The sequence below is a fragment of the Lactobacillus gasseri ATCC 33323 = JCM 1131 genome (assembly GCF_000014425.1).
Taxonomy (GTDB): Bacteria; Bacillota; Bacilli; order Lactobacillales; family Lactobacillaceae; genus Lactobacillus; species Lactobacillus gasseri.
Genome location: NC_008530.1, coordinates 230,686 through 461,371 on the forward strand (window position 1 = coordinate 230,686; position 230,686 = coordinate 461,371).

General features: G+C 35.7%; 234 protein-coding genes, 3 tRNA genes, 1 other RNA gene, 2 pseudogenes, 3 riboswitches and 1 other annotated feature (2 of these 244 running past the window's edge). Of the genes and pseudogenes, 202 read left to right on the forward strand and 38 right to left on the reverse strand.

All coding sequences use genetic code 11. The annotated features are described in order from the left end of the window. A protein-coding gene (locus LGAS_RS00965) for an ROK family protein (RefSeq protein WP_025012196.1) crosses the window boundary here: on the reverse strand, positions 1 to 396 show its start. 465 nt of this gene lie to the left of the window's left edge; the window shows 396 of its 861 coding nt (coding positions 1-396); its start codon is at positions 394 to 396; its stop codon lies beyond the left edge, outside the window. A gap of 145 nt (positions 397 to 541) precedes the next feature. Between LGAS_RS00965 and LGAS_RS00970 the strand changes: the two genes are divergently transcribed. Next, positions 542 to 1,204 carry a CPBP family intramembrane glutamic endopeptidase gene (locus LGAS_RS00970; protein ID WP_003647905.1) on the forward strand — a complete coding sequence of 221 codons (663 nt, stop codon included), beginning with the start codon at positions 542 to 544 and terminating at the stop codon, positions 1,202 to 1,204. 40 nt (positions 1,205 to 1,244) lie between these two features. Here the strand turns inward: LGAS_RS00970 and LGAS_RS00975 are convergent. Together LGAS_RS00975 and LGAS_RS00980 are read right to left on the reverse strand one after the other, a co-directional pair. Further along, positions 1,245 to 1,315, reverse strand: a tRNA-Gly gene (locus tag LGAS_RS00975). A gap of 27 nt (positions 1,316 to 1,342) precedes the next feature. Further along, positions 1,343 to 1,954 (reverse strand): SOS response-associated peptidase family protein, encoded by a 612-nt coding sequence (locus tag LGAS_RS00980; RefSeq protein ID WP_003647904.1) that lies wholly within the window; start codon positions 1,952 to 1,954, stop codon positions 1,343 to 1,345. 133 nt (positions 1,955 to 2,087) lie between these two features. Between LGAS_RS00980 and trpS the strand changes: the two genes are divergently transcribed. The 22 genes from trpS (at position 2,088) to LGAS_RS01090 (ending at position 27,639) form a co-directional block, all read left to right on the forward strand. Next, the gene (trpS, locus tag LGAS_RS00985; protein ID WP_003650736.1) at positions 2,088 to 3,116 is read left to right on the forward strand and encodes a tryptophan--tRNA ligase; all 1,029 of its coding nucleotides are present in this window, start codon (positions 2,088 to 2,090) and stop codon (positions 3,114 to 3,116) included. 19 nt (positions 3,117 to 3,135) lie between these two features. Next, positions 3,136 to 3,624 carry a deoxycytidylate deaminase gene (locus LGAS_RS00990; protein WP_003649538.1) on the forward strand — a complete coding sequence of 163 codons (489 nt, stop codon included), beginning with the start codon at positions 3,136 to 3,138 and terminating at the stop codon, positions 3,622 to 3,624. Next, complete coding sequence (locus LGAS_RS00995; RefSeq protein ID WP_003647903.1) at positions 3,614 to 4,201, forward strand: TPM domain-containing protein; 588 nt, start codon at positions 3,614 to 3,616, stop codon at positions 4,199 to 4,201. Before LGAS_RS00990 ends, LGAS_RS00995 begins: the two co-directional genes overlap by 11 nt. A gap of 57 nt (positions 4,202 to 4,258) precedes the next feature. After that, positions 4,259 to 4,430: riboswitch (M-box (ykoK) riboswitch) on the forward strand. Positions 4,431 to 4,500: 70 nt separating this feature from the next. Then, on the forward strand, positions 4,501 to 5,499 hold the full coding sequence (locus LGAS_RS01000) for a P-type ATPase actuator domain-containing protein (protein ID WP_003647902.1): 999 nt from the start codon (positions 4,501 to 4,503) through the stop codon (positions 5,497 to 5,499). A gap of 120 nt (positions 5,500 to 5,619) precedes the next feature. Then, positions 5,620 to 7,596: a methionine--tRNA ligase gene (metG, locus tag LGAS_RS01005; RefSeq protein WP_003647901.1), complete on the forward strand. Its 1,977-nt coding sequence runs from the start codon at positions 5,620 to 5,622 to the stop codon at positions 7,594 to 7,596. Beyond that, positions 7,596 to 8,366 carry a TatD family hydrolase gene (locus tag LGAS_RS01010; protein WP_003655692.1) on the forward strand — a complete coding sequence of 257 codons (771 nt, stop codon included), beginning with the start codon at positions 7,596 to 7,598 and terminating at the stop codon, positions 8,364 to 8,366. The genes metG and LGAS_RS01010 overlap by 1 nt, the downstream gene beginning before the upstream one ends. Further along, positions 8,353 to 8,916, forward strand: a complete 564-nt coding sequence (gene rnmV / locus LGAS_RS01015) for a ribonuclease M5 (RefSeq protein ID WP_003647900.1) — start codon at positions 8,353 to 8,355, stop codon at positions 8,914 to 8,916. Before LGAS_RS01010 ends, rnmV begins: the two co-directional genes overlap by 14 nt. After that, positions 8,906 to 9,796: a 16S rRNA (adenine(1518)-N(6)/adenine(1519)-N(6))-dimethyltransferase RsmA gene (gene rsmA / locus LGAS_RS01020; protein WP_003647899.1), complete on the forward strand. Its 891-nt coding sequence runs from the start codon at positions 8,906 to 8,908 to the stop codon at positions 9,794 to 9,796. The genes rnmV and rsmA overlap by 11 nt, the downstream gene beginning before the upstream one ends. A 76-nt stretch (positions 9,797 to 9,872) precedes the next feature. Then, on the forward strand, positions 9,873 to 10,112 hold the full coding sequence (locus LGAS_RS01025) for a Veg family protein (protein ID WP_003647898.1): 240 nt from the start codon (positions 9,873 to 9,875) through the stop codon (positions 10,110 to 10,112). A 120-nt stretch (positions 10,113 to 10,232) separates the two neighbouring features. Continuing rightward, positions 10,233 to 11,069 (forward strand): pur operon repressor, encoded by an 837-nt coding sequence (gene purR, locus LGAS_RS01030; RefSeq protein WP_003647897.1) that lies wholly within the window; start codon positions 10,233 to 10,235, stop codon positions 11,067 to 11,069. Positions 11,070 to 11,116: 47 nt separating this feature from the next. After that, a complete protein-coding gene (gene glmU, locus LGAS_RS01035; protein ID WP_003647896.1) occupies positions 11,117 to 12,502 on the forward strand; it encodes a bifunctional UDP-N-acetylglucosamine diphosphorylase/glucosamine-1-phosphate N-acetyltransferase GlmU in 1,386 nt (461 codons plus the stop codon). Positions 12,503 to 12,611: 109 nt separating this feature from the next. Next, positions 12,612 to 13,583, forward strand: coding sequence for a ribose-phosphate diphosphokinase (locus LGAS_RS01040; RefSeq protein WP_025012197.1), 972 nt, complete (start codon positions 12,612 to 12,614; stop codon positions 13,581 to 13,583). 152 nt (positions 13,584 to 13,735) lie between these two features. Next, the gene (locus LGAS_RS01045; protein ID WP_003655702.1) at positions 13,736 to 14,680 is read left to right on the forward strand and encodes a LacI family DNA-binding transcriptional regulator; all 945 of its coding nucleotides are present in this window, start codon (positions 13,736 to 13,738) and stop codon (positions 14,678 to 14,680) included. Positions 14,681 to 14,783: 103 nt separating this feature from the next. Beyond that, complete coding sequence (locus tag LGAS_RS01050) at positions 14,784 to 16,442, forward strand: glycoside hydrolase family 13 protein (RefSeq protein WP_003647894.1); 1,659 nt, start codon at positions 14,784 to 14,786, stop codon at positions 16,440 to 16,442. Positions 16,443 to 16,452: 10 nt separating this feature from the next. Next, the gene (locus LGAS_RS01055; RefSeq protein WP_011678753.1) at positions 16,453 to 18,177 is read left to right on the forward strand and encodes a glycoside hydrolase family 13 protein; all 1,725 of its coding nucleotides are present in this window, start codon (positions 16,453 to 16,455) and stop codon (positions 18,175 to 18,177) included. Between the two features lie 153 nt (positions 18,178 to 18,330). Continuing rightward, on the forward strand, positions 18,331 to 20,601 hold the full coding sequence (locus LGAS_RS01060) for a glycoside hydrolase family 65 protein (protein WP_003647892.1): 2,271 nt from the start codon (positions 18,331 to 18,333) through the stop codon (positions 20,599 to 20,601). Then, complete coding sequence (pgmB, locus tag LGAS_RS01065; protein ID WP_003647891.1) at positions 20,586 to 21,248, forward strand: beta-phosphoglucomutase; 663 nt, start codon at positions 20,586 to 20,588, stop codon at positions 21,246 to 21,248. Before LGAS_RS01060 ends, pgmB begins: the two co-directional genes overlap by 16 nt. 20 nt (positions 21,249 to 21,268) lie before the next feature. Beyond that, positions 21,269 to 22,372: an ABC transporter ATP-binding protein gene (locus LGAS_RS01070; protein WP_003647890.1), complete on the forward strand. Its 1,104-nt coding sequence runs from the start codon at positions 21,269 to 21,271 to the stop codon at positions 22,370 to 22,372. A gap of 110 nt (positions 22,373 to 22,482) precedes the next feature. Beyond that, complete coding sequence (locus LGAS_RS01075) at positions 22,483 to 23,700, forward strand: extracellular solute-binding protein (protein WP_003650750.1); 1,218 nt, start codon at positions 22,483 to 22,485, stop codon at positions 23,698 to 23,700. Between the two features lie 36 nt (positions 23,701 to 23,736). After that, complete coding sequence (locus tag LGAS_RS01080; protein ID WP_003656658.1) at positions 23,737 to 25,092, forward strand: carbohydrate ABC transporter permease; 1,356 nt, start codon at positions 23,737 to 23,739, stop codon at positions 25,090 to 25,092. A gap of 2 nt (positions 25,093 to 25,094) precedes the next feature. Further along, the gene (locus LGAS_RS01085; protein WP_003647887.1) at positions 25,095 to 25,952 is read left to right on the forward strand and encodes a sugar ABC transporter permease; all 858 of its coding nucleotides are present in this window, start codon (positions 25,095 to 25,097) and stop codon (positions 25,950 to 25,952) included. Between the two features lie 70 nt (positions 25,953 to 26,022). Continuing rightward, the gene (locus LGAS_RS01090) at positions 26,023 to 27,639 is read left to right on the forward strand and encodes a glycoside hydrolase family 13 protein (protein WP_003647886.1); all 1,617 of its coding nucleotides are present in this window, start codon (positions 26,023 to 26,025) and stop codon (positions 27,637 to 27,639) included. Positions 27,640 to 27,685: 46 nt separating this feature from the next. On the opposite strand, the gene LGAS_RS01095 is transcribed toward LGAS_RS01090, so the two are convergent. Next, a complete protein-coding gene (locus tag LGAS_RS01095; protein ID WP_003650755.1) occupies positions 27,686 to 29,050 on the reverse strand; it encodes an HD domain-containing protein in 1,365 nt (454 codons plus the stop codon). A gap of 112 nt (positions 29,051 to 29,162) precedes the next feature. Here LGAS_RS01095 and LGAS_RS01100 point away from each other — a divergent pair, with 112 nt between their 5' ends. The 4 genes from LGAS_RS01100 to LGAS_RS01115 all read left to right on the forward strand — a co-directional run bounded on the left by LGAS_RS01100 (position 29,163) and on the right by LGAS_RS01115 (position 33,319). Then, positions 29,163 to 29,585, forward strand: coding sequence for a YwiB family protein (locus LGAS_RS01100; protein ID WP_003650756.1), 423 nt, complete (start codon positions 29,163 to 29,165; stop codon positions 29,583 to 29,585). 40 nt (positions 29,586 to 29,625) lie between these two features. After that, positions 29,626 to 30,168 (forward strand): DNA-directed RNA polymerase subunit delta, encoded by a 543-nt coding sequence (gene rpoE, locus LGAS_RS01105; protein WP_003655719.1) that lies wholly within the window; start codon positions 29,626 to 29,628, stop codon positions 30,166 to 30,168. A gap of 129 nt (positions 30,169 to 30,297) precedes the next feature. Then, positions 30,298 to 31,920, forward strand: a complete 1,623-nt coding sequence (locus LGAS_RS01110; protein ID WP_003647882.1) for a CTP synthase — start codon at positions 30,298 to 30,300, stop codon at positions 31,918 to 31,920. Between the two features lie 133 nt (positions 31,921 to 32,053). After that, a complete protein-coding gene (locus tag LGAS_RS01115) occupies positions 32,054 to 33,319 on the forward strand; it encodes a UDP-N-acetylglucosamine 1-carboxyvinyltransferase (RefSeq protein WP_003647881.1) in 1,266 nt (421 codons plus the stop codon). Positions 33,320 to 33,394: 75 nt separating this feature from the next. On the opposite strand, the gene LGAS_RS01120 is transcribed toward LGAS_RS01115, so the two are convergent. The 3 genes from LGAS_RS01120 to LGAS_RS01130 all read right to left on the reverse strand — a co-directional run bounded on the left by LGAS_RS01120 (position 33,395) and on the right by LGAS_RS01130 (position 36,293). Next, positions 33,395 to 34,723 (reverse strand): nucleobase:cation symporter-2 family protein, encoded by a 1,329-nt coding sequence (locus tag LGAS_RS01120; RefSeq protein WP_003647880.1) that lies wholly within the window; start codon positions 34,721 to 34,723, stop codon positions 33,395 to 33,397. Continuing rightward, entirely contained in the window at positions 34,724 to 35,302 is a 579-nt protein-coding gene (locus LGAS_RS01125; RefSeq protein WP_003647879.1) for a xanthine phosphoribosyltransferase, read from the reverse strand. A gap of 71 nt (positions 35,303 to 35,373) precedes the next feature. After that, positions 35,374 to 35,472: riboswitch (purine riboswitch) on the reverse strand. 44 nt (positions 35,473 to 35,516) lie between these two features. Continuing rightward, complete coding sequence (locus LGAS_RS01130; protein WP_003655722.1) at positions 35,517 to 36,293, reverse strand: hypothetical protein; 777 nt, start codon at positions 36,291 to 36,293, stop codon at positions 35,517 to 35,519. A gap of 184 nt (positions 36,294 to 36,477) precedes the next feature. Between LGAS_RS01130 and guaA the strand changes: the two genes are divergently transcribed. Further along, complete coding sequence (gene guaA / locus LGAS_RS01135) at positions 36,478 to 38,031, forward strand: glutamine-hydrolyzing GMP synthase (RefSeq protein WP_003650766.1); 1,554 nt, start codon at positions 36,478 to 36,480, stop codon at positions 38,029 to 38,031. A 186-nt stretch (positions 38,032 to 38,217) separates the two neighbouring features. On the opposite strand, the gene LGAS_RS09360 is transcribed toward guaA, so the two are convergent. Further along, the gene (locus tag LGAS_RS09360; protein WP_077410118.1) at positions 38,218 to 38,307 is read right to left on the reverse strand and encodes a putative holin-like toxin; all 90 of its coding nucleotides are present in this window, start codon (positions 38,305 to 38,307) and stop codon (positions 38,218 to 38,220) included. Between the two features lie 240 nt (positions 38,308 to 38,547). Between LGAS_RS09360 and LGAS_RS01140 the strand changes: the two genes are divergently transcribed. Beyond that, the gene (locus LGAS_RS01140; RefSeq protein ID WP_003647875.1) at positions 38,548 to 39,096 is read left to right on the forward strand and encodes a hypothetical protein; all 549 of its coding nucleotides are present in this window, start codon (positions 38,548 to 38,550) and stop codon (positions 39,094 to 39,096) included. Between the two features lie 57 nt (positions 39,097 to 39,153). Here the strand turns inward: LGAS_RS01140 and LGAS_RS01145 are convergent, their stop codons facing one another. Further along, a complete protein-coding gene (locus LGAS_RS01145) occupies positions 39,154 to 40,158 on the reverse strand; it encodes a helix-turn-helix domain-containing protein (protein ID WP_003647874.1) in 1,005 nt (334 codons plus the stop codon). Positions 40,159 to 40,342: 184 nt separating this feature from the next. Here LGAS_RS01145 and LGAS_RS01150 point away from each other — a divergent pair, with 184 nt between their 5' ends. Together LGAS_RS01150 and LGAS_RS01155 are read left to right on the forward strand one after the other, a co-directional pair. Next, complete coding sequence (locus LGAS_RS01150) at positions 40,343 to 40,594, forward strand: AbrB/MazE/SpoVT family DNA-binding domain-containing protein (RefSeq protein ID WP_003650771.1); 252 nt, start codon at positions 40,343 to 40,345, stop codon at positions 40,592 to 40,594. A 1-nt stretch (position 40,595) separates the two neighbouring features. After that, the gene (locus tag LGAS_RS01155; protein WP_003647872.1) at positions 40,596 to 41,003 is read left to right on the forward strand and encodes a type II toxin-antitoxin system death-on-curing family toxin; all 408 of its coding nucleotides are present in this window, start codon (positions 40,596 to 40,598) and stop codon (positions 41,001 to 41,003) included. 261 nt (positions 41,004 to 41,264) lie between these two features. Here LGAS_RS01155 and LGAS_RS09365 read toward each other — a convergent pair whose 3' ends face one another. Beyond that, on the reverse strand, positions 41,265 to 41,354 hold the full coding sequence (locus LGAS_RS09365; RefSeq protein ID WP_077410116.1) for a putative holin-like toxin: 90 nt from the start codon (positions 41,352 to 41,354) through the stop codon (positions 41,265 to 41,267). A gap of 235 nt (positions 41,355 to 41,589) precedes the next feature. Here LGAS_RS09365 and LGAS_RS01160 point away from each other — a divergent pair, with 235 nt between their 5' ends. The 3 genes from LGAS_RS01160 (at position 41,590) to LGAS_RS01170 (ending at position 43,272) form a co-directional block, all read left to right on the forward strand. Beyond that, positions 41,590 to 42,117, forward strand: a complete 528-nt coding sequence (locus LGAS_RS01160) for a TetR/AcrR family transcriptional regulator (protein ID WP_003650773.1) — start codon at positions 41,590 to 41,592, stop codon at positions 42,115 to 42,117. A 15-nt stretch (positions 42,118 to 42,132) separates the two neighbouring features. Continuing rightward, positions 42,133 to 42,714 (forward strand): NAD(P)H-dependent oxidoreductase, encoded by a 582-nt coding sequence (locus LGAS_RS01165; protein ID WP_003650774.1) that lies wholly within the window; start codon positions 42,133 to 42,135, stop codon positions 42,712 to 42,714. 144 nt (positions 42,715 to 42,858) lie between these two features. Continuing rightward, positions 42,859 to 43,272: a YjdF family protein gene (locus LGAS_RS01170; RefSeq protein WP_003647870.1), complete on the forward strand. Its 414-nt coding sequence runs from the start codon at positions 42,859 to 42,861 to the stop codon at positions 43,270 to 43,272. A gap of 185 nt (positions 43,273 to 43,457) precedes the next feature. Here LGAS_RS01170 and LGAS_RS09780 read toward each other — a convergent pair whose 3' ends face one another. Continuing rightward, positions 43,458 to 43,844, reverse strand: coding sequence for a putative holin-like toxin (locus LGAS_RS09780; protein ID WP_323131755.1), 387 nt, complete (start codon positions 43,842 to 43,844; stop codon positions 43,458 to 43,460). Here LGAS_RS09780 and LGAS_RS01175 point away from each other — a divergent pair. The 4 genes from LGAS_RS01175 (at position 43,770) to LGAS_RS01190 (ending at position 45,415) form a co-directional block, all read left to right on the forward strand. Next, positions 43,770 to 44,234, forward strand: coding sequence for a hypothetical protein (locus LGAS_RS01175; RefSeq protein ID WP_003650776.1), 465 nt, complete (start codon positions 43,770 to 43,772; stop codon positions 44,232 to 44,234). The two genes, LGAS_RS09780 and LGAS_RS01175, sit on opposite strands and share 75 nt — an antisense overlap. A gap of 57 nt (positions 44,235 to 44,291) precedes the next feature. Beyond that, positions 44,292 to 44,594, forward strand: a complete 303-nt coding sequence (locus LGAS_RS01180) for a hypothetical protein (protein WP_003647867.1) — start codon at positions 44,292 to 44,294, stop codon at positions 44,592 to 44,594. Beyond that, positions 44,587 to 44,868, forward strand: coding sequence for a DUF4160 domain-containing protein (locus LGAS_RS01185; RefSeq protein WP_003655739.1), 282 nt, complete (start codon positions 44,587 to 44,589; stop codon positions 44,866 to 44,868). Before LGAS_RS01180 ends, LGAS_RS01185 begins: the two co-directional genes overlap by 8 nt. 133 nt (positions 44,869 to 45,001) lie before the next feature. Continuing rightward, the gene (locus tag LGAS_RS01190; RefSeq protein ID WP_003650519.1) at positions 45,002 to 45,415 is read left to right on the forward strand and encodes a YjdF family protein; all 414 of its coding nucleotides are present in this window, start codon (positions 45,002 to 45,004) and stop codon (positions 45,413 to 45,415) included. Between the two features lie 672 nt (positions 45,416 to 46,087). Here LGAS_RS01190 and LGAS_RS01195 read toward each other — a convergent pair. From LGAS_RS01195 to oxc, 4 genes are all read right to left on the reverse strand, one after another. Further along, a complete protein-coding gene (locus LGAS_RS01195; protein WP_003647864.1) occupies positions 46,088 to 46,606 on the reverse strand; it encodes a methylated-DNA--[protein]-cysteine S-methyltransferase in 519 nt (172 codons plus the stop codon). An 88-nt stretch (positions 46,607 to 46,694) separates the two neighbouring features. Continuing rightward, on the reverse strand, positions 46,695 to 47,207 hold the full coding sequence (locus LGAS_RS01200) for a hypothetical protein (RefSeq protein WP_003649502.1): 513 nt from the start codon (positions 47,205 to 47,207) through the stop codon (positions 46,695 to 46,697). A 206-nt stretch (positions 47,208 to 47,413) separates the two neighbouring features. Beyond that, positions 47,414 to 48,772, reverse strand: a complete 1,359-nt coding sequence (frc, locus tag LGAS_RS01205; RefSeq protein WP_003647862.1) for a formyl-CoA transferase — start codon at positions 48,770 to 48,772, stop codon at positions 47,414 to 47,416. A gap of 5 nt (positions 48,773 to 48,777) precedes the next feature. After that, on the reverse strand, positions 48,778 to 50,514 hold the full coding sequence (oxc, locus tag LGAS_RS01210) for an oxalyl-CoA decarboxylase (protein ID WP_003650515.1): 1,737 nt from the start codon (positions 50,512 to 50,514) through the stop codon (positions 48,778 to 48,780). A 356-nt stretch (positions 50,515 to 50,870) separates the two neighbouring features. Here oxc and LGAS_RS01215 point away from each other — a divergent pair, with 356 nt between their 5' ends. The 3 genes and pseudogenes from LGAS_RS01215 to eno all read left to right on the forward strand — a co-directional run bounded on the left by LGAS_RS01215 (position 50,871) and on the right by eno (position 53,843). Beyond that, positions 50,871 to 52,052 (forward strand): AEC family transporter, encoded by a 1,182-nt coding sequence (locus LGAS_RS01215; RefSeq protein ID WP_003647861.1) that lies wholly within the window; start codon positions 50,871 to 50,873, stop codon positions 52,050 to 52,052. A 62-nt stretch (positions 52,053 to 52,114) separates the two neighbouring features. Next, entirely contained in the window at positions 52,115 to 52,378 is a 264-nt protein-coding gene (locus tag LGAS_RS01220; protein WP_003647860.1) for a hypothetical protein, read from the forward strand. Between the two features lie 45 nt (positions 52,379 to 52,423). Further along, positions 52,424 to 52,484: riboswitch (Fluoride riboswitch) on the forward strand. A 71-nt stretch (positions 52,485 to 52,555) separates the two neighbouring features. Then, a pseudogene (gene eno / locus LGAS_RS01230) lies at positions 52,556 to 53,843 on the forward strand (phosphopyruvate hydratase). 84 nt (positions 53,844 to 53,927) lie between these two features. Here the strand turns inward: eno and LGAS_RS01235 are convergent. Then, the gene (locus LGAS_RS01235; RefSeq protein ID WP_003647858.1) at positions 53,928 to 54,644 is read right to left on the reverse strand and encodes a DUF4097 family beta strand repeat-containing protein; all 717 of its coding nucleotides are present in this window, start codon (positions 54,642 to 54,644) and stop codon (positions 53,928 to 53,930) included. Positions 54,645 to 54,726: 82 nt separating this feature from the next. Here LGAS_RS01235 and LGAS_RS01240 point away from each other — a divergent pair, with 82 nt between their 5' ends. Further along, a complete protein-coding gene (locus LGAS_RS01240) occupies positions 54,727 to 55,179 on the forward strand; it encodes a hypothetical protein (protein ID WP_003650504.1) in 453 nt (150 codons plus the stop codon). A 23-nt stretch (positions 55,180 to 55,202) separates the two neighbouring features. Here LGAS_RS01240 and LGAS_RS01245 read toward each other — a convergent pair whose 3' ends face one another. Together LGAS_RS01245 and LGAS_RS01250 are read right to left on the reverse strand one after the other, a co-directional pair. After that, a complete protein-coding gene (locus LGAS_RS01245; protein ID WP_003650501.1) occupies positions 55,203 to 55,646 on the reverse strand; it encodes a hypothetical protein in 444 nt (147 codons plus the stop codon). Between the two features lie 158 nt (positions 55,647 to 55,804). Beyond that, entirely contained in the window at positions 55,805 to 57,220 is a 1,416-nt protein-coding gene (locus LGAS_RS01250; protein WP_003647856.1) for a C69 family dipeptidase, read from the reverse strand. Positions 57,221 to 57,369: 149 nt separating this feature from the next. Here LGAS_RS01250 and glyA point away from each other — a divergent pair, with 149 nt between their 5' ends. The 11 genes from glyA (at position 57,370) to alr (ending at position 70,500) form a co-directional block, all read left to right on the forward strand. Continuing rightward, a complete protein-coding gene (glyA, locus tag LGAS_RS01255) occupies positions 57,370 to 58,605 on the forward strand; it encodes a serine hydroxymethyltransferase (protein WP_003650493.1) in 1,236 nt (411 codons plus the stop codon). Positions 58,606 to 58,728: 123 nt separating this feature from the next. Then, positions 58,729 to 60,960, forward strand: coding sequence for an alpha-galactosidase (locus tag LGAS_RS01260; RefSeq protein WP_003647855.1), 2,232 nt, complete (start codon positions 58,729 to 58,731; stop codon positions 60,958 to 60,960). Positions 60,961 to 61,219: 259 nt separating this feature from the next. Then, complete coding sequence (trpX, locus tag LGAS_RS01265) at positions 61,220 to 62,212, forward strand: tryptophan ABC transporter substrate-binding protein (protein ID WP_003647854.1); 993 nt, start codon at positions 61,220 to 61,222, stop codon at positions 62,210 to 62,212. Further along, positions 62,209 to 63,108, forward strand: a complete 900-nt coding sequence (locus tag LGAS_RS01270) for an ABC transporter permease (RefSeq protein ID WP_003647853.1) — start codon at positions 62,209 to 62,211, stop codon at positions 63,106 to 63,108. The genes trpX and LGAS_RS01270 overlap by 4 nt, the downstream gene beginning before the upstream one ends. Then, positions 63,101 to 63,865 carry an ABC transporter ATP-binding protein gene (locus tag LGAS_RS01275; protein ID WP_003647852.1) on the forward strand — a complete coding sequence of 255 codons (765 nt, stop codon included), beginning with the start codon at positions 63,101 to 63,103 and terminating at the stop codon, positions 63,863 to 63,865. The genes LGAS_RS01270 and LGAS_RS01275 overlap by 8 nt, the downstream gene beginning before the upstream one ends. A gap of 84 nt (positions 63,866 to 63,949) precedes the next feature. Further along, complete coding sequence (locus tag LGAS_RS01280) at positions 63,950 to 65,563, forward strand: APC family permease (protein ID WP_003651879.1); 1,614 nt, start codon at positions 63,950 to 63,952, stop codon at positions 65,561 to 65,563. A gap of 117 nt (positions 65,564 to 65,680) precedes the next feature. After that, the gene (locus LGAS_RS01285) at positions 65,681 to 65,932 is read left to right on the forward strand and encodes a type B 50S ribosomal protein L31 (RefSeq protein WP_003647850.1); all 252 of its coding nucleotides are present in this window, start codon (positions 65,681 to 65,683) and stop codon (positions 65,930 to 65,932) included. Positions 65,933 to 66,097: 165 nt separating this feature from the next. Continuing rightward, positions 66,098 to 67,465 (forward strand): UDP-N-acetylmuramoyl-tripeptide--D-alanyl-D-alanine ligase, encoded by a 1,368-nt coding sequence (locus LGAS_RS01290; protein ID WP_003651882.1) that lies wholly within the window; start codon positions 66,098 to 66,100, stop codon positions 67,463 to 67,465. A gap of 15 nt (positions 67,466 to 67,480) precedes the next feature. Further along, positions 67,481 to 68,938 (forward strand): degradosome RNA helicase CshA, encoded by a 1,458-nt coding sequence (gene cshA / locus LGAS_RS01295; protein WP_003647849.1) that lies wholly within the window; start codon positions 67,481 to 67,483, stop codon positions 68,936 to 68,938. Between the two features lie 72 nt (positions 68,939 to 69,010). Then, complete coding sequence (acpS, locus tag LGAS_RS01300) at positions 69,011 to 69,370, forward strand: holo-ACP synthase (protein ID WP_003647848.1); 360 nt, start codon at positions 69,011 to 69,013, stop codon at positions 69,368 to 69,370. Then, positions 69,370 to 70,500, forward strand: a complete 1,131-nt coding sequence (gene alr, locus LGAS_RS01305; RefSeq protein ID WP_003647847.1) for an alanine racemase — start codon at positions 69,370 to 69,372, stop codon at positions 70,498 to 70,500. The genes acpS and alr overlap by 1 nt, the downstream gene beginning before the upstream one ends. 57 nt (positions 70,501 to 70,557) lie before the next feature. Here the strand turns inward: alr and cbpA are convergent, their stop codons facing one another. Together cbpA and LGAS_RS01315 are read right to left on the reverse strand one after the other, a co-directional pair. After that, the gene (gene cbpA / locus LGAS_RS01310) at positions 70,558 to 71,238 is read right to left on the reverse strand and encodes a cyclic di-AMP binding protein CbpA (RefSeq protein ID WP_003647846.1); all 681 of its coding nucleotides are present in this window, start codon (positions 71,236 to 71,238) and stop codon (positions 70,558 to 70,560) included. A gap of 142 nt (positions 71,239 to 71,380) precedes the next feature. Then, positions 71,381 to 72,352: an L-lactate dehydrogenase gene (locus tag LGAS_RS01315; RefSeq protein WP_003649482.1), complete on the reverse strand. Its 972-nt coding sequence runs from the start codon at positions 72,350 to 72,352 to the stop codon at positions 71,381 to 71,383. Between the two features lie 180 nt (positions 72,353 to 72,532). Between LGAS_RS01315 and pth the strand changes: the two genes are divergently transcribed. The 16 genes from pth to rpoC all read left to right on the forward strand — a co-directional run bounded on the left by pth (position 72,533) and on the right by rpoC (position 98,141). Beyond that, on the forward strand, positions 72,533 to 73,090 hold the full coding sequence (gene pth / locus LGAS_RS01320; RefSeq protein ID WP_003647845.1) for an aminoacyl-tRNA hydrolase: 558 nt from the start codon (positions 72,533 to 72,535) through the stop codon (positions 73,088 to 73,090). A 1-nt stretch (position 73,091) separates the two neighbouring features. Beyond that, complete coding sequence (gene mfd, locus LGAS_RS01325; RefSeq protein ID WP_011678761.1) at positions 73,092 to 76,589, forward strand: transcription-repair coupling factor; 3,498 nt, start codon at positions 73,092 to 73,094, stop codon at positions 76,587 to 76,589. A 13-nt stretch (positions 76,590 to 76,602) separates the two neighbouring features. Beyond that, on the forward strand, positions 76,603 to 76,845 hold the full coding sequence (locus LGAS_RS01330; RefSeq protein WP_003647844.1) for an RNA-binding S4 domain-containing protein: 243 nt from the start codon (positions 76,603 to 76,605) through the stop codon (positions 76,843 to 76,845). 88 nt (positions 76,846 to 76,933) lie between these two features. Then, positions 76,934 to 77,311: an FtsB family cell division protein gene (locus tag LGAS_RS01335; RefSeq protein WP_003647843.1), complete on the forward strand. Its 378-nt coding sequence runs from the start codon at positions 76,934 to 76,936 to the stop codon at positions 77,309 to 77,311. Then, a complete protein-coding gene (locus LGAS_RS01340) occupies positions 77,311 to 77,667 on the forward strand; it encodes a S1 RNA-binding domain-containing protein (RefSeq protein WP_003647842.1) in 357 nt (118 codons plus the stop codon). Before LGAS_RS01335 ends, LGAS_RS01340 begins: the two co-directional genes overlap by 1 nt. 21 nt (positions 77,668 to 77,688) lie before the next feature. Then, positions 77,689 to 78,984: a tRNA lysidine(34) synthetase TilS gene (gene tilS / locus LGAS_RS01345; RefSeq protein WP_003647841.1), complete on the forward strand. Its 1,296-nt coding sequence runs from the start codon at positions 77,689 to 77,691 to the stop codon at positions 78,982 to 78,984. A gap of 83 nt (positions 78,985 to 79,067) precedes the next feature. Then, positions 79,068 to 81,194, forward strand: coding sequence for an ATP-dependent zinc metalloprotease FtsH (ftsH, locus tag LGAS_RS01350; RefSeq protein ID WP_003651888.1), 2,127 nt, complete (start codon positions 79,068 to 79,070; stop codon positions 81,192 to 81,194). A gap of 82 nt (positions 81,195 to 81,276) precedes the next feature. After that, entirely contained in the window at positions 81,277 to 83,976 is a 2,700-nt protein-coding gene (locus LGAS_RS01355; protein ID WP_003656630.1) for a YfhO family protein, read from the forward strand. A gap of 219 nt (positions 83,977 to 84,195) precedes the next feature. Next, complete coding sequence (gene hslO, locus LGAS_RS01360) at positions 84,196 to 85,071, forward strand: Hsp33 family molecular chaperone HslO (protein WP_003651891.1); 876 nt, start codon at positions 84,196 to 84,198, stop codon at positions 85,069 to 85,071. A 59-nt stretch (positions 85,072 to 85,130) separates the two neighbouring features. Continuing rightward, positions 85,131 to 86,138 carry a tRNA dihydrouridine synthase DusB gene (gene dusB / locus LGAS_RS01365; protein ID WP_003647840.1) on the forward strand — a complete coding sequence of 336 codons (1,008 nt, stop codon included), beginning with the start codon at positions 85,131 to 85,133 and terminating at the stop codon, positions 86,136 to 86,138. Positions 86,139 to 86,152: 14 nt separating this feature from the next. Beyond that, a complete protein-coding gene (gene lysS / locus LGAS_RS01370; protein WP_003647839.1) occupies positions 86,153 to 87,667 on the forward strand; it encodes a lysine--tRNA ligase in 1,515 nt (504 codons plus the stop codon). A 127-nt stretch (positions 87,668 to 87,794) separates the two neighbouring features. Beyond that, positions 87,795 to 87,869 (forward strand) — tRNA-Gly (locus tag LGAS_RS01375). 40 nt (positions 87,870 to 87,909) lie between these two features. After that, positions 87,910 to 87,983 (forward strand) — tRNA-Pro (locus tag LGAS_RS01380). 163 nt (positions 87,984 to 88,146) lie between these two features. Next, positions 88,147 to 90,615: an ATP-dependent Clp protease ATP-binding subunit gene (locus LGAS_RS01385; RefSeq protein ID WP_003651773.1), complete on the forward strand. Its 2,469-nt coding sequence runs from the start codon at positions 88,147 to 88,149 to the stop codon at positions 90,613 to 90,615. A 200-nt stretch (positions 90,616 to 90,815) separates the two neighbouring features. Beyond that, a complete protein-coding gene (gene rpoB, locus LGAS_RS01390) occupies positions 90,816 to 94,454 on the forward strand; it encodes a DNA-directed RNA polymerase subunit beta (RefSeq protein ID WP_011678765.1) in 3,639 nt (1,212 codons plus the stop codon). A gap of 15 nt (positions 94,455 to 94,469) precedes the next feature. After that, positions 94,470 to 98,141 (forward strand): DNA-directed RNA polymerase subunit beta', encoded by a 3,672-nt coding sequence (gene rpoC, locus LGAS_RS01395; protein WP_003656624.1) that lies wholly within the window; start codon positions 94,470 to 94,472, stop codon positions 98,139 to 98,141. A 67-nt stretch (positions 98,142 to 98,208) separates the two neighbouring features. On the opposite strand, the gene LGAS_RS01400 is transcribed toward rpoC, so the two are convergent. Further along, positions 98,209 to 98,886 (reverse strand): prepilin peptidase, encoded by a 678-nt coding sequence (locus LGAS_RS01400; RefSeq protein WP_003656623.1) that lies wholly within the window; start codon positions 98,884 to 98,886, stop codon positions 98,209 to 98,211. A gap of 167 nt (positions 98,887 to 99,053) precedes the next feature. Here LGAS_RS01400 and rpsL point away from each other — a divergent pair, with 167 nt between their 5' ends. The 40 genes from rpsL to LGAS_RS01595 all read left to right on the forward strand — a co-directional run bounded on the left by rpsL (position 99,054) and on the right by LGAS_RS01595 (position 121,870). Continuing rightward, positions 99,054 to 99,461 (forward strand): 30S ribosomal protein S12, encoded by a 408-nt coding sequence (rpsL, locus tag LGAS_RS01405; protein ID WP_003647838.1) that lies wholly within the window; start codon positions 99,054 to 99,056, stop codon positions 99,459 to 99,461. 25 nt (positions 99,462 to 99,486) lie between these two features. Beyond that, the gene (gene rpsG / locus LGAS_RS01410) at positions 99,487 to 99,957 is read left to right on the forward strand and encodes a 30S ribosomal protein S7 (protein ID WP_003647837.1); all 471 of its coding nucleotides are present in this window, start codon (positions 99,487 to 99,489) and stop codon (positions 99,955 to 99,957) included. 29 nt (positions 99,958 to 99,986) lie between these two features. Beyond that, positions 99,987 to 102,083, forward strand: a complete 2,097-nt coding sequence (fusA, locus tag LGAS_RS01415; RefSeq protein ID WP_003647836.1) for an elongation factor G — start codon at positions 99,987 to 99,989, stop codon at positions 102,081 to 102,083. A gap of 271 nt (positions 102,084 to 102,354) precedes the next feature. Continuing rightward, positions 102,355 to 102,663 carry a 30S ribosomal protein S10 gene (gene rpsJ / locus LGAS_RS01420; protein ID WP_003647835.1) on the forward strand — a complete coding sequence of 103 codons (309 nt, stop codon included), beginning with the start codon at positions 102,355 to 102,357 and terminating at the stop codon, positions 102,661 to 102,663. Positions 102,664 to 102,689: 26 nt separating this feature from the next. Next, positions 102,690 to 103,319 (forward strand): 50S ribosomal protein L3, encoded by a 630-nt coding sequence (gene rplC, locus LGAS_RS01425; protein WP_003651764.1) that lies wholly within the window; start codon positions 102,690 to 102,692, stop codon positions 103,317 to 103,319. A 14-nt stretch (positions 103,320 to 103,333) separates the two neighbouring features. Further along, the gene (gene rplD / locus LGAS_RS01430) at positions 103,334 to 103,951 is read left to right on the forward strand and encodes a 50S ribosomal protein L4 (protein WP_003647834.1); all 618 of its coding nucleotides are present in this window, start codon (positions 103,334 to 103,336) and stop codon (positions 103,949 to 103,951) included. After that, positions 103,951 to 104,247 (forward strand): 50S ribosomal protein L23, encoded by a 297-nt coding sequence (rplW, locus tag LGAS_RS01435; RefSeq protein ID WP_003647833.1) that lies wholly within the window; start codon positions 103,951 to 103,953, stop codon positions 104,245 to 104,247. The genes rplD and rplW overlap by 1 nt, the downstream gene beginning before the upstream one ends. 19 nt (positions 104,248 to 104,266) lie before the next feature. Then, positions 104,267 to 105,103 carry a 50S ribosomal protein L2 gene (gene rplB, locus LGAS_RS01440; RefSeq protein ID WP_003647832.1) on the forward strand — a complete coding sequence of 279 codons (837 nt, stop codon included), beginning with the start codon at positions 104,267 to 104,269 and terminating at the stop codon, positions 105,101 to 105,103. Between the two features lie 21 nt (positions 105,104 to 105,124). Next, complete coding sequence (gene rpsS / locus LGAS_RS01445; protein ID WP_003647831.1) at positions 105,125 to 105,412, forward strand: 30S ribosomal protein S19; 288 nt, start codon at positions 105,125 to 105,127, stop codon at positions 105,410 to 105,412. Between the two features lie 20 nt (positions 105,413 to 105,432). After that, complete coding sequence (gene rplV, locus LGAS_RS01450) at positions 105,433 to 105,786, forward strand: 50S ribosomal protein L22 (protein WP_003649465.1); 354 nt, start codon at positions 105,433 to 105,435, stop codon at positions 105,784 to 105,786. Between the two features lie 14 nt (positions 105,787 to 105,800). Further along, the gene (gene rpsC / locus LGAS_RS01455; protein WP_003647830.1) at positions 105,801 to 106,469 is read left to right on the forward strand and encodes a 30S ribosomal protein S3; all 669 of its coding nucleotides are present in this window, start codon (positions 105,801 to 105,803) and stop codon (positions 106,467 to 106,469) included. A 2-nt stretch (positions 106,470 to 106,471) separates the two neighbouring features. Beyond that, positions 106,472 to 106,909 (forward strand): 50S ribosomal protein L16, encoded by a 438-nt coding sequence (rplP, locus tag LGAS_RS01460; RefSeq protein ID WP_003647829.1) that lies wholly within the window; start codon positions 106,472 to 106,474, stop codon positions 106,907 to 106,909. Then, complete coding sequence (gene rpmC, locus LGAS_RS01465) at positions 106,899 to 107,096, forward strand: 50S ribosomal protein L29 (protein ID WP_003647828.1); 198 nt, start codon at positions 106,899 to 106,901, stop codon at positions 107,094 to 107,096. The genes rplP and rpmC overlap by 11 nt, the downstream gene beginning before the upstream one ends. Positions 107,097 to 107,118: 22 nt before the next feature. After that, complete coding sequence (gene rpsQ, locus LGAS_RS01470) at positions 107,119 to 107,385, forward strand: 30S ribosomal protein S17 (protein ID WP_003647827.1); 267 nt, start codon at positions 107,119 to 107,121, stop codon at positions 107,383 to 107,385. Positions 107,386 to 107,418: 33 nt separating this feature from the next. After that, entirely contained in the window at positions 107,419 to 107,787 is a 369-nt protein-coding gene (rplN, locus tag LGAS_RS01475) for a 50S ribosomal protein L14 (RefSeq protein ID WP_003647826.1), read from the forward strand. Positions 107,788 to 107,807: 20 nt separating this feature from the next. Beyond that, the gene (rplX, locus tag LGAS_RS01480; protein WP_003647825.1) at positions 107,808 to 108,047 is read left to right on the forward strand and encodes a 50S ribosomal protein L24; all 240 of its coding nucleotides are present in this window, start codon (positions 107,808 to 107,810) and stop codon (positions 108,045 to 108,047) included. A 14-nt stretch (positions 108,048 to 108,061) separates the two neighbouring features. After that, positions 108,062 to 108,604 (forward strand): 50S ribosomal protein L5, encoded by a 543-nt coding sequence (gene rplE, locus LGAS_RS01485; RefSeq protein WP_003655823.1) that lies wholly within the window; start codon positions 108,062 to 108,064, stop codon positions 108,602 to 108,604. Positions 108,605 to 108,618: 14 nt separating this feature from the next. Then, the gene (locus tag LGAS_RS01490) at positions 108,619 to 108,804 is read left to right on the forward strand and encodes a type Z 30S ribosomal protein S14 (RefSeq protein ID WP_003647824.1); all 186 of its coding nucleotides are present in this window, start codon (positions 108,619 to 108,621) and stop codon (positions 108,802 to 108,804) included. A 24-nt stretch (positions 108,805 to 108,828) separates the two neighbouring features. Continuing rightward, entirely contained in the window at positions 108,829 to 109,227 is a 399-nt protein-coding gene (gene rpsH / locus LGAS_RS01495; protein WP_003647823.1) for a 30S ribosomal protein S8, read from the forward strand. A gap of 24 nt (positions 109,228 to 109,251) precedes the next feature. Beyond that, on the forward strand, positions 109,252 to 109,782 hold the full coding sequence (gene rplF / locus LGAS_RS01500) for a 50S ribosomal protein L6 (RefSeq protein WP_003647822.1): 531 nt from the start codon (positions 109,252 to 109,254) through the stop codon (positions 109,780 to 109,782). Between the two features lie 28 nt (positions 109,783 to 109,810). Next, complete coding sequence (rplR, locus tag LGAS_RS01505) at positions 109,811 to 110,170, forward strand: 50S ribosomal protein L18 (RefSeq protein WP_003647821.1); 360 nt, start codon at positions 109,811 to 109,813, stop codon at positions 110,168 to 110,170. Between the two features lie 17 nt (positions 110,171 to 110,187). Beyond that, the gene (gene rpsE / locus LGAS_RS01510) at positions 110,188 to 110,712 is read left to right on the forward strand and encodes a 30S ribosomal protein S5 (RefSeq protein WP_003647820.1); all 525 of its coding nucleotides are present in this window, start codon (positions 110,188 to 110,190) and stop codon (positions 110,710 to 110,712) included. A gap of 9 nt (positions 110,713 to 110,721) precedes the next feature. Beyond that, positions 110,722 to 110,907, forward strand: a complete 186-nt coding sequence (gene rpmD, locus LGAS_RS01515; protein WP_024273012.1) for a 50S ribosomal protein L30 — start codon at positions 110,722 to 110,724, stop codon at positions 110,905 to 110,907. Positions 110,908 to 110,932: 25 nt separating this feature from the next. Continuing rightward, the gene (rplO, locus tag LGAS_RS01520; RefSeq protein ID WP_003647818.1) at positions 110,933 to 111,373 is read left to right on the forward strand and encodes a 50S ribosomal protein L15; all 441 of its coding nucleotides are present in this window, start codon (positions 110,933 to 110,935) and stop codon (positions 111,371 to 111,373) included. Further along, positions 111,373 to 112,668, forward strand: a complete 1,296-nt coding sequence (gene secY, locus LGAS_RS01525) for a preprotein translocase subunit SecY (RefSeq protein ID WP_003649458.1) — start codon at positions 111,373 to 111,375, stop codon at positions 112,666 to 112,668. Before rplO ends, secY begins: the two co-directional genes overlap by 1 nt. An 11-nt stretch (positions 112,669 to 112,679) precedes the next feature. Continuing rightward, positions 112,680 to 113,333, forward strand: coding sequence for an adenylate kinase (locus LGAS_RS01530; protein WP_003647817.1), 654 nt, complete (start codon positions 112,680 to 112,682; stop codon positions 113,331 to 113,333). A gap of 73 nt (positions 113,334 to 113,406) precedes the next feature. Then, positions 113,407 to 113,628: a translation initiation factor IF-1 gene (gene infA / locus LGAS_RS01535; protein ID WP_003647816.1), complete on the forward strand. Its 222-nt coding sequence runs from the start codon at positions 113,407 to 113,409 to the stop codon at positions 113,626 to 113,628. Positions 113,629 to 113,642: 14 nt separating this feature from the next. Further along, the gene (gene rpmJ / locus LGAS_RS09380) at positions 113,643 to 113,759 is read left to right on the forward strand and encodes a 50S ribosomal protein L36 (protein WP_003647815.1); all 117 of its coding nucleotides are present in this window, start codon (positions 113,643 to 113,645) and stop codon (positions 113,757 to 113,759) included. A gap of 33 nt (positions 113,760 to 113,792) precedes the next feature. Beyond that, positions 113,793 to 114,140: a 30S ribosomal protein S13 gene (gene rpsM, locus LGAS_RS01540; RefSeq protein ID WP_003647814.1), complete on the forward strand. Its 348-nt coding sequence runs from the start codon at positions 113,793 to 113,795 to the stop codon at positions 114,138 to 114,140. Between the two features lie 24 nt (positions 114,141 to 114,164). Next, positions 114,165 to 114,554 carry a 30S ribosomal protein S11 gene (gene rpsK / locus LGAS_RS01545; protein ID WP_003647813.1) on the forward strand — a complete coding sequence of 130 codons (390 nt, stop codon included), beginning with the start codon at positions 114,165 to 114,167 and terminating at the stop codon, positions 114,552 to 114,554. A 45-nt stretch (positions 114,555 to 114,599) separates the two neighbouring features. After that, the gene (locus LGAS_RS01550; protein WP_003647812.1) at positions 114,600 to 115,538 is read left to right on the forward strand and encodes a DNA-directed RNA polymerase subunit alpha; all 939 of its coding nucleotides are present in this window, start codon (positions 114,600 to 114,602) and stop codon (positions 115,536 to 115,538) included. A 26-nt stretch (positions 115,539 to 115,564) separates the two neighbouring features. Beyond that, positions 115,565 to 115,948, forward strand: coding sequence for a 50S ribosomal protein L17 (gene rplQ, locus LGAS_RS01555; protein WP_003647811.1), 384 nt, complete (start codon positions 115,565 to 115,567; stop codon positions 115,946 to 115,948). A 182-nt stretch (positions 115,949 to 116,130) separates the two neighbouring features. Then, entirely contained in the window at positions 116,131 to 116,979 is an 849-nt protein-coding gene (locus LGAS_RS01560) for an energy-coupling factor transporter ATPase (protein WP_003647810.1), read from the forward strand. After that, positions 116,955 to 117,821, forward strand: a complete 867-nt coding sequence (locus tag LGAS_RS01565) for an energy-coupling factor transporter ATPase (protein WP_003647809.1) — start codon at positions 116,955 to 116,957, stop codon at positions 117,819 to 117,821. The genes LGAS_RS01560 and LGAS_RS01565 overlap by 25 nt, the downstream gene beginning before the upstream one ends. Further along, positions 117,818 to 118,621 carry an energy-coupling factor transporter transmembrane component T family protein gene (locus LGAS_RS01570; RefSeq protein ID WP_011678767.1) on the forward strand — a complete coding sequence of 268 codons (804 nt, stop codon included), beginning with the start codon at positions 117,818 to 117,820 and terminating at the stop codon, positions 118,619 to 118,621. The genes LGAS_RS01565 and LGAS_RS01570 overlap by 4 nt, the downstream gene beginning before the upstream one ends. A 3-nt stretch (positions 118,622 to 118,624) precedes the next feature. Beyond that, positions 118,625 to 119,416: a tRNA pseudouridine(38-40) synthase TruA gene (gene truA, locus LGAS_RS01575; RefSeq protein WP_003647807.1), complete on the forward strand. Its 792-nt coding sequence runs from the start codon at positions 118,625 to 118,627 to the stop codon at positions 119,414 to 119,416. Between the two features lie 102 nt (positions 119,417 to 119,518). Beyond that, positions 119,519 to 119,962 (forward strand): 50S ribosomal protein L13, encoded by a 444-nt coding sequence (gene rplM / locus LGAS_RS01580; RefSeq protein WP_003647806.1) that lies wholly within the window; start codon positions 119,519 to 119,521, stop codon positions 119,960 to 119,962. A gap of 13 nt (positions 119,963 to 119,975) precedes the next feature. After that, entirely contained in the window at positions 119,976 to 120,371 is a 396-nt protein-coding gene (gene rpsI, locus LGAS_RS01585) for a 30S ribosomal protein S9 (protein ID WP_003647805.1), read from the forward strand. Between the two features lie 122 nt (positions 120,372 to 120,493). Further along, the gene (locus LGAS_RS01590) at positions 120,494 to 120,934 is read left to right on the forward strand and encodes a hypothetical protein (RefSeq protein ID WP_003647804.1); all 441 of its coding nucleotides are present in this window, start codon (positions 120,494 to 120,496) and stop codon (positions 120,932 to 120,934) included. Positions 120,935 to 121,003: 69 nt separating this feature from the next. Next, positions 121,004 to 121,870, forward strand: a complete 867-nt coding sequence (locus LGAS_RS01595; protein WP_003651308.1) for an NmrA family NAD(P)-binding protein — start codon at positions 121,004 to 121,006, stop codon at positions 121,868 to 121,870. 246 nt (positions 121,871 to 122,116) lie between these two features. On the opposite strand, the gene LGAS_RS01600 is transcribed toward LGAS_RS01595, so the two are convergent. Further along, positions 122,117 to 122,701, reverse strand: a complete 585-nt coding sequence (locus LGAS_RS01600) for a DJ-1 family glyoxalase III (RefSeq protein ID WP_003647803.1) — start codon at positions 122,699 to 122,701, stop codon at positions 122,117 to 122,119. Between the two features lie 277 nt (positions 122,702 to 122,978). Here LGAS_RS01600 and LGAS_RS01605 point away from each other — a divergent pair, with 277 nt between their 5' ends. Next, complete coding sequence (locus LGAS_RS01605; protein WP_003647802.1) at positions 122,979 to 123,668, forward strand: histidine phosphatase family protein; 690 nt, start codon at positions 122,979 to 122,981, stop codon at positions 123,666 to 123,668. A 26-nt stretch (positions 123,669 to 123,694) separates the two neighbouring features. On the opposite strand, the gene LGAS_RS01610 is transcribed toward LGAS_RS01605, so the two are convergent. Next, a complete protein-coding gene (locus tag LGAS_RS01610) occupies positions 123,695 to 124,018 on the reverse strand; it encodes an ArsR/SmtB family transcription factor (protein ID WP_003647801.1) in 324 nt (107 codons plus the stop codon). 97 nt (positions 124,019 to 124,115) lie between these two features. Here LGAS_RS01610 and LGAS_RS01615 point away from each other — a divergent pair, with 97 nt between their 5' ends. The 5 genes from LGAS_RS01615 to LGAS_RS01635 all read left to right on the forward strand — a co-directional run bounded on the left by LGAS_RS01615 (position 124,116) and on the right by LGAS_RS01635 (position 127,251). Then, complete coding sequence (locus tag LGAS_RS01615) at positions 124,116 to 125,000, forward strand: cation diffusion facilitator family transporter (protein ID WP_003647800.1); 885 nt, start codon at positions 124,116 to 124,118, stop codon at positions 124,998 to 125,000. 65 nt (positions 125,001 to 125,065) lie between these two features. Continuing rightward, the gene (locus LGAS_RS01620; RefSeq protein WP_003655837.1) at positions 125,066 to 125,323 is read left to right on the forward strand and encodes a hypothetical protein; all 258 of its coding nucleotides are present in this window, start codon (positions 125,066 to 125,068) and stop codon (positions 125,321 to 125,323) included. Position 125,324: 1 nt separating this feature from the next. Continuing rightward, on the forward strand, positions 125,325 to 125,510 hold the full coding sequence (locus tag LGAS_RS01625; RefSeq protein WP_003647798.1) for a hypothetical protein: 186 nt from the start codon (positions 125,325 to 125,327) through the stop codon (positions 125,508 to 125,510). 18 nt (positions 125,511 to 125,528) lie between these two features. Then, a complete protein-coding gene (locus LGAS_RS01630; RefSeq protein WP_025012200.1) occupies positions 125,529 to 126,206 on the forward strand; it encodes a 2,3-bisphosphoglycerate-dependent phosphoglycerate mutase in 678 nt (225 codons plus the stop codon). Between the two features lie 109 nt (positions 126,207 to 126,315). Beyond that, a complete protein-coding gene (locus LGAS_RS01635) occupies positions 126,316 to 127,251 on the forward strand; it encodes an AAA family ATPase (RefSeq protein ID WP_003647795.1) in 936 nt (311 codons plus the stop codon). Positions 127,252 to 127,315: 64 nt separating this feature from the next. On the opposite strand, the gene pepC is transcribed toward LGAS_RS01635, so the two are convergent. Further along, a complete protein-coding gene (gene pepC / locus LGAS_RS01640; protein WP_003655851.1) occupies positions 127,316 to 128,665 on the reverse strand; it encodes an aminopeptidase C in 1,350 nt (449 codons plus the stop codon). A gap of 193 nt (positions 128,666 to 128,858) precedes the next feature. Between pepC and LGAS_RS01645 the strand changes: the two genes are divergently transcribed. The 13 genes from LGAS_RS01645 to LGAS_RS01705 all read left to right on the forward strand — a co-directional run bounded on the left by LGAS_RS01645 (position 128,859) and on the right by LGAS_RS01705 (position 142,247). Beyond that, positions 128,859 to 129,410 (forward strand): dCTP deaminase/dUTPase family protein, encoded by a 552-nt coding sequence (locus LGAS_RS01645; RefSeq protein ID WP_003647794.1) that lies wholly within the window; start codon positions 128,859 to 128,861, stop codon positions 129,408 to 129,410. Next, positions 129,410 to 130,789: a DNA repair protein RadA gene (radA, locus tag LGAS_RS01650; RefSeq protein ID WP_003656608.1), complete on the forward strand. Its 1,380-nt coding sequence runs from the start codon at positions 129,410 to 129,412 to the stop codon at positions 130,787 to 130,789. Before LGAS_RS01645 ends, radA begins: the two co-directional genes overlap by 1 nt. 81 nt (positions 130,790 to 130,870) lie before the next feature. Next, positions 130,871 to 132,370 carry a glutamate--tRNA ligase gene (gene gltX / locus LGAS_RS01655; RefSeq protein ID WP_003647793.1) on the forward strand — a complete coding sequence of 500 codons (1,500 nt, stop codon included), beginning with the start codon at positions 130,871 to 130,873 and terminating at the stop codon, positions 132,368 to 132,370. Between the two features lie 93 nt (positions 132,371 to 132,463). Then, the gene (cysS, locus tag LGAS_RS01660) at positions 132,464 to 133,876 is read left to right on the forward strand and encodes a cysteine--tRNA ligase (protein WP_025012201.1); all 1,413 of its coding nucleotides are present in this window, start codon (positions 132,464 to 132,466) and stop codon (positions 133,874 to 133,876) included. After that, a complete protein-coding gene (locus tag LGAS_RS01665; RefSeq protein ID WP_003647791.1) occupies positions 133,869 to 134,312 on the forward strand; it encodes a Mini-ribonuclease 3 in 444 nt (147 codons plus the stop codon). The genes cysS and LGAS_RS01665 overlap by 8 nt, the downstream gene beginning before the upstream one ends. Further along, a complete protein-coding gene (rlmB, locus tag LGAS_RS01670; RefSeq protein ID WP_003647790.1) occupies positions 134,299 to 135,054 on the forward strand; it encodes a 23S rRNA (guanosine(2251)-2'-O)-methyltransferase RlmB in 756 nt (251 codons plus the stop codon). Before LGAS_RS01665 ends, rlmB begins: the two co-directional genes overlap by 14 nt. A 171-nt stretch (positions 135,055 to 135,225) precedes the next feature. Beyond that, positions 135,226 to 136,098, forward strand: a complete 873-nt coding sequence (locus LGAS_RS01675) for a PRD domain-containing protein (protein ID WP_003647789.1) — start codon at positions 135,226 to 135,228, stop codon at positions 136,096 to 136,098. Positions 136,099 to 136,107: 9 nt separating this feature from the next. Further along, the gene (locus LGAS_RS01680; protein ID WP_003647788.1) at positions 136,108 to 136,467 is read left to right on the forward strand and encodes a PTS sugar transporter subunit IIA; all 360 of its coding nucleotides are present in this window, start codon (positions 136,108 to 136,110) and stop codon (positions 136,465 to 136,467) included. Positions 136,468 to 136,485: 18 nt separating this feature from the next. After that, positions 136,486 to 138,189 carry a PTS lactose transporter subunit IIBC gene (locus LGAS_RS01685; RefSeq protein ID WP_003655892.1) on the forward strand — a complete coding sequence of 568 codons (1,704 nt, stop codon included), beginning with the start codon at positions 136,486 to 136,488 and terminating at the stop codon, positions 138,187 to 138,189. A gap of 10 nt (positions 138,190 to 138,199) precedes the next feature. Next, positions 138,200 to 139,627, forward strand: coding sequence for a 6-phospho-beta-galactosidase (lacG, locus tag LGAS_RS01690; RefSeq protein ID WP_003647787.1), 1,428 nt, complete (start codon positions 138,200 to 138,202; stop codon positions 139,625 to 139,627). A 144-nt stretch (positions 139,628 to 139,771) separates the two neighbouring features. After that, positions 139,772 to 140,329, forward strand: a complete 558-nt coding sequence (locus LGAS_RS01695) for a sigma-70 family RNA polymerase sigma factor (protein WP_003656601.1) — start codon at positions 139,772 to 139,774, stop codon at positions 140,327 to 140,329. A gap of 67 nt (positions 140,330 to 140,396) precedes the next feature. Then, positions 140,397 to 140,615, forward strand: a complete 219-nt coding sequence (locus LGAS_RS01700) for a P8 family protein (protein WP_003647785.1) — start codon at positions 140,397 to 140,399, stop codon at positions 140,613 to 140,615. Between the two features lie 123 nt (positions 140,616 to 140,738). Further along, positions 140,739 to 142,247, forward strand: coding sequence for a gluconokinase (locus tag LGAS_RS01705; RefSeq protein ID WP_003647784.1), 1,509 nt, complete (start codon positions 140,739 to 140,741; stop codon positions 142,245 to 142,247). Between the two features lie 47 nt (positions 142,248 to 142,294). Here LGAS_RS01705 and LGAS_RS01710 read toward each other — a convergent pair whose 3' ends face one another. The 4 genes and pseudogenes from LGAS_RS01710 to LGAS_RS01725 all read right to left on the reverse strand — a co-directional run bounded on the left by LGAS_RS01710 (position 142,295) and on the right by LGAS_RS01725 (position 147,747). After that, positions 142,295 to 143,431 (reverse strand): glycerate kinase family protein, encoded by a 1,137-nt coding sequence (locus tag LGAS_RS01710; RefSeq protein WP_003656600.1) that lies wholly within the window; start codon positions 143,429 to 143,431, stop codon positions 142,295 to 142,297. 98 nt (positions 143,432 to 143,529) lie between these two features. Next, positions 143,530 to 145,288 (reverse strand): annotated as a pseudogene (locus LGAS_RS01715) (1-deoxy-D-xylulose-5-phosphate synthase). A gap of 98 nt (positions 145,289 to 145,386) precedes the next feature. Further along, complete coding sequence (locus LGAS_RS01720; protein ID WP_003647781.1) at positions 145,387 to 146,634, reverse strand: MFS transporter; 1,248 nt, start codon at positions 146,632 to 146,634, stop codon at positions 145,387 to 145,389. A gap of 96 nt (positions 146,635 to 146,730) precedes the next feature. Further along, a complete protein-coding gene (locus LGAS_RS01725; RefSeq protein ID WP_011678770.1) occupies positions 146,731 to 147,747 on the reverse strand; it encodes a polyprenyl synthetase family protein in 1,017 nt (338 codons plus the stop codon). A 423-nt stretch (positions 147,748 to 148,170) separates the two neighbouring features. Here LGAS_RS01725 and rpmG point away from each other — a divergent pair, with 423 nt between their 5' ends. The 11 genes from rpmG (at position 148,171) to LGAS_RS01780 (ending at position 154,701) form a co-directional block, all read left to right on the forward strand. Continuing rightward, complete coding sequence (rpmG, locus tag LGAS_RS01730) at positions 148,171 to 148,320, forward strand: 50S ribosomal protein L33 (RefSeq protein WP_003647778.1); 150 nt, start codon at positions 148,171 to 148,173, stop codon at positions 148,318 to 148,320. Positions 148,321 to 148,327: 7 nt separating this feature from the next. After that, positions 148,328 to 148,498: a preprotein translocase subunit SecE gene (secE, locus tag LGAS_RS01735; RefSeq protein WP_003647777.1), complete on the forward strand. Its 171-nt coding sequence runs from the start codon at positions 148,328 to 148,330 to the stop codon at positions 148,496 to 148,498. Between the two features lie 94 nt (positions 148,499 to 148,592). Next, complete coding sequence (gene nusG / locus LGAS_RS01740) at positions 148,593 to 149,144, forward strand: transcription termination/antitermination protein NusG (protein ID WP_003647776.1); 552 nt, start codon at positions 148,593 to 148,595, stop codon at positions 149,142 to 149,144. 130 nt (positions 149,145 to 149,274) lie between these two features. After that, the gene (gene rplK / locus LGAS_RS01745; RefSeq protein ID WP_003651949.1) at positions 149,275 to 149,700 is read left to right on the forward strand and encodes a 50S ribosomal protein L11; all 426 of its coding nucleotides are present in this window, start codon (positions 149,275 to 149,277) and stop codon (positions 149,698 to 149,700) included. A gap of 97 nt (positions 149,701 to 149,797) precedes the next feature. Further along, on the forward strand, positions 149,798 to 150,490 hold the full coding sequence (gene rplA, locus LGAS_RS01750) for a 50S ribosomal protein L1 (RefSeq protein WP_003647774.1): 693 nt from the start codon (positions 149,798 to 149,800) through the stop codon (positions 150,488 to 150,490). Positions 150,491 to 150,620: 130 nt separating this feature from the next. Beyond that, on the forward strand, positions 150,621 to 151,265 hold the full coding sequence (locus tag LGAS_RS01755; protein WP_020807807.1) for an amino acid ABC transporter permease: 645 nt from the start codon (positions 150,621 to 150,623) through the stop codon (positions 151,263 to 151,265). Then, positions 151,252 to 151,899: an amino acid ABC transporter ATP-binding protein gene (locus tag LGAS_RS01760; protein ID WP_003647772.1), complete on the forward strand. Its 648-nt coding sequence runs from the start codon at positions 151,252 to 151,254 to the stop codon at positions 151,897 to 151,899. Before LGAS_RS01755 ends, LGAS_RS01760 begins: the two co-directional genes overlap by 14 nt. After that, positions 151,899 to 152,687: an amino acid ABC transporter substrate-binding protein gene (locus LGAS_RS01765; protein WP_035422887.1), complete on the forward strand. Its 789-nt coding sequence runs from the start codon at positions 151,899 to 151,901 to the stop codon at positions 152,685 to 152,687. Before LGAS_RS01760 ends, LGAS_RS01765 begins: the two co-directional genes overlap by 1 nt. A 38-nt stretch (positions 152,688 to 152,725) precedes the next feature. Continuing rightward, positions 152,726 to 152,849, forward strand: a sequence feature (ribosomal protein L10 leader region). 37 nt (positions 152,850 to 152,886) lie between these two features. Then, positions 152,887 to 153,387, forward strand: coding sequence for a 50S ribosomal protein L10 (gene rplJ, locus LGAS_RS01770; protein ID WP_003647770.1), 501 nt, complete (start codon positions 152,887 to 152,889; stop codon positions 153,385 to 153,387). A 43-nt stretch (positions 153,388 to 153,430) separates the two neighbouring features. Then, positions 153,431 to 153,793, forward strand: a complete 363-nt coding sequence (gene rplL, locus LGAS_RS01775) for a 50S ribosomal protein L7/L12 (RefSeq protein WP_003647769.1) — start codon at positions 153,431 to 153,433, stop codon at positions 153,791 to 153,793. A gap of 77 nt (positions 153,794 to 153,870) precedes the next feature. After that, a complete protein-coding gene (locus LGAS_RS01780) occupies positions 153,871 to 154,701 on the forward strand; it encodes a potassium channel family protein (protein WP_003647768.1) in 831 nt (276 codons plus the stop codon). A 40-nt stretch (positions 154,702 to 154,741) separates the two neighbouring features. Here LGAS_RS01780 and LGAS_RS01785 read toward each other — a convergent pair whose 3' ends face one another. Next, complete coding sequence (locus tag LGAS_RS01785; RefSeq protein ID WP_003647767.1) at positions 154,742 to 154,966, reverse strand: hypothetical protein; 225 nt, start codon at positions 154,964 to 154,966, stop codon at positions 154,742 to 154,744. Positions 154,967 to 155,071: 105 nt separating this feature from the next. Between LGAS_RS01785 and LGAS_RS01790 the strand changes: the two genes are divergently transcribed. The 22 genes from LGAS_RS01790 (at position 155,072) to LGAS_RS01890 (ending at position 171,633) form a co-directional block, all read left to right on the forward strand. Then, positions 155,072 to 155,683 (forward strand): class I SAM-dependent methyltransferase, encoded by a 612-nt coding sequence (locus LGAS_RS01790; RefSeq protein ID WP_003647766.1) that lies wholly within the window; start codon positions 155,072 to 155,074, stop codon positions 155,681 to 155,683. A 76-nt stretch (positions 155,684 to 155,759) separates the two neighbouring features. Beyond that, a complete protein-coding gene (locus tag LGAS_RS01795; protein WP_003647765.1) occupies positions 155,760 to 155,942 on the forward strand; it encodes a hypothetical protein in 183 nt (60 codons plus the stop codon). Positions 155,943 to 156,104: 162 nt separating this feature from the next. Next, the gene (gene tadA / locus LGAS_RS01800; protein ID WP_003647763.1) at positions 156,105 to 156,587 is read left to right on the forward strand and encodes a tRNA adenosine(34) deaminase TadA; all 483 of its coding nucleotides are present in this window, start codon (positions 156,105 to 156,107) and stop codon (positions 156,585 to 156,587) included. A 33-nt stretch (positions 156,588 to 156,620) separates the two neighbouring features. Further along, positions 156,621 to 156,701, forward strand: an RNA gene (gene ffs / locus LGAS_RS09385) — signal recognition particle sRNA small type. 62 nt (positions 156,702 to 156,763) lie between these two features. Then, positions 156,764 to 158,572, forward strand: coding sequence for a DNA polymerase III subunit gamma/tau (gene dnaX, locus LGAS_RS01805; RefSeq protein WP_011678772.1), 1,809 nt, complete (start codon positions 156,764 to 156,766; stop codon positions 158,570 to 158,572). A 12-nt stretch (positions 158,573 to 158,584) separates the two neighbouring features. Continuing rightward, on the forward strand, positions 158,585 to 158,914 hold the full coding sequence (locus tag LGAS_RS01810) for a YbaB/EbfC family nucleoid-associated protein (RefSeq protein WP_003647760.1): 330 nt from the start codon (positions 158,585 to 158,587) through the stop codon (positions 158,912 to 158,914). 2 nt (positions 158,915 to 158,916) lie between these two features. Continuing rightward, on the forward strand, positions 158,917 to 159,516 hold the full coding sequence (recR, locus tag LGAS_RS01815; RefSeq protein WP_003647759.1) for a recombination mediator RecR: 600 nt from the start codon (positions 158,917 to 158,919) through the stop codon (positions 159,514 to 159,516). Next, positions 159,513 to 159,749 (forward strand): YaaL family protein, encoded by a 237-nt coding sequence (locus LGAS_RS01820; RefSeq protein WP_003647758.1) that lies wholly within the window; start codon positions 159,513 to 159,515, stop codon positions 159,747 to 159,749. Before recR ends, LGAS_RS01820 begins: the two co-directional genes overlap by 4 nt. Positions 159,750 to 159,856: 107 nt before the next feature. Beyond that, entirely contained in the window at positions 159,857 to 160,498 is a 642-nt protein-coding gene (gene tmk / locus LGAS_RS01825) for a dTMP kinase (RefSeq protein WP_003655933.1), read from the forward strand. Positions 160,499 to 160,511: 13 nt separating this feature from the next. Beyond that, on the forward strand, positions 160,512 to 160,838 hold the full coding sequence (locus tag LGAS_RS01830) for a cyclic-di-AMP receptor (protein ID WP_003647756.1): 327 nt from the start codon (positions 160,512 to 160,514) through the stop codon (positions 160,836 to 160,838). After that, the gene (locus LGAS_RS01835) at positions 160,838 to 161,695 is read left to right on the forward strand and encodes a DNA polymerase III subunit (RefSeq protein ID WP_003647755.1); all 858 of its coding nucleotides are present in this window, start codon (positions 160,838 to 160,840) and stop codon (positions 161,693 to 161,695) included. The genes LGAS_RS01830 and LGAS_RS01835 overlap by 1 nt, the downstream gene beginning before the upstream one ends. A gap of 10 nt (positions 161,696 to 161,705) precedes the next feature. After that, positions 161,706 to 162,050: a DNA replication initiation control protein YabA gene (gene yabA / locus LGAS_RS01840; protein WP_003647754.1), complete on the forward strand. Its 345-nt coding sequence runs from the start codon at positions 161,706 to 161,708 to the stop codon at positions 162,048 to 162,050. Positions 162,051 to 162,053: 3 nt separating this feature from the next. Beyond that, the gene (rsmI, locus tag LGAS_RS01845; RefSeq protein ID WP_003655941.1) at positions 162,054 to 162,911 is read left to right on the forward strand and encodes a 16S rRNA (cytidine(1402)-2'-O)-methyltransferase; all 858 of its coding nucleotides are present in this window, start codon (positions 162,054 to 162,056) and stop codon (positions 162,909 to 162,911) included. A 17-nt stretch (positions 162,912 to 162,928) separates the two neighbouring features. Then, positions 162,929 to 163,663, forward strand: coding sequence for an acyl-[acyl-carrier-protein] thioesterase (locus LGAS_RS01850; RefSeq protein WP_011678773.1), 735 nt, complete (start codon positions 162,929 to 162,931; stop codon positions 163,661 to 163,663). A 50-nt stretch (positions 163,664 to 163,713) separates the two neighbouring features. Further along, positions 163,714 to 164,229 (forward strand): folate family ECF transporter S component, encoded by a 516-nt coding sequence (locus LGAS_RS01855; RefSeq protein WP_025012205.1) that lies wholly within the window; start codon positions 163,714 to 163,716, stop codon positions 164,227 to 164,229. A gap of 30 nt (positions 164,230 to 164,259) precedes the next feature. Next, the gene (gene tsaB / locus LGAS_RS01860) at positions 164,260 to 164,985 is read left to right on the forward strand and encodes a tRNA (adenosine(37)-N6)-threonylcarbamoyltransferase complex dimerization subunit type 1 TsaB (protein WP_003647752.1); all 726 of its coding nucleotides are present in this window, start codon (positions 164,260 to 164,262) and stop codon (positions 164,983 to 164,985) included. Beyond that, positions 164,969 to 165,526: a ribosomal protein S18-alanine N-acetyltransferase gene (rimI, locus tag LGAS_RS01865; protein WP_025012206.1), complete on the forward strand. Its 558-nt coding sequence runs from the start codon at positions 164,969 to 164,971 to the stop codon at positions 165,524 to 165,526. The genes tsaB and rimI overlap by 17 nt, the downstream gene beginning before the upstream one ends. Next, positions 165,523 to 166,569: a tRNA (adenosine(37)-N6)-threonylcarbamoyltransferase complex transferase subunit TsaD gene (gene tsaD / locus LGAS_RS01870; RefSeq protein WP_003656583.1), complete on the forward strand. Its 1,047-nt coding sequence runs from the start codon at positions 165,523 to 165,525 to the stop codon at positions 166,567 to 166,569. The genes rimI and tsaD overlap by 4 nt, the downstream gene beginning before the upstream one ends. A 366-nt stretch (positions 166,570 to 166,935) precedes the next feature. Further along, positions 166,936 to 168,480 (forward strand): SEC10/PgrA surface exclusion domain-containing protein, encoded by a 1,545-nt coding sequence (locus LGAS_RS01875; RefSeq protein ID WP_134771596.1) that lies wholly within the window; start codon positions 166,936 to 166,938, stop codon positions 168,478 to 168,480. Next, positions 168,468 to 169,898, forward strand: a complete 1,431-nt coding sequence (locus LGAS_RS01880; protein WP_003647748.1) for an LPXTG cell wall anchor domain-containing protein — start codon at positions 168,468 to 168,470, stop codon at positions 169,896 to 169,898. The genes LGAS_RS01875 and LGAS_RS01880 overlap by 13 nt, the downstream gene beginning before the upstream one ends. A gap of 3 nt (positions 169,899 to 169,901) precedes the next feature. After that, positions 169,902 to 170,789 (forward strand): hypothetical protein, encoded by an 888-nt coding sequence (locus LGAS_RS01885; protein ID WP_003647747.1) that lies wholly within the window; start codon positions 169,902 to 169,904, stop codon positions 170,787 to 170,789. Positions 170,790 to 171,009: 220 nt separating this feature from the next. Beyond that, positions 171,010 to 171,633 (forward strand): hypothetical protein, encoded by a 624-nt coding sequence (locus tag LGAS_RS01890; protein WP_003647746.1) that lies wholly within the window; start codon positions 171,010 to 171,012, stop codon positions 171,631 to 171,633. Between the two features lie 83 nt (positions 171,634 to 171,716). On the opposite strand, the gene LGAS_RS01895 is transcribed toward LGAS_RS01890, so the two are convergent. The 4 genes from LGAS_RS01895 to LGAS_RS01910 all read right to left on the reverse strand — a co-directional run bounded on the left by LGAS_RS01895 (position 171,717) and on the right by LGAS_RS01910 (position 175,150). Beyond that, positions 171,717 to 173,090: a ClC family H(+)/Cl(-) exchange transporter gene (locus LGAS_RS01895; RefSeq protein ID WP_003647745.1), complete on the reverse strand. Its 1,374-nt coding sequence runs from the start codon at positions 173,088 to 173,090 to the stop codon at positions 171,717 to 171,719. A 109-nt stretch (positions 173,091 to 173,199) separates the two neighbouring features. Continuing rightward, a complete protein-coding gene (locus LGAS_RS01900; RefSeq protein WP_003655963.1) occupies positions 173,200 to 173,487 on the reverse strand; it encodes a hypothetical protein in 288 nt (95 codons plus the stop codon). After that, the gene (locus tag LGAS_RS01905) at positions 173,474 to 174,004 is read right to left on the reverse strand and encodes a DUF3990 domain-containing protein (protein ID WP_003656576.1); all 531 of its coding nucleotides are present in this window, start codon (positions 174,002 to 174,004) and stop codon (positions 173,474 to 173,476) included. The genes LGAS_RS01900 and LGAS_RS01905 overlap by 14 nt, the downstream gene beginning before the upstream one ends. A 153-nt stretch (positions 174,005 to 174,157) precedes the next feature. Next, entirely contained in the window at positions 174,158 to 175,150 is a 993-nt protein-coding gene (locus tag LGAS_RS01910; protein WP_003655967.1) for a GMP reductase, read from the reverse strand. 190 nt (positions 175,151 to 175,340) lie between these two features. On the opposite strand from LGAS_RS01910, the gene LGAS_RS01915 reads away from it, so the two are divergent. The 6 genes from LGAS_RS01915 (at position 175,341) to LGAS_RS01940 (ending at position 180,468) form a co-directional block, all read left to right on the forward strand. Further along, the gene (locus LGAS_RS01915; protein WP_003647743.1) at positions 175,341 to 176,630 is read left to right on the forward strand and encodes an adenylosuccinate synthase; all 1,290 of its coding nucleotides are present in this window, start codon (positions 175,341 to 175,343) and stop codon (positions 176,628 to 176,630) included. A gap of 3 nt (positions 176,631 to 176,633) precedes the next feature. After that, positions 176,634 to 177,929, forward strand: a complete 1,296-nt coding sequence (purB, locus tag LGAS_RS01920; protein ID WP_003647742.1) for an adenylosuccinate lyase — start codon at positions 176,634 to 176,636, stop codon at positions 177,927 to 177,929. A gap of 77 nt (positions 177,930 to 178,006) precedes the next feature. Further along, on the forward strand, positions 178,007 to 178,456 hold the full coding sequence (locus tag LGAS_RS01925) for a bis(5'-nucleosyl)-tetraphosphatase (protein WP_003647741.1): 450 nt from the start codon (positions 178,007 to 178,009) through the stop codon (positions 178,454 to 178,456). 117 nt (positions 178,457 to 178,573) lie between these two features. Then, positions 178,574 to 178,873, forward strand: a complete 300-nt coding sequence (locus LGAS_RS01930) for a type II toxin-antitoxin system RelB/DinJ family antitoxin (protein ID WP_003652023.1) — start codon at positions 178,574 to 178,576, stop codon at positions 178,871 to 178,873. Continuing rightward, positions 178,873 to 179,181 (forward strand): type II toxin-antitoxin system YafQ family toxin, encoded by a 309-nt coding sequence (locus LGAS_RS01935; RefSeq protein ID WP_003656571.1) that lies wholly within the window; start codon positions 178,873 to 178,875, stop codon positions 179,179 to 179,181. Before LGAS_RS01930 ends, LGAS_RS01935 begins: the two co-directional genes overlap by 1 nt. Before the next feature lie 99 nt (positions 179,182 to 179,280). After that, positions 179,281 to 180,468, forward strand: coding sequence for a CoA transferase (locus tag LGAS_RS01940; RefSeq protein ID WP_003647738.1), 1,188 nt, complete (start codon positions 179,281 to 179,283; stop codon positions 180,466 to 180,468). A gap of 69 nt (positions 180,469 to 180,537) precedes the next feature. On the opposite strand, the gene LGAS_RS01945 is transcribed toward LGAS_RS01940, so the two are convergent. Further along, entirely contained in the window at positions 180,538 to 181,365 is an 828-nt protein-coding gene (locus LGAS_RS01945) for an AraC family transcriptional regulator (protein ID WP_003655972.1), read from the reverse strand. 151 nt (positions 181,366 to 181,516) lie between these two features. On the opposite strand from LGAS_RS01945, the gene bglX reads away from it, so the two are divergent. From bglX to LGAS_RS01970, 5 genes are all read left to right on the forward strand, one after another. Next, the gene (gene bglX / locus LGAS_RS01950) at positions 181,517 to 183,745 is read left to right on the forward strand and encodes a beta-glucosidase BglX (RefSeq protein WP_021314891.1); all 2,229 of its coding nucleotides are present in this window, start codon (positions 181,517 to 181,519) and stop codon (positions 183,743 to 183,745) included. Between the two features lie 96 nt (positions 183,746 to 183,841). Continuing rightward, complete coding sequence (locus LGAS_RS01955) at positions 183,842 to 185,806, forward strand: sucrose-specific PTS transporter subunit IIBC (protein WP_003656567.1); 1,965 nt, start codon at positions 183,842 to 183,844, stop codon at positions 185,804 to 185,806. A 95-nt stretch (positions 185,807 to 185,901) separates the two neighbouring features. Beyond that, positions 185,902 to 187,431: a glycoside hydrolase family 32 protein gene (locus tag LGAS_RS01960; protein ID WP_003647736.1), complete on the forward strand. Its 1,530-nt coding sequence runs from the start codon at positions 185,902 to 185,904 to the stop codon at positions 187,429 to 187,431. Between the two features lie 194 nt (positions 187,432 to 187,625). Next, on the forward strand, positions 187,626 to 188,444 hold the full coding sequence (locus LGAS_RS01965; protein ID WP_003647735.1) for a helix-turn-helix domain-containing protein: 819 nt from the start codon (positions 187,626 to 187,628) through the stop codon (positions 188,442 to 188,444). A gap of 101 nt (positions 188,445 to 188,545) precedes the next feature. Then, a complete protein-coding gene (locus tag LGAS_RS01970; protein ID WP_003647734.1) occupies positions 188,546 to 189,010 on the forward strand; it encodes a hypothetical protein in 465 nt (154 codons plus the stop codon). 135 nt (positions 189,011 to 189,145) lie between these two features. Here the strand turns inward: LGAS_RS01970 and LGAS_RS01975 are convergent, their stop codons facing one another. Next, positions 189,146 to 191,077, reverse strand: a complete 1,932-nt coding sequence (locus LGAS_RS01975) for an ABC-F family ATP-binding cassette domain-containing protein (RefSeq protein ID WP_003647733.1) — start codon at positions 191,075 to 191,077, stop codon at positions 189,146 to 189,148. 167 nt (positions 191,078 to 191,244) lie between these two features. On the opposite strand from LGAS_RS01975, the gene LGAS_RS01980 reads away from it, so the two are divergent. The 25 genes from LGAS_RS01980 (at position 191,245) to trxA (ending at position 225,375) form a co-directional block, all read left to right on the forward strand. After that, positions 191,245 to 191,889 carry a redox-sensing transcriptional repressor Rex gene (locus LGAS_RS01980; protein WP_003647732.1) on the forward strand — a complete coding sequence of 215 codons (645 nt, stop codon included), beginning with the start codon at positions 191,245 to 191,247 and terminating at the stop codon, positions 191,887 to 191,889. Between the two features lie 138 nt (positions 191,890 to 192,027). Next, complete coding sequence (locus LGAS_RS01985) at positions 192,028 to 192,594, forward strand: LOG family protein (RefSeq protein ID WP_003647731.1); 567 nt, start codon at positions 192,028 to 192,030, stop codon at positions 192,592 to 192,594. A gap of 179 nt (positions 192,595 to 192,773) precedes the next feature. Further along, entirely contained in the window at positions 192,774 to 193,232 is a 459-nt protein-coding gene (locus LGAS_RS01990) for a LytTR family DNA-binding domain-containing protein (RefSeq protein WP_003647730.1), read from the forward strand. Next, positions 193,229 to 193,987, forward strand: a complete 759-nt coding sequence (locus tag LGAS_RS01995) for a LiaF transmembrane domain-containing protein (RefSeq protein WP_003647729.1) — start codon at positions 193,229 to 193,231, stop codon at positions 193,985 to 193,987. The genes LGAS_RS01990 and LGAS_RS01995 overlap by 4 nt, the downstream gene beginning before the upstream one ends. Positions 193,988 to 194,522: 535 nt before the next feature. Further along, on the forward strand, positions 194,523 to 194,807 hold the full coding sequence (groES, locus tag LGAS_RS02000; protein WP_003647727.1) for a co-chaperone GroES: 285 nt from the start codon (positions 194,523 to 194,525) through the stop codon (positions 194,805 to 194,807). A gap of 31 nt (positions 194,808 to 194,838) precedes the next feature. Beyond that, a complete protein-coding gene (gene groL, locus LGAS_RS02005) occupies positions 194,839 to 196,470 on the forward strand; it encodes a chaperonin GroEL (protein WP_003647726.1) in 1,632 nt (543 codons plus the stop codon). Positions 196,471 to 196,774: 304 nt separating this feature from the next. Beyond that, on the forward strand, positions 196,775 to 196,894 hold the full coding sequence (locus LGAS_RS09810; protein ID WP_229036579.1) for a YSIRK-type signal peptide-containing protein: 120 nt from the start codon (positions 196,775 to 196,777) through the stop codon (positions 196,892 to 196,894). Continuing rightward, positions 196,845 to 204,215 carry a mucin-binding protein gene (locus LGAS_RS02010; protein WP_238374677.1) on the forward strand — a complete coding sequence of 2,457 codons (7,371 nt, stop codon included), beginning with the start codon at positions 196,845 to 196,847 and terminating at the stop codon, positions 204,213 to 204,215. The genes LGAS_RS09810 and LGAS_RS02010 overlap by 50 nt, the downstream gene beginning before the upstream one ends. 251 nt (positions 204,216 to 204,466) lie before the next feature. Continuing rightward, complete coding sequence (locus LGAS_RS02015) at positions 204,467 to 206,230, forward strand: ABC transporter ATP-binding protein (protein WP_003656553.1); 1,764 nt, start codon at positions 204,467 to 204,469, stop codon at positions 206,228 to 206,230. 141 nt (positions 206,231 to 206,371) lie between these two features. After that, positions 206,372 to 208,945 carry a DNA mismatch repair protein MutS gene (mutS, locus tag LGAS_RS02020; protein WP_003652283.1) on the forward strand — a complete coding sequence of 858 codons (2,574 nt, stop codon included), beginning with the start codon at positions 206,372 to 206,374 and terminating at the stop codon, positions 208,943 to 208,945. A gap of 5 nt (positions 208,946 to 208,950) precedes the next feature. Then, a complete protein-coding gene (gene mutL / locus LGAS_RS02025) occupies positions 208,951 to 210,843 on the forward strand; it encodes a DNA mismatch repair endonuclease MutL (RefSeq protein ID WP_003656551.1) in 1,893 nt (630 codons plus the stop codon). A gap of 5 nt (positions 210,844 to 210,848) precedes the next feature. Next, entirely contained in the window at positions 210,849 to 211,427 is a 579-nt protein-coding gene (ruvA, locus tag LGAS_RS02030; RefSeq protein WP_003647723.1) for a Holliday junction branch migration protein RuvA, read from the forward strand. A gap of 27 nt (positions 211,428 to 211,454) precedes the next feature. Then, a complete protein-coding gene (gene ruvB / locus LGAS_RS02035; protein ID WP_003652287.1) occupies positions 211,455 to 212,474 on the forward strand; it encodes a Holliday junction branch migration DNA helicase RuvB in 1,020 nt (339 codons plus the stop codon). Between the two features lie 60 nt (positions 212,475 to 212,534). Then, positions 212,535 to 212,987, forward strand: a complete 453-nt coding sequence (yajC, locus tag LGAS_RS02040) for a preprotein translocase subunit YajC (protein WP_003656547.1) — start codon at positions 212,535 to 212,537, stop codon at positions 212,985 to 212,987. A gap of 107 nt (positions 212,988 to 213,094) precedes the next feature. Beyond that, entirely contained in the window at positions 213,095 to 214,543 is a 1,449-nt protein-coding gene (gene zwf / locus LGAS_RS02045; RefSeq protein ID WP_011678780.1) for a glucose-6-phosphate dehydrogenase, read from the forward strand. Beyond that, entirely contained in the window at positions 214,543 to 215,664 is a 1,122-nt protein-coding gene (dinB, locus tag LGAS_RS02050; protein WP_003652290.1) for a DNA polymerase IV, read from the forward strand. The genes zwf and dinB overlap by 1 nt, the downstream gene beginning before the upstream one ends. 40 nt (positions 215,665 to 215,704) lie before the next feature. Then, positions 215,705 to 216,670 (forward strand): DHH family phosphoesterase, encoded by a 966-nt coding sequence (locus tag LGAS_RS02055; protein WP_003652291.1) that lies wholly within the window; start codon positions 215,705 to 215,707, stop codon positions 216,668 to 216,670. Further along, positions 216,654 to 218,039 carry a DEAD/DEAH box helicase gene (locus LGAS_RS02060; protein WP_003647719.1) on the forward strand — a complete coding sequence of 462 codons (1,386 nt, stop codon included), beginning with the start codon at positions 216,654 to 216,656 and terminating at the stop codon, positions 218,037 to 218,039. Before LGAS_RS02055 ends, LGAS_RS02060 begins: the two co-directional genes overlap by 17 nt. 229 nt (positions 218,040 to 218,268) lie before the next feature. Further along, positions 218,269 to 220,917 carry an alanine--tRNA ligase gene (gene alaS / locus LGAS_RS02065; RefSeq protein WP_003647718.1) on the forward strand — a complete coding sequence of 883 codons (2,649 nt, stop codon included), beginning with the start codon at positions 218,269 to 218,271 and terminating at the stop codon, positions 220,915 to 220,917. Between the two features lie 53 nt (positions 220,918 to 220,970). Then, complete coding sequence (locus LGAS_RS02070; protein WP_003647717.1) at positions 220,971 to 221,228, forward strand: IreB family regulatory phosphoprotein; 258 nt, start codon at positions 220,971 to 220,973, stop codon at positions 221,226 to 221,228. After that, on the forward strand, positions 221,228 to 221,659 hold the full coding sequence (gene ruvX, locus LGAS_RS02075; RefSeq protein WP_003647716.1) for a Holliday junction resolvase RuvX: 432 nt from the start codon (positions 221,228 to 221,230) through the stop codon (positions 221,657 to 221,659). Before LGAS_RS02070 ends, ruvX begins: the two co-directional genes overlap by 1 nt. Position 221,660: 1 nt before the next feature. Then, complete coding sequence (locus LGAS_RS02080; protein WP_003647715.1) at positions 221,661 to 221,975, forward strand: DUF1292 domain-containing protein; 315 nt, start codon at positions 221,661 to 221,663, stop codon at positions 221,973 to 221,975. Between the two features lie 57 nt (positions 221,976 to 222,032). After that, entirely contained in the window at positions 222,033 to 222,575 is a 543-nt protein-coding gene (locus tag LGAS_RS02085; RefSeq protein WP_003647714.1) for a CvpA family protein, read from the forward strand. A 42-nt stretch (positions 222,576 to 222,617) separates the two neighbouring features. Next, positions 222,618 to 224,984 carry an endonuclease MutS2 gene (locus LGAS_RS02090; RefSeq protein WP_003652296.1) on the forward strand — a complete coding sequence of 789 codons (2,367 nt, stop codon included), beginning with the start codon at positions 222,618 to 222,620 and terminating at the stop codon, positions 224,982 to 224,984. Positions 224,985 to 225,063: 79 nt separating this feature from the next. Continuing rightward, positions 225,064 to 225,375: a thioredoxin gene (trxA, locus tag LGAS_RS02095; RefSeq protein ID WP_003647713.1), complete on the forward strand. Its 312-nt coding sequence runs from the start codon at positions 225,064 to 225,066 to the stop codon at positions 225,373 to 225,375. A gap of 76 nt (positions 225,376 to 225,451) precedes the next feature. On the opposite strand, the gene LGAS_RS02100 is transcribed toward trxA, so the two are convergent. Next, positions 225,452 to 225,847 (reverse strand): YslB family protein, encoded by a 396-nt coding sequence (locus LGAS_RS02100; RefSeq protein WP_003647712.1) that lies wholly within the window; start codon positions 225,845 to 225,847, stop codon positions 225,452 to 225,454. Between the two features lie 96 nt (positions 225,848 to 225,943). Here LGAS_RS02100 and murI point away from each other — a divergent pair, with 96 nt between their 5' ends. The 3 genes from murI to LGAS_RS02115 all read left to right on the forward strand — a co-directional run bounded on the left by murI (position 225,944) and on the right by LGAS_RS02115 (position 228,687). After that, positions 225,944 to 226,744, forward strand: a complete 801-nt coding sequence (gene murI / locus LGAS_RS02105) for a glutamate racemase (RefSeq protein ID WP_003647711.1) — start codon at positions 225,944 to 225,946, stop codon at positions 226,742 to 226,744. 2 nt (positions 226,745 to 226,746) lie between these two features. After that, positions 226,747 to 227,370 carry an XTP/dITP diphosphatase gene (locus LGAS_RS02110; RefSeq protein WP_003647710.1) on the forward strand — a complete coding sequence of 208 codons (624 nt, stop codon included), beginning with the start codon at positions 226,747 to 226,749 and terminating at the stop codon, positions 227,368 to 227,370. Between the two features lie 138 nt (positions 227,371 to 227,508). After that, positions 227,509 to 228,687: an acetate/propionate family kinase gene (locus tag LGAS_RS02115; protein ID WP_003647709.1), complete on the forward strand. Its 1,179-nt coding sequence runs from the start codon at positions 227,509 to 227,511 to the stop codon at positions 228,685 to 228,687. Positions 228,688 to 228,729: 42 nt separating this feature from the next. On the opposite strand, the gene LGAS_RS02120 is transcribed toward LGAS_RS02115, so the two are convergent. Next, positions 228,730 to 229,626, reverse strand: a complete 897-nt coding sequence (locus LGAS_RS02120; protein WP_011678781.1) for a mechanosensitive ion channel family protein — start codon at positions 229,624 to 229,626, stop codon at positions 228,730 to 228,732. 126 nt (positions 229,627 to 229,752) lie between these two features. On the opposite strand from LGAS_RS02120, the gene LGAS_RS02125 reads away from it, so the two are divergent. Both LGAS_RS02125 and LGAS_RS02130 read left to right on the forward strand, forming a co-directional pair. After that, complete coding sequence (locus tag LGAS_RS02125; RefSeq protein ID WP_003647707.1) at positions 229,753 to 230,184, forward strand: DUF948 domain-containing protein; 432 nt, start codon at positions 229,753 to 229,755, stop codon at positions 230,182 to 230,184. Between the two features lie 22 nt (positions 230,185 to 230,206). Then, positions 230,207 to 230,548 (forward strand): hypothetical protein, encoded by a 342-nt coding sequence (locus LGAS_RS02130; RefSeq protein ID WP_003647706.1) that lies wholly within the window; start codon positions 230,207 to 230,209, stop codon positions 230,546 to 230,548. Positions 230,549 to 230,642: 94 nt separating this feature from the next. On the opposite strand, the gene LGAS_RS02135 is transcribed toward LGAS_RS02130, so the two are convergent. Beyond that, positions 230,643 to 230,686, reverse strand: the final stretch of a protein-coding gene (locus LGAS_RS02135) for a M24 family metallopeptidase (protein ID WP_003647705.1). It continues 1,063 nt past the right edge of the window; only the last 44 of its 1,107 coding nucleotides appear in the window; its start codon lies off the right edge, out of view; it ends in the stop codon at positions 230,643 to 230,645.

Below are 230,686 nucleotides of genomic sequence, written 5' to 3' on the forward strand. Positions count from 1 at the left end.
TCCAGTTCCAATTACTAAAAATGCCATACTGCGGCAATCTTTAGCTGACCCAGCAACTAATTCAGCTAGAGCTGCGCAATTTGCATCATTTTCAATACTTACTGGCAAACCAAAGCGTTTTTCTAATTCAGGCACAATTTTGAAATTGTGAATATAAGGTAGAGCACTAGCGCCTTCAATTACTCCAGTCTTTTTATTAACAGCGCCGGGTGAAGAAATAGCTACACCGTCAATTTTATTATTAGTTTTGATTTCATTAACTGCATCGCTTAGTTTATGATAAAAAGTTTCTAAATTATCAGGCGTATCGACAGTGAAGACCATCTTTAATTTTTTATTTATCCAAGTAGCGATTTTAATTGTTGTCCCGCCAATATCAATTGCGATTAAATTCATAATAAATATTTCCTCTCTTATTCGAGTTACTTTCATGCTAATTATATATGAAGGCGATTTCAATAAGTATATATTTTTCATGTACTATAAATAACGTTAACTGCTTTGTTATAATAAAGGGAGTTGATATGAAAGGGAAGAAGCCATGAATACGCCATCATCAAGGCAAGGAAATTTAACTAGATATGCTGTTTATTTGGTTCTTTATTTGATAGTAATTGGAATAAAGAAATTAACATTATTAGATGATCAAGTAAATAAGATTGGATATTTTTTCTTTTTAATCTTTACGCTCTTTGCCTTATACTTTTACATTAGGCAATTCAATCGCGAACAACGATTCTTTGAAAAAAAGCCAAGTATGCCACTTTTAGCAGATTACAGTTTTCTTGTTGGTGTATCTATCTTGGTGATCTTAGGACGAATTTTTATTTCCTATCTTCAAGCCAAAGGAGCAGTTCCCTTGATGAATTTTCAGATAATTTATCAAAAGGGCGAAAGTAATCTTTTATTCTGGTTCTTTATTTTTTCAATCGGAATCTTAATCCCAGCGCTGCAAGTGTATTTAACAAGTGGTTTTTTCTTTAATTATGGCTTTAGGGCGCAAAATATGACTAGTGGAGTAGTGGGAATAATTTGCTCTGGTTTTTTCTTTGGTATTCTTAATTTTCAAGCGTCATTAGCTTTATTTGTGATCAACAGCCTTTACGGAATGCTGTTTGCCTGGTCATATTTATATTCGCAGCGCATTTTGATGCCAATTTATTTAGCAATTTTAAATGGAATTTTTATGGTGATCTTAGCATAATAAAAAACGAGGGACAGAATGTTCCTCGTTTTTTTATATAAGCGGATAGCGTGAATCGAACCCGCATCTTCAGCTTGGGAAGCTGACATTTTACCATTAAACTATACCCGCGTAAGCAAAATGATTATATCATTTTTGTTAACGATGTGGCAACTGATGCCGAGCTAAATTATATTCTGAACGATCAAGCAGAGAAGTGAAGTTTTGAAAAAGCCAGCGACGTAATTCTGATGGTTTTAAGACTAACGGCATGCGTTCATGAACGGGAAGAACAGTATTGTTAGCAACAGTTGTTACCATTGAAAAATCGTTGCCTTGATAAATGCCAGCGATTAAAGTCATTGGTTCTTCTATAGCAGTAAAAGATGAGTGCTCATGGTAAGTTTGATTATTTGAGGCAAGGTAAGTTTGTTTGCTGCTTTCCCAAAATTCACTGGCTAAGATAATGCAGCGCTGCCGAGCAAATGAGTTGTCCCACATTGACGGTTTTTCTTCGTAAAAACGTTCTACACGGGCATTGTAGAGAACGCGATTCTTTTGAAAGGGACTCGGATAGCCCCATTTCTTTTCAACCAGTTTTAATTCATTGTTGCTGTAAAGCATTACTAGGGATGAAGATTTAGGATAAATTTGTGTAGCAGCAGAAAATTTATCTTCGATATTTTTAGGTACAATCAGTGGTAATTTCAAGTCAGTTGTTAGGTAAGTCTTGATTTCTTTAAGAGATGGCATTGCAAAATGACTACACATGATTTTTCACTCTTTCTATCTTTAGTTAATTATTTTAATTTCATTCTAACAACTTTTGAGTAAGTTTAAACGAATAAGGTTTTTTGCTAGAATTGGAGGTAAAGCTAAAGATTAACAAATATTGGAGAAAATTATGACGAAAGAAATTTTATTAACTGGAGATAGACCAACTGGTAAGCTTCACATTGGTCACTATATTGGGTCCTTAAAAAACCGTGTTAAGCTGCAAAATGAAGGTAAATATGAACCTTACATTATGATTGCGGATACGCAAGCCTTAACTGATAATGCAAGAGATCCTGAAAAAATCAAAAATAGTTTGATTCAAGTAGCTTTAGACTACTTAGCTGTTGGTTTAGATCCTGAAAAATCTACTATTTATGTTCAATCGCAAATTCCCGCTCTTTTTGAGTTAACTGCATATTACATGGATTTAGTAACAGTTGCACGTCTAGAGAGAAATCCAACCGTTAAAACTGAAATTAAGCAAAAGAACTTCAAGGATTCAATCCCTGTAGGATTTTTAAACTATCCAGTTTCTCAAGCAGCAGATATTACTGCTTTTAAAGCGACAGTAGTCCCAGTTGGGGATGACCAAGAACCAATGCTTGAACAAACTCGTGAAATTGTACGTACTTTTAACCGAGTTTATAACACTGATATCTTAGTTGAGCCCAAGGGCTACTTCCCGCCAAAGGGTCAAGGAAGACTTCCGGGATTAGATGGAAATGCCAAAATGTCTAAATCATTAGGAAATGCGATCTATTTATCCGATGATGCAAAGACTGTGCAAAAGAAAGTAATGTCCATGTATACTGATCCAAATCACATCCATGTGGAAGATCCAGGTCAAGTTGAAGGTAACACTGTCTTTACTTATCTTGATGTATTTGCACCAGACAAGGATAAGGTTGCTGAACTTAAAGAACAATACCAAAAAGGTGGCCTAGGTGACGTTAAAATTAAACGTTACTTAAATAAGGTTCTTGAAGAAGAGCTTGGACCAATCAGAGAACGTCGTGAAAAGTTTGCTCAAAATCCAGATGCTGTTTATGAAATGCTACTAGAAGGATCAAAGAAGGCAAATGAAGTTGCTAATCAGACTCTACAAGAAGTTAGAGAGGCAATTGGTTTAAATTATTTTGATAGATTAAATAAATAATTTAAAGAGGGTAAGAACAATGACAAGAGACAGGATTCCGTGGAAGCAATATTTTATGATGCAGGCTTTAGTTATTGCACAACGTTCTACCTGTGATCGTGCCTTAGTCGGAAGTGTATTAGTTAAAGATGACCGGATGATTGCGACCGGATATAACGGTAGTGTTTCAGGACAGCCTCATTGTGATGATGTTGGTCATCTGATGGTTGATGGACATTGCGTAAGAACAATTCACTCTGAAATGAATGCCTTAATTCAATGCGCTAAAAATGGTATTTCAACTGAAGGTACTGAAATTTACGTTACTTATTTTCCTTGCTTTAATTGCAGTAAGTGCTTAGTGCAAGCTGGTATTAAGAAAATCAACTATTATTATGATTATCATGATAATCCTTTAGCCTTGAAATTATTGCGTGAAAAGGGCGTTGCAATTGAACAAGTAACGCTTGATCATAAATATGTTCAAAGCTTAGCAGACAGGCTGGAGAAGGCTGACAATGAAAAATAAAGTCATTGGTTTAGTGGCACTATTAATTTGCATATTAACATTGACTGCTAGCACAAAATCTTTTGTTAGTGATCCGCAAGGACTATTTGATAATCAGACGAAAGAACTTGTTAATCAAAAAAATGAGAGCTATCAAAAGACTAAAACTAAACCTGAAATTCGCCTTTTAAGCTTAAAAGACAGCAAGGATTTAAATCGAATTCAGCCATTAAAGAATCAGATAATTATTGCCGTTGCCCTTCAAAATAAAAAGAAAAATGTTCAAATTATTGTTGGTAAGAATTATCAAGATCTTTTAACTCAAAATAAATGTGGCAACATTATTCGGTATGCAGGGAATAAATTAAGGAGCAAAAAAGCAGCTACTTTTAATTCTGGGATTCGACTAGTTTTTAATGCTTGCGCTACTTTGGTTGCTCAAAAAGATAAGCTGTCTTATGATAAAAATTCGTTAACACAAGATGAACTGCAAAAAATAGATCATCCACAAAGTGTAAACTTGGTTTGGGGATTAGTAATTGCAGCTTTAATAAGTTTTGGATTAGTTCTATTTAAAAGCTTTCGAAAAAAGAAGTAGGGACTTGACTAATTCTTAGTTAGCCGTTAAAGTATCAATAGAAATTAAATATTAGAGCAAATAAACTGTTAGGTGAGACTCCTACGTGAACATATGCTGTCGCCCAGCAACATCCAGAGATGCCAACGGGTCAAACAGGGATCGTCGATATAAGGCCCTCCCCAGCCAGCTAGTTATTTTTAATAACCTTACGTCACGTAGTGTTAAAACTGAACGACGAGTATAAAAATCGCTTGGATTTGAGCCGATGCAGTTTTTGCATCGGCCTTTTTGTTTGTTTGCTAGGTTCTTAAGAAAGGATGTTGAAGATGTTCAAAATCAACACTTCCGGCACAAGAAATACTACAGACACCAAGCTGGTGCGCCGGATTGCATGCGAAGATAAGTTTGCGACGCTGCAACGATTAAAAACCTCAATTAGCGGCCTTCAAAGTAAAGATGCGAGGCAACGCTTAGCAAAGTACGGATCTAATGAAATAATAATTAAACATGATAAGACTAAACTTCACTATTTGTTAAAGGCTTTTGTAACTCCTTTTTCCCTCGTTCTGCTTTTTTTAGCAATTGTAGCAATTTTTTTAAATTCTTCTCAACGTACTCTTAACCTAAGTCCAGCAATTTTTGTTTTAGCAATTTTATTTATTTCAGTAATTTTAACTGCTATGCAAAATATTCGTATCAATACTAATATTCAAAACTTGATAAATCGAATTTCTAGAACAACTCAAGTAATGCGTGATTGTGAACCACAGAAACTTTTAACTCGTGATCTAACAATTGGTGATGTGGTACTACTTAAAGCTGGAGATATTGTTCCAGCGGACGTTAAATTACTCAAAAGTAATGATTTAGAATGTTCATTACTTGGTGAAGAAGATACTGTGAAAAAGAGAGCTACTAATTACACTGGCAAAAACAATAACTTAGATTACGCTAATATTTTATATGCAGGCACAATTATTCTTTCAGGTTCAGGAATTGGCGTTGTTTTTGCGACTGGTAAAGAAACTGTTTTTGGAAAAATAGCTCAAAATCTTTCTAAGATTAATCTAGAAAACAATCTTTTTAATTTTAGTATGAAAAAATTAACTAAAATCTTTTTGACATTAATCCTGATTATTGTTCCAGTTGTTTTGCTGATTAATGAAATAATACGTGGCAATTGGGAAAATGCTTTAATTTTCGCTATGGCAATTACTGTTGGTATAACGGCTGGAGTAATGCCGACAGCTATTGTAAATAATTTGGTAAAGGCCAATATCGATATGCCTAGGATTCGAGCGACATATGACAATTAATTATCTAAATGATTTGTAGGGATTCCGTATTTTACAGAATTCCTTTTTTTAATGTACAAATTAAGTCCTACATGCTATGTTATACTAGCAATTAAAAGACTTATGAGAGGAAGAATAAAGATGGCTGAAAAGAAAACTTTTTATATTACTACACCTATTTTCTATCCATCTGGAAAATTAACTATCGGTAATGCTTATACTGCGATTGCTGCTGATGCAATGACGCGTTATAAAAAATCTCGTGGTTTTGATACCTTCTTTTTAACAGGTACTGATGAACATGGCTTGAAGATTGAACAAAAAGCTGAAGCACAAGGTATTAAACCTCAAGAGTTTGTGGACAAAATGGCAGCTTCTTATAAAGAGTTATGGAAGATGCTAGATGTTTCTTATGATCGTTTCATTAGAACAACTGACGAAGACCACGTTAAGGCTGTGCAAAAGATTTTTGAAAAGCTGTTAAAGCAAGGCGATATTTACTTAGGTGAATATACTGGTTGGTATTCAGTTGAAGATGAAGAATACTTTACTGAATCACAACTTGCTGAAGTTTATAGAGATGATGATGGTAACGTTATTGGCGGAAAAGCTCCATCTGGTCATGAAGTTCGTTTGGTTAAAGAGCCTTCATACTTCTTTAGAATGAGTAAATATGCTGATCGACTTTTACAGTATTATAAGGATCATCCTGACTTTATCTTGCCACACTCTCGTGAAAAGGAAATGGTTAATAACTTTATCAAGCCAGGTCTAGAAGACTTGTCAGTAACTCGTACAACAGTTGACTGGGGAATTCCTGTGCCTAGTGATCCTAAACACGTTGTTTACGTTTGGATAGATGCTTTGTCAAACTATATTACTGCGCTTGGTTATGGCTCAGATGATGATTCATTATTTAAGAAATACTGGCCAGCTGATGTTCATTTAGTAGGTAAGGAAATTGTTCGTTTCCACACAATTTATTGGCCAATTATGTTAATGGCATTAGACTTGCCACTTCCTAAGCAGATTTTTGGCCATGGCTGGGTCTTAATGAGGGACGGCAAGATGTCTAAGTCTAAAGGTAATGCTGTTTATCCAGAAATGATTGCTAAGCGTTACGGATTAGACGCACTTCGTTACTACTTGATGCGTGCAATTCCATTTGGTTCAGATGGTATCTTTACTCCTGAGGATTTCGTTGAGAGAGTTAACTTTGATTTGGCTAATGACTTAGGTAACTTGTTGAACAGAACTGTTTCAATGATTAACCAATATCAAGATGGTTACGTTGCACCAGTTGCAGCAGATCAAGATGAATTTGCTCAAGACTTGATTAAGACAGCTAAGGAAACAATCGCTGAATATCAAAAGCAAATGGACGCTCTTCACTTCTCTCAAGCTTTAGACAGTGTTTGGAAGCTTATTTCTCGTGCAAATAAATATATTGATGAGACTACTCCTTGGACTTTGAATAAAGAAGGTAAGAGTGAAGAATTATCAAAAGTAATGTCTAACCTAGCTGAAAGTCTGCGTTTAGTTGCTATTTTAATTGCACCAGTAATGACTCAAAGCCCAGTTAAAATGTTTAACCAACTTGGTCTTGATTGGAATAAAGAAGCTCAAAAGAAACTTGAATTTGGCGCTTTTGACTGGGACATTAAAGTAACTGAAAAACCAACTCCAATCTTCCCAAGACTTAAGAATGATGTTGAAGTTAAATACATTAAGGAAGAAATGAAGAAGGCAAAGCCAAAGAAGAAGACTAGAAGCCAGCAAAAAGAAGAGAAACATATTACGATTGATGACTTTGACAAAGTAAAGATTCAAGTTGGCCAAATTTTATCAGTTGAACCGGTAAAGGGTTCAAGTAAGCTTTTAATGTTTAAGCTAGATTTTGGCGATGGAAATGAACGTCAAATTTTGAGTGGTATTCGTAAGTTTTATCCAGATGCAAGTGAATTGTTAGATAAAAAAGTACTAGCAGTAACTAACTTGAAGCCACGTAAGATGTTAGGTCATGAAAGTCAAGGTATGCTTTTATCTAGTGAAAAAGATGGCCAAGTCAAATTAGCTCTTGTAGGCGATGAACATGAAGTTGGGGCTGAATTAGGCTAATGGAGATTTTTGATTCACATACGCACTTAAATGACGTGCCTTTTCGGGGAAAAGAAGAGATCTACCTTGATCGAGCTAAAGAATTAGGTGTAGTAAAAAGTGCAGTTGCAGGACAAGACCCAGAATTTAATGAGCGTGCGATTGATCTAAGTCAAAGATTTGATAATTTATACGCTATTGTTGGTTACTGTCCTGATGTAGCTAAAGGCTATGATCAAAATGCAGAAGATGTATTAGTAGAACAGCTTAAGAAGCCCAAAACTGTTGCTTTAGGAGAAATTGGACTAGATTATTACTGGGATGAATCGCCAAGAGATGTTCAGCGAAAAGTTTTTGCAAGGCAACTTGATTTAGCTCATAGCTTAAAGATGCCAGTAAATATTCATACTCGCGATGCTTTTGAAGATACATATCAAGTTTTGAAAAATAGTCATGTGGGTGAATATGGCGGGATTATTCATAATTTTAATGGTGATCCAGAATGGCTTAAAAAGTTTCTTGATTTAGGGATGATGGTTTCATTTTCTGGGGTAGTTTCATTTACAAAAGCAATTGACGTACATGCTTCTGCCAAAGTTGTGCCTTGGGATAAATTTTTAATTGAAACTGATGCCCCATACTTAACGCCAAAACCATACCGCGGAAAGCAAAATGAAACAGGATATGTACGCTATGTTGCAGAGGCAATTGCTAAGTTGCGTGATGTATCGGTTGAAGAAGTGGCAAAGCACACATTTGAAAATACGATGAGGGCATATGGAATCAAATAATCAAAAACAGTTCAATGCAGTAGTAGTTGTTGAAGGACGAGACGATACCAAGAGATTAAAACAGTTCTTCCCAGGAATTGAAACTATTGAAACTAATGGCTCAGAAGTATCTGATCAAACTTTAGCAGAGATTAAGAAACTAGCAAAAACAAGAGAAATAATCATCTTTACTGATCCAGACTACAATGGTGAAAGAATTAGAAGACTAGTGACTAATGCTGCGCCAAATGCTAAACAAGCTTTTATCACTCGTAAAGAAGGAGAACCAACTAAGCGTGGAAACAGCTTAGGAGTTGAACATGCTTCAAAAGAAGCCCTTGTTCGTGCTTTAGGTGATTTGCACGAAATTCAAGCAGTAGAGAGTGATATTACTAAAGAAAAATACGATGATTTGGGTCTCGCAGTTAGTCCGGAAGCTCGTCTTTTACGTGAAAAAGTTGGAATTAAGTTAGGAATTGGATATGGAAATAGCAAGCAATTCTTAAAACGTTTGAAGATGTTTGGAATTACTTATGATGAATTAAAGAGGGCAGTTGAAGATGTCAAATAGTATGCCAATTGCTAGTCCAGTCCGGACTCAAGCGATTGTTAATCGCTACTTTATGCATGCAAAAAAGAATTTGGGGCAAAATTTCTTAGTAGATTTGGCCGCAATTAAAGGAATTGTTGAAGCAGCTGATATTCAATCAGGTGATCAAGTTATTGAAATTGGACCAGGTATTGGTTCTTTGACTGAGCAGCTTCTTTTAGCTGGAGCAAAGGTTTTAGCTTATGAAGTTGATCAAGATTTGCCTGAAATTTTGAAAAACGAATTACCACAAAAAATTGATGGTGAAGAGTTAAATAGTCGCTTTAAATTAGTCATGAAAGACGTATTAAAGGCAAACTTTACTAAAGATAGCGATGGTTTTCTTGACTTAAATAAGCCGGTTAAAATTGTGGCTAATCTACCTTATTACATCACAACGCCGATCATTTTTAATTTAATTAAAAGTGATTTAGATTTCAGTAGCTTAACGTTGATGATGCAAAAAGAAGTGGCTGAACGTTTAGTTGCTATACCTAAGACTAAAGAATATGGTCCTTTAACCATTGCTGTTCAAAGCAGAATGAATGTAGAGTTAGCAGAAGAAGTTAAAAGTACTTCATTTATGCCACGTCCAAAGGTTGACTCTGCAGTTGTTGTCTTGACACCACTTACTGAAAAACCAAATATTGACGATTATTCTTTCTTTGATCATGTTGTAAAAATGTGTTTTGCGCAGCGTCGTAAAACACTAGCTAACAACTTAAAATCCTTAGTCAGAGATAAAGATATGCGTGAAAAAATGATTAATGATTTAGGACTAGATCTTCGAGTTCGTCCGGAAGAATTAACGCTAAATCAATTTGTAGAGTTGGCACATCTTTTAAAAGATCAGCAAGCATAGAACGCTTACAATTTACAGACTTGAAAAAATATTAATTTTTTGATAAAATAGTAACCAAGCAAAGGAGTGACGTCCAGTGCCAACAACACTAATGGCAATTAAACATAATTTGGATTCTCATTTGGGCGAAAGCTTGGTAGTAGTAGCTCAAGCAGGAAGAAAGAAAGTAACACGCCGCAAAGGTAGATTAACTAAGACTTATCGTGCAGTGTTTGTAGTTGACCTTGATCAAGATCAAAACAACTTTGAACGAGTATCTTACAGTTACACGGATTTATTAACCAAGAACATTGAGCTTGAGTTTGATGAAATGTAAGCGACAATAGAATATATTACGAACAATCACTAGTATTTTTCTTAAAATGCTAGTGATTTTTCTTTAGATAGAGTATATTTAAGTTTAGAAATTTAATTTAATGTTTAGGAAGGTAAAAGCATGAAACGTTCAGAAAGATTAGTTGATATGGTTAAGTATCTTTTAGCTCGCCCTCATACTTTGATTGCATTGCCATTTTTTGCAGATCGTTATGGCGCAGCTAAATCTTCAATTTCAGAAGACTTGGCAATCTTGCGTCAAACTTTAGCTAACGATCAAAATGGCATTTTAGAAACTGTAGCAGGAGCTGCTGGTGGAGTGAGATACATTCCTTTTGTTGGAAAAAAAGAAGCTACTAACTATCTTCATGATTTGGCTGACCGTATCGAAGATCCTGATCGTATTTTACCCGGTAATTTTGTTTACTTATCTGATATTTTAGGATCACCACAAGATTTGCAACAAATCGGACAATTAATTGCAACTAAATATGCTTATAGCAATGTTGATTATGTAATGACAATTGAAACTAAAGGGATTGCTATCGCGCAGGCAGTTAGTCGCTTTTTAAATGTACCATTTGTGATGGTTAGAAGAAGACCTAAGATTACTGAAGGATCAACAATCTCAGTTAACTATGTTGCTTCGTCAAGTGAACGAGTTGAAAAAATGGAATTAGCTAAAAGATTACTTCCAGAAGGAAGCAATGTATTAATTGTCGATGACTTCATGAAGGGTGGCGGCACCTTAACTGGGATGGAAGAATTAGTTAAGGAATTTAAGGGAACAGTTGCTGGAATGTGCGTCCTTTGTGAAACAAAATACGCTTCGCAAAAGGTCGTAGATGATTATCAATCATTGATTAAGATTACTGAAGTTGACAGAACTAAAAAGTTAATTAAAGTGCGGCCAGGTAATTTCTTAGAGCAGACAGACTTCAATCGTTTTCCAAAATGATATACTGATAGTTGTTTAAATATAAAAATTGAAGGGATATAAAACTAATGAATAAGTATGTTGTTATCTTAGCTGCTGGAAAAGGTACCCGCATGAAGTCCCAACTTTACAAGGTATTACACAAGGTTTGCGGTAAAACTATGGTAGAGCATGTGGTGAATGCTGCTAAGGGCACTAATCCAGATAAGATTATTACTGTAGTTGGAAATGGTGCAGATAGCGTTAAAGATGTTTTAGCAGGTCAATCAGACTTTGCGTTTCAAGAACAACAATTAGGTACTGGCGATGCTGTACTGGCAGCTAGTGATTTGTTAGAAAACTTAGATGGCTCAACTTTAGTTGCTACTGGGGATACGCCATTATTTACTGCCGAAACTTTTAACAACTTATTTAAAAAGCATGAAGAAAGTGGAAATAGCGCAACTGTTTTAACTGCAAAAGCTCCAAACCCATTTGGTTACGGCCGCATTATTCGTGACGAAGATGGAAATGTTTTAAGAATCGTTGAACAAAAAGATGGTACGCCAGAAGAATTAGCTGTAGATGAAATTAATACTGGTGTCTTCTGTTTTGATAATAAAGAGTTATTTAAGGCTTTAAAACAAGTTGGCAACGACAACGCTCAGGGTGAATATTACTTAACTGATGTTTTAGAAATTATGCGTAAAGCTGGTCATAAAGTTGGTGCATATGAAATGCCTGATTTTAGTGAAAGCCTAGGAGTTAATGATCGAATTGCCCTTGCTCAGGCCACTAAGATTATGCAAAGAAGAATTAATGAAGAACACATGAAAAATGGCGTTTCCTTTATTGATCCAGATACAGCATATATTGATAGTGACGTTAAAATTGGTAACGACACTGTTATTGAAGGAAACGTTGTTATTAAAGGAAACACTGAAATTGGTAGTGACTGCTATATCACTAATAGTTCAAGAATAGTTGATTCTAAGATTGGTAATCATGTTACTATTACTTCTTCAACTCTTCAAGAAGCTCAAATGGATGATAATACTGATATTGGACCTAATTCTCACCTTCGTCCAAAGGCGGTTATTAGAAAAGGTGCTCATATCGGAAACTTTGTTGAGATCAAGAAGGCTGAAATTGGTGAAAATAGTAAAGTGGGACACTTAACCTATGTTGGGGATGCTACTTTAGGTAAAGACATTAATATTGGCTGTGGTACTATTTTCTCTAACTATGATGGTGTGAAGAAGTTCCATACTAACGTGGGCGATCATTCATTTATTGGTGCTGGTGCTACAATTATCGCTCCAGTTAATATTGCTGATCATTCATTTGTTGCTGCTGATTCAACTATTACTAAAGACGTTGCACGCTATGATATGGCAATTGCTAGAGGAAGACAAACTAATAAACCTGATTACTGGCATAAGTTACCACTCTCAAAAGATAAAGAATGGGAATAAATTAAAAGAAGTTGTTAAACACAACTTCTTTTTTTGCTATTTACAAGCGTAAAGGGTATTTTTTTGCTATTATTAAGTATGGAATTGTAATTTTTCGGTGGAGGAAATTATGTCTCAATTAGACAAAGAAATCAAAATTTTTGCGCTCAACTCTAATAAGCCTTTAGCAGAAAAAATTGCTGATAAGGTTGGAGTTAAGCTTGGTAAGTCTGATGTTAAACGTTTCAGTGATGGTGAAATTCAAATTAACATCGATGAGTCAGTTCGTGGTAAAGATGTTTACTTGGTACAGTCAACTTCAGCTCCAGTAAATGATAATTTAATGGAATTATTGATCATGATTGATGCTGTTAAACGTGCATCAGCTAGAAGTGTAAATTTAGTTATGCCTTACTACGGATATGCACGTCAAGATCGAAAGACTCGCGCACGTGAACCAATTACAGCTAAGTTAGTAGCTGATATGTTGCAAAAGGCTGGTGCTGATCGAGTTCTTTCGCTTGATTTGCATGCCCCACAGATCCAAGGATTCTTTGATATTCCAGTTGATAACTTGATGGGTGCACCTCTTCTTGCTGACTACTTCTTGAGTCATGAATTAGAAAAAGATGCTGTCGTAGTTTCACCTGACCATGGTGGTGTAACTAGAGCAAGAAAATTAGCAGAATTTCTTAAGACTCCAATTGCCATTGTGGACAAGCGTCGTCCAAAGGCAAATGTTGCTGAAGTTATGAATATTATTGGTGATGTAAAAGGCAAACGTGCAATCATTATTGATGATATGATTGATACAGCAGGTACCATTACCTTAGCTTCTCAAGCTTTAATGGATGCTGGTGCAACTGAAGTTTATGCATCTGCAACTCATGCTGTTTTATCTGGTCCAGCAATTGAACGTTTGAATAATTCTCCTATTAAGAAATTAATCTTAACTGACTCAATCAATCAACCTGAAGAAAAAGACTTGTCGAAGGCTGAAATTGTTTCTGTTGGGCCATTGATGGGTGAAGCAATTAAATTGATTCAAGAACATAAACCAGTTAGTCCACTGTTTAATACTCGTTTTCAATCACATAACTAAATGAATTATAAGGCGGTACCTATAGGTAGGTATCGCTTTTTTAGTACTTTAAAATAATAGTTTTAATTTTTAGGATCGCTAAGCGCTTACATTATTAGAATAATTAAGGTAATATTAAGTTATAAAGTTTTAAAAAAGGACTTAAAAGTATTATGACTACTTTATCTGATGTAGCGAAAAAAGCTAGCGTGTCTAAGATGACGGTATCGCGCGTCATTAACCATCCTCAACAGGTTACGCCTGAATTAAGAAAAATTGTCGAACAGGCAATGGAACAATTAAATTATCATCCGAATTCAGTTGCAAGTGCCCTAGCCCACCACCGTACAAATGTAGTTAAGCTAGTAATTCTGGAGGATATTGATACAACTGAACCCTATTACATGAATCTGCTTTTTGGAATTGCCAGTGGATTAGGTAAGAAGCACTATGCATTGCAGCTAGCAACCGATAGCGAGGTTAGCGGCGGCGATGGCTATATTATCACGGGTGGCAGAGCAAATGATGCAAAATGGTTAGACCAATTAAATAAACCTTTTGTGTTATTTGGTGAAAATCGTTATGGTTATGATTTTATTGATACTGATAATAAATTAGGCGAACAAATTGCCACACAATATGCTCTAGATAAAAACTATCAGTCAATTGTTTTCATTGGAATTGATGAAAAAGAGCCTTTTGAATATTCAAGAGAAGCTGGATATATTAACACCTTGCAGAAGCATAATATGATTCCTAAAATTTTTAGAATCCAAAATCATAGTAGTTTAGCTGAAAAGTTAATTATTAGTAATTGGAAAAAGTTTGCTCCTAACACTTGCTTTATTTGTGCAAGTGACCGAATTGCAGTTGGTGTTGTACGTGCTATTCAAAGAAAAAATGGAAATATTCCACGGGATTTTGGAATTATTGGCTTTGATGGAGTTTTCTTAGATCAGGTATCTAATCCTAAGCTAACGACTATTAAGCAAAATTTATTTAAGTTAGGTGAACTTTTAGCAGAAATGATTTTGCAAAAGATTCAACAAGGCGGAGCTCAGCAGGGCGAGGTTCTTATTGAACCTGAATTAATAAAAAGTGAATCTACTAGAAATTAAGAAGCTACTGGTGAGCTTCTTTTTTTGATACCGGTAACATTTAAATAACATTGTAAGCGCTTAAAATTATTGCTTAAAATAAGATTTATGGAGGAAGTTTATTATGAGACATTGGTATGACCGAGCAATTATTTATCAAATTTATCCTAAGTCCTTCCAGGATTCTAACGGTGATGGTATTGGCGACTTAAATGGTATTAGAAAAAGAATACCGTATTTGAAGGAACTAGGAGTTAATGCTGTCTGGCTGAATCCAGTCTTTGTTTCACCACAAGTTGATAATGGCTATGATGTATCAAACTATTTTGCCATTGACCCCAAAATGGGAACCATGGAAGATATGGATGACTTAATCAAAGAAATGCATGAAGCTGGAATTCATGTAATTATGGATTTTGTTTTAAACCATACTTCTGATCAACATCCGTGGTTTCAAGATGCAATTAAAAACCCTGATAGTATTTATCGAGACTACTATATTTTTGCTGGTAAAAATAATCAGAGACCAAATAATTGGGGAAGTTTTTTTGGAGGTAGTGTTTGGGAGAAAGATCCTGCTGGAACAGGGCAATTTTATTTTCATCTTTTTGATAAAAGAATGCCCGATTTGAACTGGAAAAATCCTGAAGTCAGACATGCAATGAGTGAAATTGCAAAATATTGGCTAGAAAAGGGAATTGACGGCTTGAGATTAGATGCCTTTATCCATATTGCTAAAGCAGATTTAAGGCAAAATTTCCCAGTTAATAGTGAAAATGAAGAACCCGTGATAGCTGAGCCATTTTTTGCAAACTTACCACAAGTACAAAAATGGATGCGACCTTTCTGTGAGGAAATAAAGCAAGATTATCCTGATGCACTATTGTTAGGAGAAGCAGCAAGCGCGAATGTTAATTTAGCAGTTGATTATACAAATAAAGATAATCACTTGATGGATAGTGTAATTACATTTAGATACTTTACAGAGGATCAAAGTCAGATTGATCCTAGTTTTTCAGCTCAATACCAGCCGAAATCATTAGATTTAGTAAAATTTAAGCAAAATCAGGCTGTTTGGCAACAAACTTTAAGTGGTGTTTCTAAGCCAACCTTGTACTGGAATAATCATGATATGGCTAGAATAGCGACTAGAATTGCTAAAAATGATATTCAAGCTCGGAGCTTAGCCATGCTCATGTATTTACAAAATGGGTTGCCGATTATTTATTATGGCGAAGAACTCGGAATGAAAAATTTGGAGTTTGAAGACGCAACACAATTTGAAGATGAGACAGTTAAAGAATTTATTGAAAGCGCCAAAAAAGCTGGAAAAACTAGTCAAGAAGCATTACTAATGGCAAGTAAAACCCATAAATTGCCAGCTAGAGGGCCAATGCCATGGAATAATGAAAAAAATAATGGCTTTAGTGATGGAAATCCTTGGCTTAAAGGAAAGAAAGTTGATTATGCTAATGCGGCTGATGAAATAGCAGATAACCATAGCATGTTTAATTTCTACAAAAAATTGATCGCCCTAAAGAAAGAAGCATTGTTTGAAGATGGTGGCTACTATTTATTACCAACGTCAAATGACAGCTATGTTTATGAGCGTAATTTAGAAGATCAAAAAGCATTAGTCGCTGTTTCTTTAAGTAAAGATCCTATTGAGCTTGACGTAGATCCTGAATTTAAGCAGGAAAAATTAGTAGCAGGCAACTATCAATTGAAAGATGGAAAATTAAAATTAGCTCCGTATGCGGGAGTAGTATTAGAAAAAGACTAAGGAGTAAAATATGCAACTAGCAGCTTTAAAACATAGAACTGAAAGTGAAGACTGTACAGTAATTGATCACTCACACGTAAAAATTAGACTTCATACTGCTAAAGACGATGTAAAAAAAGTCTTTGTTCACTATATTGATAACTATTTGCCACCCGTAGATGCGGCAACGCTCGAAATGAAAAAGGCAGGTAGCGGTCAAGTAAACGATTATTGGACAGCCACTTTAACAGCACCGTATCACCGAATCAAGTATACTTTTGAAGTTATTGGTAATGATGGTAGCCATATTATTTTTGGTGATCGTAGTATTGAAAAATTTAGTGATGAGAAATTAAGAGAAGATGGCTTATATTTTAAAGTGCCATATTTTCATGATATTGATCGTATTAAAACTCCTGCTTGGCTCAAAGATGTTGTCTGGTATCAAATCTTTCCAGAGCGCTTTGCTAATGGAGATAAAAGTAATGATCCAGTTAACGTTAAGCCCTGGAATCCAGAAGATCATCCCGGCAGAGAAGATTTTTACGGCGGAGACTTGCAAGGAGTATTGGATCATTTAGATGATTTACAAAGGTTAGGGATTACCGGCTTGTATTTCTGCCCTATTTTTAAAGCAAGCTCTAATCACAAATATGACACCATTGATTATTTACAAGTTGATCCAGCTTTTGGCGATAAAGATTTATTTGCAAAAGTAGTGAATGAAGCTCACAAGCGCGGGATGAAAGTAATGTTAGATGCAGTTTTCAACCATCTTGGTGACCAATCAATGCAGTGGCAAGACGTGGTTAAAAATGGAGCCAAATCCCGCTTTAAAGATTGGTTTCATATTAATTCTTATCCTGTTGAACCTTATCGTGATCCAAGTAAGGGAGAAAAGAATCCGCCTTATGAAACCTTTGCTTTTGAAAAGCATATGCCCAAATTAAATACTGCTAATCCAGAAGTACAGGATTTCTTATTGGAAATTGCAACTTATTGGGTAAAATATTTTGATATTGATGCTTGGCGCTTAGATGTAGCAAATGAAGTTGACCACCACTTTTGGAAGAGATTCCACGACGAATTAATTAAAATTAAGCCAGATTTCTATATTGTTGGAGAAATATGGCATTCAGCTCGTCCGTGGCTTCAAGGAGATCAATTTACAGGTGTAATGAACTATCCGTATACTTTGCAAATTGAGGATCATTTTTTTAAGCATAAGTTAGATGGCAAGGAACTTAGCGAACACTTAACTGATCAATTAATGATGTATCCAGATATTGTTAACCAAGCGATGATGAATATGCTTGATTCGCATGATACAGCTCGAATTTTGACTTTAGCAAACGGTAATCAAGATTTAGCTTTACAAGCTATAGCTTATGAGTTCGTTCAACCTGGGATACCATGTATTTATTATGGAACAGAAATGGGGATGAGCGGCGATAACGATCCTGATTGTCGTAAGCCAATGGATTGGGGTAAGTTAAATGGCCCAGTCTGGAAGAGGGTTTATGAATTGGTTAAATTCCGTTTAGACCATCAGGATACTTTAAATCAAGGCGATGTGAAGTTAACGGTAACAGAAAATGATCTACTAAAAGTTGAACGAACAGGAAAAGAAACAATAAATGCCTACTATAATACCAGTGATCATGATATCAAAATTGATAAAAAACCATCGCTTAGTCAAAATTATGAAGATGGTATTTTGGCGCCAGATGGCTTTTTGGTAGAAGTAAAAGCTTAAATTTATGATAAGAAAAAGCAGCGATAAGAAGCTGCTTTTTTTCTTATAATTTTTTGATACCGGTAACATGAAAATAATCATTGTGAAGCGCTTTCAATCAATGGATAATAGACTTGTAAACAAAAAACCTCACAGAAGTGATGGAGAATGATGATGAAGAGAATTTTTGAAGTTGATCCTTGGAAAGTAACAACGCATGAATTTTCTAAGGAAGATAAAAGATTACAAGAAAGTATTACCGCAATTGGTAATGATTATATGGGAATGAGAGGAAACTTTGAAGAAGGCTATTCTGGCGATACTCTTCAAGGTACCTATTTAGCAGGTGTTTGGTTCCCAGATAAAACTGTTGTTGGTTGGTGGAAGAATGGTTATCCAAAATACTTTGGTAAGACTCCTAATGCACCAAGCTTCATCGGAATTGGAATTACTGTTAATGGTGAAAAGCTTGATTTAGCAAAAGTTAAATTTAGTGATTTTGAGTTATCACTTGATATGCATCAAGGCCTTCTCTCAAGAAGTTTTATCTATGAAGGAAAAGATGTCAAAGTTAAGTTTGAATTTGAACGTTTTCTTCATATTATTCAAAAAGAAGCAGCTCTAATTAAAGTTAAAGCAACTGTACTTGAAGGACATGCAAAAATTGATTTTGATTCAACTTTAGATGGAACAGTTGTTAACGAAGATAGTAATTATGATGAACGTTTCTGGATCCCACTTGGTGAAGATAAGGATAGAAGAACTATCCAAGTAAAAACTAAGCCAAATCCATATGAAGTTCCCCAATTTACGGTTTTACTTAAGCAAGCATTACGTCATAACGGGAAAGCACTTCAAGGTGAAGTAACAACTGACGAAGCTAAGTTAAGTGAAAAGCTTTCGGTTGAATTAGATCAAGGTCAAAGTTATGAGCTTGAAAAAGACGTTATTGTTGTGACAAGTCGTGACATTGAAGAGAAAGATCAAGCTGATGTTGCTGAAGACTTCATGAAAAAGCTGCAAACTAAGAGCTTTGAAGAGAACTTAGCTGAGCATACAGCTACTTGGAAAAAGCGCTGGGAAACAAGTGATGTTGAAATTGATGGGGATGCAGCTGCTCAACAAGGTATCCGTTTCAATATTCTTCAATTGTTTATGACTTACTATGGTGAAGATGAAAGATTAAATGTCGGTCCCAAAGGATTTACCGGTGAAAAATATGGCGGTGCTACTTATTGGGACACAGAAGCATTTATTGTTCCAATGTACTTAGCTATTACTAAGCCAAGTGTTACTAAAGCATTGCTTCAATATCGTCATAATCAATTACCAGGCGCTTATCACAATGCTAAAGAACAAGGCCTCCCAGGTGCGTTATTCCCAATGGTTACTTTTAATGGTATTGAATGCCACAACGAATGGGAAATTACTTTTGAAGAAATCCACCGAAATGCTGATATTCCACATGCAATTGCAATGTACACCGAATATACTGGCGACGATAGCTATGTTAAAAACGAAGGCATGGATGTCTTAGTTGGAACTGCAAGATTCTGGGCAGCTAGAGTTCATTGGTCTAAATGGCGTAATAAATATGTAATGCATGGTGTTACTGGACCAAATGAGTACGAAAATAATGTTAACAATAACTGGTTCACTAGTACTATGGCAAGATGGCTTTTGAAATATACTTTAGAGCGTTTGCCGCTTGCAACTAAAGAAGCTCAAGAAAGAGTCCATGTCACTGAGGAAGAAAAAGAAAAGTGGCAAGACATTGTTGATAAGATTTATCTTCCAGAAGATAAAGATTTGGGTATTTTCTTACAACAAGATGACTTCCTTGATAAAGAAATTCGCCCAGTAAGCGAAATTGAAGATCAAAGACCAATTAATCAGCACTGGTCATGGGATAAGATTTTAAGATCGCCATTTATCAAGCAAGCAGATGTATTACAAGGAATCTACTTCTTCCCAGAAAATTACACTAAAGAACAAAAGGAGAAGAACTTTGATTTTTATGAACCACTAACTGTTCATGAAAGTTCATTATCTCCTTCAATTCACTCAGTTTTGGCAGCTGAACTAGGGAAGAAAGATAAGGCTGTTGAGCTTTATGAAAGAACTGCAAGGCTTGACTTAGATAATTACAACAACGATACGGTTGACGGTTTGCACATTACTTCAATGAGTGGTTCATGGCTAGCAATCGTGCAAGGTTTCGCAGGCATGCGTTATGATCACGATCAATTAAAATTTAAGCTATTTATCCCAGATAATTGGAATCATTACAGCTTCAAGATTAATTATCGCGGTCGCTTGATTGAAGTTTATGTCGATCATCAAGAAACTAAGATTTCACTACTCAAAGGTGAAGATCTCGAGATTTTAGTTAATGATCAAAAAGTTATGCTAAAAGAAGGTGAAACTGAATGCTTAAAGGCTTAATTTTTGACTTAGATGGAGTTTTAACTAACTCAGCTGTTTACCACTTGACTGCTTGGAATAATTTGGCTAAAGAATTAGGAATTAACCTAACAGACGAACAGCTTGATAGTTTAAGAGGTATTTCAAGAATGGATTCATTAAATTTGATCTTGAAATACGGTGGTCAAGAAAATAAATATTCTGAAGCAGAAAAAGAAAAATTTGCTGAAGAAAAGAATACTAAGTTTGTTGAACAAGTTGAAAAGATGACGCCAGCAGATATTTTACCGGGCATTCCTGAATTACTTAGTGATGCAAAGAAGCAAAATTTAAAGATGGTTATTGCTTCTGCCTCAAAAAACGCACCTAAGATCTTAACTAAATTAGGAATTATGGATGAGTTTGATGGCATTGTTGATCCAGCTACTCTTCATCGAGGAAAACCAGATCCAGAAATTTATGAAAAAGCACAAAAATTACTGGGTTTAAATGCAAATGAAGTTATTAGCTTTGAAGATGCTCAAGCTGGTGTTCAATCAATTAAGAGTGCTGGACAATTTGCAGTAGGGATTGGAGATAAAGAAGTCTTAAAAGAGGCTGATTATATTGTCCCAACTACTAAAGAATTAAAACTTTCAGAAATTGAATCAGTTTTTAATAAAAAATAAGAGGGAAGTAGGGAAAGAGAATGGTTGAAGTAGATTTAAACCATATCTATAAAAAGTACGAAGGAAATGATAAATATTCAGTTAATGACTTTGATTTACACATCAAAGACAAGGAATTTATCGTTTTTGTTGGGCCATCTGGTTGTGGTAAGTCAACTACTTTAAGAATGGTTGCTGGTCTGGAAGATATTTCTAAGGGTACTTTAGAAATTGACCATAAAGTAATGAACGATGTTGCTCCTAAAGATAGAAACATCGCCATGGTATTCCAGAACTATGCTTTATACCCTCACATGTCAATTTACGACAACATGGCTTTTGGATTGAAACTTCGGCACTACAAGAAAGATGAAATCGATAAACGGGTTAAACATGCTGCTGAAATTTTAGGCTTGTCTGAATACCTTGATAAAAAGCCATCAGAACTATCTGGTGGTCAAAGACAGCGTGTTGCCTTAGGGCGTGCAATTGTTCGAGATGCACCAATCTTCTTGATGGACGAACCTTTATCAAACCTAGATGCAAAATTACGTGTCACAATGCGTGCTGAAATTGCTAAATTACACCAAAACTTAGGAACTACTACTATCTATGTTACTCACGATCAAACTGAAGCCATGACTTTAGCTGACCGAGTAGTTGTTATGTCAGTTGGTCAAGTTCAGCAGATCGGAACGCCACTTGAAGTTTATAACAAGCCTGTAAATATGTTTGTTGCTGGTTTTATTGGTTCTCCGCAAATGAACTTCTTCAATGTTCACTTTAAAGGTAATCGAATTAGTGATGGCAAAGGATTAAATATCGAAATTCCTGAGGGTAAGGCTAAGATGCTTAAAGATAAGGGATATGAAGATAAAGACTTAGTCTTTGGTATTCGTCCAGAAGACATTCACTCAGAAGAAGCCTTCCTTGAAACTTGGCCAAATCAAACTGTTAAATCTACAGTTGTCGTTTCTGAGTTGCTGGGATCAACGATTCAACTTTATCAAAAAGTAGACGGCACAGAATTTGTAGCTATCGTAAATGCCCGTGATTACCATACTCCAGGCGATAAGGTAGAAATGGGATTTGACGTTAACAAAGCTCACTTCTTTGATAAAGATACAACGAATGCAATTCGTTAACTTGCAGAAGAGGACGCTTCTGCAAATATTAATTAAGCTTACAACGAGTGTGAAACTTGGTTCACGGTTGTAATAATGTGTTTAGCCTTTTATGGCTAGGAGGAAATATCATGAAGTTATGGAAAAAATTGGCTTTAGGTAGTGTCGTAGCTTTATCAGCTATTTCATTAACTGCCTGTGGTAAGAGTTCTAATTCAAACGAATCAAAGAGCTCAGATAAACAACTAACCCTTTGGGTAGATACAGCTCGTGTTAGTTGGTACAAGGGTGTTGTAAAAGACTTTGAAAAAGAACACCCTAACATTAAAGTTAAGGTTACCCAAAACCCTAATGGTTCTGCTAATGCTAAGACTGACGTTGGTAAGGACCCTTCAAAGGCCGCAGATGTTTTTGGTGTTCCAAACGACCAATTAGGTCAAATGGCAGATTCAGGTTATATTAACCCACTTTCACCATCTGATACTAAGGAAATTAAGAAGAACTCAGTTCCAGAAGCATATAAGGGTGCTGAATGGAAAGGTAAGCTTTACGCATATCCATATGCAGAACAAGCTCAAACCGTTTACTACGACAAGTCTAAGCTTTCTCCAGAAGATGTTAAATCTTGGAAGACCATGACTTCTAAAGGTGTAGTTGCAACCGACTTTACTAATGCTTACGTAATGTGGCCAGTAATGTTCTCAGCAGGCACTAAGCTATTTGGTGATAGCGGAGAAGAAGTAAAAGGTTCCACATTTGACTCACAAAATGGTGTCAACGCAATGAAATGGTATGCAGAACAAAAGAACAACAAGGGTGTTATGCAAACCTCTAACGCACTTAACCAATTAAAGAAGGGTCACGCTCAAGCTATCTTAGATGGTCCATGGAATGCAGCAAACATTAAGAAGATCTTAGGTAAGAACTTAGGTGTTGCTCCATATCCAACTATTGAACTTGGTGGCAAGACTGCTCAAATGGAAGCTTTCTTAGGTATTGAATGTTTCGCAGTTAACTCTCATACTTCTAACGCTAAGAATGCTGCAATTTTGGCTAAATACTTATCAAACAAGGAAAACCAATTAATTGTTCACAAGAATGCTGGTGAAATTCCTGTAAACAAGGCAGCTCAAAATACTGCAGAAGTTAAGAATGACCCAGTAGCTAAGGCTGTAATTCAAATGGCACAACCAGGTTACTCAGTTCTTCAACCAAAATTGCCACAAATGTCAATCTTCTGGAACGACTCAGCTCCATTAATTAGTGGTGCATACGACGGCAAGATTAAGCCATCACAATACAAGACTAAGCTTGCTAAATTACAAAAGAGTATTTCTAAGAAAGAATAATCTTGAAAAATCACATAAGCAAAGGTTTGATTAATTATGTTTAAGAAAAAACATGCTACGCCTGCGGTTACCTTAAAGGAAACGTGGAAAGATGGAGATACCGTAACCAAATTAACATTCTTCATCATGGGTTTAAATGCTATTAAGCATCGGCAATGGCTAAAAGGATTTTCGCTTTTATTTTCCGAAATTATATTTTTAATTTGGTTCTTTTTAAGTGGAATTCATTCAATTGCTGGCTTGAGTAATTTAGGTGCAATAAAAACCAAACGAGTTGTGTTTGATAAAGCACAGGGAGTATATGTTACTCAACAACCAGATAATTCAGTTTTGATCTTATTATTTGGTATTTTAGCTTTATTCATCGTTGCTGGAATTATTTACTTATATATCATTAATCTGAAATCTAATAAGCATACTTTCTTATTAGAAAAGAGACATGAACATATTCCAACTAACCGTGAAGAGATTGCATCTTTGTTTGACCAAAGATTACATGCAACCTTGATGACAATTCCAATCGTTTTAATTATCTTGTTTACTGTTTTGCCAACTGTCTTCATGATTTCGATGGCCTTCACTAACTATGATCGTCAACACTCAATCGGATTTTCATGGACTGGTTTTCAAGCATTTGGAAACGTGTTAGGAGGAGACTTAGCTGGTACTTTCTTCCCAGTTCTAGGTTGGACTTTGATTTGGGCAGTGGCAGCTACTGCTACTACTTTCTTCTTTGGAGTCTTGCTTGCACTTTTGATTGAATCAAAGGGAATCAAGCACAAGAACTTATGGAGAACAATCTTTGTAATTGTTTATGCTGTACCACAATTCGTTTCTCTATTAATGATGGCACAATTCCTAGATTATCAAGGACCATTAAATACATTGCTTATGAACTGGGGCTGGATTAGCCACCCAATTCACTTCATTGATAATCAGGCTAGTCCACTTGTCGCAAGAATTACAGTTATTGTGGTTAACATGTGGATTGGTATCCCAGTTTCAATGTTAACTTCAACTGCTATTATTCAAAACTTACCTCAAGACCAAATTGAAGCTGCACGTATTGATGGTGCAAGCCCAGTACAAATTTTTAATCACATTACATTCCCACAAATTCTCTTTGTAATGTCTCCAGCTTTGATTCAGCAATTTATTGGTAACATCAACAACTTCAATGTTATCTACTTACTGACTGGTGGTGCGCCAATGAACAATAACTACAACGGCGCTGGTTCGACTGACTTGCTAGTAACTTGGCTATATAACTTAACATTTGGTCAAGAGCAACGCTACAATGCGTCAGCTGTCTTAGGTATCTTGATCTTTATCATTAGTGCCACATTTTCACTAATTGCATATCGTCATACTAATGCGTACAAGGAGGGCTAAAAATGAAGTCTTATCATAATCAAAGAAAGATTGCTTTAATCTTTAGATATGTTCTATTAGCCATCTTGGCCGTTTTATGGATATTCCCAATTATTTGGATTATTTTAGCTAGTTTTTCATACAACAACACAGGATTCATATCTACTATTTGGCCAGATAAGTTTACTTGGCAAAACTATATTGGTATTTTTACTAACTCACAGTATCCATTTGTTAACTGGGTATTAAATACATTGTTTGTCGCTGTTATCTCAGCAACATTATCAACTTTTGTTACAATTGCGGTTGCTTATGTATTATCAAGATTACGTTTCCGCTTCCGTAAACCCTTCTTACAAATTGCCTTAGTTTTAGGGATGTTCCCAGGTTTCATGTCAATGATTGCTTTGTACTACATCTTAAAGGCTTTGAACATGTTAAACCTTGGTGGCTTGATCTTAGTTTACGTTGGTGGTGCAGGATTAGGTTTCTACATTGCTAAAGGATTCTTTGACACAATGCCACGTGCAATTGATGAAGCTGCTGAAATTGATGGTGCGACTAAGTGGCAAGTATTTATTCATATTGGATTGCCGCTTTCAAAACCAATGATTGTTTATACTGCACTTACTTCATTCATGGCTCCATGGGTAGACTTCATTTTCTCAGGTATTATCCTCTCTACTTCTGGAAATCCGAAGACCTACACGGTTGCCTATGGTTTGTACAACATGGTCCACTCTTCAAAGGGTATGATGGCTCAATTCTTTACTCAATTCATTGCTGGTTGTGTGGTTATCGCTATTCCAATTACAATTTTGTTCATTGTAATGCAGAAGTTCTACGTTAACGGAATTACAGCAGGTGCTGATAAGGGTTAATCAAATTAAAGTTTATGTGAAAAAAGTGTTCTGCGTTTGCAGGACACTTTTTATTTAAAGGAGAAAATTTATGACACCATGGTGGAAAAAAGCAGTTATTTACCAAATTTATCCTAAGTCATTTCAAGATAGTAATGGAGACGGAATTGGGGATATTCCTGGGATTATCTCAAGACTTGAATATTTAGAAAAATTAGGAATTGATGCAATTTGGTTGTCGCCCGTTTATTTATCTCCTGGGATCGATAATGGGTATGATATTTCTGATTATCAAAAAATTGACCCACAATACGGGACAATGAAAGATATGGATAATCTAATTAAAGAGGCTAAAAAACATCATATACGGATCGTTATGGACCTTGTCGTAAACCATACTTCTGATCAACATCCTTGGTTTGTTGAAGCAAAAAAGAGCCAAGACAATCCATATCGTGATTTTTATATTTGGCGTGATCCAGTAGATGGACATGAACCAAATGATTTAAAGTCTGCTTTTTCAGGCTCAGCTTGGAAATTTGACGAAAAAACAGGACAATACTATTTGCACTTTTTTGCGGATCAACAGCCAGACTTGAATTGGAAGAATCCAGAACTAAGAAATAAAGTTTATGACATGATGAATTACTGGATTGATAAGGGGATTAGTGGCTTTAGAATGGATGTAATCGAGTTGATTGGTAAGGATCCCGATCAAAAAATCCGTGAAAATGGTCCCATGCTTCACCCTTATTTAAAAGAAATGAATGAACATACCTTTGCTAATAAAGATATGATGACTGTAGGTGAGACTTGGAATGCAACGCCTAAAATTGCAGAAGAATATTCTGATCCAGCGCGTCATGAATTGTCGATGGTCTTTCAATTTGAAAACCAAGCTTTAGATCAAGAACCAGGAAAAGAAAAGTGGGATGTAAGGCCGCTTGATTTAGGAGAATTGAAAAAGGTCTTAATTAAGTGGCAAACAGAGATTGATTTTAACCATGCCTGGAATAGCCTTTTCTGGGAAAACCATGATATCCCACGTGTTATTTCACGTTGGGGAAACGATCAAGAGTACCGCGTTCAATGCGCTAAAATGTTTGCGATAATTTTGCACTTAATGCGTGGAACTCCTTATATTTATAATGGTGAAGAAATTGGGATGACTAACTGTCCTGTTAAGTCTATTGATGAGGTCGAAGATATTGAAAGTATCAATATGTATCATGAAAGGCTAGAGCAGGGGTATAAGAGAGCTGATCTGATTAATTCAATTAACGTTAAAGGCCGCGATAATGCAAGACGACCAATGCAGTGGTCTAATGAAGAGAATGCTGGATTTACTAGTGGAAACCCCTGGTTGAAAGTAAATCCAAATTATCAAAAGATTAATGTTAAAGCTGCTTTAGCAGATCTAGATTCTATTTTCTATACTTATCAAAAACTGATTAAGCTTAGACATGAAAATCCTGTTGTAGTTGATGGAGATTTTGAATTAGTTGAAAATACTGGTGATAGTGTTTTAGCATTTTGGCGTAAACTAGGAAGTGAAAAGTGGCTTATTGTTGCTAATCTATCTGGTGATAGACAAAGGTTTAACTTAGATAATGATTTCAAAGAAGTTTTGATTAGTAATTATGAAAAGCAAGATAGTTTAAAGAATATTATTCTAAAGCCATATGAAGCTTTTGCAGTTAAGGCATAAAGAAAAAGTACATTGATTTCTGCAATCAATGTACTTTATTTCATAGTTATTTCTTTTTATTTGGACGTCTTAAGTAACGCAATGTGTTGTTTCTAATATATTTCTGAAATTCTTGATAAATTGGATCAAAAATTTGTGGCTCATCAGTTTCTTTAACCATTACTTTAGGAAAGAAGAAACGTTCATCTCCCTGAAGCGTACCATTTAAAGATTTAACGAGGGGACTTAACTCGGATAGTTCGACTAAGCTACCATCAGCTTGCATGATTTCAATCGGACTGTGGGCATTTTTACCAATAGGCTTATAAGCATCATATGGCTCATCAAATGCCGAATTAGTGGCAGTGTAGTAGTTAGGATCAAAACCTGCTTGTTTAATTAAATTCTTTAATTTTGGTAGTAAACTCTTAGTATCTTCATTAATCTTGACACTTTCAAGGGGATGACGATATAAGTAACGACTTGAAAGGTCTGATAGAATTTGATCGCCTGAATTAGTCCATAATAAGAAATTAGTTTCCATTACGCCGTCGTCTAAATTAAGATAATCTTCAAGTGTCCAATTTCCTTTTAGAAAGGCCTCTAGTTGTGGAGTAACTTGGAGCTTACCTGCTTCATATATAATCTGCGCTCTTTCAAGTAAGTGATGCAGGATGACTTCCATTGAACGATTTACGCGGTGAAAATAAACTTGTTGATACATCTGGTAGCGGCTAATAATATAGTCTTCAACAGCGTGGATGCCCTTATCAGTAAAGCAAATTCCATCACGGTACGGACGAATCACTTCTAAGATTCTGGTTAAATCAAAACTACCATAAGTTACCCCAGTAAAGTAAGCATCACGAAGTAAGTAATCCATTCTGTCAGCATCTGCTTGACTAGAAATTAATTTTACAACTTGTGGGTTAGAGTAAGTCTTAGCAATTACGCTAGCTACTAATTCTGGAAAATTGGGACTAACTTGTCTTAAAGCTTGGTTTACTTCAGTACTTTTATCGGTAATAATTTGTTGACCCATTTTTTCATGGTTAGTACCAAAGAGATGCTCAAAGGTATGAGAGTATGGACCATGACCAATATCATGAAGCAAGGCAGCACATTCTGCTAAAAGACGTTCGTTAGGATCCCATAATCCATCGCCGGGTTCTTTACTAGTATATTTTTCTTCAAAAATATCGCAGATTCGGCGTGTTAATTCATAAACACCCAAGTTATGTTCAAAGCGGGTATGTGTTGCTCCTTGAAAAACATAGGAAGCAGGTCCTAACTGTTTAATACGGCGCAAGCGTTGAAATTCTTTTGAATTAATAATATCTAGAATGACTTTATCTTTAACATGAATATAATTGTGGACTGGATCACGCAATACTTTTTCATGATCTAGCTTTTTACTTTGAAATTTTTCCATTTTTCTTATACTATTTTCTCGGATAATAAAATAATCGGTTAACTCTTAATTAACTTGATTATAACAATAATGCTACTGTAAGGCTATCTTAGCACGGATGAAGGTGAAAATAATGAACAAAGAAGTTGAGATAAAGATTACCAGTGAAATTCATCAAGAAGATGATTCAGCAGTTTTTGAAAGAGAAGGCTTGGGAAGCCTCGAAAAAATTGGTAATAATTGGCGATTAAAGTATAACGAAAAAAATAAGGCAGGCGACGTTGAGGTTAAACTATTAATTAAGCCCAATGAATTAGTAATGCAACGAGGAGATATTAAAGGCGATCATACATTAATGAAATTTGAACCAGGAGAGAAACAAGAATGCAAAGTTATGGCTGCTGGTAAGCAAATGGATTTAGTATCTTTGACCAATAAATTAGATTTTTCAAAAATTTCTCCCGGAAAGATGCAACTTAAAGTTGAATATGATCTCTTTTCTGGTCTATACTTAGTAGGTAACTATGCAATAAAGATTGAAGTAACAGATCTTTAGCAAATTTAGATAAATTGATTACGTGAAAGGACGTGCCACTGTGGGGTTAGATGATTTTAAAGGCCAAAATAAAGACGAATTGTCAATGATCGAAGTTGCTCGTGCAATTTTACAAGATAGCGGCAAGCGAATGGCCTTTGCTGATATCGTTAACGCCGTCCAGAACTTTCTGGGTAAGAGTGACGAAGAAATTCGTGAGCGTTTGCCACAATTTTACACTGATATGAACACTGATGGTGAATTCATTTCAATGGGTGATAATGTTTGGGCATTGCGTTCTTGGTTCCCATATGAATCTGTTGATGAAGAAGTAAACCATCCAGAAGATGAAGATGATGTGCCACGTAAGAAGCACCACAAGAAGGTTAACGCCTTTATTGGTGATTCTGACGATGACGACATTATTGACTACGATTCAGATGATCCAGAAGATGAAGATTTGGACGTTGATGACGACGACAATAATGAAGATGATTACTCAGATGATGATCTTGACGATGCTGACGACAATGAATTAGATGATGGTATCGAAGGACAATTATCAGAACTTCACCAAGATGATCTTGATGATGATGACGATTAAAGTACTTGACGGGAAGAGAATTTCCCTTTAGTATTTTGTATGGGCACTCTATGTGCATTTAAGCTCCCATGAACTTGGGAGCTTTTTTTGATTTTAACGAAGAATAAAAGAAAAGAGAGGAAGCACGGCATGACAAAGTATATTTTTGTAACTGGTGGGGTTGTTTCATCATTAGGTAAAGGTATTTCAGCCTCAAGTTTAGGACGTTTACTTAAGAATCGTGGCTTAAAGGTTACCATGCAAAAGTTCGATCCTTACATTAACATTGACCCAGGTACAATGAATCCATATCAACACGGTGAAGTTTATGTTACTGATGATGGTACGGAAGCTGACCTTGATTTAGGTCACTACGAAAGAATTGTTGATGTTAGAACAAGTAAATATTCTAACGTGACTACAGGTAAGATTTACCAAGAAGTACTTGATAAAGAACGTCGCGGTGACTATCATGGTGCAACTGTTCAAGTGATTCCACATATCACTGATATGATTAAGAAAAAGATCATGCGTGCTGCCTTGACGACTGATTCAGATGTAATTATTTCTGAAATTGGTGGTACAGTAGGTGATATTGAATCAACTCCATTTATGGAAGCAATTCGTCAAATGCGTCGTGAAGTTGGTGAAGAAAATGTAATGTACATCCACTGTACTTTAGTACCTTATCTTCATGCAGCTCATGAAATGAAGACTAAGCCAACGCAACATTCAGTTGCTGAACTTAGAAGCATTGGTATTCAACCTAATATGCTTGTTTTAAGAGCAGAAAAACCAGTACCTCAAGATTTAAAGAATAAGATTTCAACTTTTACTGATGTTCCAGTAGATCGAATTATTGAGTCTATTGATGCTCCTTCACTTTTTGATTTACCACTTGCCTTTCAAGCACAAGGGATGGACCAAAAGGTCTGTGATTTCTTACACTTAGAAAGTCCAAAGCCAGAAGCAGATATGGAAGCTTGGAAGAAGCTTGATGAGCGTGCAAAGAATTTGAAGCACGAAACTACTATTACTTTAGTAGGTAAGTATGTAGAGCTTGAAGATGCATACATTTCAGTTACTGATGCATTACAACACGCAGGCTACTTATACGATACCAAGATTAAAGTTAATAAAGTTCAAGCAGAAGATATCACTGAAGATAATATTGCTGAAATCATGAAAGGCTCGGACGGCTTAATTGTACCTGGTGGTTTTGGTACACGTGGTCTTGAAGGAATGATTACTTCAATTAAGTACGCTCGTGAACATGACATTCCTTTCTTAGGTATTTGTTTAGGTATGCAAATGGCAAGTGTCGAATTTGCTAGAGATGTACTTGGATTAAAAGATGCAAATAGTGCAGAAGCTGATCCAGAAACTAAGAATAATATCATTGATATCATGGCTGACAAGCGTGACGAAGAAAATATCGGTGGTACTCTTCGTTTAGGTTTATACCCAGCAACCTTAAAGAAGGGTACTAAGACTCGTGCAGCTTACGATGATCAAGATGTTATTCAAGAGAGACACCGTCACCGTTACGAATTTAACAATGATTATCGTGAAGCCTTTGAAAAGGCTGGCATGGTCTTCTCCGGCGTTTCTCCAGATAACCACTTAGTAGAAATTATTGAAATTCCAGATAAGAAGTTCTTCATTGCAGCTCAATATCATCCAGAATTTTTAAGTCGTCCGCAAAGACCAGAAGGTTTATTCAAGGCCTTTATTGGTGCAGCTAGTGGTCTTCCAGCACAACATTTTAATTAGGCTTTTCAAAAATTAAATTTCGGTAACAAGAGGGCCATAATATACGGGTTCTCTTGTTTTTTTTGCGTTTTTCATTTAATATATTTTGTGATACATTTGGGTATTACAAATAGAGAAAAGGATTGTTTCCCCAATGAAACAGATGATTATTCATGGTGGAAAGCCCCTGAAGGGCGACGTATGGATTGGCGGTGCTAAGAATTCTACTGTAGCACTGATTCCAGCGTCAATACTTTCGCGGACTCCTGTTACCCTAGAAGGGGTTCCGCGGATTGCTGATGTAGATAATTTGATGGATCTGCTTAGTGAAATGGATGTGAAGTGTGATTTTCATGAGACGACTTTACGGATAAATCCTGATGACATTAAGCGTAGTCCCCTTCCAGCAGGTAAAATTAAGAGTTTAAGAGCTTCTTACTACTTTATGGGTGCATTATTAGGGCGTTTTGGTAAAGCTGTGGTGGGCTTTCCAGGCGGTGATGATATTGGCCCTCGTCCTATTGATCAACACATTAAGGGTTTTGAGGCATTAGGCGCAACTGTTGAAAATGAGAACGATCAGATTATTATCACAGCGCCTAAGACTGGGCTTCGTGGTGCAAAAATTCATTTAAAGATGCCGTCTGTCGGCGCAACAATGAATATAATTATGGCTAGTGTGATGGCTAAAGGACAAACTATTATTGAAAATGCGGCTAAAGAACCAGAAATTATTGATTTAGCGACATTTTTAAATAATATGGGAGCCGTTATTCGTGGTGCTGGTACTGATGTAATTAGAATTGAAGGAGTAGAAGAGTTGAAGGCTCAAACTCCGCATACAATTATCCCTGATCGAATTGAAGCTGGAACTTATGTGGCTTTAGCTGCATGCATTGGTGACGGAATTAGAATTCATAATATTATTGAAGAACACCTTGATTCATACTTAGCGAAAGTAGAAGAAATGGGTGTAGTAATTGATGCTGATGAAGATTCACTTTATGTGTATCCAGCAGGTGACTTAAAGATGGTTCAAGTTAAAACTGACGTCTATCCAGGCTTTGCAACTGACTTGCAGCAACCAATTACCCCACTTCTTTTAACAGCTAAGACTGGTGAAGGTGTAGTAATTGATCGGATCTATCCTAAGCGAGTAGGGCATATTCCTGAACTTCAGAAAATGGGTGCGAATATCCAGGTAGAAGATAATATTATCTTAGTTCATCCAACTCATCATTTGCATGGTGCACATGTCAGCGCCGGTGAAATTAGAGCAGGGGCATGCTTGATGCTGGCTGGTTTAATGGCTGATGGTGAGACTATTATTTCAAACGCAGGTAATATTTTGCGTGGTTATGATAGAATTGAGCAAAAGTTGCGTCAATTAGGTGCAGAAGTATCTGTAATTGATGTTTAAGATTTTTGAATAAAGTAAAAAGGACTTGGAAAAAACTCCAAGTCCTTTTTATGTGGTTTTAAGAATAATTTTTAATTAGTGTTGTACCTCAATTTTTTCTGGTGCAGCAGGGATATGCTGCTCTTCTAACCCAGATTTTCCTTTAAAGAGGAGATTGAGGATAGTAGCACTTAAGCTAGCTACAACAATACCATTTCCAAGGAATAACTGAATAGTTTCAGGTAGAGATTGGAAAACTTGCGGATAAACAGTAACACCTAATCCTAAACCAATTGAAATGGCTACGATTAAGATGTTGCGAGTATCGTCGAAATCAACTCGCTTGAGCATCCGCATTCCTTGGACGGCGATCATAGTGAACATTACTAGCATTGCACCGCCCAAGACAGAATCAGGAATGATAGTTACTAACGCACCAAATTTTGGTAATAAGCCCATTAACATTAAAAATCCAGATGCCCAGTAAATTGGTCGTTTAGTGGTGATGCCTGACAATTCAAGTAAACCAACATTTTGTGAAAAAGTAGTGTATGGGAAAGTGTTGAAGACACCACCAAGAATTTGAGCTAATCCTTCAGCACGGTAGCCCTTCTTGAGATCATCACTTGAAATATCTTTATGTAGCAAGTCACCAATGGCAAAGAAAACACCAGTTGATTCAACCATTGAAACTAGTGCAATGATAATCATGGTTAAGCTAGATGACCACTCAAATTGCGGCATCCCAAAATAAAATGGTTGTGGCAGGTGGAACCAAGAAGCTTGTGCGACTGGGGTTAGTGATACCATTCCTAGCGTGCTTGCAATTAGTGTCCCAGCAATTAAGCCAACTAAAACGGCAATTGATTTAATAAAGCCCCTACCCCAAACCTGTAATGCTAGGATAATTGCGACAGTTATAAAACCAGTTAAGAGATTTTTAGGATCACCAAAGTTCTTAGCAGCAGAATTTCCACCACCAAGATTTTGAATAGAAACTGGAATTAAAGAAAGTCCGATAACTGTGATTAAACTTCCTGTTACAACTGGCGGAAAGAGTTTTTTGATTTTTGAAAAATACCCTGCTACGAGGAAGACGAAGATACCTGCGACAATAATAGCGCCATACATCGTTCCGATAGTGAATTTTTTACCAATCATTTGAAGTGGAGCGACTGCTTGAATTGCACATCCTAAAACAACTGGCAAACCAATTCCGAAGTAACGATTACGTAAGAGTTGAAGTGCAGTGGCTAAACCACACATAAAAATATCAATTGAAACTAGGTAAGTCATTTGTGTGGAGTTAAATTTTAAGGCTGTACCAATTAAGAGCGGAACAGCGATAGCTCCAGAGTACATTGCTAATAAATGTTGCAATCCTAATAAAGCTGCTTTTTTGTGGTTAACTTGCATATGCTTCATTTATTTTTCTCCTACAAAATGTACTTGATTATTTTCAAAATTAGAAATTCTAGCTAAGGCTTCAAGACGATAGCCATGTTCCTTAACCCAGTCGCTGCCACCTTGGAACTCTTTAGCTACCACTACGCCGACACCTGCTACAGCTGCATTTGCTTGTTTGGCGATATTAAGCATTCCCTTAACGGCTTCACCATGTGCTAAGAAATCATCAATAATTAATAAATGATCGTCACTGCTTAAAAATTTCTTTTCTACGCAAATTTTATTATTAACCTTTTTTGTATAGGAAAATACATCGGCCCAGTAAACAGCGTCGTTGAGAGTGGATGGCTTTTTCTTTCTTGCGAAAACCATTGGAACGCCTAGTTGATAAGCTGCCATAATACCAGGTGCAATTCCTGAAGCTTCACAGGTAAGAACTTTAGTGATCTTTTCATTTTCAAATAAACGTTTGAATTCTTCCCCTACTTGCATCATAAGTTCCGGATCGACTTGATGATTAAGAAAAGAATTAATCTTTAAGACGTCACCATCTAATACTTCTCCATCTTTGCGAATCCGTTCCTCAAGTAATTTCAATTTGTTCCTCCTGCATAAAAAAGACTCCTTCTACCCGTGAATTAGGGTAAAAGAAGTCTATTGTAGTGCTACTTATGACATCGATTACCTATAGTCCAGAATTAATTGGTTCCGGGTAGAAACTGTCGACCTTATTACGACGATATATAGATATTTTGATATCTAGAGTGTAGCAGAATCATTTTCCGAACACAAGGGCCTTTTTAGGGATGGATCATTCTGAAATTGCTTTTTTCTTTTTTAGCGACATGACCGTTTCAAAGATTCCGTACGCAATTCCAGCTAGCGGCCAAATAATCCAGCTCTGGCTCCAATTGTTACTCATAAAACTATAAGCAAGATAGATAAAAGAAATTACCATCCAGTAAATGGTTGCGTATTTTTCAATCAACTTTTTACCAGCTTTTTTCTCACTTGTGTAGTCATCAAGTTGTAGGATAATATTGAAACTATCATGAATGATATTAGTTTTAACTAAGAAAAAGACGCCAATGCCAACGAGTAAAAGCGTAACTGAAGAAAGGCCAGTCATTAAGTCATCAAGTCTACTGCTAGCAAGTGCATCTACAAATAAGGCGCCACTCATTAACGGAATAGCAGACAAAATGCAAAAAGTAATGCCAATAATTTTAAAAATCATATGTTGGTTTTCATAGACTTTATTTTCTTTGATAATTTTTTCTCTTAATTTGTTTGAAAGATTGCAGTCTTCATATTCGTAATTTTCATGAACTTTAAGCCATCGGTTTCCAGCTATGAATAACGCAACTGCTGCGGCGATAAAAGCTAGTAAAACAATTACTCCAATTCCAGTTGCAAAATTGATTGACCAGGTTAAGATGTCTAATCTAGTAAAACTAATTAGAAGTAATAAGACAATTGGTGAGAAAATACATAGCATCACGCCACTAGCAATTAATGTTGAACTACGTCTTCTGGCAGATAAGAAATCTTGGGTAGCAGAATAAGATATATAATTTTCGTTAGACATGATAATCACCTCTTTAATATATAAATAGAAGTTTGTATAGACTATCTATATTTTATCGATCAAGAAATGAATACGCTATTTTAATGCTTAGGGATAGAAAGATAAAAGAAATGATTGACCAATTGAATTTTTCTTAGTAAAGTTTCTAGTAAATAGGGATGAATTATTTTAGAAGGAGAAAATTGTGGCTAAGACTAATCTAAATGACTTTGACAAGATTATCGTGCTTGATTTTGGTAGTCAATATAACCAACTGATTACCCGTCGAATTCGTGATTTTGGTATTTATTCAGAACTTTTGCCTCATGACTTGAGCATTGAAAAAATTAAGAAAATGGCACCTAAAGGAATTATCTTTTCAGGTGGTCCTAACAGTGTTTATGATGAAGGCGCATTAAAGGTTGATCCTGAAATCTTTAAGCTAGGTATTCCAATTTTAGGTATTTGCTACGGGATGCAGCTGATGAGTTACGACTTAGGTGGCAAGGTAGAAAAGGCTGATAATTCAGAATATGGCCGTGCAGATATCGAAGTAACTGATCCAAATGCGGTCTTGTTTGAAGGCTTACCTAAAGAGCAATATGTATGGATGAGCCACGGAGATCTAGTAACTAAGGCACCAGAAGGCTTTAAAGTTACTGCTAAGAGTAAGAATTGCCCAATTTCTGCAATTGCTAATGATGAAAAGAAATTCTATGGAATTCAATTCCATGCGGAAGTTCGCAATTCAGAATATGGCTTAGATATTTTGAAGAACTTTGCATTCAATGTTTGTGATGCAAAGGCTAACTGGACAATGGACGATTTCATTGAAATGCAAGTTGATGAAATTCGTGAAAAAGTCGGTGATAAGAAAGTCATCTTAGGCCTTTCAGGTGGTGTTGATTCAAGCGTTACAGCAACACTTTTGCACAAGGCAATTGGCGATCAATTGACTGCAATTTTTGTTGATCATGGGATGCTTCGTAAGGACGAAGGCGACCAAGTAATGCAGGCCTTGAACAAGGATCTTGGTGTAAACATTATTCGTGTTAATGCACAAAAGCGCTTTTTAGATAAACTTAAGGGCGTAACCGACCCTGAGCAAAAACGTAAGATCATTGGTAAGGAGTTTATTGAAGTCTTTAATGAAGAAGCTAAGAAGCTTAAGGATGTTGATTTCTTAGCTCAAGGTACGTTATATACTGATGTGATTGAATCAGGTACTAATACTGCTCAAACAATTAAGTCTCACCACAATGTTGGTGGCTTACCTGAGGATATGCATTTTGAGTTAATTGAACCACTTCGTAAGCTTTTCAAGGATGAAGTACGTGAACTGGGTGAAAAATTGGGTATTCCACACGACTTAGTATGGCGTCAACCATTCCCAGGTCCAGGTCTTGCTATTCGTGTATTAGGTGAAGTTACCGAAGATAAACTTAAGATTGTGCGTGAAAGTGACGCAATTTTACGTGATGAAATTAAAAAGGCTGGCCTGCAAGAAGATATTTGGCAATATTTCACAGTACTTCCTGGTATTCGCTCAGTTGGTGTTATGGGTGATGGACGTACTTACGACTACACCATTGGTATTCGTGCTGTAACTTCAATTGATGGGATGACTGCAGACTTTGCTAAATTGCCATGGGATGTATTAAGCAAGATTTCTACAAGAATTGTAGATGAATGTGATCATATTAACCGTGTAGTTTATGATATTACTAGTAAGCCACCTTCCACTATTGAGTGGGAATAATAGAATATATAAGTAAAGCTCGCAATTAGATTTGCGGGCTTTATTTTGAAAAAATATGCTATAATCAAGCATGAAAAAAGGAGATCCGAAGATCTCCTTACAGCCCGCTTTAAGAGCGGAGGTAATTATAGTATTGTGAATACGTCACTCAATAACTGTCCAAAGTTATATAATTGAGCGGCGTTTTTATTTTTTGTGGTGGTCGATGTATGTCAGCAGAGCTAACAAGAACGTACCAAACAAAAGCATCAAAGAAATGCTCTCGTAAACCGACATGGTTGAACCTTTTCTGCAGTATATTGACCATAGGCTTCACCTCCGGGAGGAAAAACAACCGTCGCTCATAAAACTTTCTGCAAAAATTAGTATAGCGAAAATTTGTTCGTAAAGAAAGACGGACAAACCAAAAGCTCGCAATTAAATCTGCGGGCTTTTTAATGAATATCATCGCCTGGTGTTGATACTATTCTTATTTATGGTATAACTAGTTTATAAAATTTTGGAGGATTTGATTAAATGAATTTCAAAAAACAATTATTTTTTGGGGCAATTGCACTCCTTACTGTCGGTTTAACAGGTTGTGCAAATAATACTTCTTCTAATAGTTCTAACAATCAAGCTACGTCTAGTAAATCAAGTAAAACTAATCAAAGTTCAAGCCATGAGTTAACTATCACTGATATAGTTGGAACATATGTAAATAAAGATAAAACAGCCGCAGTTGTGTTACAAAATGGACATACGTTATGGTATTACCAAACTAAGAACCATAATGATGGTTCAAAAAATGATTCTGGTAATTGGCATTACGAAGGTCACAATAAATTCTCAATTACGCTAACGCATAGAGATGATAATAATCAAGAGGTTAATACTAATGCTAACTTGTTGTTAGAAGGAAAAAAACTGACGATGACTGAGAAGAATGGTCAGAATAAACAGGTCTTCACTAAGACAAGTAATGAGGCTAAAGAATATGATGAGATCTTTAATCCTGGTAAAAAAGTAGACTCGGATGATCCATCAACTAGCGCAAATAAAGATGATCAAAGTTCAAATAATTAATTTTCTGGTTAATAAATGAAAAAGCTCGCAATTTATTTTGCGGGCTTTTTAGGTGAATTATTCAGCTTTTTCTTTGATAAAAAAGTATGTAAATAGACAGTAAACTGTAATACTTAAATATACGAAAAGTGTAGGATTAAAAAAGGGTATATACAAACCATAAGGAAGTCTAGTAGTAATATAAAAAATACCCAGGACACAGAAAACATAAATCCAACTGCCATAGACAAACAATCTGTGAAGCTTAATTGGCAAATGCTTTTTATGCTTAATTAGAGTAGAAAGATAATTTCTTTGGAATAAATAAAAAGTAAATAAATATGAAGCACTACTAAAAATTATGAAAGTTATTCCCCAGGTAATAATAAATCCTATGCTAGAGCTTGAAAAGTTACTGAACCAATTAATCATTGGTCCGATAATACTTAAAACGGCTAAAATACTAGCAAAGACTACGTATTTATCATTATTTTGGTGAAATAATTTAATTGTGAATTCTAATTTCTTTCTCTCTTCAGTCAAATCAAAGTGTTGCTTTTTGATTTGTTTGAACTCACGCATATTTAATAGACTATAAATAAAAAGCCCCAATGCAATGGCAATAGTAATAATAGCTGCTACGTAGCCACTGAGAGAAATTGTGAAAGTTAGAGGAGTTTCATAGTGACTGTCGTGGTCGAAGAAGATAGATAAGATACATGCAAAACATAACCACACAGGACTAAAAATAATTAAGGCAATAGCTAAAGCACGTAATTTGGAACTTTTCTGACTAGCAGCTAAATATTTTTTAACTAATTCATCAGATAAAACAGGTAATTTATCTTTATCATTAATATCTTCATTTTTAAGCTCAAATGAGGGTTCGCCGCTCTTTAATAGATAGTCAGTTGTTACACCAAATAATTCTGATAAATTAACTATTTTTTCAATATCTGGAATTGATTGTTCACTTTCCCATTTTGAAACTGCTTGGCGACTAACGTTCATTTTTTCAGCTAAGCCTTCTTGAGAAAGATTATTCTTTTTCCGCAAGTCTGCGATTTTTTGACCTAATCTCATAATAGATCGTCCTTTCTGTTTTTATTGATCTTAATTTATAAAAAATCTTGGTTGCAGACAACCACTTTTTGATTGCTTAGCAGGCAACTATTAGTTGCAAATACCTTTTTATAGGCTAAATGATGCTACATGTATCTACAAAGTGATAAAATGTAATCACACAAAATAAGTGGGAGGTAATCTTATGGATTTTTTGAAGGATAATAAAACAGCCAAAGTTTTTAAAGCAGGAAATTCAGAAGCAATTAGGTTAACTAAGCAAGATACTGCTATCTTTAAAGTTAAGCCTGGAGATCAGGTAATCAAAGAGGTTTCTCCAGATGGGATGTCAATTACGTTTAAAAAAATGCCTGAAGTATCAGAGGATGTAAAGAAAGAAGTTAGTGATATCTTAAATGAAGATGCAGATTTAATTCAAGCGTTAAAGGATTTATAAAATGGAATATAGATATTTATCTTCTAGCGATTTGATATATGTTAACAAAAGAGTTCTAGAATTTACCGGCGAAAAGCAAGAAGTTATTCAATACCCCGAAGGATTAAGTGTAATTATTGAACAGCCACAAATGGTTCTTTTTGGACATGAATTATATCCAAGTTTATGGTTAAAAGCTGCCTTTGTTTTGCAAAAAAGTACTAAAAAACATATTTTTACGGATGGAAATAAGAGAACAGCATATGTGGTAACAAAATTATTTTTAAAATTAAATGGATATAGTTTAAAAGTATCAAAATCTCAAGGGATCGCATTAATGCTGAGTGTAACTACAAGTGCAGATTCAGAAGAAATAATGCAAAAAGTAGCAATATTTTTGCAGAAGAATAGTGTAAGGATCAATAAGTAAATATTTAACTGAGCAGTTGAAGAAGATAGCAAAAAGCAACTGTCAATGAAATATTTTTTGTAAAAGAAGACAAATAAGTCAAAAAGCTCGCAATTAACTTTGCGCGCTTTTATTTTGAAAAATATGGTATAATTTGTGTAAAGAAAAAGGAGATCCGAAGATCTCCTTGCAGCCCGCTTTAAGAGCGGTGGTCGATATTATAAAAATCGTTGAAAACGACGCTCTATAACTCGCCAAAGTTATGTAAGTAGAGCGGCGTTTTTATTTTTTGTGGTGGTCGATATAGGTTAGCAAAGCTAACACGAACGTACCAAACAAAAGCATTAAGGAAATACTTTCGTAAACCGACATGGTTGAACCCTTTCTGCAGTATATTGACCATAGGCCTCACCTCCGGGAGGAAAAACAACCGCCGCTCATAAAACTTGCTGTAAAAACATTATATCGAATACTTGTTTGCAATAGAAGGCGAACAAGTCAAAAAGCTCGCAATTAATTTTGCGGGTTTTTTAATTTTTCTTTACTTTATTAGGATAACGGTGTTATCATTTGAGTCAAAGATAACACTGTTATCTAGGAGGCGGGTATGAATACACAAGATAAGTTAGTTGGTAAGACTATTACTGTCATAGACAAATATGGGTATCAAAATTTAAGTTTAAGAAAGTTAACAGCTACACTTGGATTAACTACAGGTGCTTTTTATAAGCATTTTAAAAGTAAAGATGCCTTATATGAAAAAGTAGCAATTGAACTATCACGTAATTTTATTGATAAGATATCTTTACCTGATAATGCGACAGCTCAAGAGAAATTACTAATAATTGCTAAAAACTTTTGTCAGTATGTAGATCAACATAATAATTTAGCTGAATTTTTGTTTTTTAATTCAACTACTTTAAAAGTATTTTCTACTAAAAAATCAAAATATGATTTTTTAGATAAAATGAAAGTTTTAGTTAATGAACTAAATCCAAAAAAGAATGTATCAAATCAAGATCTATTTATTCAAATATGGTCATTTATTCAAGGATATGCTGCTTTAGTTAATAAGAAAATAGTCGAATACGACGAGGATTTAGTGAAAAGGACACTAGATGAGTTTTTACAGTAGAAAAGAGAATATTTTATGGATTGCTTGATTATTTATTGTCATCCCTACGATAAAAGTTTTAATCATGCTGTACTAGAAAATGTAGGAAATAATTTAAGACAAAATAATAAGGATTACAAATTAATAGATTTGTACAAAGATGGTTTTGTTCCAATCTATGATCTCGAAGAAATGCGCTTGTTTCATACCGGACAGACACATGATCCTTTAGTAAAAAAGTATCTTAGTTGGTTGAAAGAAACACCAGAAGTGATTTTTATTACTCCATTTTGGTGGAATGGAATTCCTGGAATGTTAAAAGGATTTATTGATAAAGTCATGAAAGAAGGACAAGGACTGTCACATACAGTTACGAAAACTGGTATCCATGGTGAACTAACTAATGTTAAACATACATATGTTTTTACTACTTCAACTTCTCCAACATTTTATTTGAAACTGTTTTTAGGAAATGGTATTAAAAAAATTTTTGTTAATAAGACTTTAAAACAGCTGGGGATGCAAGATCGTCATTGGTACAATTTTGGTGGTGTAAGTACTTCTTCAGTAGGTAGACGTAAAAAATATTTGGATAAAATTGCAAAAATGAATTTATAAATAATTTAAGATATAATTTTCCCTAAGGAAAGTAAAAACACGATTCGGTTGGTAGTCCGAATGTATAATTATTAACTTTATATCAGTAACCTTCCTCCTAGGATGTCCATCTTTCCTAATAAATTTTATTAGGAGGAACGCATTATGATTAAAGGTGAATTGACTATCATTTTTGATGATCCGTTTTACAAAGCAATTTTTGAACGGATTGATGGTACTAATTATGAAGTAGCGCAGGTTAATTTAGGAGCATCCCTGCCACATATGCCAGAGATACTTAAGTTGGTAAACTTTCATTATTCGAAATTGCATTTTTATCAAACTACGGTGGAGAAAGAAAAGATTTATCATGTTAATCCTAAGAGAGCACAAAGATTAGCTCATAAGGTTACTCAAAAGAAAATTATTGGTACCAAAGCACAGCAAGCTTTGAAAAAGCAGTTTGAACAGTCAAAGATAGCCAAGAAAAAGGCAAATAAGGATAGGAAACGTAAAGAACAAGAAAAACGTTTCTTCCAAAAACAAGCTAAACGTCGAGAAAAACATCGTGGTCATTAATGCAAAAAAGCTCGCAATTGATTTTGCGGGCTTTTAGTTTAAAAAATATGCTATAATCTAAGTAAAGAAAAAGGAGATCCGAGGATCTCCTTTGCAGCCCGCTTTAAGAGCGGTGGTTTTAAACGTTAATTTTTGCGATGAACGCTACTCAATAACTGGCCAAAGTTATACATTGAGCGGCGTTTTTATTTTTTGTGGTGGTCGATATAGGTTAGCAAAGCTAGCACAAACGTACCAAACAAAAGCATTAAAGAATGCTTTCGTAAACCGACATGGTTGAACCCTTTCTGCAGTGTATTGACCATAGGCCTTACCTCCGGGAGGGAAAACAACCGCCGCTCATAAAACTTTCTGCAAAGATTAGTATAGCGAAAATTTGTTCGTGACGAAAGACGAACAAGATAAAAATTTAAATAAAAAATTAAAGCTCCCAACAAAAATTGGGAGTTTTTTGCGTAATAAGGATTAGAAACAAAATTTTTAGTAGAAGAGGAAAAATGATGAAATATATTAAAAAAATGTTTACTGATCCAAATATGTACAATGAAGTTGAATTTAGTAAGAAGATTCATGAAGATAATGTCTTATTAAAAATAATGCAAGAAATTCTTCCTGAAGAACGTATTGTATCAGTCGGATTTCGTTTTCCCGAAGATAAGGACAATCGAAATATCTTTGCTAAAACTTCTGATGGAGAAACCATAATAATTGGACTGCTTGTAGCTGATAAAGAAACTTGGCCGAGTGGCTTAAATTATTTCCAAAATATGTTAAAAGATGAAGTTTATCGTTTTATGAGAAATGAATTGTTGCTTTGTAGAACTTATTTTATTTTGTTAACGCCTGTAGATCCATGGAAAAATGGAAGGGAGAAATATACTATTTCATTTCGAAATGAGCAATCAGAAGAATTGACTGAGATGCTTAAATCTCGGTTAGTTGTTGTTTGTCCAGAGAATTAATAACTAATAGCTTTGCGTAATTTAGATATAGATAGGTAAAATAGAAAGGAGAAGATAATGATTTTACTGATGAGAAAAGGTGAGAGAATGTTATATCCATATGCTGAATTTCCAGGAAGATTAATTGTTACTTATACACAACCTTTAAAAGACAAAAATGGTGCTGTTAAGGTTGAAGTTAATTTCGAGTTGCCTACTGATGATGGTTTTAGTGAGGCACGTTATACCTTACCAGATTATAGTTGTTTATATAATGACGGTTTTACACCTTCTGAAACCAAGAGAAATGAAAAAATATTGCATAATAATGCAAAATTGATTTTAGCAGCTGCACGAGAGAAAGAAGAGACAAATGCCTAATTATTTTACTTATGCAGGTTATAAACTATATTTTTGGTCAAATGAAGGTGATGAGCCGATTCATGTTCATGTGACTAAAGGCCACCCTAATCCAGCATCTACAAAATTTTGGATTTTAGAGGATGGTACTGTGCAAATGGCAAATAATAAAGCTGAATTGTCTAAAAAAGATTTAAAGAAAATAACAGCTTTCTTGGAAGCTAATATTGACGAAATCTGCGATACATGGAAGGATTATTTTAGATTAGATAAAATATCTTTTTATAAAGATTAAGGTATAATACTTTCTATGGAAAGTAAAAACACAATTCGGTTGGTAGTCCGAATATATAATCATATAGCTTTATATCAGTAACCTTCCTCCTAGGATGTCCATCTTTCCTAATATTTTTTAGGAGGAATGCATTATGATTAAAGGTGTATTAACTATCGTCTTTGATGAGCCGTTTTACAAGGCTATTTTTGAGCGAATTGATGGAAACAGTTATAGCGTAGCGCAAGTTAATTTAGGTACATCATTACCGCGTATGCCAGAAATTATTTATTTAGTGAATCGAAAGTATTCAAAATTGAATTTCTACAGAACCACAATTGAAAATCGAGCAGATCGTCACATTAATCCAAAAAGAGCTCAACGCTTGGCGCATACAGCTACGCAACAAAAGCAAATTGGGACTAAGGCACAAATAGCCTTAAAAAAACAATTTGAAGAATCGAAAATAATTAAGAAGATGAGTGTTAAAGAAAATAAACAGCTTGAAAAGGAAAGAAAATTTCTAAAAAAGCAGGCTAAAAAACGTGAAAAACATCGAGGTCATTAATGCCAAAAAGCTCGCACCTAAGTGCGAGCTTTTTATTATGCTGAGTTATATTCTTAATTATTACCATATTAATCCTATAAGCGAGACGATGATTTCACTGACTAGTACTAACAAAACATTCACTAAAATTCCTTTAAACGTACTTTCTTTATGAGGATTATTAACGAAGGTTCTAGTTGAACGATAAACTAGTGGAATGGTAAGTAAAGTGCCTAAAGCAAACGTAGGTAGATAGTGCAATACAATACTTAAAACTAAGCATGACGCTAATAGTTGTAGAAACAAGGGTTAATAGAATAATTACATTTCTAGCCCATTTTCGAGAAATGTTGAATTTTTCTAAAATGTTATTGTAACTAGTAACGTGATTTTTTATAACGAAGAGTATATTGATTGTGACCATTGACGGCTAAATGAAAAGAAATTACGGCTAGGAAAAGCCAAAGGCAATAAGAGTGCATAAGAAATTAATGTTCCAACGGAAAAACATATTTTAGTAAAGCCATCTGATAACTTCATTAAGTTAGTTCCAATTAATTCAAAAAATAATAGCTAAAGCTAATTCTAAGTAATACAAAATAAATTCTTGCTTGATTTAATTCATTTTGTATTATATCGGTGATTTTTTTGATTTGTAGACTTGTAATTATAAAAACTCTCGCGAGGTTTGAATTAATGATTAATGTGATTCTTAAATTGACTAATATCAACTCCCTCGAGTCTAAGCAATTTAATTTTCTTATCAATTCCAGCAGCATATCCGGTTAAATTATGGTTAACGCCAACAACTCTATGGCAAGGAACAATAATACAAATATGATTTCGACCAACAGCTCCGCCAGTAGCTCTGATAGGTAAGTGTTCTTTATCTTTAGCTACTTGGACAGCGATTTTTTTGTAAGTTATAGTTGTTCCATAAGGAATTTTTAGTAAGGCCTGCCAAACTCTTTTCTGAAAATCAGTACCAGTAAAGTGTAATTGAGGAGTAAAAGTAGGCTCTTTTCCTTGAAAATAAATATCTAACCATTTTTTAGCAGAAACTAGATATTCGTTTTCTCCTTCGGAATAGTTTTTTGCAAGAATATCTCCATAGTAACGATCAGTATCTAGCCATAGCCCAACTAGACCTTGCTCGTCACTAGCGAGCAATATTTTTCCAATAGGTGAATTGTAGTAAGAAATAGTTTTCATTGAAATATATCTTTTTTCAGTTTATCCGTAATTAATTTTTTGTCTGACAAAAAAGACCAGTGACTTGAAACGTTCACTGGTCTTTTCATTATTTAGCGATCTTATGTACCTTATGTGCAATGACCATTTCTTTATTACGGTCAGTATAAATCGCATCTTTTAGATAATTCAAAGGTTGTCTTAACAAACCTTTATTAGCTAAGAATAAAAAATCTGCATGATGATGATTCAAATGACGCAAATATCTTTTAGCGTTCTTAATCTTAGCGTGATGCTCTAAAGCAAGTTTGGGCTCAAAGTCAGTAATCTTGTGTTCAGCATTATATACTGGCGTAACTTTGTGATGCCACTTGTCGATATGGTGGGTATTATGTGCACCAATTTCTTTACTTGCCTTAACAATGTCTTTTTTAGTGGCTAAATTATCTTGATGCTTTAACTGTGAGTTTTTGTCATAGTAGTAATTTCCAAGGCCATCTTGACGATAAAGTTGCAAATTCTTTAATGACTTATCTTTATTATCAACAGTTACCTTCAGAACATCGCCATTTTTATGATTCATAAGATACATATCATGGTCAATTGTATAATTATCCTTCATGACTAAAATATCCACCTCTTTTATTTATATCTGAATGATATTATAGCCACATTTTAAGAGAAAGTATAGTGATTAAGTTATAGTTTTAATCAATTATTAAATTAGTTAAACTTTATTAATAATTAAAAATATTATTACGCTAAAAGGCAGTTAGAAATTAATTCTAGCCGCCTTTTAGTGTATATACTTAAATTTATTAATCTTAATTAGTGTTCTTTTCCATCAATAATAACGTGAACACGTGGATTCTTTGGACCCTTAGCTTTAGAAATAACGCCCTTGTTAACTAAATCTTCGATTTGATCTGCATCATAACCAAGTTCAGTTAAGATTTCCTTGTTGTTTTCGCCAAGGTCAGGTGCTCTATCATAAGCTGGCTTGTAGTTCGAAAGACTGAATGGTAAACCAATAGTCTTGAACTTACCACGATTACCACCTTGGTCGATAGTAACGATTGTACCATCGCTATTTAGATCAGGATCGTTTTCAAGTTCATGCCAGTCTAAAACTGGTCCAACTGGAACGCCAGCAGCACCAAGCTCTTTAGTTAAAGTGTATTTATCGTATTGCTTAGTGTAGGCTTCGATTAATGGATATAATTCTTCTTTGTGTAATTGACGGTGTTGCCAGTCAACAAATCTTGGATCCTTTTCCCATTCTGGGTGACCCATAGCTTCACACATTTTATCCCATTTCTTATTTTCATTTTGAATAACGATATATACATATGCATTAGGATCAGTTTCCCAACCTTTAGCCTTGTAAGTCCAGCCGATAACTTGTCCACCTTCGGTGTTCTCAGCACGAGGAATTGCCTTGCCCCACTTCCAATTTGGGTAAACTGCGTAGTGAGGTAGAGCACCCAAGTTGTCAAGCATAAGTTGGTCACGTAATTTAATACGGCAAAGGTTAAGAACAGCGTCTTGCATTGATTGGTAAACAAAAGTACCTTCACCGGTGTGTTCACGTTGCAATAAGGCAGCTAAAATACCGATAGCTAAGTGCATACCAGTGTTTGAATCACCTAGGGCAGCTGCAGATTGAGTAGGAACATTGTTTACGCCTTTGTTCCAACCAGTTGCAGATGCAGAACCACCAGCAGCTTGAGCAACGGGCTCAAATGCCTTAACATTTTCAAAACGTGAACCTTCATTAAATCCCTTTAATGAAGCATAGATCAATCTAGGATTAATAGAGTGAAGCTTTTCCCAGCCAAAGCCGTTACGATCAGCTGATCCTGGTGCAATGTTTTCAACAAAGACATCAGCTTTTTTAGCTAAGTCATACATAATCTTTTTACCTTCAGGAGTCTTAATATCCAAAGTTAGAGATCTCTTATTGGCGTTTAATTGTAAGTAGTAAAGACTCCAAGAATCTTTAATATCAAGCAATTCATTTCTAGTTGGGTCACCAGTATTAGTACGTTCAATTTTAATAACATCGGCACCAAGCCAAGCTAAAAGTTGAGTACATGATGGGCCTGATTGGACTTGAGTCCAGTCGACAATTTTAATACCTTTTAATGGAGCATATTCATTTTGTTCATTTTTTTCGTTTTCGCTCATTTTAATTACTCCTTATCAATTTTCTTTTGTTCAGCTTCTTCAAGAGGCTTTAAGTTTAATTCTGGGTTTAAATTACCGATGTGGCCTGATTCTTTACCCATTGAAGGATCAATTTGAACGTTGATAATACTTGGACGACCTGATTCAACGGCTGTAGCAAAAGTATCTTTCATTTCTTGATAGTTAGTTACGTAGTAATTGTCACCACCGAAGGCCTTAGCGATTAGGTCATAGCGACCAGTTGGATCAAGCGTAGTTGGACCTAATTGATCTGGAACAACATTGTCAACACCATTGTAAATACCACCATTGTTAATAACGACAACAGTAATAGGTAAATTGTAACGGCACATTGTTTCAACATCCATACCGTCAAAGCCAAATGCACTGTCCCCATCTAAGGCAACGACATGCTTACCAGTTTCAACAGCAGTAGCAATGGCATAACCCATGCCAACGCCCATGACGCCCCAAGTACCAGTATCAAGTCTGTGGCGAGGAAGTTTCATACCAATCATGTCACGACCAATATCAAGCGTATTAGCACCTTCACTTACAAGGTAGGTGTCTGGATGTTCTTGGAAGTAATCATTAATAGGTTCGATAGCGCCGTAATATCCAAATTCTGGGTTAGTTTCACCAGCCTTAATTCTTTTAGCGAACTTAGCGTCATTCTTAGCAGTATCTTGAGCAATTGCATCAAGCCAGTCAGAAGGTACCTTGTAGCCAGTTGCAGTAAGAGCTGGAACTAATTTGTTTAAAATAGAGGTTAAGTCACCTTGAAGTGGTGCAGAAATCTTTTGAGCAGAATCAAATTGAGTTGCGTCGATGTCTAATTGGATAAATTTAGCCTCTGGGTTAAATTGTGGTGCATCACCATATGAAAGCATCCAGTTTAATCTTGCACCAATTAAAATTACTACATCTGCATTCTTTAATGATAATGAGCGGGCAGCAGCGGCAGAGTGTTTGTCGTCATCTGGGACAAGACCTTTAGCCATTGACATTGGTAAGAATGGAATATCAGTCTTGTTAATCAATTCTTGAACTTGCTTTTCAGTTCTGTCATAAGCAGCACCTTTACCAAGAATGATCAAAGGTTTTTTAGCTTGCTTAATGATGTCAACTGCGCGGTTGATTGCATCGTCACTTGGTTCTTGAAGTGGAGCTGGGTCAACTAACTTGTAGACGCCCATGTTCTTTTCGCCAAGGTCATCATTGAGTTGGGCAATAGTGTCAGCTGGTAAATCAAGGTAAACACCACCTGGTCTACCAGATACAGCAGTACGAATAGCGCGTGCGACTGCTAAACCAACATCTTGTGCTCTATCAACACGGTAAGCTTTTTTACAGAAAGGCTTAGCAACGTTGTATTGATCTAAACCTTCGTAGTCACCTTGAGCTAAGTCGATAATATGACGTTCTGAAGAACCAGAAATCATAATTAATGGGAAACAGTTCTTAGTAGCTTGTGCTAAAGCAGTTAATCCATTCAAAAAACCTGGTGCGGATACAGTCATTGCTACACCAGGTTTTTTAGTTAAAAATCCGGCAGCTGCAGCAGCGTCTACGGCTGAGTCTTCACGACGAAAGCCATAATACTTCATTCCTCTTAATTCAGCTAATCTAGCCAAATCAGTAATCGGAATACCTACAACTCCGTATAGGTTGTTAATACCATTTTTTTGCAAAGCGTCAATTAATAAACTGGCACCAGTTCTATTTAAAGAGTCATCTACCATAACGTAACCTCCATGGTAATGATAATTACTATTTTATATAAAAGCGCTATTCCAAAATGGGATGCGTACAACTAATTTATAACTTTTTTGAATTTGTTAGCAAGAAAAAAACTATAAAAAAACTTCTATTTCAATATAAAAAGCGCTTTCTAAGGCCGCGGATACAATAGATATCTTCTATTAATAGTTTCTTATATATTGCTTCTACTACACAGTGAATTTTAAATAACGATTTTGTCAGAATTATGAAATTGTTTTACTTGCTAATATTTGGATAAAGTCTATATTTAACTTGTGATGAAGAAAGTTTTCATCGGGAGTAATTAAACTGATCAGAATATGAACGAGGTATAAAGATGATTAGTATCTTAGTAAATGACATAATCCCTATTTTAGTGATTATGTTACTCGGTTATCTCTGCGGAAAGTTTTACTTTTTCGATAATGATCAGAGACAAGGACTAAATAAATTAGTGCTTGATATCGCATTACCAGCAGCTTTATTTATTTCAATTGTTAAAGCTACCAGAAAAATGTTTGCGCAAGATATCGTATTAACGTTGATTTCTATTGTTGGTGTTGTTGGGCTATTTATGCTGAGTTATTACTTAGATAAATTGCTCTTCCATAGAACGACGCAGCAAGCAGCTGTTTGTGCTTTGATTGCAGGTTCTCCAACAATTGGGTTCCTTGGTTTTGCTGTGTTAGATCCTATTTATGGGAATAATGCAACAACTAACTTAGTTATTGGAATTGTATCGATTGTGGTTAATGCTATTACCATTCCATTGGGATTAGCTTTAATTAACAAAGGACAAACTTTAACTAAGAAGAAGGCTAACGCAAATCCAAATAATAAGGGAACTAAGGTTGAAGTAGAAGACATAAAGGGAAAGGGCTTAAATAAGACTAAGAAGAAGGTCGTAGTAACTATTCCCGATGGTGTTCCAGTTACTGATGCAGAAGCTAAGGCTTTGAAAGAAAAGGGTATTGAGCGTGAAATTGATTTAGCTCGTGCAGAAATTGCTGATCATGCTGATGAGCCTCATCAGCCGATGAATCCAACTTTAAAATCAGTTATTAATGCAATTAAACAACCGGTTGCAGCGGCTCCATTAATTGCAGTTATTCTAGTTTTAATTGGAATTAGAATTCCTACATCTTGGGCACCAACTTTTGATTTAATTGCCAAGGCTAACGCTGGTGTTGCTGTTTTAGCAGCTGGTCTTGCTTTGTCTACAGTTAAGTTTTCAATTGACAAAGAAGTTATTTGGAATACTTTCTTTAGACTATTCTTAACACCAGCAGTGATTGTTGCAGCAGCATATCTTTGTGGTATGGGATCAGATCCTACCAAGATTTCAATGCTTTGTTTGGCAACTGGATTGCCACCAGCATTTTCTGGAATTATTATTTCTAGTCGCTACAACATCTACGTTAAAGAAGGTGCAAGTTCAGTTGCAGTTTCGACTGTCTTCTTCGCAGTAAGCTGTATTTTCTGGATTTGGCTATTACCAATTTTGGCACATATGTTTTAAACAGAATTTATATATAATTAAAGGGCAGGCTTTTAACCTGTCTTTTTTATTAGGAATAGAAAATGATAGATAATAAAAACTTACTAAAGATTCTGCGGACTGAGCTTAGAAAAATGAGTGATAGGAAAAGGCTCAAATTTTTAACTTATAAGAAAGATCGAAGTATTACTGTGGAAAAGACTGGGGATAGCTTTGAGGTTATTGAAAATGGCTATCGCAAAATTGCTTGGCATAATCTAACTGAAGCAGAAGTTTTAAAGCAAATAAAGAAAGTGCAGAAGATAGAATTTCCTCGAAGCAATAAGTTGTATTTAGTAAGAAATTAAAAAAGTACTTGTAAAATACTTTCCTCTGATTTATACTAAGCCGTGAATTGAATAGGCGATGACGGTCGCCATTAAACGAGCAAAATCTAATGACGTCTACTATTTACCTACACAAGTTGTGTAATTGATAGTAGGCGTTTTTAATTTTGCTCTTTTTTGTTTTGGGAGGTAAAAATTATGACTGTTTATATTGAAAAAGTTCGCGCAATGGAAATTTTTGATTCTCGTGGCAATCCAACTGTTGAAGTTCATGTTGCACTTTCTGATGGTACTATTGCAAAATCTGAAGTTCCATCAGGTGCATCAACTGGTGAGAAAGAGGCTGTTGAGTTGCGTGATGGCGGTGAATGCTTGGATGGAAAAGGGCGTTATGAATGCCGTAAATAATGTTAATACTGAAATTAATGAAGCTTTAAAGGGAAGAAGTCCATATAACCAAGCTGCAATTGATAATTTAATGATTAAGTTAGATGGTACACCGAATAAGGCACGGCTTGGTGCTAATGCAATCTTAGGTGTTTCAATGGCAGTTGCGAGAGCTGCAGCAAAATCTAAGAATGAACCTTTATATCGCTATTTAGGTGGCTGTGACTTAGAGTTACCACAAACTTTCCACAATGTTATTAACGGTGGAAAACATGCGGATAATGGAATCGATATTCAAGAATTTATGATTACACCTGTGAATAAGACTTCATTTAGAGATGGCTTTGAAAAAATTGTTAACACTTATCATACTTTAAAGAAAGTTATTGAAGATGCTGGCTTTGAAACTGGTCTAGGAGATGAAGGTGGCTTTGCTTCTAATTTAAAGAGTTCTGAAGAAGCTTTGAGAATGCTCCAAGAAGCTATTAAAAAAGCTGGTTATGAACCAGGAAAGGATATAGCAATCGCTTTTGATGCAGCTGCTAGTTCTTTCTATAACAAGGAAGATGGCAAGTATCATTTTGAAGGCCACGTTTGGGATGGAGAAGAGATGCTTGCATATTATGACAAGCTTTTGACAGAATTTCCTGAGATTATTTCTGCAGAAGATCCATTTGATGAAAATGACTGGGATAACTTTGAAAAGTTTACTGCTAAATTTGGCGACAAGATCCAAGTAGTGGCAGACGATAACGTATGTACTAACCCTAAGCTAGTTAGAAAAGCTATTAAAGATAAGTTATGTAATGCAGTATTAATTAAGGTTAACCAAATCGGTACAATTACTGAAACTTTAGAAACAATTAGATTAGCTAGAAAGAATAATATGACTACGATGGTTTCTCACCGCTCAGGTGAAACTGGAGATACATTTATTGCTGACTTTACAGTTGCTACTAATGCGGCTGAATTAAAATCAGGTGCTCCAGCACGTAGTGAACGTGTTGAAAAATACAATCGTTTATTAGAAATTGAACAAGAAATAGGTGTAGAAAATGAACGCCTGGCACACTTTCCAAACGATGTGGATATGGACTAAAAATAGATAATAAAAAATAATAATTAGAAATAATACTTCAAACATAAAAAAGACGGATCATATTGATCTGTCTTTTTTTACTCACTATTTGATTTTAATATCGCCGTCTTGTGTAGAAGCAATTAATACATTGGAGCTATTTTTATTTTCTATAAAAGTGCTGCTTGAGGAGCTATCTTTGACCTTAATATCCCCATCGCTTGTATCAAGCCTATAACCGGTGAAGGAAGAATTACTTACCTTGATATCCCCATCATCTGTATTAACTTTAAAACCATTTTTGCTGATTAATTTATTGATGTTAATGTCGCCATCATTTGTATTTATTTTGCCATTTGGAGCTCTTAAGTTAGTGATGTCAATATCCCCATCATTTGTAGCAACAGATATTGAATTGGTAGTTGCGATATTTTCAACTTCAATATCGCCGTCATTAGTGGACAAAGTCACATTTTTCAAAAGCTGCTTAGGTACCGTAATGGCAATTGTAAGATCACTATTAACATGATGGACGCCAGAAGCCGATTGTTTAATAGTTAATACACCGTTTTTTCTATTAACAATTGGTTTTAAATTTTTAGGTCCAGCATATTCGACTTTATATTTATCGCCGTATTTAACAGAAATATCGGAAATAGCTACCGAAACTGCCAGCTTATTAAAACCTTGATTACTGATCGTGGTTCTGATTTCCGGTTTACTATCATTATGGTCTGAAACAATAATACTGCAGGCTGAAAGCAGGATTACTAGTGAAGATAATAAGGGGATTAAGATAAACTTTTTATTATTATTTTTCATAATAAACTCCTAAGATATAGTTAGAATTAATTATCTTATATTTATTAAACGAAGTAAATTAAATGAATAACGAGGAGATATTATGAAAAAATTACCACCGATTCAGAAAATTTTAGAAGCTTATACGGCGATTGTGGATAAACATGTGAATTTAACAAAAGATCAGGCAGAAGTAGCTTCATCTAATGGAGCAAAAACTTATACAGTAAATTGGGATGATAATGAGTACCATTCAAATGATAATGCAACTTATTGGCAAGGATATGCCGGTTATCCTGTAATTGCCGTTTTAATGCTACAGGGGAAATTGCCATTTAATCAAAAACTAGCTGATAATTTTAAATCCGTTAATTGGAATGAAATAAATTCAAAGTTTAAGCGTAACTATGCCAAGGCTGCTACTGAGGTTATTAAGAAAAAAGGGCTTGATGAAAATGAAGTAATGGCAGAACTTGGAGCTGTTTATGAAGACTTAAAAAAGTTACCAATTACAATTAAGCGCGGTTCTCTTAGGCCACCTAAGGCGAGAAAATAATTAAGAAGTATATTATTTTTATCTTACTCCTTATTTTCTAGCCACTTCTTATATATTTGAATTAGATCTGTATTAATAGGGTCTTTTTCAGCTTCAGGATTATCTTGATTTTTAACCATGATCATCCCTGCCAAGACGTTAGGATCATCAGGAAAATCTGGTCGATTATTAGCAATTACAATATTAGTAGGATAACCATAGCCAGCATTACGTTCTTCTTTTAGATAATGACGACAGTTTATCTCAAGTTTTGTTCCAGGATTTAATATTCCTAGACTTTTAAATCCTTTAGTTAAATTGAATAATAAATATTCTGGTAATTTTAAATCTGTATTACTCAGATCCTGGCAATCTTGCATGTATACTACAGGACGATAATAGAATGTTCCATTGCTATCAACACTTTGTTGAATACCGTAGCGATGAAATGTTCCGATAACTTTAACACTTTCGTAAGTTCCTTGCATATTATGTTTCCTCTTTATCTTTTTAGATTTATTTTTCACATTATTATATACGCAAAAAATACTAAAAATTTTTTATTTTTGAGAGGATAATATTCTAGATTATAAAAAAACGTTGAGTTTAACGCTCAACGTTTTTTACATCAATAAGTTTTTACAAATTAATCAAGTAAATCATACTTCAAAGTCATTAAACCATGACCTTCGTTAACCATGTTTCCTAATAATTCAACAGTATTATCGTAGACAGTATCAGCCATCTTTTGGTTTGCTTCATTTAGCTTATCTTGAAGTTCGTCGCCAGAGTATTTTTTGGCTTCTTTATCAGTTTCATGTTGGATCTTGTGGCACTGTGCAAGACTCTTTTGTTCAAAGTCAGCTTCTAATTCGCCATAAACGCGGAAGTTAATATCACCTAGCTGAGCAGTTAACTTGTTTAACCAGAAAATCTTATTTAGATCAAACTTAGGACCAGTTTGAAAGCTTGCTGGAGTAGTAGTGATATTAGTGTAGAAAGGAACCATGCTGTTAAAAGTATTTGGACCAAAAGCTAACCATTGAACACCAGCGATTTTCTCAGGAACATCATTTCTAATTTGTAAGATATGGGTTTCAAAGTTTCTGTTAATACCAATTGGACGGAATGTCTTCTTCTGTTCAGCACTTCCTTGATCACCATATGCGTCAAAAGGCGTGTCTTGGTAATGAGAACTTTCTGCCCATTTGATATCTTCAATGCTGATCTTACGATTAGCGTGGCAGATGAAGGGTTGATTTTGATCACTTGGTTCACCGCCAAAGTCGGGATCAAAATAATTGTGAATATACCAAGCGCGTGGATTGTTGTAGTGAGCATCTTTAATTGTAGAAGAGCCAAAGATATGACGTAAATTGTAGCCTTCAAGATCAGGATTTAAGTGGTATTCTTCAATTAAATTCTTAAGATCTTTTGAAGATGCAAAGTCATCGTCATCGAAGTGAAATTCATCGATATTTAGTCGGTTAGGAGCAATTACATAAGCATCGTCTGGAATACGGCGAGCTGCCCAGTGGTGGCCACCAATAGTTTCAAGATACCAAATTTCATCTTTATCAGAAAATGCCATACCATTCATTTCGTAGGTACCGTATTTTTCTAGTAAATATCCTACTCGTTCAACTCCTTCGTATGCAGAATGAATATAAGGTAGAGTCAGAGTTACAAAATCTTCTTCACCTAAGCCACCTTCTTCAAGCAATGGATCAATTCCTTGAATACGTGAGTTGGTAGTAATAGTTTCAGTTGCAGTCATAGCAATATTGTCTGAATTGATACCAGCAGCTGCCCAAATTCCGTTTTTTCCAGATGCATCAGGTGCACTAGTGTAGCGAAGAGGGTTAGAAAGAAGGTCTGCGTCATCAATCTTTTGGTGGCTAATAACACTTTCGTAATGTTTAGGTTGATCCTTTGGCATTACAACTTCGAATCTTTCAGGAATAATAGTACGACCGCCATCTTCACTACGAGCAATCATTGTTGAGCCATCAATAGTTGCATTTTTTCCAACTAAGATAGTAGTACATTCGGTTTGCTTCATTAAAAAATCTCCTTTTCTGTTAACGTATTTATTTATATTCTAAAAGATCTTTCTAATGTAAAGCAAACCTTGAAGCTAAATTTACAACAAATATAAGGTATAATTTGGGTAAAGCGAAAAGATTCTGAAAGCATGGGAGGAATTAATCGATGAATTATGGAGAAAAGGCGCCAGCACTTTGGGATGCAATTAAGAATGAAGAAAAAAGGCAAGAAGATACAATAGAGTTAATTGCATCAGAAAATATTGTTTCCGATGCTGTCAGAGAAGCACAAGGATCTGTGTTAACGAATAAATATGCAGAAGGATATCCGGGCAAAAGATATTACGGTGGGTGCCAATATATTGATCAAGTAGAACAATTGGCGATTGACTATGCTAAAAAATTATTCAATGCGGAATATGCAAATGTTCAACCACATTCTGGTTCACAAGCTAATATGACGGTTTATAATGCTCTATTAAAGCCGGGAGACACAATTTTAGGGATGGGAATGGATGCTGGTGGGCATCTTACTCATGGCTCAAAGGTTAATTTTTCAGGAAAAATTTTTAATTCTGTTAGTTATGATTTAAATCCGGAAACTGAAGAATTAGATTTTGAAAAAATTAGACAAATTGCCTTAGAAAATAAACCAAAATTAATTATCGCCGGAGCTTCGGCATATAGCAGAATTATTGACTGGCAAAAATTCCGTGAAATTGCGGATGAAGTTGGTGCTTATTTGATGGTTGATATGGCACATATTGCTGGGTTAGTTGCTACAGGAGCTCATCCAAGTCCAATTCCTGTCGCAGACGTAGTTACTACTACTACTCATAAGACTTTACGTGGACCACGGGGCGGAATGATTTTATCTAACAATAAAAAATTAGGTAAAAAGATTGATTCTGCTCTTTTCCCAGGTACTCAGGGTGGACCATTAGAGCATGTAATTGCTGCCAAGGCACAAGCTTTTTATGAAGATCTGCAGCCAGAATTTTCTACATATATTGAGCAAGTGGTTAAAAATGCCCAAGCAATGGCGGACGAATTTAAAAAGAGTGAAAATATTCGCGTAGTATCAGGCGGAACCGATAATCACTTAATGATTGTTGATATTACTAAAACTGGGGTAACAGGAAAAGATGCACAGAACTTGCTTGATTCTGTAAATATTACAACTAATAAAGAATCAATTCCCGGTGATACTAGAAGTCCATTTATTACTAGTGGATTGAGAATTGGAACGCCAGCAATAACTAGTAGAGGTTTTAAAGAAAATGATGCAAGAGAAGTTGCAAGAATCATTATTAAAGTTTTAGATAATCCAGAAGATAAAGATGTCTTAACAGAGGCTAAAAGTAGCGTTAAAAGCTTAGTAGATAAGCATCAAATTAAATAAGAGAGGGCAATTAGTCATAAGCTTGGCTAATTGCTTTTTTAAGGATAAGACAGGAAAAGAAGAGCTAGTTTTCAGAAAAGACGCAATATTTAGATAATTTAGCTCTTGATAAGGTAGAGACCAATGATTGATGTAATTGATAATAAATATTTTTATTTACATAATGGTGCAGTCGCATACTTATTTGGATTGTTGCCTAATCACCAATTAGAGCACTTATATTATGGTGAAGATTTAGGTGAATTATCTAAGAACGATTTAGAATATATGTCGCTTCATCCAAATAAAGCTTCTGGAACAGTGAAATATTCAAAAAAAATTAAAAATTTTACACTCGCTGATCGAATGCAGGAATTCCCAACGTACGGTACAAGCGATTTTCGTGAGGGTGCTGTAAGTATTGAAAATGAGGGCGCGTATCTATATCCTGATTTTAAATACGATCATTTTGAGATTACGACAGGTAAGAAAAGAAACTTAGATTTTCCTACTTCATATGGAAATGATAGTGAAAATTTAATTGTCTCCTTAATTGATACTGATCACCAGTTAGAATTGCAACTTTCATATAGTATTTTTGAAAACTGGTCGGCAATAGTGCGTAAGGCAACGATTATTAATCATGGTAAGCAAGAAGTTAAACTTACTAACTTGCAAAGTACAGTTCTCGATTTGCCGAATGATAGTTATGATTTTCTGCAATTATCTGGAGCTTGGACTAAAGAGCGGCATATTACAACCCGTCCGTTAACGCAAGGAATTACTAAAATTGAATCGTTAAGAGGCGCGTCAAGCCATCAAGAAAATCCTTTTATTGCACTTGTGGATAAGAATGTGACAAATGACAGTGGAAATATATATGCAAGTAATTTAATTTATTCTGGCAATTTTATTAGCCAAGTGGAAGTTGATGAATGGGGACAAAGTAGGTTGATGACCGGAATCAATCCAGCTACTTTTAAGTGGAAATTGGCACCAAATCAGGATTTTTCTACACCAGAAGCTGTCTTGTTTTACAGTAAGCAAGGCTTTAACGGCTTAATGAAGCAGACGCATAATTTTGTTAAAAAACATATTATTGATCAAAAATGGCAACAACGAGATAGACTAATTGTAATTAATAATTGGGAAGCTACTTATTTTGACTTCAATGAAGAAAAGCTGCTGAAATTGGCAGCTCAGGCTAACCAACTAGGAATTGAGTGTTTTGTTCTTGATGATGGATGGTTTGGTAAACGAGATAGTGATAACAGTTCATTAGGAAATTGGACAGTGGATAAAAGAAAGTTTCCACAAGGATTGGATCATTTCAGTGCACAGGTGCATAAAATGGGGATGAAATTTGGCTTATGGTTTGAACCAGAAATGGTTTCAGCAGATACTGAACTATATAATATGCATCCCGACTGGGTTGTTAGACATCCTTACAAGCGTTATTCAGTTGGACGCAGACAATATGTACTTGATTTTGCAAATCCAGCAGTGGTAGATAATATCTATCAGCAGATGGCTAAAATAATTGAAGATGCTCAAGTAGACTATATTAAATGGGATATGAATCGAAATATTACTGAGGCATATTCGCCGTATTTGTATTCTATTAATCATCCCCAAGGTGAAATTTTCCACAGATATATTCAAGGTGTTTATAAGTTATACGCAAAGTTATTAACAAGTTTTCCTGACCTGTTAATTGAAGGTTGCGCTAGTGGTGGCGGACGCTTTGATTTAGGAATTCTATATTATAGTCCACAAATTTGGCCAAGTGATGACAGTGATGCAGTAGAAAGATTAGATATTATGTCAGGAACCTTGTTGGCGTATCCTTTATCTACGTTTAGTAATCATGTTTCTGCTGTTCCTAACGATCAAGTAAAAAGAATAACAAGCTTAAAATTTAGACAAAATGTTGCTTGCTTTGGTCCTTTAGGATATGAGTTAGACCTAAATAAGTTATCAACAGAAGAAAAGAACCAAATTAAAAATTGGATTAGATGGTATAAAGAAAATCGTAAATTGTTGGTCAATGGAACTTTTGATCAACTATTAAAATTTGATCCCTCACAAAATACTTATGCTTGGAGTGTAAGCAATTCTAATAAACAGATTGTCGGATTTTATCGCAAACTTGCGCGACCTAATGAAACTTTAGATCAGTATCTCCCTCTTAAACATTTAAATGATCATCAAAAATATCAAATTAATTTTGATCAGATGGTATCGGGTAGAGTTTTACAAAAATTTGGATTACGTGAACCATATCAATTCAATGCTTCAAATCCTGACACTGCGCAAATTAGTGGTGACTTTCAATCGTATCTTTATCAAATAAAAACTATTGACAGAAAAATCTAAGCCAATTACAATATAGATAAATTTTTTTGAGGAGTACTTAATTATGAATACACAAGCTAATTTTATTAAGAATAATCGTTGGCAAGGCCAGTAAATCAGGTTGTTAGCTAGATGCAACCTGAAAGATTCAGATTGTATCTGTGCTGGCTGTGTATTTATTGTGGTCTGCATGGAAGAAACATGCAGACCTTTTCTTTTATAATCAAAAATGATAGGGATCTGCATGGAGTCAGATTCCTATTTTTTGTGGGGAAAAATTATGAAAAGAATGTATGGATTAATTGCAATTTTAATAACTTTTTTAGCAGTAGCTTTTTTCACTGAAAATCGTGAACAAGAAGCAGATAAAAAAGTACCGCAGGTTGGGGTTTTAACTTTAATGCATCACCCAGCTCTTGATGAAATATATCGTGGCTTTAAAGCAGAATTAAAAGAAGCAGGATATATAGATGGAAAAAATATCAAAATTGATTATCAAAACGCAAATAATGATCAAAGCAATTTGCGTACTATGGCTACTAAGTTAACTGATGAACAGTCAAAGGTACTTGTTGGAATTACGACGCCAGCTGCTCAAGCATTGGCAAATTCAACCAGTAAAACGCCAATTGTTTTAGGAGCAGTAACAAATCCAAAAGCGAGTGGTTTAGTGAAAAATGAACGCCATCCAGAATCAAATGTAACTGGAGTATCCGACGCTGCTCCGATTAAACAACAGTTAGATTTAATTAAAGAATTTATGCCTAATCTGAAAACACTAGGAGTAATTTATACTTCAAGCGATTCTTCTGCAGTTAGTGGTTTTCATGAAATTGAACAAGAATGTAAAAGAAGAAAAATAAATTTAAAGGTATTTTCAATAGCAAATAGCAATGATCTTAATCAGGTATCAGAGCAAATGTTTAGGCAGGTGGATGCGGCCATAGTACCTACTGATAATACAATTGCTGGAGCAATGGAAACTTTGGTTAAAAACGGAAATGCTGCTAAGAAACCTATTTTTCCAGCGGCTGCAACAATGGTAAAGCAAGGTGGCTTAGCAACATATAGTGTTAATCAGTACAAACTGGGGCAGATGACTGGAAAAATGACAATTGCCATTTTAAAAGGTAAAAGGGTCAGTTCATTACCAGTAGAAAGAGTTCAAAAAGGAGAACCTGTGGTTAACTTAAAAGAAGCAAAAGAATTGAATCTCCAAGCGCCACAAAGATTTCTAAAAGAGTGTCAAAGAAATGGGGTTGTGTACAGATGAATTTGATCGTATCTGCAATTGGTCAAGGATTATTATGGGCATTATTAGGCTTAGGATTATATTTAACTTTTAGAATTTTAAATTTTGCTGATATGACAGTCGAAGGAACTTTCCCATTAGGAGCAGCTGTGGCTGTTGCTAATCTTGCTCATGGAATGTCACCATATTTGGCTACTTTTTTAGCTTTGCTTGCGGGGATGCTTGCAGGGTTAGTGACCGGTTTATTATATACAAAGGGAAAAATTCCGATTTTGCTTGCTGGTATTTTGACGATGACTGCGATTTATTCAATTAACTTGAGAATTATGGGCGGTTCTAATATTTCATTAATTGGTAAGAAAACTCTGCTTAATAATGAATTTTTGAGATCTCTACCTCAGTATTTTAATAGCGTGGTCTTAGGAATAATAGTTGTAGTAATTATTACAGGAATTTTGGTTTTCTTTTTAAATACAGATTTTGGTCAAGCTTTTATTGCTACGGGAGATAATCCTAAAATGGCTAAGTCTTTAGGAATCTATACTGATTCAATGATAATTATCGGTTTAATGCTTTCAAACGGAATTGTTGCCTTGTGCGGAGCATTAATTGCGCAAAATAATGGCTATGCTGATATCAATATGGGCATTGGAACGATTGTTATTGCTTTAGCTTCAATTATTATTGGTGAAGTAGCTTTTGGAGAATTAACGTTAAATCAAAGATTAGTAGCAGTGACTTTAGGGAGTATTATTTATCGCTTAATTTTATTAGCAGTCTTACAACTAGGCTTTTCAGCTAATGATTTAAATTTAATTTCTTCAATTGTTTTGGCACTTTGCATGATGCTGCCACAATTAGAAAAAATTGTTCACTTGAAGAAGCCGATAGAGAAAGGAGTGAAGAAGCATGACTAAGCCAATTTTAGAATTAAAAGATGTAAAGACTACTGTAAAGACAGCTGATGGTGAAATAGTTCCTATTTTAAAGGGAATAGATTTAAAAATTAAAGCTGGGGATTTTATTACTATTATTGGAACGAACGGAGCAGGCAAATCTACGCTGTTGAACACTATTGCGGGTAGTTTAAGACCAGATAGTGGTTTTCTTCTCCATAATGGACTGGATATTACTAAAATGAGTGAAGAAAAGCGGACACAATTTATTGGACGTGTTTTTCAAGATCCTAAGTTGGGGACTGCTCCGAGAATGACAGTAGCGGAAAATCTTTTGTTAGCAACTAAGAGAGGTAAGAGAAGATTTTTAAGAATTAGAAAGTTAAAGCAAAACTTACCACGTTTTAAAAAATTAGCTGCAGTCATGAACAATGGCCTAGAAAATCGCTTAAATACTTTTGTAGAAGGTTTATCAGGTGGTCAAAGACAAGCTCTAAGTTTCTTAATGGCTACGATTGAAAGACCAGATATTTTGCTGCTAGACGAGCATACAGCAGCGCTAGACCCACATACAAGTGAAAATTTATTGGCAGTAACTGATCAGCAGATTAAGGAAAATAAATTAACTGCTTTAATGATTACACATCATATGGAAGACGCCTTAAAGTATGGGAACCGTCTCTTAGTTTTAAAAGATGGAAAAGTTAAAGCTGATATTAATGAAAGAGAAAAGCAAAACTTAAAAGTAGGTGATCTATATAAATATTTTGAAGATTAATATGAAAGCTAGAGCCAGTTGTCGGTTCTGCTTTTTTAGTTAAAATAATTTTTAATTGTTTTAAGCATATATTTAATAATAAAAATGGGGGAAGCTGTGAATAATAAAAGACATAAAATAAGTTTATTTTCAGCAATAATGCTAGCCCTTAATTCATTGATTGGATCGGGATGGCTCTTTGGATCGGGATCAGCAGCCAAAATTGCAGGCCCAGCAGCTATCTTGTCGTGGATAATTGGTGCAGTTATTATTATTGCAATTGCCTTGACTTATGTTGAACTTGGAGCGATGTTTCCTGAAAGTGGCGGAATGAGCAAATATGCTCAATACAGTCATGGACCCATGCTTGGCTTTATTGCTGCTTGGGCAAATTGGATTTCATTAGTAACTTTGGTACCAATGGAAGCAGTTGCTGCTGTTCAATATATGAGCTCATGGCCATGGAAATGGGCAAATTGGACTCATTATTTTATGCAAGGCGGTAATATAACGACACCTGGATTATTAGTTGTATTTGCGTTCATGATTATTTTTACTTTAATTAACTTTTGGTCGATTAAGATTATGACGCACTTTACTAATTTAATTTCTGTTTTTAAGGTTTTGCTGCCTACAATTACAATTATTATGTTATTTGCATCTAGTTTTCATCCTGCCAATTTTGGTCATGATGTAAAAACTTTTATGCCTTATGGAAGTCGAGCAATTTTTGAAGCAGCTTCTGGAGCTGGGATCATTATGTCTTATGATGCTTTTCAGACGATTATTAATATTGGTGGAGAATTAAAGAATCCACGTAAAAATATTATTCGCGGAGTTTTGATATCGATGCTGGTAACTGCAGCTATCTATATCTTGCTTCAAATAGCCTTTATTGGCGCAGTGGATCCAGCAATGATTGCTAAGAACTCGTGGCATGGAATTAACTTTGCCTCTCCATTTGCGGATATTGCAATTTTGTTAGGAATTAATTGGCTGGTTATCTTACTGTATATGGATGCTTTTGTTTCGCCATTTGGTACTGGAGTAGCTTTTGTAGCAACGGCTTCTAGAGCATTAGCTGCAATGACTCATACTAAACATTTACCAGCTTGGTTAGGTAGACTCAATCGGCGCTACTTAGTACCTCGCTTTGCAATGATTGCTGATTTAATCTTAGCGATGATCTTAGTTAGTGTTTTTAGAAATTGGAATTTACTAGCAACGGTAATCACTTGCGCAACTTTAATTGCTTATTTAACTGGGCCAGTAACTACGATCACTTTAAGAAAAATAGCTCCTGATTTAGACCGTCCATATAAGCCTGGATATATGCGATGGTTTGCTCCTTTAACATTTGTACTAACTAGTTTGGCTATTTATTGGACAATGTGGCCAACGACAATTCAAGTTATTTTGGTAATCGTGTTAGGCATCCCTATTTATTTCTATTATGAAGTTAAATATCAAAAAAGAAATTTTAAGTCGCAGTTTAAACATGCTGCTTGGCTTTTAGGTTATTTAGTATTTATCTCAATTATGTCTTATTGCGGTAGTGACGGTTTTGGCGGTCAAAACTGGATTTCATATCCTTGGGATTTCTTAGTTATTAGTATTGCATCATTACTATTCTATAAATTTGCAATCAACAGTGGCCTAGAAAAAATTGATTCTGCCGCAAGGAAAGTAAACGAAAAAATTAAGCTTGAAGAAGACTAGGAACTGAAATCGTAACTATAAAATAGCTTGAATTATAGTTAGAAAGGTGCTATTCTTAACTAGTCGTAAAATAATCTATGATCTGAAATATTGGTCATGGCAAAGGAGTATTAAACAATGAGAAAAGGGATTCATCCAGATTACCAAGAAGTTGTTTTCATGGACTCAGCAACTGGTGCTAAGTTCGTAGCTGGTTCTACTTTAAAGCCAGAAGAAACAATTGAATTTGAAGGTAAGACTTACCCATTAGTTCGTGTTGAAATTTCTTCAGATTCTCACCCATTCTATACTGGCAAGCAAAAGTTTGCACAAGCAGATGGTCGTATCGAAAAATTCAACAAGAAGTACGGTATTTCTTCAAAGAACTAATAATTCTTGGTATTTTTTACCAAAAGAGCAGCCCACTTTGGACTGCTCTTTTTTCATGATTAACGTGGTATAATTCTTATTGATATGCACGTGACCTTTTTCTGATAAGTGTAAATCAGTATAATATGGTTACATGCAATTTTAGGTAGGAGTAATTTATTTATTATGAAAATGCAACTTGCTGAGATCGCCAAAGCATTAAATAGTTCAGTTAATATGGGAGAAGATAAGGTCATCACTTCTGTTGTTTTTGATTCAAGAAAAGCAACTCCCAATTCTTTATTTATCCCATTAGCAGGTGTAAGGGATGGACATGATTTTGTATCTAATGCAATGGCAAATGGAGCAGAAGCAACTTTATGGAAAAAAGGCCATGAAGGTAAGCCAACTGATGTGCCAGTTATTGAAGTTGAGGATCCATTAACAGCACTTCAATCTTTAGCTAAATATTACTTAGGTAAAGTTAACCCAACTGTTGTTGGTATTACTGGTTCTAACGGTAAGACTACAACTAAGGATATGGTTGCAGCTGTTTTAGCTAAAAGATTTAATGTTCATAAGACACAAGCCAATTTTAATAATGAAATTGGTGTTCCTGTAACCATTTTAGAGATGAAACCATCCACTGAGATTCTAGTACTTGAAATGGGGATGGATCGCCCAGGACAATTACATCATTTAAGTGAATTAGTAAGACCCGATGTTTGTGTAATTACCATGATTGGTGAAGCTCACATCGAATTCTTTGGTACTAGGGATAAAATTGCTGATGCTAAGATGGAAATTACTGATTTCTTAAAAGAAGACGGTAAGTTTATTTATAACGGTGATGAACCATTGTTAGAAGAACGCGCAGCTAAGATTAAGCAAGACAAGAGTACTTTTGGATTTAGAGAAGAAGATACTGTTTTTGCAACTACTTTTAGATCTTACATGCACCACGCTACTTTTGAAATAAATGATTCAGAGCAGCAGTTCAAAATTCCAATGATTGGTAAGCATAATGTGTCTAATGCTCTTGCGGCAATTAGCGTAGGACGTCACTTTGGCGAAAATGATGAGCAAATTGCTCAAGCATTGGCTAACTTTACTCCAACTGCAAACAGAATGCAGTGGAAAAAGGGAGACGTAGGCGAAGCAATTATGGATGATGTTTACAATTCAAATCCAACTGCAGTTAAGGCTGTTACTACTTCATTTGGCCAGGTGATGGTTCAAGATGGTGGACGTAGAATTGCAGTCTTGGGTGACATGTTAGAACTTGGGGATGAATCTGCTGAACTTCATGCTTCACTTGCTAATGCCTTAGATCCAGCAATTATTAACGAATTATATTTATATGGTCCAGAAATGAAGAATTTGTATGATGCACTTGTTGATAAATATCCAGCAGCAAACTTGCATTATTATCCACAAGATGAAATGAATCATATGATTGATGACTTAAAGAATGATATTAAGCCAGCTGATATTGTCATGCTAAAAGGATCACATGGAATGCATTTAGAAAAGGTTTTAGACCGCCTAATGTAGGAAGGAATTAGATATTTGAAATTTTCTGAAATGAACTTGAAACCTGAAATTTTAAAAGCTATTAAGCGTTCAGGTTTTGAAGAAGCTACCCCAATTCAAGAAAAAACTATTCCCTTGGTTTTAGAGGGAAAAGATGTAATTGGTCAGGCACAAACTGGTACTGGTAAAACTGCTGCTTTCGGTTTGCCAATTTTACAGAATTTAGATAAGCAACATGACTCGATTCAAGCAATTGTTATTGAGCCAACACGTGAGCTCGCTATTCAAACCCAAGAAGAATTATTCCGTTTAGGTCGGGATGAAAAAGCTCGTGTTCAGGTTGTTTATGGCGGGGCAGATATTCGTCGTCAAATTCGTGCTTTAAAGCAAACCCCAGCAATTTTAGTAGGAACACCGGGACGATTACTAGATCACTTGAAACGTGGAACAATTGATATTTCTAAAGTGAAAACGATTGTTTTAGATGAAGCAGATGAAATGCTTGATATGGGATTTATTCAAGATATTGAAAGTATCTTGAATTATGCTTCAAGTAAACATCAAACGTTGCTTTTCTCAGCAACGATGCCTAAGCCAATTTTACGAATTGGTGAGAAATTTATGCATGATCCCGAAATTGTAAAAATTAAGGGAAAAGAACTAACTGCTAATTTAATTGATCAATATTTTGTAAGAGCAAAAGAAAACGAAAAGTTTGATATTCTATGTCGTTTGATTGATGTTCAAAATCCTGACTTAGCTGTTATTTTCGGCAGAACTAAAAGACGTGTTGATGAATTAACGCGTGGATTACAAGCTCGTGGCTATAATGCTGCGGGAATTCATGGTGATCTTTCTCAAGCTAAGCGAATGAGTGTTTTAAAGAGATTCCGTAAAGGTAAGCTTGATATTTTAGTAGCAACTGACGTGGCTGCGCGCGGATTAGATATTTCTGGGGTAAGTCACGTTTATAACTATGATATTCCACAAGATCCAGATTCTTATGTTCACCGTATTGGTAGAACTGGACGTGCTGGTCAAAACGGAATGTCAGTAACTTTTGTTACTCCAAATGAAATTGGCTACATGCGTACTATTGAACAATTAACGCATAAAAAGATGATGCCTCTCAAACCGCCAACAGATGAAGAAGCATTTAAGGGACAATTGAGTGCAGCAAATAAGAAGGTAACAGAATTATTAGATGGTGATCTTTCTAAATATACTACAGAAGCATCACAACTACTTGATGATTATTCTGCAGTGGATTTAGTAGCTGCCTTGTTAAAGAATTTATCTAAAGATGCTGAAAGCGTAAAGGTAAAGATTACACCTGAAAAACCATTGCCATTTAAATCAAAGCACGGTAACAGTAATCACCATTTTAAACGTAACTTCAAGCGTGGTGGCGATCGAAATGAAAGATATCATCGTAAGCCGAATGCCCGTCGTGGTGGTAGAAAACATGACTTTGTAATTAAGAAAAAAGACTAGTTTTTAATTGGGAGCTGTAGTTGCTACAGCTCTTTTTTGTAATATAATGTATCAATGTGTGAGGTAAAAATAATGATTAGAGGCTTTGGAATTGACTCCGTTGAAGTTGAGCGCATGAAAAAAATTGTTGAGAAAGGTGATAAATTTGCCAAAAGAGTGTTAACTCCAAAGGAATTTGCCCAATATCAGCAATTAAAAGGAAAGCGAAGAGTTGAGTATCTTGGTGGGCGTTTTTCATTAAAAGAGTCTTTTTCTAAGGCACTAGGGACAGGCCTAGGTAAGTATGTTGGCTTTCAAGATATTGAAACCTTATGGGATGATTTAGGATATCCAGTAACGACGTCGACTAAGTTTTCTGGAAATATTTTTGCTAGTATCACACATGATGATCATGAGATTATAACAGGTGTAGTTTTGGAGGAATTAAATTAATGGTTCCAGGTATTCATCGTCCAGCTGTGGTTAAAGTCAATTTGGGCGCAATTAAGAGAAATATTGAAAATGAAATGCAGCATCTTGAACCAGGCCAAAAGATGCTTGCTGTTGTAAAAGCTAACGGTTATGGCCATGGTGCAGTAGAAGTAGCAAAAGTAGCAGATCAAATTGGAGCCGCTGGATTCTGTGTTGCAATTTTAGATGAGGCGCTAGAATTAAGGCGTGCAGATATTACTAAGACGATCTTAGTCTTAGGTGTCGTTTCTCCTGAATATGCTCCTATTGCTGCAGCGAATGATATTTCACTGACTGTTCCAAATTTAGAATGGCTTAAAGAAGCAGAAAAATATTTAGAAAATTCAGACTTACAATTGAAAATTCATTTGGGCATTGATTCAGGAATGGGTCGAATTGGATTTAATGAGGATAAGGACTTTATTGCTGCTAATAAGTTTTTAGAAAATAATGATAATTTTTATATTGAAGGAATGTTTGCACATTTTGCTTCAGCTGATAGTAGCGATGAAACTTACTTTAAGCACCAATGTGAAAAATTTAACCATATGAAGAGTTTGCTTACAGTAAAGCCAAAGTGGATTCATGTTGATAATACTGCAGCAAGCATTTTTCATAATGGAATTAAGAGTGATTTAGTTAGATTCGGAATTGGAATTTATGGCTTAAATCCTTCGTCTAATCCTAATTCACCTGATTTGAAGTCAAAGATTGCCTTAGATCCAGCTTTATCATTTGAGAGTGAGTTAACGCACGTGAAGACAATTCATCAGGGTGATGGAGTTGGATATGGTTCGACATTTGTTGCCGATAAGGATACGATTATTGGAACAGTGCCAGTTGGTTACGCAGATGGTTTTATTAGAAAATTCCAAGGTTTCAAAGTTAAAGTAGGTAATACATATTGTCCAATTGTTGGTCGTATTTGCATGGACCAGTTTATGGTTGAAATGCCAAAGGAAATGCCGCTTGGAACTAAAGTAGTAATTATTTCTGATAATCCTGATGATTTAAATAATATTAAAGCAGCAGCTGATTATGTTGATACGATCCATTATGAAGTTGCTTGTTTATTGAATGATCGCTTACCGCGTGTTTATTACGAAGACTAAAAAAGACTCGTTTAGCCAAATTGAGATGGTTAAACGAGTCTTTTTATTGATGAGAATTTAATCTTTTAATTCTCCAGGTTGTTCTGCACTACGAATTGTTAGTCCAGATTGAAGATCCTCAATTTCGGGTACTACAAAACCTTTCTTTTCTAGACGGTTTACAATTGCCGTCATAGTTTCGCGAGAAACACCGATTGGTAAAGTAAATAAGTTACGACGAACTAATTCACCAGTTTTAACATCTAAGGTTAGGCAGCCTGCGATATTACTGTACTTAGAAATGATTTTTGCCATTTTAACTAAGTTACCACGATCATTGTCAGAAAGAATAGTTAAAACATAAGAACCATTCTTAATGTTCCAAGCATCAGAAAGCATGTCTAGTAAACGAGCGTGAGTTAAAATTCCATAGAAGTGGTTTTCTTCATCCAATACAGCGATGTATGGGAGGTCTTTAATATTAAAGAATACACGGAAGAAAGGTGAATTTACCTTAATAGTTTTAGTAGCATTCTTAAGTAAGTAGGTTACAGGCAGGTTCATATCGCCGCCTTGAGACTTATGACGGTAGATATGCATCTTATAAATATTTCCACGGAAAATAGTTCCTGTGTCATCTAAAATAGGAACACAACGGAAACCGGAGTCTTCTAAAATTTTTAATGCTTCGGCAAGAGTAGCTTTTTCGTTGACTGTAGTTAAGTAATCTTTTTTATAAACAAGAGATTTAATTAGCATGATTAGCCTCCATACATCTGAAATTTACAAGCCATTATACCATAGTTTTATATAAAAATTAAAGTCTGATTAAACAACTTTAATTTGAAGAAGAAAAAAGCATTCACTTGTCGTGAATGCTCTTCTGTAGAAAAAGTCTTAATTATTGACGAACTTTTACGCCAGTTTCTTTGAAGGCTTTGTCCATAACTTCTTTCAATTGCTTTGCAGAAGCTTCCATCTTAGCTTGTTCGTCAGCGCTTAATGGCATTTCAATAACTTGTTCCAAACCGTGACGACCAACAACTGCTGGAGTACCAATGTGAAGATCGTGTAAGCCGTATTCGCCATCCATAGGTACTGAAAGTGGAAGAACTCTGTGTTCATTGTTCAAGATAGCTTTAGTAATGAATGCTAATGCAGTACCGATACCGTAGAAAGTAGCACCTTTCTTGTTAATGATATCGTAAGCCATGTCAGCAACTTCTTTATGGATTGCTTCAAGCTTGTTTTCGCCAACTTCTGGGTGAGCTTTTACCCAGTCGCTAACTTTTACGCCACCAACATTGTTGTAGCTCCATACTGGAAATTCAGTATCACCGTGTTCACCAAGCATGTATGCATTAACTGAACGAGGATCAACATGTTCCATTTCACCGATAACTTTTTGAAGACGACCAGTATCAAGTGAAGTACCTGAACCGATAACACGATCCTTAGGGAAACCTGACATTCTCCAAGTTGCGTGAGTTAAAATGTCAACTGGGTTAGCAGCAACTAAGAAAATACCATTGAATCCAGATTCAACGATTGGTTCAACAATTGAAGATAAAATCTTTAAGTTTTTGTTAACAAGGTCAAGACGAGTTTCACCTGGCTTTTGTGGAGCACCAGCAGAAATAACTACTAAGTCAGCGTCTTTTGCGTCTGAATATTCTGCAGAGTAAATAGTCTTTGGTGCAATCCAAGGAGTTGCGTCTGCTAAGTCAATAGCATCACCTTGAGTTCTTTCTTTAACGATATCAACGATACCTAATTCTTGAGCGATACCTTGTTGAACTAATGAAAATGCGTAAGTAGAACCTACAGCACCGTCACCAACAAGAATAATCTTATGAATTTTTTCTTCTGACATTTGCTAATACTTCCTTCCATATTAGTGATTTATTTAACAATAAGATTATATCATATTGAAATTTAAAAATTAAAAATATAATTTTAAAGATGTAGTTTATTATTTGTAAGTAAGCCTGTGCTATAATCTCAAGAGCGAAAGAATATAGAATTAGATATTTGTCAAAGAGGATGAAAAATAATGAAGTTAATTGCAGGTTTAGGAAATCCAGGTAAAAAATATGATCAGACCAAGCATAATACTGGCTTTATGGCATTAGACCATTATTTAAGCAAAAATAACTTAGATCTAGATAAAGATAAGTTTGAGGGACTATGGACCAAGCAGAAGGTTAACGGTGAAGATGTGATCTTTCTTGAACCACAAACTTTTATGAATGATTCAGGAAAGTCAATTGCACAAGTAGCCAATTTCTTTAAGATTGCTCCAGAAGATATCTTAGTTATTCACGACGACATGGATATGCCAATCGGAAAGATTAGAATTCGTGCAAATGGAAAATCAGGAGGTCATAATGGAATTAAGAGTATTATGGCCTGTTTAGGAACAAATAATTTCAACCGATTAAAGATTGGAATTCGTCATCCGCAAAAAGAAAGTGTTGTTTCTTGGGTATTAAGTCCTTTTAATGATGAACAGCAAAAGTTAATGGATGCAGCTTTTGAGGTTAGTGAAAATATCATTAATGATTTCATTAAGGGAAAGAATGCCCAGTATTTAATGAATCAGTACAATTAGAATGAATATTACAGAATTACTTAATAAAGACAAAGATTTAAATAATTTTATTAATAAAGCTCTAAAAGAAAAACGTTCACTTTTAACTGGAGTAAATTCTGGAGCTTTTAGTGCTGTCTTGATGCAAATGTTAAGCACTTGGCAGCGTCCCTTAATTTTAGTTGAAGATAGTGAAGATAAGGCACAACTGCTCTTAGATGAGCTAGGAAATTTATTACCTGATGAGATGGTATTTAGTTTTCCGGTTGATGCCACAATTGCAACACAAACTGCTGTCGCTTCTCCAGATGAACTAAGTCAAAGACTGCAAACTTTGAAATTCTTGACTGAAAAAAGAGCCGGAATTGTAGTAATAACTCCGCAAGCATTGCAATATAAGCTAAGTGATCCGCGAGATTTTATTAAAGCAAAGCAAGTGTTTAAACCTGAAGCAGAATTTGACTTAGATGAATTGACTGCATGGTTCACACAAGCTGGATATCGTAGAGAAAACATTGTTGCACGTCCAGGCGAATTTGCTCGTCGTGGTGACATTCTTGATGTTTATCCTTTAGACCAAGAAAATCCCGTTAGAATTGAATTTTTTGGTGATGAAGTTGATACTGTAAAAGAATTTGATGCAGCAACACAACGCAGCTTGGAAGAAAAAGATATTGTTTCAATCGGGCCGGCTTTAGACAGAGTATTTTCTAGCCGTAATCTGCATGAGGCAATTGAAAAAATAAAGCAAGATATGAATGAATCAATTGCCAACGAAGAAAATGTTAAAAATCATTTTGTTAAAGCAATTGACTTGCTTGAAGCGGACGGCCTTCCCGAAAATTATGCTTTTTTAATTGATTACCTACTACCCAAGTCGTTTAATTTGGTGGATTATCTTGATAAAAATGGCTTACTTTTATTTGATGATTGGCAAGCAATCAAAAAGAATGTTGCTGATGTAGATGCTCAAAACGAAGCTTTTATTTCCGAAGAAATAAAAGCGGGCGCAATGTTAAATAGCCAAAAATTACGGCATAATTTTGAGCAAGTCGTGCAAAAAGTGAAACAGGCGCAAGTGCTATTTTCACTGTTTCAAAAAGGAATGGGTCGCCTAAAATTTGATCAAATACTTAATTTTACTACGCGAGAAGTGCAGCAATTCTTTAGTCAGATGCCACTAATTAAAAGTGAATTAACACGTTTTGCAAATGAAGGAAATACGGTTGTTTTACAGGCTGATTCGGCAACTCGTGCTAAGCAAATTGCTCAAAATTTAGTAGATTATGGTGTTGATCTTCCAGTTGTTAAACCTGATCAAATTTTGGCAAAAAAAGCTCAAATAACTGTTGGTGACTTTGCACATGGTTTTGCTCTTCCTAGTTTGAATTTGGTGTATTTAACTGAACGTGAACTGTTTAATCAAAGACCACACCATCGTAAACGTATTAAAACACTTGAAAATGCTCAGCGTTTACGGAACTATAACGAATTAAAGCCAGGTGACTATGTCGTTCATGTTAATCATGGTATTGGCCGTTTTGAAGGAATTAAGACATTAGATGTAGATGGAAAAAAACGTGATTACATAACAATTACCTATCAACATCATGATCAACTATTTGTTCCAGCTGATCAATTAGGATTAGTTCAAAAATACGTGGCATCAGAAGGTAAAGTTCCGCATATTAATAAATTAGGAAGTGCAGAATGGGCCAAGACTAAAAAGCGAGTTCAATCAAAGGTTGAAGATATTGCAGATGATTTAATCGAATTATATGCTAAACGTGAATCTGAAAAGGGGTTTGCTTTTAGTCCAGATGATGATTTACAAAAAGAGTTTGAAGATGCTTTTCCTTATCCAGAAACGCCTGATCAGCTTCGTTCAATTAGAGAAATCAAGGCGGATATGGAAAGTCCTAAGCCAATGGATCGCCTCTTAGTTGGTGATGTAGGTTTTGGTAAGACTGAAGTTGCCTTAAGAGCTGCATTTAAGGCTATTCGTGATGGAAAGCAAGTTGCATTTTTAGCACCAACTACTATTTTGGCACAGCAACATTTTGAAACAATGCAGGATCGTTTTAAAAATTTCCCAGTCAATTGTGCGCTTCTATCACGTTTTCAAACTCCTGCTGAGGTAAAGGCGATAATTGAAGGGGTAAAAAATGGCAAAATTGATATGGTTGTTGGTACGCACCGTTTACTATCAAAAGATGTAAAATTTAAAGACCTTGGTTTATTAATAGTTGATGAAGAGCAGCGATTTGGTGTTAAGCACAAAGAAAGACTAAAAGAATTAAAAGCTAATATTGATGTTTTGACTCTGACAGCTACGCCAATTCCACGTACTTTACATATGTCAATGGTTGGAGTAAGAGATCTTTCTGTAATGGAAACTCCGCCAACCAATCGATACCCAATTCAAACTTATGTCATGGAAGAAATGCCTAGTGTTGTACGTGAAGCAGTTCTGAGAGAAATGAAGCGAAATGGGCAGGTATTTTTCTTGCATAATCGGATTGATGATATTGATAAAGTAGTTAGCCGATTAGAAGAACTAATACCAGAAGCTAAAATTGAGTATATTCATGGCCGCATGAGCGAAAATCAAATGGAAGATATTATGTATCGTTTTTCAAGAAATGAATTTGATATCTTAGTAACAACAACAATTATCGAAACTGGAGTTGATATGCCCAATGTCAACACAATGATTGTTGAAAATGCGGATCACTATGGTTTAAGTCAGCTTTATCAATTACGTGGTCGAATTGGACGAAGTGCTCGTTTGGCTTATGCTTATTTTTTGTATCAGCCTAATAAGGTCTTAACCGAAATTGGTGAAAAGAGATTAAGTGCTATTCGTGACTTTACTGAATTGGGCTCAGGCTTTAAGATTGCCATGCGAGACTTGTCAATTAGAGGAGCCGGCAACATGCTAGGAAAACAGCAGCATGGTTTTATTGATAGCGTTGGCTATGATTTATATGCTCAAATGTTAGATGATGCAATTAAGAAACGTAAAGGCAAGAAAGTTGCTGTTAAATCTAATGCCGAAGTGCAATTTAATTTGGAAGCATATATTCCTGATGATTATATTGCTGATCAGGAACAGAAGATTGAATTTTATAAAAAAATTAAAGGGATTAATGACCAAAAGGAAGCAGAAAATATCGCTGATGAATTAATTGATCGTTTTGGAGATTATCCATTAGCGGTGGAAAATCTGTTAAATGTATCAAAAGTCAAAGCAGATGCTGATTTAGCCCAAGTAGTAGCAATTAATCAGAAGTCAAATGATAAATTACAGATTATTTTCAATAATCGCGCTAGTGAAGAATTAGAAGGGCCAAATATTTTTAAGGCATTAGAACATGTGTCATTAAGAGCCAGGATTAATATGGATCCACAAAAGAGAATGAATGTCATGCTTGAACTTGAAAAAAAGATGAGCACTAGACAATTATTTAATGAGCTGCACACATTCTTAACAGCAGCAAGTGATATTGTTCAAAGGTAGAGAGGAAAATAAAATGAGAATCGATAAATTTTTAAAAGTATCTAGATTAGTTAAAAGACGTACAGTTGCTAAAGAAATGGCAGATCAAGGAAGAGTAAAAGTTAATGAGCGAGTAGTTAAGTCCAGTTATGACGTAAAAGTCGGTGATGTTATTGAAATCGGATTCGGTACAAAACAATTGAAAGCTCGTGTGCTTGACTTGAGAGAAACGACTAAGAAGGCTGAAGCAAGCGACTTGTATGAGCTAATTGATTAATGACAAGGGAAGAGTAAGGTGTTATATTAATAACAAGTGGTGATATAATTAAGATTTAGAATATAAACGAAAAGGCAGGGACACGCGTATGCAGAGAGGGCCACGACTTTATAATGCCTTAAGCGATGAAGAACGCTTAGCGCGCTTACGGCGTAAAGCAGCTAGGAAAGAAAAAGAAGTTCATCGCGTTCGGCGAAATCGAATTGTTGCTTGTTTTGCAATTGCAATTTTAATTTTTGGACTGCAGTTAATTATGGTCCATGTACAAACAGGTAGGATTAATAGTCAAATTCAAACGAATAAGACAGAGTTAAACCAAGTTAATAAAACTAATAAAAAATTAAAGGCGCAAGTGGCAGATCTAAAAGATCCTGATTATGTGGCTAAAGTAATACGTTATAAGTTCTACTATTCTAAATCTGGCGAATCAATATATACTCTTCCTGATAAAGAGGAGGATTATTAGTGAAATTTCCAATTGGATTAAGACTTAATGCTAAAGTTAACAATATTACTAAGCTTGGGCTCTTTGTGACTTTACCGCACCATCATCATGGCTTGATTTTTTATAAGGATTTTGGTGATAAATGGGAAAGTGCTAGGAACAAGTACAGTATTGGAGATGAAGTCAGGGCAGTTATTATCAATAATCATCAGGGAAAGCTTTCGCTCTCACTGAGTCAAGTAAATAATCCTGATTTAATTGATCCGACTAATGAATTTAAAGACAGTAAAGACTTTACTCCTTTAGCAAAGCTAGTAGAAAATTCTACAAAGAAAATAGCAGATTTAAAAAATTCAATTGAATTAAGTGACCAGTAAGGGTCACTTTTTTATTTAACAATGACAGAATTTACAAATTTTTTTACTAAAAATAATATTGAAATTAAAAATAAAAAGTTTTTATTAGCTGCAAGTGGTGGGCCTGATTCAGTGGCACTATTTCACATGTTAGTTAATTTTTTACCTAATCCTTCAAAGCAGTTGATTGTGGCTCATTTAGATCATTGTCTGAGAAAAGATAGTTATTTAGAAAGTGAGCTACTACAAAAGTTAACTACCGCTTTTAAAATAAAACTGATAGAAAAAAGCTGGCCCGTTGCGCTTCATCCTCAAACTGGTATTGAAGCAAAGGCGCGTGAGTTTCGCTATGCATTTTTAGCTCATACCGGGAAGAAATATCAGGTTGATTACTTATTAACAGCGCATCACGGCGATGATTTAATTGAAAATATTTTACTGAAATTTATTCGCTCAGGGGATGTAGCTGAAATGAATAGTCTTCAGATCGTAGGAAATCTTGACTCCATGAGGCTATTACGACCGCTAATTAAGTATTCAAAGGATCAGTTGTTAGAATATGATAAGAGAAACGGCTTAGATTATATTGAAGATGAGACTAATTTTGAAGATGATACTTTAAGAAATCGCTTAAGGCATTATGTTGTTCCTTTATTGAAAAAAGAAACGAACCATTTGGTTGAAAATGCCTATCGTTTTAGCGAAAGTGCAGCGCTACTTTCAGACTGTCAAAATAGTTTTTTTGAAAGTTTGATTTTACCAATTGACTTTGGTAAAGCTTTACGAGGTAAAAAGTCAGATCTAATAAACTTAAATGAAAATCAACTAGCAGCTTTTTTTGATTATCTAGTTTATAAAAAGTGGCATCAACGAGTTCATTTTGATGAAATTAGGCGGAGGAAAAAAGCAACTTTTAATAAAGAAAATTTTCAATTAATTTTTTATCAAGATTATTATTACTTGATAAATAGAAACGGGTTAACGCCAATTGACTCTAAGAAAAAGAAAATTAAACTCGATGAAAAGTTTTCTTTAAATGGAAAAGAATATCTAATTTCGCATGATAAAAAAATAGGCAACTTAGTTGGATATTTCTATGGAGTGAGAACTGATTTTTTAGAGGTAGGAAGTTTACCTCAGGGGAGCAAGTTAAGACTAGCTGATGGCAGGCAAACAAAAGCTAAGAAAAAATTTGCGGAGAATGGGATTCCTTTGATATTAAGGCCATATTGTTTAACTATTTGGCAGAAAGAAAATCCAGTTTATGTTGAAAATGTTTATCAAAATCAAGAATATAATGCAAATTTTGTTCGATATAATGTGTATATTTATCTTTAAGTTTATGCAAAGTTCTATGGTAAAAGCGGAATTTGTGGTAAAATCGTTGGAGTAATTCCAAGAAGTGTCGCGGAGGTTTATAGATGAAAAATAGAAGAAATAGACTGCTTTCTAACGGTCTTTTCTATATCATAGTATTCGTGATCCTCTTGGCTGGAATCAATTGGGCCGTAGGGGGCTCAGGTAGTAATGGTTCCACAGAAAATATCCGTTATTCTCAATTAGTAAAGGATTTAAAAGCGGGTAAAGTCAAGAGTATCAATGTACAACCATCAAATGGTGTATATACGGTTACTGGATCTTATAAGAAAGCTCAAAAATCAAAGAATCAAAATAATACTGGATTTGGACTTATTCCAAGTTCACAAAGTAGTAGTGAAGTAACTCGTTTCAGTACTACGATGCTTCAAAATGACTCAATGGTTAAGACAGTTTCAGATCTTGCTCAAAAGAGCGGAGCATCAATTTCTGGTCAGGGTGAATCTCAATCTGGAACTTGGATTTCTACCATTGTTATGCTTGTCCCAACTTTGATTTTTATTGTCATGCTTTGGATGATGATGAACCAAGGCGGACAGGGTCGTGGTGGCGGCATGATGAACTTTGGAAAATCTCATGTTAAGCCACAAGACCCAAGTAAAAATAAGGTTAGATTCTCAGATGTAGCTGGTGAAGAAGAAGAAAAGCAAGAGTTAGTTGAAATTGTTGAATTCTTAAAGAATCCAGCAAAATATACTAAGCTAGGTGCTAGAATTCCAGCTGGTGTTCTTCTTGAGGGCCCTCCTGGTACTGGTAAAACTTTACTTGCTCGTGCGGTTGCTGGTGAAGCTGGCGTGCCATTCTACTCAATTTCTGGTTCAGACTTTGTAGAAATGTTCGTCGGTGTCGGTGCCTCTCGTGTACGTGACTTATTTGAAACGGCTAAGAAGAACGCCCCAAGTATCATCTTTATCGATGAAATTGATGCCGTTGGACGTAAACGTGGTAACGGCGTAAGTGGTGGTCATGATGAAAGAGAACAAACTTTAAACCAATTGTTGGTTGAAATGGATGGTTTCGAAGGTGATGAAGGTGTCATTGTTATGGCAGCTACTAACCGTTCAGATGTTCTTGACCCGGCACTTCTTCGTCCTGGCCGTTTTGACCGTAAGGTTTTAGTTGGTCGTCCAGATGTTAAGGGACGTGAAGCTATCTTAAAGGTTCATGCTAAGAATAAGCCTTTAGCTCCAGATGTCGACTTAAAAGAAGTAGCACGCCAAACTCCTGGTTTTGTTGGTGCTGATCTTGAAAATGTTTTAAATGAAGCTGCTTTAGTTGCCGCTCGTCGTAATAAGACTGAAATTACAGCATCTGATATTGATGAGGCAGAAGACCGCGTTATTGCTGGACCAGCTAAGAAAGACACTGTTATTTCTCCTGAAGAAAGAAAACGTGTTGCATACCATGAAGCAGGACACGCAATTGTTGGTTTAGTCCTGAGCGATTCTAGAACTGTTCGTAAAGTTACGATTGTACCTAGAGGCCGTGCTGGTGGATATAACATTATGCTTCCAAAAGAGGATGAAAACATCATCACTAAGAAGCAATTAATGGAACAAGTTGCTGGTTTAATGGGTGGTCGTGCTGGTGAAGAAGTAGTTGTTGGTGATAAATCTACTGGTGCTTCAAACGACTTTGAACAAGCTACTAACATTGCTCGTGGTATGGTTACTCAATATGGTATGACTGACGTTGGTATGACTGAACTTGAATCTCCAAGTATGCAAGTACCTTATGGAACTAAGCCATACAGTGAGGCTACAGCTGCTAAGATTGATGAAGCTGTTAAAGAAATTCTTGATGAAGGTCACAAACAAGCAGTTGATATCATTAAGAGCCACCGTGAAACTCATAAGATTATTGCAGAAGCATTGCTCAAGTATGAAACTTTAAACGAAAAGCAAATTCTTTCATTATTTAAGACTGGTAAGATGCCAGAAAATGATGAGAATGAATTTCCAAGTGAGTCCAAAGCTTCAACTTATGAAGAAGCAAAAGCTGCAATGGAAAAGAAGGATCAACAAAGAGAAGAAACTGAAAATAAGGATGACAAAGAAGACGTTCATCCACTTCCTGATGATCATAAGAATATTGACGATATTCCACTTAACCCACCATCTGAAAAGAAGAATTCTGACGAACACAATTCAGATGAAAACAAGGATAAGTAAGAGTTTATTGTAAGAGTGATGTTTATACTCCTTTCTAATACTGAAATTACAGATTTTAGAAAGGAGTTTTTTGGTATTAAGAATGAAATATTTAAGTAAAAAAGACAAAAAGATTTTAAAATTAAGCTTAATAAGTTGTTTGACAACTATGGTGCTCTTTTTCCTTTTATCTACTTTCACTGATTGTAATCCAATCTTTGGGGGAGTATTGTATGGAGGAGATTTACCTAATCAGTATTTATCTTTCTTTCAATATTATCGTCATTTAGTTTTAGGAAATTGGGCAAGTGCTGGGTATACTTTTTCCAATGGACTAGGTGGAGATATGGCTGGTAACATTGCTTACTATGTCTTAAGTCCATTAAATTTTATAGTTTTTCTTTTTCCTGCAAATAAAATCAATATTGCTGTTTATGTAATAATCTTGTTTAAGCTAGGTTTGATGAGTGGTACATTTACTTGGCTCATTTTAAAATGGTTTAACTTTAAATATCAGGCCTATGCCATTTTTTTAGGAATCGCATATAGTTTAAGTGGCTATTCAGTTGCTTATGCTGGAAATGTCATGTGGTTTGACGGATTAATTTTGTTGCCTTTAATCACTTATGCTTTGGTTAGAGGAATCAAGATTAATAAATGGCTTACTTACAGTATTTTACTGGCTTGTGCCATTATATTTAATTACTATATTGGTTACATGATTTGTATCTTTATGGTAATTATTTTCCTAGCATATACAATCAATAATTTTAAAGACATTAAACTATTTTTCCATCAGTTTTTGAATTTTGCGATCAGTTCTATTATTAGTGGTTTAATTAGTGCAATAGTCCTATTACCAACTCTATTTAATCTTTCAAGTAATAAATTAGCACAGTCGGATTTTAATTCGAATTTTAATATTAAGCTCCTTATTACTGGGGGAAAAACAGTATCCAGACTGTTTATTGGAGATACTTACAATGATTGGCCACCAATTTTTGTAGGTACATTAGCTGCCATAATTTTTATTATCTACTTTATTGATTCTCGTAATTCAGTTAAAGCCAGAATCACTAATTTGATAATTGGAATTATATTTGTCTTAAGTATTATCGTGCGTCCATTATACTTATTCTGGCATGGTGGACAACAAACTATTGCTTACCCTTATCGTTTTAGTTTTTTAATCGTATTTTGGATTTTACTTTTAGCAGCAAAAGAGCTGTCATATCAGAACTTTAAGAAAAAAGATAGAATTATAGCTACCACTATTTATTTATTATTGAGTTTGATGACGGTGTATATTCGTCGTCGAATCGGACCAAATAATTTTTATGAATGGATAGCTGTAGCTTTAGTACTGCTCTTTGGACTATTAATTTACTTCTCAAATAAAAACTTTGTTCGAATTATTCTAATATTGGTTGGATTAGTTGAATTATCGGGAAACGCATATACTGGTCTTAGCCATTTGGGAATGAAGAGTGATTATTATCCTAAATATGTTGCAGAAAACAGTGAAGTAATTTCTAAGATTCCGGCAGCTGATAAGACAGGTAGAATCGCTAAAAATTATGAATTAAATAATGATCGCGGTGAAGGATATACTTTTAACTATCGTGGGGTAGAAGAATTTTCATCTAATAATGATTCACGAATTAGTAGTTTGATGACTGATTTGGGATTTTCAACATTTAGATACTTCTATTACTATCAAACGGGTACTGTAGTTACTGATGCTATCTTTAATGTTAAGAGCTTTATTAACAGTTCTTTGACTAATCAAAGTATTTCACCAGAATATGTTAACTATGGTTTAAGAGATGATTTAAAAACTAGACCAGTTATTTTAAAACAGGGCGATAAAACTGTGTATCGAAATGAAACACTTCCATTTGCCTTTGCTGGTAATTTATCTAATAAATTAAAGTTTAAAGATGAAAATCCTGTTTATAATCAAAACTTAGTTTTAAATTCTTTGACTCAATCTAAGTCTAATGTTTTGGATTATAGTAATAAAAAGGCACGGATTACAACAAATAACTTGTCAGTGAAATATGGTAAAGTAAAATATCATGTCATAAAGAAACATAAGAAGATTACTAAGCGTACTGAACAAAAATATTTCACAATTAAGAGATATGATAAAGAGCGTCCTGGGACGATGAGGTTCACCTATGATAATCTAAAGCCTAACCAGGTGGGATATATTCGTTTTAGTAAAAATTTGATGCAATTAGTGCTTGCTTTAAATAATTATCAATGGAATAAAAATCCTGATTATCGTCCTCCATTTAGTGTGACTATAAACGGTAAACAAGTTCAACTTCAAGAATATACGGACCAATTAATTGGCGTTCAAGCTGATAAAAATGGAAAAGTTGATATTAAAATGACCGTAGATGGAAAGGGTGGCAAGTTCATTCTTAAATACCCTAAATTTGTGAATATCGACTTTTCAGCTTTACATGATAAAGTCAAAAAAGCGCACGAAAGGGAAATGAAATTCACAAGTTTTGAAGATGGATATGTAGCTGGTAAAGTTAAAATTAATAAAAATCAAAATTTAGTAACTACTATTCCTTATAGTAAGGGCTGGCAAGTTAAAGTAGACGGAAAACCAGTTAAAATTAATCGTACTTTGGGTGTATTTATTGGATTAAAGATGAAACCAGGAACTCATCAAATCACATTGAAATATAGAACACCAGGTGTATTAGTAGGTGCTCTCTTGAGCATTATCGGTATTATTTCCTTAATCGTATTTACTTTGTTTTTAAAGAAGAATAAAAAAGATTAATTATCAGATACACTTCTCGAAGCTAATTATTGAGAAGTGTATTTTTTTAAGTAGATAAAATTTAGTAATATCGAAAGTATTAAATTGCTTATTGGCGCTGTAACAAGTATCATAGGTATAATCCTATTAGTTGTATTTAATTTTATTTAGAAAAGAAAAAGTATTAATTAAAGAATGAAGTCTATGTTTTATAGGCTTTATTTTTTAGGAGAAAGAAAAATGAACGATTATTTAGTAAAAGCAATTGATAAAACTAAAAATTTAAGATTAATTACGGTTAATGCTAAAGAGTTAGTAAGTGAAGCTCAAAAAAGACATGATACTTGGAGCGCATCTTCAGCTGTGCTTGGTAGAACTTTAATTGGTGGATTACTTTTATCGGCGGCCTTATTGAAAGATAAAGATGAGTTAACAGTTAGACTGCTTGGAAATGGCCCAGTAGGAGCAACTGTTGTAACAGCAAAAGCTGACTTGACTATTAAGGGATATGTCCAAAATCCGCATATTGCTCTTCCACCTAAAAAAGATGGACACATTGATGTAGCCAAAGCTGTTGGTGAAGGTTGGCTTGAAGTGACAAAAGATCAGGGATTAAAAGAACCTTATACTGGTCAAGTTCCAATTGTTAGTGGAGAAATTGCGGAAGATTTCACATATTATTTAGCAAAATCTGAACAAATTCCTTCAGCAGTAGGTTTGTCTGTCTTTGTTGAACCAAACAATAGTATTGGAGCTGCGGGTGGTTTTGTATTACAGGCATTGCCAGGAGCAACTGACGAACAATTAGCTCAAGTGGAAAAGAGAATTAAAGCTCTTCCTAATCTTTCAACTTTATTCCTAGATGGGATGTCACCTGAAAATCTAGCCGAAAGGATCCTAGGAACTGATTGCAAGATTTTAGCTAAAGAAAATGTTGCGTTTTCTTGTGATTGTTCAAAAGAAAAATATAGTAAAATTTTAGCTACACTTAAACCAGGACAACTAAAAGAAATGATTGAAAAAGATCATGGCGCAGAATTAGTTTGCCGTTTCTGTAAAGAAAAATATCATTTTACTGAAGATGAATTAAAAGATGTCCTGAAGAAGGCAAATTAAAGTGGTGTGTAGTGGATAGTTTTGCTATGATATTAGGGTATTTGAAAGGATGAGCAAGTGTGAAAAACGATAGTTGGAAAATTAGGGATGTTGAAATTCCTAATCGTGTAGTAGTTGCACCGATGGCTGGAATTTCAAATGCTGCTTTCCGAGTAGTATGTAAAGAATTTGGCGCAGGCCTAGTGGTTTGTGAAATGATTTCGGATCATGGAATTATTTACCGCAATAAAAAGACTTTAGAGATGTTAACAGTTGATCCTAGGGAACATCCGATGAGTATTCAAATTTTCGGCGGAAGTGAAGAAACTTTAGTTGAAGCTGCTCATTATGTGGATACTCATACTGCCGCTGATATCATCAACATCAATATGGGATGTCCTGTGCCAAAAGTAACTAAGACTGATGCTGGAGCTCGCTGGTTGTTAGACCCAAATAAGATTTATCAGATGGTTCATGCTGTAGTCCGGAATGTAAGCAAGCCTGTAACGGTTAAAATGAGAACTGGCTGGGATCAAAAGCATATATTTGCAGTTGAAAATGCACTAGCTGCTCAAGAAGCTGGTGCAAGTGCTGTAGCTATGCACGGACGTACAAGAAAGCAAATGTACATGGGAGAAGCCGACTGGGAAACCCTGAAGGAAGTTGCAGATGCATTAACCATACCTTTTGTTGGTAATGGGGATGTTACAACACCTGAAAAAGCAAAAGCAATGCTTGAAGATGTTGGAGCTGACGCAGTAATGGTAGGTAGAGCAGCCTTAGGCAATCCATGGATTATTAAAGACATGGTTCACTATTTAGACACTGGTGAAAAACTACGCCCACAAACAGTTGAAGAAAAGGTAGCAACTGCTAAAGAACAGTTAAATGGTTTAATTGATCTTAAAGGTGAAAAAATTGCTGTACCGGAATTTAGACGTCAAGCTGCTTATTATTTAAAAGGAATTCCCCGTTCAGCTCGAACCCGTGCTAAAATAAATGATGTTTGGACGAAACAAGAAGTTTTTGACTTGTTGGATGACTTTGTGGAAAAATATGAAGCAAGACAAAAGCAATTTAATCGATAGAAGGAGTTTTTAGAGTGGCAAAGAATGAAATGAACGACCAACTAATTGTTCGTCGTGAAAAAATGGACGAAATGCGTGAAAATGGCATTGAACCTTTTGGTGTAAGAAAGTTCGATCGTCAAGATTTAGCTCGTACTTTAAATGAAAAGTATAGTAAAGAAGATAAAGATGAATTAAATGCAGATATGCCTACGACCAAAATTGCAGGTCGTATGCTTGCAAAACGTGGTAAGGGTAAAGTAGGTTTTGCTGATCTTTATGACCGTACTGGTAAGATTCAAATCTATGTACGTAAAGATATTGTTGGCGAAGACAACTACAAGATTTTTAAGAAATCAGATATTGGTGACTTCTTAGGTATTGATGGCGAAGTAATGAAAACTGATACTGGTGAGTTAACTATTCGTGCAACTCACGTTACTTTCTTATCTAAGGCTCTTCGTCCCTTACCTAATAAATGGGATGGTTTAAAAGATGTTGAACAAATCTATCGTCAACGCTATCTTGATTTGATTACTAATCACGAAAGTTACATGCGTTTTGTTCATCGTACTCAAATTATTCAAGCTATTCGTAACTACTTAAATAAGCAAGACTTCTTGGAAGTTGAAACTCCAGTTCTTCACAATATTCCAGGTGGTGCTGAAGCACGTCCATTTATTACTCACCACAACGCTTTAGATATTGATCTTTATATGAGAATCGCTTTGGAACTTCCATTGAAGCGTTTGATTGTCGGTGGTATGGAGAGAGTTTATGAAATTGGTCGAGTATTCAGAAACGAAGGTGTTGATACTCGCCACAATCCTGAATTTACTGAGCTTGAAACTTATGCTGCTTACTGGGATTTCCACGATGTCATGGATGAAGCAGAAGAAATTATCAGAGCAGCTGCTAAAGTTGTTTCTCCAGACGGTAAGATTAACTACCAAGGTACTGATATTGACTTAGGTAAGCCATTCCGCCGTGTTCATATGGTTGACCTAATTAAGGAAAAGACTGGTGTCGATTTCTGGAAAGAAATGACTGACGAAGAAGCTAAGAAGATCGCCGAAGAACATGGAATTCATACTGAACCATTTTGGAAAGTTGGTCATGTAATTAATGCTTTCTTTGATGAATTTTGTGAGAAGACTATTGTTGATCCAACCTTTGTGTATGGTCACCCTGTAGAAATTTCACCACTTGCTAAAAAGAATGCAGATGATCCAAGATTTACTGATCGTTTCGAAATCTTTATTTTAGGAATGGAATACGGAAATGCCTTTTCAGAGTTAAATGATCCAGTTGATCAACGTCACCGTTTTGAAGAACAAATGGAAGAACGCGAAGCTGGTAACGATGAAGCTGATATGATTGATGAAGATTATATCCGTGCTATGGAATTCGGTATGCCTCCTACAGGTGGTTTAGGTATCGGTATCGACCGTTTGGTAATGCTTTTAACTGACGCTCCAGCTATCCGTGATGTATTGCTCTTCCCAACAATGCGTCCTGAAAAGGTTGAAGATGTTGATGCAGAAGTATAAGAAGATTTGAAGAAAAAGAATAAATAGCTTTAAAAATAGACTGTCTTTGAAGATGGTCTATTTTTTTGATTTTTTCAGAAAAAGTACTTGCAATCGAATGATGTTTTGCTATACTAGTAAATGTACTGCGGAAGTAGTTCAGTGGTAGAACATCACCTTGCCATGGTGGGGGTCGCGGGTTCGAATCCCGTCTTCCGCTCCAGTATAAAAGACTCACCGAAGTGTGAGTCTTTTTTGATATTCGGGATGTGGCTCAGCTTGGTAGAGCGCTACGTTCGGGACGTAGAAGTCGCAGGTTCAAATCCTGTCATCCCGATTGAATATTATTTTTATTAAAAAGTTCGTCTTAAGCTAGAAAGACGAACTTTTTTGTATATAATGTTCATGAAATATCAAATAGTTTACATTTACTAATTGTAAGTGTAAGATATTTGTCTAAAGATTGTAGTATGATCTTAAAAGAAATAAGGCGGTGCAGAATGGAAAAATCATATAGTGATAGTGCAAAGAATGTTCTTGAAATTGCTAAAGAGCAAGCACAAAACTTTCACCATCGAATTATTGGAACGGAGCATGTTTTGCTTGCTTTAGTAATTGAAGCTAACGGAGATGCCGGTAAGCTTTTGCGTGAAAGAAACGTAACACCAACCTTAGTGCGAGAAGAAATTGAAAGATATACTGGCTATGGTTCAAGTCCCAAAGCTACATATATGGAAATGTCACCACGCTTAAGCTTAGTTTTGAATTTTGCTAAGCAAAAATCTGATGAATTAGGCACTCCTCAAATTGAAACAAAGCATATTTTGCTGGGGTTATTAGCTAGTGACCAAATTTTGGCAAGTTTAATTTTGAAAAATATTGGTGTAGAACCACGTGACTTAAGTCAAGATATTAATGATAGTTTCATGGATGATTCTGGAGAAGCAAACAATATTTTTGATGTTTCTTCTGCAACTAGAACTAAAAAAGGCAAGTCACTGACACCTAATTTAGATAAAGTAAGTGTAAATTTAAATAAACGTGCACGCGAGGGTGCAATTGATCCAGTAATTGGTAGAGATAAAGAAATAAAGCGAGTAATTCAAATTTTATCTCGAAGAACTAAGAATAATCCTGTTTTAGTTGGAGAACCCGGAGTTGGTAAGACAGCAGTTGCACAAGGAATAGCTTCTGCAATTGTAAATCGTGAGGTTCCGGATAACTTAGCTAAAAAACGTGTCATGGCACTAGATATGGGAAGTCTAATTGCTGGGACTAAATATCGCGGTGAATTTGAAGATAGAATGAAGAAAATTCTAAAAGAAATTCAACGAGATGGTTCTGTGATTCTATTTGTTGATGAAATGCACACCTTGATTGGTGCAGGTGGAGCAGAAGGTGCCATTGATGCTTCAAATATCTTGAAGCCATCTTTAGCACGCGGTGATATTCAAATGATTGGTGCCACTACTTTTGATGAATATCAAAAGTACATTGAAAAAGATCAAGCTTTGGCAAGACGTTTTCAACAGGTTAAAATTGGCGAACCATCAAAAGAAGAAACAGTGGATATCTTAAAGGGATTACGTCCTAAATATGAAAAATTCCACAATGTAAAAATTGAAGATGAAGCAATTAAAGATGCAGTCGAATTTTCAACAAGATATATTGCTAACCGCTTTTTACCTGACAAGGCAATTGACTTAATTGATGAGGCGAGTGCAGCAGTCAAGATTCAAGCAGTTGGTAAGGCTGATCCACGCTTGACTAAGTTAGATACCCAAATTAATGATGTTATTCACCAAAAAGAAGAGGCAGCTGAAAATCAAAACTTTGTACAAGCAGCTAAATTACGTGATGAAGAAAATAAGCTTACGCAAGATCGGGATAAATTAATTGCCAGAGTAGAGAACAAGAACTCTAAAAAATCTATTGTTGATTCAAATAAAATTGCCCAGATTGTATCAGAATGGACGGGCGTACCAGTTACTCGAATGAAGAAGAGTGAAACGAAACGTTTAGCTCACCTCGAAAGTATTTTGCATGAACGCGTAATTGGACAAGATAAGGCAATTAGTGCAGTAAGTCGTGCAATTAGACGAAGTAGAAGTGGGATTAAGGATGAGAATCGTCCAATCGGTTCTTTCTTGTTCTTAGGACCTACTGGGGTCGGTAAGACTGAATTAGCAAAAGCATTGGCAGCAGCAGTCTTTGGTTCAGAAAGAAATATTATTCGTGTTGATATGTCTGAATATATGGATCAAGTAGCTACAAGCAAGTTAATTGGTTCTGCTCCTGGTTATGTAGGCTATGAAGAAGGTGGACAACTTTCAGAACGTGTAAGACGTAATCCATATTCAGTAATTCTGTTAGACGAAGTGGAAAAAGCTCATCCAGATGTTTTCAATTTATTGCTGCAAGTTTTAGATGAGGGTTTCTTAACTGATTCAAAGGGAAGAAAAGTTGATTTTAGAAATACAATCATTATTATGACTTCTAACCTTGGTTCGCGCAGCTTACAAGAAGATAAGACAGTTGGCTTTGCGGCTGATAACGAAGATAAAAATAAACTTCAGCAAGAAAAGGTTACAGCAGCAGTTAAACAGTTCTTTAGACCAGAATTTTTGAATAGAATTGATGAAACAGTTGTCTTTGATAGTTTAACTAAGAAACAATTGCGTGAAATTGTTAGTTTAATGACTAGTCATTTGATTAGTCGCTTAGCTCGAAAAGAAGTTACTTTAAAGATTTCTCCAGCAGCTTTAGATGTGTTAGCCAAAGACGGTTTTGATCCAGAAATGGGAGCCCGTCCTTTGCGCCGTGCAATTCAACATGAACTTGAGGATGTAATTGCAGAAGATTTAATTAGTGAAAAGATTAAAGCTGGTCAAACAGTTAAAGTTGGTGCTCATCAAGGTAAATTAAAATTTACAATTGTTGATAAAGATAAGCCTTTAGTTAAAAACTAGTTCTTTTTGACAAATTAGTAATATAAGTGTAAAATACAAAACGTTTAAAAGGCTGAAATTCAGGATTTCGCTGATCTATTGTCCAGCGAGATGATAAAACAAAAACGACTATTATGTTGTTTTTGTTTTTTTGTACCCAAATTTTGACTTTTTGCAATTTGTAACACAAATGTAATATTTAGATTCTTATATAAGAAAGGATGTTTTCTTTGTTAGGACACGCTGTGAACTACGGTAGTCACCGGACAAGACGTAGCTTCTCTCGAATTAAAGAAGTATTGAAGTTACCTAACTTGACTGATGTGCAAACGCAATCTTACAAGTGGTTTCTTAATGAAGGTATTCGTGAAATGTTTGACGACATTATGCCGATTTCAGACTTTTCAGGAAAACTTTCTTTAGAGTTTGTTGACTACAAACTTCTGAAGCCAAAATACACTCTTGAAGAAGCACGTGATCACGATGCAAATTACTCTGCTCCTCTTCATGTAACTTTAAAGTTAACCAACCATGAAACTGGAGAAATTAAGACTCAAGATGTCTTCTTCGGAGAATTTCCATTAATGACTGATTCAGGTACTTTCGTTATTAATGGTGCTGAGAGAATTATTGTTTCTCAGCTTGTTAGATCTCCTGGTGTTTACTACCATTCAGATTTTGATAAAAATGGTCGCCAAATTTTCGGTGCTACAGTTATTCCTAACCGTGGTGCATGGCTTGAATATGAAACTGATGCTAAGGATTTAGCTTATGTTCGTATTGACCGTACTCGTAAGCTTCCATTAACAGTTCTAATTCGTGCTTTAGGATTTGGATCTGATAGTGAAGTTGCTGATATGTTTGGTGAAAGTGACTCACTTCGTTTCACTTTAGAAAAAGATATCCACAAAAATCCTGCTGACTCTCGTGTTGCCGAAGCCTTAAAGGATATCTACGAAAGATTACGTCCAGGTGAACCTAAGACAACTGATTCATCTCGTTCGCTTTTGTATGCTAGATTTTTTGATCCAAGAAGATACGATTTAGCTCCTGTTGGTCGCTACAAGATCAATAAGAAACTTTCTTTAAAGAATCGGTTATTAAGACAAACTTTGGCTGAAACTTTAGCTGACCCTGATACTGGTGAAATCATTGCTAAAAAGGGTGACGTTGTTACTCATGAAATTCTTGATAAATTGTCACCTTACTTAGATCGTGACGACTTTAAGATGGTAACTTATGAACCTTCAAAGGAAGGTGTCTTACCTGACCCAGTAACAGTTCAAGAAATTAAAGTATATTCTAAGGTTGATCCTGAACGTGTAATTAAGTTAATGTCTAACGGTCATATTGCTGATGACGTTAAGCACTTAACTCCAGCTGATGTTTTGGCATCAATTAACTACTTCTTTAACCTTCAAGATAACATCGGAACTACTGATGATATCGACCACTTAGGTAACCGTCGTATTCGTCGTGTAGGTGAATTACTTCAAAACCAATTTAGAATTGGTTTAGCAAGAATGGAACGTGTTGTGCGTGAAAGAATGTCAATTCAAGATATTTCTACAGTTACACCACAACAATTAATTAACATTCGTCCTGTTGTTGCTTCAGTTAAGGAATTCTTTGGTTCATCACAATTGTCACAGTTCATGGACCAAAACAACCCACTTGGTGAGTTAACTCACAAACGTCGTATGTCTGCCTTAGGACCTGGTGGTTTGTCTCGTGACCGTGCTGGGTACGAAGTTCGTGACGTGCACTATACTCACTATGGTCGTTTATGTCCTATTGAAACTCCTGAAGGACCTAACATTGGTTTGATTAACTCTTTAGCAACTTACGCTATTGTTAATAAGTATGGCTTTATTGAAACACCATACCGTCGTGTTTCTTGGGATACTCACAAGGTTACTGACAAGATTGATTACTTAACTGCTGATGTTGAAGATAATTACATTATTGCTGGTGCCAACGCTCCATTAAATGAAGACGGTTCTTTCAAGGATAAGATCGTTTTAGCTCGTCATAAGGAAGATAACCTTGAAGTTACTCCTGATAAGATTGACTATATGGACGTTATTCCTAAGCAAGTAGTTTCAGTAACTTCTGCATGTATTCCTTTCCTTGAAAACGATGACTCTAACCGTGCCTTGATGGGTGCTAACCACCAACGTCAGGCTGTTCCATTGATTAACCCACATGCTCCAATTGTTGGTACTGGTATGGAATACCGTGCTGCTCATGACTCTGGAGATGCATTAGTTGCTAAAGCACCTGGTGTAGTTGAATACGTTGATGCAAACGAAATTAGAATTAGAAGAGACGACGATACTTTAGATAAGTATGTTCTTGAAAAATTCCGTCGATCAAATGCAACTAAGAACTACAACCAAACACCAGCTGTTAAGCAAGGCGAAAGAGTAGTAGCTGACGAAGTTATTGCCGATGGTCCAGCAATGGAAAACGGTGAATTAGCTCTAGGTCAAAACCCAATTATTGCTTTCTTGACTTGGAACATGTACAACTATGAAGATGCCGTTATGATTTCTGAACGTATGGTTAAAGATGATGTCTACACATCTATCCATATTGAAGACTATGAATCAGAAGCTCGTGATACTAAGCTTGGACCTGAAGAAATTACACGTGAAATTCCAAACGTTGGTGAAGATGCGCTTAAAGACCTCGATGAAGAAGGTATTGTACGTATTGGTGCCGAAGTTCAAGACGGTGATATCTTAGTTGGTAAAGTTACTCCAAAGGGTGTGACTGAATTATCAGCTGAAGAACGTTTGCTTCACGCTATCTTTGGTGAAAAGGCTCGTGAAGTTCGTGACACTTCCTTACGTGTACCACATGGTGGTGGCGGTATTGTTCAAAACGTACAAGTCTTCACGCGTGAAGCAGGAGACGAATTGCCACCTGGTGTAAACAAGATGGTTCGTGTCTACATCGTTCAAAAGCGTAAAATTCAAGTTGGTGACAAGATGTCTGGTCGTCACGGAAACAAGGGTACTATTGCCTTAGTTTGTCCTGAAGAAGATATGCCATACTTGCCAGATGGTCGTCCAGTAGACATTTGTTTGAATCCAATGGGTGTGCCTTCACGTATGAACATTGGACAGGTTCTTGAATTACATTTAGGTATTGCAGCTAAGCAATTAGGTATTCATGTTGCCACTCCAGTATTTGATGGTGCTTCTGAAGATGATATGTGGAACATGGTTCGTGAAGCTGGTATTGGTAAAGACGGTAAGACTGTTCTTTACGATGGACGTACTGGTGAACCATTCCATAACCGTGTTTCAGTAGGTATTATGTACTACTTGAAGTTGACTCACATGGTTGATGATAAGATCCACGCACGTTCAATTGGGCCTTACTCACTTGTTACTCAACAACCACTTGGTGGTAAAGCACAATTTGGTGGTCAGCGTTTCGGTGAAATGGAAGTTTGGGCTCTTGAAGCTTACGGTGCTGCATACACATTGCAAGAAATCTTGACTTACAAGTCAGATGATGTTGTTGGTCGTGTTAAGGCATATGAAGCTATTGTCAAGGGTGAAAGAATTCCAAAACCAGGTGTTCCAGAATCATTTAGAGTTCTTGTTAAGGAACTTCAATCCTTAGGTTTGGATATTAAAGTCTTAGATATGGATCACAAGGAAATTGAATTACGTGATATGGACGATGATTCTAATGATCACTTCAACATTGACACTTTATCTAAGCTTGCTGAACAACAAGAAAAGAAGAAGTTGGCCGAAGAAGCTGCAAAGAAAGATGACAAGTCAGCTGAACCTGTAGATCAGAGTGATTCTTCAACTTCATCTGATGATAAGGTTTCTAAGTAATAGGAGGTTAAACTTTTGATCGACGTAAATAAGTTTGAAAGTATGCAAATTGGTTTGGCTTCTCCAAACAAGATCAGAAGTTGGTCTTATGGCGAAGTTAAAAAGCCAGAAACTATCAACTATCGTACTTTGAAACCAGAAAAAGATGGTTTGTTCGATGAAAGAATTTTCGGACCAACTAAGGACTGGTCTTGTGCTTGTGGTAAGTACAAGGGTATTCGCTATCGCGGTATTGTGTGTGACCGGTGTGGTGTAGAAGTTACTTCTGCTAAAGTTAGAAGAGAACGTATGGGCCACATCGAATTAGCTGCACCAGTTTCACATATCTGGTATTTCAAAGGTATTCCATCTCGTATGGGATTAGTGTTAGATATTTCACCTCGTGCACTTGAAGAAGTAATATATTTTGCTGCTTATATTGTAATTGACGCAGGTGATACTGATCTTGAAGATAAACAACTTCTTACAGAAGCTGAATATCGTGAAAAGAAAGCAAAATTCGGTAACCGTTTTGAAGCTAAGATGGGTGCTGAAGCTGTAAAGGAACTTCTTGAACAAGTAGATATTGACAAAGAAGTTCATGATTTAAAAGAAGAATTAAAGACTGCTACTGGTCAAAAGAGAACTCGTGCTATCAGAAGATTAGATATCTTAGATGCATTTAAGAATTCAGGTAATAAGCCTTCATGGATGGTTATGGATTGTATTCCAGTTATTCCGCCTGATTTAAGACCAATGGTTCAACTTGATGGTGGTCGTTTCGCAACTTCTGATTTGAATGATTTATATAGACGTGTAATTAATCGTAATAATCGTTTAAAGAGATTGTTAGACTTAAATGCACCTAGAATTATCGTTCAAAATGAAAAACGTATGCTTCAAGAAGCTGTAGATGCATTAATTGATAACGGTAGACGTGGTCGTCCAGTTGTAGGACCAGGTAACCGTCCACTTAAATCTCTTTCTCATATGTTAAAGGGTAAGCAAGGACGTTTCCGTCAAAACTTGCTTGGTAAGCGTGTCGACTACTCAGGTCGTTCAGTTATCGATGTTTCACCTAAGTTGAAGTTTTATCAATGTGGTGTTCCACGTCCAATGGCTTTAGAGTTGTTTAAGCCATTTGTGATGCATGAATTAGTAAAACGTGGTTTAGCATCTAACATTAAGAATGCTAAGCGCAAGATTGATCGTGAAGATGACGATATCTGGGACATCTTAGAAGATGTAATTAAAGAAAGACCAGTTCTTTTGAACCGTGCACCTACTCTTCACCGTTTAGGTATCCAAGCATTCGAGCCAGTTTTGGTACCTGGTAAATCAATTCGTCTTCACCCTCTTGCTTGTGAAGCCTATAACGCCGACTTCGATGGTGACCAGATGGCCATTCACGTTCCATTATCTGATGAAGCTGTAGCAGAATCACGTTTGCTTATGCTTGCTGCTCACCATATCTTGGCTCCTAAGGATGGTAAGCCAATTGTTACTCCTTCTCAGGATATTGTTTTAGGTAATTACTGGTTAACTCAAGCAGAACGTGGTCGCGAAGGCGAGGGTATGATTTTTGACTCACCAGCTGAAGCAGCTATTGCATATGCAAATGGTGATATTCACTACCATACTCGCATTGGTTTAGCAGCTGATTCAATGCCTGAAAAGCCATGGCCAAAGGGATATGAACACGGAATTTTTGTAACTACCTATGGTAAGTTAGTCTTCAACCAAATTTTCCCTAAGGATTTCTTCTATATTAATGATCCTACTCAAGAAAATCTTACCCATCCCGTAGATGAAAGATATTTCTTGCAACCAGGTGAAGATATCCATGAAAAGCTAGATAATATGAAACTTGGAAAGGCCTTTAAGAAAGGTTTCTTATCAGATTCTATTGCTCAAATTTACAAGGATTATAAGGTTCAAAGAACTTCTGATTTCTTGGATGACTTGAAGGAATTAGGCTACACTGTATGTACTACTTCTGGTTTGACTATTGGTGTTGAAGATATTCCTACAATTACTGATAAGGACGATATTGTGGCAGAAGCTCGTAAGAAGGTTGACGTGGTTTCTAAGCAATATCGTCGTGGTTTGATTACTGATGAAGAACGACATGATCGAGTGATTAGCATTTGGAATAATTGTAAAGATATTGTTCAAAATGAAATTGCTCAAATTCATGCTCCAAGAAACCCAATCACAATCATGGCAGATTCCGGTGCTCGTGGTAACATTTCTAACTTTACCCAGCTTGCTGGTATGCGTGGCTTGATGGCTGCTCCTAACGGAGGAATGATGGAAATTCCTGTTACATCAAACTTCCGTGAAGGATTATCCGTTTTGGAAATGTTCATGTCCACTCACGGTGCTCGTAAAGGTATGACCGATACCGCGTTGAAGACTGCTAACTCAGGTTACTTAACTCGTCGTTTGGTAGACGTAGCTCAAGACGTTATTATTCGTGAAGAAGATTGTGGTACTGATCGTGGCTTGACTGTTCATGCAATTACTGAAGGCGATGAAATGATTGAACCATTATTTGATCGTCTAGTAGGCCGCTATACTTCTAAGAGTGTCTATGATCCAGAAACTCATGAAGTTATCTGCCCAGCAGATGTCTTGATGGATGAAGATATGGCTCATAAGATTGTTGATGCTGGCGTCACTGAAGTAACTATTCGCTCCGTGTTTACTTGCAACACTCAACACGGTGTATGTAAGAAATGTTATGGTATGAACCTTGCTACTGGTGACGATGTTGAAGTTGGTGAAGCAGTAGGTACTGTTGCTGCTCAATCTATCGGTGAACCTGGTACTCAGTTAACTATGCGTAACTTCCACAACGGTGGTGTTGCTGGTGCTGCAGATATTACTCAAGGTTTACCTCGTGTTCAAGAATTGTTTGAAGCTCGTAACCCTAAGGGACGTGCAACAATTTCTGAAGTAACTGGTGAAATAACTTCAATTGAAGAAGATCCAGCAGAACACACTCGTCAAATTACTGTAAAAGGTCAAACAGATACTCGTACTTATGATGTACCATATACTGCATCTGTAGCAGTTGCTGAAGGTGACCATGTTGTACGTGGAGATAAATTGACTCTTGGTTCTATCGATCCTAAAGAATTGATTCGTGTACGTGATGCATTGACTACTGAAAAATACATTCTAAGTGAAATTCAAAAAGCTTATAGAATGCAGGGTGTAGAAATTGCTGATAAACACGTTGAAGTTATGGCACGTCAAATGCTTCAAAAGGTTCGTATTCTTGATCCAGGTGAAACTGATATCTTACCAGGTGAATTGATGGATATTGGTGAATTTAAGGCAAGAAACCGTGAAGTAATTATTTCTGGTGGTATTCCTGCAACAGCACAAAGTGTAATTCTTGGTATTACCAAGGCCGCTCTTGAAACTAACAGTTTCTTGTCTGCAGCTTCATTCCAGGAAACTACTCGTGTTCTTACTGATGCTTCTATTCGTGGAAAGAACGATCCATTACTTGGTCTTAAGGAAAATGTTATTATCGGTAAGATTATTCCTGCCGGTACTGGTATGCCTGTTTACCGTGAAATGGAACCTAAGGTTGACGTTCCTGAAGATGAAAAGAAAAAGTCAGTTTATTCTATAGCTGATATTGAGAAGAAATTAGCCGCAGCTGATGCAGAGAAAGATAAAGGCTCAGCTGACTAATCATCCTTTCAAAACTTAAACATTTGTGTTAAAAAAGTCTATTCGCTCTTATGCGAATAGACTTTTTTTATATAAAATTATAAAAAATAATGCTCAGGAATATAAAAGGTATAAAAGGATATTGTTTTTGGTTCTGAGTAATTAAGTGAGTGATTATCAGAAAAATGGATGATAATAAGAAAAGATACTCAGCAATGTAGAAATTATAATAAAAGATAAGAATAATAAAAATTATTGTATCGCCATAGCCAAATTTCTTTTTCAAATTCATTATTAAGAAGATCAATATAACAAAAGAAATTAAAATCCATTCGATTGTAGTGTAATTAGAAGTAGAGTAAGGAATTTTAAATACTACAATCGCAATAAGTGGAATAAGGATTTGAACTGGAAAAGATTGATCAATGTAATCGAAAATACTAATTAAAAAAATAAAAATGATGAAAAAGTATGAAGTTTGGTTAGCAAGCGGATTTAAAGGCATGAAAGCTAGGCCACCTAAAATTTCACAATAAAAAGTTTCAATAGGAATATAAGCGTGACAGAAGAAACATTTCCCTTGATATCTTAGAAAAGAAAAAATAGGTATTTGGTTGAGAAGCGTAAGCGGAATTTGGCAGTTATCACAATGAGATTTATCTGTTATAAAGTTCTCCGTCTCAAATCGCTGAACAATTACTAGTAGATGGGAACCAATGATACTACCAATTACAAAATTAAATATATAAATAAATGAGTTTGACATCTTTTAACCTCCAATATTTATATACGCAAAATTAAAAAATTTTTTTTAAAATGTTTACGGAATTAAAAAATCATGTTACACTAGCCATTGTGCTATTAAAAACATGATATCCGTGAGGTCAAAAAAGAAACTCCCGGATGTGTGAACAATTTTAGGAGGAAATTTTAATGCCAACAATTAACCAATTGGTTAGAAAAGGCCGTCACTCAAAGACGACTAAATCTGATTCACCAGCTTTAAACTATGCTTACAACAGCATGAAGAAAAAGATGAACTACAACCCAGCACCTCAAATGCGTGGTGTTGCAACTCGTGTAGGTACTATGACACCTAAGAAGCCTAACTCAGCTTTACGTAAGTACGCTCGTGTTCGTCTTTCAAACTTAATCGAAGTTACTGCTTACATTCCTGGTATTGGTCATAACTTGCAAGAACACTCCGTTGTTTTAATTCGTGGTGGTCGTGTAAAGGACCTTCCTGGTGTTCGTTACCACATCATTCGTGGTGCTTTGGATACTGCAGGTGTTGATGGTAGAAAACAAGGCCGTTCTAAGTACGGTGCTAAGAAAGGTTAAAACAGTTAAATAGGAGGGACTACTAATGCCTAGAAAAGGTAATGTTGCTAAGAGAGATGTTTTAGCAGATCCAGTTTATAACTCTAAATTGGTTACTAAATTAATTAACCACTTAATGATTGATGGTAAGAAGGCAAAGGCATCTTCAATTCTTTACGATGCTTTTGGTATTATTCAAGATAAGACTGGTAAAGAACCAGTTGAAGTTTTTGAAGAAGCAATGAACAATGTTATGCCAGTTTTGGAAGTTAAAGCTCGCCGTATCGGTGGTTCTAACTACCAAATCCCAGTTGAAGTTCGCCCAGAAAGAAGAACTACTCTTGGCTTAAGATGGCTTGTTTCTTACGCTCGTTTACGTAATGAACATACTATGGATGAACGTCTTGCAAACGAAATTATGGATGCTGCTAACAATACTGGTTCAGCAGTTAAGAAACGTGAAGACGTCCACAGAATGGCAGAAGCAAACCGTGCATTTGCTCACTACCGCTTCTAATCGTTAGTTTGTAAAAGGAGATTAATCTTATGGCTAACAAACGTGAATTCCCTTTGGATAAGACACGTAACATTGGTATCATGGCTCACATCGATGCCGGTAAAACTACTACTACTGAACGTATTTTGTACTACACTGGTAAGATCCACAAAATTGGTGAAACTCACGAAGGTGACTCACAAATGGACTGGATGGATGAAGAAAAGGAACGTGGTATCACTATTACTTCCGCAGCTACTACTGCTCAATGGAAGGATTACCGTATTAACATTATTGATACCCCAGGACACGTTGACTTTACTATCGAAGTAGAACGTTCTCTTCGTGTTCTTGATGGTGCGGTAACTGTTCTTGATGCTCAAGCTGGTGTTGAACCACAAACTGAAAATGTTTGGCGTCAAGCTGAAACTTACGGCGTTCCTCGTATTGTTTTCGTTAACAAGATGGACAAGATTGGTGCTGACTTTGACAAATCTGTTAAGTCATTGCATGAACGCTTAAACGCAAACGCACATGCCGTTCAAATGCCTATTGGTTCAGCAGATACCTTTGAAGGTGTTATTGACTTGATCAATATGGTAGCTGACGTTTACGATGAAGATAAACTTGGTTCAAAGTGGGATACTATTCCTGTTCCTGATGAATACAAGGAAGAAGCTTTAAAGCGTCGTAACGAATTAATTGAAGCTGTTGCTGATGTTGATGACGGTATTATGGACAAGTACCTTGGTGGTGAAGAAATTTCTAATGATGAATTAAAAGCAGCTATTCGTAAAGCTACTTTGAATTTGGAATTCTTCCCAGTTTATGCTGGTTCAGCATTTAAGAACAAGGGTGTTCAAATGATGCTTGATGGTGTTATTGATTACTTACCATCACCACTTGACGTAAAACCTTACGTTGCTCATGATCCTAAGACTGGTGACGAAGTTGAACTTATGGCTGACGATAAGAAACCATTTGCAGCTTTAGCATTTAAGATTGCAACAGATCCATTTGTTGGTCGTTTAACTTTTATCCGTGTTTACACTGGTTCACTTCAATCTGGTTCTTACGTATTGAACGCATCAAAGAATGCTCGTGAACGTGTTGGACGTTTACTTCAAATGCACGCTAACTCAAGAACTGAAATTCCTGAAGTATTCTCAGGTGATATTGCTGGTGCGATTGGTTTGAAGAACACTACTACTGGTGATTCTTTAACTGATCCAGATCACCCACTTATTTTGGAAAGTTTACAAGTTCCAGATCCAGTTATTCAAGTATCTGTTGAACCTAAGTCAAAAGCTGACCGTGATAAGATGGATGTCGCTTTACAAAAGCTTACTGAAGAAGACCCAACCTTCCGTGCTGAAACTAACCCAGAAACTGGTCAAACTTTGATTTCAGGTATGGGTGAATTACACTTAGACATCATGGTTGAACGTATGAAACGTGAATTTAACGTTGAAGCAACTATTGGTGAACCTCAAGTTGCTTACCGTGAAACCTTCACTAAGGAAGCTAAGGCACAAGGTAAGTTCGTTCGTCAATCTGGTGGTAAAGGTCAATATGGTGATGTTTGGATTGACTTTACTCCAAACGAAGAAGGAAAGGGTTACGAATTCGAAGACGCTATCGTCGGTGGTGTTGTTCCTCGTGAATTTATTCCTTCAGTTGACCAAGGTTTACAAGAAGCTATGAAGAATGGTGTTCTTGCAGGCTACCCATTAATTGATGTTAAGGCTAAGTTGTACGATGGTAGTTACCACGAAGTCGACTCATCAGAAGCTGCCTTCAAGGTTGCTGCTTCTCTTGCTTTGAGAAATGCTGCTGCTAAGGCTGGTGCCGTTATCCTTGAACCTATCATGAAGGTTCAAGTAACCACTCCAGAAGAATACTTAGGTGATGTAATGGGATCAATTACAGCACGTCGTGGTTCTATGGAAGGTATGGAAGATAGAGCAGGTGCTAAGGTAATCAACTCATTTGTTCCACTTTCAGAAATGTTTGGTTACGCAACTACTTTGCGTTCATCAACTCAAGGTCGTGGTACATTTACAATGGTATTTGACCACTACTCACCAACTCCTAAATCTATTCAAGCTGAAATCATCAAAAAACGTGGTGGAGAAGACGCTGAATAATTTATAAATGTAGAGTTTGAAAAAGAGATATCATATGATATCTCTTTTTTTGTACAAAAAAATAAAATAAAATGCTGAGAAAGCTTGATATTTAAGGAAAGACAAAGTACAATAGTAAACGTGCGAAAATATTGGAGGGGTATACCCCGCGCACAAAAAGCAATGCTTTGACGCAAAAGGTTGCGGCACACCAGGCTGCATTGCCACAGAGGTGAGTCGGTAATTTTTGCCGAGCTAGTCATCTTTTAAAGAAGACGAAGGAGGTTATTAGATGGCAAGTCAACAAATTCGTATTAGATTAAAGTCATACGAACATGGTATTCTCGATGAATCAGCTGCTAAAATTGTAGCTACCGCTGAAAGAACTGGAGCACAAATTTCTGGTCCTGTTCCACTACCTACGGAAAGAACTTTATTCACTGTTTTACGTTCACCACACAAGAACAAAGATTCACGTGAACAATTTGAAATCCGTACACATAAGCGTTTAATTGATATTTTGAATCCAACACCTAAGACTGTTGATTCATTAATGAAGCTTGATTTACCAAGCGGCGTTGATATCGAGATTAAATTATAATTTAAAACATATATGGAGGTGTAATCATGACCAAAGGAATCTTAGGAAGAAAGGTCGGTATGACTCAAATCTTCACTAAAAACGGTATCTTGGTTCCTGTAACTGTTATTGAAGCAACCCCTAACGTTGTTTTACAAGTTAAAACTAACGAATCAGACGGTTACGAAGCAGTTCAAGTAGGTTACCAAGACATGCGTGAAGTATTGAGTAACAAACCAGCCAAAGGTCATGCTGCAAAAGCAAAGACTTCACCTAAGCGCTTCATTCGGGAAATCCGCGATGTCGAGCTTAAGGATTACGAAGTCGGCTCAGAAATCACGGTGGACTCATTTAGTGAAGGTGACGTAGTTGACGTTACTGGCACTACAAGAGGTCATGGTACTCAAGGTAACATCAAGCGTTGGGGCCAATCAAGAGGTCCAGAAACTCACGGTTCTAGATACCACAGAATCCCAGGTTCAATGGGTTCTATCATTAACCGTGTACCTAAGGGTAAGAAGTTACCTGGTCACATGGGTGGCAAGAAAGTTACCGTACAAAACTTAGTAATTGAAAAAGTTGTACCTGAAAAGAACGTACTTTTAGTCAAAGGTAATGTTCCTGGTGCAAAGAACTCATTAATTTTTGTAAAATCTGCTGCTAAAGCTGCTAAATAGGAAGGAGGACTATAATGGCTAATTTAGAAATTATCGATCAAAAAGGTAAGTCTGCAGGTAATGTAGATTTAAATGAAGAAATCTTCGGTATTGAACCTAATGAAAGTGTTGTTTTCGATGCAATCATTAGACAAAGAGCTGGTAAGCGTCAAGGTACTTCTGCTGTAAAGAACAGATCAGCTGTTCGTGGCGGTGGTAAGAAACCTTGGAGACAAAAAGGTACTGGTCGTGCTCGTCAAGGTTCTATTAGAGCCCCACAATGGCGTGGTGGTGGTACTGTATTTGGTCCAACTCCTCGTTCATACAAGATGGACATGCCTCGTAAAGCACGTCGTTTAGCTATGAAATCAGTTCTTTCCCAAAAAGTTGCTGACAAAGATTTAATCATTCTTGATCAATTAACTTTAGAAGCACCTAAGACTAAAGAATTAAAGGCTATCTTAGATAATGCTAACGTTTCTGGTAAGGTTTTAGTTGTGTCTGATGATAAGAATGTTCAATTATCAGGTAAGAACCTTCCAAAAGTGAAAGTTGTACCTGTTAATGGCTTAAATGTTGTTGATGCGGTTGACTACCAAAAACTTGTATTAACTCAAGACGCTATTAAGAGAATTGAGGAGGTTTTGGCATAATGGATGCACGTGATATCATCTTACGGCCTGTAGTTACCGAAAAATCCATGAATTTAATGGATGATAAGAAGTATACTTTTGATGTGCTTGTATCAGCTACCAAGACTCAAGTTCGTAATGCCGTTGAAGAAATTTTTGATGTAAAAGTTAAGAATGTTAACATTATGAACGTTCGCGGTAAAGAAAAGAGAGTTGGTCGTTACACTGGTAAGACTGCTCGTCGTAGAAAAGCAATCGTTACTTTAACTGAAGATTCTAATGATATTAAGATCTTCAATGATAATAAAGAAAATTAGTAAATAGGAGGTCAGTCAATTGGCAATTATCAAATATAAGCCAACTACAAACGGCAGACGTAATATGACTTCTTCCGACTTTGCTGAAATTACCAAGAAAAAGCCTGAAAAGACTTTACTTGAATCTCAAAGTCATACTGCTGGTCGTAACTCATACGGTCATATTACTGTTAGACACCGTGGTGGTGGTCACAAACAAAAATACCGTATCATTGACTTCAAGCGTAATAAGGATGATGTAAAAGCAGTTGTTAAGGCTATTGAATATGATCCAAACAGAACTGCTAACATCGCTCTTCTTCACTACACTGACGGTATTAAAGCTTACATCTTAGCACCTAAAGATCTAAAAGTTGGTACTGTTGTTGAATCTGGTCCAAATGCTGATATTAAGCCTGGTAATGCATTGCCATTATCTGCTATTCCAGCTGGTACTGAAATTCACAATATTGAATTGAAGCCTGGTAAAGGTGGTCAATTAGTAAGAAGTGCAGGTACTGTTGCACAAGTTCTTGGTAATGATGGTAAGTACACTTTAGTTAGACTTCAAAGTGGTGAAGTTCGTAAGATTTTATCAACTTGCCGTGCTACTATCGGTTCTGTTGGTAATGAACAACACTCATTAATTCAATTAGGTAAAGCTGGTCGTAAGCGTTGGTTGGGCAAGCGTCCACAATCTCGTGGTTCCGTAATGAACCCTAACGATCACCCACATGGTGGTGGTGAAGGTAAGGCTCCAGTTGGTCGCCCACAACCTATGACTCCATGGGGTAAGAAGTCTCGTGGTATTAAGACTAGAAACTCTAAGGCTAGAAGTGAAAAACTTATTATTCGTCACCGTAAAGGTAACAAGTAATTAAACGAAGGAGGTTAATTAATGAGCCGTAGTATTAAAAAAGGTCCTTTTGCTGATGCAAGCCTTTTAAAGAAGATCGAAGCCCAAGAAGGTTCCGAAAAGAAGCAAGTAATTAAAACATGGTCTCGTCGTTCAACTATTTTCCCTTCCTTTGTTGGTTTCACAATAGCTGTTTACGATGGAAGAAAACATGTGCCAGTATACATTACTGAAGATATGGTTGGTCATAAGTTAGGTGAATTTGTACCTACTAGAACTTTCCGCGGTCACAAGGTCGCTGATAAGGCCACTACTACAGTAGGTAAATAATAGGAAGGAGAGACATCTAAATGGCAGAACAAATTAGTTCAGCTAAAGCTGAAGCAAGAACAGTTCGCATCGCTCCTAGAAAAGCCCGTTTGGTAGTAGACCTTATTCGTGGAAAGAGTGTTGCTGAAGCTCTCGCAATTTTACAATTTACGCCAAGAGCTGCTTCCCCAATCGTTGAAAAAGTGTTGAAGTCAGCTATTGCAAATGCTGAACACAACTACGATCTTGAAAGTGCAAATCTTTACGTATCAGAAGCATACGTAAACGAAGGTGCAACTTTAAAGAGATTTCGTCCACGTGCTAAGGGTATGGCTTCTCCAATTAACAAGAGAACAAGCCACGTAGTAGTTGTAGTATCTGAGAAGAACGATTAAGGGAGGTAAATTTAATGGGTCAAAAGATTAACCCAAATGGTTTCCGTCTCGGTGTTAACCGTGATTGGGAAGCAAAGTGGTATGCAGACAAAAACTACGCTGACACTTTAAATGAAGATTTACGTATTAGAAAGTTCATCTCTGAAAAGTTAGCTGATGCATCTGTTTCCACTGTGGAAATTGAACGTGCTGCAAACAGAATTAACATTTCTATCCACACTGCAAAACCTGGTATGGTTATCGGTAAAGGTGGTAAAGAAGTTGAAGCTTTAAGAAAACAACTTAGTGCTTTAACTAAGAAGAACGTTCACATTAATATTGTTGAAATTAAGAAGCCTGATTTAGATGCTAAATTAGTAGGCGAAGGTATTGCTCGTCAACTTGAAGCAAGAATTGCATTTAGACGTGCAACTCGTCAAGCAACTCAAAGATCTATGCGTTCTGGTGCTAAGGGTATCAAGGTTCAAACTGCTGGTCGTTTGAACGGTGCTGATATGGCAAGAAGAGAATGGCATACTGAAGGTAGTGTTCCACTTCATACTTTAAGAGCAGATATTGATTATGCTTGGGTAGAAGCTGCAACTACTTATGGTCAAATTGGTGTTAAGGTTTGGATCAATCGTGGTGAAATTTTACCACAACGTAAGAACAAACCTTCTAAGAAAACGAAGGGAGGAAACTAATAGTGTTAGTACCTAAGCGTGTAAAGCACCGTCGTGAATTCCGCGGTAAAATGCGTGGTGAAGCTAAAGGCGGAAAGACCATTGCATTTGGTGAATATGGTTTAGAAGCTGTTGAATCTCACTGGATTACTAATAGACAAATTGAAGCCGCTCGTATTGCTATGACTCGTTTCATGAAGCGTGGCGGACGTGTTTGGATTAGAATCTTCCCACAAAAATCCTACACTGCAAAAGGTGTTGGTGTTCGTATGGGTTCCGGTAAAGGTGCACCAGCTGGTTGGGTAGCTGTTGTTAAAAGAGGCAAGATTATGTTTGAAATCGGTGGCGTTTCAGAAGACGTTGCCCGTGAAGCTTTAAGACTTGCTTCAAACAAGCTTCCAATTAAGACTAAGTTTGTTAAGAAGAGTTCGGAAGTAGGTGGCGAATCTAATGAAGGCTAAAGATATCAGAGCATTAACCACTGATCAAATGTTAGAAAAGGAAAAGCAATATAAAGAAGAACTTTTTAATTTGCGTTTCCAACAAGCAACGGGTCAATTAGAGAACACCGCTCGCTTGAGACAAGTCCGCAAGAACATTGCTAGAATTAAGACAATTCTTAGCGAAAAAGAATTGAGCAAGAATTAGTTAACGGAAGGGAGTTATTAACTTGAGCGAAACTAACGAAAGAAATAATCGTCACGTATACCAAGGTCGAGTTGTTTCTGACAAGATGGATAAGACTATTACAGTTGTTGTAGATACCTACAAGAACCACCCTGTTTATAAGAAGCGTATTAAATACTCAAAGAAGTATTACGCTCACGATGAAAACAACGAAGCTAAGATTGGCGATACTGTTCGTATCATGGAAACCCGTCCATTATCACATGCGAAGCGTTACCGTCTAACTAAGATTGTTAAGAAGTCAATTTAATTACGCGGATTTTATTGAGGGGAGGATAAACTAGTGATCCAACACGAAAGCCGTTTAAAGGTTGCTGACAACTCCGGTGCAAGAGAACTCCTAGTTATCAAGATTTTAGGTGGTTCTAAGCGTAAAACCGGTAATATTGGTGATATCGTAGTTGCTGCTGTTAAACAAGCAACACCAGGTGGCGTTGTCAAAAAAGGTGATGTTGTTAAAGCAGTTATTGTTAGAACAAAATCAGGTGCACGCCGTGAAGATGGTTCATACATCAAGTTCGACGAAAATGCAGCAGTTGTAATTAATGCTGATAAGAGTCCTCGTGGAACTCGTATTTTTGGGCCTGTAGCCCGTGAACTGCGTGAGCACGATTTCATGAAGATCGTATCTCTTGCTCCTGAAGTCTTATAATTTTTTAGGGAGGTGCACTGATGTTTGTTAAAACAGGTGACAAAGTAAAAGTTATTGCCGGTAAAGATAAAGGCAAAGAAGGCACTGTACTTTCAGTCAACGCCAAGACTAACCGTATTGTTGTCAAAGGTGTTAATAAGATCAAAAAGCATGAGAAACCTTCACAAGCCAACGCTAATGGTGGTGTGGTAGAAAAAGAAGGTTCTATCCATGCATCAAATGTAAAAGTTATTGCTAAAAAAGAAGATAACAACAAATAGGAGGGAGGACGCACATGGTAAACAGTTTAGTAGAAAAATATTCAAATGAAATCGCACCAGCTATGAACAAAAAGTTTAATTACGATTCAGTTATGGAAATTCCTAAAATTGATAAAATCGTTTTAAACATGGGTGTCGGTGATGCAGTTTCTAATGCAAAGAATCTTGATGAAGCTGTAGAAGAATTGACTTTAATCTCAGGTCAAAAGCCTTTGATTACTAAAGCTAAGAAATCAATCGCAAACTTCCGTTTACGTGAAGGTATGTCTATTGGTGCTAAGGTTACCCTTAGAGGCGATAGAATGTACGATTTCTTGTACAAATTAATCAACGTTTCTCTTCCTCGAGTTCGTGACTTCCGTGGAATCAGTTCTAGATCATTTGATGGTCGTGGTAACTATACTTTAGGTATCAAAGAACAATTGATTTTCCCAGAAATCGACTACGACAAGGTAAACCGTGTTAGAGGTTTGGACGTTGTTATTGTAACTACTGCCAATACAGATGAAGAAGCTCGTGAACTTCTTACTGAGTTTGGTATGCCTTTTGCTAAATAATTTGGAGGACATTAATGGCTAAAACATCACAAATCGTCAGAAATCATCGTCCTGCTAAGTTTTCATCTCGTGAATACACTCGTTGCGAGAGATGTGGCCGTCCACACTCTGTTTACCGCAAGTTCAAATTATGCCGTATTTGCTTAAAAGACTTAGCACACAAGGGTCAAATTCCTGGTGTTAAAAAGGCAAGTTGGTAATTAACGGTAAAGGAGGCAAATTAAATGGTCATGACAGATCCAATTGCAGATTACTTGACTAGAATTAGAAATGCTAACATGGCAAAACACAGTTCTGTTGAGATTCCTGCATCATCAATGAAGAAATCACTTAGTGAAATCTTAAAGAACGAAGGCTTTATTCGCGATTACCAAGTTGAAGATGACAACAAACAAGGTATGATCAAGATTTTCTTGAAATACGGTCCTAATAACGAACGTGTTATTTCAGGTTTAAAGCGTATTTCTAAGCCTGGTTTAAGAAACTACGTAAGTGCAGAAAACTTACCAAAAGTTCTTAATGGTCTTGGTATTGCTATCATTTCTACTTCTGCAGGTGTGATTACTGATAAAGAAGCTAGAGAAAAGAACGTCGGCGGCGAAGTTATTGCTTACGTTTGGTAATTTTGACAGAAAGGAGAACTATTAATGAGCCGAATTGGTTTAAAGGTCATCGAGGTTCCTGAAAAGGTCACAGTTACCAAAAATGGTGACGACATCACTGTTAAGGGACCAAAAGGTGAACTTACTAGATACTTTGATCCACGCATTACCTTTGAACAAAAAGATGGAGAAATTCATTTTAGTCGTTCAAGTGAAGCTGACAAAGCTCTTCATGGTACTGAAAGAGCAAATCTTGCTTCCATGATTGAAGGTGTAACTGATGGATATGTTAAGAAGTTAACTTTAGTTGGTGTTGGATACCGTGCAGTTGCACAAGGTAAGAAATTAACTCTAAATGTTGGTTACTCTCACCCAGTCGTATTTGAAGCACCAGAAGGTGTTACAGTTAAAACCCCATCAGCAACTTCAATTGAAATTGAAGGTATTTCAAAACAAGTTGTAGGTCAATTTGCGGCAGAAATTCGTGATGTTCGTCCACCAGAACCTTACAAGGGTAAAGGTATTCGTTACGAAGACGAATATGTACGTCGCAAGGAAGGTAAGACTGGTAAATAATTAAATAGAAAATTTTTGAGGTGAAATTGTGATTTCTAAACCAGATAAAAACAAATTACGCTTAAAGCGTCATAAACGTATTCGTGGAAAGATTTCTGGTACTGCTGAGCGCCCACGCTTAAGTGTTTTCCGTTCAAACAAAAACATCTACGCTCAATTAATTGATGATGTAGAGGGTGTAACGCTTGCAAGTGCCTCAACAAATGATAAAAATATTTCAGCTGAAGGTTCTAAGATGGAACAAGCTGCTGAAGTAGGTAAAGCTTTAGCTGAAACTGCTGCTAAGAAGAACATTAAGAGTGTTGTATTTGATAGAAGTGGTTACTTATACCACGGTCGTGTACAAGCTCTTGCTGATGCAGCACGTGAAAACGGATTAGAATTCTAGGAAAGGAGAATTAACTAATGGCAAACCGCAACGATTCTCGTAGAGATTCTCGTAAAGATCGTAAAAAAGACGATATTGAAGATCAATTAGTAGCAATTAACCGGATCACCAAGGTTGTTAAGGGTGGTCGTCGAATGAGATTTGCTGCTGTTGTAATCGTCGGCGATAGAAAAGGTCATGTAGGTTTTGGTACTGGTAAGGCTCAAGAAGTCCCAGAAGCTATCCGCAAGGCTGTTGAAGCTGGTAAGAAGAGAATGATTAAGGTACCTACTGTTGGTACTACTATTCCACATGAAGTTATGGGCCATTATGGTTCTGGTAACATTATGTTAAAACCTGCTGAAGCTGGTTCTGGTGTTGCTGCTGGTGGTGCTGTTCGTATTATCATGGATTTAGCTGGTATTTCAGATGTTACTTCTAAATCACTTGGTTCAAATACACCAATCAATGTTATCCGTGCTACTATGGACGGTTTGAGTAAGTTAAAGACTCGTGAAGATGTTTTGAAACTTCGTGAGTCAGCAAAAAGCTTAGAAGATTAAGGAGATTAAATAATGGATTTAAAAGTTACCTTAATTAAAAGCGTCGCACACCGTCTTCCAAAACAAAGAAAGATTGTTAAAGCTCTTGGTCTTGGTAAGGTAAATAGCACTGTTGTTCTTCCAGACAACGCTGCAACTCGTGGCGCTTTATTGAAGATTGCTCACCTGATCTCAGTTGAAGAGGTTAATAAGTAATTAGAATCCAAGGAGGTGCCAATTAATGAAGCTTAATGAATTAAAACCAAATGAAGGTTCACGTCGCAACAGAAAGCGTGTTGGTCGTGGTACTTCTAGTGGTTACGGTAAAACTGCTGGTCGTGGTCAAAAGGGTCAATTAGCTCGTACTGGTGGTAAAACTCGTTTAGGTTTCGAAGGTGGTCAAATGCCATTATTCAGAAGAATGCCTAAGCGTGGTTTTAAGAATGTTAACCGCAAAGAATACGCTATTATTAATTTAAATGATTTAAACAGATTTGATGATGGTAGTGAAGTAACTATCGACACATTAAAATCATCAGGTTTAGTTAAAAAAGAACTTGCAGGAGTTAAGTTGTTAGCTAACGGCGAATTAAAGGTTAAGTTGACTGTAAAAGTTAATAAAGTCTCAGAAGCTGCTAAAAAAGCTGTTGAAGCCGCTGGCGGAACTGTTGAGGTGATCTAATGTTCTCGACCTTGAAGAACGCCTTTAAGGATAAAGATATTAGATCTAAGATCTTTTTTACACTCTTTATCCTGTTGCTTTATCGTATCGGAGCTAATATAACAGTTCCGGGAGTTAATGCAAAAGCTATTACACGGGTTGCACAGACTGGTTTAGTCCCAATGTTGGATACAGTCAGTGGTGGTGGATTAGATACATATTCAATCTTTTCTTTAGGGGTTTCACCTTATATCACTGCTCAAATTGTTATTCAATTACTCCAAATGGATATTGTTCCTAAGTTAGTTGAGTGGGGAAAACAGGGAGAAGTCGGAAGACGAAAAACAAATCAAGTAACGCGCTATCTTACTTTAGTGGTTGCCTTTGTTCAAAGTCTCGGAATTACTCTTGGTTTTAACGTTTTAACCGAAATGGGTTTGGTTAAAACGCAAACTCCTCAAACCTATATTGAGATTGCCATTATTATGACAGCCGGGACAATGCTTTTGACCTGGCTAGGTGATGAAATCACTGATAAAGGTCTGGGAAATGGTGTATCTGTAATTATTTTTGCAGGTATTATTGCCCGTCTTCCTAATGGAATTTATCAGCTATTTAAAGATTTCATTATTAATAATAGTGCTAGCGATCGTTGGCAAGGGATTTTGTTCTTCATCGCGATCATTATTGCCATTTTACTAGTAACTCAATTTGTTACATGGTTTCAACAGGCTGATTTGCGAGTACCTATCCAATATACTCGTAGAGCAGCAACAAGTGGCTCCGAAAGTTTCCTACCTTTAAAGGTTAACGTTTCTGGAGTTATTCCAGTTATTTTTGCCAGTTCCTTTATTATTACACCAGCTACAATTTTGATGGCTTTTCAAAGATCTCATGGAAATGAACAATGGTTTAAGATTTGTAATCAAATATTTAGTTTACAAACCACACCTGGTGCATTAATTTATACATTGTTAATCATTTTGTTCACTTTCTTCTACGCCTTTGTTCAAGTAAATCCAGAAAAGTTGGCTGAGAACTTGCAAAAGCAAGGAGCCTACATTCCTAGCGTTTGGCCAGGAAAAGATACACAAAAGTATGTATCTAAAATTTTGATTAGATTATCAACAGTAGGTGCAGTATTTTTAGGCCTTGTTGCCTTATTACCGCAACTTGCTACAAATATTTTTGGTTTACCAAGTTCAATTGGACTTGGCGGAACAAGTCTTTTAATCGTTATTGGTGTGGTTTTAGAATTAGCCCGTCAAGTTGATGGACTACTAATGAAGCGCGAATACGTTGGATTTATTAGATAGTAAGGATAAAAATGATTAATTTAATTCTTTTAGGTTTGCCTGGTGCAGGCAAAGGAACAGCTTCTGAAAGCATTGTAGATAAGTATCACTTGGCACATATTTCGACAGGTGATATGTTCAGAGAAGCTATGGCTAATGAAACTCCAGTTGGTTTAGAAGCTAAAAGTTATATTGATAAAGGTGATTTAGTGCCAGACGAAGTTACTGCTAAGTTAGTTGAAGAACGTCTTAAGCAACCTGACACTAAGAATGGATTTATCTTAGATGGATTTCCAAGAACCACTGTTCAAGCAGAACTTCTTGAAGGTATAACTAAACGGTTAGAAAAGCCGTTAACTAATGTAATTGCAATTGATGTTGATGAAGATGTTCTAATCAAGCGTTTATCAGCACGCTACATTTGTAAAAATTGTGGTGCAACTTACAACAAGATTTCAAATCCAACTAAAGTAGAAGGTACTTGTGATCGTTGCGGAGGACATGAATTTTTCCAACGCGAGGATGACAAGCCAGAAGTTGTTAAAAATCGCTTAGAAGTTAACAAGAAGATGAATACTCCTCTTCGTGATTTCTATGAAGAAAAAGGAATTCTTTCAACTGTTAACGGTGAACAAACTCCGGAAAAAGTATTTGAAGACATTGACAAAATCTTAAGTAAAGATTAGTCTCGTATTGTTTTTTTTACATTCCGTGTTATAATGCCTAAGTGTGACTATTTGTTCATGTGGAGGAACAATTTTGGCAAAAGAAGATGTCATCGAAGTTGAAGGTAAGGTAGTTGATACCTTACCTAATGCTATGTTTAAAGTTGAATTAGAAAATGGTGCAACAATTTTAGCTCATGTTTCGGGTAAGATTAGAATGCACTACATTAGAATTTTACCTGGTGATAGAGTAACAGTTGAATTATCACCATATGATTTAACTAAGGGTAGGATTACGTATCGTTTTATTAAGTAATTACGGAGGCAAACATGAAAGTTAGACCATCTGTTAAACCAATGTGTGAACATTGCAAGATTATCAAAAGACATGGTCGTGTTATGGTGATTTGCTCTGCAAACCCTAAGCACAAACAACGTCAAGGTTAATAGTTATATATTTTTATTAGGAGGTGCAATTTAATGGCACGTATTGCTGGTGTTGACTTACCCAGAAATAAAAGAGTTGTAGTCGCATTAACTTATATCTATGGTATTGGTGAACCAACTGCAAAGAAAATTTGTAAAGATGCTGGTATTTCTGAAGATATTCGTACTAATGACTTGACTCCAGAAGATCAAGAAAAATTACGTAGCGAAGTAGATAAGTACCGTGTTGAAGGTGACCTTCGTCGTGAAGTTAGTCTTAACATTAAGCGTTTAGTTGAAATTGGTTCATACCGTGGTATTCGTCACCGTCGTGGCTTACCAGTTCGTGGTCAAAATACCAAGAATAATGCTCGTACTCGTAAGGGTTCAAAGAGAAAATAATTTATTAAATAGGAGGTTAAGTTAATGGCTGCAAAGAAAACAGCACGTAAACGCCGTGTAAAGAAGCATGTTGAAAGCGGCGTTGCTCATATTCATTCTACGTTTAACAATACCTTGGTCATGATTACTGACGTACAAGGTAACGCAGTCGCATGGTCTTCCGCTGGTGCTTTAGGTTTCAAGGGTAGTCGTAAGTCTACACCATTTGCTGCTCAAATGGCCGCAGAAGCAGCTGCAAAGTCTGCAATGGATCAAGGCATGAAACATGTTGAAGTTTCAGTTAAAGGACCAGGTGCAGGTCGTGAAGCTGCTATTAGAGCACTTCAAGCTGCAGGTCTTGAAATCACTGCTATTCGCGACGTTACTCCAGTGCCGCACAACGGTTCCAGACCACCAAAACGTCGTCGTGTCTAGTTTATTCCTGCGTGCAGGACATTACGTTTTGAAAGGGGCCCAGTAATGATTGAATTTGAAAAACCAAATATTACCGTAGTAGACCAAGAGGAGGCATACGGTAAGTTTGTTGTCGAACCACTGGAACGCGGTTTCGGGACTACTTTAGGTAACTCACTCCGTCGAGTTTTACTTACTTCTATTCCAGGTACGGCACTTTCTTACATTCAGATTGATGGTGTGTTACATGAATTTTCAACAGTTCCTGGCGTTAGAGAAGACGTCACAAAAATTATTCTTAATTTGAAGAAACTAGAGTTAAAGTCACTCTCAGATGAAGAAAAAATTGCTGAAATCGATGTAACTGGTCCAGCAATCGTAACTGCTGCTGATTTAAAGGTCGACTCTGATATTGAGGTCTTAAATCCAGATCAATATATTTGTAGTATTGCTGATGGTGGCCATTTGCATATGAACGTTGCGATCAAGAATGGTCGTGGTTATGTTCCCGCAAGTGAAAACAAGACAGATGACATGCCTATTGGCGTCATCCCCGTTGATTCACTCTTTTCACCAATCAAAAAAGTTAACTACCAAGTTGAAAGTGCTCGTGTTGGTAAAAGAGACGATTATGACAAATTAACTTTAGAAATTTGGACTGATGGTTCAATCACACCTAATGATGCCCTTAGTTTCGCTGCGAAGATTCTTGTAGAACACTTCAAAGTATTTATGTCTACTGATATGGATGCGCAGTTTGATGATGTAATGGTAGAAAAAGAGGACGATAAGAATGAGAAGAAGCTTGAGATGACGATCGAAGAGCTTGACTTATCTGTTCGTTCATATAACTGCTTGAAACGTGCAGGAATTAATACTGTTCAAGAATTAACTGATAAATCTGAAGCAGATATGATGCGCGTACGTAACTTAGGACGTAAGTCATTAGAAGAAGTAAAGAATAAACTTGCCGAACTTGGTCTATCACTTCGTCAAGATGACTAAGTTGGAAAAATAAGGAGGGAAAACTCATGGCATACCGTAAATTAGGTCGCGATAGTGCACATAGAAAAGCAATGCTTAGAGAAATGACTACCCAATTAATCATGAACGAACGCATTGTTACTACTGAAACCCGTGCTAAAGAAATCCGTAAAACTACCGAAAAGATGATTACTTTAGGTAAACGCGGTGATTTAAGTGCTAGAAGAAAAGCTGCTGCTTTTGTTCGTAATGAAATCGCTGATATTCATGAAGAGAAAGATGCAGTTGTTGTAAAATCAGCACTTCAAAAACTTTTCAGTGACATTGCACCTCGTTACAAAGACCGTAATGGTGGTTACACTAGAATGTACAAGTTAGCTACCCCACGTAAGGGTGATGCTGCTCCAATGGTAATCATTGAATTAGTTTAATTGCGTAAAATATAATATTATTATTTTATAAATCTTTCACAAAAGCGAGAATAAGCGTGATGATGGTGGCTTTTGCCTAGTCTAGCTTAGATGTTAAATCATCCCTCTTTGTGGTTGATTTTTTTTTGCTCTTTTTTTATAATTGATACAACGACATATTTGAAAAAGAGCAAGTGATATTTATGAAAGATAATATAGTAACCGTAGAGCATCTTTCTTTTACTTATAAGGATAGTGAAGAACCTGCAGTAAAAGATGTTAGTTTTTCAATTCCTAAAGGAACTTGGACCACTTTGGTTGGTCATAACGGAAGTGGCAAATCGACTATTGCGCGTTTGTTAAATGGTATTCTTTTACCAGATGATAATCCTGAGACCTTGATTAATATCGATGGTATTACGCTGACTGAAAAAACTATGTGGGATATTAGAGATCGTGTGGGAATTGTATTTCAAAATCCCGATAATCAATTTGTGGGAGCTACAGTTGAAGATGATGTGGCTTTTGGTTTAGAAAATCGTCAGGTACCTCGTCCTAAAATGAAAAGTATTGTTCAGGATGTACTTAATCAAGTCGGAATGACAAATTTTCAAAAAAGTGAACCGCAATACCTTTCTGGTGGTCAAAAGCAAAGAGTTGCTATTGCAGGAATTTTAGCAATTGGTCCAAAACTGATAATTCTAGATGAATCAACGAGTATGCTTGATCCTGCAGGAAAGTTCAAAATTCTTAAGCTTATAAGAAAATTACAAAAAGAAAATGAACTAACAATATTTTCGATTACACATGATATTAACGAAGCAGAGCACGCAGACCAGATTTTAGTTTTAGATAAAGGGAGCTTGCTAGCTAGCGATTCGCCTGTAGATATATTTAAAGATGTGTCTCTTATTAAAAATGCAGGGTTAGACCTTCCTTTATTTTATAAAATAAAAAATAAGCTGATAAATAAAGGAATAAGTATCCCACAAGAAGTCAATACTGAGGAAAAGTTGGTGAAATATTTGTGTCAATTGAATTCAAAAATGTAGATTATATTTATGCTCCGGGAACTCCGTTTCAGACTCAAGGATTAACCAATATATCCTTTAAAATAAGAAGTGGCTCATTTGTTGCAATTGCTGGTCATACGGGAAGTGGAAAATCTACTTTAATGCAGCATTTTGATGGCTTATTATTGCCAAGTAAAGGCTCAGTTACCATTGCCGATAAGAGTATAACTTCCAATACTTCCAGCAAGTCTTTAAAAGAAATTAGAAAAAAAGTTGGTTTAGTATTCCAATTTCCTGAAAGCCAATTGTTTGAAGAAACAGTTCTTAAAGATGTTATGTTTGGACCGCTTAATTTTGGCTTTTCAGAACAAAAGGCTAAAGAACAAGCTATTCAGTGGATAAGAAAAGTTGGTTTATCTGAACAAGTCATGAATAAATCACCCTTCGAGCTTTCAGGCGGACAAATGCGCCGAGTAGCAATTGCTGGCGTAATGGCGTATGAACCAGATATTTTGTGTTTAGATGAACCAGCTGCAGGCTTGGATCCTGAAGGACAGAAGCAAATGTTTGACATATTTAAAAATTATCAACGGGAAGGACATACAGTCATTTTAATCTCGCATAATATGGATGATATTAGTCAATATGCAGATGATATGTTGGTTCTTGAGCATGGTCATTTAATAAAACATGCAAGTCCAAAGGAAGTTTTTTCTGACCCTGACTGGTTAAAAAAACATTTTTTAGATGAACCTGCTACCAGTAAATTTGCTAGAAAATTAGAAAAAGGTGGCTTTCAATTTTCAGAAATGCCTTTAACTGTTGATTCTTTAGTCAATGAAATTACAACCAAATTAAAGTCGAAGGGAGGAAATGAATGAGTAAGATTATTATCGGTCGGTATATACCTGGAAATTCCATTATCTATAAGATGGATCCAAGAGGAAAAATAATTGCTACCTTTTTATTTATTGTCATTATCTTCCTAGCTAATAATTGGTTATCCTATCTCTTTTTATCTTTTTTTACTTTACTTGCTGTTGGAGCAACTAAATTAAAACCAAAAGTATTTTGGGATGGTGTGAAACCTTTAATTTGGCTGATTCTTTTTACATCAGTTTTGCAGCTATTTTTTACTACTGGTGGAAAAGTTTACTGGCATTGGGGAATTTTTAACATTAGTGAATACGGTATTCAAAATTCTATTTTTATTTTTATTCGTTTTGTAATGATTATTTTAATTTCTACTGTTCTCACTCTAACAACAACTTCGTTAGAAATAGCAGATGGGATGGAATGGCTCCTAAGACCTCTTGGATACTTAAAAGTTCCCGTAGCCCAGATTGCGCTTGTAATGTCGATAGCACTTCGCTTTGTGCCGACTTTATTAGATCAGGCTGTTAGAATTATGAACGCTCAGAGAGCACGTGGAGCAGATTTTAATAGCGGTGGATTAATTAAAAGAATTCATGCAATTATTCCAATTTTAATTCCTCTATTCATCAGTTCTTTAACAATTGCAATTGATTTAGCAACAGCAATGGAAGCTAGAGGTTATCGAGAAGGGGCAAAAAGGACGCGCTATCGTGTTTTAAGATGGTCAAAGTATGATTGGGATTGGGTTAATCTAGGATATTTTGCTCTCCTGACGTTAATTTTATTACTTACAAGGACATATTAAATGATGACTACGAGATATAAGTTGACAATGGCATATGATGGACACCTTTTTCATGGCTTTCAAATTCAGCCAAACGAACGAACTGTGCAGGGCGTGATTGAAGAAGCTTTAAAAAAGATGACGAAGGGAAAAAGAGTAGTAGTGCATGGATCTGGAAGAACTGATGCTGGTGTTCATGCTAAAGGTCAAGTTATCCACTTTGATTATCCGGGAAAAGAAATCCCAGCTAAAAATATGATGCTTGCTCTCAATGCATTAATGCCAATTGATACAGTTTTCTTTGATAGTGAAATTGTAGATTCTGATTTTCACGTGCAATATTCAACTAAGGGAAAATGGTATCGGTATATAGTTGATCAGCACCGTTTTACTGATCCTTTTAATCGGTTTTACACTGGACACTATCCATATCCGTTAGATATTGCTCTAATGAAAAAGGCTGCTAAAGATTTGATCGGAGAACATGATTTCACTAGTTTTGCGGCAAGTGGTGGTCAAATTGTTGATAAAGTGCGAACAATTTATTATGTAAATATTACTTCTGACCCAGATAATAAAAAGATTATTTTTGATTTTATTGGCAATGGTTTTTTGTATAACATGGTTAGAATTTTAGTTGGTACTTTACTGGAAATTGGTAATAAAAAACGTCCAGTTGATGATATACCGAGAGTTTTAGCAGCAAAAGATCGACAAGAAGTTCGTACAACAGCACCAGCCAGTGGATTATACTTGCAACATGTTTTTTATGAAGAAGTTCCTAAAAAATATCGATTAGACCTTAAAAAAGATTGACTTTTTGAGCAAAACGACGTAAATTAGTATACGTATGTTTGTCCACGATAGGCCCCGGAAACTTATTGTTTGTCAAACAGAAGAAAAACGGAGGAATTTAAAGTGCGTACTACCCCATTAGCTAAAACTAGTGATATTAAACGTAAGTGGTATGTTATCGATGCGACTGATGTTTCACTTGGTCGTTTATCAACTGCTGTAGCATCAATTTTAAGAGGTAAGAATAAGCCTCAATATACACCAAATGTAGATACTGGTGATTATGTTATTGTTGTTAACGCAGGTAAATTAAAGTTGACTGGTAAAAAGGCAACTGATAAGATCTATTACCACCACTCAGATTACCGTGGTGGTTTAAGAGCTACTCCTGCCGGTGAATTATTAGCTAAGAACCCAGTAAGATTAGTTGAATTATCTGTAAAGGGCATGTTGCCAAAGAATACTCTTGGTCACCAAGAGTTCATGAAGATGCATGTTTACGCTGGTGAAGACCACGAACACGCAGCACAAAAGCCTGAAAAGTTAGACATCAACGAATTAATCTAGGAGGTTTTAAATAATGGCACAACAAGCAGCTTACGCTGGAACTGGTCGTCGTAAAGATTCTGTTGCCCGCGTACGTTTAGTACCAGGTAACGGTCAAATTACCATTAACAAAGAAGACGTAACTAAGTACATTCCATACCCTAACTTGGTTCAAGATATGAAGCAACCATTAGCATTAACTGAAACTGAAGGTCAATACAACGTTGAAGTTAATGTTAACGGTGGTGGCTTCTCAGGACAAGCTGGTGCAATTCGTTTAGGTATTGCACGTGCACTTCTTGAAGTTGACCCAGATTTCCGTGGTCCACTTAAGAAGGCTGGTATGTTAACTCGTGACCCAAGAATGAAGGAAAGAAAGAAGCCAGGTTTGAAGAAAGCCCGCAAAGCTTCACAATTCTCAAAGCGTTAATATTTATATTACGTTTTATACAAAAGACATCTCGCAAGGGGTGTCTTTTTTTGATAGGTATAATTATTCAATATAAAAGTATTATGTTTTTAGAGAGTTAAAATTAATAATAGGGAATAAAGATGATTATATACACTAGATATAAATTTAATGGTGAAGTATTATTTTCAAGATTTATCAATTTTGAAGAGATAATGGATCGTAAATATAGTTGCTTAGGACAAATGACTCGAGTAACTATAAAAGGTAGAAAGACTTATGAAGGTTTTGCTGATGAACCTTATTTGTCAAATAAAGGTAAATGCTTAACTTTAATATGGTATGATATCGACTATGGCACTTTAGGGTTAAGAAGTGGTAAAGTAACCACAATATTTATACCATTAGATATAATTATTGGAATTGAGTCAATTTTGCATAGTAATCCACGTTGGGGACATCCACCAATTAATGAATTTGTTTTTAGTAGTGAATTAAGATCAAGATTAATGAAACTGCATGAAAAATATATGCAAAGTGAAGAAAAAAGTAGGCCAAAAAAGATATATTTAAACTTCGATTAAGAAATTGTGAAAGTTTTGAACTATAATAATATAGACAAGGTATCCTAAGAAAGGTTCTATATTATTTACATGAAATATTTAATTACTGGAGCAACAGGTAACTTAGGTGAAAAGGTTACTCGTTGGCTTAGAACTATGACTTCTGAAAATAATATTCGGGTTGGAATTCATAATTTAAAAAAAGCGAATAAGTTTGATGATCTAGCTGTTGAAAAGGTTAAGCTAGATTACTTTGATTTAGATACTCTTCAAAAAGCAGTTTCTGGCGTTGACTTGGTTGTTTATATTCCTAGTCTTACTTATGATTTGCAAAAAAGGATTACAGAATTTGAAAATGTGTTGCAAGTAGTAAAAAATGCAAAAGCAAAATTAATTTTTGTTAGCTTTTTTGCGGACCAAGAAAATAATCCTTTTGTGATGTCGCCATTTTATGCTTATGTACCAAGGCGATTAGCTAGCTCAAATGTTGAGTATAGTATTGTGAAAAATAGTCTTTATGCTGATCCCTTAGTTCCATATCTTGAAGAATTAATTAAGCGTAAGAACATAATTTATCCTGTTGGTACCCAGCCACTTTCTTTTATTACTCGAAATGATAGTGCTCATGCGATTGCTTGCTTAGCTATGCAACCTGTGATGCGTGATCAAGGTCAGACTTATTTACTAAGTATGGATAAAAATTATAATATGGTTGAATTGTCCTATATTATGTCACGAATTACTGATCATAAAATTGGTTATGCACCGGTCACAACTACTGAATTTGCTAAAATTTATGCCCAAGAAGGCGATGGAAAAGAATTAGCATCAATGTATGCTGGTGGTGCAAAAGGATTATTAAGCGCAACATCAGACGATTTTCATCGCTTAACTGGACGTGAGCCGGAAGAGGTGGAACATTTTTTGCGAAATGGTTATCAAATAGCTCGTTTGTAATTTATCATATATTTGTGCATAGTATTTCAAGTTAAAATAAAAGATGTTATACTATGGATAGTAAGTGCTAAGAGAAAATTAATTGTAATTAAAGTGTAGATGCAGAGCTGAGTAAGACCGTAGGCATGTTTTTGTACTACACGGATTTTTAGCTTAGGGATGAGGTTAAAAGTCAACTTTTAACTGCTATATACGAAAAAGAGATCAGACATTAAAATCTGATCTCTTTTTCGTTAGATTTATTAGTTAAAGACTAGCGTCAATATTTTTAGCTAAGTAGTCGTAAAGCATACCCTTTTCTAGGTCACTGGTATCGTGCCCAAGCGTCCGAGCAATAGTGTAAGCATATGCCCAAGCAGTAGCTGGACCACGGCTAGTGATAATCTTGTGTTCTTTATCAACAACAGTAATATCAGTGCTAAAGTGACCGTTTGGACATTCTTCTTCGATTTGTTTTTCAAAGCCTGGATAACAAGTGTAGTTAGCACCTTCTAATAAACCATAGTGCCCTAAAGCAATTGGAGCTGCACACATTGCGGCATCCCACTTGCCAGCCTTATTTCTTTGAATCATCAAGTCTGCAAGCTTCTTATTATTTCTTAAATTCAAAGCTCCAGTTCTGCCACCAGGGAAAGCAACAAGATCATAATCAAGAAGTGAATCATCCACAACTTTATCACAAGTAAGCAAGATATGATGGTCACCATCAATTTCTTTTTTATCTAGACCAACCATGTCACAGTCAATATTTAAACGACGTAAGACATCAACGACACTTAGGCCTTCAACTTCTTCACAACCGTCTGCAAAGACAACAGCTACTTTTGTCATAAAAAAGTCCTCCTTTTTTAGTAATTACTATACATTCCTTATTTTAACGCAATGACTTGATCTTTTTTTATTTGAGGATTGAAAAAATTAACTAAAAATTGCGTATATAAATGTAGAAAGGAAAATGAAGGAATGGGTGAGGATCTTGTAGTAGAAAATATGTGAAACACTAAATATAGTATTGATTTTAAAAATACTTGAAATAACGTAGTATTCTGTTAACATTGAGATAATTGTAATAAAATTTGTGAAACAATTTAAGGAAAGAGGGTAAAAAATGGCTACTGAAGTTTATTTAGTAAGACATGGAGAAACGATGTTTAATCAGTTGAATAAAGTTCAAGGTTGGGCTGATTCTCCATTGACTGTCAAAGGAATTAATGATTTGAAGGTAACTGCTTCTAATTTATCGCAGGTTCACTTTGATAAAATGTACAGTTCTGACTTGAAGCGAGCCATTGATACGGTTCACTTAATTGCAGATACAAATGAGGTTTCAGAAATTGGCAAAATAAAGAAGCTTCCAGCCTTTCGCGAGGTATTTTTTGGAACTTTTGAAGGCGACGATATTGATGAAACTTGGGAAAAAGTTGCAAAAGCTGGTGGCATGAAACCAACGAGTGATGTAGTAAAAATTATTCAGACACTTGGGATCCATGATTTCCGTGAAGCTACTAAAAAGGCTGATCCCCGTCATTTAGCTGAAGATGCTGAGGCACTAGATAATCGTATGGATCAAGCAATTAGTCAATTAGCCCAAGAAACTAAAGGATTAGGAAGAGTATTAGTAGTATCTCATGGTGATTTTATTAAGACTTTAGGGATTAAATATTGGGATCAAGCAAGTGGTGATCATGATATCCCATTTCCTGATAATGGCAGCGTTACTCGCGGAATTATTGACAATAGTGGAAAATTTAGAATTATTAATTATGGTGTCAAAAATACTGATATTCCAAATTTATAAGATGTAACTATTTAGTTGCATCTTTTTTAGTATAGGTTAGAGGGATGTTCTTTAGCAGTATGTTCAACATGCTCAATCATTGCGTCAATCATTGATAAGACGTCAGGATCGTTTAAAAAGTAAAAAACATGTGTCCCATGCTTATGATGTTTAACTAGATTATACTTTTCTAAAATTCCTAATTGCTTTGACACGACGGGTTGAGCTAGTTCAAGTGTAGTTGCAATTGTTGAAACATCGACTTCTTTAGAAGAATTACGTAAGAAAAATAAAATTGAGATTCGTCTGCTATTACTCAAAACCTTGTATATCTTAGCTGCTTCGTTAACTAGGGATGTATTTAACCTCATTATGATCACCAAACCTCATTGACAATATATCGAAAATGGAATATTATACTTTCTGCATATAAGTATACCAAATTCGATATATTTATGGAGAAAAAACATGAAAGATAAATCATCATTACGTTATTTTTGGGTAACACTATTAAATATTATTATTACAATTGCTGAATTTATTGGTGGGGCAATTTCTGGATCGCTAGCGTTGTTATCCGATGCTGTGCATAACTTAAGCGATGTTGGTTCGATAGTTTTAGCCTTTGTCGCTAATTTAATTTCTAAAAGAAAAAGAAACACCAGCAAAACTTTTGGTTATGATCGTGCCGAAATTTTAGCAGCCTTTACTAATGGAATTATTTTAATTGTAATTAGTATCTATTTGTTTATTGAAGGAATTCAACGTTTCAGCCATCCAGAGCCAATTAGAGGAATGATTATGTTGATTGTTTCTTTAATTGGTCTAGCAGCAAATGTCATTTCGATGTTTGTAGTTATGAAAGAGGCTAAGACGAGCCTTAATGCTAAAGCTACTTTTTTAAATATGCTTTCTGATGCAATTACTAGTGTAGCTGTAGTTTTGGGCGCAATCGTTATTTCAATTTGGAAAATTTACTGGATTGATCCAGTGTTAACAATCGCTGCTTCGGTATTTTTACTCAAAGAAGCATATGAAGTAACAATTAAGGCAGCTAATATTTTGATGGAAACAAACCCAAGCATCGATTTAAACAAGGTAAATGAGCTAGTCTTGTCTTGTCCACATGTGAATAATATTCACCATGTCCATGTCTGGCAATATTCAGATAATGTGACAATGCTTGATGCTCACATTAATGTGGATAAGAACCTGGACGCTGTTCAGCTAGAAAAAATTTATACAGAAATTGCGGAAAAGTTAAAATCTCTTGGAATTAATCATGTAACATTGCAAGCAGAATGTACTCGCGGAATTGATGATAAGATGATTTTTGCAGATAAAGAAGATTAGTTATTCTGGTTTTGCTGCTATTTGGTAAAATAGGGGCAAAGCCTTTTATTTTTATGGAGAAAAAAATGAAATTCGATACAGATGACTTAAAAGAAAGCCTAAAAAATTATCAACAAAAAGCTAGTGATCAATTTAAAGATTTTGCTGAAAACGATTGGCCTGACATTAAAGATCATATGACTGAAAAAGGACAACAAGCGGGCGACTATTTGAAGAAAAATGGTGGAAAAGTTTATCAAAATTCTGTTAAAGCCTTTAAAAAGGGCGTCAGAGATCTTGATCAGTGGGTAAACGGAACTAGCGTACATAAGGACGATAAATAAAATGAAAGTAAATATTTGGGTAGCTGTGATTGTTCTAATTGTTGGTTTATGGGACTTGTACTATGCTTATAATCGCTATCAAGAAAAGAAAGTGACTAAAAGAGGTAGTAAAGCAGATGCTATTTCTTTTGCAATTTTAGGGACGATTTTTACAATTGGCGGAATTATTATGCTATTTATGCATTAGGATTAGGTGGTAAGAAATTTGGTTAAGTTGGTTTTAGTTCGACACGGAGAAAGCATAGCAAATCGAGATAATGTATATACTGGCTGGAATGACGTGCCGTTGAGTAAAAAAGGAATTGAACAAGCTAAAGATGCAGGGCTCAAAGTAGCTAAGATTCCTGATTTTGTACCTACTCATATCCACACTTCTGTTCTGTCACGTGCAATTATGACTGCAAATATAATTGCGGATGTTTGTAGTTTTCTCTATTTACCAATTACTAAAACTTGGCGCTTAAATGAAAGACACTATGGAGCTTTAAGAGGCATTAATAAAGATGTTTCAAAAAAGATCTTTGGTAAAGAACAAGTATTAAAGTGGAGGCGTGGATTTGATAGTGTACCACCACTTCTAACTCAGCCTGTTCAAGACCGCAGATATCAAAAGTATGATATGCGCTTGATGCCGCAGGGAGAAAGTTTGCATCAAACTCAAGACCGATTGATGCCATATTTTTGGGACCATATTGCGCCTGAATTAATGTCTGGTCACGATCAACTAATTGTAGCTCATGGATCAAGTCTGCGTGCCCTTATTAAAAAAATTGAGGGTATCAGCAATAAAGATATTGTGAAGGTTGAAGTTCCAAATGCAGAACCAATTGTTTATACTTTTGATTCTGACTTGCATATTATTAAAAAAGAAATTTTGCACTAAGCGAGTAGACTTTTGGTCTGCTCCTTTTTTAATAGTTTGTATAGGTATTTTTATGGTAAAATTTTTTACGAGTATATTTGAACAAATTCTTGTAGAGTAGGAGAAAATAATGCGTAAAATATTTTTATTAAGAGGAGCACCAGGATCTGGAAAATCTTCCTTTATTGCTCGTCACCACTTGCAGCCTTACGCTATTTCTCGTGATGAAATTAGGCTGCTCTTGGCGGATTTGACGGTCTATTATGAAGAGAGTACTGACCATTTGCACCAAGTTATTCCTCGTCATGTAACTGTGCGTACAGAGCAGATGGTTGATAATTTGGTCCAACATAAAATGGCCTATGGCGAAACTGTTATTGTCGATGGCACACATATCACACCTGATAAAATTGAACATTTTCGTCCTTGGGTTGAAAAATATCGCTATGAACTATTTGTAGTTGATTTAATGCAAAATAATAGCTTAGAGAGCTTACTGCGCAGAAATCAAACTAGAATGCACTATGATTGGGTTAAGCCTGACGTAATAAAGATGATGTATGAGCAATATGAAGCTAACCCGGAAGTACCATCTTGGGCATATTCTATTTTGCCTAATGGAATGGAGCGAGCTTTAAGTCAAAGAGAAAAGAATCTAGATCATTATTCACATGTGGTTTGTGTACCAGATAAAGTTAAGCCAGAAGATTTCCCACATGTTCATATTTCTAATTTTTATTTTTCTTTTAATGATGAATTTACTAGAAAATATGGAACTTATCGAAATGTTATTACCTTAGGTAAAACTAGGGATGAAGTTATTGAACAATTTAGACTTCCATATTTTGTGTTTAAGTTCCACCACAAGCATTTCTTGATTTCTGCTTATCCAATTCGAAATGAAATGTTAGATCCTATTCGAAAAGTAAAAGGAGTTTGGTCTTACTCGACTGGGTTATATAATGTAGCTGATTTTGTCAAAGAATTTCCAGAAAATGAACATCAACATGTTCATCAATTTAATTTAAGTAAGATTGACCCTACTCGTTTATTGCATATTTGGTAGAAAAAAACACTTCAACTGTAAAAGATACAGTTTGAAGTGTTTTTTGTCTGTTTTAAAATTTATACTAATAATTCTTAGCTAAAGCACCCATTGGATCCCAAGGAAGTAATTGAATTGGATCTTTGCTTCCTTCTTCAAATGCTTTCTTCAAGTCGTCGCTAAGGTATTTCTTGTTGATAACTGCTTGGTAAACAAATTTATCAAACCACTTATCACTCATGACAAAGTAACCTTTAAATCCTGGTTTTTCGCCCCATGAGTTTTCAATCTTCCACTTAGTTGGTTTGCCATCTACTAAATCAACACCAGTTATAACCATGGCGTGATCCATCATACTTTCGCCTGAATCAAGCATATCAGCTTTTGACATATTAAAGTCAACATCAAACAGATCATCGCGCTTGTACAATTCGGTGTCTAGTAAACCAGCTTGACGTTCAGAGTCTTTAACAACATTTGAACCAAACCAAACAACTTCACCATTTTTAAGTTGCTTGATAATTAAGTCTTTCATTTCATCAACTGGTAAATTCAAGTGACGAACTTGACGACCGCCTTCAACGTTTCCTAAGTATTCAACAGAAAATACCTTGTGGAAAGGCTTATCCTTAGTTGGGGCATTAATTGTGGAAATATATTGACTCAAATCCCAGTTAACATATTTCTTAAAGAAGTCTTGTGGGCTCAAGTCAGCATCTCTGTGATAGTTGCCATCGTCGTCTTTGTATTCAAAATCAAATTTCTTAGGTGGAACACCAAGAGAAATGGCTAAAATACGGTAAACTTCACGAAGCATTTCATTCTTACGTGCTTGAACTTCATCTTCGCTCTTCCCATCTTGAACCATCTTACGTAATTCAAGACCATCTTTTCTAAGCAAAGTATTTAAAGTATCGTTTAAAGCACTAGAATTTGTTGCATTGGCAGTTTCTGGATAAACTTTCTTTGGAGCAATGCCGTATTTTTCAATAATTCCGCAAAGCATGTCCCATTGACCACCATCTTGTTGTGGAGTAGTGAATAAGAAACTAACTTTACGATCGCCTAAGTCTTTGTCAGCAGTAGCGATAACATTTTCAAAGAACCAGTTTGATTTTTCAAATTTATCCCAGAAGTTAGTGTAGTTTTGAGATAATTCAAAATCCTTAATTTTGAAATTCTTTTGAATCGAATGACGCATAGTATTTAAAGCACTAAACATCCAGCAACGACCAGATTGTTTTTGGTTAGCAACTTTACCAGTGTCGATTTCAATTGAAAAAGTTGGGTCTAAGTTAATTTTAGTTTGTAAATTTTGACTAGCTTTGAAAATGCCGTTTTCTTGAGCAGCTCTTGCAGCAATTTTGTTTGCTTTACTTGAGTTAAAGTCATTTTCAAAATCATTGATAAGATCATTTGTAATTTCTTTGCTCATAAAATCCTCCTTGATTAAAAAAAGCTTAATTCTATTTTAGCTTAAATTAAAGATGAACGTCTAGTGATTGAACAAAAGAATATCTAATCATAAAATTTATTAAAAAAATAAATGATTTTTTTCGTATATATAATCAGGGACATCTTACGAGAATTAACGTAAAATATAGGTCTAGGAAAAAGAGGGGAAATTAATGAAAAAACGTGGTTTTGAAATAGTATCTAAATACCGTAATGCTGGCTTACACTTGCCGCAAAGACAAACAATTGCTAGCGCAGGATATGATTTTGAATGTGCACAAGATATAGTTTTACCATCAATTTGGTGTACGAATTTTGTTAGAATTTTTAGATTAATTAGAAATAGTCATGAGCTAAATGAACGAGACCTTGAACTAGCAGAAAAAGTTTTAAAGCCTTTTTTAGTACCAACGGGAATTAAAGCATATATGCCAGAAGATGAAGTTTTGATTCTTGCTAATCGCTCGTCTAATACATATAAGCGTAATGTTACCTTGCCGAATGGTATCGGAGTAATTGATAGTGACTATTATAATAATGAAAAAAATGAAGGTGAGATTTACTTCCAACTGATTAATTACGGAGTTCGTCCACTAAAAATTAAGAAAGGCGAGCGAATTGGTCAAGGAATTTTTATGCCTTATCTGAAAGCTGATAATGATGAACCAGTTCAAAGACAACGGCTTGGTGGATTCGGCTCTTCTGGAACAAGGAATGAGGAATAATGGCAAAAGTTAAAACCCGTTACAAGTGTCGCAATTGTGGTTATATTTCAGCTTCTTATTTAGGTAGATGCCCTAACTGCGGTGCTTGGAATCAATTTGAAGAAGAAACTCAAGAAGTAAAAAAAGTATCAACTAAGGCAACTGCCAGCCGTTTAATGACTAAAATTGGAAATAATGATCCAGTAAAATTAAATGAAGTAAAAGCTGAAAAAGAAAAAAGAATTGTAACGCCGTTTGAAGAATTAAATCGAGTTCTAGGGGGCGGAATAGTTCCAGGTTCTTTAGTTTTAATTGGTGGAGATCCTGGAATTGGCAAATCAACTTTGATGCTCCAAATTACCGGCGCTTTAGCTAAAGAGCATAGCGTTTTATATGTTTCAGGGGAAGAGTCGGCTAGTCAGATAAAAATGCGAGCTGACCGTCTAGGTGTAAGCAACAGTGGAATTTTGCTTTATCCTGAAACCAATATGCAGAATATTCGTGAACAGATTGATGAGATTAAGCCGGATTTTTTAGTAATCGATTCTATTCAAACAATGAATGAGCCATCTCTTGATTCGATGGTAGGATCTGCTTCTCAAGTTCGAGAAGTTACGAGTGAGTTAATGAAAATTGCTAAGAATGATCAGATTACTACTTTTGTTATTGGACATGTGACTAAAGAAGGTGCTATTGCTGGTCCTAAGATTATGGAACATATGGTTGACACTGTTCTTTACTTTGAGGGGGATGGCCACCATTCATATCGAATTTTAAGATCTGTTAAAAATCGTTTTGGGGCAGCTAATGAAATTGGCATGTTTGAAATGAAAAATGAAGGACTAACAGAAGTGAATAATCCTTCAGCAATTTTCTTAGACGAACGCTTACCCAATTCTACAGGGTCAGCAGTTGTAGTTTCGCTTGAAGGAACAAGGCCACTTTTAGCAGATATTCAGGCCTTGGTAACTCCAACTGCCTTTGGATATGCTAAAAGAACTACATCGGGGTTAGATTTCAATCGTGTAGCCTTATTATTAGCGGTTTTAGAAAAACGTGGTAACCTAATGTTGCAAAATCAAGATGCATTTTTAACGGCAACAGGCGGAATTAAGTTAAATGAGCCAGCGATTGATTTGGCAATCTGTATGGCTGTAGCTTCTAGTTATAAAAATAAAGAAATTTCTGCTACTGATTGTTTTGTAGGAGAGGTTGGTTTAACTGGTGAAATTAGAAGAGTTAATCAAATTGAAGCTAGAGTTAAAGAAGCTGCTAAGGTAGGCTTTAAGCGAATTTTTATCCCTAAACATAATTTAACTACTGAGCTTAAGAATAATTCTGCAATTGAAGTAATTGGTGTAGCAAGTCTGCCACAAGCTTTAAAACTGGTTTTTAATTAGAAGATAGATTGAACTTTTGCTCGTTAAAAGTTACACTTAAATGGATGAATTTTAATAAATTTTGAAAGAGGCGCTTTAATTTTGGCAAAACAAAAAATCCGTGTTCGTTACGCACCAAGTCCAACAGGTCACTTGCATATCGGTAACGCACGTACTGCATTATTTAACTATTTATTTGCACGTCATAACAAAGGGACTATGGTCTTAAGAATTGAAGATACTGACCAAAAACGTAACGTTGAAGGCGGTTCTAAGTCCCAAATGGAGAACTTGCACTGGTTAGGTATTGACTGGGATGAAGGTCCTGATAAGGGCGGCGACTTTGGCCCTTACCGCCAATCAGAGCGTAAAGATATTTACAATAAATACATTAAGCAATTAATTGACGAAGGTAAGGCCTACTATTCATACAAGACTGAGGAAGAACTGGAAGCACAGCGTGAAGAACAACGTGCAATGGGAATTGCTCCTCACTACACTTATGAATACGAAGGTATGACCGCTGATGAAATTAAGCAAGCTCAAGCAGATGCAGAAGCAAAAGGCTTAAAGCCAGTTGTTCGTATCCACATTCCTGAAAATAGAACTTATGCTTGGGATGATATGGTTAAGGGTAAAGTATCATTTGAATCTGATACTATTGGTGGCGACTTTGTTATCCAAAAACGTGATGGCATGCCAACTTATAACTTTGCCGTTGTAATTGATGACCACTTAATGGAAATTACTCACGTTCTTAGAGGTGACGACCATGTAGCTAACACTCCTAAGCAATTAGTAGTTTATGAAGCACTTGGCTGGGAACCACCTAAGTTTGGTCACATGACTTTAATCATTAACTCTGAAACTGGCAAGAAGCTTTCTAAGCGTGATGAATCAGTTCTTCAATTTATTGAACAATACCGTGACCTTGGTTACTTGCCAGAAGCAATGTTTAACTTTATTACTTTGCTTGGTTGGTCACCTGTTGGTGAAAGTGAAATTTTCTCACAAAGAGAATTAATTAAATCATTTGATCCTAAGCGTTTATCTAAGTCACCAGCTGCTTTTGATCAAAAGAAGCTTGAATGGATTAATAACCAATACGTTAAGAAAGCAGATCGTGATGTTTTATTAGATCTTGCTTTGAATAACTTACAAGAAGCAGGATTAGTTGGTAAAGAAGTTTCACCTGAAAAGATGGAATGGGTTCGTCAATTGGTAAATATTTACGCTGTTCAAATGTCTTACACTAAGCAGATCGTTGATATTACTAAGATCTTCTTTGAAGAAGCTCCAGAATTATCTGATGCAGAAGTCGAAGAAATTAAGAAAGACGATGCTCGTCCTGTAATTGAAGAATTCAAGAAACAATTAAATGCAATTCCTCGCTTTACTGCTGTTCAAGTAATGAACGCAATTCAAGCTACTCGTCGTGAAACTGGCGTTAAGGGTAGAAAATTATTTATGCCAATTCGAATTGCTGCTACTCGTTCAATGGTTGGACCTGGTATCGGTGAAGCTATTGAATTAATGGGTAAAGAAAAAGTTAACAAGCACATTGATTTAACTTTGAAGCAATTAAGCGATTTAGGTCTTTAATTATTTCCAATAAAGTTAAAGCTACGTGAAAGCGTAGCTTTTTTTGTTAGAATATACTAGGAAATAAATGTCTTAAGTGAAAGAAGGATGATCATGAAGGTCTTTAATACTTTAACTCGGCAAAAAGAAGAGTTTAAGCCATTAGTAGCTGGTAAAGTAAGCATGTATGTCTGTGGACCAACTGTTTATAACTATATTCATATTGGAAATGCCCGTAGCGTAATTGCATTTGATACAATCCGCAGATATTTTGAATATCGTGGCTATGACGTAAAGTATGTTTCTAACTTTACAGATGTTGACGATAAGATGATTAATGAAGCCCGTAAAGAACATACGACTGTAGGAGAACTTGCTGACCGCTATATTAAGGCTTTTATGGAAGATACAGAGGCATTAAATATTGAGCCAGCTACTCTTCATCCTAGAGCCACTCATGAAATTCAAGAAATTATTGATTTTGTTCAAGATCTAATTGATAAGGGCTTCGCTTATGAAGTTGACGGGGATGTTTATTATCGTGCTAAAAAGTTCCCTAATTATGGTCAGCTAAGCGATCAAAATATTGCTGAACTTGAAGAAGGTGCTTCTGAACACATTAATGAAGAAGAGCAAAGTAAGAAAGAAGATCCAATTGATTTTGCCTTATGGAAGGCTCAAAAAGATGACGATGAAATTGCTTGGGATTCTCCATGGGGTAAAGGACGTCCGGGTTGGCACATTGAGTGTTCAGTTATGTCCACCAAATATTTAGGTGATACGATTGATATTCACGGCGGTGGTCAAGACTTAGAATTTCCACACCATGAAAACGAAATCGCTCAAAGCGAAGCTAAAACTGGTAAAAAATTTGTTAATTATTGGATGCACAACGGCTTTGTAACTGTGGGTAAAAAACAAGAAAAAATGTCTAAGTCACTGCATAATTTTGTAACTGTGCATGATATTTTAAAGCAAATTGATCCACAAGTTTTACGTTTCTATATGTCTAGTGTTCAATACCGTCGTCCAATTAATTATTCTGAAGATGGTTTAAAACAAGCAGAGACGGTTCTTAAACGTTATCAAAATACCTTGAGAAATCTTGACGCTCGCCTAATGGATGAGCAGGAGACTCTTGAAGACAGTATTTTAAGGGATAATTTAACGCAGGCAAAGGCTGAGTTTATTGAAGCGATGGATGATGATTTTAATGTTCAAAATGCTTTGAGTATTATGTATGACTTAACTTCAAACTTAAATACGCATCTTCAAAAAAATCAAGTGGATAAGCCTGCTTTAAAAAAGGCCAAGAAATTGTTGCTTGCTTGGCTTGAAATTTTTGGTGTTAGTTTCAATGAAAAGCAAACTGAAAATGATGACGAGATAGAAGTTATGGTTGCTAAACGTGATGAAGCTCGTAAAAATAAAAACTGGGCTGAGAGTGATCGCTTAAGAGATGAATTACAAGCAAAAGGTATTGTAATTGAAGATACTCCACAAGGAACGAGGTGGCATCGTGCTTAAACCAAAGGTACTGACAGAGAAAAAGACCAATCCAGATAGCCTAGGACCGCTTACCTTAGCTTATTTAGGGGATGGAGTGTATGAAGTTTATATTAGACGCCACTTGGTTAAGGGCGGTATTGTAAAACCACAAATGCTTCAAAGATATGCAACGCACTATGTTTCAGCTAAAGCTCAAGCTGGTTTGATTACAAAAATGCAGGATTTAAAAATGTTAGATGAAGCTGAATTAGCAGCCTTCAAGCGCGGAAGAAATGCTAAAAGCCATACCCATGCTAAAAATACTTCAATTAATACCTATAAGTTATCAACAGGTTTTGAAGCAATGTTTGGCTATTTAGATTTACTAGGTAAAAAAGATCGTGTTGATGAGCTAGCAAATTGGTGCATTGACCAAGTAGAACAGGGAGGATTAGACGACTATGAGTTCGAATAATGATGAATTTGTGTATGGACGTCATGCTGGAATCGACTTCTTAAAGACGCAAGATGCTAACTTAATTAATAAGGTGTTTTTACAAAATGGCGTTCAAGAAGAATTTGCTAATCAAGTTTATCAATTAGCACGTAAAAAGAATTTAGTTGTGCAAAATGCTCCTAAAAATAAATTGGATCAAATGGTTAATCATGAAAACCATCAAGGATTAGTTTTAACAGTGGCTCCATTTGAATATGCAGATTTAGATGAGCTTCTTGATAAATTTGATCAAGATGGGAAAGATCCCTTTATTTTAATGCTTGACTCAATTGAAGACCCCCATAATTTGGGTTCAATCTTAAGAACTTGTGATGCTACTGGTGTTGATGCTGTAATTATTCCTAAAAGAAGAGCAACTGGTCTAACTTCTGTTGTTGCTAAGACTTCGACTGGAGCTATTGATTATGTTCCTGTAGCTCGAGTTAACAATTTAGTGCAAACTACCAAGTTACTTAAAAAACGTGGTTACTGGATTTTCGGTACTGCCATGGAAGGTGAAGATTACCGTAAGTGGAACGCTAATGGAAAAACAGTTCTTGTAATTGGTAATGAAGGTAAAGGAATTTCACCCCTTCTGTTAAAACAAATGGATCAAACTTTAACGATCCCGATGGTTGGCCATGTTCAATCGCTAAATGCTAGTGTAGCAACTGGTGTTTTACTTTATGGGATGTTTAATAGCCGTCATCCAGAAAAATAAAAATGCAAGAAAACGCTTGCACATATTAACTGAACCTGATATGATAACAATTAGTAAGAGATTGAAAAAGTAGATTGTTACTATTGAATTAGGCGAGACTACTGAATAACTCTAACTAGCAGTACGCTAGTGGGTTTATTCAGTAGTCTTTTTTTATCCTTTTTTAAGGAGGTGGGAGAGTTGTTGTTGATCAAGCGCGTGTTTAATAATAACTCAGCTTTGGTTGAGCTAGGCAATAATCGTGAAGCAGTTGTAGTTGGAAACGGAATTGCTTTCAAAAAAACTGAAGGAAAGGAGATAGATACGAGTAAAGTTGAAAATATTTTTTATCTTGAAAATAGTGCAACAAAAAGAACTATTTTTTCGTTATTAAAGAATACACCAATAGATATTGCTGTAACTACTATGCATGTCGTTAATCACGCATATAAAAAATATCACTATGAATTATTTGATTATTTTTATCTGTCATTGAGCGAGCATATTTTAGGAGTTTATCATCGAATTTTGGATAATACTTATCAAACAAGTCAAATTCCTGATATCAAGGATGAATATCCTTTGGAAAATAAGATTGCTCAAGAAAGCGTAAAGATAATTGAACGGGATCTAAAAATTAAGCTACCTGTATCAGAAAGAAAAAATATTATGTTGCATTTAATTAATGCAAGGATTCCTGAAAAAAAACAGGTCAATCGAGAAAAAAATATAATCAATATCGAAGAAATGCTGCACATAGTTCAGGTGATCCTTGATCAACATAATATTTATCGATTAGCTAGTAATAATGATGAATATGAGCGTTTTATGATTCATTTGCAATATCTTTTTAGGAGATTAGAGCAGGGGAAAAAATTTCGCTCATCCGATATTACTAAGAAAGTAAAGGATGAACTTATATCTGAATATCCAGAATCATTTGTAGTAGTAAAAGAAATAGATGAACAGCTGAAGCAAGATTTTCAATGGGAAATATCGGATGAAGAAAAGCTATATTTAATTGTTCATATTCAAAGAATTTATGAGAAAAGTTCAAAATACTAGGAGAAAAAAATGGTTAGTAAAGAAGAAATTTCGATGGTTGGATTTACAATTGTTGCTTATGCTGGAGATGCCAAAACAGACTTGTTAAATGCTCTTAAATTAGCACGTGAAGGGAAGTTTGAAGAAGCTGAAAAACTGATCGAAGAAGCAAATAATTCATTAGTTGATGCGCATAATGCACAGACTAAGTTAATGAGTCAAGAAGCTAGTGGTGAAGAATTAGAAACAACTTTTATTATGTCTCATGGACAAGATACATTAATGACTACAATGCTTTTACGTGATGAAGTGAAATATTTTATTGATTTGTATAAGCAAAATTTAGCTTTGCGAGCTGAAATTGAGCAGCTTAAAGAAAAAATGAACTAAATAAATGGAGGAGTAGAAATGGATGGGTTGGTAAAAAGAATTGAAAAAGCGCAGCCATTCTTTAGAAAAGTTGCGACTAATCAATATTTAAGAGCAATTCGTGATGGCTTCATCGCGTTAATGCCAATTATTATCTTTTCAAGTTTTTTCTTGTTAATTGCTAATGTGCCCCAAATTTGGGGATTTGTTTGGCCTAAAAAAGTAGCTACAGCTTTAAATTTATTTTATAACTTATCAATGGGCTTTTTGTCCTTAATGGCGGCTTCTACTGTAGCCAAGGCCTTAACTGGAAGTTTAAATCTAAAGTTGCCAAAAACTAATCAAATTCCAGTTGCTGGAGTTCAATATACGGCTCAAATTTCTTTTGCATTTGTGGCAATAGATACTTTATTAAATAAAGGAAATTTATATTTAGCTACTGATATGATTGGGACTAAAGGATTAATTTGTGCCTTCTTAGTAGCATTTATTGTACCTAATATTTATTATTTTTGTTTTAAACATAATGTCACAATCACGCTACCTGATGTAGTACCTCAAAATATTGCGCAAGCCTTTAAAAATATTGTTCCCTTTGCTATAGCAACTACTTTCTTTTGGGCATTTACGTTAATTTTTAGAGCTTTAACTAATATGAATTTGGCAGCTTGGATAATTAAAAGTCTAACTCCACTTTTTACTGCAGCGGATGGGTATGTTGGATTAGCAATTATTTATGGTGCAATGGCGTTCTTCTGGTTTATCGGAATTCAAGGGCCCTCAATCGTTGAACCAGCAGTTACGGCAATCTACTTAACTAATGTTGAAGCTAATTTAAGAGCATTTAATTCAGGAAATATTCAAGGCGCTAATCACATTTTGTCACAAGGAATTCAAATGTTTGTTGCTACTTTAGGAGGAACTGGAGCAACTTTAGTAGTAACGTTTATGTTTGCCTTTTTGTCTAAATCTAAACAATTAAAAGCAGTTGGACGTGCATCAACAATTCCAGTTATTTTTGGTGTTAATGAACCTATTTTATTTGGTGCTCCACTGATCTTGAATCCAATTTTCTTTATCCCTTTTATTTTTGCGCCAATTCTTAATGTTTGGATCTTTAAAATTTTTGTTGATGTGCTTCATATGCCGTCATTTATTTACAACTTACCATGGACCACGCCACCAACATTAGGATTGTGGATGGGAACTGGTTTTAATATTTTAGCTTTACTATTAGGAATTTTATTACTAGTAGTTGATTCATTATTGTATTATCCATTTTTTAAGGCTTATGATGCTTCAATGCTAGCCCAAGAAGAGAAAAAGGAAGAACTTGAAGAAAAAGATAATAAGAAATCTGTTGTATCATCTGCTGAGCCTAAATTTAATGAATCTGAGATTCCACTAGGCAAAACTAAAGATCAACAAGCACTAAATGTTTTAGTTTTATGTGCTGGTGGTGGGACATCTGGAATTTTAGCTAAGTCACTTAATAAATTAGCTAAAGAAGACAAGTTACCTTTAAATGCAGCAGCTGCCGCATTTGGATCACATCATGATTTAATATCTGGAATGGATGTAGTAATTTTAGCGCCGCAAATGGATACCATGAAAGATGAACTTGCAAAGGAATGTAAGCAAAATAATGCTCGTATGATTACCACTACTGGAAAACAATATATTTACATGACGCAACATGCTAATGAATGTTTGAAGCTATTAATCAATGATATTAATAAATGACGGAGGTAGTATGTCAACTTTATTGAAAAGGGTAAAAAAGTTACCCAAGGGTTTTGTATGGGGCGCAGCAACTGCAGCTTACCAGGTTGAAGGAAATACAAATTTAGATGGTAAAGGGAAGATTATGTGGGATGATTATTTAAAAAATCAGGGAAATTTCTCACCCAATCCTGCTTGTGATTTTTATCATCGTTATCCAGAAGATTTAAAAATAGCTCATAATCTAGGGCTAAATGCAATTCGCATTTCGATTGCTTGGACTCGTATCTTTCCTAATGGCTACGTAACAGATGAGCCAAATGAAGCAGGCGTTAAGTACTATCATCGACTTTTTCATGAATGTTTAAAAAATAATTTAGTACCATATGTGACATTACATCATTTTGATAGTCCTAAGACTTTGTTTGATCAAGGCGACTGGCTTAATAGAGAAATGATTGATGAATTTGTAAAATATGCAGATTTTTGTTTTCAAGAATTCGTTGAGGTTGATAATTGGTTTACGATTAACGAATTAATTTCGTTAGCTATGTGTCAGTATATTCAAGGAACTTTTCCCCCTAATAAGTTATTTGATGTTTCTGATGCAATTCAAGCTCAGCATAATGAACTAGTGGCACATGCAAAGGTAGTTAATCTCTTTAAAGCTAAAGGATATAAGGGAAGAATTGGGTTAATTCATGTGATTCAACCCGTTTATCCAGCAACGAATTCAGAAGCAGATAGACACGCAGCTGATTTAAGGGATGCATTTATGAATCGCTTTTTATTAGATGGAACTTTATTAGGTTTTTATTCTGATCGAACGCGGCATTTAATCAAAGAAATTTTAGTTGCAAATAATGCTGAATTACATATTCTTCCGGAAGATCTTGAAATTCTTAAACAAGCAAGTAAGCAGAATGATATGCTTGGGATTAATTATTATCAGAATCAAACCGTTGCCAGTTATGATGGACCAAGTGAAACTTATCATAATGGCAATGGAAAGAAGGGCAGTAGTGTTTTTGCTTTTCATGGAGTTGGTAAAGATGTACGAAATCCTGCCATTCCGACAACAGATTGGGACTGGAACATATATCCTGAAGGGCTATATGACGTATTAAAAAGAATAGCACATGATTACCCAGACTATCCTGTGATCTATATAACTGAAAATGGAATGGGTGCAAAAGAAGCGTGGGATAGTTCGAAAGAATATCTTGATGATAATTATCGAATTGATTTTATTGACCAGCATTTAGCAGCTATCTTAAAGGCTCGAAATGAAGGAGTTAATGTACAAGGTTATTTCCTTTGGTCTTTACAAGATCAATTTTCATGGTCAAATGGCTATAATAAGCGTTACGGCTTAATTTATGTGGATTTTGCTAGTCAAGATCGGCATTTAAAAAGAAGTGCCTTGTGGTTTAAGGCCCTAAGTAAGACTATGAAATAATAATTTTTAACAGATAAGAAATTATCGTTCCGAAATTAGGCACAGATTTGCTATACTTGTATCCCATAAACATTCGTTCCCTTAGAAAGGATTCATTCTTTTTTTATTCTGATTATCAAATAGAAAAAGGAGGAATTTCCTGAGATGGAAAAAGTGAATGAAGTTTACTTGATTAGAAGGGTGAAAGAAAAGCAAGATATGAAGGCTTTACATGAACTTTTGGACCGGTATCGACCTTTAATCAATGGCGCTAAAATGAATTTTTTCATTCGTAATTTTGATAACGATGACTGGGAACAAGAAGCGTTAATTATGTGTTATCAGAGTTGCTGCACATATGATGAAGATCGAGCAGATAATTTCGGTGCCTACTATCGAACCAAATTCTATAATCATCTAAGATCGCTTTTAAGGTATGAATTAGCCCAAAAAAGGACCGCTTTTACTAAATCAATTTCTTACGACAATGTGGTGCAGAAAAATTTAATTAAAGAAGAAGTTGAAGAAATGCATATTACGCCTCGAAAAGAAATGTATCAAAAGTTTATTAAAGAGCTTTCTGATAAAGAAGTAATTGCTCTAAAAGTTTTTTTAGGAGAGTTAACAATCGAAGAGGCAAGTCAGAAAACAAAGTACAGCCGTTATCAATTATTGCAAGCCAAGGCTCGCTGCAAAGCAAAAATGCAAAAAGAATTGTTTTAAATTCGCATAGAATTAATAAAAAGGCTATAATAAAGGTTGTAGAATTTATTTAGGAGGTAATTTTAAGATGGCAGATGAAGTTATTAAGACAGAATTGTTAGACCGTCACATGAAGGAAGTTTTTGATTGGAGCGACTCTGATATTCCTGTTAGAGATGCACTATGGGACTACTTTATGGAAAAGAATGGTAGAGATACCATGAAGACGGAAAGTGACATGCTTCCGTTCTTGAAAGACTCTGACGATAAGATCGAAGCCTTCGTCAACGAAAATCTTAAGAAGTAACATCACCTAAAAACAATAATTCTACGCACCGTGGTCACGCATTGTTTGACCACCAAAGAACAATCTCTAGGGATTGTTCTTTTTTTGTGAGAAAATATATTTTAAAAAGAAAGGGGCGGCAGCATGGACTATATTATTGGAATGGATATTGGCACCACAGCGAGTAAGGGAGTCTTATATCAAGAAAATGGTAAAAAGATTGCAGAGGCAACAATTCCGTATCCCTTAATTCAAGAAAAAGTGGATCAAGCTGAAGAAGATCCACAAGTGATCTTTGATGCTGTTCAAAAGATTATTTTCGACTTGAGCAAAAAAGTTTCTGGTAAAATTAGTGCAATTTCGTGGTCAAGCCAAATGCATAGCTTAATTGGACTTGGTAAAGATAATCAATTATTAACCAATAGTATTACTTGGGCTGATAATCGCAGTAGAGAAGTTGTAACTACTGCAAAGAAGAGTGGATTAGCTAACAGTATCTACCAACGAACCGGAATGCCGCCTCATCCAATGGCTCCTGTGTATAAGCTATTGTGGATTAAAGAAGAACTTCCAGAGCTTTTTACACAGGTGCAAAAGTGGATTGGAATTAAAGAATACATTATCTGGCGCTTAACTGGAAAAATGATGACAGATATAACAATGGCAGCTGGGACAGGCTTGTTGAACCTAAAAAATTTATCTTGGGATGAAGATTTACTTAACCAAATTAATTTAGAAAAGGAAAAACTGCCAACCTTAGATAAGCCAGAGACAGTTGTGGAAGGAATAATCCCCAATTATATTCAAAAACTAGGATTAAGTGATCAGACAAAAATCATTTTAGGTGCTAGTGATGGCTATTTATCAACAATTGGAGTTGGAGTTTTAAATGAAAAATCTTTTGCTTTAAATGTTGGGACATCTGGTGCTGTGAGAGTAATTGCGCCTGAAGTGGTAGTTGATTCAGAAAATCGCTTTTTTTGTTATCCAGTGGATAAGAAACATTATCTATTGGGCGGACCAGTCAATAATGGCGGTATAGTATTTGAATGGGCTAGAAAGACAATTTTCGGTCCTGATCAGACCGCTGAAGATTTTATCAATGTGGCAGAAAGTGTTCCTGCTGGAAGCAATGGGTTGATCTTTCATCCTTACTTAGGCGGAGAACGGGCACCAATTTGGAATGCTCAAGCACGTGGATCTTTTATTGGACTTACCAGAAATCACACTAAGCCGCAAATGGCTCGTAGTGTTTTAGAAGGAATTGTTTTTAATCTTTTGGGTGCAGCTAGAGGCTTACGTGAAAAAATTGGTGAGCCAGATGCACTAAGAGTGACTGGTGGCTTTGTAAAGAGTGACTTTGTAAGACAGTTGATTGCCGATATTTTTAACTTGCCAGTCATTGTGATTAAAAATGATCAAAGTGGAACCTTAGCGGCAATGTTTTTAGCACAAGTGGGGATGAAAAAAGAGGCAGATTTAGAAAAAATCGCTAAGAAAATTGATGGGAGCAAAATTTATTTTCCTAATCCTAAAAATGTCGCAGTTTATCAAGACATCATTCCTATCTATCGTGAAGTTGAGCATGATTTAGATCAAAGTTATGAAAAAATCGCCAGCTTTCAGGAAAAATATCCTAAATTGTTTGAATAAAGTAAAAATGATCGTTTAGTTTTTGTGCTAAGCGATCATTTTTGAATTTATTTCAATTTTTTAATCAGTCGGCCAATATTTTCACTAGTTTGGGCTAGATCATGTTTGCTGTCCTTGATCGCTTGCTTTAGATCTTTAGCGCCACTTTCGGTCGCAAAGATCGCATCAATTGGCCCATATAGTTCGCTAACTTTCTTACCAATATTACCAGTTAGACAGATTACAGTAGAGTTCGGTGCAACTTCTTTGGCTGCTTTAGCAACTCCATAGGGAGTTTTACCAAACTGGGTTTGAAAATCAGTTGCTCCTTCGCCAGTAAAAATAAAGTCTGCATTCTTTGTTTTTTCTTTGAAATTGGTCATTTCAAGTACGGCTTCAACGCCAGACTGGATGGTAGCATTTGTAAAGGTGAGTAAACCAAAGCCAAGTCCACCAGCAGCCCCAGCACCAGGAGTATGTTCGTAATCTTGCTTTAGATCTCTTCGTGCAATAGCAGCGAAATGGTGTAAATTTTGATCTAACTTTTTTACCATTTCAGGCGTAGCCCCTTTTTGTGGCCCGAAGACAGTTGAAGCACCATTTTTACCAGTAAGTGGATTAGTTACGTCACTAGCTAAAATGATTTCAGTATCTTTTAGACGGGGATCAATTTTAGAATTATCAATTCTGATTAATTGACTTAGATTTCCGCCACCGAATGGAATGTCCTTGCCCTGCAAATTAAGCAGTTTAACACCAAGTGCTTGAGCCATTCCAGCTCCACCATCATTAGTACAACTTCCGCCTAATCCGATAATTATTTTTCTAATTTTTGCGTCTAAAACTGTTTTGATTAATTCTCCAACACCATAAGTAGTAGTTATCAGGGGATTTTTAGTTTGGTCATTAACATATTGTAGACCTGCTGCTTCAGCCATTTCGATGACAGCAGTTTTTTTGTCGCCTAAGATGCCATAATGCGCAGCAACTGAAGTATTTAAAGGACCTCTAACTGATTTAGTAAAAATTTTCCCATTTGTAGCATCAACTAAGGCCTGCATTGTACCTTCACCGCCGTCAGCCATTGGAATTTCAATGTATTCGACAGAAGGGAGGGCTCGTTTTAGGCCAGTGTAAATAGAATTTGCTACTTCTTTTGCGGTAAGTGAACCTTTAAATGAATCAGGTGCGATTATAATTTTCATAGATCTACCTTTTCTGTTTAATGAAATCTTTTTAATAAAAAAGGTGTAAACTGTACAACCTTAAGTACAATTTACACCTTTTGACAAAAATATCTAAATTATTTAATTATCCCTAAAATATCACTGACAATTTGTTCTGGCATCAAATGATCACGTTTATAAATAGATGCCTTTGGCTCGTTATCAGTGTATTCTTTCTTAGCACCGTAATTCTTAACCATCATCTTAGTTGGCCCGTAATAACTTGCGACTTTTTGACCAAAACCACCATCGACGCTGTTATCTTCAAGAGTAACAATTAATTCGTGATCTTTTTGTAGATCATCTAAAGTATCAGTATCAAGGTGAGCAGCAGATTTTGGATTGATTAAAGTAGCGTTGATATTTTCTGTCTTGAGTAAATCAACTATTTTCGCCTAATTGATAAAAGTCGCCTAAACCAATAATTGCTACTTTGGAACCAGGCTTGACATCATACTTGATAGTTGAATAATTTTCGCTAATTGGCTGACCTTCAGGAAGTGGGATAACTGGAGACTTAATTGCTACGGGATGCTTTCTTTACTTAACTGCCCATTCAAGCATTGACTTTAATTCATTTAAAGTAGTAGGTGCTAAGTATTCCCAGTTTGGCCAATTTGCAACCATGGTATTGTCGAAAATACCTAAGTGGGTCTTAGAAGCAGCAGTAATTCCGCCACCAGCAACAATCATTACAACTGGTAAATCGTTAGCTGCAACATCGTGAGAAAGTTGATCATATGCGCGTTGTAAGAAAGTGGAATTTTCAAATAAAATTGGCGTAATGCCTTCCTTAACAGCACCGGCAGCAAAGGCAACAGATTCTTGTTCAGCAATTCCTACATCTTTGTAGTTCTTAGGATAATTATTTTTAATTTCACCTAAGCCGAAGACGCCTGGAATAGCAGCATTGATTACAAGAATATTTTCTTGATTTTCAATATGTTTCTTTAAAAAGTCGAGAATTACAGTACTTGCATTTGGCGTCTTAGGTGCAGGAACTGTAGGTTTATCGGTCTTAAGGTCAAAAGGAAGAACCCAGTGGTGACTAGCTTCATTTTCAATGGCTGGTTCATAACCCTTACCCTTGAGAGTATTAATATGTAAAACGATTGGATGATCAATATCCTTAACTGCCTTGAAGGCATCGATCATAGATTTAATATCGTTCCCTTGACCAACGTATTTGTAATCAAGCCCCATAGCTGTGAATGGGTTGTCTTCAGCTTGACCGTTTGACTCACGTAATTTCTTTAGGGCAGTAACTACGCCACCAACATTGTCATCAATAGACATTTGGTTATCATTAACAACAATAATTAAATTGTGCTTTTCATCAGCTGCATTATTGAAGCCTTCAAAAGCTAAACCACCAGTTAATGAACCATCCCCAATTAAGGCAGTAATATTTTCATGATTACCCATCATATCACGCGCTCTAGCCATCCCTGTAGCTAAGGCAACAGAAGTAGATGTATGACCTACTGCATAATAGTCATATGGACTTTCATCGGGATTTGAATAAGGAGTTACATCTTCGTACTTATCTGGATCAAGCCAGGCATAAGCACGACCTGTTAACATCTTATGTGGATAAGTTTGGTGAGAAACGTCCCAAATAATCTTGTCCTTTGGTGCATCAAAAACATAATGATAGGCAATTGTAGCTTCGACAATTCCAAGGTCAGGACCAAGGTGGCCACCTTCTGCAGCATCTTTTTCTAGAATTAGCGTTCTAATCTCGCTAGCTAATTGTTCTAGCTCTTTTAAGTCTAATTTTTTAAGATCTTTTGGATTTTCGATTTTGTTCAATAAAAATTCTGGATGTTTGTTCATAATTTTTCACCCCAACATAAATAAAAAGGCTTACTCATTTATTGTAGGTCAATGAGTAAGCTTTTACTAATATAAAGTTAGCATAGTGATCTATATGTTTAGTCTATACTTTCTTCTAATCCTTGAGAGGTGGTTTGTTTTTTAAGAGTCAAGAATAATGCAATAAAGCTCAGGGCAAAAGCTGCTGAGTTAATTGCCCAACCGAAGTTGTATGAGCCAGTTGTATCAAATAACAGACCATTTAAGTAAACAGAAGCAGACATTGCAAAAGCCCCAGCCATGTTAATGACAGAAAGAATTGTACTGTAGTCTTTAGCGCCAAATTCTTCACGAATGAGGTAAGGCAGAGCAACTAAGCAAACACCTTGTCCTAATCCTAGAATGAAGGCGGATGCGATAAGAGGCAAGCTAGTCTTGAAGAAAATCTCACCGCTCCAACCTAATAGGCCAAATAAAGAGTAGATTAATAAGGTTAAACGAGTATTAAAGCGGTCAAGCATAAAACCAATAGAAATCTTACCAGCAGCAGCTCCCAGCATTACTCCTGATACTACTGATGCACCAATTGTTAAAGGTAGACCTTGACTAGTAATGTGTCCTGAAATATGTTGTACAGAACCAGAAACAAATTGTAAAGCTAGCATTGCAAAGGCTAAAGCATAAAAGACTGGGGTCTTTAAAGCAGCTTTTAGACTAATACCAGTAGTTTCAAGAACTTTTTCTGGAATATTTTTAACTTTGCCATAAGCATGGTGTTTTTTGTTTGGTTTTTCACGTAAAAAGAATGCGGTAGGAACTAAAATACCAAGAATTAGTAACCCTTCACAAATAAAACCACCTCGCCAGCCAAAATTAGTAATAATATCACCAATTATTGGATTAAAGATAGTACCACCGAATGCAGAAACGCCAAGTGCAATTCCCATAACTGTACCTAATTTCTCATTAAACCAATTACCTAATAAGACAGGAATTGACAGGGTAATAGCGATGGGTTGGCAAATTCCAATAATGATCCAGGCAATGTAAAAATGAGTTAAGCTTTGCGCTACTGACAAACTCAGTATAGAAATACCAATTGCGGTAAAACAGAATGTTAAAAGCCAGCGTAAGTTAAGCTTGGTCATAATTTTACCAGCAAATAAAAGCGTAATAGCTGCTGCCGCATTTTGCAGAGTGGTCATTAAAGCAACACTTGCTCGGCCAACATGGAAACTTTTACTGATTGGCTCAAAGAAGAGACCGATTGTATTAACTATTAGACCGAAGCCAACTAATGAAATCAAGCATGATGCAATAAAGACCCACCATGCAAAAAAGTGCGAAGAATTTTGTTTTTTGTTCACTTCTTATCCTACTTTCTAGAGTATTTATTCCAACAAAATATTATATCGAAAGTGAATGTTAGAGGAAAAGAAAAGAGCGTTTTTTTTAACGCTCTTTTAATATTGTCTTTTTAATAATCTACCTGTTAATTGTTCGATCAAAGCCCGATTCTCATTATCTGGCCAATGTTTTTTTAAACTAGCCAGGGCTTTTTCAGTATATTGATCAGCTAACTTTTGTGCTCGTTCCACGCCGCCAAGATGATTGACCAAATTTTCAATTTCATGTAATTGATCTTGGGTCAGATCTTTTCCCATTTTTACTAATTCGTGTAAATGATTATTGTCATCGTTTTGCAGAGCAAAAATTAAAGGCCCTGAATAAATACCATCTTTAACGTCAAGTAAGACCGGTTTTTTAAAAGTAGAGCTTGTAGTTGTATAGTCCAAAATATCGTCTCTTAGTTGAAAAGCTTGTCCTAGGTATTCCCCAAACTTTTTAGTTTTTAATGCTTTAGTTACTTTAGTTCCACTTTCATAAGCACCAATAAAACAAGCTAAACCAAATAAAACGCCAGTTTTGCCCTTAATTTGGTCTAAATATTCTTTTTCAGAAATGTCGATATTATAGGCATTATTATATTGCTCGGTTTCGCCGACTAAAATATTTTGCATTGTTTTTCCGTCAGCAATTACGCTATGTAAGCTTTGAGCATTTTCACTTAAAAGCGTTAGCGAAAGGGCAACTAAATAGTCACCTGCATAAACGGCGATGTGCTTGCCATACTTAGTTTGAATAGATGGGCGACCATGCCGCATGCTAGATTCATCAATAATGTCGTCATGAATTAAAGTTGCATTATGAAGTGTTTCAATAGAAGTTGCTATTTTCTGAAGCTCGTCATGTTTTTGATCGGCGTCAGGACCAAATGCGCCAAAGAGCATTACACAAGCAGGACGAAGCATTTTTCCAGGAACAGCGAAGGTATCTTCTAGTGCTTGCCCTAATAAACCGGGAACGCTATTGACGTGTGTTAGAATAATATGACTAATTTCGATCATATCTTTTTGTACTTGAGGGAAACTATCCCAAAAAGTGAATTTGTTTTTGATATTATTTCTTTTTTCTAGCATAGTACAGGTAATTAAAAGACTAAGTTATTAACTTGTCTTTTGTCTTTGATCCTTCCAGTCATTGAATATTGGTTATAAGAGTAGTCAAAATTAATAAAAATAAAGTAAATTGAAGCAAAGAATGTTATTTTTCCGCAATATTTTTTAGTTTTAATTATTAAGAACTAGAAGATATAGATCTAAATAGATAATTATAAAAAATGCGATATATCAAGACTTGCTAATCGTTATAATTATATAAAATATCTTTATTTTTACTTAAATAAGATCTTATAATATATAATTTTACACTATCTGGGATCATTATTTAAAAGTAGATATTGATTTTTTACGATATATAATTATCTTACACTTTGCTTTATAGATAGTAATTGCTAAAATAACATTTTTTTGCTAAGATAAATGCAGTTTAGGAGTGGTTTTATGGCAGTAAAGAAAGCAGCTCTTGCATGTACTGTATGTGGCTCTCGCAATTATTCAATTGCAGCCAGCAAGAATAGAACGCAAAGACTTGAACTTAAAAAGTTTTGTAAACACTGCGGTAAGCAGACTTTGCATAAGGAAACGAGGTAGGTAAGCGATGTTTAAGTTTTTTAAGAGTGTTAATCAAACTATGGCAAAGGTATCATGGCCAACTTGGAAACAAAATAGACGTGATACTGGTGTCGTAGTAATTAGCTCAATTTTATTTGGTGCTTACCTTGGATTGCTAGATTTATTATTTAGCTACTTAACGCAATTGTTCTTATAGAGACAGTATATGTGTTATAATTGAATTAGCTAAAAAGCCTCCCTGGGAGGTTTTTTTATTTGCATAAGGTATTATTTTAAGGAGTTTAAAGACAATGGTTGAAACCAGCGAAAAGAAATGGTACGTTTTACACACTTATTCTGGCTACGAAGAAAAGGTTAAGAAAGATTTACTTTCTAGAGCCCAATCAATGGGAATGCAAAACTATATCTTTCGTGTAATTGTTCCTGAAGAGCAAAAGACTGAAACTGTTCGTGGTAAGAAACAAGAAGTTGATGAAAAGGTATTTCCAGGATATGTTTTAGTAGAAATGGTAATGACTGACGAAAGTTGGTACGTTGTTAGAAATACGCCAAACGTTACTGGATTTGTTGGCAGTCACGGTGGTGGATCAAAGCCATCTCCTTTATATGATGAAGAAATCGAAAGAATTCTTAAGTCTCAAGGACAACCAGCTAAGGAGCCAAAAGCTGACTATGAAGTTGGTGAAACAGTAACTATTATCGATGGTGCATTTAGCGGCATGAGCGGTAAAATTACAGAAATTAACCCAGAAAAAGATAAACTTTATGTTTCAATTGATATGTTCGGCAGAGAAACAAACGCTGAACTTGACTATAACCAAGTAAAAGAATTTGATGAATAATAAAGTCTAATTAACTATTGTCAATTTGAGTAATTGCTGGTAGTATATTAGAGTATCTTTATTATTGTGGGAGGAGAAGAAGGAAAATTCTCCATTATAACCGCATCACGGAATCAAGGAGGTATTGACCGTGGCAAAGAAAGTTATTAACGTAGTTAAACTGCAAATTCCTGCTGGTGCAGCAACTCCTGCACCTCCAGTTGGTCCTGCATTGGGTCAAGCTGGAATCAACATCGTTGGTTTCACTAAGGACTTCAACGCACGTACTGCTGATCAAAAGGGTATGATTATCCCTGTAGTTATTACAGTATATGAAGATCGTTCATTCGAATTCATTACTAAGACTCCACCAGCAGCTGTTCTTTTGAAGAAGGCTGCCAAGGTTGACAAGGGTTCTGGTGAACCTAACACTAAGAAGGTTGCTAAGGTAACTAAGGACCAAGTTAAGGAAATTGCCGAAACCAAGATGAAAGATCTAAACGCTGCAGATGTTGAAGCTGCTATGCGCATGATTGAAGGTACTGCTAGAAGCATGGGCTTCACTGTAGAAGACTAGTGTTTTTAGGAACGTCGGATCGTTAATCAAAATTAACGAATCAAGGTGGGAGAGTTTGAGAAGACTCGTTTGACCACATTTTCAGGAGGATTTTTACATGGCAAAGCATGGAAAGAGATATTTAGAAGCAGCTAAAAAAGTTGATTCAACTAAATTTTATTCAGTAGATGAAGCTATGAAGTTAGCAAAAGAAACTTCATACGCAAACTTTGACGCAACTATCGAAGTTGCATATAACTTAAGCGTTGACCCAAAGCAAGCAGATCAACAAATTAGAGGTGCATTGGTACTTCCAAACGGTACTGGTAAATCTAAGAAGGTTGTTGTTTTTGCTGAAGGTCCACAAGCTGACCAAGCTAAAGAAGCAGGTGCTGACGAAGTTGGTTCTGACGATTTAGTAGAAAAAGTTCAAAACGGTTACTTAGACTTTGACGTAGTTATTGCTACTCCAATGATGATGGCTAAAGTTGGTCGTTTAGGTCGTATCTTAGGACCTAAGGGCTTAATGCCAAACCCTAAGACTGGTACTGTTACTATGGACGTTGCTAAAGCTGTTGAAAACCAAAAAGCAGGTCAAGTTGAATACCGTGTTGATAAGCAAGGTTTAATTCACGCACCAATCGGTAAGGCTTCATTTGACGCTGATAAGTTAGCACAAAACTTTGATGCATTACGTGATGTTATTCTTCGTGCACGTCCTGCATCAGCTAAGGGTCAATACATTAAGAGTGTTGCCGTTTCTGCAACCTTTGGCCCTGGTATCCACTTGGATCCATTGAACTTAGACTAATTAATAGTTATTTAATTAAGCAAAAAGACTTCACATTGGTGAAGTCTTTTTTTGTACTAAGGTTGAAAGTACAATTAGATTTTAGTTAGAATTAAACAATACGCTATTTTTAGAACAGGAGGTGAAGGAAGTGCTAAATTATATTTTTAGTATTTTACCTTCATTGTTTTCCGGTGCTTGGTTAACTATCGAAATCTTTTTTTGGACAACTGTAGTCTCTATCCCATTAGGCTTATTAGTCGCTTTTGGCTTACATTCAAATTTAAAGCTGGTTAAGGCTATTTTGAAATTTTATGTATGGATCATTCGTGGTACGCCACTTTTACTGCAATTGATTTTTATTTTTTATGGCTTGCCAACTGTCGGAATAGTCTTTCCGAGATATGAAGCTGCTTTGGTTGCATTTATTATTAACTATGCAGCTTACTTTGCAGAAATTTTTCGGGGAGGTTTACAAGCTGTTCCAGTTGGACAATTTGAAGCTGCACAAGTACTGGGGTTAAGTCGCTGGCAAACTATTAATCGAATTGTTCGACCGCAAGTTGTTAAAATTGTTCTTCCTTCGATTGGAAATGAATTAATTAATTTGGTCAAGGATTCCAGTTTAGTTTATGTAATTGGCTTGGGCGATTTACTTCGTGCTGGAAATGTGGCAACGGCTCGTGATGTATCTTTAGTTCCACTTGTCTTAGTGGGATGTGTGTATTTGGCAATGACAGCTGTTTTGACAGCTTTATTACGAGTAGTGGAGAAGAAGAGCAATGTCTGGAAATAAAGTCTTAGAACTCAAAAATATCAGTAAAAGTTTTGGTACAAGAAAGATCATTGATAAGTTGAACTTGTCACTTGATCAAGGTGATATCCTAAGTATTATTGGACCATCAGGTGCAGGTAAGACAACATTATTACGTTTAATTGCCGGTCTTGAAAGTGCAGATAGTGGAAAATTTATCCACAATGGAAAAGAATTTGATCCAACTGATCGTAATAATCATTTGTTAGGGATGGTTTTTCAAGATTATAATTTATTCCCTAATCTTTCAGTGATGGATAATATTACTTTAGCTCCAATTATGGTGAATAAGATGAGTAAGGCAGATGCGGAAAAGGTGGCAGAACCTGTTTTAAAGCAGTTAGATTTGGAAAAGTTTAAGAATTTGTATCCTTACCAGTTATCAGGTGGTCAAAAGCAACGTGTGGCAATTGCTAGAGCACTGCAAATGAAACCAGAAATTTTGTGTTATGATGAACCGACTTCAGCTTTAGATCCCGAATTGGTAGGAAAGGTAAAAGAAATTTTCTTAAAGCTTAAGCAAACTGGAATGACGCAAGTTGTTATTACGCATGACCATCAATTTGGAAAAGCCGTTGCTGATAAAATATTAAAAGTTGAGCCAATAGAAAAATGATGAAAAAAATAATAAAACTTCTCGGCCTACTGATTATTGTAATTACTTCTGTTGGATTGGCAGGCTGCCAAAGACAAGCAAGCTCTTGGCAGAAAATTAAAGAGCGTGGAACTCTAGTAATTGGTGTGGATGATAGTTTTGTACCAATGGATTTTCGTCAAAAAAATGGTAAGCTAGTGGGCTTTGATGTTGACTTAGCAACAGCCGTCTGCAAGGAAATTGGTTTAAAACCTGATTTTCAAACTATCGACTGGTCGATGAAAGAAACCGAATTACGTAATGGAACAATTGATGTCATTTGGAATGGGTATACTAAAACTAAAGCTCGAGCAAAAAAAGTAGCTTTTTCACGACCTTACCTTGAAAACGATCAAATTTTAGTAACGCGTAAAAAAGAACAGATCAATAATTATTGCCAAATGAAAGGTAGGATTCTCGGAGTACAAACAGGATCGTCTGGTGCCGATGACTTGGATAATTATCCTAATGTTCTAAAAAAGCGGGTTAAAAGCACGGTTTTATATGATACTTATAACAATGCCTTCATCGATTTAAAAGCTGGCAGAATCGACGGTTTATTGATCGATGGGGTATATGCAAACTATTACTTAGCTCATAGCAAGTACCAAAAAGAATTTAAAAAAGAAAAACTACCATATCCAAGCGAAAAATTTTCAGTAGGAATCAATAAGAAAGATCAAATTTTGAAAGATAAGATTAATCAAGCGCTTGATCATTTAGAAAAGACTGGCGAGTTAGAAAAGATAAAACAAAAATGGTTTAATTAAAAAAAGCTATTGACGACTAATCTAATTTAAGGTAATATATTGTACAGTAAATTCTACCTAAGACTCGGGTGGCTAACGTGCCTTAATATCCCGCCGAGGCCAGAAAAACTAAGAGTTTTATAACTCCATGTCTTTTTGGCATGGAGTTTTTATTTCGGCTGATAGAATTTATCTTAAAGTAAATTTGGAGGTGAATTCGTTGAGTAAAGCAATCATTGCTAAAAAAGAAAAGCTTGTTGATGACTTTGCAGCAGAACTTAAGGAAGCTAAAGCTATCTTAGTAATTGACTACTTAGGTTTAACTGTTGAAGAAGTAACTAACTTACGTAAGGATTTACGTGATTCTAACGTTAAGATGAAAGTTATCAAGAATACTTACTTAAAGCGTGCTGCTGAAAAGGCTGGTATCGAAGGTTTAGACGATACTTTTGTTGGTCCTACTGCTGTTGTTTACACTGCTGATGCAGATGACATTACTGAACCAGCTCGTATTGTTTCTAAATACGAAGATGATATCGACGCATTATCAATTAAAGGTGGTATGCTCGAAGGTAAGGTTGCCAGCCAAGAAGAAATCAAGAAACTTGCAGCTATTCCAGGTCGCGAAGGTTTACTTTCAATGCTTGTATCTGTATTACAAGCTCCAGTTCGCAACTTTGCATATGCTGTTAAGGCTGTCGCTGATTCAAAAGACGAATAATTATAGTAAATTTACACATATCTAATTTCGGAGGAAACTTATAATGGCTTTAGATACTGAAAAGATTATTGAAGATTTAAAAGGTGCTTCAATCCTTGAATTAAACGACTTAGTAAAGGCTATTGAAGACGAATTTGGTGTTTCAGCTGCTGCTCCAGTTGCTGCTGCAGGTGCTGCAGGCGCAGGTGCAGAAAAGACTGAATTTGACGTTGAATTGACTGATGTTGGTCAAGAAAAAGTTAAGGTTATCAAGGTTGTTCGTGACATCACTGGTCTTGGCCTTAAGGATTCTAAGGACCTTGTTGATGGTGCTCCTAAGAACGTTAAGGAAGGCGTTTCTGAAGACGAAGCTAACGACATCAAAGCTAAGCTTGAAGAAGTTGGCGCAACTGTTACTGTTAAGTAATAAGGTCTTAACTGAACACACTATTAAAAATGAGGACTCTATTTTACGGAGTCCTCATTTTTGTTTACAATAAAATTATGCTTAAGAAAAATTTTTATAAATGGTTTAAGGCTACTTTAGCTATCGTTTCAATTGTACTAATCGTTTTAGACTTTGCAGCCATAATTGATATTAATGGCACCAATAGTAAGTGGTTTTGGCTTAACAATATTATTTTAATTATTTTAGCAATTGATTATTTTTATAGGCTATATCTTGCTAAAGATAGGCGGGCTTTTTTTAGAAATAATATTTTTGAATTAGTGGCAATTATTCCAGTGGGAATTGCTTTTAACTGGATGAAATTTGCACAATTGGGAGATATTGGTCTATATTTTAGACTTTTGCGTTTAATTCGCTTGGCCGGATTAGTGGGGATGCTGAAAGATATTCTGCACACTCATGGCATTTTATACGTAATATATTTTAGTATTGCATTTTTAATGTTGGGATCAGTTGCAATTTCAATTACTGAACATGTTTCACTTGATCAAGCATTTTGGTGGGCGATTACTACTGCAAGTACGGTTGGTTATGGTGATATTTCACGACATACAATTTCTCCGCAATCTTTACTGGGAAAATTAGTGATTTTGGCAATGATCTTGATTGGAGTAGGAGTGATGGGGATCGTTACTAGTTCTCTTACTGCCTATTTGATGAGGAGAAATGAAGGAAAAGTCAGCATTAAAGATAAAGATGCAGAATTAACCTTAATTTTAGATAAATTAGACCGGTTAGAGCAGCAAAATAAGCTGCTAGCTGAACAAAATCAAAATTTACAAAAACAAATCCAAGAATTAAAGGATACTCATACACCTAGTGAATGGAACAAGTTTAAAGATTGGATCGAAAAAAAGAAAAGATAAAAATTAAAGCGTAAATTCAAAAAGATGAATTTACGCTTTTTTACATAGTTAAATAAAAATGTAAAATGATCATAAATAAAAGATAACAACCAGCAAGGATAATAATAACCCAACCAGCAGTCAGCCAAAACCTAGCCCAAGTTTGACTATTAGTTGAAAGAACACGACCAAAGACAGCTTGGTTGCCCTTTATTCTGAATCCCATCCATAGACAGAAAATTCCGACAATAATTGCTAAAATAAATATAGGAATAGAAACTAACATTCTATCTCTCCCTTTCTGTAATCATTCTAATTATAAAGCTTTGTAGAAAAAAGCAAAGTAGAATTGATAAACTATAAGATAGAAATTAAAGAAGCGAGAATAATTATGACAAAAAAGAATCAAATGTATTTTGCGGCTAATCCAGATGCTAAGCATGATGAACATTTAGTTGATTATCATATTGATGATATTGATTTGAAATTTACAACTGATGCAGGCGTATTTTCAAAATTAAGAATTGACTATGGTTCTGGTGTGTTAATTAAAACCATGAAAGAACTAACTTTTCCAGAAGCTGGAATTTTAGACGTTGGAACAGGTTATGGTCCAATGGGGCTATTTGCAGCTAAATTTTGGCCAGATCAAGAAGTTGATATGGTAGATGTAAATGAGCGTGCGATAGATTTAGCCAAAAGAAATGCACAATTTAATCACATTGATAATGTAAATATTTATGAATCAAATATTTATGAACAGGTGGATAACAAGTATGGACTCATAATTACTAATCCACCAATTCGGGCTGGAAAGAAAGTAGTCGACCAAATTTTATCTGAAGCTAAAGAGCATTTAGTGGAAAATGGAATTTTGCTAGTCGTCATTCAGAAAAAACAAGGGGCCCCAAGTGCAAAGAAGTTAATGACAAAAGTATACGGAAACTGTGAAATTCTAGCTCGGGATAAGGGATATTACATTTTAATGAGCAAAAATAATTAAAAAGATAACGATAATGGTTTATAATGAAAGCGAATACAAAGTGATAAAGATAATGCTTTGAAAGAAGTGAATCATTATGAAACTATTGATTAATATTATTTTAGTCTTAATTGTTTTGGCTGGGTTTGGTGGAATGATTTATTTATCAGTTAATGGTAATAGGTTCCTTGGAGCAGCTGGTTTAGCAATGCTTTATTTTGTCGGATCAATTGGCTATTTCGTTAACTGCTATACGATTAAAAAACGTGGCCGGATTTAATAGAAGAGGTCTAAAAGATCTTTTTTATTTTTACTTTTTATACTATACATGAATATGTTTAATGATGAACTTCTTTAAGTCAGCCAGTTAATTTAACTGGCTTTTTCGATTACAATAATAAGGAGCAATAAAGAATTATAGGAAAGATATTGAATAAAGGGTATGTTTGAAAAAAAAGATAAGGAAAAATACATGCAGCTAGCTTTTGCACAGGCCAAAAAAGCTGAAGATCAAGGAGAAGTGCCGATTGGTGCAATTGTTGTGGATAAAGATGGAAATGTAATTGGAGAAGGTTACAACAGACGTGAGCTTGATGAGGATGCAACGCAGCATGCTGAAATGATTGCAATTAGACAAGCTTGTCAAAATCTAGGTTCATGGCGCTTGGTAGATTGCAGTTTATTCATTACGCTTGAACCATGTCCGATGTGCAGCGGTGCAATTATTAACTCACGGCTAGCTGAAGTGTATTATGGCGCTTTTGACCCCAAGGCTGGAGCAGCTGGAAGTGTAATTGATCTATTCAAGGTGGAAAAATTTAATCATCATCCTAAAGTTTTTGGTGGCTTATTTAAAGATCAAGCGGCACAGATGCTAAAAGACTTTTTCCGCGAAATTAGGCGTAAACAAAAGCAAGATAAATAGTGGAAAAAATAATTAAAATACTGTATTATAGTTTGTGGGCAATGTCCGACCTCCAAATTGTGTCAGGACCGGAAGGTAGCAGCACTAAGGTTGCTTGGACATGTGCCTTTTTTTGAGAAATTAAACAGCTCTTAGCTCGTTTGAGCTAGGAGTTTTTTTGATAAAGGAAGTGCAAAATGGCTTATCAAGCGCTATATCGTAAATGGCGTCCTAGAACTTTCGATGGGGTTGTAGGTCAAACAGCGATTACTGATACATTAAAAAATGCAATCAAGCGTGGCAAGATATCACATGCTTTTTTGTTTGCGGGACCACGTGGTACTGGTAAAACATCATGTGCGAAAATTTTTGCCAAGGCCTTAAATTGTACTAATTTGCAAGATGGTGAGCCATGTAACGAGTGTGAGAACTGTCTTGCGGCAGATAAAGGGACGATGAATGATATTATCGAAATCGATGCAGCATCAAACAACGGTGTTGATGAGATTCGTGATATCCGCGATAAGGTAAAATATGCCCCCACCCAGGGAAAATATAAAGTTTATATTATCGACGAGGTTCATATGCTTTCAATGGGTGCCTTTAATGCCTTGCTTAAGACACTAGAGGAGCCACCTGAGCATGTGGTATTTATTTTAGCTACAACTGAATTACAAAAAGTCCCAGCAACTATTATTTCAAGAACGCAACGCTATAATTTTAAGCGGATTGATCAGCATGATTTGATTGCTCGCATGACTTACATTCTTGGTCAAGAAAAGATCGACTTTGAAGAAAAGGCACTTGAAGTAATTGCTCAAGTAGCTGATGGTGGAATGCGGGACAGTTTAAGTATCTTGGATCAAATTTTATCCTATGATCAGGATAAGGTTAAGTATGACGATGCCTTAAAAATTACTGGTTATGCTGCTCAAGAAAAGATTGAGCAAGTCTTACTAGACTTACTTAAGGGCCAAACGTCAGAAGCATTCGAGATAGTTCATAATTTACTTCAAGACGGTGCATCAACTAAGAATATTTTAGATGAACTAATTAGCTTGACTGTAAAAGGGATGCTGGTTGTTAAGAGCAATAAAGAAGCAACTTTTTTAACTAAAGATTATGTAACTGAATTAGCTAAAATTCCAGAAGAAAAGTTTTATAATTTAGTTCAAGCAGCCAATACTGCTTTAAATGATTTGCGCTACACTAATCAGCAACAAATTCCACTTGATGTGTTTGTGGTTCAAGTTACGCAAGCAGCAGGTGAAAAAGCACCAGTAGAACAAGGCGATGCAGTTTCTTCAGCTGTTGTTCAAAAATTAAAAAGTGAAATAGATAGTTTGAGTAAACAAGTTGCTGAATTGAAAAATAGACCTGTTCAAGCAACTCGCAGAATTAGCTCTGACTTTTCTGGAACCATTAAGACAGAAACTAATTCTCATCCTAAAAAAGTTGTTGATCAAGCAGCTGATACTGAGCAAAAGCCTAAGAGAAGAAAAGCTAGCGCTAATAACCAGGCAGCGCAAGAAAATAATCGTCGTCAAGTCTATCATGTACTTGAAAATGCAACTAAAGAAGATTTAAATACAGTCAAAGATATTTGGCCAGACTTATTGTCTACTTTGAAGGTATCTCAAAGAGCCGTCATGGAAGTTTTGAATCCTGTAGCTGCAAGTCATGAGCAAATTGTTTTAAAATGTAAATATGAATTATGGTTTGAACGAGCAAATCAAGATGGGGATCTAATTTCTCAACTTGAAACTGAGATTGCCAAATTAACAAAGCATAATTATAGTATTGTTTTAGTTGCAGATTCTTCATGGTTAAAAGTACGGCATGATTTTGTGGCAAGTCATAAGGAAGAATTACTTGCTAAGAAATTTCAAAAAATAGAAAAATCTGAACAAGAAGCAAATGAAAACCAGGTAGATCCTCAAGCTAAAAAGGAAGTCATTGATAAGGCAAAAGAACTTTTTGGCGATCTAGCACAGATTAAAGATTAAGGAGAGAAAAAAATGAGTAGAAGACCTAATTTTGGCGGTATGGGCATGGGCAACATGCAAGGTTTAATTAAGCAAGCTAAAAAGATGCAACAACAAATGGAAGCTGAACAAGCAAATTTAGCTACTCAAGAATTCGTTGGTAAATCTGCTGACGATATGGTAGTAGCAACTTTTAGCGGCGACCGTCAATTAAAAGACTTAAAGATTGATAAGGAAGCAATTGATCCAGACGATCCAGATATGCTTCAAGATTTAGTTATTGATGCTGTTAATAAAGGAATTAAGGCAGTTGATGATGCTACTCAAGCATCAATGGGAAAATACACTAAAGGTTTGATGTAATTATGCAATATCCATTACCAATTGCACGTTTAATTGATAATTATATGAAGTTGCCTGGTATTGGTGAAAAAACAGCAACGCGGTTAGCTTTTTATACAATGGACATGCCTGAAGATGATGTGGAAGACTTTTCCAAGTCATTAATACAGGTAAAAGAAAATCTTCATTCTTGTTCTATTTGTGGAAATATTACCGAAAGCGATCCATGTGAAATTTGCCGAGATGCAAATCGTGATCGCTCAACAATTATGGTAGTAGAACAGCCAAAAGATGTAATGGCTTTTGAAGAAATGGGCGAATATAACGGTTTATACCATGTTTTACATGGTGTTCTGTCCCCAATGGATGGTGTTGGCCCAGAAGAAATTAATATTAAGAGCCTAATTACTAGACTGCAAAAGCAAGATGAAGTTAAAGAAGTTATTTTAGCTTTAAATTCTAGCCCAGAAGGTGAAGCAACTGCAATGTACTTAGCTAAGCTAATCAAACCAGCCGGCTTGAAAGTGACGCGCCTAGCTGCGGGATTAGCTGTAGGTAGCGATATTGAATATGCAAATTCAATTACGTTGAAGCGCGCTGTTCAAGGGAGAACAGATCTATGATTGGAAAAAGGCATAAAGTAAAAAAAGCAGGCGATGAACGACTATTAAAAGTAGTTGCTCAACTGCAGAGACAACTTGCAGAACAAAAAGTTTTTGATCAGACAACAATTGATTATTCATTTGATAATCGCGTTTTAAATAAAATTCTACATGCAAAATTTATTTTTTTGTATGAAGAAGCAAGAAGAAGAAACACTAAATCTAGTAGCTCATCAAGCGTGATTACTAGATAATGTAGTCCACCACTGGTGGGCTTTTTTTGTGGAAAAATAAATAATCTGAAAAAAACAAGTCTTTCTTTCTTTTTTCTTTTACAGTACAATGCCAATTGGGGGTAGACATGAGAGGATATTTAATTACATTTGAAGGCCCAGATGGGGCAGGTAAAACCACAGTTATCAACGAGCTTATCAAGCAGTTGCCAAAAGAAATACAAGAAAAGACGATTATTACACGTGAGCCTGGTGGATCAAAAATTTCTGAAAATATTAGAACAATTATTTTAGACCCAGCAAACAAGGAAATGGATGATCGAACTGAAGCTCTTCTTTATGCAGCTCAAAGAAGTCAACATGTTAGTGAAGTTATCCGTCCGGCTTTGGAAGCTGGAAAAATTGTTTTATCAGATCGATTCATTGACAGTTCTTTAGCCTACCAAGGCGTTGGGCGTAATTTGGGTGTTGAAGCTGTAAAACAAATTAATGATTTCGGAACTGGCGGTCTTGAACCTGATTTGACGATCTTTTTAGACTTAGATCCCGCAACTGGTTTGGCTAGAATTGAAAAGGAACGGGCCGGACAAGAAGATCGGCTTGAGCAGGAAAAATTAGCTTTCCACCAAAAGGTTTATGCCGGATATACAGACTTGTTAAAACGATATCCTGATAGAATTAAAAAGGTGGATGCTAATTTGCCAATCAAGGAAGTTGCGGCTAATAGTGTTAAAATAATAAGAAAGCAATTACCTGATATTTTTATGTAAGGATTTGGTAAGAATGAAACTCGTTTTAGCAATTGTACAAGATAAAGACGCGGATGCACTGGCAAGAGAATTTATTCAAAATAATGTGCGTGCAACTAAATTAGCTACAAGTGGCGGCTTTTTAAAGGCAGGAAATACAACTTTTATTGTTGGTATTGAAGATGACCGAGTAAATGAAGTATTAGAAATTATTAAAAAGAGCTCACATACTAGAGAACAGTATGTTTCTAATGTGAATATGGATGCAGCGGGCACTTCAATGCTAGGCAAGCCTGTTCAAGTTACTGTAGGCGGAGCAACAGTCTTTGTATTACCAGTTGAGGAATTTAAGCACTTTTAATGATTGATTTAAAGAATGTAGGTCAAAAGCAGACTAATCTTTTAAGAGATGCATATTTAAACAAAAAGGTCGCCCACAGTTATTTGTTTGTCGATCCAATGCAGAAAAAGGGACTTAATACAGCTTATTGGCTGGCCTGTCTTTTTAATTGTCTGGGAGAAAATAAGCCTGATGGAACTTGTAATAATTGCCAAAGAATTTTAGATGGCAATCATCCTGATGTTTTTTTAGTAAAACTAGAAGGAAAACAGACGCTATCGATTGATCAAATTCGTCCTTTGAAAGAAGAATTGGCAAAAAGTCCTGTCGAAGGTAAGCGGCGCTTTTTTATCATTGAAAATGCTGAAAAATTAACTTTAGCTGCAAGTAACGCCTTGCTTAACTTATTAGAAGAGCCAGTAGCGCCAGTAGTTACGATCTTGATAACTAATAACGAAAATCAAATTTTGCCAACGGTTAAGTCTAGAACGCAGATTCTTAATTTCTCTGATGAAAAGATTGATAGTAAAAGAGCGCAGTTGCTTGAATACGGGTTAACTGATGAAGAAATTGAGGATCTAGGCGATACAGCTAAGCTTGAAGAAGAAAGCAAGTATTTGTTTCAAGAGTTATTAGAACAAAATGATTTAGCACTGGTGCGCGTTAGCCAAATTAGCAGTCTTGCTACAAAGCCAGCGAGTCAGAAATTTATTTTTTATCAGCTTAAGACTTTAGCGATGAAGAGTCTAGCAGCTGGTGAAAAGTTAAGGAAAAGTGCATTCTTATTGGAATTGTTGATGACTTGCGATAAGATGCGAGCTAGTAATGTTAGTTTCCACAATACGTTAGATTATTTAGTATTGAGTTTTGAACGGTAGGTGTTTTTGAGTGGATCCATTTTCACAATTGTCACAATTACAGCAAAATCTTCAGGCAATGACAAAAACTGTTGCCGGTCTGGAAAATGACATGCTTGAAGTATTGAAAGAAAATACAGAATTAAAGGTTGAAAACCAACTATTAAGAGAAAAAATTAGTAAATTAGACGCTAATAAAGAACCGGCTGAAAACAAATCTCAAGCTGGTTTAAAGTCACTACGTAATATTTATGACTCAGGTTATCATATTTGCAACATGTATTATGGTTCTCACCGTGAATCTGGTGAAGATTGTATGTTTTGCTTAGATATTCTAGACAACTTCGTAAATCACGGACAAAAAAATAGGGGATAAAAGATGCAAGCGCAAAGTAGTTTTAATGAAAAAGATAAGGGGCGTCTTTACCTTGTCCCTACACCAATTGGTAACTTAGAAGATATTACTTTAAGGGCGAAGAGAATTCTAACTGAAGCTGATTATATTGCGGCTGAAGATACCAGAACTAGTGGAATCTTACTTGAAAAAATTGGCGTTCATAATAAGATGATTTCTTTTCATAAATATAATTCAAAGGAACGTGCGCCAGAATTAATTAAATTGCTTAAGGAAGGAAATACAATCGCTGAAATTTCTGATGCTGGCATGCCAGTTATTTCGGATCCGGGTTATATTCTGGTCCAAGAATGTATTAAAAATGATATTCCAGTTGTTGCGCTTCCAGGACCTTCAGCTTTTGCGACAGCTTTGATTGCATCTGGCTTTGACGCTCAACCATTTACTTATTATGGTTTTTTGCCGCGTAAGAGCAGTGAGCAAAAAGAATATTTTGAGATGATGAATCAGGCTCGTGCAACTTCAATTTTCTATGAGGCTCCGCATCGTTTACAGAAAACTTTGAAAACCTTAGCTGAAGTAATTAAGCCAGATAGAAAAATTGTATTAGCTCGTGAGCTAACGAAGATTCATGAAGAGTATTTAAGAGGCACGATTAGTGAAATTAATGAATACTTCACTAAGAATGATCCTCGAGGCGAGTTCGTAGTTTTGGTTTCGCCAAATGATGATGAAGAAAAGCAACTTTCTTGGGATGAACTGATCAAGCAAGTGGCTGACCGAGTTGAAGCTGGCGAAAGTAAAAAGGATGCCATTAAGTTAGTCGCTAAGGCTAATAAGGTTTCAAAGAACGAACTATATGATAAATATCATCAAAATTAATTACGTGGTGATCGCTAATGGAAAAGATTTTTAAAGAAGAACATCAAGTTACTTACGGCGATTGTGATGAAACAGGAAAAATTCAGCTTCCAAAATTAATTGAACATTTTATGAAAGTTTCAAATGATCAATTAACTCAAGGAGGCGCTGGGATTTATGATTTATTAAAACAAAATTTAGGCTGGGTGGTAGTTGAATATCATCTTGATCTGAAGCGTCTACCTGAAGCTGGTGAAGAAATTACTGTTACTACAAATGGTAGTGGCTATAATCGCTTTTTTGAATACAGCGATTTTGGTATAATAGATTCTACTAACAAAAAGATAGTAGATGCCAAAAGCCAGTGGGTAATTTTAGATCTGAAAAATCGAAAAATTACTGAAGCAGATAGTCAAATGATGGAAAAATTTGGTAATCCATACTTGAAGCATATGCCACGTTTTAAGAGATTACGTCCTTTGAAGGAATATGACTCAAGTCAGACCTATGCAGTTCGGTACTATGATTTAGATACAAACCATCATTTAACTAATAGTGTTTATTTTGATTGGATGATTGATACTTTACCGAGAGAATTTTTGAATTCTCATACTGTCAAAAGTGTCGATATTTCATTTAAAAAAGAAGTCCAGTATGGCGATCAAGCCTTGTCTGAACTTACGCTTGATCAAAATACGCTTATTTCATATCATTTGATTTCTAATCAGGGTGAAGTTTCTGCTTTGGCTGAAATTAGTTGGAGAGAAAATTAAAAGCCTGACTTGTTAGTACAGTCGTGCTTTTTTGGAAGGTAGGGATGCCAATGAAGACAGGGATAAAGAAAATAGATTTACAAGGTTTAGTTACTTTAGCTCTATTTGTAGCGATGGATATTGTATTAGAAAAAATTTCTTTTGGTCCTTCAACTATAAAAGTAGGATTGGGATTTATTGGAAGTGCGCTTTTAGGCTATTATTTTGGCCCACTATGGGGCGGAATTGGTGCATTGATTAGTGATTTATTGCGGTCAGCTATTTTTGGAGTTGAGGGAGGATTTTTCCCAGGCTTTACCCTGTCTGCTATCGTCGGCGTGGTAATCTATGCCTTATTTTTATACCAAAAGCCAATTAAATGGTGGCGCGTAGTTGCTGCAACGTTATTAGTTACTTTGATAGTTAATGTATTAATGAATACTTACTGGATTCATTTATTGTATGGTTTGGATCTACGAGCAGCTTTCTTACAAAGAATCTTGAAAGAGTTAATTACGCCATGGATTCAGATTGTTGTACTTTATGTGATTTTAAATGCTTTTCAACGTGTTAAAATAAGAAGGTAATTTTGATAAATATTTAAGGATAGAGTTTAAATGAAGATATTAAGTATCACGACTGCAACCAATCATTTGAGTGTAGCTTTGAATGATGGGGATAAAATTGTTGAAAAAAATGAAGAGGATCATCGTAACCATAGTGAGCATTTAGATCCTTTAATTAATGAATTACTAAAAGAAAATAATCTTACCTTAAAAGATATTGATCGTTTTGCAGTGGCAGAAGGTCCAGGCTCTTATACTGGATTGAGAATTGGAATTACAACTGCTAAGATGTTTGCTTCTATTTTAAATAAAGATTTAGTCGGAGTATCGACTTTGGCTGCTTTAGCTAATAGAGTAAATGACGGAGTGATTGTAAGTGAATTAGATGCTCGTAACAAGAATTTCTTTGCTGGAGTTTATCGAAAAGTAAATGGTAAGCTAGAGAACTTAGTTCCAGATGGACATTACCATTTGGATGATTTAATTAATAAGGTTAAAGAATTGGGATTGTCTGAAGAAGTTGTCTTTGTCGGAAGTCCAATTGATAAGTATCAAGCTGAGATTGCAGAATTGTTAGGGTCAGAAGACTTTAAGCAAGCTGCAGGCGATAATCAAATTCATGCTGGTGAAATTGGTAAGTTAGCACTTAATAAGGAAGCAATTGATCCTGATAAAATGGTGCCAAAATATTTGAGACGTACGCAAGCTGAAATTGATTGGCATAATAAGACTGGAAAGGCATTTGGTCCAGATAGCGACTATGTTGAGGAAGTTTAGTTTATTTTTCCATCCAGAAGAAATCGACTTGAGCTTTTCACCTTTTGCTTTGAGACTTGATAATCAAACTTATCAAATTATGAAGGCAAGTGATGAAAATATTGCTGACTTGTTGTGCATAGAGCAAGAAGTTTATTTTGGCAGAACGCCTTGGAGTCGATTTTCTTTTAAGAGCGAATTGAAAAAGCACGCCAATTCTTTATATCTTGTTGTTTATCAGGGGTCAACCTTGGTAGGCTTTATTGGGATGAGAATGCAGGCGCAAGAGGGGCATATTACTAATATTGCTGTTAAGCCTGCTTTTCAAAGAAGAGGAATCGGTGGATTTTTGCTCAGGACGATGATTGAAATTGCTCAAAGAAATCATGCTGTTCAGATGACCTTAGAGGTGCGAAGCGATAATTACAATGCACAGAGCTTGTACCGTAAGATTGGATTTAGGGATAATTTTATTCGGAAGAATTATTATTCGGCTGAACATGCGGATGCCGTAAGCATGATTAAAAAGATAGCAGATAAAGAACAGGAAGAAGTAAATTGACAAAAAAAGATATTCGAATTTTAGCATTTGAAAGCTCATGTGATGAAACTTCTACCGCCGTAATTAAAAATGGGCGTGAAATCGAAAGCTTAATTGTGGCTACTCAAATTAAAAGTCACCAACGTTTTGGTGGGGTAGTGCCAGAAGTAGCAAGCCGTCACCATATTGAAGTAATTACGCAAATTACTAAGGAAGCTTTAGCTGAAGCAAACGCTACTTGGGATGATATTGATGCAATTGCTGTTACCTATGGACCAGGCCTAGTTGGAGCTTTGTTAATTGGGGTTAGTGCCGCAAAAGCAGCTTCAATGGCAACTGGAATTCCATTGATTGGCGTTGATCACATTATGGGCCACATTATGGCAGCGCAATTAAAGGATGAAATTGAATATCCAGCACTTGCCTTGCAAGTTTCTGGTGGTCATACTGAAATTGTCTTGATGAAAGATCCGATCCACTTTGAGATTGTGGGCGATACAAGAGACGATGCAGCTGGTGAAGCTTATGACAAGATTGGTCGTGTTTTAGGAGTTAATTATCCAGCAGGTAAGACGATTGATGAGTGGGCACATAAAGGTAAAGATACTTTCCACTTCCCACGTGCAATGATGGAAGATGATGATTATGACTTTTCATTATCAGGATTAAAGAGTGCCTTTATCAACACTTGCCACCATGCAGATCAAATTCATGAAAAGCTTGATAAGTATGACTTAGCTGCCAGTTTTCAAGCATCAGTTGTTGATGTGTTAAGCCACAAGACAATTAGAGCGATCAAAGAATATAAGCCCAAGACATTCATCTTAGGCGGCGGTGTCGCCGCGAACCACGGTTTACGTGATAGATTAGCAGAAGAGATTGAAAAGTTGCCTGCTGATATTAAGCCAAAGGTGATTTTACCGGACTTGAAACTTTGCGGAGACAATGCGGCAATGATTGGAGCAGCTGCATATAACTTGTACAAGGCTGGTAAGTTTAGTGATGAGAATTTGAATGCAGATCCATCACTTGAGTTGCCATATGCGGATAGTATGCTGAAATAGTAGTTATGAAGAGAGTCGAACAGGGGATGTTTGGCTCTTTTTTTGTAGAATGTTTTTCTATTGCATAATTAATTCAAGTTGAACGTTTAATATTAATAAAATAATTCATATTGTGAACCTCGGAATTCAGACTGGAATTTCGAGGTTTTGTTATTTATAAAGCTTTGGATAAAAAATACAAGATCCTTTTTGAGCTTTGCAGTTAGAATGTTGGGATCAATAGTAAGTAAGAAGAATGTTATAAAATTGTACGATCAATTTTCGTGGAGAGCTTGACAGAAATCAAAATGGGGGGGGTAAAATGAGCTCGTATCAACCTTTAAGTAGGTGAACGTAGTTATTTAATATAACGTGGAGGACGTAGCAATGAAGAACAAAGATAAATTATTATATGTATCCGCAGCTGTGCTAGCTGCTGGATCTGTAGCCGGTGTTAAGACTACAACTGTTAAGGCTGCTGAAGTAAAGCAAGCTAATGTTAATGCTAATAGCAAGCTAGACTTAAATAAAGCTTCGCAAGAAAAGCAAGCAGCAGCTCAAGACAAGACTGCACAAGGTCAAATCAAGCAAGATACTGCAACTGTTCAAAATACGCAAGATCAAATTAAACAAGATCAAGCAGCTAAGACGCAAGCAGAAACTGCTAAAACTGAAGCTCAAAATACTTTGCCAGCTAAACAAGAAGCAGTTTCAAGTGCTCAAACTAAGTTAGATCAAGCAAAGAATGATTTAACTCAAACTCAAGCTCAAAATAAAGATTTGCATGCGCAATATGATACTACTACTGAAAATGCAGTACATACTGCTCAAGAAGCAGAAAAGAAGTTAGATCAAAAAGTTAATGACTTAACTGGTCAAGTTCAAACTGCTCAAAATAAGCAAACTGATTTGCTTAACCAAAGAACTAGCGCTGAAAGTGAAATTAAGACTAATACTGAGACTCTTAACAATGTTAATGAGCAATTAAATAAGGCTCAAGCAGATAGTGCTCAAGCCCAAAAGCATTTTGACGCAGTACAAAAAGCTTACGCACCTATCCAAAATGAATATAATGCTAAGAAGGCAAATGCTGAAAAAGCAGCAACCAATTTGAAGCAAAATGAGACTGATTTAGCTCAAAGTCAAAAGCAATTAACTGATTTGCAAACTAAGAACAATGATTTAGCTAAGACTGTTAATGACACTCAAGGTCAATTGGACAATGCTAATAAAGATCTAGCTAACGCTAAGACTGATGTAAGTCAAAGTCAAACTAAGTTGAATGATGTTCAAAATCAAAGTAATGATATTAACGGTAAGTTAACTAATGCTATTGTTAAACGAGATCAAGCAAAGAGTGCCTTAGATTCACAAAGTGAAAATCAAACTAAGATTATTATCACACCTGAATTTAATAAAGCATTTCATAAGTGGAATGATAATCATGATCCAAATTACGTACAATGGACTCCTGAAAATGATGCTGAAATGGTCAAAGAATTAGGTGCGTTATCAAAACAAGAAGCAGAAATGAATCATTTCGAACATAATGCGAAAGATAAAGAACAAAAGATTGATATGATGCATTTGACTTATGAACAACGCTTAGAAGCTAATAAATTTGGTATTAATTTGGTTAATCAAATCCGTACCCAAATGGGTAAAAAGCCAGTGAAGTTGACAGTCGGATCATTAAAATATGCTAATGATGTGGCTAAGTATTATGAAGCAGACCATCCAAAAGATTCGTTTTCTAACGGTAATGTTGATGGAAGTCACCCAGGTCATGATACAAAGGCAATTAATAAAGCCTTGGTTGAAAACGGCGTGAAGCCTGGTATGGGGGGGGAGAAGCCGGCTACTATGGTGTTTGGTATGGTGATGACCTATACGGACATTCTACAGCATATATTAACAATATGGACGATTTGAAGCATGAGATATATAATGCTGTTACACGTTGGATGTTCAATTATGAGCAAGGTGAATGGGAACATGCATCAATTGTTGTAAGTATGCAATTATGGGACAATACAAATTATAAAAATCATAATGAAGAAGATCCAACCTATTTTGGTTTTGCTATTATGGCAAATGGACCATATAATGGCAATGGCGATCTAGGAATCAATTTGGAAACTATTGTAGACAATACTATTCCTGGAAATCCGTTATCTCATCCAATTGACTACAATAAGTTCAATGTCAAAGATGTAATTCCTACTGATACTGATAATTCACAAGCTGGACAAGTTTATGCAGCTGCACAAAATGAAGTAAATAATTTGCAAGGCCAAAAGAACAGCTTAGATGGTCAAATCAAGTCATTACACGATCATCTTGCTCAATCTCAAAATCGAGTAAATGATTTAACTAAGACTATTAATGATTTGTCTACTAAATTATCTAACGCTAAAACTGAACAAGCTACTGTTCAAGGCCAAATTGGTCAAGTATCTAAGCACGTTGATGAATTAAAGGCTGCACAACCTGCATTAGTTCAAGCAAGAGATAATACTGCTAAAGCTTTAGCTGATTACGAACAAACACATGCTACTGTACTTAACGACTACAATAGTGCTAAGTCACAATTAGACCAAGCTAACAACAAGCTTCAATCCGCTACTAAGGCTAAGGATGAAGCCGAGAAAGTTCTCAACCAAAATAAAGCTAAATTAGCTAATATCAATCAAGAATTAGCTGCTGTTAAGGCACAATTAGCTGACTTAACAACTAAGCTATCAGACGCTAAGTCCTCCCAAACAAGCGCTAAAGCTAACTTAGAAAAGGCACAAGCTGATTACGATAACTACGTAAATACTCATAAAGACTTGATTGATAGTATTGCTAAGTCTGATAAAGAATTGGCTGCTAAGAAAGAAGCAGTACGTGTTGCTCAATCAGCTTATGACAAGGCTAGTCAAGAATACGAAGCTGCTAAGAAGGAAGCTGACAAGTTAGCTAATAAGGTTAAAGACTTAGATCAATCAATTACTAAGTCACAAGAGACTATCAAGTCACTTACTAACAGAATTGCTTCAAATACTCAAATTATCGAAAACAACAAGCAAGTTCACGCACAAGCTGCTAAATTAGCTGCACGTAAAGCCTTTGATGCTCAAATCAATAAGGCTTTAGACAATGTTGTTTATGGCACTAAGACAATTAGCCAACACACTGTTAAGGCAGCTACTGTAAAACCTGCTGTTTCAACTAAGAATACTAAACATGCATTACCACAAACTGGTGCTAACGATAAGCTAAGTCTATTTGCAGCTCTTGCAGGTTTATCATTAAGTTCAATTGGTTTAGGTTCATTAGTTTCAGATAAGAAGAGAAGACGTAATTAAAGTATGGACGAACAAGAGGTTTTAAGGAAACTTGGATTTGAAAGTGAAGCCGAGCTTTTATCTGTCAAGCAATTAGCCAAGTATCATCCAATATATGCTACAGATTATTTTGACCTATCAATTGATGAAAAGGAAACTAATGATTCGATTGATCGCTTATCTGTCGATAAAACGTTTTTACCAATCTTTTATTATAGTGTTTACGGAAGGATAATGATAAGTGGTTGGCGCGCTCTTTTAAATACTGATTATAAGAATAAAGTGATTAGTATTAATACAAAGGATCATCATGAATCGTGGATAAAGGAACAACGAGATAAAACTGATTATTTTTCTGTTGACAATGTAATGATTGATGAAAAAATTCCGGTATATTTAAACGAGCAGAAAAAAGAAATTGGTCGTTTATTTTTAAAAATAGATCAAGGACACGTCTTAGGAAAATTTAGTAATTTACTTTCATATATCGAAAACTTTTTAGGAAATGAACAGAATATCAATAATATTGATATTTATCCACAGTTTGCACGTGCGAATAGGAATTCTAAAAAAGATCATGGACAAGTAAATTTTGAATGTATTATTACCAAACATCCAGCAACTCCTTTTTACTATGAGGCAGAGGCTATTTTTACGCATCCCTTAGATAAGATTCCAATTGGTACTAGAATTAAAATTATTACTCTTGAAAAAACAGAGGACGGTCACTATCAGAAATCTACAGATCCTGATGCTATCTTTGAACATGTATTTATTCCTAATTGCGATTACGCAGAATCAGATCCTGCCTCAGTGCTATCTTCCGATAATACGGCTGTAGATTATCGAAATTTCTTTAAAGAAGGTGATCTAAGAGCGTTAAAGTGGAAAAATATAGATTTCCAAAAGTAATGAATAACTGTGATGGTTAGTTTATATATGATCTAACTATATACATCCTTTCTTTTATTTTAAATAACTAATACGTTAACATTTCATTAAAACCAAGCAATTTCTCCATTGCTTGGTTTTTCTTATTTCAAGTAATCCCTTCAAGCCCTTATTCTGCCGTTTAATAACATTTGTTGCTATAATGAATACGAAAGATTAAAAGTCTTGAGGAGGAATTATTATGAAAGATGAAGTTCAATCTCCACAAGAAGAAGCTCCTAACACATATTGGCGCTGGTTAGTAGAATCTTGGCGTCACCCTCTAGGTCACGATCCTGCAGAGAAGTGGTATGGAGTTGTTACCTTATTAGGTGAAGATATTGTATTATTCATTGGTTTAGCTGTTGCAAGTAATTATATTGCCAACTTGTTTGGGATTACTCTTTTGCATCACGCATCAGGATTTACTTTCTGGGCAATTGTAATTCTATTTGTTGTTCAGATTATTACCATTCTTTGTTCAATGGTTGGGCACTTATTCGTATTTGGTAATACGGGCGGATTTTGGCAGTATGTCAACAAGGTTGCTCAAGTAACTAACTGGAACTTTTGGATTGTAATTTGTGCATTCTTCTTCTTAATCCTAAGTTTAAGTTCAGGTTTGCTTGGATTTGGGGAAGCATTAGTTTGGATTTTTTATGCACTGTTTTCTTTAGGTTCATTCTTGCTAGTTGTTTGTCCTGATCCCGGAACAGAAGAGATGATCCACGACCCATTCTGGGGCGCAGTAATTTATCTAGTAATGATTGCTGTCATCTATTCTATTATTTGGGGCTTGGCCTTTAGTATTATGATTAATCTGTAGTATTAATTATTTAGTAAAAAAGATGTTGATAAATCAGCGTTTAAAGCTGATTATTCAACATCTTTTTTTGTTTATTATTAAATTCATTCTTCTGCATGTTTAACTTTAGGTAAGTTAGCCAACTTATGATAATCCATTTGATATCTTAAAGCTGCATAAATTGGCTTACCACCCAAAAGGTCTAAAACAAAGTAAGCAATAAAAGTAGTAATTAGCATTGGAAAAATCTGCTCAACTGAACCAACCATTTCCGTTAAAAGCGTTAGCGCAGTGAAAGGAGCCTTTTCAATAGCGCCAAAGTAAGCACACATCGAAGTGACAATAATAATGCCATAGCAGCGTTTTGGCGCGATGTTGAAGTGAATCATAAGCACAGCAAATACAACGCCTAGAAGGGCTCCTAAGACTAGAATTGGCATGAAGATACCGCCAGGAACAGATGCCCCGTAAGAAATCATTGAGAAAATAAACCGAACAACGAACCAAACAAGCGGTAATAGCATCAGACTTAAAGTTCCAGTCTGAATACTTTTCATAAAAATCGGATCAAATAAGCTTGAAATAAAGTCGTGTGAACCACCAAGTAAGTTAGCGTTCCATAAACCGATTGGAATTACGAGCAGAAGTGGAATAATACTATGGTAAATTGCTGGAATTTTGGTGATCTTTGCATAAACTGGTTTAAGGCTTAATAGGCAGTATTGATATAGGTAGGCAAGTAATCCTAGGACTACACCGATAATTGCTACAAACCAATAAGAAGTAAGGGGCAGTGACTTGTCTAAAGGGAGGTAGAGGCAAGGCTGGGTACCAAAGAAGCAAAGCGTCATTAGGTCAGATGACATGGCAGCAGCTAGTGCACTCAAAACTTCTTTAGGAGTGAAGTTAAAGGTTATTTCTTCTACTAGAAAAAAGACGCCAGCTAGCGGTGCAGAAAAAGCGGCGCTTAATCCAGCAGCTATTCCGCAACCTTGCAATCTTTTAAAGTCATCTGGATCAGCGTGGAAAAGATCCTCGCCAAAGGCTTGACCAACCATTGCACCCATTTGAATACAAGGGCCTTCCCGTCCTAAGAATAGACCGGGACAAATGGCTAGCAAGCCACCGACAAACTTACGCCATAGAATGCTCCACCAATTCATCTTGTTTTCGTTAAGCATTACAGCTTCAACTTGCGGCACACCTGAACCAGTAATATTGCTTAGAACTGGTTTAATAATCTTCCCTAGAATTAGAACAATTAATAAAGTAATAATAATATAAGGAACTAGGTAAATTGGTTTTTGCCGCATTAAGGGATAGATGAAGAATAAGAACTTCATTGTGTGATCGATGATCCACCTGAAGGTACCAATAATTAATCCGGTTATGATCCCGATCATAATTCCCTGTAAGAAAATAAAGAAGAAGTTTGATGTAAACGGCTTAGCTAAGACTTGCTTAGCAGTTTTAATCAATTTTTTCGCCAGCTTTCTAAAAAGTACTTGCTTAATTTAGTTTACATCAATTAGAAGTTAAACTAATAAAAATAACGATAGCTGGTTGCCATCGTCGTTTTTATCAGTATTAATCTGTTGGTAATTTATATAATTGAGGATTTTGCATTAAATAAAGTTGATTGTTGTCGACCATTATTCCTTTATGCTCTAAGTTTTCATACATTTCATAGAAATATTGCGGATCTTCTTCATAAAAATAGTCCGGTGGAAAACATAGAAAATTATAGACTTTTGATTTTTTAAATAAATTTTTTGCTTTTTCGGTCGACATATGATCATTTGCAGCAATTAAAATACTGACTTCCTTAGTAATTGCATTAATAAATGATTCGGTTACGTATTTATTTTTCTTCATAAAGGACACCTCCATATTTTAAACAGTTAATTGAATTTTGAGTTTTAAAGGCCCATTGGTCAGTTAAATTTTCTGGTTTAAGACGAGATATAGCTTTCTCAAAAGATATTGTACCATTAGAATATAGTGTCAATGCTTCCCAGGAATTTGCTCCATCAACTACAGGACCTATAACTAGATCATAATCTGTATTTAAAGCAAAATCGATATTCTTTCTATTTTTTATGATATAGTTTAGCCAATCTTCGCTTACATGATCAAATATTTTGACTCTTAATGAATAGAATTGTTTTTTATCAAATACATATTTAGAAATTAAAATGTTGTATGGATTTTGTTTTAATTTTGAAGAATTAATTTTTATTTTATGTTTGCTCCATTTTGCTGCTTGATTAATATCTGTAGTTAAGTAAAAGCCTTTACCAAAGTCATGTCTTGGTTTTCCCGCATGAATATCTGGTTTTTCTACAATAACGTCACTGCCATGGTACAAAAGATTTGGAATGGAAATTTTCATACTAAGTCAACTTTCTAAAAATATATAGAGAATAAGTTAGTCTCTATATAAATAAGTACGCAAAAAGAAGATGATTTTTTGTATGAAAATTGAATGAATATAAAAACCGAAGTATCCACTTAATATGAATACTCCGGCTCTCTGATTTAATTTTTATTTATCGCCATCAAAAATAGAAGATTTTACAATAACATAATCTACTACTCGAATTGCACTTAAGTCTTTACCGCCAGCATATGAAATAGAAGACTGTAAATCTTCTTGCATTTCACGCAAGGTATCTTTAATAGAGCCACGGTAAGGAACTAACATTTGTTTTCCCTCAACATTACGATAGGCTCCCTTTTGAACTTCAGAAGCTGAACCCCAATATTGCTTATATCTTTTGCCATCAATTGTAATTAAGTTGCCAGGAGATTCTTCATGTCCTGCAAAAAGCGAACCGATCATTACCATTGAAGCGCCAAAACGGACAGACTTGGCAATGTCACCATTATGACGAATACCCCCGTCAGCAATCAATGGCTTTCTAGCTGCTTTAGAGCACATTCTAAGTGCTGCTAATTGCCAGCCACCTGTACCAAAACCAGTTTTTAACTTAGTGATGCAAGCGCGTCCCGGTCCAACACCAACTTTAGTTGCATCAGCTCCAGCATTTTCTAATTCACGAACTGCTTCAGGAGTTGCAATATTGCCGGCGGTTAAGAAAGTATCGGGTAGTTTATCCTTAATGTATTTGATCATTTTAATAACGTAGTCAGAATGACCATGAGCTACGTCGATTGTAATATATTCAGGGATAATTTTTTCTTTAGCTAGGTAGTCGATAAAATCGTATTCACTATCCTTAATCCCAACAGAAATTGAAGCAAATAAGCCTTTATCATGCATCATTTTAATAAAGTTGGCGCGCTTTTCTGGATGAAAACGGTGCATTACATAGTAGTAGCCGTTTTCTGCTAACCAAATAGCTAAATCATCATCAATTACGCTCTCCATGTTGGCGGGAACAACTGGGATCTTAAATGTTCGGCTTCCAAATTTTACGCTTGTGTCGGCCTCTTTTCGGCTCTTAATAATGCATTTATTAGGTACAAGTTGGATATCATCATAATCAAAGGCTTCCATACTAAAGTAATTGCTCATCTAATTTACCTCGTGCTTTTTAAAAACTACATGAGTTAATATACGGGGGTTATGAGGTAAAGTCAAGAGCAAAAATGAATGTTTATTTTGCTAATTATTAAAAATGTTCGGAAATTAATTGACTATTAAGATATAGATTGTTAAACTAGTCTTCGGTTTTAAGAAAATGATTTTTATGAGGTGAAATCAAATGACAGCAATAGCAGTTGTAGGTAGTCAATGGGGCGACGAAGGAAAGGGTAAAATTACCGATTTCTTAAGTAAAGATGCAGCAATGGCTGTACGTTCAAATGGTGGTAACAATGCAGGCCACACAATTGAAATTGGTGATAAGACTTTCAAGATGCGCCTAATTCCATCAGGAATTTTTGCTGCTAAGAAGGGTGCTGTAATTGGTAATGGTGTCGTTATCAATCCAGAAGTAATGTTCGGAGAATTAGATAATCTTGAAAAAGAAGGGATCGACATTAGTGGCTTGAAGATTTCTAATCGAGCACACGTAATTATGCCTTACCATATTTTGCAAGATACTTATCAAGAAGAAGCTAAAGGTGACAAGAAGATTGGAACTACCAAGAATGGTATTGGTCCTTGTTACATGGATAAGGCTTCAAGAATTGGTATTCGCGTTTGCGATTTACTTGAAAGAGATACTTTTGAAGAAAAGTTACGTACTAATTTAGCTGAAAAGAATGCTTTATTTACTAAGGTTTATAACAAGCCGGCTCTTAAGTTTGAAGATATTTTTGAAAAATATCTTGAATACGGTCAAAAGATGAAGAAATACGTTACTGATACTTCAGTAGTTGTTAATGATGCTTTAGATAAGAATGAAAAAGTATTATTCGAAGGTGCGCAAGGGGTAATGCTTGATATTGATGAAGGAACTTACCCATATGTAACTTCTTCAAACACTATTTCAGGCGGAATTGCTTCTGGTATCGGAATGGGTGCTAACCGTTTGAATACTGTAATTGGTGTTTGCAAGGCTTACACTACTCGTGTTGGTGAAGGTCCGTTCCCAACTGAACTATTAGATGAAGTTGGCGATCGTATTCGTGAAACTGCCCATGAATATGGTACTGTTACTGGTCGTCCACGTCGTGTTGGTTGGTTTGACTCAGTAGCTCTTCGTCACGCTAAGCGTGTTGCTGGTATCAATGCCTTAAGTTTGAACTTATTAGATGTATTTTCTGGCTTTGACAAGATTAAGATTGCTACTGCTTATGAGCTTGATGGTAAAAAGATTGACTACTACCCAGCAAGTTTAAAGGAATTATACAGATGTAAGCCTGTTTACGAAGAATTACCAGCTTGGGATGAAGATATTACTAATGTAAAGACTTGGGAAGACTTACCAGAAAACGCTAAGAAGTTCTTGAATCGCGTTTCTGAATTAGTTGGTGTTCCTTTAGTTACTGTTTCAGTTGGTCCAGATCGTGAACAAACTATTGTTTTGAAGAATCCTTGGGAAATGTAATTTATGCTAGAACGTTATACTCGTCCCGAAATGGGCAAAATTTGGTCATTAAAAAATAAATATAATGCTTGGCTAAAGGTTGAAATTGCAGCAACTAATGCTTGGGCAGAACTTGGTGAAGTTCCTGCTGAAGATGCTAAGAAGATTGCTGATAATGCTTCTTTTACAGTAGAGCGTGTTAGTAAATTAGAAGCTATTACTCACCACGATGTAGTTGCTTTTACTAGAACAGTTTCCGAAAGTTTGGGAGAAGAAAAGAAGTGGGTTCATTTTGGTTTAACTTCAACTGACGTTGTGGATACTGCACAAGGCTATATCTTAAAACAAGCTGACGAAATTATTCTTAAAGATTTAGAAGCCTTAAAAGAAACAATTGCTAACAGTGCGCGTAAGTATAAGTACACTGTTGAAATGGGAAGAACTCATGGCGTTCAAGCAGAACCAACTACTTTTGGCTTGAAATTAGCTCGTTGGTATGCGGAAATTAATCGTGACATCGAACGCTTTAAGGCAGCTGCTAAAGATGTTGAATCTGGTAAGATTTCTGGAGCTGTTGGCACTTTTGCCAACGTTCCACCAGCAGTTGAAACTAGCGTTTTAAAGCAACTAGGTTTAACTCAGCAACCAGTTACTAGTCAAGTTTTGCCAAGAGACTTACATGCTTACTACATCGCTACGATTGCTTTAATTGCTACAAGTATTGAAAATTGGGCAACAGAAATTCGCGGTTTGCAACGTAGTGAAATTCATGAAGTTGAAGAACACTTTAGAGCTGGTCAAAAAGGCTCTTCTGCAATGCCTCACAAGCATAATCCAATTGGTTCAGAAAACCTCTGCGGTATGGCTCGAGTAATGCGCGGTTTTATGGTGCCAGCTTATGAAGATGTAGCTTTATGGCATGAGAGAGATATTTCTCATTCCAGTGCTGAGCGTGTGATTTTACCTGATGCAACAATTGGAATTGATTACATGTTGAATCGTTTTAACCGAATTTTGGCTAACCTCGATGTTTTCCCAGAAACAATGCTCAAGAATATGGACCGTACTTATGGTTTGATTTATTCACAACGCGTGCTTTTGAAGTTAATTGATGAAGCAGGCCTATCACGTGAAAAAGCTTACGACATGGTGCAAAAATTAGCTAATAAGTCATGGCAAGAGCAGACTTCATTTAGAAAGTTAATTGAAGATAGCGAAGTTATGAATTACTTATCTGAAGCTGATTTAGATGATGCTTTTGATTATCACTATCACTTGAAGCATGTAGATGAGATTTTTGAAAAATGCGGCTTAGATTAGGATAGAAATAGAAACGTTTTGTTGGATATAATTATGTCTGACAGAACGTTTTTTATTTTGAGGGAAGATATTTAATCATGAAACATGAACATTCAGCAGGTGCAATTATCTGGCGCAATAAAAATAACGAAACCCAGTATTTATTAATTCAAAGTCAGCCTTATAAGCAATTCAAGAGTGCGTGGGCTTTTTCAAAAGGACATCTTGAAGCAGGAGAAACAGCACAAGAGGCTGCAAAACGAGAAATTTTTGAAGAAGTAGGTTTAAAGCCTGAATTTAATTTTGATTTTAGTGAAAGTTATTCATATCAAGTTACTTCAGAAATTGAAAAGACTGTAACTTTATTTTTAGCAAAATACAATCTTGATCAGAAAATAAAACGGCAAGAAAGTGAAATTAAACAGATTGCTTGGCTAAACTATGAAGATGCGCAAAAAAGGATTAGAGAGCAAAACTTTAAGGAATTCAGTTTCGAAGATCTGTCTTCTATTTTGGCAAAGGCTAATGATTATTTAAATGGACATTGATTTTGAAAATAGTCAGTCTGATGCGATTCTTTATAATTCAAGCCAGATTATATCTAGTCAAAATTAAATACAATGTATATAAATTGTAGTATAATATTAGACAAGGGAGTGATTAATATGGCACATACATATAGTTATCGTGCAGATTCTAAAGATCATGATGAAGTTAAAAGAATTTTAGATAATCTAGGTTTAGATATGTCTACTAGTATTAAAATGTATTTTAAACAAATTATTAGACATAATGGAATTCCCTTTTCAGTAACTAATTCTGATACGCTTACAGAAGATACTAAGAAAGCTCTTTTACTTGCAGAAGCTAAGGATATGGGCTTAATTGAAGACGATACTCCAGCCTTTAAAGATACTAATAAATTGATTAGTTATATGAAAAAACGTGCAAAGGAATTAGAGTAATGTATGAAATAAAAGCCGAAGATACTTTTATTCAGGATGTAAATCGTTGGAGTAAGAAAATTCCTAATTTATGGGATGAAATTCAAGCAATAACTTCATATATGCAAGAAACTGGAGAAATACCGGAAGAATATGATCCACATCTTTTAACTAACGAGGAGTTGAATTATGTAGGATATTTTGAGTTTCATTTATTTGAGGGGAAACTTGATTTGCTTGTTATTCATACAAAAAACAAAAATAAAAAAGTCTTTCGATTGGTTAGACTAGGGTCTCATAATGAGTTATTTCATTCTGATTTACGATAATTAAAATTAAGGTCGTTGCTAGCAAACGGCTTTTTATTTTGCATATTTTTATCTAAAATAAGACTTGAATACAGTTAAAACAAGAAAGTGTATATAAAAATGTCAGAACCAAATTATGCAAAGTTAGAAGCAAGTAACCCTCATTTAGATAAAGAGAAGCCATATCCACTAGCAGGAATCTTGGTTGTGGACTTCACCCATGTTTTGTCAGGTCCCACTTGTACAAGAATGCTTGCTGATGCCGGTGCACGAGTAATTCACATTGAGAGAAAAACAGGGGATGATACTCGCCACATGGGACCATACATTGCAGATGGTTCAAGTGAATATTTCAGAATCTGCAATGCTGGTAAAGAATCAATTGCCTTAGATTTGAAAGATCCAAAAGATCATGCCTTAGCTGAAAAAATGATTGCCAAGGCAGATGTAGTTGTGGAAAACTTCCGTCCAGGTGTGATGGCACGTTTAGGTTTTGATCCAGAAGAAATGGTGAAGAAGTATCCTAAATTAATTTTTGCATCGGTATCTGGCTTTGGACAATATGGACCTTGGTCAAAACAGGCTGCTTACGATACCATTATTCAAGCTGTTTCAGGATTAATGGATGCTACAGGCGAACCGAACGGTAAGCCAACACGTGTTGGAACTTCAGTTTCTGATGTTGTTGCAGGAATCATGGGTTATAGCGCGATTACCACTGCCTTAGTGGCAAGAGAACGCACTGGAAAAGGAACCACAATAGATGTTTCGATGCTAGATTCTACTTTTTCCTTAATGGTGCAGGACTTGATGCTGGCACTTGGCCCACATGAAGTACCACACAGAATTGGTAATCGTCACCCTGATATGTATCCATTTGATACATTTGATTGTCAAGACCAGCCAATTGCTATTTGTTGTGGTAATGATCATTTATGGGGATTATTATCTCATGCGTTAGGCCATGAAGAATGGATTAATCAAGCAGATTTTAAGACAAATGATTTGCGTGAGAAAAACTGGCAAAAAGTTAAAAATGCAATGCAAGATGTACTTAAAACCAAGCCGGCTGCTGAGTGGGACAAGATCTTACATGAAGCAGGTGTGCCAGCTGGATTAGTTTTGAATGTGGATAAGACTAGACGCCTTGATCAAATTATTGAGCGCGGGATGGTTAAGACTTTGCCCGATGGCAATGAAGTTTTAGGCTCACCACTCAAGTATGGAACTTGGAATTCTTATGGATTGCAAAAAGATGCACCGAAATTGGACGAACAAGGTGAGCAGATTCGTAAGGAATTTGAATAAAAATAAGCATGAAAAAAGATCAAGATTTTCTATTTTTTGAGAATCTTGATCTTTTTTATGATTAAAAATTTATTCTTTTAGTTGGTTAAACGCTTCTTCTGGCGTGCAATTGTAAACTTTTTTGAATGCATTATAAAGATTTCGATAGCATTTAAATCCTGATTTTTCGGCAATTTTTTCTATATTTAAATTGCTTTGCAAACTAAGCCGAAGTGATTGCTCAAGTCTAAGTGATGTTAAATAATCAGAAAAAGAGTGGTCTAAATTTTTTCTGATTAATCGAGAGCAATAAGCTACTGAATAACCAAAATGATCGGCGACCATGTGTAAACTGATATTTTCTGTGTAGTGCTTTGAAACGAAATCAATAAATTCATTGAGAAAAGGGATATTTTTACTAGTGGAGCAATGTGTCACAACTAAATATTTCTCTATGAGTTCTTGTAGAATCTGTAGTCCTAAGATATAAATAGATAAATTAATAGAAATATCTTTATCTTGTGTTTCAAGGAATTTTACTAAATTTATGGTATTTGCTGACAAGGTTGAAGATGAAATGGAATTAAGTTTGGAATTAAAATGAAAAAATTGCTGAAATTTTCCATTAGTAACTAAATTTAGAAATGTAAATGGGTATTGTATACAAAGAATGTGACTATTTTTAAGTGCATTTGTTGAATGGATTACACATGGATTGATAATAATAAATTGATTTTGCTTAATTTCTTGGAGCCTTCCATTGATAGTAGTATTCATTTTGCCACTTAAAACAAAAAGAATTTCAGTACTTTCATGCCAATGCGGTGGAATGATTCTTGATGAATCTCTGGAGCGAAAGGAGAAAGCTTTAAATGGTGCAATTGACTTATTTAAAATTTGTTCGTGAGTTATTTTCATAATACGAAAATTGCCCCTTTCTTTTATCATGTGATTGTTTTTAGTGTAGATGTAAATATTTTACATATAAGTAGTAATATTCTGGTATTTAGTGTAAGTGATTAATTATCTAAAATCTATAGTGAAAAGGATAAATATATCGAGGATAAAAATGAAACAAGAGAAAATATTTACATTATTAAATGAAATGTCACTAGATGAAAAAATTGGTCAATTGATTCAGCTATCTGGAGAATTCTTTTCAGCCTCTGACATTTCTATTGGTCCGATTGAAAAATTGGGTATTTCTAAAAAAATGGTTAATTTATGTGGATCAGCATTAAATGTCGTAGGTGCGGAAAATATTCGAAGAGTACAGGATCAACAAATGCAGAAACAACCTCATCATATACCGATGCTGTTTATGTCAGATGTTATTTATGGCTTTAAAACCATCTTTCCGATTCCTTTAGGGTTAGGAAGTTCATGGGATCCAAAATTAGTAAAAAGAGCATACTCTGTTGCTGCTGAAGAAGCATCAGCATCGGGTAATCAAGTAGCATTTGCACCCATGGTAGATGTTGTGCATGATGCGAGATGGGGAAGGGTTTTAGAGTCGCCAGGTGAAGATCCGTATTTAAATTCTGTTTACTCTAAAAATATGGTTGAAGGTTTACAAGAAAATCTCGCAAATAAAACAGGTCAAGTATCATGTATAAAGCATTACGCTGCTTATGGAGCTGTAGAAGCTGGACGGGAATACAATCAAGTTGACATGTCTTTAAGTAATTTATATCAAAATTTCTTGCCACCTTATAAAGCTGGCGTAAAGGCTGGGGCAGGAATGGTTATGACTGCATTAACAACTTTAAATGGAGTGCCCTCTACAGCAGATAAGTGGTTGTTGTCAGATGTACTACGTAAAAAATGGAAATTCAACGGTATTATAATTTCTGATTATGCATCTATTTATGAATTAATTAAACATGGTTTTGCACGAGATTCAACTGATGCTGCTTTAAAAGCTATTGATGCAGGAGTAGATATCGATATGAAATCTCCTTGTTACGCAAATGGACTGCATGAGCTGGTGACGAATGGAACACTAGATGAAGAAAAAATAAATAATGCAGTTCTCAAAGTGTTAAATCTCAAAAATCAATTAGGTCTATTTGAAAACCCGTACTTTGGTGCTTCTGTTGAAAAAGAAAAAAATAGTATACTTACTCCTCAAAAACGTAAATTAGCACGAAAATTAGCTCAAGAATCACTAGTTTTAATTCAAAATAAAAATAATATATTACCTCTGAAGAAAGATGCAAAAGTTGCTTTAATTGGTCCTTATGCCAATAGTCAAAAATTAATTGGTATGTGGGCAATTCATGGAAATTCAAAAGATACTGTAACAATAGCTGATGGATTAAGACAATATACTAATAATTTAACTGTAACTCATGGGACAGATTTGTGTCGTGATAAAGCACTATTAAAAAAGCTAGGATTTTTGACAGAGGAAGACATTAATAAAATTGTATCTTCACCAGAAAAAGAAAGGCTACATATTCAGAATGCATTTAAGGCTGCAAAAGCAGCTGATATTATAGTTTTGACATTAGGTGAAGAAACATATGAAGCAGGAGAAGCTGGTGCTAAGACAAACTTAAATATTGCGCCAAATCAATTGAAACTATTGGATAAATTATCCCAATTAAATAAACCAATAATTTTAGTACTCATTAGTGGGAGACCATTGGTACTGACGAAAGTTAAAGATAAGGTCGATGCAATACTGGAAAGTTGGTTTCCTGGTACTGAAGGTGGCAATGCAATTGCGGATATCCTATTTGGTAAGGTAAATCCTTCAGGAAGATTAACTATGAGCTTTCCATATGCTTCAGCTCAAGAGCCGTTATATTACAATCATTTGTCTACAGGAAGACCAGAGAATAACTCTCAGCATGTCGGCAGATTTGTATCTAAGTATATTGATGCATCAGCTAGAGCTTTATATCCATTTGGCTATGGGCTTTCGTATGGAAAAATAAAGTATTCAAATTTAACTATTTCGTCTGAGCGATTATTTTTGGATAAGCCTGTAAAAATTTCATTAGATATTGAGAATTTAAGTGATTATGATCGGAAAGAAACTGTCCAGTTATATATCCATCAAGAAACAGCTAGTATCGTTCAGCCAGTTAAGCGATTGATAGATTTTACCAAGATTGCCATATCAGGTCATTCAAGTCAACATGTAGAATTTTATATAAATGCAAGTCAATTGTCATTTTATGACAACATTGGTAGGTCACATAAAGAAAGTAGCAAAATACAGGTTTACGTTGGTACCAATGGAGTACAGCTATTAAAAGGTAAATTTGATTTTATAAATAAGAGGTCATAATTTTACATATTAGATGTAACAGAAATGTATTTAATCGTATCTGATAAGCGCTTACAATAATTGGCGTAAGGGATATAAAAGAAATGGAGAAAGAAAATGTCTAGTAAAGAAAACAAAAAGATAGCTGAGGAGGTTATAGCCGCCATTGGCGGAAAAGAAAATATCGTTTCTTTAGCCCACTGTGCTACAAGATTAAGAATAGTTGTAAAAGATCGTAAAAAGGTAAATGAAAAAGCACTAGATAAAATTGATAAGGCAAAAGGATACTTCTTTACGGCTGGTCAATATCAGATTATTTTTGGTACTGGCTTAGTAAATGATGTTTATGAAGCGGTAAAAGAAGAAGGAGTTTCTACAACATCTAAAGATGATCTGAATGATGTAGCTGCAAAACAATCAGGATGGTTTCAAAGATCAATAAGAATGTTTGCAGATGTCTTTGTACCAATCATCCCTGCTTTGGTTGCAACAGGTCTTTTTATGGGGTTGCAAGGTTTATTAACACAACCAGCTCTTTTAAAGATGATGGGAATGTCAGCTAAATCAATTCCGGTTCAATTTACTACTTACTTTAATATTTTAACTGGAACGGCTTTTAGCTTTTTACCAGTTTTAATTTGTTGGTCAGCATTTAGAGTTTTTGGTGGTAGTCCAATTTTGGGTATTTTACTTGGTTTAATGCTAGTTAATCCTGCTTTACCATCAGCATGGGATGTTGCCCAAGGAAAAGTTGCTCCACTAATGTTTTTTGGCTTTATTCCAGTTGCTGGCTATCAAGCTTCAGTTTTACCAGCTTTTATTTTGGGATTTATTGGAGCGAAAACTGAAAAGTGGATTCATAAACATGTTATCAGTTCTCTTGATTTAATTGTTACTCCATTTGCTACATTATTAGTTGGAAGTATTTTAGGACTACTTTGCGTTGGTCCAATCTTCAGAATTGTTGAACAAGGAATTTTACATGCAGCAGAATGGATAGTTCAATTACCATTTGGATTAGGTGGACTAATTTGGGGTGCTGTTTGTCAGATGATTGTGGTTACTGGATTACACCATGCACTAAACTTAGTAGAAATCCAGTTATTAGCAAATACTCACTGGAATCCTGTAAATCCAATTGGATCTGCTGCTATTGCCGCACAAGCTGGCGCTGCCTTGGCTGTAGCCTTACGAATTCATTCAAATAAAATGAAACAAATTGCATATCCATCAACAATTTCAGCTTTACTCGGTATCACTGAGCCAGCAATTTATGGTGTAAATATTAAATATATCAAACCATTCTTATTTGGTTGTATTGGTGGTGGTATCGGTGGTTTTCTTTCAAGTATTTTAAATTTGAAAGCTACTGGTATGTCAATAACTGTTATCCCAGGTATATTATTATTTTTGAATCAACAACTTCCACTATATATTCTTGTTTGTGTAGTTGGTTTTGGAGTGGCGTTTGGTTTAACTTACGTTTATTACGGTAAACATGCATTTGATAGTAATAAAAATAGCAAGAAAGAAGATATAGAGAAAAAACAAAATACTTTTAAGCAAGAGCCTAGTCATGTATCAGATGAAGTAATAGATGCTCCTGTTAGTGGTAAAATTGAAGCTTTAAATTTAGTTTCTGATAAAGCCTTTGCTTCAGGAATGATGGGAAAGGGAATAGCTATTGAACCATCATCAAATAATATAGTTTCTCCTGTTAATGGAACGATTACTGTGGCTTATCCAACAGGTCATGCATATGGAATTAAATCAGATGATGGTGCAGAAATTCTCATTCACCTAGGTATAGATACAGTAAATCTAAAAGGAAAAGGCTTTAACACTGTAGTAAAGCAAGGCCAAAAGATAAATAAGGGTGAATTGCTTGGAACGTATGATTATCAAGAAATAGGCAAGGAGGGTTATGACAATATAGTTATTGTTTTGATTACTAATTCGAAGGATTATGCAGAAGTTGATCCAATTGCTTCTGGAAATGTTCAAGCACAACAAAAATTAATTGCCTTAACTGAACCTACAATGTCTGAGCAAGCAAAAGGTACTGTAAATGAATTAAATTAATAAGCTTTAAGTTGTAAGAAAGCTAATTGTATCAATACCTCCCCCTCTTTTTAGATACAATTAGCTTTCTTTTTTATCAAAATGAGTGTGTAAAAATGATTAATAGAAGAAAACAGTTTGAATACTTAGTTTCAAATCTAAAAGATATTCCTAAAGAAAATTTGAACAAAGAAAAAAATAGTGTAAAAAGATCACCATATCATCAAAGAATTCATATTGAGAGCTTATTTGGCATGTTGGGTGATCCAAATGGTTTTTCATATTTTAATGGATACTATCATTTATTTCACCAATGGTTTCCGATGAAATATAGTACGAATCCGAATTATTTTCAACAGGGATGGTTTCATTGGAAATCAAGAAATTTGGTTGATTGGATACCAGTTGGCGAAGCAATGAACAATGATACTGTATTTGATAAGTATGGAGTATATTCGGGTAGTGCTATTCCTATCAATAATAAATTGTTTCTTATGTACAATGGTAATTCTTGGACCAATACTGATACAGATGATTGGCATAGAGTTCCGTCTCAATTAGGAGCCTATATGAATGAAAATGATAATGTAGCTAAATTGGCGAATCCATTAATTAAAGGACCAATTTCTGGTTATACCGGTCATTTTCGAGATCCTAAAATTTTTAAGAAAAATGGTAAATATTATTCAATAATCGGTGCACAAACAAAAGCAAAAACTGGTACTGTCCTAATTTATGAAAGTCAAAATTTAAAGCTTTGGAATAAAGTTGGTGAAATTAAAACTAATTTTGAAAAAAATGGCTATATGTGGGAGTGTTCAGATTATTTTGAATTAGATAATAAAGGAGTGGTGCTTTTCTGTCCTCAAGGATTGAAGAGTAAAGGAAATCAATTTTTAAATGCATTTCAAGCATGCTACGCCATTGGAAATAAGTTAGATTTTAGAAACTTATATTTTGAAGGGAAAAAGTACGAAGAAATAGATTCTGGTTTTGATTTTTACGCTCCTCAAACAATGATCGCGCCTGATGGAAGACGTATTTTAAGCGCATGGATGAGTATTATGAATTCAAATTCTCCACTAATTAAATATCATTATGATGGATGTTTAATTTTCCCGAGAGAATTATCAGTACAAAATGATAAACTCATTCAAAAACCAGTAAGCGAGATAACAAAATTGTATACGACTGATTACAAGGGTAAGAGAACAATCAGTAAAAATCAGGAAATTATCGCTGGTTTAGTTAATTGTAGAGATATTAAGTTTGACATTTCTACTAAATATAATAATGCTATAAGTATAATAGACTTGTTTGCTGATAGGAAAAATACGAATCATTTGCGTTTAGTCTTAAATAGGATGAAGAATAGATTTATAGTGCAAAGAGGTAAAGCTGGGCTAGAATTTGAAGACGAGTTTGGAAATGAAAGAAGTTGTAAGCTGAAAGTTGAAAATTCTGTCAGCATACGAATAATTCAAGATATATCATCGGCAGAGATATTTATTAACAATGGAGAAAATGTTTTTACAATGCGAGTATTTGTCCCTAAAGATCAATATCATATTTTTGTGAAAAATGTTAATGGGGAAGTAAATGTTAAGTATCAAATTCATCAATTAAGAAAAATGAGCAGTGAATAATTTTATAAAAGTAGACATGAAAAAAGATCAAGATTTTCTATTTTTTGAGAATCTTGATCTTTTTTTATGTGGCGTAAAGATTTTTTTAACATTAAATCTTTATTTCTAGCCTATTCTAATATATTCTAAACTCTACTATTGTTATATAATTAACAAAAAATTAATAAATTATAAAAATACTAGGAGATGAAATTATGACAATTGGAGAAGCACTGTATGAAGAGCGACAAAAATTAGGATTAACGCAAGAAAATATGGTGAAGGGAATTATTAACAAAGGGCATTATTCTAAAATTGAACGAGGATTGGAAAATATTTCAATTGATACATTGTTTAGAATTATTTTGAAACACCATATTGATATTAGTGACTTTTTCAATAAAGTGAAAGACAATTATTATACTTTTGAAGATAAAAAAGCTGAAGAACTAAAGCAAAAGATAATGTACGCTTTTAATAATAATCAAAGAGAAGAATTAAGAATATATTTAAATGAAATTTTGGATTTAAAAGAGCATCAGATTTTTAAATATCGAACCGTAATTGCTATTGCATCTTTAGAAAATAATTTAGCTGACTTAAGTCCATCTTTTAAAAATAAGATAGTTACTAAATTTTCCGAGCATGAAAATTGGCTTGAAAATATTGGAGCATTACAGTTATTTTCTGACTGTATGAAAATATTTACTTTGGAACAGCTAGACTATTTTCTTAGTCAACTGTTAAAGCATTATCAAAAACATACTTATTCTGAAAGTATGCAAGAAAGAATAGCAATTATTTGCAATAATTATCTTTGCTATTGTTATAAGCAAAAAATAGCTGGAAGTAATATTCAAAATGCATTGAGCTATTTAAAAAATTTAGAACCGGTTGGTCATTTTTTGCTTTATAAAATATGTTATGATCTATATTTTTATTTATTTGAAGGCAATACAGAAAAAGCAAATCAAATAAAGAAATTGCTGATTAATTGTGGATATCAAGACTGTATTGAACGGTGGCAAATTTAGTTGTGTCTGACGCAACAAATTAAGTAAATATGAAAAAAGATGTGATAATTGTGAGCAATAAAATATAAGTAGGTTACTTTTACCTAGAAGGGAGGACAAAGATGAAAAATAAGAAATTAGTTGTGACTGCTTTGGTAGCTTTATTACTTTTAGTAGGCGGTGGAGTATGGTTTTATCATAATCAGACGACTGTCCCTAAAGGCTGGGTTAATCAAAGCTTAATGACTTTGGAAAAATCAGATAATAAGCTAAGTAATTCTTTTTATTTGATGTTTGACAAAAATACAGCTTATCTAGCTACACGCTTAGGGGGCAATGAAGAAAGTAAACCTTCAAAATTGAGTAAAGATATTTTAAATGCTTTTTCATTGAAAGAAAATGAACGCCCACAAGCAGGTCAATGGGTAAAATTGGGCAGAGTTAAAACCGAAAAGTTGAAAAATGGTTACAAGTTTAAAACGCGTAAAGTAACTTTCATTTTAAAGAAGACTGCTAACGGTGCTTATCAAAGCCAAGATGGTACTTATTGGCAATTTGTTCCAGAAGGAGTGGCAGAAAGCAAATAATCAAAATGGATATAAGTGATATTAATATTAACCAATATAAAAAATATGCCTAATTAGATTTTGTTAGTCTAACTAGGCATATTTTTATTTATAAGTATTGCAGAAATTGAGTATAGTTAATCTCGATCTTTTACTTTATTCAAATTCATCTAATGCATCCAAGGCATTTTCCCAGTCATTATTTGCCTGGTCTAATTGCTTTTGAACAGCGGATAGTTTTTCTTGCAGTGGTCCAAGCTTTTCAAATGAAGCGGCAATATCTGGATTTGCCATTTCAGTTTGAATTTCTTTTTCTTCTGCTTCTAATTTTTCAATTTTAGCCTCAGCGTCGCTGACTGCACGTTCTAATTTTCTCTTTTGAGAATCGCGTGCCTTTTGTTCTTGGTAAGATAGCTTGCCCTTATTTTGACTAGCTGCTGGAGTAGTTTCAGCTTCTGCTGTTTGTGCTTCTGCTTCTTGAGCTGCTGCAGCTTGCTTAGCCTTTTCATCTAAGTAGTAAGAATAGTTACCATTATAGATCTTAGCGTGGCCGTCGCGAACCGAAATAATCTTGTTAGCTAACTCATTAATGAAGTAACGGTCGTGAGAAACAAATAGCAGTGTTCCATCGTAATTATCTAATGCTTCTTCAAGCACTTCTTTAGCTTCAATATCTAGGTGGTTGGTAGGTTCATCCATTAGTAAAAAGTTGTCTTTTTCAAGAGACAAAACAGTTAAAGTAAGTCGAGCCTTTTGACCACCAGATAATTGGCCAACGGTCTTATCAATGTCTTCGGCAGTGAATAAGAAGGAAGCTAAAATAGAGCGGACATCTTTTTCAGGCATTGTCTTGTGACGGTCCCAAATTGTATCAAGAACAGTCTTTGAAGGATCTAAACTCTGAAGTTCTTGGTCGTAGTAACCGATATCTAAACTTGCACCATATTTAATTGAACCATCTTTTGGTTCAAGCTTTTTCATAATGGTTTTGAGCAAGGTAGACTTACCAATTCCGTTAGGGCCGATAATAGCAACACGGTCATTCTTATTAACTTGGAAGTCAATATCAGAAACCATCACTTTATCAGGATAGCCAATGGTTAGATCTTTAGCGATCAACACTTCCTTACCAGAAGGGCGTTCACTAGTGAAGTTAATACGAACTTTTTGCTTGTGCTTAGGTGGCTTGATTCGCTCCATCTTGTCTAAAACTTTACGCCGACTTTGCGCACGTTTAGTAGTTGAAGCACGAACTAAGTTCTTTTGAATGAACTCTTCTTCTTTTTTGATCTTTTCTTGTTGCTTTTCATAAGCAGCTTCTTGCTGGCTATCCATCAATTCACGTTCTTTAACGTATTGGCTGTAATTACCCTTGAAAGTAGTCAGTTTTCCAAAGTTTAATTCAAAAATTTGATTAGCTAAGTGATCTAAGAAGTACTGGTCGTGAGAAACTGTAATAATTGCGCCTTGATAGTTCTTTAAAAACGCTTCTAACCAATCTAAAGTATCTAAGTCAAGGTAGTTAGTAGGTTCGTCAAGCAGCAGTACTGGTGGCTTTTGTAAAAGCAATTTAACAAAGGCAAGTCGTGTCTTTTCACCGCCAGAAAGAGTGCCAATTACTTTATTCCAAGTGTTTTCTTTAAAATTAAAACCGTTAAGAATACTCTTAATTTCAGCTTGGTAGGTAAAGCCGCCTTCTTGTTCAAAGTCGTAAGCTAATTGATCATACCGCTTGAGCAAGTCTTCATCTTCGGGATGGTCAGCAATTTGCTCTTGCATTTTGGTGATTTTTTTATTTTTTTCGATTAAATCATTAAAGACAGTAAGCATTTCATCCCAGATTGTTTTGTCTTCATCGAGACCATTTTCCTGGGCGATATAGCCGACTTTTAATCCCTTATTAATAGTAAATTGACCACTAGTTGGTTCTTGTTGACCAGTCATGATCTTTAATAAGGTAGTTTTTCCGGCTCCGTTAGGTCCCACAAGACCAATTCTGGCATTGTCAGGAACCGAGAAAGAAATGTTACTGAAGATGGTATTGCCTCCAAAACGTTGTTCGAGGTCTTGAGCTTGTGCAATAATCATAATTATTTTTCTCCTAATGCTTATTTTAACATAGTGAATCTTTTAAATTTTATGAAAATATGGCCTTTGTGAAAATTGTTTCTTGATTTATCCTTGAAGAATGCCTATTATTAGTTTGATTAGTAAATATTTCACATTCGTATTTTATAAAAGAAAGAGGCCTCTTAATGGATGAAATTAAGATTCCTAAGGCTACTGCTAGACGCTTGCCACTGTATTATCGCTATTTGATCTTTTTAAATGATGAAGGAAAAGAAAAAGTTTCTTCAACTGAACTTGCTGAAGCAGTTCAAGTTGACAGTGCTTCAATTCGTCGTGATTTTTCTTACTTTGGTGCTTTAGGTAAGCGTGGCTATGGGTATGATGTTAAGAACTTGCTTAATTTCTTTAAAAAGATTTTGAACCAAGATACTTTAACTAATGTTGCCTTGGTCGGTGTTGGTAATATGGGACATGCGCTTTTGAATTATAACTTCAAGCGTACTAATAATATCAGAATTAGCGCCGCTTTTGACATTAATCCTGAAATTACTGGAACAATTATGTCAGGTGTGCCAGTTTATGATATGAGTGAAATGAAGAAGCAGCTTCGTGAGCAACAAATTACGATTGCAATCCTTTGTGTACCGCAAACAGCAGCTCAAAAGACTGCTAATGAAATGTTTGATGCCGGGATTAAAGGAATTATGAACTTTACGCCACTTCGTTTATCTGCACCTTCGAGTGTTCGTGTACAAAATGTCGACTTGGCGACTGAACTTCAAACTTTGATTTATTTCTTAGATTCAGACAAAGATAAGAACAAAAAATAATTTACTATTAATATAGCTTTTGCACAAGCTTAATTAGGCTTGTGCATTTTTTTATACACTTTTATTTGTAATCAGAGTGGAAATAATTTTAAGATAAATAGGCATAGAATTTTTAAATTTAGAAATAAGGTAGATAAAATGATTAAAAAGATTGCAGTTTATTGTGGCGCACGCTCAGGTAACCGTCCTGGATATGCGAAAGCTGCTTATGAATTTGGTAAAAAAATGGCAAACCACCAGATTGAGCTAGTTTATGGCGGCGGTAAGTATGGTTTAATGCGAGCAGTTGCTGACGGAGTTTTAGAAAATGGCGGTATTGTTCATGGCATTATTACTGAAGAATTAAAAGACCGCGGTGCAGCTTACGATAAGGTGCAAGATTTTCGCGTGGTGCCAAGTATGGATAAGCGAAAAGATACGATGATGAATTTAGCTGATGGGATGGTAGCTCTTCCTGGCAGTATTGGTACTTTGGAAGAGATCAGTCAAGCGATTTCTTGGACGGCAATTGGCGATAATGCTAAGCCCGTTGCTTTTTATGATTATGCTGGCTTTTATGACTATTTAGATAAGCTATTAAAGCGCATGAATCAGGATGATTTTTTAGAAAATATTTACTTAGATACAGTTTATTTTGGAACCGATTTTGATAAGATTCTGCAGTTTATGGAAGATTATCAGGCTCCGGCTTATCGAAAATATTGATTTATTAAGTTAGAAATTAAAAAGAAGTATGAACCTAAAGACGAGGGGAAATTTAGTTTCATGCTTCTTTTTTTGACCACTTAGAACTTTAAAATGACCACTTAGTCAATTTCACTAGATTTTAATCTTATATTCATGTTTAATATAAATATCAAGAACGAAACAAGGAAGTGAGAATTGTGAAAGTTAAGCTTGAACTTGATCCAGATCAGCAAGAGACAGAAATAACGATTCATGCTAAAAGTTTAACGCCTGAAGTAGAAAGAATTTATCATCAACTTCAAACTGATTCAGAACATCCTGATCAAATTGAAGGGATGATGGATAATACTTCCTATTATTTAAGTATTAACGATATTCTCTTTTTTGAAACAGACGCTAAGCAGGTAATGGCGCATACGACGAGGAATGCATATTTTGTTAAGTATAAATTATACGAACTAGAAAACTTATTAAGTGGACAGTTCATGCGAGTATCGAAATCGACGATTTTAAATTTAGATCAGATTTATGCTGTTACTAAATCGATCTCTAATTGTCAGATTAAGTTTCATGATTCATATAAAACTGTCTATGTTTCAAGAAGATATTACCGAGATTTAAATGAAAGATTAAAAGAGAGAAGGACATTATCATGAGAAAGGCCAGTTTTGGAAGAGTTCTTTGGGGGTTAGGCTTGCTTGCGGCAGCTGCGTTTTTAGTTTTAGATCAGCTCCACTTGATGCCACTAGAATTAGGCTTTTGGGCAATTTTTTGGACCGTGGTCTTTGGAGCAACCTTAATTACTTCTTTAATTAATAAAAGCTTAGGAGGCAGTATTTTTTCAATTGCATTCCTATTAATTATTTATGCTAAACCACTTCATATTGAACGTATTGTTCCTTGGACAGTACTTTTAGCAGCGTTTTTAATCTGGGGAGGTTTGAGATTAATTTTCAAAAAAAGCTGGAAACCGACTGTGATTATTAATGGTGAAAAAGTTAACGCTAATTGGTCAGATTTGAAAGCTCCACATAAATTTAAGGCTGAACATGTTTTTTCTGATACGTCTAGTTCAGATAATGACGACAATATCGTAATTAGTGAAAAGTTGTCTTCTACTTCGCGTTACGTTCATTCACAACACTTAGAAACGGTGACTGTGAATGTTTCAATGGGGGATGTTAATGTATATCTTGATTCAGCTAAGCCTGCTGGGGATGAGGTACTTGCTAACATTAATATGTCGATGGGAGATATAAATATTTACATTCCAACTTCTTGGCGAGTTGATGATCAACTTGAACATAAATTTGGTGATTTCACTATTGATGGTGATCAACCAGCAGAAGGTCCAACATTAGTACTTCAAGGACGTGCTAATATGGGGGATGTTACTATTAAGAGAGTTTAGAATAGAAAAATCGATTAGCTCTAATTTGAAGTAAAAATTAATTTGCTGTAAAGTACTTGTAGTACAAAAAAGAGAGCTACTAGTAATAGCTCTCCGAAGCACAAGCCGCTAAAAGTGCGGTGACAAAATTATTATTAGCAAACTAAAAAGTCGCTTTTAACTCTGCCAAAAGTCATCAAGCGGCTTTTTTGTTTGCTTATTTTTTCTTCCACAAATCGTGGATAGCTTTTATGAGCTTTTTTACGGCTTTTACCAACTTGGTCATATCTCGCACAAGCTTTACCAATAACAAGACAATACAATCCAAGAGCCCTAATTTTATCAAAAATTACAGACAATCCATATTGAATTTTTAAATAAATATCAAGTAAATTAGCACTTTTTAGCACTCAAGCAAGAAAAGTGCTAATTTTTGCGTTTAAATACTTGCTTTTCTTTTACAAACAAGGTACTATCGTAATTGTAAGTTAGCACTTATGAGATATGAGTGCTAAATGATGTAATAATAGATTAAATATGTACAGGAGGGACTAACGTGTTACAACCAATTGGTGATCGCGTAATCGTTAAAGTAAAAGACGAAGAAGAAGAAAAAGTTGGAGGCATTGTCCTGGCTTCTAACGCTAAAGAAAAGCCTCAAATGGGTGAAATTATTGCCGTAGGAAATGGTAAGCGTAACGCAAACGGCGACTTAATTCCTATGTCAGTTGCAAAAGGTGAAACAGTATTCTTTGATAAATACTCTGGCACTAACTTGAAATACGAAGGCGAAAAGTATTTAGTACTTCGTGAAAGCGACTTATTAGCTGTCGTTAAGTAATTAAATTAGAAATAAAAGGTGGCATATAAATATGGCTAAAGACATTAAATTTTCTGAAAATGCAAGACGCTCATTATTAAAGGGTGTTGATAAATTAGCAGACACTGTTAAGACAACTTTAGGACCTAAGGGTAGAAATGTTGTTTTGGAAAAGAGCTATGGTGCTCCTGACATTACTAACGATGGTGTTACTATCGCTAAGAGTATCGACTTAAAAGATCACTTTGAAAACATGGGTGCAAAGCTTGTTTCTGAAGCTGCACAAAAGACTAACGATATTGCTGGTGACGGTACTACTACTGCTACTGTTTTAACTCAAGCAATTGTTCGTGAAGGTATGAAGAACGTTACTGCTGGTGCAAACCCTGTTGGTATTCGTCGCGGTATTGAAACTGCAACTAAAGCAGCTGTTGACGAATTACACAAGATCAGCCACAAGGTAAGCACTAAGGATGAAATTGCTCAAGTTGCTTCTGTTTCATCAGCTTCAACTGAAGTTGGTAACTTAATCGCTGACGCAATGGAAAAAGTTGGTCACGATGGTGTTATCACAATTGAGGAATCAAAGGGTATTGATACTGAACTTTCAGTAGTTGAAGGTATGCAATTCGATCGTGGTTACTTATCACAATACATGGTAACTGATAACGATAAGATGGAAGCCGACTTAGACAACCCTTACATTTTGATTACTGACAAGAAGATTTCTAACATTCAAGACATCTTGCCATTACTTCAAGAAATTGTTCAACAAGGTAAGAGCTTATTAATCATTGCTGATGATGTTGATGGTGAAGCTCTTCCAACTCTTGTTTTGAACAAGATCCGTGGTACTTTCAATGTTGTTGCTGTTAAGGCTCCTGGCTTTGGTGACCGTCGTAAGGCAATGCTTGAAGATATCGCTATTTTAACTGGTGGTACTGTAATTTCTTCAGACTTAGGTCTTGAATTAAAGGACACTAAGATTGATCAATTAGGTAAGGCTGGCAAGGTTACTGTAACTAAGGACTCAACTACTATTGTTGAAGGTGCTGGCTCAAAGGATGCAATTAGCGAACGTGTTGACCAAATCAAGAAACAAATTGCTGACACTACTTCAGACTTTGACCGTGAAAAGTTACAAGAACGTCTTGCTAAGCTTGCTGGTGGTGTTGCTGTTATCAAGGTTGGTGCTGCTACTGAAACTGAATTGAAGGAAAGAAAGTACAGAATCGAAGATGCCTTGAACGCAACCCGTGCCGCTGTTGAAGAAGGATACGTTGCCGGTGGTGGTACTGCATTAGTTGATGTTATGAAGTCCATCCAAGGTAATGTTAAGGGTGATTCTCAAGATGCACAAACTGGTGTAAACATTGTGATGAAGGCTTTAGGTGCTCCTGTACGTCAAATCGCTGAAAACGCTGGTAAAGATGGTGCTGTTATCTTAGATCACTTAGAACACGAAGACCCAGAAATTGGTTACAATGCTGCAACTGACAAGTGGGAAAACATGGTTAAGGCTGGTATCATCGACCCAACTAAGGTAACTCGTTCAGCACTTCAAAATGCTGCTTCAATTGCTGCCTTGTTGTTAACTACTGAAGCTGTTGTTGCTGATGCTCCAGAAGATGACAAGAACCAAGCTCCTGCAGCTCCAAACCCAGGTATGGGAATGGGAATGTAATTTAATTCCTGACAAAAAATAAGAAAGAATTATTATAATAATCCTATTAATTTATTGATAGGCATAATGCAAAAGAATCGAGCAATCGCTGATGGTTGCTCGATTCTTTTTTTGTGGGCTTTGTAGGATTAAGGCTTATTTCTTTAGGTTGTAAGACGATAAATATAAAAAATTGAAATCGAATTCAATATTAGTATAGAATTTATAAAAATAAGTGTTATTATATAGCTGTTGATTGAAAATGTTATTTTATTAAGGAAATATTCATGCAGGTCTATTGGAGGTAAGTTGTATGAGTAGTAATATGTTTGGTGATAAACACAACCATTATAGTATTAGAAAACTTTCTGTTGGGGCAGCATCTGTTTTGATTGGTGCCACAATTTACTTGGGGGGGGGTAAACGCCCAAGCTGTACGCGCTGATAGTGTTAATGAGGATGCTACTGAACAAGTAGAGAAGAAGGATGAAGCTAACGTTAAGGCAGCAGAAGTAAAGACTACTGAACAAAAGCAAGAAAATAATAAGACAGCGGTTTCTGCTACTAATGAAAATGCTAAGCAAAATGTTGCTGAAAATACATCAGATAGTAAAAAGGTTGCATCAAATAGGGATGTTAATGTTATTAAAAACGATGTAACTACTGATGAAAAAGCAGCTGCTAAGTCTAGTGTTCAAACAGATAAAGATGTTAATGCGAATAAGTTGAACACTAATACTGTTTCAGTGAATAAGCTTCAGAGAAATGTTAATGTTGCTGGACTTGCTGAGAGCAAGGCTACTAGTGAGATAAATAGTACTCTTTCGGTTCGAGAATCAATGCAACAAAAGGCAGTGAGCTTAAAAGCTAATGAAATAGCCCGTACAGTTATAATGAATAAGCCTGCAGGTCCTGACCAAATTACCCAATCTGTAAAATTAGGAACTATGTTAGGGAGTAGCAATGGACAAATTATAGATGGAAAAACTACTAAAATTTATACTGCAACTGTCATAGCTGTTGGGTCAAGTACAGATATGAAAAAGTATAGAGTCACAGTTGATTCTGATACTGGTGAAATATTAGCAGGTCAGGATTTGTATGATACATTTATGAATCTCCAACCAAGTGATTTTAAAGTTAACCTAGACGCTATAGATCAAAGCCAAATTGACGTACCCGGTTATACTTGGAAAATTACCAGTGCAACTCCAGCAGGAGCTAATATTGGGAAGGAAGATTATACATTTGGTAATCCGCAAACGATTACGATAGATTATACTCGCGATGTCGAAGGTAATATAAAGAAAAAGGTTACAGAAATTACCGATAAGTTAGTAAATAATCAAATGACGACCGAACCAGCTAGAACAGTTATTCTGAAAAAGACAACAACTGGAGCTGCTAATGATGAAACAATTGTACAAAAAGCTGATATTAGAGGATTAGCTAGAACAAGTAGTAAAACAGTAGCTGGCATAACTGAAAAAAAGATAGAAGTAGCTATTGCGCCTTATGTTGAACCGGATAAACCTTCTAGTCAATATTACAAGCAGTATACTATCACGTTTAATCCCGATACCGGACAAATAATTTCTGGTCAAAATGACTATGATCAATTAATGGCATTAAAACGTAGTGATTTTAAAGCGGATTTACCAGCCATTGAAGATAGTCAAATTGACGTACCCGGTTATACTGCGATAATTACCAGTGCAACCCCAGCAGGAGCAGGATTAGAAGCTGAAACATATACATTTGGCCATCCACAAACGATTACGATAGATTATACAAAAGTAAAACACACTGTAACTTATCAATTTAAAGATCCGTTTGGCAATCAAGTGGGTACTTCGGTACCAGTAACTGGTGCAGTTGGTAGCAATCAATCGGTTAACTTAACTCTTCCAGATGGTTACCAACTTGCTTCAGGTAGCCTTCCAACTAGTGTTACTATCCCTGAAAGTGATAAAATTATTCCAATTCCTGTAAAACATCAACTTACAATTACTCTTTCAGGTGAAAGTGTATTTAATTATGCGGATGATAACTGGCAAAATTTAGTTGAGACTAATGAACTTCCTGCTAGTGGCTATTATGTTGAGTTTAATGATGCTAACGCTAGGGTACAACTGAATGATGGCGATGTAACGTATAATGAAAATAGAAATGCCGGAACTTACACAGTTAGTCTAACCGAGAAGGGTCTTAATGACATTAAGGATCAATCGCATGATAACTTCATTTATCCAGATCTTAAGGATGTCAAAAGTGAGGCCAAGTTTATTATAAATAAAGGAAATAAAACAATTTCTCTTATGGGAGGAGATACGAAGGTATTTGATAATACTTCGACTCTTCCAGATCAGGGTACTTTCTATTCTGGACTAGGTCTTGCGGATAACGATCAAGGTAGAATATCAGTTTACAATTCAGATGGTAATCCTAGAACAATTCAATTAACACCAGCTGATGTAGAATTTTGGTTTAATGGACATAAAATTGCTAAAGACCAAGCTAAGAATGTTGGAAATTACAATCTTCGTTTAACTGATGATTTTATTAATAAAGTTAAAGCTGCTGATGGTAATAATGGGAATAACTACGAGTGGGCTTATGGAACTAACACTCCTACTGGTAGTGATACTTACACTGCTGACTATGTAATTTATCAAGCAACCGGTAAGGCAAAGTTAAGTGGTAACAATTCTAAACTTTATGATGGCAATGCTGTAACTACTGATGATGTCAATAAGGGTAGAAAGATTACTATTGATTTAACTTTACCAGTCTATAAACAAGCTGATGAACCAGGTGATGAGCCTCAATTATTGGGAACTGTTGATTTAGGTAAGTATACGCTTCAAGATGGCGACTATACTTGGGCTAATGGAACTGCGCCAACTAAAGGTGGATCTTACACTATTAATTTGAACAAGGATAAGATTTTAGCCCACTTACAAGATCGTTTGGTTGCTTTAGCAGGAAAGGGAACAGATCCTGACGATTCTACTAAGTCTTTAAGTAACGTAACCATTTCTGCTGATGATATGGCTGGTCAAGCAACATTTGCCATCGAAACAACTACAACCTACCAATTTGTAGATGATGACGATAATGGTAGTAAAGTAGGTACTCCTGTAAGTAAAACAGGTCTTAAAGGTGAGAGTTCAAATATTAGTCTAACTGTTCCAACTAACTATGTTTTAGCTGCTGGTCAAACTTTACCAACTAGTGTAACTTTTGGTGATACTAACACTACAGTTGATATTCACTTGAAGCATGCAACTAAGACTGTAGATAAGAATAATGTTCCAGATGGTTACACTAAAGATGATTTTGCTGAGACTATTAATCGTACAATCACTGCTAAAGAGCCAACTGGTGATGTTGATTTAAGTCAAACAACTGAATTGACGAGAACTGGAACTTATGACGAAGTAACTAAGAAAGTTATTTCTTACGGCAACTGGACAACTGGTAACTTTGACGAAGTTACAGCTCCAGAAGTAGCAGGTTACACACCAAGTCAAGCAAACGTAGCTGCCGTAACAGGAGTAACACCTGACTATGTTGATCCTAAGGTTGTAATTACTTATGCACCAAATGATCAAACCGGTAAGATTTCTTACGTTGATGTGAATACTGGTACTGAGGTAGGTAATACTCCATTAACTGGTAAGACGGATGAAGAAGTAACAATTAATCCAGTTGCACCAACAGGCTGGAAGATTGTTGACGGTCAAAGCATCCCTCGGACTGAAAAGGCTACTCCAACTGGTATTCCTCCCGTAACTGTTAAAGTAGAACACAAGACTACAGTTGTTCCACCAACAGATCCAAAGACACCAAAAGATAAGTTGCCTGATAATCCAGACAAGCACTATCCAGATGGCGTTGGCGAAAAAGACTTGAACAAGATTATTGTTCGTCAAATCACAGTTGTAAAGCCTGACGGAACAAGAGAAAAACACGATCAATCAGTTAAATTAACTAGAAATGCAACAGTCGATGAAGTAACTGGTGAAGTAATTAAATACGGTGACTGGACAACTAGCAACTTTGGTGAATACGATGCTCCAACAGTTCCAGGCTACACCCCAAGCCAAGCTAAGGTTGAGGGTGTAAAAGTAACTGCTGATAGTGACTTTGCTCCAGTTACAATTACTTATACTGCTAACCCTCATACTTTAAACATTAATTATGTTGATAAAGATGGCAATAAGATTGGCAATTCTTACCAAGTTCCAGGTAGGACTGACGAAACAGTTGCTGTTGATGTTCCAGGACATGTTCCAGCAAACTGGGAACTTGTACCAAAACAGAAGTACACTACTTCAATTACATTTGGTTCAGATGATCCTCAAGATCAAAACTACGTAATTCAACATAAGACTACTACGACCGATGGTAGAGATCACAAGGACAATCAAGACCTATACCGTGAAGTTACGAGAACAATTTTAATGAAGGTTCCAAATGCAACGAGTCAAGGTAGAGAAACTGAAACTTTGAGTTTCTACAGAATTAAGACTCACGATGAAGTAACAGGTAAAGATACTTATAGCGATTGGGCTTCAAATGTCACAGGTGATAAGATTGCCTTTGATGAGTTTGATGTTTCAAAGACTAATGATGGTAAAGAAATCGCTGCCGGCTACACACCAACTTCAAATGATGTAGTCTTAGAAGATAAGAATGGCGATAAATTTGTACCAAGTCAATCAGCCTTGAAGAATGGAGTTCCAGCAGACAGTTTCACTGTTGAAGTTGCTTACACACCAAATGCCCAAAGGACAACTGTAACTTATGTTGATGAGAATGGTAAAGAAATTACCAATCCAGATGGCAGTGTAATTCCTGGCAGTCACTATGATTTAACTGGTGTTACTGACCAAAGCAATGTACCAACTAATATCCAAAATAATGTTCCAACTAACTGGCATATTACTGATCCAGAAGTTCCAGCAACGATTACCTTTGGTGCAGATGGTCATACTCCAATCAAGGTTCATGTAGCTCACAACACTAAGCCTGTTGATAAGAACGATGTTCCAGATGGCTACAAGGAAAGTGACTTTAGTAAGACTATTAATCGTACAATTACTGCTAATGAACCAAGCAAGAGTGTTGATTTGAGTCAAAAGACTGAATTGACTAGAACTGGTACTTACGATGTAGTGACTAAGAAGGTTATTTCTTACGGTAACTGGACAACTGGTAAGTTCGATGAAGTTAAAGCACCAGAAGTTGCTGGTTATACTCCAAATCCAGCTTCTGTAAACGCAGAGTCTGTAACAGCTGATTATGTTGATCCTAAGCTTGTAATTAATTACACACCAAATGATCAAACTGGTAAGATTTCTTACGTTGATGTGAACACTGGTACTGAAGTAGGTATAACACCGTTAACTGGTAAGACTGATTCAGATGTAACAATTACTCCATCTGCTCCAGCAGGCTGGAAGATTGTCGATGGTCAAAATATTCCTACTACTGAAAAGGCTACTCCAACAGGAATTGCTACCGTAACTGTTAAAGTTGAACACAAGACAACAACAGTTCCACCAACAGATCCAAAGACACCAAAGGATAAATTACCTGATAATCCAGACAAGCACTATCCAGATGGCGTTAGCGAAAAAGACTTGAATAAGACAGTTGTTCGTCAAATCACGGTTGTAAAACCAGACGGAACTAAAGAAAGTCACGATCAATCGATTAAGTTAACTAGAACTGCAACAGTTGACGAGGTAACAGGTGAAGTAACTAAATACAGTGACTGGACAACTGGTAACTTTGGTGAATACGATGCTCCAGTTATTCCAGGCTACACTCCGAGTCAAGCTAAGGTTGAAGGTGTAAAAGTAACAGCTGATAGTGACTTTACTCCAGTTGAGATTACTTACACACCAAACGCACAAAAGACAACCGTAACTTATGTTGATGAGAATGATAAAGAAATTACTAATCCAGATGGCAGTGTAATTCCTGGCAGTCACTATGATGTAACTGGTGTAACAAATAAGAAAGTTGATACTAATATTCAGAAGAATGTACCAACTAATTGGCATATTACTGATCCAGAAGTTCCAGCAACTATTACCTTTGGCGCAGATGGTCATACTCCAATCACGGTTCACGTAGCTCACAACACTAAGCCTGTTGATAAGAATGATCTTCCAGATAACTACAAGGAAAGTGATTTCAGTAAGACTATCAATCGTACCATTACTGCAAAAGAACCAAATAAAGATGTTGATTTGAGTCAAGAAATTGAATTAACAAGAACTGGAACTTACGATGAAGTAACTAAGAAAGTTATTTCCTACAGTGATTGGACAACTGGTAAGTTCGATGAAGTTAAGGCTCCAGAAGTAGCTGGTTATACTCCAAGTCAAGCTAAAGTAGACGGTGTTGATAAAGTAACAGTAGATTATGTAGATCCTAATGTGGTAATTACTTACATTGAAGATCCAGTTGGTCAAGATATCACAGTGAAGAAGGGTGACACTCCAGATCCAGAAGATGGCGTCAAGAACCATGGTGACTTAGACAAGATTACTGATCCAAAGCACCCAGGTACCAAGACAACATATACTTGGAAGAAGACTCCAGACACAAGTGTAGCAGGAGATGTCCCAGCAACAGTTGTTGTTCATTACCCAGATGGTTCTGATAAGCCAGTTGATATTACTGTCCATGTTGTCGATGATACTCCAGTAGTACCAACCAAGAATCCAGATCCAGTTGGTCAAGATATCACAGTGAAGAAGGGTGACACTCCAGATCCAGAAGATGGCGTCAAGAACCACGGTGACTTAGACAAGATTACTGATCCAAAGCACCCAGGTACCAAGACAACATATACTTGGAAGAAGACTCCAGACACAAGCGTAGCAGGAGATGTCCCAGCAACAGTTGTTGTTCACTATCCAGATGGTTCTGATAAGTCAGTTGATATCACAGTTCATGTTGTCGATGATACTCCAGTAGTACCAACCAAGAATCCAGATCCAGTTGGTCAAGATATCACAGTGAAGAAGGGTGATACTCCAGATCCAGAAGATGGCGTCAACAACCACGGTGACTTAGACAAGATCACAGATCCAAAGCACCCAGGTACTAAGACAACCTACACTTGGAAGAAGACTCCAGACACAAGCGTAGCAGGAGATGTCCCAGCAACAGTTGTTGTTCACTATCCAGATGGTTCTGATAAGTCAGTTGATATCACAGTTCATGTTGTCGATGATACTCCAGTAGTACCGACCAAGAACCCAGATCCAACCGGTCAAGATATTCACACTCCACAAGGTAAAGTTCCAACTCCTGAATCAGCTATTACTAACAAAGATAAGATGCCAGATGGAACTAAGTACACTTGGAAGGAAATCCCAGATGTTAATACTTTAGGTAAACATCCTAATGTAGTTGTTGTAACTTACCCAGATGGAACTGCTGTTGAAGTAAAAGTTAATGTCTTTGTTGATGGTACTCCAGAAGTAAAGAAAGAAACTAAAGCTCCAGTAGTTAAGAAACAGGTTGTTGAACCAACGAAAGTTGAAACAAGACAAAAGTTGGTTAATAATTATGTGGCTCCTCGTGCAGTAGAAGTTCAAAGAGCTCAAGCTAAAGGTAAGCGTCAATTACCACAAACTGGTGCTAAAGAAAATATTGCAAGTGAAGTACTAGGCATGCTTTCAGTAGGCTTAGGTGCATTAACTGCAGGATTTGCTTCAAAGCGTCGTAAGAAGAATAGATAGTTTTTAGGATAACTAATTAAAAACACTCCATGATTTTTCAGAAATCACGGGGTGTTTTTGTGTAGAAAATTATATTTTTAATTTTAAAATAATTTTACGTGATATAATTTAATAAAAATATTATATTAGGAGGGTAAAAAGATGATCATGGTAGTAACGAACGCTCATCAAAACGTACAAATCACTAGATAATAGATGAGCGGAAAATAATTAAATTTCATTTTGTTAAGTCCGTTCATCGAGGAGGCAAAATGAAACATTTACAAAAATTAAACCAATACTTCAAAGAATTAACTCGAACTTATCACCTGTTCTTTAAATCAGCTCCTTTAGTTGCCACATGTGTCTTATTACTTGCACCGCTTCAAGCAGTAATTCCTCTACTTGCTGTAGCAGCAGGACAAAAGGTAATTGATCAAGTTACTAATCATTCACCTTTTATGGAAATGATCATTGTTTGGATTGTGGCGACGACATTTCAACAATTTTTACCATCCCTTTCGACAATGGTTCAAGGAGTTCTAACTGATAAATTAACAGGCTTTATCAATATTAGCTTGATGAAAAAATCAGCAGACTTACAATCGATCAGTATTTTTGATGATAGTAAGTATTTTGATGATTTACAAATGCTCAGAGATGATGCAAGCTGGCGTCCGGTTAATTTAATTGTTTATGGAGTATCAGTCTTACAGTCATTTCTAACGCTAGCTTTCATGCTAATATATTTGGCACGATACAATTGGTGGCTAGCCTTGCTTTTATTAGTAGTAATGGTACCGCAGAGTCTTTCTTACTATCGTATTCAGCAGCAGTCATTTGAAACAATGGTTGAAAGAAGCAAGAATGCGAGATACTTGCACTACTATAGTGGATTGTTGCTTGATCGCAGGGATGCTAAAGAAGTTAGACTTTTCAACATGTTTCCTAAGATCATCGAAAAGTATACAAGCTTATTTGAACAAACGAAAAAAGACGTTAACCAAATTCGTAAAAAGCAACTTGCGACTAGTTCACTGTTTGTTGTATTGACTGTCGGAGTGTTTGGCTATGGCTTTTATTGGTTTACTAATTCAGTAAGAACAGGTGCATTAGAAGTTGGCGTATTATTGATGTTTGTTTCAGTAATTGGCTATATTTCTACTAGCATGGCTCGGGTAGTAGAAGACAGCAGCTTGTTATACGATTCATTATTATGGGTTGAAAAATACTTTAAGTTTCTTGAGTATCAAGATGATTTCAAAAACGGTGGTCAGAACTTTCCTGATGATTTTGATGATATTAATATTAAGAATCTGTCTTTTACATATCCGTTTTCTGATACTGAAATTTTGCACAATGTTAGTTTCTCAGTTAAAAGTGGAGAAAAAGTTGCAATTGTTGGAGAAAATGGGTCAGGAAAATCCACTCTGGTAAAGCTATTAATGCGTTTTTATGACCCGACTAATGGAAAAATTTCTGTTGATAATTATGATTTAAAAGACTTTAATATCTTCGACTTACATAAAAATTTATCAGCTACTTTTCAGGATTTTTCTCGCTTTAAATTAACGCTTAAAGAAAACGTGATTACCGGATATTCATTCAATAAAGGTAGGGTAAATAATGTTCTTAAAGCAGCAGGATTGGGTGATTTGCTAGCTAATGATCATCTTAATCTGAATACGATGCTGGCTAAAGATTTCGAAAATGGAACTGATTTGTCAGGTGGTCAATGGCAAAAAATAGCTTTAGCACGAGACTTATATGCTAATGGCAAGATTGAATTTTTAGATGAACCAACGGCAGCCTTAGATGCTAAGAGCGAATCGGAAATTTATCAACGCTTTTTGAAAGAAAATGATAAAAAGACAATTTTCTTTGTTACTCACCGTTTGTCAGCAGTTAGATTTGCTGATAAGGTATTATTTCTTGACGGTGGAAAAGTTAGTGGATTTGACACGCATACTAATTTATTGCAAACTAATCCAAAATATAAAGAAATGTACGACTTACAGAAAAATGCATATCTGTAAAGTTAAATTTTGATAGATAATAAAATTCTTCATGCAAGCAGGCATGGAGAATTTTTTTGCCTTTTAACAGTTAAGATTTTTCAGTGATTTTTACGTTATAATAGAACATAGGTTTTTGGAAGAAAGGATATTTGGTAACGAATGGCAAAAAAAGATACGACACCAATGATGAAGCAATACTACGAAATTAAGGAACAATATCCCGATGCGTTTTTGTTTTATCGTGTGGGCGATTTCTATGAATTATTTGAAGACGATGCAGTTAAGGGTGCACAAATTCTAGAGTTGACCCTAACTCATCGTTCAAATAAAACTAAAAATCCAATTCCAATGGCAGGAGTTCCTCACCTAGCTGTGGATACTTACGTTAATACTTTGGTGGAAAAGGGATATAAAGTTGCGCTTTGTGAACAACTTGAAGATCCAAAAAAAGCTAAAGGAATGGTAAAGCGTGGAATTATTCAGTTAATTACGCCAGGTACCATGATGCACGAACGTCCTGACCAAGCAAAAGACAGTAACTACTTAACGTCAGTTATTTCAACAAATTCTGGCTTTGGCCTAGCTTACAGCGACTTATCCACTGGGGAAACTTTTTCCACACACTTAACTGACTTTGAAGGTGTCGCAAATGAATTATTATCCCTTCAAACAAGAGAAGTTGTGTATAACGGTCATTTAACAGAAGCAAACAAGGACTTTTTAAAGAAAGCTAATATTACTGTTTCTGAACCGGTTAAAGTAGAGGGCGAACATGCTGAGATTTCCTATGTAACGCAAAATTTAACTGACGATGCAGAAATTAAGGCTACCAAGCAACTAGTAGCTTATTTGCTGTCGACGCAAAAGCGTAGTTTGGCTCACTTACAAGTAGCACAAAGTTATGAGCCTACGCAATACTTGCAAATGTCGCATACTGTGCAAACGAACTTAGAGTTGATTAAATCAGCTAAGACTTCTAAGAAGATGGGATCTTTATTCTGGCTCTTAGATAAAACAAGCACGGCAATGGGAGGCAGACTTCTTAAATCTTGGATTGAACGTCCGCTTTTATCAGTTACTGAAATTACTCGTCGTCAAGAAATGGTTCAAGCGCTTCTTGATGATTACTTCACCAGAGAAAAAGTTATCGACAGCTTAAAGGGTGTGTATGACTTAGAAAGATTAACTGGTCGAATTGCTTTTGGTTCAGTTAATGCTCGTGAAATGCTACAACTAGCGCATTCTTTAGGTGCAATTCCTGATATTTTGAATTCCTTGCTTGAAACAAATAATCCACATCTGCAAAACTTTGCTAAGCAAATTGATCCGTTAAAGGGAATTCATGATTTGATTGTTAACACTATTGTGGATAATCCACCACTTTTAACGACGGAAGGTGGCTTGATTAGGGAAGGAGTTTCAGACCAATTAGACCGCTACCGTGATGCCATGAACAACGGTAAAAAGTGGCTATCTGAAATGGAAAGTCACGAGCGTGAAGTAACTGGAATTAACAACTTAAAGGTTGGCTACAACAAGGTCTTTGGCTACTATATTGAAGTTACGAATTCCAATAAAGATAAGGTGCCAACTGATCGCTACACTAGAAAGCAAACATTAACTAATGCAGAGCGTTATATCACGCCTGATTTAAAGGAACATGAATCCTTAATTCTAGAAGCGGAAGCTAAGTCAACAGGCTTAGAGTATGACTTGTTTGTAAAATTAAGAGAAAATGTTAAAAAGTATATTCCAGCTTTACAAAAATTAGCTAAACAAGTTGCCAGTTTAGACGTTTTGACGAATTTTGCGACAGTTAGTGAACAAAATAATTATGTTCGTCCAGACTTTACGGTTGATAAGCAAGAAATTAATGTAGTTAATGGTCGCCACCCCGTTGTTGAACAAGTGATGACGGCTGGTAGTTATATTCCTAATGACGTGAAGATGGATCAAGATACCGATATTTTCTTAATTACTGGACCTAATATGTCTGGTAAGTCTACTTATATGCGTCAAATGGCCTTAATTGCAATCATGGCGCAGATTGGCTGTTTCGTTCCAGCAGATAGTGCAACGTTGCCAATTTTTGATCAAATCTTTACTCGAATTGGTGCAGCAGATGATTTGATTTCTGGTCAGAGTACTTTTATGGTAGAAATGAGCGAAGCTAATGACGCTTTGCAGCATGCGACAAAACGTTCTTTAGTTTTATTTGATGAAATTGGACGAGGTACTGCTACCTATGATGGGATGGCCTTAGCCGGAGCAATCGTGAAGTATCTTCATGATAAGGTCGGGGCAAAAACGCTCTTTGCGACTCACTACCACGAATTAACTGACTTAGACCAGACTTTAAAGCATTTAAAGAATATTCACGTTGGGGCAACCGAAGAAAATGGCAAGTTGATTTTCTTACATAAGATCCTACCAGGACCAGCAGATCAATCTTATGGTATTCACGTTGCTCAATTGGCAGGCTTACCGCATAAGGTTTTAAGAGAAGCAACTACGATGCTTAAGCGATTAGAGAAGCAAGGAGCAGGAGAGTTGCAGCCAGCTAGCGAGCAACTTGATCTCTTTACTGCTGAAGAAGCGAGTGTACCTGCAATTTCAGATGATGAAAAAGATGTCTTGGATGATATTCAAAATGTATATCTTGCTGACAAAACTCCTTTGCAGGTTATGGAACTTGTAGCTCAATGGCAGCAAGAGTTGAAAGATAAGGATTAATAATCATGAGCAAAATTCATGAACTTTCACCTGAATTAACTAATCAAATTGCTGCTGGTGAAGTTATTGAACGGCCAGCTAGTGTTGTTAAAGAATTATGTGAAAATTCCCTTGATGCCGGTAGCAGCCGCATTAGAATTAACTTTATTGATGCAGGCTTAAAGCAAATTACGGTGCAAGACAATGGGAGCGGAATTGCAAAAGACCAGCTTAATTTAGCTTTTACTCGGCATGCAACAAGTAAGATTGCAACAGAGCGAGATTTATTTAATATTTCTACTTTAGGCTTTCGCGGAGAGGCTTTAGCGTCAATTGCGGCCGTTTCTCATGTGGAAGTAATAACTAGTAGCGATAATTTAGGCGGAGTTCGGGCAATTTTTGTAGGTAGTGAAAAAAAGCTCCAAGAAGATGCTGCTTCACCAAAGGGAACCAAGATTTCAGTTAGTGATTTATTTTTTAATACGCCAGCTAGGCTGAAATATTTACGCTCTGAAAGAACTGAAACTCTAAAGATTGTCGATATTGTTAACCGACTTGCTTTAGGACATCCTGATGTTTCTTTTACTCTTACTAATAATGGTAAGATCTTATTAAAGACCAACGGACGTAATGATTTAAGACAAGATATTGCAAATATTTATGGCCATCAACTTGCAGAAAAGATGGAGGTTTTGAAAGGAAGCAGTCCTGATTTTAAGATTACCGGCTTACTTTCTGATCCTAATACAACTCGTTCAAGTCGAAACTTTATTTCTTTATTATTGAATGGCCGTTATATAAGAAATTACCGTCTAACTCAGGCGATTATAGCTGGATATGGCAGTAAATTAAGACCACGCCGTTATCCAATTGCTGTTGTAAACATTGAGCTGGATCCACTTTTAGTGGATGTTAACGTCCATCCAACTAAACAAGAAGTGCGCTTGTCAAAGGAGCAGGAATTAGAGCGCCTGTTAACTACAAGTATTTCAGAAGCCTTAGATCAGAATAGTCAGATTGATTCAGGTTTGAATAATTTATTAACTCCTAAAAAGTCGACAAATATTGACCAATTAAAATTTAACTTAAATAAAGATGTGGTTGATACTGTTCGTCCAGTCGAATTTACTCCGCAAGTTGAAGCTGATAAAAGTGCTGAAGTTCATGAAACAGCGGCAAGTTTTGTTAGCTTAGATAAGGTTCGTAATGACGATAAATATGTGATTACTGCAACTTGGGATGAAAATGTGGATAAGCAGGTGCAGCTAAGTCCATTTGATGAGGAAAAAGATCTGCAAGGAAAAGATGATAGCATTATTTCTTCAGGGGATGAAATCTTAGCTAATAGCCTACCTGAATTAATTTATTTAGGTCAGACTAAATCATATTTAGTTGCACGTCATGATGAGGACTTATACTTAATTGATCAAGTAGCAGCTTATCGACGCTTAGCTTATGATCAAATTTTTCGTGATTTAAATAGTGAAAATATTTCTCAGCAAGGTTTACTTAGTCCTTTAATTTTAGATTTTAGTAATGTTGACTATTTGAAGTTAAAAGAAAATCTTAATAATTTACAAGAATTAGGGATATTTTTAGAGGATTTTGGTCAAAATAGTCTGATCTTAAGAACCTATCCAATTTGGCTCCAACCTGACGTAGAAAAAAATGTCCGCATGATTTTAGATTTATATTTAAATCAAAATGAACAAGATTTTACCAAGCTTAAAGCACAAATTGCTGGTGAAATAACGCTGCGTCAAAGTACTAGAAGAAGAAATCTAAATCCAGTTGAAGCACAAGAATTATTGAAAAATTTGAGAAATAGTAGTGATCCTTATCAAGATTTTGAGGGAAAAATTATTATTATTCAGTTAAGTGAAAATGATCTCAATAAGATGTTTAAAAAAGATGAGTAGGTAAAATGTTTGAATATCTCAAAGGAATAGTAGCAAAAATCGATCCAGCTTATGTAGTATTAGATGTAAATGGCATTGGGTATAAGATCCTTTGTCCCACTCCATATAGCTATCAAGAAAATCAGCCAGCAACTATCTATGTTGAACAAGTTGTTAGAGATACAGGGATTACCTTATATGGCTTTTTATCTTTAGAAGACAAAGAATTATTTTTAAAATTATTAAGCGTTTCAGGAATTGGACCAAAGTCAGCTGTGGCGATTATGGCGGCTGAGGATACAGATTCGTTAGCTAGCGCAATTCAGAATGGAGAGGTGAAATATCTAACTCGTTTTCCAGGGGTTGGAAAAAAGACTGCTTCTCAGATTGTCTTAGACTTAAAGGGAAAGTTAGGCGACTATGTAAAGAAATCAGCAGTTGCTACCGATCTTACACCGAGCCTGCAAGATGCTTTGCTTGCCTTGGTAGCACTTGGTTATACCCAAAAAGAAGTTGACCGAATTACTCCAAAGTTAGCAAAATTGCCTGAAAATACTGCTGATGGTTATATTAAAGAGGCTTTAGCTTTACTACTTAAGAAGTAAAAGTAAAAATTAGGTAAGGATAAGGAAGTGAAAGATGTGAATGATGAAGAACGAATTATAGGCGCTGAGAGTAATGAAGAGGATGAAACGATTGAATTGTCTTTGCGTCCGCAACTACTTGCTCAATATATTGGACAAGATAAAGTAAAGAGCGAGATGAAAATCTATATTAAAGCGGCTAAGCAGCGAGACGAAGCTTTAGATCATGTTTTGTTATATGGCCCACCTGGTTTAGGTAAAACTACTTTGGCATTTGTAATCGCTAATGAAATGGGCGTTCACTTAAAGAGCACCTCGGGTCCGGCAATTGAAAAGGCGGGCGATTTGGTGGCTCTGCTTTCGGAATTAAATCCAGGGGATGTCTTATTTATTGATGAGATTCACCGTTTAGCAAAGCCAGTCGAAGAAGTCTTATATTCGGCAATGGAAGATTTTTATATCGATATTGTGGTTGGAGAAGGACAAACAACTCATGCTGTACACGTGCCACTTCCTCCATTTACTTTGATTGGAGCAACTACCAGGGCTGGTCAATTATCTGCGCCGCTAAGAGATCGTTTTGGAATTATTGAGCACATGCAGTACTATTCTATTGATGATCTAGAAAAAATAATTCAAAGATCAAGCGTAGTCTTTAACACTAAAATTGATCCAGAAGCTGCTATTGAACTAGCTCGACGTTCTCGTGGAACGCCGCGTGTTGCTAACCGTTTACTTAAGCGGGTTCGCGATTTTGCGGAAGTAAAGGGAGAAGAAGCTATTTCTTTAGCAACTACTAAGCACTCACTTCATTTGTTAGAAGTTGACGATGAAGGTTTAGATCAAACTGACAGAAAACTTTTAAGAATGATGATTGAAAATTATGGTGGCGGTCCGGTCGGGATTAAGACTATTGCAGCTAATGTTGGTGAAGATACAGATACAATTGAAGAAGTTTATGAACCATATTTACTTCAAAAAGGATTCATTACTCGAACTCCTAGAGGGAGAAGCGTTACGCAAAAAGCTTATTTACAATTAGGATATCCACCAAAAAAAGCAGAGTAAGTTTTTAGTTGGACCAAAAATACGGTATAATTATTATTTGAAAGTTAATTAATAAAAATAATGAGGTGTAATACTTTGAATACATTTTTCTTAGCACAAAGTGCTGCTGGTATGAATAACATGTTCATGATTATTGCAATGATTGCAATTTTTGTCTTCTTCTACTTCTCCATGATCAAGCCGCAAAAGAAGCAACAACAAGAACGGATGAAGATGATGTCTGAACTTAAGAAGGGCGATCAAGTAATTATGGTTGATGGCCTTCATGGTAAAGTTGATTCAATCAATGACGCAGATAAGACTGTTGTGATTGATGCCGATGGAATTTTCTTAACATTTGAAAGAATGGCTATTCGTCGCGTTCTTCCAACTGCTGCCGCTCCTGCTAAAGATGTTGAAGCTAATGAAGCAAAAGAAGAAAAAGTTGAAACAGAAGAAAAGCCTACTGAAAGCAGTAAACCGGAAGAAACAGCTTCTGATAAAACTGATGATACTAATTCTGAAGATAAATAAAAAAACGTCCGCAAGGACGTTTTTATTTTTTCATTGTCATGGCTTAGTATTGTAAAATATGAATTGGTAAAGTAAATTTTAATAAGTTTAATAGGTAGGTAGTTAGAATGGAAAATATTCCAGTTGTCATGATTATTTTTGGTGGCTCGGGTGATTTAGCTCATAGAAAGCTTTATCCAGCCTTATTCAACTTATATCAAAAGGGATTAATTCATGATCATTTTTCCGTAATTGGTACAGCTAGAAGACCATGGAGTCATGAATACTTACAAGAACAAGTTGTTGAAGCAATTAAAGAAAGCAACAGCAGCTTTGATGAGAAAGATGCAAAAGAATTTGCTTCGCATTTTTATTACCAATCACATGATGTAACTGATGTTGATCACTACATTGCTCTAAAAGAATTAGCTACAAAGCTTGATAAGAAATATCACGCAGAAGGCAACCGTATTTTCTACATGGCAATGGCACCAAGATTTTTTGGCACAATTGCAACCCATATTAACGATCAAAAGCTAGTTGGGAGTGGTTTTAACCGCTTGGTAATTGAAAAGCCATTTGGTCATGATCTAGCTTCTGCTGAAAAATTAAATCAAGAAATTAGCGAAAGTTTTGCTGAAGATTCGGTATATCGAATTGACCATTATCTCGGCAAAGAGATGGTCCAAAATATTATGCCGCTTAGAATGACTAATCCAATTGTTAATAATATTTGGTGCAAGAAATACATTGCTAATATGCAAGTTACCCTTGCTGAAAGCTTAGGCGTTGGTACTCGTGGCGGATATTATGAGACTTCTGGTGCTTTACGCGATATGGTTCAAAATCATATTTTTCAAATTATTACCCTTTTAGCCATGCCAGAACCTAAAGCCTTAGATTCAGATCATATTCATGAAGCAAAGCAAGAACTACTCGATAGTTTGGTCATTCCGACTCCAGAAATGGTAAAGCAGCATTTCTCACGTGGTCAATATTTAGCAAGTGATGATGAAGTGGAGTATTTAAAGGCCGATCAAGTTGCTCCTGATTCTAAAGTAGAAACTTTTGTTGCTGGCGAAGTTAACTTCAAGAAGGGTCCCGTAGCTGGTGTTCCAATCTACTTTAGAACCGGTAAGAAGATGAAAGACAAAGTTTCTAGAATCGATATTGTACTCCACCACATGAATAATTTATACGGCAATGCACATTCAAATAATATTTCAATTATTATTGATCCAAGAAGCGAGATTTTCTTTACTATTAACGGAAAGAAGATTACTACTGAGGGCTTAAGAAGAGAAAATCTCAGCTATAAGTTCTCTAAGGAAGAAATGGCTCAAGTCCCAGATGGCTACGAAAGATTACTTCACGATGTCTTTGTAGCTGATCGTACAAACTTTACGCACTGGTCTGAATTAAAGCAATACTGGAAGTTTGTTGATGCGGTTGAAGCTGCATGGCAAGATGAAAATAAAGATATTAAGCAACTTGAGCAATATCCAAGTGGTGAATTTGGTACTGAATCGAGTAACCATATTTTTGAAAAAGATACTGAACACTGGATTTACCGTTAATGGATTTACTGCCTAAAAATAATACTAAGCGTAAGATTATTCATCTGGATATGGATGCTTTTTATGCGTCAGTAGAGATTCGTGACAATCCTGCTTTAAGAAATAAGGCTGTTTTAATTGGCGGCGATCCTAAGAAAAATAGGGGACACGGGGTTGTGGCAACTGCTAATTATGTGGCTCGTCAATATGGTGCTCATTCAGCTATGCCGACAGCTAAGGCAATTAGGTTAATTCCAGCAGAAAAACTGGTAATTATTCAACCACATTTTGAAAAGTATCGGGCTGTTTCAGCTGAAATTCATCGTTTAATGCATAAAATGACTGATCGAGTAGAATCGGTTGCCTTAGATGAAGCATACTTAGATGTAACTGAGAATAAACTTCATCTAGCTGATCCTGTTCGGATTGCGACTATACTTCAAGAGCAAATTTATCAAAAGGTTGGATTAACAAGCTCATTCGGCGTTTCTTACAATAAGTTCTTAGCCAAAATGGGATCTGAATATGCTAAACCCTTTGGCAGAACCGTAATTCGGCCTGAAACTGCACTTGATTTCTTGGCAAAACAAAAAATTGAAAAGTTCCCTGGAATCGGTCCTAAGACGCAAGAAAGATTAGCAGAGATGGGAGTCTACACTGGAGCTGACTTAATAAAAATTCCAACGGATGTGTTGATTAAGAAATTTAATCGCATGGGCTATTTGATCGCCCAACATGCACATGGCATCGACTTACGAGCGGTAGTTACTGATTCAGAAAGAAATCGAAAGTCGATTGGGATTGAGCGAACTTTTAATCAGAGTTTGTTTGATGAAAATGAAGCTTTAACTAGACTGCGAGCTTATAGCGGTGAACTTGAGAACCGGTTGAAAAAGCGACATTTTCTTGCTAATTGTGTTGTCTTAAAGATTCGCGATGCTAATTTTAAGACAATTACTAAAAGAAGAAAGCTAAAACAAGGCACGAATGATAAAATTGTTATTTACGACACTGGTCGTGTTTTGTTTGAAACAGAAAAAGGGATGCTCACAACTGGAGTACGTTTATTAGGTCTTACGGTAACCGATTTTGAAGAACATCCAGTTGAGAATTTATCGTTAGATATTTTTGAAAACAAGTAATGATAAAATAAATTTAGTAAACAACAAGGAGAAAAGATTAATGGCAACTTTTGATGAAATTTATGAAAAAATAAAAGAATACCCAACAATTATTTTGCACCGTCACACTAGTCCTGACCCAGATGCAATTGGTTCTCAAGCTGGTTTAGCAAGATCATTGAGATTAGCTTTTCCAGATAAAAAGATTCTTTGTGCTGGTGAAAATGACGAAGGTGACCTGATCTGGATTAATAAGATGGATGAAGTTACACCTGAAGATTATCAAGGTGCTTTAGTAATTACTACTGATACTGCTAATACTCCACGTATTTCTAACAAGAATTACGATAAGGGTGATTTTTTGATCAAGATTGACCACCACCCAGATGTAGATCCATATGCAGATATGAGCTATGTAGATCCAGACGCACCAGCTGCTTCAGAAATTGTTTTTGACTTTTTGAAAGCAGAGAACTTGCCAGTTACTAAGGAAGTTGCAGCAGCTTTATATGCAGGTATTGTTGGCGATACAGGTAGATTTATGTATCCTGAAACTTCAGCTCACACTTTTGACGTTGCAGCTGAATTAACTAAGACAGGAATTAACATTACTGATATTGCTAGAGAAATTGCGGATGTTACTTTTGATGAAGCAAAATTGCAAGCTTTAGCAATGGATAAGATGGAAATTAACCCAGTTGGAGCAGCTTACACAATTTTGATGCAAGACGATTTGAAGAAGATGGGCTTAACTGATGACCAAGCAAACGTTGCTGTTTCAACTCCAGGTCGGATTAAGGACGTGTTAGCTTGGAATGTATTTGTTGAAAAGCCAGATGGTACTTTCCGCGTTCATTATCGTTCAAAGGGTCCTGTAATTAACCATTTAGCTGAAAAACATGATGGTGGTGGCCATGCATTAGCATCTGGTGCCAATGCCAAGGATATGGATGAAGTAAAACAAGTCTTTGACGAAGTAGTAGAAGTAACAAAGAAGTACAATGAAGAACATGGCACAAACAAATAGCATATTTCAAAGTGAAAAGATTAGACCAGAATTGCGAGCTGGTCTAGAAAAAATTAATTTTAGCAAACCAACTAAGGTTCAAGCTGCAGTCATTCCGGCTCTTTTAAGTAATAAAAGTGTTGTGGTTCAAGCAGCAACTGGTTCAGGTAAGACTCATGCCTACCTGCTCCCACTTTTGAACATGATTGATGAAAATGCCCCAGTAACGCAAGCAGTAGTTACCGCACCTAGCCGAGAGTTAGCAAATCAATTGTATAAGGTAGCGCGTCAATTAAGGGATGCGAGTGGTCTAAATATTTCCATTGAATATTTGGGCGGTGGTAATGATCGTAATCGTCAAATTGAAAAAGCTGAAAATAGAGCTCCACAATTAATTATTGCTACACCAGGTCGTTTACATGACTTTGCCTCAAAGAAAGTCATTAATTTAGATAACGTCAAAGCCTTCATTATTGATGAAGCAGACATGACGCTTGATATGGGCTTTTTAAGTCAAATGGATGAGATCATCTCTAAACTAGATAAAAAGGTCGTTTTAGGCGCTTTTTCAGCTACTATCCCAGTTAAGCTAGAGAACTTTCTCAGAAAGTATATGTCAAAGCCAGACTTTATTGTTATTGATAATCCAGCAATTATTGCTCCTACAATTCAAAATGACTTAATTGATGTTGGTTCAAGAGATAAAAAAGAAATTTTATATAAGCTCTTAACGATGGGACAACCATATTTGGCCTTAGTTTTTGCTAATACTAAAAAGACTGTCGACGAATTAACTAATTATCTTGAAGAACAAGGGCTTAAGGTGGCTAAGATCCACGGCGGGATTACTGAACGTGAGCGCAAGCGTATTATTCGCCAAGTTAGAGAAGGGCAGTACCAATATGTTGTAGCTAGTGATTTAGCCGCTAGAGGAATTGACGTACCAGGAGTTAGCTTAGTAGTTAACTATGAAATTCCTAAGGATCTTGAATTTGTCATTCACCGAATTGGGAGAACTGGTCGAAATGGGCTTGAAGGTCATGCAATTACCTTGATCTATGATGAAGAGATGCCTCAAATTGAAGACTTAGAAAAGCTAGGTATTCACTTTGACTTTAAAGAAATTAAAAATGGTGAATTAGTTGAAAGAACACACTACCATCGTCGTGATAATCGCCAAGCTCGGAGTCATAAGCTTGATAATCGCATGATTGGAATGGTTAAGAAGACTAAGAAAAAAGTAAAGCCTGGTTATAAGAAGAAAATTAAGCAAGCTATTCAAAAAGATCGCCAGCAAAAGCGTAAGATCGAAGAGCGTCATCAGATTAGAAAAGCTAAACGTAGACGTAAGCGTGAACGCGAACAAGCACGCGGTAATTTTGACAACTAGAAAATTTGTAGTAAAATAAATCACGTTTAGGACATATTACTGAAGTATTTTCTTCAAAGAGAGGGCCAGGCAGGTGAGAAGGTCTAGAAATACTTAGTAATGCTACCTAATTTAACTAAAGAATTAAATATTTAAAGAGGTAACAAACACTGTTGCAATCAAGGTGGTACCGCGCTGGGAGCGTCCTTGTTTTATGCAATAGTGTTTTTTTATTTGTAGGAGACTTTTTATGAAACAATTGACTAGTTCACAAGTACGTCAAATGTTCTTGGACTTTTTTAAAGAGCATGGCCACATGGTTATGCCAAGTGCATCATTAATTCCACAAGATGATCCAACCTTATTGTGGATTAACTCTGGTGTTGCTACGATGAAGAAATATTTTGATGGTTCTGTTGTGCCTAAGAATCACCGAATTACTTCTTCTCAAAAATCAATTAGAACTAATGATATTGAGAATGTTGGTAAAACTGCACGTCACCAAACTTTCTTTGAAATGCTTGGTAACTTCTCAGTTGGGGACTACTTTAAGAAAGAAGTTATCCCTTGGGCATGGGAATTTTTAACTAGTCCAAAATGGTTAGGCTTAGATCCAGATAAGCTTTATGTAACTGTTTACCCTAAGGATACAGAAGCATATCATATGTGGCATGATGTTGTTGGCTTACCGGAAGATCACATTGTGAAGTTAGAAGACAACTTCTGGGATATTGGTGAAGGTCCATGTGGTCCTGACTCAGAAATTTTCTATGATCGTGGTCAAGAAAATAACGATGTTGCGGAAGACGATCCTGAAAACTTCCCAGGTGGGGAAAATGCTCGCTACCTTGAAATTTGGAACATCGTCTTTTCACAATTCAATCACTTACCAAATGGTAAATATGTTGATCAACCACATAAAAACATTGATACCGGTATGGGATTAGAGCGTGTTGTTTCAATTATTCAAGATGCACCAACTAACTTTGAAACTGACTTATTTATGCCAATTATTAAAGAAACTGAAAAGCTAAGTGATGGCAAGAAGTATGCAGCAAACAAGGAAGATGACGTAGCATTTAAGATTATTGCTGACCACGTTCGTGCTGTAAGTTTTGCGATTGCTGATGGGGCTCTTCCTTCAAACTCAGGTCGTGGATATGTTTTACGTCGTTTAATTAGACGTGCTGACTTGAATGGTCAACGTTTGGGTATTAAGGGCGCATTTTTGTACAAATTAGTACCTGTAGTTGGCGAAATTATGAAGAGTCACTACCCAGAAGTTGTTGATCAACAAGCATTCATTCAAAAAGTAATTAAGAATGAAGAAGAAAGATTCCAAGTAACGCTTTCATCTGGTTTGAACTTGCTTGATAATATTATTGCTGAAGCTAAGAAGAGCGATGATAAGACTGTTTCTGGTAAAGATGCGTTTAAGTTATTTGATACTTATGGCTTCCCATACGAATTAACTTTTGAAGCTGCTCAAGATGCAGGTCTTAAGGTTGATAAGAAGGGCTTTGATGAAGAAATGAAAGCCCAAAAGGAACGCGCACGTAAGGCTCGTGGTAACTTACAATCAATGGGTTCACAAGATGTTACTTTGATGAATATCAAAGACAAGAGTGAATTTGAGTACGGTACTTTAGAAGAAAAGCATGCTAAGTTAATCGATATTGTTGTTAATGATAAGTTAGTTGATAAAGCTGACGGTGAACACGCAACTTTAATTTTTGATAAGACTCCATTTTATGCAGAACGTGGTGGACAAGTTGCCGATCACGGTGAAATTTTGAATCAAAATGGTGAATTGGTTGCTCGTGTAACAGATGTACAACATGCACCAAACGATCAAAACCTACACTTTGTTGATATTATTTTGCCACTTGAAAAGGGACAAGAATATATCTTGAAAGTTGATCAAAAACGTCGTCGCGGCTTAAAGCACAACCATACTGCTACTCACTTATTGCATGCTGCTTTACGTGAAGTTTTGGGTACTCACACTCACCAAGCTGGATCTTTAGTTGAACCAGATTACTTACGTTTTGACTTTACTAGCTTAGAGCCAATGACTAAGAAGGAAATTGCTAACGTTGAAAAGATCGTTAACGAAAAGATTTGGGAAGAAATTCCAGTTAAGACAACAGTTACTGATCCAGATACTGGTTTGAAGATGGGTGCTTTAGCCTTATTTGGTGAAAAATATGGTGACACAGTTCGTGTTGTTCAAATTGATGACTTCTCAACTGAATTCTGTGGTGGTACCCACTGTGAAAACACTGACCAAATCGGAATGCTTAAGATTGTTTCTGAATCTGCTGTTGGTGCTGGTACTCGTAGAATTATTGCTGTTACTGGTCCAGAAGCTTACAAATATGTAACAGACCGTGACGAAATTTTGAAAGAAGTTCAAGATGAAGTTAAGGCAACTAAGGCTGAAGATGTAACTAACAAGATTTCTTCTCTTGAAGAAGACTTACGTGCAAGTCAAAAAGAAGCTGAACAATTAAAGGCACAAATTAACAAGGCTAAAGCCGGCGACTTGTTTAATGATGTTAAGCAAGTTAAAGGTTTAACTGTAATTGCTGCTCAAGCTGATGTAGAAGGCATGAATGATTTACGTGAACTTGCTGATAACTGGAAGAGCAGTGATAAATCTGATGTGTTAGTTTTAGCTGCTGAAGTTAATGGCAAAGCCAACATGGTTATTAGTTTGAACGATAAGGCAATTAAAGCGGGTCTTAAAGCCGGCGACTTAATTAAGACTGCTGCTCCAATCTTTGGTGGTGGCGGTGGCGGTCGTCCAAATATGGCACAAGCTGGTGGTAAGAACCCAGCAGGCTTAAAGGACGCTATTGCTAAAGTGTTACAAGAAGTTGAAGAAAAACAAAATTAATTGAGTTCGTTCGATATTTCAAGTAAAATTAAGAAGATAGGAGGAATTTTATTATGAGTTCGCTAGATAAAACGATGCATTTTGACTTTAACCAAAATAAGGGTAAGAATGTATACGATACTCTACAAGACGTATACAATGCACTTGAGGAAAAGGGCTACAGCCCAATTAATCAAATTGTTGGTTACTTACTCTCAGGCGACCCTGCATATATTCCTCGGCATAATGATGCCCGTAATTTAATCTTGAAACATGAACGTGATGAAATTATTGAGGAATTGGTTAAGAGTTATTTAGGTAAAAATAAATAATGCGATTACTTGGACTAGACGTTGGCTCTAAGACTGTGGGGGTTGCAATTAGCGATCCTTTGGGAATCACTGCTCAAGAGCTTGAAACAATCAAAATTGACGAGAGCAAGTTTAGTTTTGGCATGCGCCAAATCAGAAAGCTTGTCCGTAAATACGACGTCGAAGGTTTTGTTTTAGGGCTACCCAAAAACATGGATGGCAGTAGTGGACATTCTGTAGAAAGAAGCAAGCAGTACGGTGAACGCTTGAAAGAGAAGTTTGACTTGCCTGTTCATTATATGGATGAGCGGCTTACAACCGTACAGGCTGATCGTATTCTGGTTCAAGAAGCCGGCGTACATGATCGTGTTGAAAGAAAAAAAGTTATTGACCAAATGGCTGCTGTTTTGATTTTACAAAGTTATCTAGAAGCAACCAGAAAGGATAAGTAAAATGAGTGAAAAAATTAACGCTAACCAAGATAATGATCGTCAAATCACTTTAGTTGATGATCAAGGCAATGAAGAACTTTTTGAAATATTGTTCACTTTTACGTCTGAAGATTATGGTAAATCTTATGTTTTACTATATCCAGCAGCCGTTAGCGACGATGATGATGTCGAAGTACAAGCTTTTAGCTATGATGCAGATGAAGACGGTGATGTAACCAGTTCTGACTTACACGAAATCTCTGATGATGACGAGTGGAACATGGTACAAGGCGTTTTAAATACATTTTTGTCAGACGATCGTTTAAGTGGCGAATAATCTTCAAAAAAGACTGGCGCAGAAAGGCTAGTCTTTTTTGCTTAATAAGGATGAACAATGATTTCTATTCTCATTTTATTAATTTTTATTTATTGTTGTTATGTAGGTTATCGACGTGGCATAGTGTATGAAGGCTTAGCTGCAGGTGGATATGTAGTAGGGTTAATCTTGGCAACATTATTATATAAACCTTTTAGTAACTTCTTAAATCTTTGGGTGCCATATCCCTCAGCAAGTGATCGAAGTAGCTTTGCTTTCTTTGATAAGACTACAGGATTAACATTAGATAAGTCATTTTATGCAGCAATAGCTTTTTCAATTGTTTTGGTGCTTGTTTGCTGTATATGGCGTTTGGTGATGTTAGGTTTTAATCAGTTAAGATATGTTACTGTAGATGCTAGATTAAATACATGGGGCAGCATTATTATTGCTTTTATTGTGACCCAAATTAGTGTTTATTTGCTTTTATTTATCTTAGCTACGATTCCTAACAATAGTTTGCAAAATATGCTGGGGCATTCTATTTTAGCAAGTGGTATCTTGCATTTCTCTCCAGGAATTTCGCAAATTTTCATAAAATTATTCATTACAACAATATAAAAGTGGGCCCAGCTACGGGGCCCTTTTTGCTAGGTGGAAGATATGAACTCTAAAATTATTGAAAAATTAGAATATAATCGCATAATTAGACAATTAAGTGACTTGGCAATTACTGCACCTGCAAAAGCTCAGGCTCTGAAATTAATGCCAAGTAGTGACTTTGATGAAGTAAAAAAATCAATTGATCAAACTAGAGTACTTTCGAATATCTTGCGAGTTAAGGGGCCAATGCCGATAACTGACTTTAAAGATGTTCGACCTAGTTTGAAGCGATTGAAAGTTAAGGCTAACTTAAATGGTGAAGAATTAGGTAATATATTTCTAGTTCTTAGTTTGGCTAAAGATGTAGGACAATTTGCATCGGACCTTGAAGAGCGTGAAATTGATACACGTCCTATTGAAAAGTACCTCAAAAATTTAGCAGTTCCAGAAGATTTGTTTAAGAAGTTAAATCAAGCAATTGAATATGATGGAACAGTTAAAGATACAGCTTCTTCTAAATTGATGCAGCTTAGACATGATATTCAGAGTAATGAAACTGATATTAAGAACCACATGAATGACTATATTAGTGGCAAGCATACGCAATATTTGTCAGAAAATATTGTGACTATCAGAGATGGACGTTATGTTTTGCCAGTAAAACAAGAATATAAAAATAAATTTGGTGGAGTTGTTCATGATCAAAGTGCTAGTGGTCAAACTTTATTTGTTGAGCCACAAGCAGTCTTGGTACTTAATAACCGTCAACAAAATTTGCTGGCTCAAGAACGCCAAGAAATTCACCGTATTTTAATCGAGTTATCCGAACTTGCTGGTGCTTATCAAAAAGAAATTAATAATAATGCATTAGCATTAACTCAATTAGACTTTTTAAGTGCTAAAAGCAAATTAGCTAAGAAGATGAAAGCGACAGAGCCTGTCTTAAATCAAGATCATATCATTAAGTTGAGAAAGGCACGCCACCCCTTAATTGATCCTAAAAAGGTAGTACCAAATAATATTGAATTAGGAACTACTTTTGATACTATGCTAATTACAGGACCAAACACTGGTGGTAAAACTATTACCTTAAAAACTTTAGGATTGCTACAATTAATGGCTCAAGCTGGTTTATTTATCACAGCTGAAGAAGGTAGTCAATTAACGGTCTTTAATGAAATCTATGCTGATATTGGAGATGAACAATCCATTGAGCAATCTTTGAGTACATTTTCATCGCATATGGATCAGATTATTAAAATTATGAATAATGTTACTGAAGATGATTTAGTTTTAATTGATGAACTTGGTGCTGGAACTGATCCAGAAGAAGGTGCAAGTTTAGCAATTGCAATCTTAGATGATTTACGCCAAACACAAGCAAAGATTGCGATTACTACACACTATCCAGAATTAAAGTTATATGGTTATAACCGCAAGCGAACTACTAATGCCTCAATGGAATTTGACTTAAAGAAATTGGCACCAACTTATCGCTTGAGAATTGGAATTCCTGGTCAAAGTAATGCTTTTGCGATTGCACATCAATTAGGAATGAATGAAGCTGTTGTAGATAAGGCTAGGGACCTAATGAATGATGAAGACAGCGACATTAATAAAATGATTGAGCGTTTAACAGAACAAACTAAGGCAGCTGAACAACTTCATGAAACTTTGAAGCAAAATGTTGATCAAAGTATCACCCTTAAACGTCAACTGCAAAATGGGCTTGATTGGTATAACCAACAAGTACAAAAGCAACTCGAGAAGTCTCAGGAGAAAGCTGATGAAATGCTTGCTAAGAAACGTAAGCAAGCTGAAAAGATTATCAATGATCTTGAAGAGCAAAGAAGAGCTGGCGGACAAGTTAGAACCAATAAAGTAATTGAAGCTAAAGGCGCTTTGAATAAACTTGAGCGTGAAAATCAAAACTTGGCTAATAATAAGGTGCTACAGCGTGAAAAAAAGCGTCATGATGTAAGTGTAGGCGACAATGTTAAAGTCCTGTCATATGGTCAACAAGGTGTAATTACGAAGAAGTTAGGCGAGCATGAATTTGAAGTCCAAATTGGTATTTTGAAGGTGAAGGTAACTGATCGTGATGTTGAAAAGATCGCTGCACAAGCCAGTCAAAAAAAGCCAGAGAAATCTGTTCGCTCTAGTCGTGGTCTTCGTTCTAGCCGTGCAAGTAGTGAACTTGATTTAAGAGGGCAGCGTTATGAAGAAGCTTTGACTAACTTAGATCGCTATCTTGATGCTTCACTTTTGGCTGGGTTGAATACAGTAACCATCATTCATGGTATTGGTACAGGCGCAATTAGAAATGGTGTTCAACAATATTTAAAGCGTAATCGACATGTAAAGAGTTATAATTATGCTCCAGCTAATCAAGGTGGAACAGGGGCTACAATAGTTAATTTGCAATAAGCAATATACTTGCAAAAAGTAAGTAGTTCTACTAAACTATACTTATAATTTAAAGAATTTATTTTGTGAGGTAATAACTATGGTTGATGAAATTACAGATGCAACTTTTGAAGATGAAACTAGCGAAGGTGTTGTTTTAACTGATTTCTGGGCAACTTGGTGTGGTCCATGTAAAATGCAATCACCAGTAATTGACCAACTTTCAGAAGAAATGGACGATATAAAGTTCACTAAGATGGATGTTGACCAAAATCAAGAAACAGCTCGAAACTTAGGAATTATGGCAATTCCAACTTTACTGATTAAAAAAGATGGTAAAATTGTTGACCGCTTAACTGGTTATACTCCTAAGGAAAAGCTTGAACAAATCTTAGATCAATACACTGATTAATTTATAGTCAAAAAGGGTAAACCGCGATTGCGATTTACCCTTTTTGATATTAGTCTTTTTGTATTCATTAAGTTGATCAATCAGACTGAGCTGTAATTTGGACGACATGCTTTTTAGTAATCGTAGCTGAGGCCTCAGTAGGAGTGCCATTTTGGCGTTCTAAACATTCTGCAATAATTCCACTTTCCAATGAAAATTCATCACTTTGGCTATCTAGTCGATCAGTAACAACTTGTCCTGAAAGTTCGAAAACTGCAGTGTGTTTACGATCCTTGAGTACTTTTAAAGTTCCAAATTGAGCCATGTCAAAAAATTCGATCAAGTCATCGATGTCTGATAAGTCATATTTGCGACTGACGTGTTTACCGGCCCAGTAAAGAATTTCTTTATCTTCGCTACCTAAGATAGTAGGTAAGATAAAGTCACGGTATAATGAATTTAAAAAATAAAGATGTTCGTTTGTGTGTTCCATGCTTTCATTTCCTTTTGTCTTCTATAACATTTTAACTTAAAATAGGTGGAGGAGAAAAGAGATTTTAATCATCATTTGTTTAAAGGAGTTTTTTTAATGGATAATCGACCAATTGGAGTTTTAGATTCAGGCTTAGGTGGCTTAACTGTTTTAAAAAAAGTAATTGAGAAGATGCCTAACGAATCAACTATTTTTATTGGTGACCAGGCTAATATGCCCTATGGAGATCGCTCAAAAGAAGAGATTATTTCTTTAACTCGCGACAGTGTAAACTTCTTATTAAGTAAAGATGTAAAGATTATTATTTTTGGTTGCAATACTGCCACTGCGGTTGCAATGTCTACTATTAAAAAAGAAATTCCTTTGCAAATAATTGGAGTAGTTCAATCTGGTGCCTTAGCTGCAGCTAGAACCACAGAAACAAAGAATGTTGCGGTAATTGGTACTAAGGCAACTGTTAATAGTCATTCTTATTTAAAAGAAATTCAATATCGTGATCCAAAAATTCAAGTAAGCGAATTTGCACAACCTAAATTAGCGCCTCTTGCTGAGGAGGATCCTGCTGAAGAGATTAAGCAGGCTGTGGTCAGCGAAAGCTTAGCGCCGTTGAAAAAGGCTGATTACGATACCCTTGTTTTAGGATGCACCCATTATCCATTATTAAGAAAGGAAATTGTTGCAGTGGTTGGTCAAGATAGAAAGATTGTTGACCCAGCTGATCAGGTGGCACAATATACCTATAATGTTTTACGACGTGATGGTTTATTTGCGGCTGGTAATTCTGATACAAAACACGAGTACTATACGACAGGTGAAGCTAAGAAGTTTACTGAAATAACACGTCAATGGATGAATGATGAAACAATTGTTGGTCATCATGTAGATGCTGAGGATTAAAAATGGATACTTTATTATTTGCAACTAACAATAAAAACAAGGCTAAGGAAGTTGAAGAAGCCTTAAAAAAGAATAACTTTCCGATTCATGTGATTACTAATCAAGATTTGACTGACCCACCACATGTGTTAGAAACTGGTACCACATTTTTAGCTAATGCCAAGCTCAAGGCTCACCAGATGGCAGAATTTAGCAATCTACCGACTTTAGCTGATGATTCAGGATTATCGGTCGATAAATTAAATGGTGCTCCTGGCGTTTATTCTGCGCGGTATGGCGGGGAAGCTCATAATGATGCTCTGAACAATGCTAAATTATTAGCAGAATTAGGCGGGGTGCCAAAAGAAGCGAGAAAGGCTACTTTTCATACAACGATGGTTGTTTCTTGGCCAGGTAAATTTGAGGATGATCTAGTAACTGAAGGCGAAATTCGTGGTGAAATTTTAACTTATCCACAAGGTGAAGGCAATTTTGGTTATGATCCGCTTTTCTTTGTTTCTGATAAAGGAAAAACATTTGCTGAAATGACGGTGGATGAAAAGAATGCAATTTCTCACCGAGGTCAAGCTTTGAGAAAATTACTTGCGGAACTACCGGCCTGGTGGAAAAAGATGGAAAACAAATAAATTTCGAAGAACTTATTCTGATTAGGGGATAAGTTCTTTTTGTTTTTTCTGCTTTTAATTATAAGTATGAAAGCGCTATACTAAAATTGTGAGTTTACTTAATAAATGTAAGTTTAATTGAAATTGAGGTTATAGCGTATGAAAAAAGTTTTAGCAATTAATTCAGGAAGCTTGTCCTTTAAATATAAATTATTTTCTTTTCCTGATGAAAAAGTTATCGCTTCAGGGATGGCTGATCGAGTTGGGATGGAAAATGCTGTCTTTAAAATTAAGTTGAGTAATGGGCGAGAATATATCAAAAATATGCCGATTCATGATCAAGAAGAGGCAGTGAAGCTTTTAATTGAGGATTTGAAAAAATTTCATGTAGTTGAAGATCTGAGAGAAATTACTGGAATTGGTCACCGAATTGTAAATGGCGGTGAAATATTTAAAGAATCAGTTCGTGTTGGTGACAAAGAGTTACAAGAAATATTTGATTTAGGTGAACTTGCGCCTTTGCACAACATTCCTGAGGCAAATGGAATTAAGGCCTTTATGAATATTGTTCCTAATGTTCCACAAGTAGCAGTTTTTGATACTTCATATCATCAAACTTTAGATCCAATTCACTATCTATATTCAATTCCTTATGAATATTATGAAGATTATGGAATTAGAAAATATGGTGCGCATGGAATTTCTATTTCTTATGTTGCACCGCGTGCAGCCAAGATGCTTAAGAAAAATCCTAACTTAGTTAACTTGATTGTTTGTCACTTAGGATCAGGTGCTTCAGTCACTGCGGTTAAACGCGGAAAGTCTTATGATACTTCAATGGGAATTAGTCCGTTAACTGGTGTAACAATGGGGACGAGAAGCGGAGATTTTGATCCTTCAGCACTTCAGCGTTTAATGCATAAGACCGGAATGAATATTGATGAAGCAATTGATGTTTTGAATTATAAGTCAGGTTTATTAGGTATTTCAGGTGTATCTTCTGATATGCGTGACTTAATTGAAAGTAAAGATAAGCGTGCCAAGTTAGCACGTAAGATATTCATTAACCGTGTTGTTCGCTATGTTGGTGCTTATGCAGCAGAGTTAGGTAGAATTGATGCAGTTGTCTTTACTGCAGGAGTAGGTGAACATGATCCTGGTATTAGAGCTGGTATTATGTCCTCATTAAGATATTTGGGGTTAGAACCAGATTTTAAGGCTAATCGAACAGATGGTGAAAAGTTTATTTCTAAACCTAAGTCTAGAGTAAAGGCAATTATTGTCCCAACTAATGAAGAATTAATGATTGCTCGCGAAGTAGTTCGCGTTGTGCAATAAAAAAGGATTAAGCAATAGATAAAAGTCTGGTTGCTTAATCCTTTAAGATGCAGAGCTATTTTCTTGTTTTGTTGGCATGGGACTGAATTTAAGCCCGCGTTGATTGAATTCTTTGATATAAGCACTGAGATAGGCATTTTTAATCGTACTTTGGCTATTTGCAATTACTTGAAAATGAATTTGATAGGTAATACTTGAGCCGGTTTGATTAATGATTCCAATAATTTGAGGGCCCTTTTTGATTTGTTTTTTAAACTTATCTTTTAAAGCGGCGTTTACCGTATCAACGGCATGATTAATTTCAGTAAGATTATTTTCTACTGAAAGATTTAAATAAATATCCATGCTCCAGCCAGAGTGTGAACCATGACTCAAATTTTCAACTACGGTAATGTTGCGATTAGGAATATAGATTACAGCGCCATTAGTAGTTTTAAGGCGGGTATTGCGCAAGGTAAAGGAGAGAACAGTTCCGGTGTAGTTGCCAATTTTGACAGTATCGCCGATATTGTATTCACCTTCGCTTAAGATGTTCATCCCAGTTATGACATCGCTAACTAAGCCTTGTGCGCCCATCCCTAAAGCTAGAGATACTAATCCTACACTAGCTAATAGCGTTCCGACTGGAATTCCCATTAACGTTAAAATACTATATAAATAAAATAAGAGAATAGTATATTGAAAAAGAGCAATTCCTAGTTGAGCTAAGGTTCTTTTTCTTCCAGTCATGCGTTCCTGAAATTTAGGATTTTTTAATAGGTATTTTGTTAATAAGCGTTTTCCTATATGCCAAATTAAAAAGAAAATAATTGTAGTAATAATAATTTGGATGCCACGGCTTAACAAAGTGTGCAGTACATTGTCCCAGTTAATTAGGTAATCGATATTATTAGTTTTTTTAGTTGTAGAAGTTCCTTTTAGAAGAGTAGACCAGTTCAACTCATGCCCTCCTTATCTAGTTTCTTTAAAAATAGTATATCAAAAACTTGGGTACTATTTCATTGCTTGAGGGGAGGAATAATGCTAGACTTTTTTATGAGAGGAATAATTAATGGAGGATAGATTATGTCAATTTCATATGGTGCATTAGCTGGCTTAATTGCAGCAGTTGCCTTTTTAATCTTGGTCTTATTTACTTTACCTTTGATTGTTAGAGTTACTAAGACAATGAAAAAAGTTGACTCAACTATGGACAGCGTTAATACGGCTGTTGATGATTTAACGAAACAAACTTCTGTATTAATGAAGCAAAGTGAAGATTTATTAGAAAAAAGTAATGCTCTTTTAGCTGACGTAAATGGAAAAGTAACAGAATTAGAACCAGTTGTAAAGGCAGCAGCAGATTTAGGTGAAAGCGTGTCAGATATCAATTCTTCATCAAGAAGAATGGTTGAACGCTTCTCTGGTATGGGTATTAGAGGAGCTGGAATTGGCATCTTTTCATCTCTAGTTAGTCGCATGTTTGCAAGACGTAAACGTCGTCGCGGTGAAGACTAATATTTATTAAAGGAGAACAATTATGCGTAAACTTGGTGGATTTTTATTAGGTAGCGTTGTTGGTTTAGGTGTTGGCTTAATTGCTGGCTCATTATTGTTGCCAGAAGACGCAACTGACGATGTAAAGAAAAAACTTGCTGAAAATGAAAAATTGCAAGATTTGAAAGAAAAGTATGATAAAGGAACTGAAGCTATTAAGAATCAATTAGCTTCTTTCCCTAAGTCAGTTGAAGATGATTCCGAATTAAGAGATTTTGATGATATCGTAATTGATGACACTAACAAAGATCTTGGCGAAGATGAAAAATCTGACAAGGATGCTGTTAGCGATTTAAACAATGCTGAAGATACTGAAAATAACTAAAATTAAATATTTATAAAGAGAATCAAGTTCTACTTGGTTCTTTTTTTGCAATAAAAAACCTGTTGATAAATTTTATCAACAGGTAATTTTAGGCCTAGTCTTTAACTGGAATATATTTTAATTCCTTGCTTGTCTTAG

Coding starts and splice junctions, on each gene's coding strand:
- LGAS_RS00970 (WP_003647905.1), top strand. CDS start 542: ATGAATACGCCATCATCAAGGCAAGGAAATTTAACTAGATATGCTGTT.
- LGAS_RS00980 (WP_003647904.1), bottom strand. CDS start 1,954: ATGTGTAGTCATTTTGCAATGCCATCTCTTAAAGAAATCAAGACTTAC.
- trpS (WP_003650736.1), top strand. CDS start 2,088: ATGACGAAAGAAATTTTATTAACTGGAGATAGACCAACTGGTAAGCTT.
- LGAS_RS00990 (WP_003649538.1), top strand. CDS start 3,136: ATGACAAGAGACAGGATTCCGTGGAAGCAATATTTTATGATGCAGGCT.
- LGAS_RS00995 (WP_003647903.1), top strand. CDS start 3,614: ATGAAAAATAAAGTCATTGGTTTAGTGGCACTATTAATTTGCATATTA.
- LGAS_RS01000 (WP_003647902.1), top strand. CDS start 4,501: ATGTTGAAGATGTTCAAAATCAACACTTCCGGCACAAGAAATACTACA.
- metG (WP_003647901.1), top strand. CDS start 5,620: ATGGCTGAAAAGAAAACTTTTTATATTACTACACCTATTTTCTATCCA.
- LGAS_RS01010 (WP_003655692.1), top strand. CDS start 7,596: ATGGAGATTTTTGATTCACATACGCACTTAAATGACGTGCCTTTTCGG.
- rnmV (WP_003647900.1), top strand. CDS start 8,353: ATGGAATCAAATAATCAAAAACAGTTCAATGCAGTAGTAGTTGTTGAA.
- rsmA (WP_003647899.1), top strand. CDS start 8,906: ATGTCAAATAGTATGCCAATTGCTAGTCCAGTCCGGACTCAAGCGATT.
- purR (WP_003647897.1), top strand. CDS start 10,233: ATGAAACGTTCAGAAAGATTAGTTGATATGGTTAAGTATCTTTTAGCT.
- glmU (WP_003647896.1), top strand. CDS start 11,117: ATGAATAAGTATGTTGTTATCTTAGCTGCTGGAAAAGGTACCCGCATG.
- LGAS_RS01040 (WP_025012197.1), top strand. CDS start 12,612: ATGTCTCAATTAGACAAAGAAATCAAAATTTTTGCGCTCAACTCTAAT.
- LGAS_RS01045 (WP_003655702.1), top strand. CDS start 13,736: ATGACTACTTTATCTGATGTAGCGAAAAAAGCTAGCGTGTCTAAGATG.
- LGAS_RS01050 (WP_003647894.1), top strand. CDS start 14,784: ATGAGACATTGGTATGACCGAGCAATTATTTATCAAATTTATCCTAAG.
- LGAS_RS01055 (WP_011678753.1), top strand. CDS start 16,453: ATGCAACTAGCAGCTTTAAAACATAGAACTGAAAGTGAAGACTGTACA.
- LGAS_RS01060 (WP_003647892.1), top strand. CDS start 18,331: ATGAAGAGAATTTTTGAAGTTGATCCTTGGAAAGTAACAACGCATGAA.
- pgmB (WP_003647891.1), top strand. CDS start 20,586: ATGCTTAAAGGCTTAATTTTTGACTTAGATGGAGTTTTAACTAACTCA.
- LGAS_RS01070 (WP_003647890.1), top strand. CDS start 21,269: ATGGTTGAAGTAGATTTAAACCATATCTATAAAAAGTACGAAGGAAAT.
- LGAS_RS01075 (WP_003650750.1), top strand. CDS start 22,483: ATGAAGTTATGGAAAAAATTGGCTTTAGGTAGTGTCGTAGCTTTATCA.
- LGAS_RS01080 (WP_003656658.1), top strand. CDS start 23,737: ATGTTTAAGAAAAAACATGCTACGCCTGCGGTTACCTTAAAGGAAACG.
- LGAS_RS01085 (WP_003647887.1), top strand. CDS start 25,095: ATGAAGTCTTATCATAATCAAAGAAAGATTGCTTTAATCTTTAGATAT.
- LGAS_RS01090 (WP_003647886.1), top strand. CDS start 26,023: ATGACACCATGGTGGAAAAAAGCAGTTATTTACCAAATTTATCCTAAG.
- LGAS_RS01095 (WP_003650755.1), bottom strand. CDS start 29,050: ATGGAAAAATTTCAAAGTAAAAAGCTAGATCATGAAAAAGTATTGCGT.
- LGAS_RS01100 (WP_003650756.1), top strand. CDS start 29,163: ATGAACAAAGAAGTTGAGATAAAGATTACCAGTGAAATTCATCAAGAA.
- LGAS_RS01110 (WP_003647882.1), top strand. CDS start 30,298: ATGACAAAGTATATTTTTGTAACTGGTGGGGTTGTTTCATCATTAGGT.
- LGAS_RS01115 (WP_003647881.1), top strand. CDS start 32,054: ATGAAACAGATGATTATTCATGGTGGAAAGCCCCTGAAGGGCGACGTA.
- LGAS_RS01120 (WP_003647880.1), bottom strand. CDS start 34,723: ATGAAGCATATGCAAGTTAACCACAAAAAAGCAGCTTTATTAGGATTG.
- LGAS_RS01130 (WP_003655722.1), bottom strand. CDS start 36,293: ATGTCTAACGAAAATTATATATCTTATTCTGCTACCCAAGATTTCTTA.
- LGAS_RS09360 (WP_077410118.1), bottom strand. CDS start 38,307: ATGTCGGTTTACGAGAGCATTTCTTTGATGCTTTTGTTTGGTACGTTC.
- LGAS_RS01140 (WP_003647875.1), top strand. CDS start 38,548: ATGAATTTCAAAAAACAATTATTTTTTGGGGCAATTGCACTCCTTACT.
- LGAS_RS01145 (WP_003647874.1), bottom strand. CDS start 40,158: ATGAGATTAGGTCAAAAAATCGCAGACTTGCGGAAAAAGAATAATCTT.
- LGAS_RS01150 (WP_003650771.1), top strand. CDS start 40,343: ATGGATTTTTTGAAGGATAATAAAACAGCCAAAGTTTTTAAAGCAGGA.
- LGAS_RS01155 (WP_003647872.1), top strand. CDS start 40,596: ATGGAATATAGATATTTATCTTCTAGCGATTTGATATATGTTAACAAA.
- LGAS_RS09365 (WP_077410116.1), bottom strand. CDS start 41,354: ATGTCGGTTTACGAAAGTATTTCCTTAATGCTTTTGTTTGGTACGTTC.
- LGAS_RS01160 (WP_003650773.1), top strand. CDS start 41,590: ATGAATACACAAGATAAGTTAGTTGGTAAGACTATTACTGTCATAGAC.
- LGAS_RS01165 (WP_003650774.1), top strand. CDS start 42,133: ATGGATTGCTTGATTATTTATTGTCATCCCTACGATAAAAGTTTTAAT.
- LGAS_RS01170 (WP_003647870.1), top strand. CDS start 42,859: ATGATTAAAGGTGAATTGACTATCATTTTTGATGATCCGTTTTACAAA.
- LGAS_RS01175 (WP_003650776.1), top strand. CDS start 43,770: ATGATGAAATATATTAAAAAAATGTTTACTGATCCAAATATGTACAAT.
- LGAS_RS09780 (WP_323131755.1), bottom strand. CDS start 43,844: ATGAATCTTCTTACTAAATTCAACTTCATTGTACATATTTGGATCAGT.
- LGAS_RS01180 (WP_003647867.1), top strand. CDS start 44,292: ATGATTTTACTGATGAGAAAAGGTGAGAGAATGTTATATCCATATGCT.
- LGAS_RS01185 (WP_003655739.1), top strand. CDS start 44,587: ATGCCTAATTATTTTACTTATGCAGGTTATAAACTATATTTTTGGTCA.
- LGAS_RS01190 (WP_003650519.1), top strand. CDS start 45,002: ATGATTAAAGGTGTATTAACTATCGTCTTTGATGAGCCGTTTTACAAG.
- LGAS_RS01195 (WP_003647864.1), bottom strand. CDS start 46,606: ATGAAAACTATTTCTTACTACAATTCACCTATTGGAAAAATATTGCTC.
- LGAS_RS01200 (WP_003649502.1), bottom strand. CDS start 47,207: ATGAAGGATAATTATACAATTGACCATGATATGTATCTTATGAATCAT.
- frc (WP_003647862.1), bottom strand. CDS start 48,772: ATGAGCGAAAACGAAAAAAATGAACAAAATGAATATGCTCCATTAAAA.
- oxc (WP_003650515.1), bottom strand. CDS start 50,514: ATGGTAGATGACTCTTTAAATAGAACTGGTGCCAGTTTATTAATTGAC.
- LGAS_RS01215 (WP_003647861.1), top strand. CDS start 50,871: ATGATTAGTATCTTAGTAAATGACATAATCCCTATTTTAGTGATTATG.
- LGAS_RS01220 (WP_003647860.1), top strand. CDS start 52,115: ATGATAGATAATAAAAACTTACTAAAGATTCTGCGGACTGAGCTTAGA.
- LGAS_RS01235 (WP_003647858.1), bottom strand. CDS start 54,644: ATGAAAAATAATAATAAAAAGTTTATCTTAATCCCCTTATTATCTTCA.
- LGAS_RS01240 (WP_003650504.1), top strand. CDS start 54,727: ATGAAAAAATTACCACCGATTCAGAAAATTTTAGAAGCTTATACGGCG.
- LGAS_RS01245 (WP_003650501.1), bottom strand. CDS start 55,646: ATGCAAGGAACTTACGAAAGTGTTAAAGTTATCGGAACATTTCATCGC.
- LGAS_RS01250 (WP_003647856.1), bottom strand. CDS start 57,220: ATGAAGCAAACCGAATGTACTACTATCTTAGTTGGAAAAAATGCAACT.
- glyA (WP_003650493.1), top strand. CDS start 57,370: ATGAATTATGGAGAAAAGGCGCCAGCACTTTGGGATGCAATTAAGAAT.
- LGAS_RS01260 (WP_003647855.1), top strand. CDS start 58,729: ATGATTGATGTAATTGATAATAAATATTTTTATTTACATAATGGTGCA.
- trpX (WP_003647854.1), top strand. CDS start 61,220: ATGAAAAGAATGTATGGATTAATTGCAATTTTAATAACTTTTTTAGCA.
- LGAS_RS01270 (WP_003647853.1), top strand. CDS start 62,209: ATGAATTTGATCGTATCTGCAATTGGTCAAGGATTATTATGGGCATTA.
- LGAS_RS01275 (WP_003647852.1), top strand. CDS start 63,101: ATGACTAAGCCAATTTTAGAATTAAAAGATGTAAAGACTACTGTAAAG.
- LGAS_RS01280 (WP_003651879.1), top strand. CDS start 63,950: ATGGGGGAAGCTGTGAATAATAAAAGACATAAAATAAGTTTATTTTCA.
- LGAS_RS01285 (WP_003647850.1), top strand. CDS start 65,681: ATGAGAAAAGGGATTCATCCAGATTACCAAGAAGTTGTTTTCATGGAC.
- LGAS_RS01290 (WP_003651882.1), top strand. CDS start 66,098: ATGAAAATGCAACTTGCTGAGATCGCCAAAGCATTAAATAGTTCAGTT.
- acpS (WP_003647848.1), top strand. CDS start 69,011: ATGATTAGAGGCTTTGGAATTGACTCCGTTGAAGTTGAGCGCATGAAA.
- alr (WP_003647847.1), top strand. CDS start 69,370: ATGGTTCCAGGTATTCATCGTCCAGCTGTGGTTAAAGTCAATTTGGGC.
- cbpA (WP_003647846.1), bottom strand. CDS start 71,238: ATGCTAATTAAATCTCTTGTTTATAAAAAAGATTACTTAACTACAGTC.
- LGAS_RS01315 (WP_003649482.1), bottom strand. CDS start 72,352: ATGTCAGAAGAAAAAATTCATAAGATTATTCTTGTTGGTGACGGTGCT.
- pth (WP_003647845.1), top strand. CDS start 72,533: ATGAAGTTAATTGCAGGTTTAGGAAATCCAGGTAAAAAATATGATCAG.
- mfd (WP_011678761.1), top strand. CDS start 73,092: ATGAATATTACAGAATTACTTAATAAAGACAAAGATTTAAATAATTTT.
- LGAS_RS01330 (WP_003647844.1), top strand. CDS start 76,603: ATGAGAATCGATAAATTTTTAAAAGTATCTAGATTAGTTAAAAGACGT.
- LGAS_RS01335 (WP_003647843.1), top strand. CDS start 76,934: ATGCAGAGAGGGCCACGACTTTATAATGCCTTAAGCGATGAAGAACGC.
- tilS (WP_003647841.1), top strand. CDS start 77,689: ATGACAGAATTTACAAATTTTTTTACTAAAAATAATATTGAAATTAAA.
- ftsH (WP_003651888.1), top strand. CDS start 79,068: ATGAAAAATAGAAGAAATAGACTGCTTTCTAACGGTCTTTTCTATATC.
- LGAS_RS01355 (WP_003656630.1), top strand. CDS start 81,277: ATGAAATATTTAAGTAAAAAAGACAAAAAGATTTTAAAATTAAGCTTA.
- hslO (WP_003651891.1), top strand. CDS start 84,196: ATGAACGATTATTTAGTAAAAGCAATTGATAAAACTAAAAATTTAAGA.
- LGAS_RS01385 (WP_003651773.1), top strand. CDS start 88,147: ATGGAAAAATCATATAGTGATAGTGCAAAGAATGTTCTTGAAATTGCT.
- rpoB (WP_011678765.1), top strand. CDS start 90,816: ATGTTTTCTTTGTTAGGACACGCTGTGAACTACGGTAGTCACCGGACA.
- LGAS_RS01400 (WP_003656623.1), bottom strand. CDS start 98,886: ATGTCAAACTCATTTATTTATATATTTAATTTTGTAATTGGTAGTATC.
- rpsL (WP_003647838.1), top strand. CDS start 99,054: ATGCCAACAATTAACCAATTGGTTAGAAAAGGCCGTCACTCAAAGACG.
- rpsG (WP_003647837.1), top strand. CDS start 99,487: ATGCCTAGAAAAGGTAATGTTGCTAAGAGAGATGTTTTAGCAGATCCA.
- fusA (WP_003647836.1), top strand. CDS start 99,987: ATGGCTAACAAACGTGAATTCCCTTTGGATAAGACACGTAACATTGGT.
- rpsJ (WP_003647835.1), top strand. CDS start 102,355: ATGGCAAGTCAACAAATTCGTATTAGATTAAAGTCATACGAACATGGT.
- rplC (WP_003651764.1), top strand. CDS start 102,690: ATGACCAAAGGAATCTTAGGAAGAAAGGTCGGTATGACTCAAATCTTC.
- rplD (WP_003647834.1), top strand. CDS start 103,334: ATGGCTAATTTAGAAATTATCGATCAAAAAGGTAAGTCTGCAGGTAAT.
- rplW (WP_003647833.1), top strand. CDS start 103,951: ATGGATGCACGTGATATCATCTTACGGCCTGTAGTTACCGAAAAATCC.
- rpsS (WP_003647831.1), top strand. CDS start 105,125: ATGAGCCGTAGTATTAAAAAAGGTCCTTTTGCTGATGCAAGCCTTTTA.
- rplV (WP_003649465.1), top strand. CDS start 105,433: ATGGCAGAACAAATTAGTTCAGCTAAAGCTGAAGCAAGAACAGTTCGC.
- rpsC (WP_003647830.1), top strand. CDS start 105,801: ATGGGTCAAAAGATTAACCCAAATGGTTTCCGTCTCGGTGTTAACCGT.
- rpmC (WP_003647828.1), top strand. CDS start 106,899: ATGAAGGCTAAAGATATCAGAGCATTAACCACTGATCAAATGTTAGAA.
- rplX (WP_003647825.1), top strand. CDS start 107,808: ATGTTTGTTAAAACAGGTGACAAAGTAAAAGTTATTGCCGGTAAAGAT.
- rplE (WP_003655823.1), top strand. CDS start 108,062: ATGGTAAACAGTTTAGTAGAAAAATATTCAAATGAAATCGCACCAGCT.
- LGAS_RS01490 (WP_003647824.1), top strand. CDS start 108,619: ATGGCTAAAACATCACAAATCGTCAGAAATCATCGTCCTGCTAAGTTT.
- rpsH (WP_003647823.1), top strand. CDS start 108,829: ATGGTCATGACAGATCCAATTGCAGATTACTTGACTAGAATTAGAAAT.
- rplF (WP_003647822.1), top strand. CDS start 109,252: ATGAGCCGAATTGGTTTAAAGGTCATCGAGGTTCCTGAAAAGGTCACA.
- rpsE (WP_003647820.1), top strand. CDS start 110,188: ATGGCAAACCGCAACGATTCTCGTAGAGATTCTCGTAAAGATCGTAAA.
- rplO (WP_003647818.1), top strand. CDS start 110,933: ATGAAGCTTAATGAATTAAAACCAAATGAAGGTTCACGTCGCAACAGA.
- secY (WP_003649458.1), top strand. CDS start 111,373: ATGTTCTCGACCTTGAAGAACGCCTTTAAGGATAAAGATATTAGATCT.
- LGAS_RS01530 (WP_003647817.1), top strand. CDS start 112,680: ATGATTAATTTAATTCTTTTAGGTTTGCCTGGTGCAGGCAAAGGAACA.
- rpmJ (WP_003647815.1), top strand. CDS start 113,643: ATGAAAGTTAGACCATCTGTTAAACCAATGTGTGAACATTGCAAGATT.
- rpsM (WP_003647814.1), top strand. CDS start 113,793: ATGGCACGTATTGCTGGTGTTGACTTACCCAGAAATAAAAGAGTTGTA.
- rpsK (WP_003647813.1), top strand. CDS start 114,165: ATGGCTGCAAAGAAAACAGCACGTAAACGCCGTGTAAAGAAGCATGTT.
- LGAS_RS01550 (WP_003647812.1), top strand. CDS start 114,600: ATGATTGAATTTGAAAAACCAAATATTACCGTAGTAGACCAAGAGGAG.
- rplQ (WP_003647811.1), top strand. CDS start 115,565: ATGGCATACCGTAAATTAGGTCGCGATAGTGCACATAGAAAAGCAATG.
- LGAS_RS01560 (WP_003647810.1), top strand. CDS start 116,131: ATGAAAGATAATATAGTAACCGTAGAGCATCTTTCTTTTACTTATAAG.
- LGAS_RS01570 (WP_011678767.1), top strand. CDS start 117,818: ATGAGTAAGATTATTATCGGTCGGTATATACCTGGAAATTCCATTATC.
- truA (WP_003647807.1), top strand. CDS start 118,625: ATGACTACGAGATATAAGTTGACAATGGCATATGATGGACACCTTTTT.
- rpsI (WP_003647805.1), top strand. CDS start 119,976: ATGGCACAACAAGCAGCTTACGCTGGAACTGGTCGTCGTAAAGATTCT.
- LGAS_RS01590 (WP_003647804.1), top strand. CDS start 120,494: ATGATTATATACACTAGATATAAATTTAATGGTGAAGTATTATTTTCA.
- LGAS_RS01595 (WP_003651308.1), top strand. CDS start 121,004: ATGAAATATTTAATTACTGGAGCAACAGGTAACTTAGGTGAAAAGGTT.
- LGAS_RS01600 (WP_003647803.1), bottom strand. CDS start 122,701: ATGACAAAAGTAGCTGTTGTCTTTGCAGACGGTTGTGAAGAAGTTGAA.
- LGAS_RS01605 (WP_003647802.1), top strand. CDS start 122,979: ATGGCTACTGAAGTTTATTTAGTAAGACATGGAGAAACGATGTTTAAT.
- LGAS_RS01610 (WP_003647801.1), bottom strand. CDS start 124,018: ATGAGGTTAAATACATCCCTAGTTAACGAAGCAGCTAAGATATACAAG.
- LGAS_RS01615 (WP_003647800.1), top strand. CDS start 124,116: ATGAAAGATAAATCATCATTACGTTATTTTTGGGTAACACTATTAAAT.
- LGAS_RS01620 (WP_003655837.1), top strand. CDS start 125,066: ATGAAATTCGATACAGATGACTTAAAAGAAAGCCTAAAAAATTATCAA.
- LGAS_RS01625 (WP_003647798.1), top strand. CDS start 125,325: ATGAAAGTAAATATTTGGGTAGCTGTGATTGTTCTAATTGTTGGTTTA.
- LGAS_RS01635 (WP_003647795.1), top strand. CDS start 126,316: ATGCGTAAAATATTTTTATTAAGAGGAGCACCAGGATCTGGAAAATCT.
- pepC (WP_003655851.1), bottom strand. CDS start 128,665: ATGAGCAAAGAAATTACAAATGATCTTATCAATGATTTTGAAAATGAC.
- LGAS_RS01645 (WP_003647794.1), top strand. CDS start 128,859: ATGAAAAAACGTGGTTTTGAAATAGTATCTAAATACCGTAATGCTGGC.
- radA (WP_003656608.1), top strand. CDS start 129,410: ATGGCAAAAGTTAAAACCCGTTACAAGTGTCGCAATTGTGGTTATATT.
- cysS (WP_025012201.1), top strand. CDS start 132,464: ATGAAGGTCTTTAATACTTTAACTCGGCAAAAAGAAGAGTTTAAGCCA.
- rlmB (WP_003647790.1), top strand. CDS start 134,299: ATGAGTTCGAATAATGATGAATTTGTGTATGGACGTCATGCTGGAATC.
- LGAS_RS01680 (WP_003647788.1), top strand. CDS start 136,108: ATGGTTAGTAAAGAAGAAATTTCGATGGTTGGATTTACAATTGTTGCT.
- LGAS_RS01685 (WP_003655892.1), top strand. CDS start 136,486: ATGGATGGGTTGGTAAAAAGAATTGAAAAAGCGCAGCCATTCTTTAGA.
- lacG (WP_003647787.1), top strand. CDS start 138,200: ATGTCAACTTTATTGAAAAGGGTAAAAAAGTTACCCAAGGGTTTTGTA.
- LGAS_RS01695 (WP_003656601.1), top strand. CDS start 139,772: ATGGAAAAAGTGAATGAAGTTTACTTGATTAGAAGGGTGAAAGAAAAG.
- LGAS_RS01700 (WP_003647785.1), top strand. CDS start 140,397: ATGGCAGATGAAGTTATTAAGACAGAATTGTTAGACCGTCACATGAAG.
- LGAS_RS01705 (WP_003647784.1), top strand. CDS start 140,739: ATGGACTATATTATTGGAATGGATATTGGCACCACAGCGAGTAAGGGA.
- LGAS_RS01710 (WP_003656600.1), bottom strand. CDS start 143,431: ATGAAAATTATAATCGCACCTGATTCATTTAAAGGTTCACTTACCGCA.
- LGAS_RS01725 (WP_011678770.1), bottom strand. CDS start 147,747: ATGCTAGAAAAAAGAAATAATATCAAAAACAAATTCACTTTTTGGGAT.
- rpmG (WP_003647778.1), top strand. CDS start 148,171: ATGGCAGTAAAGAAAGCAGCTCTTGCATGTACTGTATGTGGCTCTCGC.
- secE (WP_003647777.1), top strand. CDS start 148,328: ATGTTTAAGTTTTTTAAGAGTGTTAATCAAACTATGGCAAAGGTATCA.
- nusG (WP_003647776.1), top strand. CDS start 148,593: ATGGTTGAAACCAGCGAAAAGAAATGGTACGTTTTACACACTTATTCT.
- rplA (WP_003647774.1), top strand. CDS start 149,798: ATGGCAAAGCATGGAAAGAGATATTTAGAAGCAGCTAAAAAAGTTGAT.
- LGAS_RS01760 (WP_003647772.1), top strand. CDS start 151,252: ATGTCTGGAAATAAAGTCTTAGAACTCAAAAATATCAGTAAAAGTTTT.
- LGAS_RS01765 (WP_035422887.1), top strand. CDS start 151,899: ATGAAAAAAATAATAAAACTTCTCGGCCTACTGATTATTGTAATTACT.
- rplL (WP_003647769.1), top strand. CDS start 153,431: ATGGCTTTAGATACTGAAAAGATTATTGAAGATTTAAAAGGTGCTTCA.
- LGAS_RS01780 (WP_003647768.1), top strand. CDS start 153,871: ATGCTTAAGAAAAATTTTTATAAATGGTTTAAGGCTACTTTAGCTATC.
- LGAS_RS01785 (WP_003647767.1), bottom strand. CDS start 154,966: ATGTTAGTTTCTATTCCTATATTTATTTTAGCAATTATTGTCGGAATT.
- LGAS_RS01790 (WP_003647766.1), top strand. CDS start 155,072: ATGACAAAAAAGAATCAAATGTATTTTGCGGCTAATCCAGATGCTAAG.
- LGAS_RS01795 (WP_003647765.1), top strand. CDS start 155,760: ATGAAACTATTGATTAATATTATTTTAGTCTTAATTGTTTTGGCTGGG.
- tadA (WP_003647763.1), top strand. CDS start 156,105: ATGTTTGAAAAAAAAGATAAGGAAAAATACATGCAGCTAGCTTTTGCA.
- dnaX (WP_011678772.1), top strand. CDS start 156,764: ATGGCTTATCAAGCGCTATATCGTAAATGGCGTCCTAGAACTTTCGAT.
- LGAS_RS01810 (WP_003647760.1), top strand. CDS start 158,585: ATGAGTAGAAGACCTAATTTTGGCGGTATGGGCATGGGCAACATGCAA.
- recR (WP_003647759.1), top strand. CDS start 158,917: ATGCAATATCCATTACCAATTGCACGTTTAATTGATAATTATATGAAG.
- LGAS_RS01820 (WP_003647758.1), top strand. CDS start 159,513: ATGATTGGAAAAAGGCATAAAGTAAAAAAAGCAGGCGATGAACGACTA.
- tmk (WP_003655933.1), top strand. CDS start 159,857: ATGAGAGGATATTTAATTACATTTGAAGGCCCAGATGGGGCAGGTAAA.
- LGAS_RS01830 (WP_003647756.1), top strand. CDS start 160,512: ATGAAACTCGTTTTAGCAATTGTACAAGATAAAGACGCGGATGCACTG.
- LGAS_RS01835 (WP_003647755.1), top strand. CDS start 160,838: ATGATTGATTTAAAGAATGTAGGTCAAAAGCAGACTAATCTTTTAAGA.
- rsmI (WP_003655941.1), top strand. CDS start 162,054: ATGCAAGCGCAAAGTAGTTTTAATGAAAAAGATAAGGGGCGTCTTTAC.
- LGAS_RS01850 (WP_011678773.1), top strand. CDS start 162,929: ATGGAAAAGATTTTTAAAGAAGAACATCAAGTTACTTACGGCGATTGT.
- LGAS_RS01855 (WP_025012205.1), top strand. CDS start 163,714: ATGAAGACAGGGATAAAGAAAATAGATTTACAAGGTTTAGTTACTTTA.
- tsaB (WP_003647752.1), top strand. CDS start 164,260: ATGAAGATATTAAGTATCACGACTGCAACCAATCATTTGAGTGTAGCT.
- rimI (WP_025012206.1), top strand. CDS start 164,969: ATGTTGAGGAAGTTTAGTTTATTTTTCCATCCAGAAGAAATCGACTTG.
- LGAS_RS01875 (WP_134771596.1), top strand. CDS start 166,936: ATGAAGAACAAAGATAAATTATTATATGTATCCGCAGCTGTGCTAGCT.
- LGAS_RS01880 (WP_003647748.1), top strand. CDS start 168,468: ATGGACGATTTGAAGCATGAGATATATAATGCTGTTACACGTTGGATG.
- LGAS_RS01885 (WP_003647747.1), top strand. CDS start 169,902: ATGGACGAACAAGAGGTTTTAAGGAAACTTGGATTTGAAAGTGAAGCC.
- LGAS_RS01890 (WP_003647746.1), top strand. CDS start 171,010: ATGAAAGATGAAGTTCAATCTCCACAAGAAGAAGCTCCTAACACATAT.
- LGAS_RS01900 (WP_003655963.1), bottom strand. CDS start 173,487: ATGAAGAAAAATAAATACGTAACCGAATCATTTATTAATGCAATTACT.
- LGAS_RS01905 (WP_003656576.1), bottom strand. CDS start 174,004: ATGAAAATTTCCATTCCAAATCTTTTGTACCATGGCAGTGACGTTATT.
- LGAS_RS01910 (WP_003655967.1), bottom strand. CDS start 175,150: ATGAGCAATTACTTTAGTATGGAAGCCTTTGATTATGATGATATCCAA.
- LGAS_RS01915 (WP_003647743.1), top strand. CDS start 175,341: ATGACAGCAATAGCAGTTGTAGGTAGTCAATGGGGCGACGAAGGAAAG.
- purB (WP_003647742.1), top strand. CDS start 176,634: ATGCTAGAACGTTATACTCGTCCCGAAATGGGCAAAATTTGGTCATTA.
- LGAS_RS01925 (WP_003647741.1), top strand. CDS start 178,007: ATGAAACATGAACATTCAGCAGGTGCAATTATCTGGCGCAATAAAAAT.
- LGAS_RS01930 (WP_003652023.1), top strand. CDS start 178,574: ATGGCACATACATATAGTTATCGTGCAGATTCTAAAGATCATGATGAA.
- LGAS_RS01935 (WP_003656571.1), top strand. CDS start 178,873: ATGTATGAAATAAAAGCCGAAGATACTTTTATTCAGGATGTAAATCGT.
- LGAS_RS01940 (WP_003647738.1), top strand. CDS start 179,281: ATGTCAGAACCAAATTATGCAAAGTTAGAAGCAAGTAACCCTCATTTA.
- LGAS_RS01945 (WP_003655972.1), bottom strand. CDS start 181,365: ATGAAAATAACTCACGAACAAATTTTAAATAAGTCAATTGCACCATTT.
- bglX (WP_021314891.1), top strand. CDS start 181,517: ATGAAACAAGAGAAAATATTTACATTATTAAATGAAATGTCACTAGAT.
- LGAS_RS01955 (WP_003656567.1), top strand. CDS start 183,842: ATGTCTAGTAAAGAAAACAAAAAGATAGCTGAGGAGGTTATAGCCGCC.
- LGAS_RS01960 (WP_003647736.1), top strand. CDS start 185,902: ATGATTAATAGAAGAAAACAGTTTGAATACTTAGTTTCAAATCTAAAA.
- LGAS_RS01965 (WP_003647735.1), top strand. CDS start 187,626: ATGACAATTGGAGAAGCACTGTATGAAGAGCGACAAAAATTAGGATTA.
- LGAS_RS01970 (WP_003647734.1), top strand. CDS start 188,546: ATGAAAAATAAGAAATTAGTTGTGACTGCTTTGGTAGCTTTATTACTT.
- LGAS_RS01975 (WP_003647733.1), bottom strand. CDS start 191,077: ATGATTATTGCACAAGCTCAAGACCTCGAACAACGTTTTGGAGGCAAT.
- LGAS_RS01980 (WP_003647732.1), top strand. CDS start 191,245: ATGGATGAAATTAAGATTCCTAAGGCTACTGCTAGACGCTTGCCACTG.
- LGAS_RS01985 (WP_003647731.1), top strand. CDS start 192,028: ATGATTAAAAAGATTGCAGTTTATTGTGGCGCACGCTCAGGTAACCGT.
- LGAS_RS01995 (WP_003647729.1), top strand. CDS start 193,229: ATGAGAAAGGCCAGTTTTGGAAGAGTTCTTTGGGGGTTAGGCTTGCTT.
- groL (WP_003647726.1), top strand. CDS start 194,839: ATGGCTAAAGACATTAAATTTTCTGAAAATGCAAGACGCTCATTATTA.
- LGAS_RS09810 (WP_229036579.1), top strand. CDS start 196,775: ATGTTTGGTGATAAACACAACCATTATAGTATTAGAAAACTTTCTGTT.
- LGAS_RS02015 (WP_003656553.1), top strand. CDS start 204,467: ATGAAACATTTACAAAAATTAAACCAATACTTCAAAGAATTAACTCGA.
- mutS (WP_003652283.1), top strand. CDS start 206,372: ATGGCAAAAAAAGATACGACACCAATGATGAAGCAATACTACGAAATT.
- mutL (WP_003656551.1), top strand. CDS start 208,951: ATGAGCAAAATTCATGAACTTTCACCTGAATTAACTAATCAAATTGCT.
- ruvA (WP_003647723.1), top strand. CDS start 210,849: ATGTTTGAATATCTCAAAGGAATAGTAGCAAAAATCGATCCAGCTTAT.
- yajC (WP_003656547.1), top strand. CDS start 212,535: ATGAGGTGTAATACTTTGAATACATTTTTCTTAGCACAAAGTGCTGCT.
- zwf (WP_011678780.1), top strand. CDS start 213,095: ATGGAAAATATTCCAGTTGTCATGATTATTTTTGGTGGCTCGGGTGAT.
- dinB (WP_003652290.1), top strand. CDS start 214,543: ATGGATTTACTGCCTAAAAATAATACTAAGCGTAAGATTATTCATCTG.
- LGAS_RS02055 (WP_003652291.1), top strand. CDS start 215,705: ATGGCAACTTTTGATGAAATTTATGAAAAAATAAAAGAATACCCAACA.
- LGAS_RS02060 (WP_003647719.1), top strand. CDS start 216,654: ATGGCACAAACAAATAGCATATTTCAAAGTGAAAAGATTAGACCAGAA.
- alaS (WP_003647718.1), top strand. CDS start 218,269: ATGAAACAATTGACTAGTTCACAAGTACGTCAAATGTTCTTGGACTTT.
- LGAS_RS02070 (WP_003647717.1), top strand. CDS start 220,971: ATGAGTTCGCTAGATAAAACGATGCATTTTGACTTTAACCAAAATAAG.
- ruvX (WP_003647716.1), top strand. CDS start 221,228: ATGCGATTACTTGGACTAGACGTTGGCTCTAAGACTGTGGGGGTTGCA.
- LGAS_RS02080 (WP_003647715.1), top strand. CDS start 221,661: ATGAGTGAAAAAATTAACGCTAACCAAGATAATGATCGTCAAATCACT.
- LGAS_RS02085 (WP_003647714.1), top strand. CDS start 222,033: ATGATTTCTATTCTCATTTTATTAATTTTTATTTATTGTTGTTATGTA.
- LGAS_RS02090 (WP_003652296.1), top strand. CDS start 222,618: ATGAACTCTAAAATTATTGAAAAATTAGAATATAATCGCATAATTAGA.
- trxA (WP_003647713.1), top strand. CDS start 225,064: ATGGTTGATGAAATTACAGATGCAACTTTTGAAGATGAAACTAGCGAA.
- LGAS_RS02100 (WP_003647712.1), bottom strand. CDS start 225,847: ATGGAACACACAAACGAACATCTTTATTTTTTAAATTCATTATACCGT.
- murI (WP_003647711.1), top strand. CDS start 225,944: ATGGATAATCGACCAATTGGAGTTTTAGATTCAGGCTTAGGTGGCTTA.
- LGAS_RS02110 (WP_003647710.1), top strand. CDS start 226,747: ATGGATACTTTATTATTTGCAACTAACAATAAAAACAAGGCTAAGGAA.
- LGAS_RS02115 (WP_003647709.1), top strand. CDS start 227,509: ATGAAAAAAGTTTTAGCAATTAATTCAGGAAGCTTGTCCTTTAAATAT.
- LGAS_RS02125 (WP_003647707.1), top strand. CDS start 229,753: ATGTCAATTTCATATGGTGCATTAGCTGGCTTAATTGCAGCAGTTGCC.
- LGAS_RS02130 (WP_003647706.1), top strand. CDS start 230,207: ATGCGTAAACTTGGTGGATTTTTATTAGGTAGCGTTGTTGGTTTAGGT.